General features: G+C 70.1%; 160 protein-coding genes and 1 pseudogene (1 of these 161 running past the window's edge). 97 read left to right on the top strand and 64 right to left on the bottom strand.

Annotated features, from left to right (window positions below):
- Positions 1 to 810, bottom strand: an 810-nt coding sequence (locus tag ABIE38_RS06895) for a DUF222 domain-containing protein (RefSeq protein WP_354054746.1), incomplete at its 3' end; no start/stop codon positions are given.
- A 109-nt stretch (positions 811 to 919) separates the two neighbouring features.
- Positions 920 to 1,318 (bottom strand): DUF2784 domain-containing protein, encoded by a 399-nt coding sequence (locus tag ABIE38_RS06890; RefSeq protein WP_354054744.1) that lies wholly within the window; start codon positions 1,316 to 1,318, stop codon positions 920 to 922.
- 301 nt (positions 1,319 to 1,619) lie between these two features.
- Between ABIE38_RS06890 and ABIE38_RS06885 the strand changes: the two genes are divergently transcribed.
- Genes ABIE38_RS06885 through ABIE38_RS06875 form a run of 3 tightly spaced genes read left to right on the top strand, consistent with a single transcriptional unit; the run spans position 1,620 to position 4,233 of the window.
- Positions 1,620 to 2,693, top strand: a complete 1,074-nt coding sequence (locus ABIE38_RS06885) for a 3-deoxy-7-phosphoheptulonate synthase (RefSeq protein WP_354054742.1) — start codon at positions 1,620 to 1,622, stop codon at positions 2,691 to 2,693.
- Positions 2,694 to 2,752: 59 nt separating this feature from the next.
- A complete protein-coding gene (locus tag ABIE38_RS06880; protein ID WP_354054740.1) occupies positions 2,753 to 3,520 on the top strand; it encodes an isoprenyl transferase in 768 nt (255 codons plus the stop codon).
- Positions 3,520 to 4,233 carry an MOSC domain-containing protein gene (locus tag ABIE38_RS06875; protein WP_354054738.1) on the top strand — a complete coding sequence of 238 codons (714 nt, stop codon included), beginning with the start codon at positions 3,520 to 3,522 and terminating at the stop codon, positions 4,231 to 4,233. The genes ABIE38_RS06880 and ABIE38_RS06875 overlap by 1 nt, the downstream gene beginning before the upstream one ends.
- A 227-nt stretch (positions 4,234 to 4,460) precedes the next feature.
- Here ABIE38_RS06875 and ABIE38_RS06870 read toward each other — a convergent pair whose 3' ends face one another.
- Positions 4,461 to 5,942, bottom strand: a complete 1,482-nt coding sequence (locus tag ABIE38_RS06870; protein ID WP_354054736.1) for a PH domain-containing protein — start codon at positions 5,940 to 5,942, stop codon at positions 4,461 to 4,463.
- A 20-nt stretch (positions 5,943 to 5,962) separates the two neighbouring features.
- Positions 5,963 to 6,451, bottom strand: coding sequence for a PH domain-containing protein (locus ABIE38_RS06865; RefSeq protein ID WP_354054734.1), 489 nt, complete (start codon positions 6,449 to 6,451; stop codon positions 5,963 to 5,965).
- A gap of 37 nt (positions 6,452 to 6,488) precedes the next feature.
- Here ABIE38_RS06865 and ABIE38_RS06860 point away from each other — a divergent pair, with 37 nt between their 5' ends.
- Positions 6,489 to 7,571 (top strand): tocopherol cyclase family protein, encoded by a 1,083-nt coding sequence (locus ABIE38_RS06860; protein WP_354054732.1) that lies wholly within the window; start codon positions 6,489 to 6,491, stop codon positions 7,569 to 7,571.
- A 17-nt stretch (positions 7,572 to 7,588) separates the two neighbouring features.
- Here the strand turns inward: ABIE38_RS06860 and coaA are convergent, their stop codons facing one another.
- Positions 7,589 to 8,521, bottom strand: coding sequence for a type I pantothenate kinase (gene coaA / locus ABIE38_RS06855; protein WP_179525699.1), 933 nt, complete (start codon positions 8,519 to 8,521; stop codon positions 7,589 to 7,591).
- A 133-nt stretch (positions 8,522 to 8,654) separates the two neighbouring features.
- Here coaA and glyA point away from each other — a divergent pair, with 133 nt between their 5' ends.
- Positions 8,655 to 9,959, top strand: a complete 1,305-nt coding sequence (glyA, locus tag ABIE38_RS06850; protein WP_354054730.1) for a serine hydroxymethyltransferase — start codon at positions 8,655 to 8,657, stop codon at positions 9,957 to 9,959.
- Positions 9,960 to 10,022: 63 nt separating this feature from the next.
- On the opposite strand, the gene ABIE38_RS06845 is transcribed toward glyA, so the two are convergent.
- Both ABIE38_RS06845 and ABIE38_RS06840 read right to left on the bottom strand, forming a co-directional pair.
- Entirely contained in the window at positions 10,023 to 10,391 is a 369-nt protein-coding gene (locus ABIE38_RS06845) for a hypothetical protein (RefSeq protein ID WP_179525697.1), read from the bottom strand.
- Between the two features lie 14 nt (positions 10,392 to 10,405).
- Positions 10,406 to 10,870 carry a nuclear transport factor 2 family protein gene (locus ABIE38_RS06840; protein ID WP_354054728.1) on the bottom strand — a complete coding sequence of 155 codons (465 nt, stop codon included), beginning with the start codon at positions 10,868 to 10,870 and terminating at the stop codon, positions 10,406 to 10,408.
- 140 nt (positions 10,871 to 11,010) lie between these two features.
- On the opposite strand from ABIE38_RS06840, the gene ABIE38_RS06835 reads away from it, so the two are divergent.
- The 27 genes from ABIE38_RS06835 to ABIE38_RS06705 all read left to right on the top strand — a co-directional run bounded on the left by ABIE38_RS06835 (position 11,011) and on the right by ABIE38_RS06705 (position 41,774).
- Complete coding sequence (locus ABIE38_RS06835; RefSeq protein ID WP_354054726.1) at positions 11,011 to 12,150, top strand: acyl-CoA dehydrogenase family protein; 1,140 nt, start codon at positions 11,011 to 11,013, stop codon at positions 12,148 to 12,150.
- Positions 12,151 to 12,152: 2 nt separating this feature from the next.
- Positions 12,153 to 12,836, top strand: coding sequence for a nitroreductase family protein (locus ABIE38_RS06830; RefSeq protein ID WP_354054724.1), 684 nt, complete (start codon positions 12,153 to 12,155; stop codon positions 12,834 to 12,836).
- Positions 12,833 to 14,581, top strand: a complete 1,749-nt coding sequence (locus tag ABIE38_RS06825; protein WP_354054722.1) for an MFS transporter — start codon at positions 12,833 to 12,835, stop codon at positions 14,579 to 14,581. The genes ABIE38_RS06830 and ABIE38_RS06825 overlap by 4 nt, the downstream gene beginning before the upstream one ends.
- 66 nt (positions 14,582 to 14,647) lie before the next feature.
- Positions 14,648 to 15,964 (top strand): FAD-dependent oxidoreductase, encoded by a 1,317-nt coding sequence (locus ABIE38_RS06820; protein ID WP_354054720.1) that lies wholly within the window; start codon positions 14,648 to 14,650, stop codon positions 15,962 to 15,964.
- Positions 15,965 to 16,045: 81 nt separating this feature from the next.
- Positions 16,046 to 18,046 carry an oxidoreductase gene (locus tag ABIE38_RS06815; protein ID WP_354054718.1) on the top strand — a complete coding sequence of 667 codons (2,001 nt, stop codon included), beginning with the start codon at positions 16,046 to 16,048 and terminating at the stop codon, positions 18,044 to 18,046.
- A gap of 156 nt (positions 18,047 to 18,202) precedes the next feature.
- Complete coding sequence (locus ABIE38_RS06810; RefSeq protein WP_354054716.1) at positions 18,203 to 19,171, top strand: zinc-binding dehydrogenase; 969 nt, start codon at positions 18,203 to 18,205, stop codon at positions 19,169 to 19,171.
- A gap of 62 nt (positions 19,172 to 19,233) precedes the next feature.
- A complete protein-coding gene (locus ABIE38_RS06805) occupies positions 19,234 to 20,031 on the top strand; it encodes an SDR family NAD(P)-dependent oxidoreductase (protein WP_354054714.1) in 798 nt (265 codons plus the stop codon).
- 74 nt (positions 20,032 to 20,105) lie between these two features.
- Complete coding sequence (locus ABIE38_RS06800) at positions 20,106 to 21,491, top strand: DUF1254 domain-containing protein (RefSeq protein ID WP_354054712.1); 1,386 nt, start codon at positions 20,106 to 20,108, stop codon at positions 21,489 to 21,491.
- Positions 21,488 to 22,822 (top strand): DUF1254 domain-containing protein, encoded by a 1,335-nt coding sequence (locus ABIE38_RS06795; RefSeq protein ID WP_354054710.1) that lies wholly within the window; start codon positions 21,488 to 21,490, stop codon positions 22,820 to 22,822. Before ABIE38_RS06800 ends, ABIE38_RS06795 begins: the two co-directional genes overlap by 4 nt.
- 95 nt (positions 22,823 to 22,917) lie before the next feature.
- Positions 22,918 to 23,970, top strand: coding sequence for an ABC transporter substrate-binding protein (locus ABIE38_RS06790; RefSeq protein ID WP_354054708.1), 1,053 nt, complete (start codon positions 22,918 to 22,920; stop codon positions 23,968 to 23,970).
- Positions 23,971 to 24,187: 217 nt separating this feature from the next.
- Entirely contained in the window at positions 24,188 to 25,243 is a 1,056-nt protein-coding gene (locus ABIE38_RS06785; RefSeq protein ID WP_354054706.1) for an ABC transporter substrate-binding protein, read from the top strand.
- Between the two features lie 133 nt (positions 25,244 to 25,376).
- Positions 25,377 to 26,429 carry an ABC transporter substrate-binding protein gene (locus tag ABIE38_RS06780; RefSeq protein WP_354054704.1) on the top strand — a complete coding sequence of 351 codons (1,053 nt, stop codon included), beginning with the start codon at positions 25,377 to 25,379 and terminating at the stop codon, positions 26,427 to 26,429.
- A gap of 143 nt (positions 26,430 to 26,572) precedes the next feature.
- Positions 26,573 to 28,204: an ABC transporter permease gene (locus ABIE38_RS06775; RefSeq protein WP_354054702.1), complete on the top strand. Its 1,632-nt coding sequence runs from the start codon at positions 26,573 to 26,575 to the stop codon at positions 28,202 to 28,204.
- A gap of 82 nt (positions 28,205 to 28,286) precedes the next feature.
- Positions 28,287 to 29,387 carry an ABC transporter ATP-binding protein gene (locus ABIE38_RS06770; protein ID WP_354054700.1) on the top strand — a complete coding sequence of 367 codons (1,101 nt, stop codon included), beginning with the start codon at positions 28,287 to 28,289 and terminating at the stop codon, positions 29,385 to 29,387.
- A gap of 135 nt (positions 29,388 to 29,522) precedes the next feature.
- Positions 29,523 to 30,311: an enoyl-CoA hydratase/isomerase family protein gene (locus ABIE38_RS06765; protein ID WP_354054698.1), complete on the top strand. Its 789-nt coding sequence runs from the start codon at positions 29,523 to 29,525 to the stop codon at positions 30,309 to 30,311.
- A gap of 52 nt (positions 30,312 to 30,363) precedes the next feature.
- Complete coding sequence (locus ABIE38_RS06760; RefSeq protein WP_354054696.1) at positions 30,364 to 30,777, top strand: Zn-ribbon domain-containing OB-fold protein; 414 nt, start codon at positions 30,364 to 30,366, stop codon at positions 30,775 to 30,777.
- Positions 30,777 to 31,934, top strand: coding sequence for a thiolase family protein (locus ABIE38_RS06755; RefSeq protein ID WP_354054695.1), 1,158 nt, complete (start codon positions 30,777 to 30,779; stop codon positions 31,932 to 31,934). Before ABIE38_RS06760 ends, ABIE38_RS06755 begins: the two co-directional genes overlap by 1 nt.
- Positions 31,931 to 33,175 (top strand): acyl-CoA dehydrogenase family protein, encoded by a 1,245-nt coding sequence (locus tag ABIE38_RS06750; RefSeq protein ID WP_354054693.1) that lies wholly within the window; start codon positions 31,931 to 31,933, stop codon positions 33,173 to 33,175. Before ABIE38_RS06755 ends, ABIE38_RS06750 begins: the two co-directional genes overlap by 4 nt.
- Before the next feature lie 143 nt (positions 33,176 to 33,318).
- Positions 33,319 to 34,194 carry a phosphotransferase family protein gene (locus ABIE38_RS06745; protein WP_502914737.1) on the top strand — a complete coding sequence of 292 codons (876 nt, stop codon included), beginning with the start codon at positions 33,319 to 33,321 and terminating at the stop codon, positions 34,192 to 34,194.
- 50 nt (positions 34,195 to 34,244) lie between these two features.
- Positions 34,245 to 35,465: an acyl-CoA dehydrogenase family protein gene (locus tag ABIE38_RS06740; RefSeq protein WP_354054690.1), complete on the top strand. Its 1,221-nt coding sequence runs from the start codon at positions 34,245 to 34,247 to the stop codon at positions 35,463 to 35,465.
- 2 nt (positions 35,466 to 35,467) lie between these two features.
- On the top strand, positions 35,468 to 36,232 hold the full coding sequence (locus ABIE38_RS06735; protein ID WP_354054688.1) for an SDR family NAD(P)-dependent oxidoreductase: 765 nt from the start codon (positions 35,468 to 35,470) through the stop codon (positions 36,230 to 36,232).
- Positions 36,232 to 36,996, top strand: a complete 765-nt coding sequence (locus ABIE38_RS06730) for an SDR family NAD(P)-dependent oxidoreductase (RefSeq protein WP_354054686.1) — start codon at positions 36,232 to 36,234, stop codon at positions 36,994 to 36,996. Before ABIE38_RS06735 ends, ABIE38_RS06730 begins: the two co-directional genes overlap by 1 nt.
- Positions 36,993 to 38,081, top strand: a complete 1,089-nt coding sequence (locus ABIE38_RS06725; RefSeq protein WP_354054684.1) for an NAD(P)-dependent alcohol dehydrogenase — start codon at positions 36,993 to 36,995, stop codon at positions 38,079 to 38,081. The genes ABIE38_RS06730 and ABIE38_RS06725 overlap by 4 nt, the downstream gene beginning before the upstream one ends.
- Positions 38,082 to 38,118: 37 nt before the next feature.
- Positions 38,119 to 39,612: a class I adenylate-forming enzyme family protein gene (locus tag ABIE38_RS06720; protein WP_354054683.1), complete on the top strand. Its 1,494-nt coding sequence runs from the start codon at positions 38,119 to 38,121 to the stop codon at positions 39,610 to 39,612.
- Between the two features lie 110 nt (positions 39,613 to 39,722).
- Positions 39,723 to 40,334, top strand: coding sequence for a TetR/AcrR family transcriptional regulator (locus tag ABIE38_RS06715; RefSeq protein WP_354054681.1), 612 nt, complete (start codon positions 39,723 to 39,725; stop codon positions 40,332 to 40,334).
- 85 nt (positions 40,335 to 40,419) lie between these two features.
- Positions 40,420 to 40,746, top strand: coding sequence for an EthD domain-containing protein (locus ABIE38_RS06710; protein ID WP_354054679.1), 327 nt, complete (start codon positions 40,420 to 40,422; stop codon positions 40,744 to 40,746).
- Entirely contained in the window at positions 40,743 to 41,774 is a 1,032-nt protein-coding gene (locus ABIE38_RS06705; protein ID WP_354054677.1) for an MBL fold metallo-hydrolase, read from the top strand. Before ABIE38_RS06710 ends, ABIE38_RS06705 begins: the two co-directional genes overlap by 4 nt.
- A 57-nt stretch (positions 41,775 to 41,831) precedes the next feature.
- Here the strand turns inward: ABIE38_RS06705 and ABIE38_RS06700 are convergent, their stop codons facing one another.
- Entirely contained in the window at positions 41,832 to 42,581 is a 750-nt protein-coding gene (locus ABIE38_RS06700; protein ID WP_354054675.1) for an SDR family NAD(P)-dependent oxidoreductase, read from the bottom strand.
- A 99-nt stretch (positions 42,582 to 42,680) separates the two neighbouring features.
- Positions 42,681 to 43,148, bottom strand: coding sequence for a MaoC family dehydratase (locus ABIE38_RS06695; RefSeq protein WP_354054673.1), 468 nt, complete (start codon positions 43,146 to 43,148; stop codon positions 42,681 to 42,683).
- 121 nt (positions 43,149 to 43,269) lie between these two features.
- Between ABIE38_RS06695 and ABIE38_RS06690 the strand changes: the two genes are divergently transcribed.
- The gene (locus ABIE38_RS06690; RefSeq protein ID WP_354054672.1) at positions 43,270 to 44,034 is read left to right on the top strand and encodes a LysR family transcriptional regulator substrate-binding protein; all 765 of its coding nucleotides are present in this window, start codon (positions 43,270 to 43,272) and stop codon (positions 44,032 to 44,034) included.
- On the opposite strand, the gene ABIE38_RS06685 is transcribed toward ABIE38_RS06690, so the two are convergent.
- Complete coding sequence (locus ABIE38_RS06685) at positions 44,017 to 44,670, bottom strand: TetR/AcrR family transcriptional regulator (protein WP_502914727.1); 654 nt, start codon at positions 44,668 to 44,670, stop codon at positions 44,017 to 44,019. The genes ABIE38_RS06690 and ABIE38_RS06685 overlap by 18 nt on opposite strands.
- A gap of 104 nt (positions 44,671 to 44,774) precedes the next feature.
- Here ABIE38_RS06685 and ABIE38_RS06680 point away from each other — a divergent pair, with 104 nt between their 5' ends.
- From ABIE38_RS06680 to ABIE38_RS06655, 6 genes are all read left to right on the top strand, one after another.
- On the top strand, positions 44,775 to 46,436 hold the full coding sequence (locus tag ABIE38_RS06680) for a class I adenylate-forming enzyme family protein (protein ID WP_354054670.1): 1,662 nt from the start codon (positions 44,775 to 44,777) through the stop codon (positions 46,434 to 46,436).
- A gap of 37 nt (positions 46,437 to 46,473) precedes the next feature.
- The gene (locus ABIE38_RS06675) at positions 46,474 to 47,817 is read left to right on the top strand and encodes an MFS transporter (RefSeq protein ID WP_354054669.1); all 1,344 of its coding nucleotides are present in this window, start codon (positions 46,474 to 46,476) and stop codon (positions 47,815 to 47,817) included.
- 51 nt (positions 47,818 to 47,868) lie between these two features.
- Positions 47,869 to 48,942 carry a phosphotransferase family protein gene (locus tag ABIE38_RS06670; RefSeq protein WP_354054667.1) on the top strand — a complete coding sequence of 358 codons (1,074 nt, stop codon included), beginning with the start codon at positions 47,869 to 47,871 and terminating at the stop codon, positions 48,940 to 48,942.
- A 92-nt stretch (positions 48,943 to 49,034) separates the two neighbouring features.
- Complete coding sequence (locus tag ABIE38_RS06665; protein WP_354054813.1) at positions 49,035 to 49,796, top strand: SDR family NAD(P)-dependent oxidoreductase; 762 nt, start codon at positions 49,035 to 49,037, stop codon at positions 49,794 to 49,796.
- A gap of 25 nt (positions 49,797 to 49,821) precedes the next feature.
- Positions 49,822 to 51,027 (top strand): acyl-CoA dehydrogenase family protein, encoded by a 1,206-nt coding sequence (locus tag ABIE38_RS06660; protein WP_354054666.1) that lies wholly within the window; start codon positions 49,822 to 49,824, stop codon positions 51,025 to 51,027.
- 73 nt (positions 51,028 to 51,100) lie between these two features.
- Positions 51,101 to 52,243 carry a thiolase family protein gene (locus ABIE38_RS06655; RefSeq protein ID WP_354054664.1) on the top strand — a complete coding sequence of 381 codons (1,143 nt, stop codon included), beginning with the start codon at positions 51,101 to 51,103 and terminating at the stop codon, positions 52,241 to 52,243.
- Positions 52,244 to 52,485: 242 nt separating this feature from the next.
- On the opposite strand, the gene ABIE38_RS06650 is transcribed toward ABIE38_RS06655, so the two are convergent.
- From ABIE38_RS06650 to ABIE38_RS06640, 3 genes are read right to left on the bottom strand one after another with little or no spacing between them, the layout of a single operon-like run.
- Positions 52,486 to 53,589, bottom strand: coding sequence for a zinc-binding dehydrogenase (locus tag ABIE38_RS06650; RefSeq protein ID WP_354054663.1), 1,104 nt, complete (start codon positions 53,587 to 53,589; stop codon positions 52,486 to 52,488).
- Positions 53,590 to 53,603: 14 nt separating this feature from the next.
- Positions 53,604 to 54,791, bottom strand: a complete 1,188-nt coding sequence (locus ABIE38_RS06645; RefSeq protein WP_354054662.1) for an acyl-CoA dehydrogenase family protein — start codon at positions 54,789 to 54,791, stop codon at positions 53,604 to 53,606.
- A gap of 3 nt (positions 54,792 to 54,794) precedes the next feature.
- Complete coding sequence (locus tag ABIE38_RS06640) at positions 54,795 to 55,997, bottom strand: CoA transferase (RefSeq protein ID WP_354054661.1); 1,203 nt, start codon at positions 55,995 to 55,997, stop codon at positions 54,795 to 54,797.
- Between the two features lie 124 nt (positions 55,998 to 56,121).
- Between ABIE38_RS06640 and ABIE38_RS06635 the strand changes: the two genes are divergently transcribed.
- The 3 genes from ABIE38_RS06635 to fabG are packed head-to-tail and all read left to right on the top strand — an operon-like array spanning position 56,122 to position 59,226.
- Complete coding sequence (locus tag ABIE38_RS06635) at positions 56,122 to 57,318, top strand: acyl-CoA dehydrogenase family protein (protein ID WP_354054660.1); 1,197 nt, start codon at positions 56,122 to 56,124, stop codon at positions 57,316 to 57,318.
- On the top strand, positions 57,315 to 58,499 hold the full coding sequence (locus ABIE38_RS06630) for a CaiB/BaiF CoA transferase family protein (RefSeq protein WP_354054658.1): 1,185 nt from the start codon (positions 57,315 to 57,317) through the stop codon (positions 58,497 to 58,499). Before ABIE38_RS06635 ends, ABIE38_RS06630 begins: the two co-directional genes overlap by 4 nt.
- Complete coding sequence (fabG, locus tag ABIE38_RS06625; RefSeq protein ID WP_354054656.1) at positions 58,486 to 59,226, top strand: 3-oxoacyl-ACP reductase FabG; 741 nt, start codon at positions 58,486 to 58,488, stop codon at positions 59,224 to 59,226. Before ABIE38_RS06630 ends, fabG begins: the two co-directional genes overlap by 14 nt.
- Positions 59,227 to 59,260: 34 nt before the next feature.
- Here fabG and ABIE38_RS06620 read toward each other — a convergent pair whose 3' ends face one another.
- Entirely contained in the window at positions 59,261 to 60,019 is a 759-nt protein-coding gene (locus tag ABIE38_RS06620) for a FadR/GntR family transcriptional regulator (protein ID WP_354054655.1), read from the bottom strand.
- Positions 60,020 to 60,027: 8 nt separating this feature from the next.
- On the bottom strand, positions 60,028 to 61,047 hold the full coding sequence (locus ABIE38_RS06615) for a MaoC family dehydratase (protein ID WP_354054653.1): 1,020 nt from the start codon (positions 61,045 to 61,047) through the stop codon (positions 60,028 to 60,030).
- 116 nt (positions 61,048 to 61,163) lie between these two features.
- Here ABIE38_RS06615 and ABIE38_RS06610 point away from each other — a divergent pair, with 116 nt between their 5' ends.
- The 4 genes from ABIE38_RS06610 (at position 61,164) to phoH2 (ending at position 65,628) form a co-directional block, all read left to right on the top strand.
- A complete protein-coding gene (locus ABIE38_RS06610) occupies positions 61,164 to 62,318 on the top strand; it encodes an acyl-CoA dehydrogenase family protein (protein ID WP_354054651.1) in 1,155 nt (384 codons plus the stop codon).
- The gene (locus tag ABIE38_RS06605; protein WP_354054649.1) at positions 62,315 to 62,767 is read left to right on the top strand and encodes a MaoC family dehydratase; all 453 of its coding nucleotides are present in this window, start codon (positions 62,315 to 62,317) and stop codon (positions 62,765 to 62,767) included. Before ABIE38_RS06610 ends, ABIE38_RS06605 begins: the two co-directional genes overlap by 4 nt.
- Positions 62,768 to 62,771: 4 nt before the next feature.
- Positions 62,772 to 64,025, top strand: coding sequence for an acetyl-CoA C-acetyltransferase (locus ABIE38_RS06600; RefSeq protein WP_354054648.1), 1,254 nt, complete (start codon positions 62,772 to 62,774; stop codon positions 64,023 to 64,025).
- A gap of 247 nt (positions 64,026 to 64,272) precedes the next feature.
- Positions 64,273 to 65,628, top strand: a complete 1,356-nt coding sequence (gene phoH2, locus ABIE38_RS06595; RefSeq protein ID WP_354054646.1) for an RNA 5'-3' helicase PhoH2 — start codon at positions 64,273 to 64,275, stop codon at positions 65,626 to 65,628.
- A gap of 101 nt (positions 65,629 to 65,729) precedes the next feature.
- On the opposite strand, the gene ABIE38_RS06590 is transcribed toward phoH2, so the two are convergent.
- Together ABIE38_RS06590 and glpX are read right to left on the bottom strand one after the other, a co-directional pair.
- Entirely contained in the window at positions 65,730 to 67,133 is a 1,404-nt protein-coding gene (locus tag ABIE38_RS06590) for a class II fumarate hydratase (RefSeq protein ID WP_354054645.1), read from the bottom strand.
- 66 nt (positions 67,134 to 67,199) lie between these two features.
- Positions 67,200 to 68,210, bottom strand: a complete 1,011-nt coding sequence (gene glpX, locus ABIE38_RS06585; RefSeq protein WP_354054644.1) for a class II fructose-bisphosphatase — start codon at positions 68,208 to 68,210, stop codon at positions 67,200 to 67,202.
- A 147-nt stretch (positions 68,211 to 68,357) separates the two neighbouring features.
- Between glpX and ABIE38_RS06580 the strand changes: the two genes are divergently transcribed.
- A complete protein-coding gene (locus tag ABIE38_RS06580; RefSeq protein WP_354054643.1) occupies positions 68,358 to 68,921 on the top strand; it encodes a DUF4245 domain-containing protein in 564 nt (187 codons plus the stop codon).
- Between the two features lie 61 nt (positions 68,922 to 68,982).
- Here the strand turns inward: ABIE38_RS06580 and ABIE38_RS06575 are convergent, their stop codons facing one another.
- Genes ABIE38_RS06575 through ABIE38_RS06565 form a run of 3 tightly spaced genes read right to left on the bottom strand, consistent with a single transcriptional unit; the run spans position 68,983 to position 70,927 of the window.
- The gene (locus ABIE38_RS06575; RefSeq protein ID WP_354054642.1) at positions 68,983 to 69,210 is read right to left on the bottom strand and encodes an exodeoxyribonuclease VII small subunit; all 228 of its coding nucleotides are present in this window, start codon (positions 69,208 to 69,210) and stop codon (positions 68,983 to 68,985) included.
- The gene (gene xseA, locus ABIE38_RS06570; protein ID WP_354054640.1) at positions 69,210 to 70,562 is read right to left on the bottom strand and encodes an exodeoxyribonuclease VII large subunit; all 1,353 of its coding nucleotides are present in this window, start codon (positions 70,560 to 70,562) and stop codon (positions 69,210 to 69,212) included. The genes ABIE38_RS06575 and xseA overlap by 1 nt, the downstream gene beginning before the upstream one ends.
- Positions 70,559 to 70,927, bottom strand: coding sequence for a hypothetical protein (locus ABIE38_RS06565; protein ID WP_354054638.1), 369 nt, complete (start codon positions 70,925 to 70,927; stop codon positions 70,559 to 70,561). Before ABIE38_RS06565 ends, xseA begins: the two co-directional genes overlap by 4 nt.
- 72 nt (positions 70,928 to 70,999) lie before the next feature.
- Between ABIE38_RS06565 and ABIE38_RS06560 the strand changes: the two genes are divergently transcribed.
- Positions 71,000 to 71,980 (top strand): 4-hydroxy-3-methylbut-2-enyl diphosphate reductase, encoded by a 981-nt coding sequence (locus ABIE38_RS06560; protein ID WP_354054636.1) that lies wholly within the window; start codon positions 71,000 to 71,002, stop codon positions 71,978 to 71,980.
- A 12-nt stretch (positions 71,981 to 71,992) separates the two neighbouring features.
- Here the strand turns inward: ABIE38_RS06560 and ABIE38_RS06555 are convergent, their stop codons facing one another.
- Both ABIE38_RS06555 and ABIE38_RS06550 read right to left on the bottom strand, forming a co-directional pair.
- Positions 71,993 to 72,484, bottom strand: a complete 492-nt coding sequence (locus ABIE38_RS06555; protein ID WP_354054634.1) for a DUF6542 domain-containing protein — start codon at positions 72,482 to 72,484, stop codon at positions 71,993 to 71,995.
- An 11-nt stretch (positions 72,485 to 72,495) separates the two neighbouring features.
- Positions 72,496 to 74,010: an AI-2E family transporter gene (locus ABIE38_RS06550; protein ID WP_354054633.1), complete on the bottom strand. Its 1,515-nt coding sequence runs from the start codon at positions 74,008 to 74,010 to the stop codon at positions 72,496 to 72,498.
- A gap of 111 nt (positions 74,011 to 74,121) precedes the next feature.
- Between ABIE38_RS06550 and ychF the strand changes: the two genes are divergently transcribed.
- Complete coding sequence (gene ychF, locus ABIE38_RS06545; RefSeq protein WP_354054631.1) at positions 74,122 to 75,201, top strand: redox-regulated ATPase YchF; 1,080 nt, start codon at positions 74,122 to 74,124, stop codon at positions 75,199 to 75,201.
- Between the two features lie 445 nt (positions 75,202 to 75,646).
- Complete coding sequence (locus ABIE38_RS06540) at positions 75,647 to 77,038, top strand: DUF2252 domain-containing protein (protein WP_354054629.1); 1,392 nt, start codon at positions 75,647 to 75,649, stop codon at positions 77,036 to 77,038.
- A 210-nt stretch (positions 77,039 to 77,248) separates the two neighbouring features.
- Here the strand turns inward: ABIE38_RS06540 and ABIE38_RS06535 are convergent, their stop codons facing one another.
- Together ABIE38_RS06535 and ABIE38_RS06530 are read right to left on the bottom strand one after the other, a co-directional pair.
- Complete coding sequence (locus tag ABIE38_RS06535; protein WP_354054628.1) at positions 77,249 to 78,286, bottom strand: methionine synthase; 1,038 nt, start codon at positions 78,284 to 78,286, stop codon at positions 77,249 to 77,251.
- Positions 78,287 to 78,306: 20 nt separating this feature from the next.
- Positions 78,307 to 79,299, bottom strand: a complete 993-nt coding sequence (locus ABIE38_RS06530) for a putative oxygenase MesX (protein WP_354054626.1) — start codon at positions 79,297 to 79,299, stop codon at positions 78,307 to 78,309.
- Between the two features lie 124 nt (positions 79,300 to 79,423).
- Between ABIE38_RS06530 and ABIE38_RS06525 the strand changes: the two genes are divergently transcribed.
- The gene (locus ABIE38_RS06525; RefSeq protein ID WP_354054624.1) at positions 79,424 to 80,371 is read left to right on the top strand and encodes a LysR family transcriptional regulator; all 948 of its coding nucleotides are present in this window, start codon (positions 79,424 to 79,426) and stop codon (positions 80,369 to 80,371) included.
- A 139-nt stretch (positions 80,372 to 80,510) separates the two neighbouring features.
- Entirely contained in the window at positions 80,511 to 81,038 is a 528-nt protein-coding gene (locus ABIE38_RS06520; RefSeq protein WP_354054623.1) for a DUF1877 domain-containing protein, read from the top strand.
- 153 nt (positions 81,039 to 81,191) lie between these two features.
- Here the strand turns inward: ABIE38_RS06520 and ABIE38_RS06515 are convergent, their stop codons facing one another.
- On the bottom strand, positions 81,192 to 81,764 hold the full coding sequence (locus ABIE38_RS06515; RefSeq protein WP_354054621.1) for a YdeI/OmpD-associated family protein: 573 nt from the start codon (positions 81,762 to 81,764) through the stop codon (positions 81,192 to 81,194).
- A gap of 86 nt (positions 81,765 to 81,850) precedes the next feature.
- Between ABIE38_RS06515 and ABIE38_RS06510 the strand changes: the two genes are divergently transcribed.
- On the top strand, positions 81,851 to 82,213 hold the full coding sequence (locus tag ABIE38_RS06510) for an iron chaperone (RefSeq protein ID WP_354054619.1): 363 nt from the start codon (positions 81,851 to 81,853) through the stop codon (positions 82,211 to 82,213).
- Complete coding sequence (locus tag ABIE38_RS06505; RefSeq protein ID WP_354054618.1) at positions 82,210 to 82,863, top strand: mismatch-specific DNA-glycosylase; 654 nt, start codon at positions 82,210 to 82,212, stop codon at positions 82,861 to 82,863. The genes ABIE38_RS06510 and ABIE38_RS06505 overlap by 4 nt, the downstream gene beginning before the upstream one ends.
- Positions 82,864 to 82,906: 43 nt before the next feature.
- Here ABIE38_RS06505 and ABIE38_RS06500 read toward each other — a convergent pair whose 3' ends face one another.
- Complete coding sequence (locus ABIE38_RS06500) at positions 82,907 to 83,425, bottom strand: nucleoside deaminase (protein ID WP_354054616.1); 519 nt, start codon at positions 83,423 to 83,425, stop codon at positions 82,907 to 82,909.
- Positions 83,426 to 83,587: 162 nt separating this feature from the next.
- Between ABIE38_RS06500 and ABIE38_RS06495 the strand changes: the two genes are divergently transcribed.
- Positions 83,588 to 84,130 (top strand): AAA family ATPase, encoded by a 543-nt coding sequence (locus tag ABIE38_RS06495; protein ID WP_354054614.1) that lies wholly within the window; start codon positions 83,588 to 83,590, stop codon positions 84,128 to 84,130.
- Here the strand turns inward: ABIE38_RS06495 and ABIE38_RS06490 are convergent.
- From ABIE38_RS06490 to ABIE38_RS06480, 3 genes are all read right to left on the bottom strand, one after another.
- Positions 84,119 to 85,234, bottom strand: coding sequence for a Rossmann-fold NAD(P)-binding domain-containing protein (locus ABIE38_RS06490; protein ID WP_354054811.1), 1,116 nt, complete (start codon positions 85,232 to 85,234; stop codon positions 84,119 to 84,121). The two genes, ABIE38_RS06495 and ABIE38_RS06490, sit on opposite strands and share 12 nt — an antisense overlap.
- A gap of 220 nt (positions 85,235 to 85,454) precedes the next feature.
- Positions 85,455 to 85,661, bottom strand: coding sequence for a dodecin (locus tag ABIE38_RS06485; RefSeq protein ID WP_182637949.1), 207 nt, complete (start codon positions 85,659 to 85,661; stop codon positions 85,455 to 85,457).
- 142 nt (positions 85,662 to 85,803) lie between these two features.
- Positions 85,804 to 88,038, bottom strand: coding sequence for an NADP-dependent isocitrate dehydrogenase (locus ABIE38_RS06480; protein ID WP_354054612.1), 2,235 nt, complete (start codon positions 88,036 to 88,038; stop codon positions 85,804 to 85,806).
- 349 nt (positions 88,039 to 88,387) lie between these two features.
- Between ABIE38_RS06480 and ABIE38_RS06475 the strand changes: the two genes are divergently transcribed.
- Complete coding sequence (locus tag ABIE38_RS06475; RefSeq protein ID WP_354054610.1) at positions 88,388 to 89,164, top strand: isocitrate lyase/PEP mutase family protein; 777 nt, start codon at positions 88,388 to 88,390, stop codon at positions 89,162 to 89,164.
- 45 nt (positions 89,165 to 89,209) lie between these two features.
- Here ABIE38_RS06475 and arfB read toward each other — a convergent pair whose 3' ends face one another.
- Positions 89,210 to 89,653 (bottom strand): alternative ribosome rescue aminoacyl-tRNA hydrolase ArfB, encoded by a 444-nt coding sequence (gene arfB, locus ABIE38_RS06470; RefSeq protein WP_354054608.1) that lies wholly within the window; start codon positions 89,651 to 89,653, stop codon positions 89,210 to 89,212.
- 529 nt (positions 89,654 to 90,182) lie between these two features.
- On the opposite strand from arfB, the gene ABIE38_RS06465 reads away from it, so the two are divergent.
- The 4 genes and pseudogenes from ABIE38_RS06465 to ABIE38_RS18095 all read left to right on the top strand — a co-directional run bounded on the left by ABIE38_RS06465 (position 90,183) and on the right by ABIE38_RS18095 (position 93,570).
- Positions 90,183 to 91,946: a lipase family protein gene (locus ABIE38_RS06465; RefSeq protein ID WP_354054607.1), complete on the top strand. Its 1,764-nt coding sequence runs from the start codon at positions 90,183 to 90,185 to the stop codon at positions 91,944 to 91,946.
- Between the two features lie 82 nt (positions 91,947 to 92,028).
- Positions 92,029 to 92,370, top strand: a complete 342-nt coding sequence (locus ABIE38_RS06460; RefSeq protein ID WP_354054605.1) for an ArsR/SmtB family transcription factor — start codon at positions 92,029 to 92,031, stop codon at positions 92,368 to 92,370.
- A 3-nt stretch (positions 92,371 to 92,373) separates the two neighbouring features.
- Positions 92,374 to 92,835 (top strand): annotated as a pseudogene (locus tag ABIE38_RS18100) (SRPBCC family protein); the annotation flags it as partial.
- Positions 92,836 to 92,892: 57 nt separating this feature from the next.
- The gene (locus tag ABIE38_RS18095; protein WP_502914736.1) at positions 92,893 to 93,570 is read left to right on the top strand and encodes a dihydrofolate reductase family protein; all 678 of its coding nucleotides are present in this window, start codon (positions 92,893 to 92,895) and stop codon (positions 93,568 to 93,570) included.
- Here ABIE38_RS18095 and ABIE38_RS06450 read toward each other — a convergent pair.
- On the bottom strand, positions 93,509 to 94,501 hold the full coding sequence (locus ABIE38_RS06450; RefSeq protein ID WP_354054601.1) for a pseudouridine synthase: 993 nt from the start codon (positions 94,499 to 94,501) through the stop codon (positions 93,509 to 93,511). The two genes, ABIE38_RS18095 and ABIE38_RS06450, sit on opposite strands and share 62 nt — an antisense overlap.
- Before the next feature lie 53 nt (positions 94,502 to 94,554).
- Here ABIE38_RS06450 and ABIE38_RS06445 point away from each other — a divergent pair, with 53 nt between their 5' ends.
- Together ABIE38_RS06445 and ABIE38_RS06440 are read left to right on the top strand one after the other, a co-directional pair.
- Complete coding sequence (locus ABIE38_RS06445; RefSeq protein WP_354054600.1) at positions 94,555 to 95,451, top strand: endonuclease/exonuclease/phosphatase family protein; 897 nt, start codon at positions 94,555 to 94,557, stop codon at positions 95,449 to 95,451.
- A complete protein-coding gene (locus ABIE38_RS06440; protein WP_354054598.1) occupies positions 95,448 to 96,068 on the top strand; it encodes a DUF2238 domain-containing protein in 621 nt (206 codons plus the stop codon). The genes ABIE38_RS06445 and ABIE38_RS06440 overlap by 4 nt, the downstream gene beginning before the upstream one ends.
- Before the next feature lie 46 nt (positions 96,069 to 96,114).
- Here the strand turns inward: ABIE38_RS06440 and ABIE38_RS06435 are convergent, their stop codons facing one another.
- On the bottom strand, positions 96,115 to 97,443 hold the full coding sequence (locus tag ABIE38_RS06435; RefSeq protein ID WP_354054597.1) for a cation:proton antiporter: 1,329 nt from the start codon (positions 97,441 to 97,443) through the stop codon (positions 96,115 to 96,117).
- A gap of 119 nt (positions 97,444 to 97,562) precedes the next feature.
- On the opposite strand from ABIE38_RS06435, the gene ABIE38_RS06430 reads away from it, so the two are divergent.
- From ABIE38_RS06430 to ilvD, 5 genes are all read left to right on the top strand, one after another.
- Positions 97,563 to 98,570: an LLM class oxidoreductase gene (locus tag ABIE38_RS06430; protein ID WP_354054596.1), complete on the top strand. Its 1,008-nt coding sequence runs from the start codon at positions 97,563 to 97,565 to the stop codon at positions 98,568 to 98,570.
- A 33-nt stretch (positions 98,571 to 98,603) separates the two neighbouring features.
- Positions 98,604 to 99,305, top strand: a complete 702-nt coding sequence (locus ABIE38_RS06425; RefSeq protein WP_354054595.1) for an oxygenase MpaB family protein — start codon at positions 98,604 to 98,606, stop codon at positions 99,303 to 99,305.
- A gap of 90 nt (positions 99,306 to 99,395) precedes the next feature.
- Positions 99,396 to 100,799 carry a cryptochrome/photolyase family protein gene (locus tag ABIE38_RS06420; RefSeq protein WP_354054810.1) on the top strand — a complete coding sequence of 468 codons (1,404 nt, stop codon included), beginning with the start codon at positions 99,396 to 99,398 and terminating at the stop codon, positions 100,797 to 100,799.
- Complete coding sequence (locus ABIE38_RS06415; protein ID WP_354054594.1) at positions 100,775 to 101,917, top strand: PQQ-dependent sugar dehydrogenase; 1,143 nt, start codon at positions 100,775 to 100,777, stop codon at positions 101,915 to 101,917. Before ABIE38_RS06420 ends, ABIE38_RS06415 begins: the two co-directional genes overlap by 25 nt.
- A gap of 50 nt (positions 101,918 to 101,967) precedes the next feature.
- Positions 101,968 to 103,692 (top strand): dihydroxy-acid dehydratase, encoded by a 1,725-nt coding sequence (gene ilvD / locus ABIE38_RS06410; protein WP_354054592.1) that lies wholly within the window; start codon positions 101,968 to 101,970, stop codon positions 103,690 to 103,692.
- A gap of 84 nt (positions 103,693 to 103,776) precedes the next feature.
- On the opposite strand, the gene ABIE38_RS06405 is transcribed toward ilvD, so the two are convergent.
- Both ABIE38_RS06405 and ABIE38_RS06400 read right to left on the bottom strand, forming a co-directional pair.
- Complete coding sequence (locus ABIE38_RS06405; RefSeq protein WP_354054590.1) at positions 103,777 to 104,172, bottom strand: VOC family protein; 396 nt, start codon at positions 104,170 to 104,172, stop codon at positions 103,777 to 103,779.
- A gap of 32 nt (positions 104,173 to 104,204) precedes the next feature.
- Positions 104,205 to 104,891, bottom strand: a complete 687-nt coding sequence (locus tag ABIE38_RS06400) for a phosphate signaling complex PhoU family protein (RefSeq protein WP_354054589.1) — start codon at positions 104,889 to 104,891, stop codon at positions 104,205 to 104,207.
- Positions 104,892 to 105,053: 162 nt separating this feature from the next.
- Here ABIE38_RS06400 and ABIE38_RS06395 point away from each other — a divergent pair, with 162 nt between their 5' ends.
- Positions 105,054 to 105,188: a hypothetical protein gene (locus ABIE38_RS06395; RefSeq protein WP_354054587.1), complete on the top strand. Its 135-nt coding sequence runs from the start codon at positions 105,054 to 105,056 to the stop codon at positions 105,186 to 105,188.
- Positions 105,185 to 106,330 (top strand): acyl-CoA dehydrogenase family protein, encoded by a 1,146-nt coding sequence (locus ABIE38_RS06390; RefSeq protein WP_354054585.1) that lies wholly within the window; start codon positions 105,185 to 105,187, stop codon positions 106,328 to 106,330. Before ABIE38_RS06395 ends, ABIE38_RS06390 begins: the two co-directional genes overlap by 4 nt.
- Before the next feature lie 77 nt (positions 106,331 to 106,407).
- Here ABIE38_RS06390 and ABIE38_RS06385 read toward each other — a convergent pair whose 3' ends face one another.
- The 7 genes from ABIE38_RS06385 to ABIE38_RS06355 form a co-directional block, all read right to left on the bottom strand.
- Complete coding sequence (locus ABIE38_RS06385) at positions 106,408 to 106,686, bottom strand: DUF7218 family protein (protein WP_354054583.1); 279 nt, start codon at positions 106,684 to 106,686, stop codon at positions 106,408 to 106,410.
- Positions 106,687 to 106,779: 93 nt separating this feature from the next.
- Positions 106,780 to 107,250 carry a heme-binding beta-barrel domain-containing protein gene (locus ABIE38_RS06380; RefSeq protein WP_354054581.1) on the bottom strand — a complete coding sequence of 157 codons (471 nt, stop codon included), beginning with the start codon at positions 107,248 to 107,250 and terminating at the stop codon, positions 106,780 to 106,782.
- Positions 107,251 to 107,260: 10 nt separating this feature from the next.
- Positions 107,261 to 107,785 carry a DUF488 domain-containing protein gene (locus ABIE38_RS06375; RefSeq protein ID WP_354054579.1) on the bottom strand — a complete coding sequence of 175 codons (525 nt, stop codon included), beginning with the start codon at positions 107,783 to 107,785 and terminating at the stop codon, positions 107,261 to 107,263.
- 11 nt (positions 107,786 to 107,796) lie between these two features.
- Entirely contained in the window at positions 107,797 to 108,777 is a 981-nt protein-coding gene (locus ABIE38_RS06370) for a DUF808 domain-containing protein (RefSeq protein WP_354054577.1), read from the bottom strand.
- 148 nt (positions 108,778 to 108,925) lie between these two features.
- Positions 108,926 to 109,804, bottom strand: coding sequence for an oxygenase MpaB family protein (locus tag ABIE38_RS06365; RefSeq protein WP_354054808.1), 879 nt, complete (start codon positions 109,802 to 109,804; stop codon positions 108,926 to 108,928).
- 77 nt (positions 109,805 to 109,881) lie between these two features.
- A complete protein-coding gene (locus tag ABIE38_RS06360) occupies positions 109,882 to 111,132 on the bottom strand; it encodes a multidrug effflux MFS transporter (RefSeq protein ID WP_354054575.1) in 1,251 nt (416 codons plus the stop codon).
- 116 nt (positions 111,133 to 111,248) lie between these two features.
- Positions 111,249 to 111,758 (bottom strand): LGFP repeat-containing protein, encoded by a 510-nt coding sequence (locus ABIE38_RS06355; protein ID WP_354054573.1) that lies wholly within the window; start codon positions 111,756 to 111,758, stop codon positions 111,249 to 111,251.
- 137 nt (positions 111,759 to 111,895) lie between these two features.
- Here ABIE38_RS06355 and ABIE38_RS06350 point away from each other — a divergent pair, with 137 nt between their 5' ends.
- Positions 111,896 to 112,375, top strand: a complete 480-nt coding sequence (locus tag ABIE38_RS06350; protein WP_354054571.1) for a VOC family protein — start codon at positions 111,896 to 111,898, stop codon at positions 112,373 to 112,375.
- 36 nt (positions 112,376 to 112,411) lie between these two features.
- Here the strand turns inward: ABIE38_RS06350 and ABIE38_RS06345 are convergent, their stop codons facing one another.
- The 7 genes from ABIE38_RS06345 to ABIE38_RS06315 all read right to left on the bottom strand — a co-directional run bounded on the left by ABIE38_RS06345 (position 112,412) and on the right by ABIE38_RS06315 (position 118,986).
- Positions 112,412 to 114,109, bottom strand: coding sequence for a fumarate hydratase (locus ABIE38_RS06345; RefSeq protein ID WP_354054569.1), 1,698 nt, complete (start codon positions 114,107 to 114,109; stop codon positions 112,412 to 112,414).
- 64 nt (positions 114,110 to 114,173) lie between these two features.
- Complete coding sequence (locus ABIE38_RS06340) at positions 114,174 to 114,740, bottom strand: protein-L-isoaspartate O-methyltransferase family protein (protein ID WP_354054567.1); 567 nt, start codon at positions 114,738 to 114,740, stop codon at positions 114,174 to 114,176.
- Positions 114,741 to 114,745: 5 nt separating this feature from the next.
- Positions 114,746 to 115,045 (bottom strand): hypothetical protein, encoded by a 300-nt coding sequence (locus ABIE38_RS06335; RefSeq protein WP_354054565.1) that lies wholly within the window; start codon positions 115,043 to 115,045, stop codon positions 114,746 to 114,748.
- A gap of 50 nt (positions 115,046 to 115,095) precedes the next feature.
- Positions 115,096 to 115,851 (bottom strand): iron ABC transporter ATP-binding protein, encoded by a 756-nt coding sequence (locus ABIE38_RS06330; protein ID WP_354054563.1) that lies wholly within the window; start codon positions 115,849 to 115,851, stop codon positions 115,096 to 115,098.
- A complete protein-coding gene (locus ABIE38_RS06325) occupies positions 115,848 to 116,900 on the bottom strand; it encodes an iron chelate uptake ABC transporter family permease subunit (protein WP_354054561.1) in 1,053 nt (350 codons plus the stop codon). The genes ABIE38_RS06330 and ABIE38_RS06325 overlap by 4 nt, the downstream gene beginning before the upstream one ends.
- Entirely contained in the window at positions 116,893 to 117,894 is a 1,002-nt protein-coding gene (locus tag ABIE38_RS06320) for an ABC transporter permease (protein WP_354054559.1), read from the bottom strand. Before ABIE38_RS06320 ends, ABIE38_RS06325 begins: the two co-directional genes overlap by 8 nt.
- A 96-nt stretch (positions 117,895 to 117,990) precedes the next feature.
- Positions 117,991 to 118,986: a siderophore ABC transporter substrate-binding protein gene (locus tag ABIE38_RS06315; RefSeq protein ID WP_354054557.1), complete on the bottom strand. Its 996-nt coding sequence runs from the start codon at positions 118,984 to 118,986 to the stop codon at positions 117,991 to 117,993.
- 151 nt (positions 118,987 to 119,137) lie between these two features.
- On the opposite strand from ABIE38_RS06315, the gene ABIE38_RS06310 reads away from it, so the two are divergent.
- The 3 genes from ABIE38_RS06310 (at position 119,138) to ABIE38_RS06300 (ending at position 122,395) form a co-directional block, all read left to right on the top strand.
- A complete protein-coding gene (locus tag ABIE38_RS06310; protein WP_354054555.1) occupies positions 119,138 to 120,124 on the top strand; it encodes an LLM class F420-dependent oxidoreductase in 987 nt (328 codons plus the stop codon).
- A gap of 54 nt (positions 120,125 to 120,178) precedes the next feature.
- On the top strand, positions 120,179 to 121,477 hold the full coding sequence (locus ABIE38_RS06305) for an acetyl-CoA hydrolase/transferase family protein (RefSeq protein WP_354054806.1): 1,299 nt from the start codon (positions 120,179 to 120,181) through the stop codon (positions 121,475 to 121,477).
- A 129-nt stretch (positions 121,478 to 121,606) separates the two neighbouring features.
- Complete coding sequence (locus tag ABIE38_RS06300) at positions 121,607 to 122,395, top strand: hypothetical protein (protein WP_354054553.1); 789 nt, start codon at positions 121,607 to 121,609, stop codon at positions 122,393 to 122,395.
- 73 nt (positions 122,396 to 122,468) lie between these two features.
- Here ABIE38_RS06300 and aqpZ read toward each other — a convergent pair whose 3' ends face one another.
- The 3 genes from aqpZ to ABIE38_RS06285 all read right to left on the bottom strand — a co-directional run bounded on the left by aqpZ (position 122,469) and on the right by ABIE38_RS06285 (position 124,824).
- Positions 122,469 to 123,287, bottom strand: coding sequence for an aquaporin Z (aqpZ, locus tag ABIE38_RS06295; protein WP_354054552.1), 819 nt, complete (start codon positions 123,285 to 123,287; stop codon positions 122,469 to 122,471).
- Between the two features lie 149 nt (positions 123,288 to 123,436).
- Positions 123,437 to 124,207 (bottom strand): SIR2 family NAD-dependent protein deacylase, encoded by a 771-nt coding sequence (locus ABIE38_RS06290; RefSeq protein WP_502914726.1) that lies wholly within the window; start codon positions 124,205 to 124,207, stop codon positions 123,437 to 123,439.
- Complete coding sequence (locus ABIE38_RS06285) at positions 124,204 to 124,824, bottom strand: Rv1157c family protein (RefSeq protein ID WP_502914725.1); 621 nt, start codon at positions 124,822 to 124,824, stop codon at positions 124,204 to 124,206. Before ABIE38_RS06285 ends, ABIE38_RS06290 begins: the two co-directional genes overlap by 4 nt.
- A 412-nt stretch (positions 124,825 to 125,236) precedes the next feature.
- Here ABIE38_RS06285 and typA point away from each other — a divergent pair, with 412 nt between their 5' ends.
- The 4 genes from typA to ABIE38_RS06265 are packed head-to-tail and all read left to right on the top strand — an operon-like array spanning position 125,237 to position 130,303.
- Complete coding sequence (gene typA, locus ABIE38_RS06280; protein ID WP_354054548.1) at positions 125,237 to 127,159, top strand: translational GTPase TypA; 1,923 nt, start codon at positions 125,237 to 125,239, stop codon at positions 127,157 to 127,159.
- Between the two features lie 11 nt (positions 127,160 to 127,170).
- Positions 127,171 to 129,012, top strand: a complete 1,842-nt coding sequence (locus ABIE38_RS06275) for an ABC transporter family substrate-binding protein (protein ID WP_354054546.1) — start codon at positions 127,171 to 127,173, stop codon at positions 129,010 to 129,012.
- Positions 129,009 to 129,905 (top strand): N-acetyl-1-D-myo-inositol-2-amino-2-deoxy-alpha-D-glucopyranoside deacetylase, encoded by an 897-nt coding sequence (mshB, locus tag ABIE38_RS06270; protein WP_354054544.1) that lies wholly within the window; start codon positions 129,009 to 129,011, stop codon positions 129,903 to 129,905. Before ABIE38_RS06275 ends, mshB begins: the two co-directional genes overlap by 4 nt.
- The gene (locus ABIE38_RS06265; RefSeq protein ID WP_354054542.1) at positions 129,902 to 130,303 is read left to right on the top strand and encodes a hypothetical protein; all 402 of its coding nucleotides are present in this window, start codon (positions 129,902 to 129,904) and stop codon (positions 130,301 to 130,303) included. Before mshB ends, ABIE38_RS06265 begins: the two co-directional genes overlap by 4 nt.
- Here ABIE38_RS06265 and ABIE38_RS06260 read toward each other — a convergent pair.
- Both ABIE38_RS06260 and ABIE38_RS06255 read right to left on the bottom strand, forming a co-directional pair.
- Positions 130,274 to 131,965 (bottom strand): PH domain-containing protein, encoded by a 1,692-nt coding sequence (locus ABIE38_RS06260; protein ID WP_354054540.1) that lies wholly within the window; start codon positions 131,963 to 131,965, stop codon positions 130,274 to 130,276. The two genes, ABIE38_RS06265 and ABIE38_RS06260, sit on opposite strands and share 30 nt — an antisense overlap.
- Positions 131,962 to 132,606, bottom strand: a complete 645-nt coding sequence (locus ABIE38_RS06255; RefSeq protein ID WP_354054538.1) for a PH domain-containing protein — start codon at positions 132,604 to 132,606, stop codon at positions 131,962 to 131,964. Before ABIE38_RS06255 ends, ABIE38_RS06260 begins: the two co-directional genes overlap by 4 nt.
- A gap of 99 nt (positions 132,607 to 132,705) precedes the next feature.
- Between ABIE38_RS06255 and ABIE38_RS06250 the strand changes: the two genes are divergently transcribed.
- The 3 genes from ABIE38_RS06250 to dapC all read left to right on the top strand — a co-directional run bounded on the left by ABIE38_RS06250 (position 132,706) and on the right by dapC (position 136,827).
- The gene (locus ABIE38_RS06250) at positions 132,706 to 135,300 is read left to right on the top strand and encodes a bifunctional FO biosynthesis protein CofGH (RefSeq protein WP_354054536.1); all 2,595 of its coding nucleotides are present in this window, start codon (positions 132,706 to 132,708) and stop codon (positions 135,298 to 135,300) included.
- A gap of 85 nt (positions 135,301 to 135,385) precedes the next feature.
- Positions 135,386 to 135,709: a ferredoxin gene (gene fdxA, locus ABIE38_RS06245; RefSeq protein ID WP_095718370.1), complete on the top strand. Its 324-nt coding sequence runs from the start codon at positions 135,386 to 135,388 to the stop codon at positions 135,707 to 135,709.
- A gap of 5 nt (positions 135,710 to 135,714) precedes the next feature.
- Positions 135,715 to 136,827 (top strand): succinyldiaminopimelate transaminase, encoded by a 1,113-nt coding sequence (dapC, locus tag ABIE38_RS06240; RefSeq protein ID WP_354054533.1) that lies wholly within the window; start codon positions 135,715 to 135,717, stop codon positions 136,825 to 136,827.
- A gap of 186 nt (positions 136,828 to 137,013) precedes the next feature.
- On the opposite strand, the gene dapD is transcribed toward dapC, so the two are convergent.
- The gene (gene dapD / locus ABIE38_RS06235; protein WP_182645935.1) at positions 137,014 to 137,982 is read right to left on the bottom strand and encodes a 2,3,4,5-tetrahydropyridine-2,6-dicarboxylate N-succinyltransferase; all 969 of its coding nucleotides are present in this window, start codon (positions 137,980 to 137,982) and stop codon (positions 137,014 to 137,016) included.
- 61 nt (positions 137,983 to 138,043) lie between these two features.
- On the opposite strand from dapD, the gene dapE reads away from it, so the two are divergent.
- The 8 genes from dapE (at position 138,044) to ABIE38_RS06195 (ending at position 144,689) form a co-directional block, all read left to right on the top strand.
- Positions 138,044 to 139,213 carry a succinyl-diaminopimelate desuccinylase gene (gene dapE / locus ABIE38_RS06230; RefSeq protein WP_502914724.1) on the top strand — a complete coding sequence of 390 codons (1,170 nt, stop codon included), beginning with the start codon at positions 138,044 to 138,046 and terminating at the stop codon, positions 139,211 to 139,213.
- A gap of 95 nt (positions 139,214 to 139,308) precedes the next feature.
- Complete coding sequence (locus ABIE38_RS06225; RefSeq protein ID WP_354054530.1) at positions 139,309 to 140,109, top strand: LOG family protein; 801 nt, start codon at positions 139,309 to 139,311, stop codon at positions 140,107 to 140,109.
- Complete coding sequence (locus ABIE38_RS06220) at positions 140,109 to 140,663, top strand: LOG family protein (protein WP_354054528.1); 555 nt, start codon at positions 140,109 to 140,111, stop codon at positions 140,661 to 140,663. Before ABIE38_RS06225 ends, ABIE38_RS06220 begins: the two co-directional genes overlap by 1 nt.
- Positions 140,664 to 140,734: 71 nt before the next feature.
- Positions 140,735 to 141,547 carry a dihydropteroate synthase gene (gene folP, locus ABIE38_RS06215; RefSeq protein WP_354054801.1) on the top strand — a complete coding sequence of 271 codons (813 nt, stop codon included), beginning with the start codon at positions 140,735 to 140,737 and terminating at the stop codon, positions 141,545 to 141,547.
- Positions 141,548 to 141,622: 75 nt separating this feature from the next.
- Complete coding sequence (locus ABIE38_RS06210) at positions 141,623 to 141,973, top strand: DivIVA domain-containing protein (RefSeq protein WP_354054526.1); 351 nt, start codon at positions 141,623 to 141,625, stop codon at positions 141,971 to 141,973.
- Positions 141,974 to 142,064: 91 nt separating this feature from the next.
- Positions 142,065 to 142,232 (top strand): DUF3117 domain-containing protein, encoded by a 168-nt coding sequence (locus ABIE38_RS06205; RefSeq protein WP_107747298.1) that lies wholly within the window; start codon positions 142,065 to 142,067, stop codon positions 142,230 to 142,232.
- A gap of 79 nt (positions 142,233 to 142,311) precedes the next feature.
- Entirely contained in the window at positions 142,312 to 143,787 is a 1,476-nt protein-coding gene (locus ABIE38_RS06200) for a leucyl aminopeptidase family protein (protein ID WP_354054524.1), read from the top strand.
- Positions 143,784 to 144,689 carry a putative RNA methyltransferase gene (locus ABIE38_RS06195; protein WP_354054522.1) on the top strand — a complete coding sequence of 302 codons (906 nt, stop codon included), beginning with the start codon at positions 143,784 to 143,786 and terminating at the stop codon, positions 144,687 to 144,689. The genes ABIE38_RS06200 and ABIE38_RS06195 overlap by 4 nt, the downstream gene beginning before the upstream one ends.
- Before the next feature lie 6 nt (positions 144,690 to 144,695).
- Here ABIE38_RS06195 and glgA read toward each other — a convergent pair whose 3' ends face one another.
- Positions 144,696 to 145,862 (bottom strand): glycogen synthase, encoded by a 1,167-nt coding sequence (gene glgA, locus ABIE38_RS06190; RefSeq protein ID WP_354054520.1) that lies wholly within the window; start codon positions 145,860 to 145,862, stop codon positions 144,696 to 144,698.
- A gap of 143 nt (positions 145,863 to 146,005) precedes the next feature.
- Between glgA and glgC the strand changes: the two genes are divergently transcribed.
- Positions 146,006 to 147,232, top strand: a complete 1,227-nt coding sequence (gene glgC, locus ABIE38_RS06185) for a glucose-1-phosphate adenylyltransferase (protein WP_354054518.1) — start codon at positions 146,006 to 146,008, stop codon at positions 147,230 to 147,232.
- A 49-nt stretch (positions 147,233 to 147,281) separates the two neighbouring features.
- Here glgC and ABIE38_RS06180 read toward each other — a convergent pair whose 3' ends face one another.
- Positions 147,282 to 147,890, bottom strand: a complete 609-nt coding sequence (locus ABIE38_RS06180) for an O-methyltransferase (RefSeq protein ID WP_354054516.1) — start codon at positions 147,888 to 147,890, stop codon at positions 147,282 to 147,284.
- A 206-nt stretch (positions 147,891 to 148,096) separates the two neighbouring features.
- On the opposite strand from ABIE38_RS06180, the gene sigE reads away from it, so the two are divergent.
- The 4 genes from sigE (at position 148,097) to tatB (ending at position 151,502) form a co-directional block, all read left to right on the top strand.
- On the top strand, positions 148,097 to 148,720 hold the full coding sequence (gene sigE / locus ABIE38_RS06175; protein WP_354054800.1) for an RNA polymerase sigma factor SigE: 624 nt from the start codon (positions 148,097 to 148,099) through the stop codon (positions 148,718 to 148,720).
- Between the two features lie 101 nt (positions 148,721 to 148,821).
- Positions 148,822 to 149,241 (top strand): anti-sigma factor family protein, encoded by a 420-nt coding sequence (locus ABIE38_RS06170; RefSeq protein ID WP_354054514.1) that lies wholly within the window; start codon positions 148,822 to 148,824, stop codon positions 149,239 to 149,241.
- 10 nt (positions 149,242 to 149,251) lie between these two features.
- Positions 149,252 to 150,844, top strand: coding sequence for a S1C family serine protease (locus ABIE38_RS06165; protein ID WP_354054512.1), 1,593 nt, complete (start codon positions 149,252 to 149,254; stop codon positions 150,842 to 150,844).
- Positions 150,845 to 150,935: 91 nt separating this feature from the next.
- Positions 150,936 to 151,502, top strand: a complete 567-nt coding sequence (tatB, locus tag ABIE38_RS06160) for a Sec-independent protein translocase protein TatB (RefSeq protein ID WP_354054510.1) — start codon at positions 150,936 to 150,938, stop codon at positions 151,500 to 151,502.
- 110 nt (positions 151,503 to 151,612) lie between these two features.
- Here the strand turns inward: tatB and ABIE38_RS06155 are convergent, their stop codons facing one another.
- From ABIE38_RS06155 to ABIE38_RS06140, 4 genes are all read right to left on the bottom strand, one after another.
- Positions 151,613 to 152,752, bottom strand: coding sequence for an Mrp/NBP35 family ATP-binding protein (locus ABIE38_RS06155; RefSeq protein ID WP_354054508.1), 1,140 nt, complete (start codon positions 152,750 to 152,752; stop codon positions 151,613 to 151,615).
- A 39-nt stretch (positions 152,753 to 152,791) separates the two neighbouring features.
- Positions 152,792 to 153,922 carry a lytic transglycosylase domain-containing protein gene (locus tag ABIE38_RS06150; protein WP_354054506.1) on the bottom strand — a complete coding sequence of 377 codons (1,131 nt, stop codon included), beginning with the start codon at positions 153,920 to 153,922 and terminating at the stop codon, positions 152,792 to 152,794.
- Between the two features lie 72 nt (positions 153,923 to 153,994).
- The gene (locus ABIE38_RS06145; RefSeq protein WP_354054505.1) at positions 153,995 to 154,546 is read right to left on the bottom strand and encodes a DUF1003 domain-containing protein; all 552 of its coding nucleotides are present in this window, start codon (positions 154,544 to 154,546) and stop codon (positions 153,995 to 153,997) included.
- The gene (locus tag ABIE38_RS06140; RefSeq protein ID WP_354054503.1) at positions 154,543 to 155,880 is read right to left on the bottom strand and encodes a magnesium transporter MgtE N-terminal domain-containing protein; all 1,338 of its coding nucleotides are present in this window, start codon (positions 155,878 to 155,880) and stop codon (positions 154,543 to 154,545) included. The genes ABIE38_RS06145 and ABIE38_RS06140 overlap by 4 nt, the downstream gene beginning before the upstream one ends.
- Positions 155,881 to 155,949: 69 nt before the next feature.
- On the opposite strand from ABIE38_RS06140, the gene ABIE38_RS06135 reads away from it, so the two are divergent.
- The 3 genes from ABIE38_RS06135 to ABIE38_RS06125 are packed head-to-tail and all read left to right on the top strand — an operon-like array spanning position 155,950 to position 158,098.
- Positions 155,950 to 156,990 carry an HpcH/HpaI aldolase/citrate lyase family protein gene (locus ABIE38_RS06135; protein ID WP_354054501.1) on the top strand — a complete coding sequence of 347 codons (1,041 nt, stop codon included), beginning with the start codon at positions 155,950 to 155,952 and terminating at the stop codon, positions 156,988 to 156,990.
- The gene (locus ABIE38_RS06130; RefSeq protein WP_354054499.1) at positions 156,990 to 157,493 is read left to right on the top strand and encodes a general stress protein; all 504 of its coding nucleotides are present in this window, start codon (positions 156,990 to 156,992) and stop codon (positions 157,491 to 157,493) included. The genes ABIE38_RS06135 and ABIE38_RS06130 overlap by 1 nt, the downstream gene beginning before the upstream one ends.
- Positions 157,490 to 158,098 (top strand): suppressor of fused domain protein, encoded by a 609-nt coding sequence (locus ABIE38_RS06125; RefSeq protein ID WP_354054497.1) that lies wholly within the window; start codon positions 157,490 to 157,492, stop codon positions 158,096 to 158,098. Before ABIE38_RS06130 ends, ABIE38_RS06125 begins: the two co-directional genes overlap by 4 nt.
- On the opposite strand, the gene ABIE38_RS06120 is transcribed toward ABIE38_RS06125, so the two are convergent.
- The gene (locus tag ABIE38_RS06120; protein ID WP_502914735.1) at positions 158,099 to 159,172 is read right to left on the bottom strand and encodes a magnesium and cobalt transport protein CorA; all 1,074 of its coding nucleotides are present in this window, start codon (positions 159,170 to 159,172) and stop codon (positions 158,099 to 158,101) included.
- Between the two features lie 136 nt (positions 159,173 to 159,308).
- On the opposite strand from ABIE38_RS06120, the gene ABIE38_RS06115 reads away from it, so the two are divergent.
- On the top strand, positions 159,309 to 160,223 hold the full coding sequence (locus tag ABIE38_RS06115) for a glycine betaine ABC transporter substrate-binding protein (protein WP_354054493.1): 915 nt from the start codon (positions 159,309 to 159,311) through the stop codon (positions 160,221 to 160,223).
- A 171-nt stretch (positions 160,224 to 160,394) separates the two neighbouring features.
- Here ABIE38_RS06115 and ABIE38_RS06110 read toward each other — a convergent pair whose 3' ends face one another.
- From ABIE38_RS06110 to ABIE38_RS06100, 3 genes are all read right to left on the bottom strand, one after another.
- The gene (locus ABIE38_RS06110) at positions 160,395 to 164,291 is read right to left on the bottom strand and encodes a multifunctional oxoglutarate decarboxylase/oxoglutarate dehydrogenase thiamine pyrophosphate-binding subunit/dihydrolipoyllysine-residue succinyltransferase subunit (RefSeq protein ID WP_354054491.1); all 3,897 of its coding nucleotides are present in this window, start codon (positions 164,289 to 164,291) and stop codon (positions 160,395 to 160,397) included.
- 127 nt (positions 164,292 to 164,418) lie between these two features.
- Positions 164,419 to 165,114 carry a YbdD/YjiX family protein gene (locus ABIE38_RS06105; protein WP_354054489.1) on the bottom strand — a complete coding sequence of 232 codons (696 nt, stop codon included), beginning with the start codon at positions 165,112 to 165,114 and terminating at the stop codon, positions 164,419 to 164,421.
- Between the two features lie 84 nt (positions 165,115 to 165,198).
- On the bottom strand, positions 165,199 to 166,361 hold the 3' portion of the coding sequence (locus tag ABIE38_RS06100; protein WP_354054488.1) for a D-arabinono-1,4-lactone oxidase. Its footprint extends 172 nt past the window's final position; 1,163 of the gene's 1,335 nt are visible here — the last part of the coding sequence; its start codon lies beyond the right edge, outside the window; the stop codon is at positions 165,199 to 165,201.

Below are 166,361 nucleotides of genomic sequence, written 5' to 3'. Positions count from 1 at the left end.
GTCGTGCAGGGCGGTACCGATGTCGTCGGTGTTCGGGTCCCCGAGGGCGCACAGGGCATCGGCGCGCAGTTGGTCACGGGTGCGGGGATGGCCCGCGTCGTGGGCGGCGCGGGCGGCGGTGTCGATGCGGCGGCGCAGTTTCTCGGCGTCCCCGCTGGGCAGGTGGGCCCACATGCTGGTCATGCCGTCGCGGCCTGGGCGGAACCGGACGGTGCGCTGCTCGAGTGCGGCGCCCACCGCGTCCTGGGTGGCCTGCGGGTCGTGGCGCTGCCGCGCTGCGTCGACCGCGGTGTCCAGGGCCGTGCGGCTGGGCCGGTGGCCCCCGTTCAGGTCCCGAGCCAGGGCCCCGACGACCTCGGATTCCACGGCCGCGATGATCTGGTCGGGAATGTCGGCCAGCCGGCAGGCGGTGTCGATGGCCAACTGTTCGGGGAACAGGCCCCGATCCACGGCCTTGCGCAGCAGCGGAAGGCGGGTGTGGATCTGCACCCCGGCGGTCACCAGACGCCCGGCGTGCCACCCCGTCAGCGCCATCGCCGCCGCCAGGTGATCACGCGCCCGGTCAGCCGGGTCCAGGCGGGCGTAGGCCGGACGCGGACGCACCCGGTCGTCGTGGGCGGCCTCATCGAGCCGACCCATCGCCTCGACGAGGTGATGCGCGGCCTGCAACCGGGTGGCCGCGGCCAGGTTCTGCGCCAACGTCGCCGACCGCGCCACCTCACTCAACGCCTCCGCGCCCAACGTCTCGAGAGGCTCCGGCACGGCGCGAAGCGCCCCGAACGCCGCCGAACTCGCCGTCGTCGCACTCATCACCGCCACCCCTCCCACGCCGCACCCGAATCGAACATGTGTACTATCCTACCAATGAACACAGCATCGATCAAGTGTTCGAATAAAGACCGGGACGGCGGCGTCAATGTCAGGAGTATCGCGCCTCTGACGCGAGTGCGCGGGAGTGTGCACGGGCACGCCAGTGGAGGAAGGCCAGGCCCGCCCACGAGACGAGCACGGCGGCAGCGACGGCGAGCTGCGCCGTCAGAAGATGCTCCGCGGGGTAGATGACACCGGTGAGGTAGTGGTCGATGAACCCCGTCGACGGAAGCGTCTCCTGGCCGGCGCGGGCGCGTCCCCAGTTCTCCACGTGGGTGAGCGGACAGTCCCACCCCACCGTCGCGATGGCGAGGCCGTACGCCGCCGTCGCCAAATGGGGCCAGAATGTCCAACGCCAACGCCACGCGAGGAAGCCGCCCACCACCATGTACACGAGGAAGGCGGCGTGGAGCACCATTGCGACGTCCGCGACGAGTCGGTATCCCATGACTCCAGCGTGCCAGCCGGGGCTGCAGGCGCAAGTGGCCCGACGGGCGCGGCCTCTGCTACGGTGTCCGGCATGTCGATCGCTCGCGCTTATTGGCGCTTTATGTGGGCTCCGGGTGGAGCCCGCGCCGCGAGCGCACGCGTCCGCTAGCCGGACGTCCGACACCCGGAGCCCAGAGGCGGTGACCACCACGGTCGCCGCCTCCCGCCATTTCCCACGGCGGATCCGGGTGCGACACAGGGCACCTCACAGGATCACGGCACCCGGCCCGCCACGACCACCGCATCAGGAGCGCACTGCCGTGACCATCACCGCCGAGAACCCCACCCAGACCGCCGACCGGCGCGTCCTGTCCTACTCCCCGCTGCCGACGCCGACCGAGATCCTCGGCGAGCTCCCGCTGGGGGAGGTCCGCGAGGCGCTGGTCGAGCGCAGCCGCAGCGAGATCGCTGCTGTCCTTGCCGGGCGAGACGACCGGCTGCTCGTGGTGGTGGGGCCCTGCTCGGTCCACGACCCCGAAGCCGCGCTCGACTACGCAGGACGCCTCACGACACTCGCCGAGGAGGTCTCGGAGGACCTGCTGATCGTCATGCGCGTCTACTTCGAGAAGCCGCGCACGACGGTCGGGTGGAAGGGCCTGATCAACGACCCGGCGCTGGACGGGACCTACGACATCCCGCGCGGTCTGCGCACGGCCCGCAGGCTCCTCCTGGACGTGCTGGACCTCGGCCTGCCCGTCGGCTGCGAGTTCCTCGAGCCGACCAGTCCGCAGTACATCGCCGACGCCGTCTCCTGGGGTGCCATCGGAGCGCGGACCACCGAGAGTCAGGTGCACCGTCAGTTAGTCTCGGGCCTCTCCATGCCGGTGGGGTTCAAGAACGGGACAGACGGCGAGGTCCAGGTCGCGGTGGACGGGTGCAGGTCCTCGGCATCGCGCCACGTGTTCTTCGGCACCGACGCCGAGGGCAGGGCCTCCGTGGTGGAGACGGCCGGGAACACCGACTGCCACGTGATCCTCCGGGGTGGCACGGGCGGACCCAACCACGATGCGGCGTCCGTGGCGTCCGCGGTGGCGTCGGTCGCGAAGGTGGGGTTGCCCGGACTGGTGATGGTCGATGCGAGCCACGCCAACTCCGGCAAGTCCCACGAGCGTCAGGCAGAGGTCGTGGCCGAGCTCGCCGAGCGGATCGGGGCGGGGGAGGAGGGCATCTCCGGCGTGATGGTGGAGAGCTTCCTCGCGGCCGGCGCCCAGTCCGTCGACGCTGCCGAACTGGTCTACGGGAAGTCGGTCACCGACGCCTGCATCGGGTGGGACACCACCGAGGAGGGCGTGCGCGCGCTGGCCGCGGGGGTTCGTACAGGCCGACGGGGCTGATCCCCCGCGGGGACAGGGGGACCCCTGTGGAGGGGGCGTCGCGCGGTAACCTCTACCGAGTGGATGCCTCCTCCCCCCTGTACTCGCTGTACGAGTCGCGACTCCGGTCGTCGCTCGAGGGTGCCCGGCTCCCACGGCACATCGCGGTGATGGCTGACGGAAACCGCCGCTGGGCCAAAGAGGCAGGTTTCGCGGATGTCGCGCACGGACACCGGGCCGGGGCGGTCAAGATCGCCGAGATGCTGGGCTGGTGCGACGAGCTGGGCGTGGACGTGGCCACCATCTACCTGCTGAGCACCGAGAACCTGGGGCGCGACGCCGAGGAGCTCGACGAGCTCCTGCAGATCATCGCCGACGTGGTGGACGAGATCACCGGCCCCGACAAGAACTGGGACGTCCGGATCGTCGGACGACTGGAGGTGCTGCCGGAGTGGCTGGCCGATCGGCTGCGCCATGCCGAGCGCGCGAGCACCGGGCGTCGGGGGGTCAAGGTGAACGTCGCCGTGGGGTACGGCGGCCGGCAGGAGATCGCCGACGCGACGCGTGAGCTCGTCGCCCAGCTGATCGACGAGGGCCGGACCGGGCAGGATCTGGTCGACGGCATCACCGTGGAGGCCATCGGCGAGCACCTCTACACCTCGGGCCAGCCCGACCCCGACCTGGTGATCCGCACCTCCGGAGAGCAGCGGCTCTCCGGATTCCTGCTGTGGCAGAGCGCGTATTCGGAGATCTGGTTCACCGAGGCGTACTGGCCCGCGTTCCGCCGCGTTGATTTCCTCCGCGCCCTGCGCGACTACGGTGCACGCAACCGCAGGTTCGGCCACTGATGCCGCCCTCCAGCAGTCCCGCGTCCGGGCCGACGGTGCCGGAGTCGTTCACCGTGCAGGCCGTCTGCGTGGTCGACCAGCTCCTCGCCGTGCCCGGCCGCGTCGGCGTGACGGCGATCGACAAGCGCCCGGTCGAGGGCCCGGTGCAGGTCCGTGAGTACGGCCTCCACGGTGACGTCCAGGCCGATCGCGAACACCACGGCGGCGTGTGGAAGGCCGTCTACCTGCTGTCCGACTCCGATGTCGAGCCGTGGGAGCCCGAGTTCGGTGGGCCGATCCCGCCCGGGTACTTCGGCGAGAACCTGCGCGTGACCGGTGTCGACACCTCGCAACTCCAGATCGGCACGGTGCTGGAGGTGGGCCGGGGCAGCGGTCGTCGGGGTCCGCTGCGCCTGGAGATCACCACCCCGCGCATCCCGTGCCAGACGTTCGGCGATCGCGTCGGAAAGCCCAGATGGGTGCGCCGGTTCACCGAGGCGGGGCGGCCCGGTGCGTACGCCCGCGTGCTGCGGCCGGGGCCGGTCGAGGTGGGTGACGAGATCCGGGTGGTCGCCGTGCCCACGCACGGCGTCACCATCGGGCGGGTGTTCGCCGGGGTCGACGACGACGAGGCGGGCCGCCTGCTGTCCGAGTACACGCTCTCCGATCTCGCACCGAGCCTGGTGCGCAAGCTCGACCCCGCCACGGACGTCCGGCCCGCCGGCACGGACTGAGGCGGCCCCTCAGACCTCGAGGAGCGGTCTCGACGAGCGACATCCGGAGCGTCGTCGCGAGCGATCATGTCGAAAGGTCGATTGCGATCACGTTTTGCCAGGTCGCGTTCTGCCATTTGCGGCATCCGTGACCACTCGACGAGAGCCCGGACAAGTCGGCGTGTACCCGGACCACTTGGCGTGTGCCTGGACTAGTCGGCGTGCGTCCGAACAAGTTGGGCCCGGGATCAGCCAGACGGCTCGGCGAGGTGGTCCCAGACCGGTCCGGCGGCGCGCCACAGTGCGGGCGCCTGCTCGCGGCCCACGTCGGGCAGCCGGAACGCGCCGCTGCCGCCGGCGGTGGTGGCCACGAGCGTCGTCAGTCCGGCGCGGCGCTGCAGGGGCGATCGCCGGATGTTCCAGCCGAGGATGCCGTCCCGCCCGAGCACGTCGGTACGCCGCATCAGCGAACCCTTGCGCAGCGCCACCACCCCGCCGGTGATCTCGTGTCCGAGACCCCCGGCGTTGTCGAGCGCGGCCCAGACCGCACTGGCCGTGGAGAGCGCCAGCGAGACCACCGGGACCCACCAGAGCCACGGCCACACCACGGCCGGCATGAGTGAGGCGCCGGTGACCGCGACGACGGCCACACCCGCCCGCATCAGCCTGCGCCGACGCGCGGCCGGCGGATGGGCTCGGAGGGCCGTGGGCACGGGCTCGCCGAGGATCGTCCCGGCCGCGCCCGCGGAGACGGCCCGGGGCGAGGCGGGCACCAGCGCCGGGCTCTGCTTCTTCTTCCCCTCGTCGTCCTTCCCGGTACCGACCCCCGAGGCCACCACGTCGAGCCGCGCGGCGCCGAGGAGTCTGAACCCCGGGGGTTCGTGGAGGGTGACCCCGCGGATGCGGCGACCGTCGAAGGAGGTGTGCCGACCCACGAGCAGGCCGCGATGGAGCTCGAGCGAGCCGTCCTCGTGGTGCTCGAGCCGCAGATTCCACCAGTTCTCCACGAAGAGGGCCACGGACGCGATGATTCCCGCCACCAGGGCGAGGACGAGCACCCCGGCGGCGATCACGGGGATTGGCAGGTCGCCGATCCGGCCCCAGATCCACTCGAGCATCTCGGGCACGGCCCCGAACCAGTCCGCGACCTGGAACACGATGCCGATGCCCACGACGCCGAACAGGGGGGTCATGACGCTGGCGGGGGCGTAGCGGACCCACCCCGGGTCGAGACGCACGAGCTCGGCGGTGTCGGTGGCGGCCCGCTCGGCGAGGAGTCGTCGGCGCAGCTCCTCGGCCACCTCGCGGTCCAGGGCGCCGAGGACGAGTCTGGACCCGTCGGTCTCCCCGCTGGCCAGTCTCACGGTGGCGATGCCCATCCGCCGTTGCACCAGGTCCGCCGAGATCTCCACATTGCGCACCCGGCCGGTCGACAGGCTGGTGGTGGAGCTGGAGAGGAAGCGGACGCGGCGCTCGATCCGGTGGGTGTCCACGCGGTACCTGGTCACGGCGAGGCGGGCGGTCTCGATGACAGCGGTGGCCGCGGCACCGAGGATCGTGCCACCGATGGTCCACAGCAGTACCCACGCCAGACCCACTCCGCCGAGGAGGAGGGCGGACCCGGCGGGGACCGCGGTCGCCGCCAGCGCCCCTGCGGCCACCACGGTGCTCGCGGCGATGGTCCTCGGGTCGAGTCGCTTCCATTCGGGCCCGGGGGGTTCTCCGTGCACCGGTCGCGACCCTGGCGCGGTCACGTCGCGTCCCGCTGGTCGTCCTCGGCCAGCAGCGTCACCCTGTCGACCATCTCCTCGGCCTGAGCGGCGTCGAGGGCACTGATGCGGACGGCGCCCGACGAGGAGGCGGTGGTGACGACGACGGTGGCCAACCCGAACTGACGTTGCAGTGGCCCGCGGGTCTTGTCGACGGTCTGCACCCGGGAGAGCGGCGCGGCCCTCCACTCCTCCCAGAACAGCCCACTACGGCTGTAGATCGCCGTGTCGGTGGCCTCCCACCGGTGGATGGCCCATCGCACCCGGGGCACCACGACCAGCGCCACGGCGGTCGCGGCCGCCCACCCCACGGCCACGAGCAGAACCCAGGGGAACAGGACCAGGCCCAGGACCACGGTCACCACCAGCGGCCCCGCCATCCACAGTGCGACCTGCGCCGTCCACCAGCGCCGACACCGTGGGTCGACGTGGTTTCGGGGTGGTCTGAGTCCGATCGGTGACGAGTTCACGGTGTCCAACATAGGGCCCTGTGGAACCCTGGCGGCTATGACACTTCTCCGGCGTTACCGGGCAACCGGTGCAGACCTGCCCTTCGGCGATCCGCTCCGCGCGCACGGGGTGGCCATGGAGGGATACTTCCTCCGCGTGACCGACCGCGACCGCGGCCGCGCCCTCATCGCGCTCATCGGGATCAACCGGGGGCTTGACGGGCACTGGGCGACGCTCGGCCTGGCGTCCGACGAGGTGCCTCCCCGGTCCGGGGCCACCGGGGTTCCCCGGCCGGGCGTCGGCGAGACCTCGTCGTCGTCACTCCGCCTGGCCGCCGCGCCCGAGGGGTGGGCCGATCCCGACCGCCTGGGGGCCCGCTCCGGGGATCGGTTCGAGTACCGGCCGGACGGCGTGGCGGTGGACATGGGCGAGGGGGCCCGCCTCCACGTGGAGATCACCGATCCGGTCGAGTGGCCCCACCGGGCCGTCGGCGGGTCGAGCGTCTTCCAGTCCGTACCCGCCCTCAACCAGTACTGGCACCCGTGGTTGCTCGGCGGCCGGGCGCGGGGCTGGGCCGAACTGGACGGCCGGCGCTGGGAGTTCGACGGTGCCGATGTCTACGGGGAGAAGAACTGGGGCGCCGAGGGCTTTCCCGATTCCTGGTGGTGGGGGCAGGCGCAGGGTTTCTCCGAACCGGGCACCTGCGTGGCGTTCGCCGGCGGGCAGATCCACTCGGGCCCGCTGCGCACCGAGGTCACCGCTCTGGTGGTGAGACTGCCGGATGGCCGGGTGGTCCGGCTGGGCAACCCCGTGGTCTCGCCGGTCCGGGCGGAGGTCGGTGATGACGTCTGGGCACTCGAGGGGCGCGGCTACGGTTGGCGGATCCGCGTGACCGGGCGGGCGCCGCTGGGCCGGGCGCACGTGCTGCCCGTGCCGTTGCCGTCGGAGAAGCGGAACTCGGCCGGTGCGATCGAGCACCTGTCCGCTGAACTCGAGGTGGAGGTGAGCCGGTTCGGGCGCCACGTCTGGAGCGACTTCAGTCCGCAGGCCGCGCTCGAGCACGGGGGCCTGGATCGCGCCGAGGCGGAGTTGCGACGGCGTGGCGTGCCGGTGGGGGAGACGGGCGCCGCGCCGGAGTGATCGAGCCCGGGGGCGCGTCAGATCTTGCGCAGGCGCAGCCGCTGGATGGAGTGATCGGAGTTCTTCCGCAGCACCAGCGTCGCCCGCGGCCGGGTGGGCAGGATGTTCTCCACGAGGTTCGGCCGGTTGATCGAGGTCCAGATCTCGCGCGCCGCCAACCGGGCCGCCTGGTCGGACAGGTCGGCGTAGTGCGCGAAGTGTGAGTTGGGGTTGGAGAACGACGTGCTCCGCAGTTCCAGGAACCGCTCGACGTACCACTTCTCGATGTCCTCGATCTTCGCGTCCACGTAGAGAGAGAAGTCGAACAGGTCCGAGACCATCAGGCGGGGGCCCGTCTGCAGGACGTTCAGACCCTCGACGATGAGGATGTCCGGGCGCTTCACCTCGATGAACTCATCGGGGACGATGTCGTACTTGGTGTGCGAGTACACGGGCGCGCGGACGACCGGGGCACCCGATTTGACCTCGGTGACGAACCTCAGCAGCGCGCGCCGGTCGTAGGACTCGGGGTACCCCTTGCGGTGCATGAGCTGGCGCCGCTGGAGTTCACGGTTGGGGTACAGGAAGCCGTCGGTGGTGATGAGGTCCACCCGGGGGTGGGAGTCCCAGCGGGTCAGCAGCGCACGCAGCACACGCGCGGAGGTGGACTTCCCCACCGCCACCGAGCCGGCCACGCCGATCACGAACGGCATCGGGGCGTCCACGGTTTCGCCGAGGAACAGGTTGGTGGACTGGAACAGGCGCTGACGGGCCGATACCTGGAGGTGGATGAGCCGGCTGAGCGGCAGGTAGATCTCCGCGATCTCGTCCAGGTCCAGGTGTTCGCCCAGACCGCGCAGTCCCTCGAGGTCCTGTTCGGTGAGCACCATCGGCATGGCTCGCCGCAGCCGACGCCAACTCCGGCGGTCGAACTCCACGTACGGCGTGTAGTCGCCGGCATGTCTGCTCACGGTTGCTGATTGTGTCAGGTGCCCACGGGGGAGAGGCCTCCAGGTGCCCTGGCACTAGACTGACGACGACGAGACGAGCCGTGGCCCCGACACGATTCGTACGAAGCGAGAAGCCCACGCGCGAGGAGCAACGATGACCGACCCGAACACCGACGTGTTCACAGCTTCCCTGTCCGAGCTCGATCCGGAGGTCGCCGAGGCGATGGCCGGCGAGCTCGCACGACAGCGAGACACGCTCGAGATGATCGCGTCGGAGAACTTCGTGCCGCGCTCGGTCCTGCAGGCCCAGGGATCGGTGCTCACCAACAAGTACGCCGAGGGCTACCCGGGCCGGCGCTACTACGGCGGGTGCGAGCACGTCGACGTGGTGGAGAACCTGGCACGGGACCGCGCCAAGGAGGTGTTCGGCGCCAAGTACGCCAACGTCCAGCCGCACGCGGGGGCCCAGGCCAACGCCGCCGTCCTCATGGCGCTCGCGGCGCCGGGCTCCAAGATCATGGGCCTGTCCCTGGCGCACGGTGGTCACCTCACCCACGGCATGAAGCTCAACTTCTCCGGCCAGCTGTACGAGGTCGCCGCCTACGAGGTGGACCCGGAGACCATGCAGGTCAACATGGACACCGTCCGCGAGATGGCTCTGGCGGAGAAGCCGGACGTGATCATCGCCGGCTGGTCGGCCTACCCGCGGACACTGGACTTCGCGGCCTTCCGCGCAATCGCGGACGAGGTGGGGGCCAAGCTCTGGGTGGACATGGCGCACTTCGCCGGCCTGGTGGCCGCGGGACTGCACCCGAGCCCGGTTCCGCACGCCGACGTCGTCTCCACCACGGTCCACAAGACCCTGGGCGGGCCGCGCTCGGGCATGATCCTCACCAACGACCTCGAGCTGTTCAAGAAGCTCAACTCGTCGGTGTTCCCCGGCCAGCAGGGTGGGCCGCTCATGCACGCGATCGCGGCCAAGGCCACGGCCATGAAGATCGCCGGCACGGAGCAGTTCCGCGAGCGCCAGCAGCGCACGATCGAGGGCGCCAAGATCCTCGCCGAGCGTCTGACCGAGCAGGACTGTCAGGACGCCGGGGTCTCGGTGCTCACGGGCGGCACGGACGTCCACCTGGTGCTGGTGGACCTCCGCGAGTCCGAACTCGACGGCCAGCAGGCCGAGGACCTCCTCCACGAGGTCGGCATCACCGTCAACCGAAACGCCGTGCCGTTCGACCCCCGTCCACCGATGGTGACCTCCGGCCTGCGGATCGGTACACCCGCGCTGGCCACCCGCGGTTTCGGGGCCGAGGACTTCCGCGAGGTCGCGGACATCATCGGCACCGCCCTCGCGGCCGGCACGGGTGCCGACATCACGGCCCTCCGTGGACGTGTGTCCGCGCTGGCCGCGTCGAAGCCGCTGTACGAGGGGCTCGAGGACTGGACGATCCTGGGCTGAGCCACGCTGACGACGACCAACCCCCCGCAGGACGGACTGCGGGGGGTTGGTCGTGCAGGTGGGTCAGTCCGTGAAGCGGACCTTCGGGGTGCGGCAGATGAGCAGGCGCCGGACCTTGTCGTCCCCGGTCAACTCGGCGCTGGCGTTGAAGCTCGCCTCGAAGTCGCCGTCGCGCCGTGTCTCGCCCAGACAGAGTTCGGTGTCGCCGACCCGGGCGCCGCTGAGGATGTGGTGGGTCAGGACGCTCTTCTCCCGCTGTTCCAGGTAGACCTCCAGTCCGGCGCGGTCACCGTCGAACTCCGCTGCGGACTCCCCCTTCGAGAACAGGATGGACAGCTGGAAATCGTCCGTGATGTGGCCGAGGACCCTGTCGGGGTCGTCCGAGTCCATGATCTCGAACCAGGCGTGCAGTAGCGGGGTGCTCGTGGTCATGTGATGCTCCGATGTCAGTCGCGGGTGGGGGAGGCCGGGTCGGTGGGTGCGAGGGTGGGGGAGACGAGCCCGAGTTCCGGGTCGAAGGCGACCTGGTAGCCGGTGATCAGCCCGTCGTCGTCGATCCGGGCGGACGCCAGGAAGTGGCCGGTGATGGTGACCCCGTCCTCGACCACGGCGCCGTAGACGAACTCGAGTTCGCCGGTGCGGGTGGCGTGGGTGGGGACGTGGCGCCGGTCGATGGGCCCCCGCCCCTCGAGATACCGACGGACGCCGTCGCGGTCCGTGCCGCGGACGGCGGAGCCCGGAAGAAGGATCGCGAAGGTCACGTCGGGCGACAGCAGGGTGAGGCCGGCCTCGAGGTCTCCCGAGTCCACCCGGGAGTAATACGTGACGAGGGTGGAGTCGGACAGCGTGGAACCTGGTGCGGCGGAGGCGGGCACGGCGGAATCGGGCACGGCGGAATCGGGCGCAGTCATGAATCGAACTTAGTTTAGTCTCCGGCCGGAGATCAAGAGCTTGCGTGATCCGCCTCACTATGTTGTCATGGTCTGAAGTGAACTCAACTCAATTCGGCGGCGTAGGAAGCACATTCCCGCGGCGTGGGAGAGGACTGCTCGTGACCCAGCAGACACGGACTGCACGCCCCGAGGCCGACCCGTCGATCATCCTGCCGACCCCGGAGCGCGACGAGCTGCGCACGATCGTCGCCCAGTTCGTGGCCCGGCACGGCACCCACGAGGCGGTCCGGCAGTCGATCGACTCCGACAGGGGGTACTCGGAGTCCCGGTGGCGCACGCTCAACGAGGAACTACAGGTCGCCGCGCTCGCCGTTCCGGAGAGCCTCGGAGGGCACGGCTTCGGGTTCGCCGACCTGGGTGTGGTTCTCGAGGAGACGGGGGCCGCGCTGTTGCCGGAGCCCGTCCTGGTCAGTGCCGTGGTCGCCGGGCAGGCGCTGGTCCGGGCCGATGACCCGGAATCCGTGGGCGACCTCCTCGGAGCGGTCATGGAGGGGACCCGGACCATCGGGGTGTCGCTCGACGGGGAGGTCACCATGACGGCGGACCCCGGGGCGACGGACGGAACCGGTCCCGTCGCCAACGGGATCGTCGAGGGTGTTCTCTGGGGACAGGGGGTCGACTCCCTCGTGGTGGTCGCCTCCTGCGGTGGTGAGCGGGTGCTCGTGATCGTGGACCTCGCCGGCGCGGAACGGCGGGCCCGGGAGGTCGTCGATCTCACCCGACGTCGCGCGGACGTCCATCTCGTGGACTCGCCCGCGCGGGTTCTCGTCGGTGCCGAACGGTTCGCCGACGTGCTACGCGAGCTGAACCTGATCACCGGCGCGGCACTCGCCGCAGAGCACGCCGGGATCGCCGCCCGGCTGCTGGACGACACGGTCGCCTACGTCACGCAGCGTCATCAGTTCGGCCGCCCCATCGGGTCGTTCCAGGCCATCAAGCACCGGCTGGCGGACATGTTGGTCGACCGCGAGCGGGCTCGCTCCGCCGCGATGTACGCCCTCGCCGTCCTCGACCGGGAGGATGCCACCGATGCCGACCTGGCCGTGGCGGTCGCGTCGGCGGTCTGCGCGGACGTCGTCACGAGGAGTGCCCACGAGGCGATCCAGTTGCACGGCGGGATCGGCTTTACCTGGGAACACTCCGCCCACTTCTACCTGCGCCGCGCCCTCGGGGACGAGGGCGCATTCGGGGGTGGCCGGGAGGCCCGGCGCTCGATCGCGGACCTGGTCGGGGTCTAGGCATGACCATGTCGGAGTCCGCGGCCGGGACCACCCCCGAACCCCTCGGCGCCCACGAGTTGATCACCACCACGCGCGCCGTGCGTCGGCGCCTGGACCTCGAGCGCGAGGTGGACCCCCTGCTGTTGGAGGAGTGTGTCGCCGACGCCCTCCAGGCGCCCCAGGGGTCGAACCTCATGCGCACCGAGTTCGTGATCGTGCGCGACCCCGACCGCATCGATCGGCTCGGCCGGATCTATCGCGAGGAGTTCGACGGCTTCTACCGCGCCAGTGACGTGGGATTGTTCAACCGGATTGATTCCGACCCACGGCACGCCGCCCAGAGCCGGCGGACGCGGGATTCGGCCGAGCACCTCGCCGCCGTGATGTCCCGGGTGCCGGTGATCGTCATCCCGTGCCTGACCCCCCGACTGGCCGAGGGCGACGTCCTCAATGCCAAGCACCGGCTCGCGACCGTGTACCCGACCGTGTGGAACTTCATGCTCGCCGCGCGGCTGCGCGGGCTGGGGACCTGTTGGACCGGGATGACGCTCGGGCGCGAGGACGAGGTCGCCGAGATCGTGGGGATCGATCCCACACAGGTGGAGCAGGTCTGCATGATCCCGGTCGCCCACTACACCGGGTCCACCTTCCGTCCCGCGTGGCGGCCACCGGCGGAGGAGTTCATCCACTGGGACCGGTGGTGAGCACGGGGGCCGGCGCGGACCGGCCCCGGGCGTTCTCGCTCCGACGCGAGCGGGCGTTCCGGGCGCTGCTGGCGGTCCAGCTCGCCAACGCGGTGGCCGTGTGGATCCACGTCGTGTCCGTCCAGTGGGTGCTCACCGAACGCGGTGAGTCCGCGTCCGTGATCTCTCTCGCGCCCGCCGCGATGGCGGTGCCGTTCCTCGTGCTCTCGCTGCCCGTCGGGGTCGTGGCGGGGTACGTCTCGCGCAAGAAGTTGATGGCGCTGGCCACCACGATGTCCGCTCTGGCGGCGGTCGCCGCCACCGTGCTGACCGTGACGGGGGCCGACAGCGCGCTCCCCATGATCCTGTCCGTTGTCCTGGTCGGTGCCGCCCTCGTGGTGGTGGGGGTCTCCTGGCAGTCGCTCCTCTCGGAGACCGTGGACCGCCGGATGATCCCCACGGCGGCACTGGTCGACGGCGCGGTGTTCAACCTCGCCCGGTCGCTCGGCCCGCTCCTGGCGGGCCTCGGCCTGGGATTCGCCGGCGCGGAATGGGCGTTCGCCGTGGTCGCCGTCCTCTCCGTGGGGTGCGCGCTCACGTTGTGGCGGATGGAACGGCGATCACCGGACCGGACCGCACCGCGGCGGGCGATCATCCCCGAGATCTCCGGCGCGGTGCGGTTCGTGGCCAATTCGGCGTGGACCACGCGACTGTTGCTCCAGCTCTTCCTGTTCGGTGTCCCGTCGAGTGCGCTCTGGGCGCTCATCTCCTTGGCGGTGCACGACCGGCTGGGGATGGGCGCGGACGGGTTCGGTGCGCTCATGGCGTTGATCGGTGCCGGGGCGGTGGTGGCGGTCGTGGGGTTCGGGGGCCTCCGTCGACGGCTCAAGGTCACGGTGTTCGCGGCGTGCGGCGCGTTCGTCTACGCCTGCGCGCTGGCGGTACTGGCGCTCTCGACCTCGGCCGCGGTGGTCTCGGTCGCCATGCTCTTCGCCGGCGCGGCGTGGGTGAGTGTGCAGAGCACCTGGATGTCGATGGGCCACCAGTTCTTCCCCGACTGGGTCCGGCCCCGGCTGATCGCGTTCATCCTGCTGATGTTCCAGGGGACCCAGGCCGTCGGATCGCTCCTGTGGGGGGCCGTGACCGACGTCGCGGGGCTGCAGACCGCGCTCCTGGTGGCCGCGGGGTTCATGATGCTCAGCTGCGTCTCCCTGCTGGTCGTCGGACTGGGTGCCGAGACGGGGATCGAGCCGGTCCTGGTCTCCGAGCTCGGCGGTCCCCTGGCGGGGCCGGGGGAGCCCACTGCCGGCAGCACGCTCGGGGGCCCCGTTGCCGGCGCCGGTGCCGGCCCCGTCCTGATCCGCTACGAGTACCGCGTGCCGGAGGATCGTCGGGAGGAATTCCTCACGGCGATGCGCGGCCTCCGGCGGTCCCGACTCAGGCTCGGGGGTCGGGACTGGCGGCTCGAGAACCCGCCCGCGGAACGGGAACTGTTCGTCGAGTCGTACCGGGTCGGCAGCGCGGAGGAGTTCGTCGAACAGGAGCACCGGCGCCTCACAGTTCCGGAGACCCGACTTCGCCACCGGGTGGAGACCCTGCTGGCCGGGGCAGTCGAGGGGCCGCGGGTGGGGAGCGAGGGGACGCGGCCTGTGCGGAGGCGAAAGCTGGGTCGACAGCGGCCGCGAAAACCGAGTCGACAGCATCGGAGACAGGGGCGGAGTGGGGGCGGAAACCCCCCGAACAGCGGAAACCCCCCAAAGAAGTGAACTGACTTCAATTAGAGTGATAGAGTGGGACACGTCACAGCAGCCGAACCCCTCCGGGAGCCACGAATGCAGAACGCCGTCGATCTTCTCGTCATCGGTGCCGGTATGGCCGGCCTCACCGCTGCCGCGCGTGCCACCGAGCGCGGTGCCCGCGTCACGGTGGTGGAGAAGGGGGGCGAGATCGGTGGATCCGCGCGGTTCGCAGGATATGCCTGGACCGCACCCACCCGGCAGATCATGGCGGAGATCAACCCCCATGGGGACGAGGAGTTGCGGAACGCCGTCGTCGACGACTTCGCCGCCGGGCTCGACTGGATCCGCGGGCGCGGCGTGGAGTGCGCCGAGGGCGTCCCGGTCCTGAGGTACGGCATCGGCCACGCCTTCGACACCAACCAGTACCTCGACGCGTGCGCTCGCGAGATCAAGGCGGCCGGCAACACGATCCACACCGACGCGCACGTGCAGGGCCTCGTCACCGAGGGCGGCGCCGTCGTGGGCGCCACGGTCCGCTTCGACGACAACGAGGTCCGCGAGCTGCGCGCCGGCCACGTCCTCCTGGCGACGGGTGGATTCCAGGCCAACGCGGAACTCGTGGAGCAGCACCTGCACCCGCTGGCCTCGCGGTTCCCGCTCCGGTCCAACCCGAACAGCGACGGCGGCGGCCTCACGCTGGCGGAGTCGGTCGACGCCGCGGTCGGATTCGAGGACGCCGGGTTTTACGGCCACCTCATTCCCTCCGGGATGCCGTTCCGTGACTCCGGGGACTTCGTCGGCATCTCCCTCTATTACTCGGAGCACGCGCTCCTGTTCAACCTCGACGGGGAGCGCTTCGTCGACGAGACCCGGGGTGATCACCTCACCGCGATGGCGCTCATGCAGCAGCCCGAGGCCCGCGGCCTGCTGGTGGCGGACGAGCGTGTCTACCGCGACTGGATCTGCGGCTCCTACGTCGAGGGTGCGGTCGCGATCGACAAGTACACCGAGGCGTCCAAGCGCGGCGGTCGGTGCGGACTCGCCGAGACGCTCGAGGAGTTCGAGTACCTCCCCGAGGAGTGGGGCTATGACGGCGCGAAGATCGCGGAGACGATCAGAGAGGTCAACGCGGCCGGTCAGAAGGTCGTGCCGCCGCGCGAGTACGACTTCACCCCGCTCGACCGCGGGCCGTACTACATCGTCGAGACGACCCCGGCCGTGACGTTCCCGTTCGTGGGGATCCGGATCGGGGCCGACACCTCGGTCCTGCGCGCCGACGGCACGGCGATCCCGGGCCTGCTCGCCGCGGGCTCGGACACCGGCGGGGTGTACCGCCGCGCGTACGCCGGCGGCCTGGCCACCGCTCTGGTTTTCGGGTTGCGCGCAGGCGACGCCGCAGCCGGGGTCTGAGACCTGCCCACCCCCGAACCCCGCCGAACCCCGGCGAACCCTGTCGAACCCTGCCCGATGCCCGCCCCGGAAGGACCTCCAGTGACCGCCGAGTTCCCCCACGCCTTCTCGCCGTTCTCGCTCGGCGCGCTCACCCTCCGGAACCGTCTGGTCGCGTTGCCGGCCGGGACTTCCATGGCCACCGACGGGGTTCCCACCCACGGCGACCAGGAGCACTTCGAGCGACTGGCCGCCGGCGGGGTCGGGCTGATCGTGGGCGGCGCGACGGTGGTCCACCCCTCGACCACCCTTCGGTCACACAAGCTCGTCGAGGCCTACATCGACGAGGTGGTCCCCGCCCTCACGGAGAAGGCGGCAGTGGTCCACCGGCACGGAGCCAAGATCATCGGCCAGCTGGTCCACCTCGGGCGTGAGTTCATCGGGGGCGAGTCCGACTCACCGCCGTCCGCGCCGTCCGCCCTCAAGACGGTGCGCGACGCCTACCCGCCGCACGAGATGACGGTGGAGGAGATCCGCGACATCGTCGACGGGTGGGGGGTCTCCGCGGCCAACCTCGCCCGCGCCGGGTACGACGGCGCCGAGATCCACGCCGCGCACGGTTACCTGCCGGCCCAGTTCATGTCGCAGCTCACCAACCGGCGGACCGATGACTACGGCGGATCGTTCGCCGGCCGCATGCGGTTCCTCGACGAGGTCGTGGCCACCATGCGCGCGGCGATGCCCGACGGCATGGTCCTGGGTGTGCGGCTCAGCGGCGAGGAGGAGATCCCCGGCGGGATGGGGATCGAGGACTGCGTGCGGATCGCCCGGCATCTGACCGCGTCTGGTTCGATCGACTACTTCAGCATCACCCACGGCACGCGCGGCAAGTACGTCAAGGACGCCACCCACCCGGACGCCGTCGCCGTCGACTCGGCGGCCCGCGTCCGCGCCGAGACCGGGATCCCTGTCCTGGTGGGGCAGCGGATCCGCGACGCGGCGACCGCCGACCACATCGTCAAGAGCGGCAAGGCCGACCTGGTGGGCATGGCCCGGGCGCTGCTGGCGGACCCGGAGCTGCCCAACAAGTCCGCGGAGGGGCGGCTGGGCGAGATCCGCGGGTGCCTGGGGATCAACCAGGACTGCCGTGCCTTCGACCCGCACCTGCACTGTGCGGTCAACGCCGAGATCGGACGCGGGAGACATTCCGGGGTGGGCGTGCGCGCGGCCACGGCCAAGGAGATCTTCGTGATCGGCGGCGGGCCCGCGGGCCTGGAGGCCGCGCGGGTGGCCGCCGGCCGCGGCCACACGGTGACGGTGTTCGAGGCGTCCGGGGAGCTGGGGGGCGCAGTCGGAGTGGCCGCACGTTCCCCGCACCGCGCCTCACTCATCGACATCGTCGACTACCTCGCGGGCGAGATGCGTCGCCTGCGGGTGGAGGTCAACCTGGGCGCGGAGATCGGGCAGGACGATCTCGCCGAACTCGTGGACGCGGCCGACCACGTCGTCGTCGCCACCGGTTCCCGCCCCGGCCCCGGCCCCGTCGTAGGCACCGACCCTCGCCGCGGACCCACCGTCGTGACGGTCGACGACGTACTCCTGGGCCGGATCCCGGGTACGCCCGGTCGGGCGGTCGTCTACGACGAGAGCGACGGGTTCTGGCCGGGCTACAGCGCGGCCGAGGCGCTCGTGGGGCGCGGGTGGGACACGCGAATCGTCACGCCGCTCACCGCTCTGGCCTCGCGGGTCCCCGCGGAGAGCGTCGCTCCGCTGCTCGGCCGGCTGGGCTCCGGGGGTGCGCGGTTCCACGTGGCCACGGGGCTGGAACTGCGCGAGTCCGTGGCCGGGTCACCTGCCGGGTCCGACCACGATGACGGCAAGTATGACGACGACGAGGTCGGCCGCCTCGTTCCGGTGTTCGGCGGCGAGGTCACGCCTCTCGACGCCGATCTGGTGGTGTGGCACCGGCCCCGGACCGCGGTCGACGGGCTCGCCCGCGCGCTCGGCCGTCGCGACGACGTCACCGTGATCGGGGACGCCCTGGCCCCGCGGCGGATCAGCCACGCCATCGCCGAGGGCTACCGGTTCGGCGCCGAGATCTGACACCCGCCGCAACGACCGTCGACCCACCAGCACGCCGACCCACCAGCACGCCGACCCACCAGCACGCCGGCCCACCAGCACGCCGGCCCACCAGCACGCCGGCCCACCAGTACGCCGGCCCACCAGTACGCCGACCCACCAGCAACCGGAGGACCCATGAACACCGACTCCATCCCCGCCGAGATGCGGGCCTGGCAGTGGACGGGCACGGGCAACCCCCTCACCCTGGCGGTGGTCCCGGTCCCCGAACCGGGACCGGGGGAGGTCCTGATCCGGGTCCGGGCGGCCGGGATGTGCCACTCGGACGTGGGCGAGCTCGACGAGCCGTCCTGGGCGGAGAACATCGACCGCTGCCCGATCACCCTCGGGCACGAGATCGCCGGTGACGTGGTGGCGCTAGGGCCAGAGGTCGACAGCGCGCGGGTGGGCGACCGCGTCGGAGTGCACCCCCTCGGCGCGACGGTGCCCGGTTACGGACGCGATGGCGGTTATGCCGCTTTCCATGTCGCCCCCGCCGGTGACCTCGTACCGTTGCCCGACGCCATGTCGTTCGAGCTCGGCGCCCTGGGGACCGATGCTGGCATGACCTCCCACCACGCCGTCGTCGAGGTCGCGGGGGTCGGCGCCGGGGACCGGGTGGGCATCATCGGGCTCGGAGGACTCGGCCAGATCGGGGCGCGGATCGCGGTGCTCCTGGGGGCCGAGGTGTACGCGGCCGACCCCAGCCCGGAGGCACGCCGGCTGGGCGAGGAACTCGGCGCGGTCGAGGTGGTCGCCGACGCCGCGGAGCTTTCCGGGCGCGGGCTGGACGCCGTCATCGACTTCGCCGGGTTCACCACCACCGCACAGGCCGCCGTCAAGGCGATCCGCGTGGGCGGAGTCGTGGTGATGATCGGGATGGGCGCGCACACGAGCCAGCTCGTCACCGCCGACGTGATCCACCAGAAGGCGATCATCCGCGGCTCCTCCGGGGGCACCCGGGACGACATCGCCTCGGTGTACCGCCACCTCGCCGAGGGGCGGATTGTCCCGACGGTGGAGCGCCTGTCGTTCGAGCAGGTCGCCGAGGGGATCGACCGACTGCGGGACGGTCACGTCACCGGTCGCCTCGTCGTGATGATGTGACGTCGACGGTGAGACCCATACCCAGCCCGAACACCGATGAGGTACGACGAGAGGACGCAGAGATGACGACGACGGGACAGCAGAGCAGGTTCGCGGGGAAGGTGGCCGTGGTGACGGGAGCCGCGTCGGGCATCGGCGCCGCCGTGGCGAGGCAGCTCGCCTCGGAGGGCGCACGCCGGGTTCACGTGGTGGATCTTGCGCTGGAGTCGGCGCGCCGCGTCGCCGAGGAGATCGACGGCACCGCCCACGGGGTGGACGTGGCCGACCCGGACGCCGTCCGCCGGCTCTTCGAGGAGATCGTGGACGCCGACGGACGGGTGGACGTGGTCGTCCACGCGGCCGGCATCGACGACCCCGTGGCCAAGGCGCACATCTACGAGGCGGCGGAGACGGGTGAGCCCGTGGACGTGCTGTCCCGCCTCGAGGACTCGACGTGGCGGCGGATCCACGCCGTCAACCTGGACGGCACCTTCCACATCCTGCGCGAGTCGGTCCGGGCGATGCGGCCCGGCGGGGGTGGGGCGATCGTCACCGTGGGGTCGTCGGCGGCGTTCGACACCCTCGTGGGATACCCGCACTACGCCTCATCCAAAGCTGCGGTGCACGCGCTGAGCCAGTCCGTGGCCAAGGAGGTCATCCACTTCGGGATCAGGGTGAACACCGTGGCCCCCGGACCGGTCGACACCGCCATGGCCGCGCGGACGCCGGAGTCGGTGCGCGCGCGGATGAACGAGGGCAGCGCGTTCGGCTACGCCACCGCGGAGCAGCTCTCCGAGAGCATCACCTACCTGGCGTCCGATCAGGCGTCGAACGTCGTCGGCGCGGTGCTGCTGAGCAACGGGGGACGCTTCACGGTCTGACGACCCGGCGAGATCGATGGCACACGCACGGCTGGTGTCCCGCCAGCGAGAACACAGATCAGGAGCGCTTTTTCGTGAACAGTCGCACATACGATTTCTCCGACGTGAGTCAGTACCAGGAGTCGGCATCACCGGACCTGTTCCCCGGCAGCCGGCCACAGGCCGCGAAGCTGGTGGAGCACCTGGCCTTCGATGCCACGGTGTGGGGTCTGACCGCAGTCCTCCAGTACGCGCAACTCAGTGACTTCGTCTGGAGACGCCCCACTGGCGACGGACCGCGGATCAACACCTTCGATCACCGACGCGGTCTGGCCGGGCCGGACTTCTCGGAGTTCCGCGTCCCCAACGTCGACACCCTGTACTCGAACGGGTGGATCACGGTGGAGAACGGCCCGGTGGAACTGGAGATCCCCGCGGTGGGGGACAAGTACTACACGGTGAACCTGTTCGACATCCACGGCAACGCCTCGAACATCAGCAACCGAACCCACGGCACCGGCCAGATGAGCGTGGTCCTGTGCACGGCGGAACAGGCCACGGAGGCGTCGGGTATCGGCCGGGACGTCATGATCGTCGCCACGCCCGTCATCTGGGCGCTGCTCAGGGTCCAGGTGACCGGCGCCGACGGCCCGGGGGAGGCCGATGCCATCAGGAGGGGGTTCCGCATCCGGGATCCCCGTCCCCCGATCAACACCGATCGCTACCCGGAGGTGGACAGCGCGCAGGTGGAGAGCAGCTGGACGGACTTCGCCACCGCGCTCACCGCCGTGATCGGAGCGTGTGGGGTCCCCGCGCGAGAGGAGGCGATGGTCTCGCGGTACCGGGCGATCGGGATCGGATCCGACCATGCGGTGGCGGAGTCCGCGGAGAACGAGTGGGTGTCGGATGCCGCTCAGCGGGGGTTCGAGTCGGCCATGGAGATGATCCGGGAGTCCCGATCCCAGCTCGGAGAACCGCTGGGCAGTGGATGGACCCGAGTGAGGGACAAGGGCCGTCACGGAACGAACTTTCTCGCCCGGGCGGTGATGAACAACGTCGGACTCGGCGCCAACGTGGTCGAGGAGAACACGTCGTTCAACACCTACGTCTCATCCGACGGCCGGCCGCTGGACGGTGCCCGGGGCGCGTACGAACTCCTCCTGGATACGCCCCCGCCGGTCGAGTACTTCTGGTCGGTGACGCTGTATCTCGCCGCCAGTGGTCGTGTGTACGCCAACCGGTGGGACAGGTACTCCGTGGGCAGCGCGTCGGGTCTGATGCCGGACGGCTCCGGTGCGGTGCGGATCCTGATCGACCCCGACATCGGTCCGGGTGAGGAGCTCCCCGGGGTGCTGCCGGCACCGCGGGAGGCCTTCTTCCTCGTTCTGCGCAGCTACGGTCCGACCGCAGAGTTGCTGGAGGGTCGCTGGTCGCCGGAGCCGGTGGAACCCCTCGGTGCGCCCGGGCGGGGCGTCGGGTGACCGGCGAGGAGTTCGCCGACTTCGAACGGCTGTGTGTGTGGGGCTATCCGCTGGTCCGCTCGCTCCAGTTACGGGAGAAGATGACGCAGTCGGATGCGGGTCCGGGACGGGACGCCGCACGCTCGGCGGCCGCGCCCCTCGGCGGGTTCGGACACCAGAGGCTGCTCTCGGACCCCGGTTACCGCGTAGGTGTGGCCCCCAACGTGGACACCCTCTACAGCGTGGCCTGGGTCGACCTTCGTGATGGGGACCTGCGGCTCGAGGTGCCGGATTTCGGCGGGCGCTACTACGCATTCCAGTTCGGCTACGTCGACACGACCTGTCACACGATCGGGCAACGTACGAACGGCGGCGACCTCGGACCCGTGACGATCCACTGGGCGCCCACGCTCACGGAACCGCACCTGTCCTCCGGCGAGGACGGAACGGAGCTGAGGTGCAACTCCCGGTTCCTCATGATCGCCGCGAGGATCATGGTCGACTCATCGGATCCTGAGGACCTCCGGCAGGTCCACGACCTCCAGGAGGCGATCACCCTGACCTCGGTGGGGCCGGGGGCGCCGGCCGCTGCCCCGGAACCCGTTCCGTCCCGCCGTCCGCTCCCGCCCGATGCCGGTCCCGGACGGTCGTTCTTCGAGCAGTTGTCACGGGTACTGGACGACGTGCCCGCCGAGGCGGTGGACCCGGGTATCCGCGACGTCCTGCTCGCCTCGGGATGGAGTGCGGGCGGACTCCTGGGGCGCGAGGTCCCCGAACCCACGCTGGACGAGGCCGTTTCGCGGGGACTGGCGAGGGTGAGGCGGGGTGTCGCCGGGGCGGGCGAGGTCCGCAACGGCTGGATGATCAACTACGCGGGGGTCGACTTCGGCCGTGACTGGTTGCTGCGCGCCGCGGTGGCGATGGCGCAGATCTACATCAACCCGGCGGAGGAGGCTCTGTACCCCGTTCTCGAGGTGGACAGCGAGGGGCGCGGACTGACCGGTCGCCACGCCTATCGGTTGCGGTTCACCCCGGATCAGCTTCCCCCCGTGGCCTACTTCTGGTCCCTGACCATGTACCACGCCGAGGGGTTCCTGGTGGCGAACCCCCTGTCGCGGTACGCCGTGGGGGACAGGAGTCCGCACGTGACGTACGAGCCCGACGGGTCCCTCGAGCTGGTCGTCTCGCATGACCGGCCGGTCGAGGGCGTCGACAACTGGCTCCCCGCCCCGGAGGGCGGATTCAGACTGATGCTGCGGCTGTACGGCCCGAGCCCGGAGTGCCTGCGCGGGGAGTGGTCTCCTCCGCCCCTGGTGCGCGACGACCAGAGAACCGAACCGAATTCGGCATAAGCCTTCCGCCCAGACGTGATCCATGCCATAGTTTCCGGACTGAAGCTAGTTCACTTTGGGAAGCCGTCCCGGAGTCAGATGTGAGGAGACCGCCGATGAGAGCACCCAGGTTCAGGTCCGCCATGGCAGGAGGGATCGCGCTCGCACTCGTACTCGCCGGCTGCGGCGGGGGCGGGGGATCCGAGTCCGAACTCGCCGGTTCGTGGGACGAGATCGTCGAGGCCGCAGGCCAGGAGGGGACCGTGACCCTCTACTCGAGCCACTCGCCGACCAACCTGGAAGCACTCAAGGTGGCGTTCGAGACGGAGTACCCGGACATCACGCTGGTGTACGTCCGCGGAACCGACGCCGACATCCTTCCGAAGATCGAGGTCGAGAACCAGACGGGCACGGGTGTGGCGGACGTCCACATGACCACGGATGCCGGATGGATCAACCGCAGCCTGGACTCCGACTACTCGACCGAGGTCGTGGCCCCGAACCTGGAGCAGCCCGGGTACCAGTCGGAGAACAGCGTGATCGAGGACAAGTTCTTCGTCACGAGCGCCACGGTCTTCGGGCTGGGGTGGAACACGGTCAACGTCCCCGAGGGACTGACGGAACCCGACGACGTCATCGACCCGAAGTTCGCGGGCAAGGTCGGGATCCAGAATCCCAACGGGATGCCCACATATGTGGACATGTACCAGAAGATCGACGTCGACTACGGCCAGGGCTTCGTGGACCGACTCGCGACCGTCGAGCCGCGGATCTACGCGAGCAACGTCGCCGTCACCCAGGCCCTGGCCTCCGGTGAGGTCTGGGCCGCCCCGATGGCGGGCAGCACGGTTCTGACGGAGAAGAAGAAGGGCGCACCGGTCGACTTCCTGCTGCCGGAGAACCCGTTCGGCGTGCCGTGGTACACCCACGTCCTCGCCTCCGCGCCGAGCCCGAACGCCGCTCAGGTGCTGGCCGACTTCCTCATCTCGCCGAAGGGACAGGAGGCGATCTCCGCCGACTTCATCGCCGCGCTCCCGGACATTCCGGGTACGGGCGTGGAGGGCTCGTCGGTCATCGCCCAGGACATCGGGCTCGCCGACTACGAGGATCTGGACCCGGAGACGGTCGAGAAGTTCCAGGCCGAATGGGAGCGCACCTTCGTGGGCTGACCTCGTCCCCCGTTGTGCTCACCGGGGTCCGTGATGTGTACCGACCCGTTGGTCCCGAGGTGTGGGGCCAGCGGGTCGGTTGCTGTCCGGCGACCCGGTCGCCGTGATCCCCCGAACGACAGCACGCCGCGGCCGCAGAGGCCGAACCACCATCCATGTCATGCACGCAAACGGCGCCGGAAAGAAAGACCGGTGCCCGTAGAGAAAGAAGGACGAGATGAAGCTCTCGAGAATGATCTCGGTGCTGGCGGTGATCGCCACGGTCGCCGTCGTCGCCCCGGCCTGTGGCTCGGGCGGGGGGCAGGAGTCGACGCTCGCCGGTTCGTGGGACGAGATCGTCGCGGCCGCGAACGACGAGGGGAGTGTGACGATCTACTCCAATCACGCCCCGGCCAACCTGGAGGCGCTCAAGACCGCGTTCGAGAGCGAATACCCCGGGATCTCGCTCACCTACGTCCGCGGGACCGACTCCGACCTCACCCCCAAGGTCGAGGTCGAGAACCAGACGGGCAACGGCGTCGCCGATGTCCACATGACCACCGATGCCGGGTGGATCCACCGCAGCCTCGAGTCGGGTGGCTACTCGGTGGAGGTGGTGGCGCCGGCGATCGACGAGCCGGAGTACCGGGCGGCGGACGGGGTGCTGGACGACACCTTCTTCGTCACCAGTGCGACCTCGATCGGCCTGGCGTGGAACACGGCGAACGTGCCCGCCGGGCTCGCATCCCCCGAGGACTTGTTGGACCCGCGGTTCGACGGCAAGGTCGGAGTCGTCAACCCCGCCGGATTCCCCGCCGTCGTGCACATCTACCGCAGGATGGACGTCGACTACGGGGAGGGATTCGTCGACCGGCTCGCCGGCGTCAATCCCCGCATCTACGGCAGTGCGCCCGCGATCACCCAGGCGCTCGCCTCGGGCGAGATATGGGCCGCGCCGGGGGCGTCCATGGACGTCCTGGCGGAGCGCGACAAGGGCGCGCCCGTCGACTTCGCACTTCCCGCGAACCCCATCGGGATCCCGTTCTATTCACACGTCCTGGCGGCCGCACCCAATCCGAACGCGGGCCAGGTGCTCGCGGACTTCATGCTCACCCCGGCCGGGCAGGCAGCGCTCTCGGAGAACTACATCGCCGCGCTCCCGGGGATCGCGGGTACGGGGGTCGACGGCTCGGAGGTCGTCGCCCAGGACATCGAGCTCGCCGACCCGGAGACCCTCGAGACGACGGCCGTGGAGGAGTACGTCGCCTCCTGGGAGCAGAGGTTCGTCGGCTGACGCCGAGTGAGTTGTGATTCCGGCGAAGTTAACAGGCGCCGGCTCTTGCATTCACGTGACCTGGGTCATACAGTTTACTGAAGTTAGTTCAATTCGGCTCTCTAGGGAGACGCCGTCACAGGAAAGGGAAGCGATGCGCTTTTCCAGAATCAAGGCCACCGTCGCCAGCGGGGCGGCGCTCGCGCTGATCCTGTCGGGGTGCGGTTCGGACTCCGGATCGGGCTCCGAGCTCGCGGGCTCGTGGGACGAGATCGTCGCGGCCGCCCAGGAGGAGGGGAGCGTGACGATCTACTCCACGCACTCCCCGGACAACCTCGAGGCGCTCAAGCAGGCGTTCGAGGCGGAGTACCCCGGGATCACCCTCACCTACGTGCGAGGGACGGACGCGGACATCCTGCCGAAGATCGAGGTGGAGAACAGCACCGGGTCCGGCGTCGCGGACGTCCACATGACCACGGACGCAGGGTGGATCAACCGCAGCTTCGACACCGACTACTCGGCGGAGGTCGTGGCCCCCTCGCTGGAGAACCCCGACTACGACCCCGAGGAGAGCGTGCTCGAGGACAAGTTCTTCCTCACCAGCGCGACGGTGTTCGGCCTCGGCTGGAACACGGCGGAGGTCCCCGAGGGACTCCAGACGCCGGACGACGCCCTCGCCCCCCGGTTCGACGGCAAGGTCGGCATCCAGAACCCGAACGGCATCCCGACCTACGTCGACATGTACCGCAAGATCGACGTGGACTACGGCGAGAACTTCCTCGACCGCCTGGCCGAGACCAACCCGCGCGTCTACTCGAGCGCGGTCGCGATCACCCAGGCGCTGGCCTCGGGTGAAGTGTGGGTGGCACCGATGGCGGCGAGCAACGTCCTCACCGAGAAGGAGAAGGGCGCACCGGTCGACTTCGCCCTCCCCGAGAACCCGTGGGGCGTGCCCTGGTACTCGCACGTGCTGGCCTCGGCGCCGAACCCGAACGCGGCGCAGCTGCTCGCCGACTTCCTCATCACGGACAAGGGCCAGGAGGCCATCTCGGCCGACTACCTCTCGGTCCTCCCGGACGTCCCGGGCACGGGCGTGCCGGGCTCGACCGTCACCGCGCAGGACGTGGAGCTGGGCGATCCGGACACCCTCGGCCCCGACGCGGTCCAGGAGTACCAGGCCCAGTGGGAACAGCTCTTCCTGGGCTGAGTCCCGACCCGGCCCGCAGTGAGGTGTCCCCTCGCAGCGGGCCGGGCGTCCGCACCCCGCCGATCCCGCACCGTACTACCCCGAGCTGAGGTCAGATCGAAGTGAAAAGTTCAGGTCCGCTATCGCTATGGCGACACCGATTGATGTATGCGGCATTGATCCTCGTACTCGCGTACCTGGTGGTCTGGCCGCTCTTCAAGCTCCAGTCACTGGCGTTCGAGAACGGTGCGGCCGGCTACCGATCGCAGTACGGCCGCGCAGACATCGTCAACACCCTGCAGACCACCGCGGCGCTCGCGTTCTTCTCGCTGGTGATCGCGATGGTGTGCGGCACCGTCCTCGCCTTCGCGACAACCCGGTTGCCGCGCCGCATGGGTTTCCTGCGCCTGGTCCCGATCCTGCCGATCGTCATCCCGTCGGTCGCGAACGTCGTGGGATTCGCGTTCCTGCTCTCCCCGGGCCCCGGGTACGTCAACATCCTGCTCCGGATGCTGCCCTGGTGGAGTGATCTGAACTCGGGACCGGTGAACGTCTACAGCCCCACCTGGATCATCATCATCACCGGGTTCAGCCTCACCTCGTTCGTGTACCTCTTCGTCAGCGCCGGGATGCAGAACATCAGCGGCGAGCACCTCGAGGCCGCCCAGATCGCCGGTTCCACGACCATCGGGACGTTCTTCAAGGTCGTCCTGCCCCTCCTGCGACCGTCGCTGGTCTACGGAGCAGGTGTGGCCCTGCTGCTGGGCCTCGGTCAGTTCACCGCGCCCCTCCTGCTGGGCCAGAACGAGGGCGTCAAGGTGCTGGCCACCGAGATGTACCTCCGGGCCTCGGAATCGCCCATCAACTTCGCCGCCGCCGCGGCGGCGGGGTCCCCGCTCGTCATCATGGGCATCATCGTGGTGTTCGGCCAGCGGGCGCTCCTGGGCAACCAGACCCGGTTCGTCACCCATGGGGGCAAGTCCTTCTCCCCGGTCGGAGGGTCCTCACACTGGGCCACGGCCATCGTCTCCGTCTATGGTCTCGTGGCCCTCGTCCTGCCGCTGGCGGGTGTGATCATCGTGTCACTGACCCCGTTCTGGTCGGGGACGCTGTCCTGGGACCTGTTCACCCTCAGCAACTACAGGGCGCTGGTCACCACCCCGGGCATCGTCGACTCGGTCGTCACGAGTGTCGTGACCTCGATAGTCGCGGTACTGATCTGTGTGCCCATCGGCTTCGGGGTCGCGAACCTCATGGTCCGGAGGCAGGACCTGCGCATCCTGCGCACGGTCGCCGACCTGATCACGGCGTTGCCGATGGGCATCCCCGCCGTCATCTTCGGCGTCGGCTTCCTGCTCACCTACACGGAGCCGCCGCTGATCCTCTACGGGACCAAAGCCGTCATCATCCTGGTCTACGTGGTGCTCATGATCCCGTTCGCCACCCGTATGCAGCTGACCGCGCTCATCTCGATGGGAGACAAGTACGAGGAGGCCTCGGCGGTGTCGGGAGCCGGCCCGGTGGCGACGATGGCCAGGATCACCCTGCCGATGCTCCGGCCGACGATCCTCAGCTCCATCGCGCTCATGTTCATCCTCCTGACCCACGAGTTCGCGGCCTCGCTCATGGTCCGCTCCGCGACCACCCAGGTGATGGGGACCCTGCTCTACGACCACTGGAGCAACGGTTCCTACACCCTCGTCGCGGCCATGGCGATCCTCATGTCCGCGGTCACTGGTGCGGGCGTCGCGGTGGCGATGCTGATCGGCGGACGCAACGTGCTGGAGAAGCTGTGATGTCGTCCCGCGGGCGTGTGCCCGCCCTGTTCGTAGGTGACCGAGCCGCGCGATCCCGCCGGCGTGAATGTGAGGAAGACCAATGACCGCGAAAATCGAGATCTCCGGTCTCACCAAGCAATACGGAAACAACGTCGTCGTCGACGAGCTCGATCTGGAGATCGACGCCGGGGAGTTCCTGGTCCTGCTCGGGCCGAGTGGGTGCGGCAAGACCACCACTCTCCGCTGTCTCGCCGGCCTCGAGACCCCGGAGAAGGGATCGATCTCCTTCGACGGCAAGCCGATGTTCGACTCCGGTGACCGGGTCAACGTCCCGCCCAACAAGCGGAGCATCGGCATGGTGTTCCAGTCCTACGCGCTGTGGCCCAACATGACGGTGCGGAAGAACATCGCGTACCCGCTCAGGGCCCGCAAGATGAAGGAGGCGCTCAACTCCGGTCGCGTGGAACAGGCCGCCGACATGGTCGACTGTGGCCACCTGCTCGACCGCTACCCCTCGCAGTTGAGCGGTGGGCAGCAGCAGCGGATCGCGGTCGCCCGCGGGATGGCGGCGCGGCCGGACCTCGTCCTGTTCGACGAACCACTCAGCAACCTCGACGCGCTGCTCCGTGACCAGGTGCGCACCGAGATCCGCCGGCTCCACGACGAACTCGGGTTCGGCGCGGTCTTCGTCACCCACGACCACTCCGAGGCGTTCGCGCTCGGGGATCGACTCGCGATCATGAAGCAGGGGAAGATCGAACAACTCGCGACCCCGCAGGACGTGTTCGACCACCCCGTGAGCGAGTACGTGGCCGACTTCATCGGGATGTCAAACCGGCTCGAGCTCCACCGTTCGGGGTTGGAGTGGACCACGGCGGCCGGGACCGAACTGCCCCTGCGCTGCGAGACGGGCGACAGCCGAGCCGTCTCCGCCCGTCTGTGGCCGGACGACATCAGCCTCCACCGGCCGGACGAGGACGTCTCACACAAGGAGATCACGCTCGACGCCACGTTGCTGTCCGCCGAGTTCGGCGGCCGGTATTACGACGTCCAGGTGGGCGCCGGGCCGGAGGAGTACCGATTGCGCGCCTCCGCCGCGGTCCACGGGGACTGGCTCCGGCGGTCGAAGAGGGGCGAGCCCGTCGTCATCAGTTTCCGCTCCGAGAGTCTCAAGATCTACCCGCTCTCTCCGGAGCTCTGACCAGGCCGGATCCGCCCCTCGGCGGGTCTGGCCGGGCCACGGAAAACCTGTCTTGCACAGAGGTTGACGAGGCCCGAATCGCAGTGTAGACATGAACTGAATCCAGTTCAGGAAGTTCCACGAAAGGGAAAGACCATGGCTCAGACCGATCACGTTCTGTTGGAGAAGGACGGCGACGTCGCCCGGGTGTGGCTCAACCGGCCGCACAAGAAGAACGCCGTCACCGTGGAGTTGCTCCACCGCCTCGACGAGATCATCAAGGAGGTCGACGCGGACCCCGAGCTCAAGGTGCTCGTGCTCCGCGGCGTCCAGAACCAGTTCTGCTCGGGCTTCGACCTCGACGAGCTGCTGGGCGACTTCGTCGGCACCACCAACGCCATGGACGTCGGCGTCCTCTCGGCCCAGGTGTGCGACCGGCTCTACTCGATGAACACGCCGTCCGTGGCCGTCCTCGAGGGCTACGTCACCGCCGGTGGCTTCGAGCTCATGATCTCGTGCGACTTCGCGATCGCCGCGGACGACGCCAAGATCGGCGACTTCCACATCCGTCGCGCCCTCTTCGGTGGCGCCGGCCCCATCTACCGCCTCCCGCGGATGATCGGTCTGCGCAAGACCAAGGAGCTCATGCTCACGGGCAAGCTGCTCTCCGGCCAGGAGGCCAAGGACTTCGACCTCATCAACGACTCGGCCCCCGCCGACAAACTCGATGAGTGTGTCGAGGAGTTCATCGGCACCCTGACCGACAAGAGCCCGTTCATGATGAAGCTGACCAAGATGGCCGTGAACCAGGGCCTGGACGCCGACATCAAGTCGCTCATGATCATGGAGCACTTCGCGGTCGGCAACTCGCTGCAGTCGGAGGACGGCAAGGAGGGCATCCAGGCGTTCCTCGAGAAGCGCGAGCCCAAGTGGGTCGGCCGCTGATCTGACCGATCACGGAGCGGGGAACGTCAACGGACCAACAGGAGTGCACACCATGACCGAGAACCAGACCCTCTCACCGCGGTTGCGGGGGAGCCGGTGCGAGCACTGCACGACCGTGGCGTTTCCCGCTTCCGTGAGCTGTCAGCGCTGCGGCGGGTCCGAGACCACCGGGATCGACCTGTCCACCACCGGCACGGTGTGGACCGCCACCATCCAGCGGTTCCCCCCGAAGTCGCCGCCGTACGTTCCTCCGGCCGGGGGCTTCCGCCCCTACGCCGTCGGCTACGTCGAACTCCCGGAGGGCGTCAAGGTCGAGGCCCTGCTCGAGGGCACGTCGCCGATCGACCTGATCGGCAGGCAGGTCGTCCTGGTGGAGTCCGATCCGGTGCCGAGCTTCACGCTCGATCCCACACCCGCCGCCACCGCGGACGCCGGTGCCGAATCCGCCAGTGAGAAGGAGGTCTGATGTCTGACGTGCACATCGTCGGAGCCGGGTTGTCGAAGTTCGGACGCCAGGACGGGGTCACCGGGCGTCAGATGGCGGTCTCCGCCATCCGGACCGCGCTGGCCGACGCCGGACTCCAGTGGTCCGATGTCCAGATCGCGTTCGGAGGCAGTGACGGATCCGGGCTCGCGGACACGCTGGTCGCGGACCTGGGCCTGACCGGGATCCCCTTCACCAACGTCAAGAACGGGTGCGCGACCGGTGGCAGCGCCCTCGTCTCCGCCATCAACGCGATCCGCTCCGGCGCGGCGGAGGTGGCGCTGGCCGTCGGGTTCGACAAGCACCCCCGCGGTGCGTTCGACCCCAAGCCGGGGGAGTGGGGCCTGACCGAGGGGTACGGCACCCACGGGCTCATGGTCACCACCCAGTTCTTCGCCATGAAGATCACGCGGTACATGGCCCGTCACGGCATCTCGGAGACCACGCTGGCCCGGGTGGCGGAGAAGGCCTACCGCAACGGCTCGCTCAACCCGAACGCCTGGCGGCGCGATCCCAAGACGCTCGAGGAGATCGCCGCCTCGCCCATGGTCAACGACCCGCTCACGCAGTTCATGTTCTGCAACCCGGGGGAGGGCGGGGCCGCGATCCTGCTGGCGTCCGAGTCCGTCGCGGCCCGGATGGGCGGCCGAGCGGTCGCCGTCCGCGCGGTCTCCACCGGCACCCGCCCGTTCGGGTCCTTCGAGGTGTTCGCCCCGTCCGTCCAGGGCGAGGGCGAGCCGAGCAGCGTGAGCACCGTGGTGGCCCGTCGAGCGTTCGAGACGGCGGGGGTGTCCCCGTCAGACATCGACGTGGCCCAACTCCAGGACACGGAATCGGGCGCCGAGATCATGCACCTCGCCGAGTGCGGATTCTGCGAGGACGGGGAGCAGGAGGGGATGCTCGAGCGCGGAGAGACGGAGATCGGCGGCCGCCTGCCCGTCAACACGGACGGCGGGTGCCTGGCCAACGGTGAGCCGATCGGCGCCTCGGGCCTGCGTCAGGTCCACGAGATCGTCACCCAGCTCCGCGGCGAGGCCGGTGACCGTCAGGTCCCCGGCGACCCGCGGCTCGGGTTCACCCACGTGTACGGCGCGCCCGGCATCAGCGCGTGCACCGTCCTGGAAGGAGGTCGGCGATGACCGGCACCACTCCCGATCAGCTCGTCACCGATCAGGGCGGCGTCGACCAGCACGACGGGCTCCGGGGCTTCCTCGACTCGGCCCGCCGGTGGTTGGAGTCCGTCGCGAGCCCCCGTCAGTCGCGCCCCTGGGGCGAGGGGCCGGACGGCGTCGTGGTGTTCGAGAACTGGTCCGCCGAGGAGGAACGCGAGGAGACCGATCGACGCCGCGAGTACGAGCAGGCCAAGTTCGACGCCGGATACGGCGCCGTCACCTGGGGGGCCGAGTACGGCGGCCGGGACCTGCCGATCGCCTACGACCTGGCCTTCCGCCGCCTGGAGGCGGACTACGACCTCCCCCAGCGCACCGAGATGTTCCCGGTGACCCAGCAGCTCATCGCCCCGACCATCGCGCAATGGGGCACGGAGGACCAGCGCGCGGAGTACGTCCGCGCGATGCTCCGGACCGACCTCATCGCCTGCCAGTTGTTCTCCGAGACCGAGGCCGGCTCCGACCTCGCCGCCGTGCGCACCCGCGCCGTGCAGAAGGACGGACGCTGGGTGCTCAACGGGTCCAAGGTGTGGACCTCCGGGGCGAGGGTGGCCGACTACGGCGTCGCGGTGTGCCGCACCGACCCGGATGTGCCCAAGCACCAGGGCCTCACCATGTTCATCGTCCCCATGGACGCGCCCGGTGTCACCGTCCGCCCCATCAGGCAGATGACCGGCGGGACCTCGTTCAACGAGGTCCTGATCGATGACGTCGAGTTGGACGACCGCTACCGGTTGGGGCCGGTCGGCCAGGGTTGGAAGGTCGCCCTCACCGTCCTGGCGGCCGAACGGCTGGACTCGGGCAACCTCGGGTTGGACAACGCCGACCAGGCGGTCGAGCTGGCCCGCAACGCCGGTCGCGAACTCGACGCTCTGGAGCGGGACGCGGTCGCCGACCTCGTCACCCGTAGCTTCGTCCAGCGGCTGGTGGGGATGCGGGTCGCGGCGGCAGTGGGTGCCGGTCGCGAGCCCGGCCCCGAGGCGTCGGTGGGCAAGCTGCTCGCCACCGACACGATGGCCCGTACCTCCGAGGCCGTGCGGCTGCTCCTCGGCCCGGAACTGAGCCTCCGCAGCGAGAAGTGGGGCACCTGGGCCTGGACCGAGCACGTGCTCGGCGCCCCCGGCTACCGCATCGCGGGTGGCACCGACGAGATCCAACACAACATCCTCGCCGAGCGTGTGCTCGGTCTTCCCCGGGAGCCACGGCCATGACGACCTCCGAGACCGCCGACGACGCGAGCACGAACGACGCGAGCACGAACGAACCGGGCACCGACGAGTCGCGGCTGCGCGACCGGGTGATCACCGGACTCGTCGACCAGGTGGTCCGGGGCCCGTTCGGACCTCTCGATCCCATGCTGGGTGGGCACTCCGGGCTGACGTACCGTATCGCGGGCGCAAGCGAGGAGTTCGTGATCAAGTCGGTGCCTCCGGGACAGAAGGCCGTCGGACGGCACGACATGCTCCGGCAGGCGCGCATCATGTCAGCGCTCGCCGACACCGCGGTGCCGGTTCCCGGCATCCGGGCCACCGACGAGGAGTCCCCGGCATGGTTCGCGATGGATCTGGTGCGCGGGGAGTCACTCGAGCCGGTCCTCGACGACCCGGCCGTCGAGCCGGGACTCGCGGCCGCCCGGATGCGACGGGCCGCGGAGATCCTTCCCGCGCTGCACGCGGTGCCCCTGGACTCACTGCCCATCGACGGAGAGGTGCTCACCCCGGCGGACGAACTCGCCCGCTGGGTCCGCACGATGGGCGCGGTCCCGCCCGAGCTGGTCCCCGACGCCGACCGGCTCGAGGCACTGCTCACCGCCGCGATCCCGGAGCCGGTCGCCCCGGTGCTGGTCCACGGCGACTACCGACTGGGCAACATCCTCTCCGACGGGACCGAGCCCGCAGCGCTGATCGACTGGGAGATCTGGAGCCCGGGCGACCCTCGCGTCGAACTCGGGTGGTTCCTCGTCTTTGCCGACGGCACCAACTTCCCCGGCGTGGGCCGCGAGGTCGCCGGCCTGCCCGAGCCCGGCGAGCTGATCGACATCTACTCCGCCACGGCCGGTCCGCTCACGGACTTCACGTGGTTCGACGCCCTGGGTCGGTTCAAGATGGCGGCCATCATGGGCCACAACCTGCGGCGGCACCGCGAGGGGCGACACCACGACCCCGCGCAGGAGCTGTTGCCGGAGACCATCCGCCAGCTCATCGTCACCGGCATCGCCCGGCTGGCCTGACGCGCCACCTCCACGTCACGCCACCTTTTTCGAGAAACGAGAGAACGATCATGGACTTCGCCTACTCGAGCCGAACCGCGGAACTCGCGGAGAAGCTCTACGCCTTCATGGACGAGCACGTGTACCCCGCCGAGAAGGTCTACGACCGGCAGATCGCGGAGAACGACAACCCGCACGAGCAGCCACAGATCATGCGCGACCTGCAGGCCACCGCGCGCGAGCAGGGCCTGTGGAACCTCTTCATGGCCCACGACGGACTCGGCGCGGGCCTGACCAACCTCGAGTACGCGCCGCTGGCGGAGATCGTCGGCCGGTCGATCATCGGCAACGAGGCCATCAACTGTTCGGCGCCGGACACCGGCAACATCGAGATCCTCGCCATGTACGGGACCGAGGCGCAGAAGGAGCAGTGGCTGAAGCCGCTGCTGAACTGCGACATCCGCTCGGCGTTCGCGATGACCGAGCCCGGTGTGGCGAGCTCGGACGCCCGCAACATCGGCACCACGATCCTGCGCGACGGCGACGAGTACGTGATCAACGGCCACAAGTGGTATTCCTCGGGCATCCTGGACCCCGACTGCAAGCTCATGATCGTCATGGGCAAGTCCGACCCGGACGGGCCCGCCTACCGGCAGCAGTCGATGATCCTCGTCCCCACCGACACCCCCGGGATCGAGATCGTCCGCGATCTGCCGATGCTGGGCTACCACGACCGGCTCGGCCACGGCGAGGTCACGTTCACCGACGTCCGGGTGCCGGCCGAGAACATGCTCGGCCAGGAGGGCGACGGCTTCCTGATCGCCCAGGGCCGTCTGGGTCCGGGCCGGATGCACTACGCGATGCGCGGCATCGGCATCGCGGAGCGGGCGCTGCAGATGATGTGCCAGCGCGCGCAGGACCGGGTCGCGTTCGGCGAGCCGCTCGCCAAGCGCGGGGTGGTCCGCGAGTGGATCGCCCGCAGCCGCATCGAGATCGACCAGATCCGCCTGCTCACCTTCCAGGCCGCCTGGCTGATGGACACCCAGGGCAACGCCGCCGCACGGATGCAGGTGGCCGCGATCAAGGTCTCCGCGATGGAGACCGCCCACAAGGTGGTCGACCGCGCGGTGCAGACCTACGGCGCCGCCGGGGTGAGCGACGACAACGTGCTGGGCCGGTTCTTCGCCCTGACCCGGGCCCTGCAGATCGCGGACGGCCCGACGGAGGTCCACCTGCGCACCATGGCGCGTCTCGAACTCAAGAAGTACACCCCCACCCCGACGGAGGCCTGATCATGAGCGAGAAGTCCGCCCTTCTGGCCGGCAAGGTCGCGCTCGTCACGGGCGCGACCCGCGGCCTCGGCAAGGCGATGGCGCTGGCCCTGTCCGAGGCCGGCGCCACGGTGATCGTCTCCAGCCGCAAGGCCGACCAGTGCGAGGCGGTGGCCGCCGAGATCACCGCCGCCACAGGACAGGCCGCGTACCCGCTGGCGCTGCACGTGGGCGACTGGGACGCGATCGAGCCCGCCGTGGACCGGGTCGTCCGCGATCACGGATCGATCGACGTGGTGGTCAACAACGCCGGGATCGCGCCGCTCGCGCCGTCCGCCCTCGAGGTCTCCGAGGCGCTGTTCTCCAAGACCATCGACGTCAACCTCAAGGGCCCCTTCCGCCTCATGGCGGTGGCCGGGGACCGGATGGTGCAGGCCGGCGGCGGCTCCATCATCAACATCTCCAGCATCGGCGCCGAGCGTCCGAGCCCGCCGGAGGCCACGTACGCCGCCTCGAAGAACGGCCTCAACGCCCTGACCCGCGCCTTCGCCCAAGAGTATGCACCCTCGGTGCGCGTGAACTGCATCATGCCCGGCGCCTTCGCCTCCGACATGGCGGCGGACTGGGACTCCGAGTTCCTCGGCCTGGTGGTCAACCGGCTCCCGGCCGGCCGCCTGGGTGACCCGGCGGAGATCGCGGGTCTGGTCGTCCACCTGGCCTCCGACCAGGCCGGGTACACCACGGGCGCGCTGATCCCCGTGGACGGCGGACGGACGGCGGTCTACTGATGTCGAACCCGACCGAGCTCTTCGACCTCACCGGGCGGGTCGCGGTGGTGACCGGCGCGTCCTCTGGACTCGGGGAGGGCTTCGCCCGCACCCTCGCGGCGGCGGGCGCGACGGTGGTCGCCGCCGCCCGCCGTGCCGAGCGCCTCGCCGGACTGGCCGCCGAGGTGTCCGGGCTGGTTCCGGTGGAGTGCGACATCACGGATCCGGAGGATCGTGCCCGGCTCGTCGCGACGGCCACGGAGGTCGGCGGCGGCGTCGATGTCCTGGTCAACAACGCCGGCCGCCCCGGCCCGCCCGATGCACTCACCGAGAGCGCGGAGGAGTTCGACGACATCCTGCGCGTCAACCTCACCTCCGGTTTCCACCTCTCGGCCGCGGCCGTCAACGCACTGCCGGAGGGGCGGCCGTGTTCGATCATCAACATCTCGTCGGTGATCGGGCTGGTCTCCACGGCGCCCATCGGGGGAGCCGGATACGCGGCCTCCAAGTCGGCGGTCATCGGCGTCACCCGGGAGCTCGCCGGCCAGTGGGGCCGACGGGGCGTGCGGGTCAACGCCGTCGTGCCCGGATGGTTCGACACCGAGATGACCGACGGGCTGTTCGCCAACGAGAAGTCCGCAGGATGGGTGCGGCGCAACACCATGCTCAACCGCGGTGGCCGCGCGGGCGAGGTGGACGGCGCGGTGCTGTTCCTCGCCTCCGACGCCGCGAGCTACGTGACCGGCCACGTCCTCACCGTGGACGGCGGGTGGACGGCGCGATGACTTCTCCGGCGTCGCGAGTCGAGCTGCCCGCCACCATGCGGGCGTGGCGTCTACACGAATGGGGTTCGGGCCCCAGGCTCGACCGCATCCCCGTGCCTCGTCCCGGGCCCGGTGAACTGCTGCTGAAGGTGGATGCCGCCGGATTGTGCCAGTCGGATCTGCACATCATGGACGCGCCCGAGGGGCTGATGCCGTTCACCCTCCCGTTCACCCTCGGTCACGAGGTCGTGGGCACGGTGGTCGCTGTCGGCGACCGCGTCGATGAGAGCCGGATCGGCGTGACCTACGCCGTGCACGGAGTGTGGTCGTGCGGCGAGTGTCGCAGGTGCCGGAATGGGCGGGACAACTATTGCGTCCGCCTCTCGGGCGCGGTCGGCGGAGGGATCGGGCGGGACGGGGGACTGGCCGACTACATGCTCGTCCCCGCGGCGCGCCATCTCGTCGCCGTCGACCCCGACGCGGGGCCGGCCCTCGCCCCGCTGACCGACGCCGGACTCACCGCCTACCACGCGGTCCAGTCGCAGCCGGTGAGCGTGAGGGGCTCGGTGGTCGTGGTGATCGGGATCGGCGGGCTCGGCCACCTCGCTCTGCAGGTGTTGAGATCCCGTTCGCCCGAGGTGGTGGTGGCGGTCGACCCCCGCGAGAGCGCCCGGGCGCTGGCCACCGAGCTCGGGGCCGACCACGCCGTCGCCTCGGTCGTGGAGGCCGCCGAGGTGGTCCAGCGACTGGCCGCCGGCAAGGGAGCCGACCTGGTCTTCGACTTCGTCGGCGCGCAGGAGACGGTGGCGGCGGGCGCCCGCATGCTGGGCACCGGAGGAGGACTCACCGTGATCGGTTCGGCGGGCGGGGCCCTCACGGTCGACAAGCAGGGGTCGGTCGCCCGCGGGTGGCGGGTCTCCGCACCTTTCTGGGGCCCGCACGCCGACCTGGCCGCCGTCCTCACCCTCGCGGCCGAGGGTGAGATCGTCTCGGTCGTCGAGGAGCGCACGATGGACGAGGTTCCCGCGGCCTACGAGGATCTGCGACACGGTCGGGCATCCGGTCGCCTCGTCGTCGTCCCCGGAACCGACCCGTCCGCGGCGTGACACGCCGTCGGACCACTGATCGCTTAGGAGAAGCCCAATGAAGCAGCTCGCCCAGGACGTCATCGACCGCGCGGCCCGCACCCCTGGTGACGTCGCCGTGGTGGACGGGGACGGGGCCCACGACCTCGCCGAGGTCCTCGCCGGGGCCCGGGCGCTCGCCGAGGTCATCGAGGCCGCGGTGGACGGCCCACCGACCGTCCTCATCCGCGCGGACAACTCGTGGCGGACGGTGTCGGCCGCCGTGGCCGTGGGGCTGGCCGGCGGGATGCTCGCGGTGATGAGCGGGCATGCGACGCGCTCGGAGTTCGACTTCGCCGCCGAAGACCTGCAGCCGGACGTCGTGGTGACCGCCACCGACACCGCCGAGGTCTGGGGGCTGGCCGAGCACGGGTTCGTCGAGGTCGGCCGGGCACTGGACGGCTGGGTCGTCGCGGGGCCGGCGGACGGTCGTTCGAAGGGGGTCGAGCGCTGGCGCGGGGGAGCGGTGGCGGCGATGACCTCGGGGTCCACCGGACGCCCGAAGTGCGTGATCCAGACCGAGGACGCGTTGCGCTACGCGTGCCGCTCGACGATCGAGGCCGTGGGCCTCGAGCCCGGGGACGCGGTGGGCGCCCTGGTGCCCTTGTCCTCCGCGGCCGCGATCTGCTTCGGGATGTACCTGCCGACCATGCTCGGGGGCGCGATGGTGGCGCTGGACAGATGGAAGCCCGAGACGGCGGTCGCGCTCCTGCGCGACCAGCGTGTGGCCTGGACGATGCTGGTCCCGACCATGGCTCTGCAACTCACCCTGGTCGACGGCGCCGAGGGGGCGCTGACGGCGATGCGGGCGATGACCGTCGGCGGTGGTCCGATGAACGAGAAGGCCCTGCACGACGCCGAGGTGAAACTCGGCACGACCCTGCTACGGGTCTTCGGGATGTCCGAATGCCTCGGCCACACCACCCCGTCGCCGACGGACGACGTGGAGGTGCGCCTGGGGCGGGACGGTCGCCCGTTCCCCGGCACCGAGGTGCGCGTCGTCGACGAGGTCGGGGCCGTGCTCGAGCCGGGGGCGCTCGGTTCCCTGCAGGTGCGCGGGCCGTCCCTGTTCGTGGGGTATGCCCGCGACGGCGCCCCGGTGGCGCCCGACGTCAACGCCGAGGGCTTCCTGGCCACCGGCGACCGGGCCGTGATCCACGACGACGGCAGCGTGAGCATCCGTGGTCGGGAGAAGGACCTCATCATCCGCGGCGGACGCAACATCGACATCAACGAGGTCGAGGGCGCGCTCGCGGCCATCCCGGGGATCCACCAGGTGTGCGTGGTCCCCGTGCCGGACCCGGTGCTGGGAGAACGGACCGCCGCGCTGGTGGTCTCGGAGGGTGAGCCTCTCGGTCTCGACGAGATCCGCCGCCACCTGGAGGCGGCGGACTTCCCGAAGTTCAAGTGGCCCGAGTTCGTGCGGTCGGTGTCGGTGCTGCCGCAGTCCAGGGTGGGCAAACTGGACCGCAAGGGCGCGGCGAGCCTCGCGGCGGAGATCTTCGGAGACTGAGGCAGGCCGGGGGTGGGTCGGTCAGCCGCCATCTGGATGCATACCGGTGTGACCTGAACTCACTTTCCCTTAACCTGGACGGATGATCACGAACACGGGGGGTACGGGCGATGGCGCCAACCAAGACTGAGGGCCCGCGGTCCAAGAGGAACGTCATCCTCGAGGCGGCGGTGGCCAACTTCGGCAGCGTCGGTTACGAGCACACCAAGTGGGCGACGATCGCCGGCGAGGTGGGGATCGGTCAGACCGCGCTGTACCACTACTTCGAGTCCAAGGCGCACTGCCTGCTCACCATCATGAGCGCCGAACTCACCAGGTACCACGAGCGCTTCACGGTGGCGGTCGAGGGAGTCGGCGACGCCGAGACCGCGCTGCGGGCGGCGATCTCCAGCGCTTATGACATCAGTGAGACCGAGGCGCTCCAGGCGCGAATCCTGCTGCACCACATCGACATGCTCGCCACCCCGCGTTCGTCCGAGCGGGAAGAGGAGGAGCGGGTCAGGGCGCGTGAGCTCGTCCGGGTGGTCGAGCGGGAGTGGACCGGACTGCTGGAGCGGGGCATGGACTCGGGTGAGTTCCCGCGACGCGACCCGGTCGAGCTCGGGCGGTTCGTGCTCGGACTGCTCAACTCCGTGTGGAACTGGTACCGGCCCGGCGGGAGCCGAACGCTGCCCGAGGTCTCGGACTCGGTCATGGGGGCGTGTTTCCGCCTGGTGCACTGAGGCGGTTTCCGTTCCGGGACGGTGCGGCCGGCCGCGGTGGTACCGTCGGTGTAGATACTGAAGTGAATTCAACTACGGAGGAACTGTGTACAACCTCATCGTCATGGCGTCCAAGCCCAGCGACTGGACCCACGAGCAGTTCATCACCTGGTGGCGGGGCGAGCACGCCGAGGTGACCTACCCGCTACCCGGCCTGCGTCGCTGGTCCCACACGGCCGTCAAGGAGGCCGGCGGGAACAAGCACTCGCTGGGCTGGGACGGGGTGTCGGTCCTCAGCTTCGACTCCAAGGAGGCCTACGACGCGATGCTCGAGAGCCCCGAGTGGGCGAAGGCCGCCGAACACGTCGGCTCCATGGGCGGCCGCGCCATCATGGTGATGGGTGACGAACAGGTCATGGTCTCCGACTCGTGACCACCGAGGGAACGGACTGGACCGACCTCGGGTGCCATCCGGTGGCCGACGGCGTCCACCGGATCCCCCTCCCGATGCCGCAGGACGGCCTGCGCGCGATCAACGTCTACGTGATCGAGGGCCCGGACGGGGTCTCTCTCATCGACGCCGGGTGGAACGTCCCGGGCAACCTCGAGATCCTGCGCGACGGACTGCGGTCGGTCGACGTCGGCCTCGACGAGGTGACCGACGTCCACGTGACGCACATCCACCGCGACCACTACACGATGGGGCCGGAGCTGCGCAGGCGCGTCGGCAGCCGCATTCACCTGGGCGGTGGTGAACGCCCCGGGTTGACAGAGCTCCACGAACTTCGCACCAGCGTGCCCACGGACTCGCTCGACCAACTCCGTCGGGCGGGCGCCCCGGAGATCGCCGAGGCGTCCCGGGTCGAGTCGTTGGCGGAGCCCTGGCTGGCCGAGGACTGGGAGCTGCCCGACACGTGGACCGAGGAGGGCCCCGTCTCGGTGGCCGGGCGACCGATGGAGGCGCGGCGGACCGCCGGCCACACCAAGGGGCACCTGGTGTTCGACGACGACGCCCTCGGCGTGACGTTCACCGGTGACCACGTCCTGCCCAGGATCTCGCCGTCGATCGGGTTCGAGCTCGGGGGGTGGGACGACCCCCTGGGCGACTATCTCGCCTCGCTCGAGGCGATGCTGGAGCGTCCGGACACGCTCATGCTGCCCGCGCACGGCCAGGTCGGGGGGAGTGTCCACCGCCGGGTCCGCGAGCTCCTGTCCCATCACGACTCGAGACTGGACGCCACGCGTGCGCAAGTGCGCGCCCGTCAGGGGGCGACGGGGCTCCAGGTGGCGTCGGGGCTGCCCTGGACCCGCCGCGAGCGCGCCTTCGACTCGCTCGACGTGTTCAACCAGATGATCGCGACCTGCGAGACGATGGCGCACCTCGACGTCCTGGTGTCGAGGGGTGACGTCGTCGTCGACGAGGTCTCGTCGGCCGGCGTGCAACGCTTCGTGACCGCCTGAGCAGGGATCCCGCGGTCCGGGCCCGCCGGCGGGTGCCGGCGGACCCGGACGGCGTTCTCACCGTGCGGTCCAGCCGCCGTCCGCATAGAGCTCGCCACCGGTCATGAACCCGGCGTCGTCGCTGGCCAGGAAGGCCACGCAGCCGGCGATCTCCGCGGGAGTGCCGAGGCGCCCCATCGGGGTGCCGTCGAGCATTCCCCGATGGCGCTGGCTGCCCTCGTAGCGCTCGAGGAGCTGGGGGGTCTCGATGAATCCGGGGTGCAGGGAGTTCACCCGGACGCCCCTGGTGGCCCAGTGCATCGCGGCGTTCTTGGACATGGTCCGCACCGCGCCCTTGGCGGCGTGATAGGCGAAGCTGTTGCCGAACCCGCCGACGCTGCCCAGGATCGAGCAGACGTTGACGATCGCCCCGCCGCCGGTGCGTTCGATCGCCGCGCCCGCGTGCTTCATTCCCAGCCACACGCCGGTCTGGTCGACGTCGATCACGCGCTGCCAGTGCTCGGGGGACTCGTCCTCCAGCGTCTTGAGGCTGCCGATCGCCGCGTTGTTCACCAGGACGTCCAGCCGGCCGTGGGTCTCCATGATGCGGGAGACCGCGGCGTTCCACTGCTCCTCGGACGACACGTCGAGCTCCACCGTCTGGTGGGGGCCGGACGGGAGGGAGGAGGCCACCTCGTCGAGGCGGGTGCCGGGGAGATCGGCGACGACGACGGCGGCGCCCTCGGCCGCGAGTCGGCCGCAGATCTCGGTCCCGATACCGCCCGTCGCACCCGTGACGATGACGACGCGATCCTGAAAACGCTCCATGTGTTCGGCCCTTCCGGCGCTGGGGGTGTACCTCTCCACGATAGATCAAGTGAACTGAATTCAGTAGATGTTCCGGATGCGCGCCCGGATCCGGGGTGCTCAGTCCTGCTCGGGGAACGCCACCATGAGTGCCTCGGCGACGCAGGCGGGCTTGTCGCGGCCCTCGACCTCGATCGCGTAGTGCACGCACGCGAGGACTCCGCCGGCCTGCGCGTCACGGGTCCACGCCACCCGCCCCACCGCCCGGATCCTGTCGCCGGGGCGGACATAGGAGGGGAACCGCACCTTGTCGAGTCCGTAGTTGATCGCGCGACCGATGCCCTCGAACGTGAACAACCCGGAGCTGAGGCGCGGGATCAGTGACAGCGTGAGATAGCCGTGGGCGACGGTCGATCCCATGTCGGACGAGGCGGCCCGCTGAGGGTCGACGTGGATCCACTGCCAGTCCTCGGTGACGTCGGCGAAGGAGTCGATGCGGTCCTGTGTGATCACGAACCAGTCACCGGCACCGAGATCGAGGCCGGCGGCCGCACGGAACTCGTCGACGCCGTGGAATACGTGGGTCATGGGTCCTCCTCTGTGGGATGGCGCCGGAGCTGCCCGGCGACACGCACGGTAGTGGCCCGGGGGCCGAGACGGTCCGCAATCGCCGAATCCGGTTCAGTCGGGCAGCGGCTACCGTTGAGGGGTGAACGAGGATATCGGTCCGGACCGGCGGAGCCTGGCCATCGGCTTCGTTCCGGGCGTGCAACCCGACAAGTGGCTCACCCGGTGGCGCGAACGCAATCCGCTCGTGCCGATCTCGGCGCGGCGGGTGGGTGACCCCCGGGCGGAGCTGGCGCCGACGCCGGGCGGGGGCGGTGTCGACGTGGTGTTCCTCCGTGAGGCCGATCACGCCCCCCGCTCCGCCCCGGCCGGACTTCTGCGCATCCCGCTGTACACCGAGACCATGGCGGTGCTCGCGGCGCGGGGCCACGAGATCGGCGCCTACGAGTCCCTGTCCCCGGCCGAACTGGAGGGGGAGCGGTGGCTCGACCCCGTCGACGCGATCACCGCGTCCCCGGACGAGGTCTCCGCCGCGGTGGACCTGGTCGCGGCCGGGGTCGGACTACTGGTCCTACCGCAGCCCTACGCCCGCTCGCTGAGTCGCCGGGACGTCATCGAGCGCCCGCTGGAGGGCGTGCCCGCCACCCGCATGGGTGTCGCCTGGTCGTCGGATCGCGAGGGCGACGTAATGATCGACGAGTTCGTGGGCATCGTCCGCGGCCGCACCGCCGCCACGTCACGCAATGCCGGGGACGCACCCAGGGAGAAGCTGAACGCCCGGCAGAAAGCGGCGGCGAAGGCGCGGGCGCGGGGTGAGCAGTCACGGGGTGACCAGGCACGGGGTGACCAGGAACGCGGCCGGCGGCAGGCGCCGCGGGGCAAGGGCCGGTCACCGCGGGGGCGGTGACAGGTCGGCACCCCCGCCGGCCCGGCCCGCGCCCACCATGCCGCGGGCGAAGTACAGGTGTCGTGCCACCACGTCGTCTCCCGTCAGCGGGCCGTCGGGGCGGAACCAGGAGGAGATCGACACGCACAGCGACGAGATCGCGCGGGCCGCGTCCTCGGGGTGCTCGCAGGCGAAGTCCCCCGAGTCGACGCCGGCCCGGATGGCCTCCTCGAGCATCGCCTGCTGGGAGTCGCGTTGGGCGATGTGGTGCGCGCGGACGTCCGGGTCCATGCTCCGCATCTCCGTGGAGGCCACGAACGCCTGGTCCCGCCTGGCCATGTGGAAGCGCGCCAGACACTCCACGAGGTTCTCGAAGCGGGCGACCGGGTGGCTCCCGGCGTCCTCCACGGCAGCGCCGGTGTGCTGGAGCATCTCCGCCATCGCGGTGTCCACCACGGCCGCGAGGATCGCCTGTTTCGAGCGATAGTGGTGGTAGAGACCCGGAACCGACAGGCCCGCCTCTTCGGCGATCATCCTGATCGAGGCGCCGTGGTACCCGTGTCGCGCGAAGACGACCAGCGCGGCCCGCAGCGGGGGCGACAGTGTGTCGGGCCCGAATTCTCGCCAGTCGCTCATCGGTGGACTCTCCTCGGTCATCGAAAAACCCTAGCTGTCGATCACTTGACACGTGCTGTGGTGTGGGTAACACTACATCGGACCGAGCGATCGATCGGTCGGGCCGACGGAAACGGAGGGCGATGATGAGCGGACCGAACCCGCGCCCGTGGCGGGAGCTGTACCGCCCGGGTCTCGACGAGAGCCTCGTGGGGCGGCGGTCAACGCTGGTCGACGCATGGCGCGACCGGGTCGAGACCAGTCCGGACCGGACCGCCATCGCGTACTTCGACACCCTCCTGTCGGCGCGCGAGGTCGACCGCATGTCGGACGCCCTCGGGGCCGCGTTGCAGGAGCGCGGCGTGGCCGTCGGCGACCGCGTCGGCATCCACCTGCAGAACATCCCGCAGTACGCGATCGCCCTGCTCGCCCTGTGGAAGATCGGCGCCGCCGCCGTGGTGCTCAACCCGATGTACTTCGGCCGCGAGCTCCGGTTGCCCGTCGAGGACTCCGGCGCGGTGGGGATCATCGCGACCGACCGGGACGTCGCCGCGATCCGCGAGAGCGTGGAGGGCACCGACGCCGGATGGATCCTGAGCACCAGCGAGCGGGACCTCCAGACCAGGAACGACCCCCGCGCGTTCGGCGGCACGGAGGACAGCACGCCGTCGGAGGACGGCGATCTGGTGCGGCTCATCTCCGACTTCTCGGGCCGGACCCCGGCTCCCGTCGCGGTGTCCCCGGACGATCTGGCGCTGTTGACCTACACGTCCGGGACCACCGGCCCCCCGAAGGGCGCGATGAACTCGCACGCCAACGTCGTGGCCGTGGCCCGGAGTTTCGCCGACTTCGTGGGCATCGTGCCCGGAGACGTGGTGTTGGCGATCGCACCGCTGTTCCACATCACCGGCGCCGTCATCAACGCGACCCTCGGCCTGCTGGGGGACACCACCCTGGTCTTTGCCGGGCGCTTCCGGCCCGAGGTCGTCCTGGACGCCTTCCGCGAACACGGGGTCACCTACACGATCGGGTCCATCACGGCCTTCAACGCGCTCATGCGTCTGGACGAGGCCGGCCCGGACCACTTCGCGTCCGTCAAGACGCTCTACAGCGGGGGAGCGCCGATCCCGCCGTCGACGGTCGAACGGTTCCGCGAGCGGTTCGGGCACTACATCCACAACGCGTACGGGATGACCGAGACGACCTCGGGGGTCGTCGCCGTCCCGCCGGGACTCCGCGCCCCCGTGGACGAGTCCAGCGGCACCCTCTCCGTCGGGGTCCCGCTCCCGGGGGTCGACGCGAGCGTGGTGGGGGTCGACGGCCAACCCGTCCCGCCCGGTCACCAGGGCGAGCTGGTCCTCAGCGGGCCCCAGATCGTGTCCGGCTACTGGCGCAACGACGCGGCCACCGACTCGACCATGCCCGGCGGCCGGCTGCACACCGGTGATGTCGCCGTCATGGACTCCGCCGGCTGGGTCTACCTCGTCGACAGGCTCAAGGACCAGATCAACGCCTCCGGATACAAGGTCTGGCCGCGCGAGGTCGAGGACGTCATGTACGAGCACGACGCGGTCTTCGAGGCCGCGGTCGTGGGCCTGCCCGACGAGTACCGCGGCGAGAAGGTGGTCGCGTTCGTCTCCCTCAAGGCGGGCCGCACCGCCACCGGGGAGGAACTGGTCGCCTTTGCCGCCTCCAGGCTCGCCGCCTACAAGAGACCCGGCGAGGTCCACGTGGTCGGCGAACTGCCCAAGACCCAGACCGGCAAGATCCGTCGCCGCGAGCTCCGCGACGAACACACCCCCTCCTGACACCCCCTTCCCCTCATCCCGACCCGAAGGAGATGACATGGCCGAGGCCAGCATCCGCCCCGACCTCCCCCCAGAGGTCACCCCGACGCAGTCCGCCGAGGGCAACAGGAACGCCAAGCGATCGCTCGCCGCCAGCACCACCGGGCAGCTGTTCGAGTGGTACGAGTGGACCGCCTACGCGGTGTTCGCCCCGTTCATCGCGGCGGCGATGTTCAACAACGAGAACCCGGTCTCGGCACTGCTGGCGACCTTCGCGGTCTTCGCGGTGGGCTTCCTGGTCCGACCGCTCGGCGGGATCGTCTTCGGCCGGATCGCCGACGTCAAGGGCCGCAAGTGGGTCCTCATCACCACCATGCTCATGATGGCGGGCGCGAGCCTGCTGATCGGCCTGCTGCCGAGCTACGAGACCCTGGGTGTCTTCGCGTCCGTCCTGCTCCTGTTGTGCCGGATCGTCCAGGGGTTCGCGCACGGTGGCGAGTCCGCGACCGCGTACAGCTACGTCGCCGAGATCGCGCCGCCCCACCGTCGCGGGATGTGGGGGAGCCTGGTCTTCGTCGCCATCATGGGCGGCACCGTCATCGCCTACGGCGTCGGAGGCACCATCACCGCCGTGCTGTCCGAGTCCGCCGTCGGCGAGTGGGGCTGGCGTATCCCGTTCCTGCTCGGTGCCGTGTTCGCCCTCTTCGTGCTGTACCTGCGGGCCGGTATGGAGGAGTCCGACGTCTTCGACAAGGCCGCCGAGGCGGCCGCGGCCGACCCGACCTCCCCGGTCGCCACCTTCTCCAAGGGCCGTCTGGCCCGTGCCGTCGCGCTGGTCGTGACCATGGTCTCCGGCGTCACCGTCGCCCACTACACCTGGAGCTCGTACGCCTCCACCTTCGCGATCACCCAGCGCGACATGGATGCGGGCGCCGCCTTCTGGATGATCTTCGGCAGCCAGCTCATCGCCCTGTGCACCCTCCCGCTGTGGGGCCTGCTGTCGGACAAGATCGGCCGACGCCCGGTGATCTTCATCTTCGCGGTCGGCACCATCGTCACCACCCCGTTCCTCATGGGCATGATCGACGACCGACCGTGGACCCTGTTCCTCACCTCGCTGATCGCCATGACCCTGGTCGCCGCCGCCGGTTCCATCCTGTCGTCGTTCATGTCCGAGGCGTTCCCCACCAAGATGCGCACGGCCGGAATCGGCTTCGCCTACTCCCTGTCCGTCGCGGTCTTCGGCGGCAGCGCACCGTACCTCAACGCGCAGTTCATCGAGTGGGACGTGTACTGGATGATCAGCGCCTACATCATCGTGCTCTGCGTGTGCACCATCATCGCGACGGCGATCATGAAGGAGACCCGGGGCAACGACCTGCACACGGTCGGCCACGACTAGTCCGTCCGGAATCCGGCCATCCGACCGCCCAACAACCGCGAGGATCACCCCATGACCACTCCACCAGCATCGTCCGCCGGCCTGCCGGTCGACCGACTCCTCCGTCCCGACGTCGTGGGGCCCAAGATCGCCGAGGCCACGGGCGAGGAGGCCTGGGCGGACTTCTCCGCCGAGCTGATCGCGGGGGGCAAGTCCAACCTCACGTTCACGCTCCGCTCGGACGCCGGGGAGCTCATCCTGCGTCGGCCGCCCACGGGTGAGCTCCTCCCGAGCGCCCACGACATGGGGCGCGAGGCGCGCATTCAGCTGGGGCTGGCGTCGACGGACGTCCCGGTGGCCGGGATCGTGCTCAACGAGACCACCGGCGAGGACCTCGGTGTCCCGTACTACGTGATGGAGAAGGTCGTCGGTCACGTGATCCGTGACGCGCTGCCGCCGGGTTACGCGGAGTCCGACGACGACAAGGCGGCCATGGCCGACGCGCAGATCGACGCGATGGTCGCTCTCCACGCAGTGGACCAGGACGCCGTCGGCCTGGGGGACCTGGGGCGGCCGGAGGGTTATCTGGAACGGCAGCTACGCCGGTGGCTGGGACAGTCGGAGAAGGCGAGCGCGAGTGTCCGCGCGGACCGCCTCCCCGAGCTGGCCGCGCGACTCGGCCAGGACCTGCCCACCTCGCCGTCGTCGCGGATCATCCACGGTGACTACCGCATGGACAACTGTGTGGTCGACGCCGACGATCCGGGGCGGATCAAGGCGATCCTCGACTGGGAGTTGTCGACGCTCGGCGATCCGGTGGCCGACCTCGCCCAGACCGTTCTGTACTGGGGCGATCCCGACGGGCCCGAGGTCCCGCTGATCCCGAATCTGACCACGGGCCCCGGGTGGCCCGGTCCGCAGCGGTTGCTGGACAGGTACTGCTCGGCGACCGGCACGGATCCCGCACACATGCCCTGGTACCTGGCGTTCGCGACGTTCAAGTTCGCGGCGATCGCCCAGGGTGTGGCCACCCGCTCCGAGGCCGGAGACATGGCCGGACAGGACTTCGGCGACATCGGCCCGCAGATCCGCGAGCTGGTGGAGTACGGCCACTCGATCCTCGACTCCCGGAAAGGCACCCGCTGATGGCTGATCCCGCCCCCGGCGCCCCCGCTCCCGACGCCACCACCCGGGCCGTGCGCGGGCCGGTCGACCCCCGCACGGGTCCGACCACGGCGCTGCCCGTGCTCGACCGCTTCCGCCTGGACGGGCGCGTCGCGGTGATCACCGGTGCGTCGTCCGGCCTCGGCGCCGGGTTCGCCCGCGCCCTGTCCTCCGCCGGCGCGACGGTCGTCCTGGCCGCCCGCCGACGGGAGCGCCTCGACGCACTCGCCGAGGAGCTTCGCGCGGCCGGCGGTGCGGCGTCGACGGTGGCCTGTGACGTCGCGGACCCCGAGGCGTGTGCCGCGATGGTCCGCTCCGCTGTGGACTCCCACGGGCGGATCGACGTCCTGGTCAACAACGCCGGCATCGGCACCGCCGTGCCCGCGCTCAAGGAGACCCCCGACCAGTTCCGTGGCGTGGTGGACGTCAACCTGCACGGCGCCTACTGGGCGGCCAAGGAGTGCGCGGCGGTCATGCAGCCCGGGTCGAGCATCGTCAACGTGGCCAGCGTCCTCGGACTGACCGCGGGATTCGCCCCGCAGGCCGCCTACTCGGCCTCCAAGGCGGCCGTCCTGGGGCTCACCCGGGACCTGGCGGCCCAGTGGGGGAGCCGGCGCGGGATCCGCGTCAACGCGCTCGCCCCCGGGTACTTCGCCTCGGAGATGACCGACGAGATCCCCGAGACGATGCTCGCCGACATCACCGGGCGCACGATCTTCGGTCGGCTCGGTCTGCAACCGGAGCTCGACTCCGCCCTTCTCTTCCTCGCCTCCGACGCCTCGTCGTTCATCACCGGGTCGACCCTCACCGTCGACGGCGGCATGACCCTTCACTAGTCCTCGACCCAGGAGACAAAACACCATGGAATTCGCGCACAGTCAGCGCAGCGTCGAGCTGCAGGAGAACATGTGGGAGTTCATGCGCGAGCATGTGTTCCCCGCCGAGCCGGTGTGGGCCGAGTACCTGCGCACGCACGGCGACCACGAGCACCCGCCCGTCATGGAGGACCTCAAGGCGGAGGCGCGGCGGCGGGGGCTGTGGAACCTCTTCCTGCCGGAGTGGTCCGGCATCTCCAATCTCGAGTTCGCCGCGGTCTCGGAGATCTCCGGCTGGTCGCCGGTGATCGCCCCCGAGGCCATCAACTCGCAGGCCCCCGACACCGGGAACATGGAGACCTTCCACCTGTTCGGCACCGACGAGCAGAAAGCCGCGTACCTCGAGCCGCTCAAGGAGGGCAGGATCCGGTCGGCGTACGCCATGACCGAGCCCGACGTGGCCTCCTCCGACGCGACGAACATCCAGACCGTCATCCGTCGCGAGGGCGACGAGTACGTGATCAACGGCCGCAAGTGGTGGATCACGGGCGTGGCCGACGAGCGCTGCGAGATCTTCATCGTCATGGGCAAAACGGATGAGTCCGCCGAGCCCCACCGTCAGCAGTCGATGGTCCTGGTCACGCGCGGTACACCGGGGCTGACGATCGAGCGCAACCTCCCGCTGTTCGGCTACCAGGACCAGCACGGTCACTGCGAGCTGGTCTTCTCAGACGTCCGGGTGCCGACGTCGAACCTGCTCGGCGAGGAGGGCGCCGGATTCGCGATCGCGCAGGCGCGTCTCGGGCCGGGCCGCATCCACCACGCCATGCGCGCCATCGGGATGGCAGAGCGGGCCCTGGCCCTGATGGTCGACCGCGCCAAGTCGCGGCACGCCTTCGGCGGGTACCTGTCCGAGCAGGGCGTGGTCCAGGAGCACATCGCCAACTCCCGCATCGAGATCGACCAGGCACGTCTCCAGGTGCAGCACTGCGCGTGGATGATCGACACCGTCGGGGCCAAAGAGGCCCGGTTCGAGATCTCCGCCATCAAGGTGATCGCGCCGCAGGTCGCCTGCACCGTGATCGACCGGGCGATCGAGATCTTCGGCGGCGCCGGAGTCTCGGATGACACCCCTCTCGCCTACTTCTACGCCTGGGCGCGGGCCCTGAGGATCGTCGATGGCCCGGACGCCGTGCACCGCCGCACCATCGCCCGCGGCGAGCTCAGGCGTACGCCGCCGTACGTCGGGTGAACGTGATGCGCAACACTGACAAGACCCGGTCGGACGAGACCGGATACTCACCGTTCGAGAGAGGGACACGCACATGGGTGCAGTGATCGTGGAGGCCGTGCGCAGCGCGGTGGGCAAGCGCAAGGGTGGACTGGCCGGGGTGCATCCGGCCGATCTGTCGGGCAGGGTCCTGAACGCGCTCGTCGAGCGGGCCGGGGTCGATCCGGGGATCGTCGAGGACGTGATCTGGGGGTGCGTGACCCAGGCCGGCGAGCAGACCGGGGACATCGCGCGCACCGCGGTGCTCTCGGCGGGGTGGCCCGAGACGGTCACCGGCGTGACCATCGACCGCCAGTGCGGCTCGTCGCAGCAGGCGCTGAGCTTCGCCGTCGCGGTGGTCGAGTCCGGTTACCACGACGTGGTGGTGGCCGGCGGCGTCGAGTCCATGACACGTCAGCCGATGGGCAGCTCGATCACCGGCGAGGGGATCCCGTACGGGCAGGACTTCCTGGGCCGCTACGACGGCACCATGCCCAACCAGGGTGTCGGCGCCGAGATGATCGCCGAGCGGTGGGGGCTGTCCCGCACCCAGCTCGACGAGTTCGCCGTGGCCTCGCACGAGAAGGCCGCCGCCGCGCAGGACGCCGGGTTCTTCGCCGGGCACATCGTCTCGGTGACCACTCCTGACGGGGTCTTCGACGCCGACCAGGGGATCCGCCGCGGCAGCACCGTCGAGGGGCTGGCCGGGCTCAAGACCCCGTTCAAGTCCGACGGCGTGATCCACGCCGGCAACGCCTCTCAAATCTCGGACGGGTCCGCCGCGATCCTGGTGATGAGCGAGGAGGCGGCCGCCAGGTACGGCTGCACGCCGATCGCGCGTGTCCACACCGCCACGCTCGCCGGCGATGATCCGGTCATCATGCTCACCGCCCCGATCCCGGCCACGGCCAAGGCTCTCGAGCGCTCCGGTCTGACGATCGACGACATCGGGGTGTTCGAGGTCAACGAGGCGTTCGCCTCCGTGCCGATGGCGTGGCTCGCCGAGACCGGCGCCGACCCCGCCAAGCTCAATCCCAACGGCGGCGCGATCGCCCTCGGCCACCCGCTCGGCGGCTCCGGGGCCCGCATCATGACGGACATGGTCCACCACATGAAAGCGAACGGCATCAGGTACGGCCTGCAGACGATGTGCGAGGGCGGCGGCCAGGCCAACGCCACGATCATCGAACTGCTCTGATCCGACTCCGCTTCTGATCCGTCTCCGCTTCTGATCTGACCCTGCCTCGTCCCCCCGCGGCCCCGGTCTCCGTCACGGAGGTCCGGGGTCGCGGTGTTCTCGCGTCGCCAAGAGCGTTTCGCACGTATCGGCCGAGTGAGAGTGCGCGGAACGCTCTTCTCGATGAGGTGGATGGGCGGGGAACGGCGGGCGCTGGAGCGGATGCCGCATGATCGACGGGGTGCCGCCGAGTGCGGGGCTGATCAGCCGCCGGTGAGCACGACGGCTCGGCCCAGGACCTCACCGCGGTCGAGGGCCTGGTAGGTCTCCGGTGCCTCCTCGAGGCCCACACGCCGGGAGATCACACTGCTCAGGTCGAGTCTCCCCGCGGCGAGCAGCCGGATCAGCGCGGGCACGTCCTGGCGCGCGCGGGCGCCGTAGGACCCCTTGATCTGGATCTTGCGGCGGACGACCCGCGCGAGGTCGACGTCCAGCACCGTTCCGGCGGGCGGGATGCCCACCACGACGACCCTGCCGCCCTCCCGCGTGATGTCCGTGGCCTGGCGGGTGGTGGCGGCCGACCCCAGGGCCTCGAAGGCGGCGTCGACGCCCCTGCCCCCGGTGATCTCCATGACCGCCTCGGTCACATCGACCTCACGCGAATTGATCGTGTGAGTGGCGCCCATGCGCCGCGCCAGGGCGAGCTTCTCCTCGTCCACGTCGATGGCGATGACGGATTCGGCGCCACTCACCGCGGCCAGCTGGACGATGTTCTGCCCGACGCCGCCCACGGCCACGACCGCCACCGACTCACCGGTCCGGACATCCCCGACGTTCCGCACGGCACCGTAGGCGGTGAACAGCGAGCAGCCCAGGATCGCCGAATCCGCCAGATCCAGCTCCTCGGGGAGCGCGAACACCGCGGTGGCGGGCGTGACGCTGTACTCCGCCAGGCCGCCCATGGAGTACATGGACAGCGGTTCTCCGTTCGCGCGGTGAAGCCTGGTCTCGCCGTCGTACAGGGTCCCGCGCAGGCGGTTGTACTCGAAGAAGGTGGCGCAGAGGTCCTCCATCCCGCGGGCGCAGTTCTCGCACCATCCGCACGGCATGATGAACGATCCCACCACCCGGTCGCCCGGGCGGACCGCCGTCACGCCACGGCCGACCTCGGCGACGACTCCGGAGACCTCGTGCCCCAGGACCCCGGGGAGTGGGAACCCCACCTCGCCCTTCATCACGTGGAGGTCGGTGTGGCACACGCCGCAGGCCGTGTTGTGGATCAGGACCTCACCCTCCCGGGGTTCGGGGATCGGGATGTCCTCGAGCACCAGGGGGGATTCCGTGTCCACGCACACCGCAGCCTTCATGGTGGCGACTGTACTCAGTGGTCGCGGCCGAGGAGTTCGTCCGAGATGATCCGCATCTGGATCTCGCTGGTGCCCTCGAAGATGCGGGTCAGCCTGGCGTCGCGCCAGTGCCGCTCCACCTGGAAGTCGGTCGTGTACCCGGCCCCGCCGTGGATCTGGACGCCCTGGGAGGTCACCCGCTCGGCCATCTCGGTGGCCACGAGCTTGCACATGGCGGCCTCGAGCGAGCAGCGGCGCCCGGAGTCGATGGCCGTGGCCACCGAGTACATGAGCTGACGCGCGGCTTCGATGTCCGCGGCCATCTTGGCGATCTCGAAGCGAAGGTACTGGAACTCGCCGATCGGTCGGCCGAACTGTTCGCGGGTGGCGACATAGGCGATCGAGTCCTCCAGCGCGGCGCGGGCCAGACCGATCGCGCGGGCGGCGGTGTGGGCGCGACCGACCTCCAGGCCGGAGACCGCCAGGTAGAAGCCCCTACCCTCCTCGCCGAGGAGCGCCGAGGCGGGCAGACGGACGTCGTCGAAGGACAGCTCCCAGGTCTGCCAGCCGAAGTATCCGATCTTGCGGACGGGGGTGCCGGTGATGCCCGTGGGGAACCCACCGCGGTCCTTCTCCACCAGGAAGGCGGAGATCCCGCGGTGGGGCTTGTCCGGGTCCCGGTCCGGGTCGGTGCGGGCGAACAGCACTAGGTAGTCCGCCTGGTCGGCGTAGGTGCACCACATCTTGGTGCCGGTCACCACCCACTCGTCGCCGTCGCGGGCGGCTCGGCAGGAGATGTTGGCGACGTCGGAGCCCGCCTCCGCCTCCGACAGGGCGTAGGCGCCCAGCCACTCGCCGCGGGCGACGCGGGGGAGCAGGCGCGCCTCCTGATCGGGGGTGAACCCGCCGCCCATCCCGTTGCCGCGGGCGAGGAGGCCGGAGACCGACAGCCACCCCCGGGCGAGCTCCTCGGCGACCAGGCAGTACTCGAACACGCCCAGGCCGAGCCCGCCGTGCTCCTCGCCGATCATGATGCCGAAGAAACCCATGTCGGCCATCTTCTGTCGGAGTTCGTCGGGGATGTCCCCCTTCTCCGGGTCGAGGCGGTTCGCGACGGGCAGGACCTCCCGGGCGGTGAACTCGCGGGCCAGATCGCGGATCGCGAGCCGTTCCTCCGTGAGGTACACGGGGACACCGTCGCGGGCGGAGGGTTTGTGGGTCATGCCTCAGGTCTCCCGGGTGGTGGGGTGCTCGGTTGTGGGGTGCACGGTGGTGAGGCGATCGGTGTCGGCCCCGAGGCCCGGCGCGGGACCGGTGGCCAGATGCCGGCCGCCGAAGGTCGCGGGGTGCGCGGCCGCGAGGTACGCGCCGATCCCCGGCTGGTCCAGTGGAGAGAACAGCGGGTTGGCCTCCAGATCGCCCTCCGCCACCACCTGGTCAAACGTGCGGTACCTCTCGTGCAGCACCACCGAGTCCTCCAGCGCCCGCGTGACCTCCGCTGTGGTGTGGGCGGAGAACCACCGGGCGAACAGGGCGGACAGGACCTCCCGGTAGGAGTACCTGTCGGCCTCGGTGCCGAAGTCGGCGCCGGTGGCCGATTCGAGGGCGTCGACGGCGTCCCGGGTGCCGGTCAGCCGCGCCAGGTCGTGGAAATGCCTGGTGGTCAGGGCGACCACCATCACACGGCCCCCATCGGCGGTGGTGAAGTCCTTCCCGAAGGTGCCGTAGACGTAGTTGCCGACGGCGGGCCTAGACGAGCCGTCGACCTGCGGTTCGGTGAGGTAACCCAGCGCGCCGGCGGTGGCCAGGGCGACGTCGTCCAGCGGGAGCACGATCCGTCGGCCCCGGCCGGTCCTCTCGCGCTCGCGGACGGCGGAGACCACCGCCAGCGCCGCGTGGAGGCCCGCGGCGACGTCCCAGGCCGGCAGTGCGTGGTTGACCACCTGCCCACCGCCGGCCTCGCCGTCCTGCCCGGTGATCGCGGGGAACCCGAGGGCGGCGTTGACGGTGTAGTCGACGCCGGGGCGGCCGTCGCGACGCCCGAGCAGTTCGAGGGTGATCACATCGGGACGGGCCGCGGCCAGCCGCTCATGGCTCATCCACTCCCGGCCCCCCGAGTTGGTCACGAGGATGCCCGAACCCTCCCCGGGCGCGGTGACGAGGTCCCGGAACGACTGCCGGCCCTCGTCGGAACGGAGGTCGAGGGTCACCGAGGATTTGCCCCTGTTGAGACCGGTCCAGTAGATCGAGGTCCCGCCCGGGGCGAGCGGCCAGCGGTGGACGTCCGCCGCGCCGCCCACCGGGTCGACCCGGATGACCTCGGCGCCGAGCTGGGCGAGCGTGAGCCCGCACAGGGGAGAGGCGACGAAGCTGGAGAGTTCGACCACGCGGATGCCGTCAAGGGGTCGCGACTCGCTGGATTCGGCCATCGGTGGCTCCCGGGGGTCCGGCGGCGACTGTTGCCCCGCTCCGTAATTGATGATAATAGTTTGAAGCATACTTCACCGGATCGCGGTTCCGCGAGGGTCACCACGGACGACAGAGGACACAGTCATGAGCGAGCAGGCGAACTCGGTGGGCTCCGAGGTGGACCCGGAGGACTTCGCGGCCATCCTCGCCACGACCCGCCACTACATCCGGACCGTGGTGATGCCCCGGGAGCGGGAGATCGCCGACGCCGATGCCGTCCCGGACGACATCCGGGCCGGGCTGGCTGAGATGGGGATGTTCGGATACGCGATCCCGCAGCAGTGGGGTGGCCTCGGGTTGGACCTGACCCAGGACGTCGAGCTGGCGATGGAGTTCGGGTACACGAGCCTGGCCATGCGGTCGCTGTTCGGCACCAACAACGGGATCGCCGGGCAGGTCCTGGTGAACTTCGGCACCGACGATCAGAAGGCGGAGTGGCTGGAGCGGATCGCGTCCGGCGAGGTGATCGCGTCCTTCGCCCTGACCGAGGACGGTGCGGGGTCCAATCCCGCCGGGCTGGCGACCAGGGCCGTCCGGGACGGCGGGGACTGGGTCATCGACGGCACCAAGCGCTTCATCACCAACGCCCCGGTGGCGGACCTGTTCGTGGTGTTCGCCCGGACCCGCCCCGTCGACGCCGGCGGCCCGGGGATCGCGGTGTTCCTCGTGCCCGCCGACGCACCCGGGGTCACGGTGGGGCCGAAGGACCGCAAGATGGGACAGGAGGGTGCCCCGACGTCCGAGGTGGGTTTCAGTGGTGTCCGGGTCCCCGCCTCGGCTCTGGTGGGGGGAGACGAGGACGCCGGGTACCGCGCGGCGATGACGTCCCTGGCCCGCGGGCGCGTGCACATCGCCGCCGTCGCCGTGGGGTCGGCGAAGAGGGCGCTCGACGAGTCGCTGGCCCATGCGGCCACCACCACGCAGGGGGGGACGGCCATTGGCGACTTCCAGCTGGTCCAGGCCATGATCGCCGATCAGCAGGTCGGGGTGATGGCCGGACAGGCCCTGGTGCGGGAGGTCGCGGCCAAGTACGTCTCGGGAGATGACCGCCGCATCGCCCCGTCCGTCGCGAAGCTCTACTGCACGGAGATGGCGGGCAAGGTCGCCGACCTGGCCGTCCAGATCCACGGCGGCACCGGGTACATGCGGGGCGTCGTGGTCGAGCGGATCTACCGGGACATCCGCCTGCTGCGCCTCTACGAGGGGACGAGCGAGATCCAGAGGTTGATCATCGGTGGCGGCCTCATGCGCGGTGCGACACGCGAAGCCTCCGCGCGATGACGGCAGACGGGCCGCTCCCTTACAAGGGGATCACGGTCGTGGCGGTCGAGCAGGCCGTCGCCGGCCCGCTGGCCACCCGACACCTCGCGGACCTCGGCGCCCGCGTCATCAAGATCGAGCGGCCGGGGGAGGGTGACTTCGCCAGGTCCTACGACGACACCGTCCACGGCCTGGCCTCGCACTTCGTCTGGCTCAACAGGGGCAAGGAGTCGATCGAACTCGATCTGGCCTCCGACGACGGGCGGCGGATCGCGCTCGAGCTGGCCGACCGCGCGGACGTGGTTCTGAGCAACCTGGCGCCCGGGGCGATGGACCGGTTGGGTCTCGGAGCCGCCGCGCTCCGGTCGCGGAAAGACGAGCTCGTCGTGGTCACCCTCTCCGGGTACGGCGACGCGGGACCGTACTCCGGCCGCAAGGCCTACGACATGCTCGTCCAGGCCGAGTCGGGACTGTGCTCGATCACCGGCACCCCCGAGACCGCCACCAAGACCGGCGTCCCCGTCTCCGACATCGCGACCGGGATGTATGCCCTCTCGGCGGTCCAGTCGGCGTTGTTCCGTCGGGAGCGGACCGGGCGCGGTGCCACGATCGAGGTGTCGATGTTCGAGGCGACGGCCGAGTGGATGGGCCACCCCATGTACATCCGGATGTACGCGGACCGGCAGGTCGGGCGCATGGGTCTGTCGCACGCCTCGATCTGCCCGTACGACGCCTTCCCCACCAGGGACGGACAGGTGCTCATCGGGGTGCAGAACGACCGTGGGTGGGCGGCGCTGGTCCGCGACGTGTTGGACCGGCCGGATCTCGTCGACGACGAGCGGTACGCGACCAACATCGCCCGCGTGGCGCGCAGGGCCGAGGTGGACACGCTGATCGGGTCCCTGACCAGGGGATACGACTCGGCGGAGCTGGCCGAGCGACTCGACGACGCCGGTGTCCCGGCGGCCCGGCTCAACGACGTCGCCGGACTGGTCCACCACCCGCAGCTCGAGGCGCGGGACCGGTGGCGCGAGGTCGACACCCCGGCCGGACCCGTCCGCGGTCTGCTCCCGCCGATCACCTACGCAGACGTAGAGCTACCGATGGGGCCCGTGCCCGCACTGGGCCGACACACCGACGCGATCCTGGCCGAACTGGCCGGGGGGGCACGAGGAGAGGACACACGTCATGGGACTTCTTGAGGGTAGGACCGCGGTCGTCACCGGAGCCGCGCGCGGGATCGGGTTGGAGATCGCGCGGACGTTCATCGACAGCGGGGCGCGCGTCGTGATCGGGGACATCGACGACGAGGCGGCCGCGGCCGCGGTCGCCGGGTTGGGCGGCGAGGACGCCGCCCGCTATGTGAACTGCGACGTGCGTGACGGGGCGGCGATCGACCACCTGATCGACGTGGCCGAGGAGGCGTTCGGGCCACTCGGGGTGTTCGTGAACAACGCCGGTGTCACCCGCGACGCCACGATGCGCACGATGACCGAGGAGCAGTTCGACGACATCATCGCGATCCACCTCAAGGGGACATGGAACGGCACCCGCGCGGCCGCCGGGCGGATGCGGGAACACGGGGGAGGGGCGATCGTCAACGTCTCCTCCATCTCCGGCAAGGTCGGGTTGAAGGGCCAGACCAACTACTCCGCCGCCAAGGCGGGGATCGTCGGACTGACCAAGGCCGCCGCCAAAGAGGTCGCCTTCAAGAACGTGCGCGTCAACGCGATCCAGCCGGGGCTCATCCGCACCGCGATGACCCTGGCGATGCCGCAGCACGTGTGGGACGAGAAGATGGCCGAGATCCCCATGGGCCGGGCCGGCGAGCCCTCCGAGGTCGCGCAGGTCGTGCTGTTCCTGGCCAGCGACATGTCGAGTTACATGACAGGTACGGTCCTGGAGATCACCGGCGGTCGCCACATCTGACGCGCCGCGGACGGGGACGGCGCTGCGATCCGGCTCAGCCGTCGAGGTCCCACCGGATGGGCCTCGCGAGTGCGTTGTGGAACCGCTTCTCCAGGTACGTGGTGTGCTCGTGGATGTGGACCGACATCAGCCGGGACGCGGAGTCGCCGTCCCGGTCGGCGATGGCGGCGTAGATCTCGTCATGGATGTCGCAGGTCAACTCGCGCTGCCGCCTGGGGTAGGTGATGCCCATCGAGGCGCCGGCGATCAGGCCGCTCAGCGCATCGAAGAGGTAGCCGAAGAGCGCGTTCCCGGAACTCCAGGCGATCAGCTCGTGGAAGCGCTCGGAGTGCGCCGAGAACGCGGCCTGCTCGCCCATCTGCTCCCTTGTCAGGCGGAGGTTCTCGGCGAGCCCGGCCAGTCCGGCGTCGTCGATCCGCGAGGTGGCCAGACGGGCGATGGTGGGCTCCAACGCCGTGCGGGCCTCCATGATCGTGGAGAACGGGGCGTTCTCGAACTGCAGGAGAAGGCTCAATGTGGCGGCCAGCGTCCCCCCGTCCGGCTGCTGCACGATCGGCCCGCCACCCGGGCCGGGCTTGAGCGTGAGGACGCCCTGCAGTTCCAGGTAGCGCAGGGATTCCCGGAGCGTCCCACGACCGACCCCGTACTGCTCGAGCATGAGGTGTTCCGGGGGCAGGCGGTCCCCGACGGTGTTGCCGCGGCGGGAGATGTCCTCGACGATCTGTTGGGCCACCAGGAGCGCCGTCTTCTTGGGGCGGCCCACCCCCGGCCGCGTGCCGCCTTCTGAACTCATGACAACCATTATCCCCGATCCGGGCTCCCCGGCATGAGTACGGTGTACGACCAGTCCAGGACCGGAGCGTCACCGTCCGACCGGTGAGCGGTGACGAGCGACCGGAGATCGAGAGCCGTCCCCCCGTCCGGGAGGTCGACCGCTGCCCCCACCACGAGCTCGCTGCTCAGGGTGTCGCCCTCGCGGACCGGACCCACGTGGTCGCAGGAGTGCCAGCCGAGCACGGTGAGCATCGTCGGCAGCGCCCGGGTGGCCTGCGACAGCGCGAGCCCGATGGTGTGGCCGCCGTAGACCAGCCGGCCGGCGCCCGAGACGCGGGCGTCGTGGTGGGTCTGTGCGATGTTCAGGGTGAGCCGGGCCAGCTCCGGTGCGCTCGAGACCACGTCGGCGCCCGGGCGCAGGACGGTGCCCTCGGCGGGCAGGGGATCGCCGGCCCCGGGGACCGCGGCGCGGTAGGCGGCCAGGTCCCAGCCTTCGGGGGTCGCCCACGGCCGGGTGGTGGGGGTCCCGACTGTCGCCAGGTCGTCGGCGTGGGCGCACGACGCCGGGTCGACGTCCGGAGCCAGAGGCAGCATGGCGCATCGGTGGAAGTCCAGGACGGTCCGTCCGTCCTGGTCGGTGGTGGTGATGCGGAGCGCGGCGAGCCCGGTGGGGGCGCGGCCGGGTGAGTGGCTGTTGGTCTTGAGCCCCACGACCTCCGTCCGGGTGGCCAGGGTGTCACCGATCCGCGGTGCGGTGAGCAGACGCAGGCCGCGGTAGAAGAGGTTGGCCCTCACGCGCTGGGTGACGACGGTGGACTGACCGATCGCCACGCCGACCACCAGGCCGGGGTGGGCCACCGTGCCGCCGGTGACGGCGTGGGCGAGGTGGCGGTCCAGGGGGAGTCGCAGTCGGTCGCCGAGGATCGCCTGGTGTGCGGCGGCGAGACCGTCGGTCAGGGTGACGGACGGGGCGTCATCGACGACCTGACCCACCGCCAGCTGGTCGAAGTAGGGTCCGCCGACGGGCCGGGCGTCGCGAGTGTCCATATCCGAGATCCTAGGCAAACCATGCGCATGATTATTGACTATTGGTCGGTGGGTTGCGACGATGATGTCCGTAGCCCGCCTGACCGGAGGGTCGAGACGACGACGAGGTGTCACCGGTGCCGGATTTGAACCAGGACGAGGCCGATCTCGTCGCGACCGTGCGCCGGTTCATCGACCGCGAGGTCAAGCCGTCCGTGCGCGAGATGGAGCACGCGGACTCCTACCCGGAACGCTGGATCGAGCAGATGAAGCGAATCGGGATCTACGGCCTGGCCGTCCCCGAGGAGTACGGCGGGATGCCGGTCTCGATGCCCTGCTACGTGCGCGTCACCGAGGAGCTCGCCCGCGGATGGATGTCCCTCGCGGGCGCCATGGGCGGGCACACGGTGGTGGCCAAGCTCCTCACCGAGTTCGGGACCGAGGAGCAGAAGGCCACCTACCTCCCGACGATGGCCACGGGTGAGGTGCGGGCGACCATGGCCCTCACGGAGCCGGGCGGGGGGTCGGACCTCCAGGCCATGGGCACCGTCGCGACATCCGACGGCGACGATCTGGTGATCACCGGGGCCAAGACCTGGATCTCGAACGCGCGCCGCTCCGGCCTCATCGCCCTGCTCTGCAAGACGGACCCGTCGGCGACGCCCGCGCACAGGGGGATCTCGATCGTCCTGGTCGAGCACGGCCCAGGGCTGACCGTCTCGAGGGATCTGTCCAAGCTCGGCTACAAGGGCGTCGAGACGTGTGAGCTGGCCTTCGACGGCTATCGCACGCCCGCCACCCAGGTGCTCGGCGGCGAGCCCGGACGCGGCTTCGCCCAGATGATGAAGGGCCTGGAGACCGGACGGATCCAGGTGGCCGGCCGCGCCCTCGGGGTGGCGGCCGCCGCCCTCGAGGATTCGCTCGCCTACGCGCAGCAGCGGGAATCGTTCGGGCAGCCGATCTGGAAGCACCAGGCGATCGGACATCGTCTGGCGGACATGGCCACCAAGCTCTCGGCCGCCCGTCAACTCACTCTCCACGCCGCCGAGCGCTCCGAGGCCGGTGAGCGCTGCGACATGGAGGCGGGGATGGCCAAGCTCTTCGCCTCCGAGGTCGGCATGGAGATCGCGCTCGACGCGGTCCGGATCCACGGCGGCTACGGGTACTCCACGGAGTACGACGTGGAGCGGTACTTCCGCGACGCCCCGCTCATGATCGTGGGCGAGGGGACCAACGAGATCCAACGCAACGTCATCGCATCGCAACTGGTGCAGCGAGGAGGACTGTCATGAGGGTGTTCGAGGGGCTGGAGCAGCTCGAGGCCGAGATCGGCACGCACGTGGGCTACAGCGACTGGATGGAGATCACCCAGGAACGCATCGACGCGTTCGCCGACGCGACCGGTGACCACCAGTGGATCCACGTCGACCCGGTCCGCGCGGCGCAGGGGCCCTACGGCGCCACCATCGCCCACGGGTACCTGACCCTCTCCCTGCTACCGGTGCTGGGCGCGGAGGTGATGGAGATCCGGGGGTTCCGGATGATGATCAACTACGGCGTCGACAAGGTCCGGTTCCCGGCACCGGTCCCGGTGGGATCGCGCATCCGGGCGGGGATCGAACTCACCTCGCTCCAGCGCAGGTCCTCCGGGGTCCAGCTAGGCAGTCTGGTGACCGTGGAGGTCGAGGGCTCCGACCGTCCGGCGGTCGTCGCCGAGACCGTCCGGATGATGGTGGAGTGAGTCGATGAGTTCCCGCATGACCCGGGCGCTCGCCGACATCGTGGTCTGCGATCCCGTGCGCACCGCGGTAGGTCGCCGCCACGGCGCCCTCGCTCCGCTCGCGGCCGCCGATCTGGCCGCGGCCGCGATCTCCGGACTGGTCGACCGCACCGGTCTGTCCGCCACCGACGTCGACGACGTGATCCTGGGCCAGTGCTACCCGAACGGCGAGGCTCCCGCTCTGGGCCGCGTGGCCGCGCTCGACGCCGGACTGGACATCCGCACCCCTGGGATCCAGATCGACCGACGGTGCGGATCCGGATTGCAGGCCGTGCTCAACGCCGCGATGCAGGTGGCGGTGGGCGCGAGTGAGGTGGTGATCGCGGGCGGGGCGGAGTCGATGTCGAACAGCGAGTTCTACTCGCTCGGCCTGCGCGGCGGTGTCCGCGGTGACCGCTTGGAGTTCGTCGACCGCATCGCGCGGGGCCGGGTGACGTCGGGCGGCCGTGACCACCCGATCCCCGGGGGCATGCTCGAGACCGCCGAGATCCTCCGCGCCGAGTACGCGATCTCCCGGGCCGAGCAGGACGAGCTGGCGGCCGAGAGCCAGCGTCGGGCGATCGCCGCACAGGACGCGCGGGTCTTCGACGAGGAGATCGTGCCGGTGCGGGTCCCCCGGGGCCGGGGAGACGACGTCGTCGTCGTCGACACCGACGAGCACCCCCGACGGGGCGTCACCGCGACATCACTCGCCGCGCTGCGCCCCGTGCGCTCCCGGGTCGACCCCGACGCGACCGTGACCGCCGGCAACGCCAGCGGGGAGAACGACGGCGCCGCGGTGTGCGTCGTGACCACCCGCGAGCGCGCGGAGAGCCTCGGGCTGCGCGCCTACGTCAGGCCACTGGGGTGGGCGGTGACCGGGGTTCATCCCGCCCGGATGGGGATCGGTCCCGTCTCCGCCACCGCCGAGTTGCTCGGGAAGCTCGACCTACGCCTGGCGGACTTCGACCTGATCGAACTCAACGAGGCCTTCGCCGCCCAGGTCCTGGCGTGCCTGCGGGAGTGGGAGGGTGGGTTCGGCTTCACGGCGGCCGACCGCGAGCGGCTCAACGTGCACGGCTCGGGGATCTCGCTCGGCCACCCCGTCGGAGCCACGGGGACCCGCATCCTCACCACGATGGCCCGCGAGCTCGCCCGCCGGCAGGGCCGGCTCGCGCTGGAGACGATGTGCCTGGGCGGCGGACAGGGCCTGGCCGCCGCGTTCGAGAGGGTGCCGTGACCCGGTCTCCGTTCCGACCGATCGAGGAGCTTCACGAATTCACGATGAGTTAACTCACACTCGTGTGATTCGGGCGTAGCGTGGGTCACAACGGTCGGTGGGGAAGCCGACCGTCGGGAGGTCCCAGCCGATGATCGATCCACTCGATCGGGAGGGGGCCGGCACCCGGCCCCGTCACCTTCAGGTGACCTGGGCCGACCGGTCCACCCCCAGCTCGCCCGCGGGTGCCGCGGGCCAGGAGTCCGCCGTGACCGACACCGTACGCACCTACGTCCTCGACACCTCGGTTCTGCTCTCTGATCCGTGGGCCGTCACCCGCTTCGCCGAGCACCGTGTGGTGCTGCCCATCGCGGTGATCGGGGAGTTGGAGGGCAAGCGACACCACCCCGAGCTGGGCTACTTCGCCCGCGAGGCGCTCCGACTGCTCGAGGACCTGCGCCTTCGCCACGGACGGCTCGACGGCGATCTGCCCATCACCGACCAGGGGGGAACCCTGCGGGTCGAGCTCAACCACACCGACCAGGCGATCCTGCCCGCCGGGTTCCGGAACACCGGGGAGGACTCCCGGATCCTCGCGTGCGCGCTCAACCTCCGCGCGGAGGGCCTCGACACCGTCCTGGTCTCCAAGGACGTGCCCCTGCGGGTCAAGGCGGGCTCCGTGGGCCTGCCCGCCGACGAGTACCACGCCCAGGACGTGGTGCTGACCGGCTACAGCGGGGTCGCGAACCTGCCCGCCACCCAGGACCTCGTGGACACCCTGTTCTCCGACGGCGGGGCCTCGCCCCTCGCGGCCCGGGCGGCCGGTCTGGACGGCGGGACACCGGTCCACTGCGGGATCCGGGTCCAGACCGAGTCGTCGTCGGCGCTGGCCCGCGTCACCGACGGCGGCGGACTCAAGCTCGTCCGCGGTGACATCGAGGTGTTCGGCCTGCGCGGCCGGTCGGCGGAGCAGCGCATCGCGATCGACTGCCTGCTGGACGAGTCGATCGGGATCGTCTCCCTCGGTGGCCGGGCGGGGACGGGGAAGTCCGCGCTCGCCCTGTGCGCGGGGCTCGAGTCCGTCCTCGAACGTCGACGCCACCGCAAGATCGTGGTGTTCCGGCCCCTCTACGCCGTGGGCGGGCAGGAACTCGGCTACCTGCCGGGGAGCGAGACGGAGAAGATGTCGCCGTGGTCCCAGGCGGTGTTCGACACCCTCGAGGGCCTGGTCAGCGAGAACGTGATCGACGAGGTGATGGACCGGGAGATCCTGGAGGTGCTGCCGCTGACCCACATCCGCGGCCGGAGCCTGCACGACTCGTTCGTGATCGTCGACGAGGCGCAGTCACTCGAGCGTAACGTCCTGCTCACGGTGCTCTCCAGGCTGGGCACGGGCTCGCGCGTTGTGCTCACCCACGACGTGGCCCAGCGGGACAACCTCCGGGTCGGCCGTCACGACGGGATCCAGGCCGTGGTGGAGAAGCTCAAGGGGCATCCGCTGTTCGCGCACGTCACCCTCAACCGCTCGGAGCGCTCGGCGATCGCCGAGCTGGTCACCACGATGCTCGAGGAGTTCCACCCGGACGCCGAGCCGGGGGAGCTGCGCCGGATCAACGCGGCATGACCAGCGGGTGAGCATCGGTGCGCTGCGTGTCCGGTCCGGGCACGCAGCGCTCTGATCCTCCCCGGGTCTCGTCGGCCCCGTGCGGGAGGACGCGTCCGGGGTCAGCGCTCGCGGTCGAGGCCCGTCATCCCCAACACGTCGAGGCGGCGGTCCAGCTCGTCCTCGCTCAGCGGGTCGGGCACGAATCCCAGAGCGATCACGGCCTCGCGGATCGTCATCCCCTCCGCCAGGGCGTGCTTGGCCACCCGGGCGGCCTCCTCGTAGCCGATCGCCGAGTTGAGCGGGGTGACGATCGAGGGCGAGGACTCGGCGTACCGGCGCATCCGCTCGACGTCGGGCTCGATCCCGTCGATGCAGCGCTCGGCGAACAGGGTCGTGGACGTGGTGAGGATCCGGGCGGACTCCAGGACGTTGCGGGCCATCACCGGGATCGCGGTGTTGAGCTCGAAGGCCCCGGTCGCGCCGGCCCAGGCCACGGCCGCGTCGTTGCCCACGACCTGGGCGGCGACCTGGGAGATGGTCTCGCACAGTACGGGGTTGACCTTTCCGGGCATGATCGACGACCCGGGCTGCAGGTCCGGCAGATGGATCTCGGACAACCCCGTCATGGGACCGGACCCCATCCAGCGGACGTCGTTCGCGATCTTGGTGAGCGAGACGGCGACCGTGCGCAGCGCACCGGAGAGCTCCACGAGACCGTCGCGCGCGGACTGCGCCTCGAACGGGTCCTCCGCCAGGCGCAGCTCCTCGAGTCCCGTGAGTGAGCGCAGTTCCTCGACCACCGCGGAGCCGAAACCGTCCGGCGCGTTGAGACCGGTGCCCGCCGCGGTGCCGCCGATCGGGAGCTCGCCCACCCGGGGCAGGGTGGCGCACACGCGCTCGGCCCCGGCCCGGATCTGGCGTGCGTACCCCCCGAACTCCTGACCCAGGGTCACGGGCACCGCGTCCATGAGATGGGTGCGGCCGGACTTGACCACGTCCCGCCACTCGACGGACTTGCGCTCGAACGACCCGGCCAGCACACCCAGCGCGGGGACGAGCTCGGTCAGCGCCATCTCCGTCGCGGCGACATGCGTGGCGGTGGGGAAGGTGTCGTTGGAGGACTGCGACATGTTGACGTCGTCGTTCGGGTGGACCGTGACACCCTCGGCCGCGCACAGGGAGGCGATGACCTCGTTGGCGTTCATGTTCGAGCTGGTTCCGGAACCGGTCTGGAACACGTCGACGGGGAAGTGGTCGTCGACCTCGCCCTCCGCGATCCGTCCGGCCGCGGCCACGATGGCGTCGACCTTGGCCTTCTCGAGGAGACCCAGACGGCCGTTGACGGTCGCGCAGGCGGACTTGAGAAGGCCGAGCGCACGGATCTGTGCGCGCTCGAGCCCGCTGCCCGAGACCGGGAAGTTCTCCACCGCCCGCTGCGTCTGGGCCCGCCAGAGCGCGTCGACGGGTACCCGGACCTCGCCCATGGTGTCGTGCTCGATACGGAATCCACTCTGGTCAGCCATATGGTCAGAGTAGGCGGGCACGCCGCGCCGTGCAGCCTCTCTGGTGGGCGGCGGGCCCGGGTGGGGTCAGCCCTCGCGCGTCCCCTGCCCGTAGTCGACCGCCGAGAACTCGCGGAGCTTCTCCATGCGGTGGCGGGCCTCGACGTGCCGGACCGTGCCCGACTTCGACCGCATGACCAGCGACCTGGTGACGGCGCCGTTCGAGCGGTAGCTGACACCACGGACCATGTCGCCGTTGGTGATACCGGTCGCCGCGAAGAAGCAGTTGTCGCCCTTGACCAGGTCGTCGGTGCCGAGGAACGCATCGACGTCGAGGCCGGCGTCCACGGCCTTCTGACGCTCGGCGTCGTCCTGCGGCCAGAGCTGGCCCTGGATCTCCCCGCCCATGCACTTCATGGCGCAGGCGGTGATGATCCCCTCCGGGGTGCCGCCGATCCCCATGAGGATGTCCACCGAGCTGTCGTCCGAGGCGGCGGCGACGCCGCCGGCCACGTCCCCGTCCATGATCAGCCGGACCTTGGCCCCGGCCGCGCGGATCTCCGCGATGAGTTCGGCGTGCCGCGGGCGGTCGAGGACACAGACCGTCATGTCCCCGACGTCGATGTTCTTGGCCTTGGCCACGGACAGGATGTTCCACTCCGTGGACTTGGACAGGTCGATGTGACCGACCGCGTCCGGCCCCACCGCGATCTTGCGCATGTAGAACACCGCGGAGGGATCGAACATCGCCCCACGTTCGGCGACCGCGATGACGGCGATGGAGTTGGGCCGGCCCTCGGCCATGAGGCGCGTCCCGTCGATCGGGTCCACGGCCACGTCGACCGCGGGACCGTGCCCGGTGCCGACCTTCTCGCCGTTGAACAGCATCGGCGCCTCGTCCTTCTCACCCTCACCGATCACCACGACGCCGTCCATGTCGACGGTGCCGATGAGCTCGCGCATGGCGTCCACGGCCGCGCCGTCACCCCCGAGCTTGTCGCCCCGGCCCACCCACCGGCCGGCCGCGAGCGCGGCGGCCTCGGTGACTCGGACGAGCTCCATGGCGAGGTTACGGTCGGGGCGTAGGGCGTCTGACATGTGGCGTCGGGCTCCTCGGATAGCTGCGCGCGAACAGACGTGGCCACTCGCCGCACGATGGGGTGTCGGCGCTCATTGTTGCACCTCCCGACGCCCGCCGGGGGCCAGGCGCCCGACATGCCCCGGGTGGGTGGGATACTGGACGCCGTGGCCGAGCCGAAACCGAGAATCCTGCAGGGCAACCGCGACATGTTCTGGTCGGTGGTGGTGCTCATGGCGATCGTCGGGATCTTCGCCGGTGTCGCGGGCCAGTGCACCTTCAGCCCGTCCGGGCCACAGCAGGGCGCCATTCCGGAGTTCAACGCCGAGGCCTCCCTGCGCCAGGACGCCCGCAGCCTGGGCTTCCCGGTCCGGTCCCCGGACGTCCCGGAGGGGTGGACCTCGAACTCGGGGCGGGTCGAGAGCTTCGCCGACACCACCTCGAGCCACGTCGGCTGGGTGACGGGGGAGCGGAGCTTCGTCGAACTGGTCCAGTCCGACGCCCCCGAGGAGGCGTTCCGGTCACTGAACGGCGGACCGCGACCGAACCGGACCATTGTCCCGGTGACCGGGCGGGAGTGGACCGTGTACACCGGTGACGACGTCCGTCCGGTGTGGGTGCTGGACCTGGACGACGTCCGCGTGGCGGTGACCGGGTCGGCCACCACCTCGGACTTCGAGGAGCTGGCCGCGGCCGTCCAGGACGCCGAACCGCTCCCGAGCAGCCGGTAGTCAGCGGGTCGACCGTCGCCGGGCCGGGCACCGCCCGCACGGCGCTCGGGGAGGTGGCCTCCTACGTGCGGCCGACGGCGTCGTCGTCGCCCAACACCGCATCGATCCGGTCCCGTGCACCGTCCAGGTGCTCCGTGCACCGCGCGGCGAGCTCCTCGCCCCGCTCCCAGAGCGCCAGGGACGCGTCCAGGTCCTGGCCGCCGGCCTCGAGGATGCGGACCACCTCGATCAGCTCGTCGCGGGCCTCCTCGTAGCCGAGCTGGGAGACGGGGGTCTGCTCGTCGGACATCAGGACTGCTCCTCGGGTGTCGCGGGCTCGGGCGTGGCTGAGTCGGGCGTGGCTGAGTCGGGTGTGGCTGAGTCGGGTGTGGCGGTGGGGGCCGCGTTCCGTCCCGCGGCGGGGGTGGAGCCGAGGACGGCGGCGGAAAGTGCTCCGTCCGACACCCGGATGCGCAGCTGCGACCCGGGCGGGGCGTGCGCGATCGAGGAGACCACCCGGCCGTCGTGGTCCCCGGCGACGGACTGGACCACCGCGTACCCGCGCGCCAGGGTGGCCGCCGGTCCGAGCGTGGTCAGCCGCGCCGCGAGATGGCCGAGGGACGTGGACTCGGTCTGGACGATCCGGGTGATGTCCCGCCGGGCCACCCGGAGCGCCTCGGCCACCACCTCGGCCCGTGAGTCCACGATCCCGTAAGGATTGGCCATCACCGGGCGGGAGCGGATCGCCGTGAGCTGCCCGCGCTCCCGTTCGACCCATCCGCGCAGGGCGCGCGCGGTCCGGGCGCGGGCCTCGACGATCCGGCGACGCTCCTCGGCGACGTCCGGGACCACGCGCTTGGCGGCGTCGGTGGGGGTGGCCGCGCGGAGGTCGGCGACCAGATCGGAGAGCGGCGAGTCCGGCTCGTGTCCGATCGCGCTGACCACGGGCGTGCGGCATCTCGAGATCGCCCGCACCAGGGCTTCGTCGGAGAACGGGAGCAGATCCTCGACCGAGCCCCCGCCGCGGGCCAGGATGATCACGTCGACGACCGGGTCGGCGTCGAGCTCCGCCAACGCCTCCAGGATCTGCGGCACTGCTGATGGTCCCTGGACCGCGGTGTTGCGGATGGCGAACCGCACGTCGGGCCACCGACCACGGGACACCTCGACCACGTCGCGCTCGGCCGCACTCGCGCGGCCGGTCACCAGTCCGACACAGGTCGGGAGGAACGGCAGCGGGCGCTTGAGGCGCGGGTCGAACAGCCCCTCTGCCGCCAGGGCCTGCTTCAGCCTCTCGATGCGCGCGAGGAGCTCGCCGATGCCGACCGGACGAATTTCGGAGACCTGCAGCGAGAACGATCCACGACCGGTGTAGAAGCGGGGCGTTCCCCGGACCACGACCCGGCTGCCCTCGGTGACCGGCACCGGCGCCTCGGAGATGAGGCGGGGCGGGCAGGTGAGGGTCAGCGAATTGTCCACCGAGGGGTCGCGCAGGGTGAGGAACGCCGTCCGGGTGCCCGGGCGCAGGCTGAGCTGGGTGATCTGCCCCTCGACCCAGACGGCGCCGAGTCGGTGGATCCAGTTGGCGATCTGGTCCGAGACCACCCGGACGGGCCACGGCTGTTCGGGGCTGCTGGGGGACCTCGTCGATCCGGCGGTCACGTGGTGCGTGGGGTGACGCGGCCGGTCGGGACGTCGGGTTCGTCGTCGCCGGGACCGCGGTCCCCGCCCGGGCCCCCCGTGGGACCGGCCTCGTCGTCGAGGTCCTCGTCGAAGGTCGCCCACTCCGGCTTGTCCGACCGGGTGGGGAACACCGTCGCTATCACCCGATCGCCCTTGACCGCGAGACCGGCGACGGTCTGGCCGGCGTGGAGGTACGACTGCACCAGGCTGCCGGCGACCTTCACGGGGACCGCGGGCAGCGAGACTGCTGCCTGGACCGCGCGACCGGGGAGCTCGACGGCGAGCTCCACCGCGGAGGCGGCGACCCCGATGGAGACACGGGTGAGGAAGAAGGGACGGAGCATGTGAACCTCTCTGCCGGGGGGCGTGAAGGAGGCGTGATGGTCGGAATCCAGTATGAACCGTACCCTGGTGACATGACCGAGCAGACCGACATGATCGCCGAACCGGCAACCAAGCGAGTGCTCCTCGCGGAACCGCGTGGCTATTGCGCCGGCGTCGACCGGGCAGTCGAGACGGTCGAGAAGGCCCTGGCCAAGCACGGTGCCCCGCTGTACGTCCGCAAGGAGATCGTCCACAACAAGCACGTCGTGGAATCCTTCACCGACCAGGGCGTGATCTTCGTCGACGAGACCGATGAGGTCCCGCACGGGTCGAACCTGGTGTTCTCCGCCCACGGGGTCTCGCCGGCCGTCCGCGAGAGCGCCCTGCAGCTGGAGCTGAACACCTTCGACGCCACCTGCCCGCTCGTGACCAAGGTCCACACCGAGGTCAAGCGCTTCGCCCGGGAGGGCTACCTGATCCTCCTGGTCGGCCACGAGGGCCACGAGGAGGTCGAGGGGACCGCGGGCGAGGCCCCCGATGTGGTGACCCTGGTCGACGGCCCAGAGTCCGTCGACGCCCTCGACATCCCCGTCGACACCGAGAAGCTGATCTGGCTCTCGCAGACCACGCTCAGCGTGGACGAGACCATGGAGACGGTGCGGCGGCTCAAGGAGAAGTACCCGACGCTGATCGATCCGCCGTCGGACGACATCTGCTACGCCACCCAGAACCGGCAGGTCGCGGTCAAGACCATGGCGCCGCAGTGCGACCTGGTGATCGTGGTGGGCTCCCAGAACTCGTCCAACTCGGTCCGCCTCGTCGAGGTGGCCCTGCAGGCCGGCGCGCGCGACGCGCACCTGGTGGACTACGCCAAGGAGATCGACACGACCTGGTTCGAGGGCGTGTCCACGGTGGGGGTGACCTCGGGCGCCTCGGTGCCGGAGTTGCTGGTCCGAGGTGTGGTGGACCTGTTGGCCGACCACGGTTTCAACGACGTCTCCTCGGTGCGGACCGCCCAGGAGACCATCACGTTCTCGCTGCCCCGCGAACTGCGGGTTCCCAAGAAGGTCTGATCCGCCGGAGCGTCAGCGGCGGGCGTGCGCCGGGGCCGCCCGCTGGCGTCGGACGGCCACCGGGCGGGCGCTACGGGGTTCGAGGACGAACGCCCTGATCAGTGCGATCGCGACCACGACCAGCGTGGTTGTGAGCATCAGCGGGAACCTGGTCGCCAGCGGCAGCACCAACGAGATCATCTGGGAACGGGAGAAGGCCGCCGCGGTCAGTCCCGCTCCGGCGATCACCGAGGCCAGCGGGACGAGCACCGACATGATGAGCGGCGGTTGGATGCCGGCGACGAACAGCGCCCGGCGGGACACCGCCAGCACCGCGATGAGGCACCCGAGGAAGTAGCCCACCGTGAAGCCGGTGCCGAGGCCCCCGGAGAGTGAATCGATCGCCACGCCGGTGAGGGTGACGGCCACCGCGAGGAGGACCGCCGACCAGGCCGGGAGGCCTCGAACGGTCGAGACGACGGACCTCTCGTCCGCCGGGACGCGTCCGCTCCTACGTGTGCTCACAGGATGAGACTCTAACTCTCGAGTCGGCGAGCGAGGAATCTGCCGAAGCGCCGTAGCGCGTTGGGCTTGCTCTCCGAGGGCGAGGGCCGGTTACCGTAGACAGCCCTCGGGTCGACGGGCCCCGTGGGAGGGTTCGCCTGGTCAGCGGACGGATCGTCGGCATCCGGATCCGGCGGGACCACCTCGTCGTCGTCGAGTTCGAGGGTCCCCACGACCGAATCGCCCGGGCCGGTCGTACCGACGGAGCCGCTGTCCGGGGCTCCGTGGACCTGTCCCGGTCGGGTGTCCTTGATCCCCGCCATGATGGCGCTGCTGCTCTTGCGCAGCGGAGCGAACCGAGAACTCGACATCTCGCCGAGCCAGGCCGTCAGACGACCCTCGTCGGTGGCGGACGCGAGGTCCGACGCGGTGACGTCCCCGGTCCGGAGATCGATCTGCTCGCCGAGGTAGCGGAGCATCACGGCGACCACCGCCAGGATCGGCACCGCGAGGAACGCCCCGACGATGCCGAACAGGGTGCCGCCCGCGGCCACCCCGAGCAGGATAACCACCGGATGCAGGTTCATCGCCTTCGACTGCAGGATCGGCTGGAGGATGTTGCTCTCGAGTTGCTGCACCGCGATGATCACGACCAGCACGATGATCGCGGTGGTCAGGCCGTTGGCCACCAGCGCGATGAGCACCGCCAGCGCGCCGGCCGTGAACGCACCGACGATGGGGATGAACCCGGCCAGGAAGGTGATGACCGCCAGCGCCCACGCCAGCGGCACGCCCAGGATGACCAGCGCCAGGCCGATGAAGAAGGCGTCGACGAACGAGACGATCGCCTGGGCCCGGATGTAGCCGCCGAGGGTGTTCCAGCTGCGGGTGAGGACCTCGGTGAGGTGGCGGCCGGCGTTGCGGCCGGCGATCCGGCGCACGAACGGCAGGAACCGGGGGCCGTCCTTGATGAAGAAGAACGTGAGCACCAGGACCAGGACGAAGGTGATGAGGAGCGAGCCCACCGCGGTCACACCGGTGAACACGCCGTTGGCGATCTGGTCACCGCGGTCCTGCAGTGTCGAGCTGAGCTGGCCCAGCACGCTGTCGAGCTGTTCGTCGCGGATGTTGAGGGGCGGGCCCCGGAGCCAGTCCTGGACCTCGACGATCGCCTCTGAGGCCTGATCCGCCAGCTGGACGCTCTGATCGATGATCGACGGGGCGATCAGGGCGAGGACGCCCGCGACGGCTCCGAGCGACCCGAGGAGTGAGATGAGGGCGGCCAGTGCTTTGGGGACGCCGTGGCTGGTCATCCATCCCGTGGGGGGCCAGAGGACCGTCGCCACGATGAGCGCGAGCAGGATCGGCAGGATGCCCACCCACAGCGCGCCACCGATCTGGCTCAGCAGCCATCCCGCGATGAGCAGGATGGCCAGGCGCAGCGCCCAGTCGGTGACCCATCGCCCGCCGAGACCGATGAGGACGGACCGGTCGACGTGCTCCTCGTCTGTCCCGACTGGAGGAGGCGGTTTCGGCTCGTCACTCATGCCACACATCTTGTCAGAGGTCACGCGGGCGCGCTCCCTCTGACCGGCCGGGGTGGCGGGCAGGGTGGCGGGCAGGGGGTACGGAGGGGGCGGGACGTAGACTCGGGCCTCGTGAGCCTCACCCTCGGAATCGTCGGACTGCCCAACGTCGGTAAGTCGACCCTGTTCAACGCCCTGACGAACAACGACGCGCTAGCCGCGAACTACCCGTTCGCCACGATCGAGCCGAACATCGGCGTGGTGGACCTGCCGGATCCCCGCCTGGCCCGTCTGGCCGAGATCTTCGGCTCCGAGCGGATCCTGCCGGCGGTCGTGTCGTTCGTGGACATCGCCGGCATCGTCAAGGGCGCCAGCACCGGCGAGGGCATGGGCAACAAGTTCCTCGCCAACATCCGCGAGGCCGAGGCCATCTGCCAGGTCGTGCGCGTCTTCGACGACCCGGATGTGATCCACGTGGACGGCAGGGTCGACCCGATGGCCGACATCGAGGTGATCGCCACCGAGCTGATCCTGGCGGACATGGAGACCCTCGAGAAGGCCGTTCCGCGTCTGGAGAAGGAGTCCCGCAAGGACAAGTCCCTGCTTCCGCAGCTCGAGGAGATCCGCAAGGCGCAGGCCGTGCTCGAGGACGGCCGGACCCTGTTCAAGGCGCAGGATGAGGTGGACCGCACCCTGCTGCGCGACCTGCACCTGATGACCGCCAAGCCGTTCCTCTACGTCTTCAACGCCGACGAGGCCGTGCTGACCGACGCCGAGCGTCAGGCCGAGCTCCGCGCCGCCGTGGCTCCCGCCGACTGCGTGTTCCTCGACGCCAAGGTGGAGTCCGAGCTCCGCGAGTTGGAGGAAGAGGACGCCATGGAGCTGCTGGAGTCGATCGGTCAGGATGAGCCGGGCCTGAACGCGTTGGCCCACGCCGGTTTCCACACCCTCGGGCTGCAGACCTACCTCACGGCCGGACCCAAGGAGTCGCGCGCCTGGACGATCCGCAAGGGCGACACCGCCCCCAAGGCCGCCGGCGTGATCCACACCGACTTCGAGAAGGGCTTTATCAAGGCCGAGATCGTGTCCTTTTCCGACCTCGACGCCGCGGGTTCCATGGCCGCCGCCAAGGCCGCCGGGAAGGTGCGCATGGAGGGCAAGGACTACGTGATGGCCGACGGTGACGTGGTGGAGTTCAGGTTCAACGTGTAGGAACGTTTGATTGTCCATGACCTGCACGCACTCGAATAGTGCCTTCTTCGCGTGCGCACAGCCTCGTGTCTACGTCACGATTGGCCGGGAGGGGCATCTACGTCAATCACCGCGACATTGGTCCAGGACTGGACCCCGACCACGAAGCCTGCCTCATTAGCCGGTACTGCGATGACAGTTTCACCTTACTTGCGCTTTGCTCCAGTCCATCAGTTTCCGGGCGACGGAGCAGGGTGAAGTTCCGCTTAAACACCTGGGTCGTTGGGGAGATGCGATGTCAGGTGATCGGCCGTTCTCGAGCTGCGCCGTGTTCGAGTTCACGTTTCAACACAACTGACATTTCCGCCCTCGCCGCCGCATTCGGTCACATCCACCGCGTGCGAGTCGCGACGACGGATGTCACCGTCCGCCACCCGTCGCAGGCCGTAAAGCGGTAGCCTGCGACATGGGCAATGGCGAGCGACGGTCATCCGCGAACGAAGCCGGGCGTCGGGTGCGCAAGCGTCTACCGCGGCGGAGTTTGGCCGAGCTGGTCCTTCCCGTCGACCGGGATCCCCTCGGCATCCTTGAGGAACAGCACGCGTCGAGACTGAAGGACCTCGTGCCTGTGCGGGTTGGACGGATGCTGCAATCCCCGATCTCGTTCTACCGGGGCACGGCGGCGGTCATGGCGGCCGACATGCGCGGGGCACCCACCACCGACCTCGAGGTCGTCTCCTGCGGGGACGCCCACATCTCAAACTTCGGTTTCTTCGCCTCGCCCGAACGCGCGCTCGTCTTCGACCTCAACGACTTCGACGAGGGCGGTGTCGCGCCGTGGGAGTGGGACGTGCGTCGGCTCACCGCGAGCGTGCACATTAGCGGACGCGATATCGGCTTGAGCGAGGACGCATGTCGCGCCGCGGCCTTCGCCGCGGCCGACGCCTATCGCAAGACGTTGCGGGCATACTGCCGCCTCTCGACCCGGGAGCGCTACTACACCCGGGTCGACACGTCCTCGGTCGCTCGCCACCTCGGGGAGAGAGGAGAGCGGACGGTTCGCAAAGCGGCCAAGAAGGCCCGCGCACGCACCTCCGAACGGCTCCTGCATCGCCTGACGACCATTTCGGTCGACGGCGGCATTCGCATAGTCGATCAACCTCCCGTCCTGCGCCACGTCGACCACGCGACCTTGGGTGAGGTCACTGATCTCTTCACCCAATACCGCGCTACCCTGCGCGAAGATATAGCGTTCCTATTGGAGCAGTACCGCGTTGTCGACTTCGCTCTGCGGGTCGTGGGTGTCGGCAGCGTCGGCACCCGCTGCTACCTCGTCGCCGTCGAAGGCCCCACCGGCGACATCCTTTTCCTCCAGGTCAAGGAGGCTCCGCCCTCCGTCCTGACGACGTATGGGGGCCGCCGATCGATCGTCCCGGGTCGCCCCGGCGTGACGGACTTCATCGAGGGTCACCGCGTCGTCGCCGCCCAGCGGATATTGCAGGCCAATTCCGATCTTTTCGTCGGTTGGATGCGCGGCTGGGCCGGTGACTCCGCAGACCGGTACCGGGTGGACTACTACTGGAGGCAGTTCCGCGACATGAAGGGGTCGATCGAGCCGGCCACGCTCGACGCCGACCAGTTCTGCTCCTACGGTTCGCTGTGTGCTGCGCTCCTGGCTCGGGCGCACGGGCAGTCTCCTGCCTCGGCCGCGGTCGTGGGTTACCTTGGACGATCCGAAGAGTTCGCCGAGGCGACGGCGGCATGGTCGGCCGCCTACGCCGATATCGCCGAGGCCGATTTCGAGCAGCTACGTCGGGCCGTCGCGTCCGGACGCCTCCAGGCGGAGACCGGCGTCTGACTCGGACCCGTGTGGCGGTGGTTCAGTACTTCAAGCACGATGGCGACGTGGTGGAGTTCCGCTTCAACGTCTGATCCTCAGCACTTCAGTGGCGGCCCCGTCTGGCCTCGGCAACCAGGGTCGCCGCCGTTCTCAGACCGGTTCGGGCATCGTCGAGGAGCTACGGTCCGACGACGCTCCCGCTAACCGGTGAGTTGCGGCGCCGGTAGGTCAGGGCTTAATGGCCGATAGCTCCTCACGAACGAAGCGCGTGCCCGCGCTGAGCGCGCTCAACTTCGCCAGTGCGATGTCCCGGGAGAAGGGCGCCATGCCGCAGTTGGTGCTGGGCAGGAGTTTGTCTTCGTCGACGAACTGCAGGGCGTTGCGGAGCGTGGCGGCGACCTCCTCCGGAGTCTCGACCTTCTCGTTGGCCACGTCTATCGCCCCGAGCATGACCTTCTTGCCGCGGACCAGTTCGACGAGGTCAATCGGGACACGGGAGTTGTGGCACTCCAGGGAGATGATGTCGATGCTGGACTGCTGCAGGAGGGGGAACGACTCCTCGTACTGGCGCCATTCCGAACCGAGGGTGGCCTTCCAGTCGGTGTTCGCCTTGATCCCGTAGCCGTAGCAGATGTGCACTGCGGTCTCCGCGCGCACTCCCTCTGTCACCCTTTCCAGCGTCGCCACGCCCCAGTCCCTCATCTCATCGAAGTAGACGTTGAACGCGGGCTCGTCGAACTGGATGATGTCGACCCCCGCAGCCTCCAGGTCTCGCGCCTCCTGGTTGAGGATCGTCGCGAACTCCCACGCCAGCTTCTCGCGGCTCTTGTAATGGCCGTCGTAGAGCGTGTCGATCATCGTCATGGGGCCGGGTAGTGCCCACTTGATCGGCTGATCGGTCTGCTGCCGTAGGAATCTCGCGTCGTCGACAAAGACCGGCTTGGAGCGGCTCACCGCACCGACCACGGTGGGCACACTCGCGTCGTAACGATTGCGGATCCGAACCGTCTCGCGCTGCTCGAAGTCGACCCCGTCGAGATGCTCGATGAAGGTCGTCACGAAGTGCTGACGGGTCTGCTCACCGTCACTGACGATGTCGATTCCGCGATCGCTCTGCTCCTTCACGGCGATACGCAGCGCGTCCTGCTTACCCTCGACCAACTCATCGCCCTGCAACCTCCAGGGCGCCCAGAGGGTCTCAGGTTGGGCGAGCCACGAGGGCTTGGGCAGGCTGCCGACGATGGACGTGGGCAGGATCTGATTCATGGTCGACTTTCCTCCGGTGGTCATCCGACGAGAACGGGGTAGCGGGCGGCCCACTGCTCGAGGAGCTCTCGGTGGGGCTTCATGAAGCGTTCTTCCGTGTACGTGCCCTGCTTCTTCGCGAGCTGACTGCGCTCGACACGGTCGTAGATGATCGGGGTGGGCGAGTAGTCCTGCTCTTCCAGGGTCGGTCGGTAGATCTCTGCGGCGGGGGAGGTCGCGTTGTAGATCTCCGGCCGATAGATCCGCTGGAAGGTCTCCATCACGCTCACCGTGCCGATGAGCTGCAGGTCGGTGTAATCGCTAAGCAGATCCCCGCGAAAGTAGAACGCGAGCGGGGCGACACCGCCGGGCGGCAGGAAGTACCTGACCTGGAGACCCATCTTGCGGAAGTACTCGTCGGTCAACGAATAGTCGTCCTGCTGGTACTCGACACCAAGGGTCGGATGGTGGTGTCCGGTCCGGCGGTAAGTCCGGCTCGTGGCCACACTGATGCAGATCACGGGATCCACCTCGAAGCGCGCCCGGTAGGCCTCGGAGTCGAGGAAGTGCTGGAACAACTTGCCGTGCAGGTCGCCGAAGTCACCGGGCACGATGAACTCGGAGCTGCCCTCGTTGACCGCCGGCAGTCGAACGCTGAAGTCGAAATCGCGGATGTAGGACGAGAAGTTGTTCCCGACGATCCCGGGGATGCGGGCTCCGGTGTCCCGATCGACGATCTGGATATCCAGTATCTCGATCAGGGGGAACCGGTGGTCCTCGCCCTTCGAGTTGAACTGCAGCTCGGCGGAGACGATCTCGAGCTCGACGGTGTAGCGGTCCCCGGTCGGATTGTCCCGGCGTGCGAGGTCATTGAACCGATGGTTGATCATCGACAGGGTCCGGCGAAGGTTCTGCTGACGGTGCTCGCCTCGGGCCAGGTTCGCGAAGTTCGTAGTGGTTCGGGAATTCTCCGACGGTGAGTAGTTCTCGTCGAAGCGGGTGGTGGTGATGCGATACGTGAATTCGTTCGACATGTGCGTCCAATTCGGGTCGTGATCGGCCGGGCTCGGCGCGGCGGAAAATCTGTGCCCCATCCTGCAGTCCCAGTTCAGTCATCGGGTAACTACCATTTGTTATGGATACATATAGCCTTGAGCTATGCATCGAGAATCCAGGGGAATCACCCTCCAGCAGCTGCACTACTTCATCGAGGTCGCGGCGGAAGGCTCGATCACCGGCGCTGCGGAGCTGCTCTACGTCGCCCAGCCGACCATGTCCGCCTCCATGAAGGACCTGGAGAACAGAGTGGGTCGCACCCTGCTCGTTCGATCCGCCCGAGGAGTGACGCTGACCGACGAGGGAGCGGAGTTTCTCGGCTACGCCAGGCAGGTGGTCGAGCAGATGTCCCTACTGGAGCAGCGCTACCTCGGTCAGCCGCCGTCCCGCCGACTGCTCGGGGTGTCGGCGCAGCACTACTCGTTCGTGGTCGAGGCGTTCATTCGGATGGTGCGATCCGGCGAGGCGGAACAGTACGAGTTCTCGCTTCGTGAGACTCGAACCTGGGACATTATCGAGGATGTCCGGACCCTCCGCAGCGAGGTGGGTGTGCTCTACCGGAACGACTTCAACCGGAAGGTCATCGACAAGCTTCTCCGCGATTCCGGCCTGGTCTTCCACCCACTCTTCGCAGCCCTGCCGCACATCTTCATCTCCAGGCAGAACCCGTTGGCATCCCGGGAACGCGTCACCCTCGACGACCTCGCGGACCTGCCCAGGCTCACCTTTGACCAGGGCGCGAACAACTCGTTCTACTTCGCTGAGGAGATCCTTTCCACCCGGTCGAGCAAGAGAGAGATCAGGGTCTCCGACCGCGCGACCATCTTTAACCTCATGATCGGTCTCGACGGGTACACGATCTCCACCGGAATCGTCAGCGACGACCTCGACCCAGAGATCGTCGCCATCCCGCTCGACGTGGACGAGAGCATCGAGATCGGCTGGATCAGCCATTCCGGGATCCCGCTCACTGCGCAGGCGCAGCGCTACCTCACCGAGGTGCGGGCCGTCGTCGCCGACTACGGAATTCAGCTGCTCGATTCCCCGTGAACTGGGCCGGCGCTCTGCGTATACACCGTTGCCGAAATTATTCGGAGGTTTCGCACAGGCGAAAACCTCCCGCGATTGTTGTCCACAGATCGACTTGGAGGGCTTACCGAATCCCTCGTGGCGGTTGGATGCTGGACGCATGGGAATCCGCTATTACGCATACGCCTTCGACGCCGAGATCACGCAGGCGGTGCTCTCCGACCCACGGGCTCACATCAGTCCCGACCCGTTCGCGGACGCCGTCGGTCTGCCCCACGGCTTCACCAAGGGTACGACCGACTTTCAGCAGGGGCCTGCGGAGGAAGACATGCTCTACCTTGACAAGGCGTGGAGAAATCTCCAGAGGATGTCGGAACCGTCCGACCCAGCCGGAGAGCCTAGGCCGGCATACCGGATGTTCGAAGGAGAGGTGACGCCTCTCGACGGCTGGGAGGTATGGCTGCCGTGGGTGCGAGCGATCCCGCCCGGAGACATCGCCCGGATAGCCGACGATCTGGACGCGATTACCCGCGCGGACTTTGTCCCCTGGTTCACCCGCCACGACAGCGACTCGGTCCAAGAAGTGGAATCGGAAGCTCAGTACGTGGAGTTCCACCTGGGCCGGGCGAGGCGTTTCCTCCGCGGACTGGAGAAGTCGGGCCGGGGCTTCGCCTACATGATCGGATAGCGAGAGCTCGAGCGTCTTCGGCTGCAACGGTGTAGACAAGAGAATCGACGCAGTGGAAAGCCGGACCTGGGGGAACTGTCGGACATGCCGGCCGTCTCGCCGTGGCGACTGCCGCCCTCGTCGTCGTCACATCATGTCGCGTGGGGGACTTGTTCACGGTGACGTGAGCCGCGAGATCAGCCGTCCGACCCGTCGCTGCAGGGCGGAGTCGTCCGGGGCCACGAGCAGAGGGTGGATCGCGCTGTAGCGCTCGGCGCGGGTGAGTCGGGCGAAGGCAGCCCCGGCGGCCGGCGTCGCCTCGAGCGCGGCGGCGAGGACCTCGGGGATCTGGGCGGTCGCGGAGCCGGAGTAGGCGCGGTCCCAGCGGCCGTCGGACCTCGCCCGCTCGATCTCGGCGACGCCCCGCGGCCGCAGCCTCCGGTCCTTGGCGAGGCGGGCGACGATCTCGACGTTCCGCAGTGACCAGATGGAGCGCGCGCGGCGGGGGGTGAACCGTTGCACGAACGTCTTCTCGTCGTGCGACCTGCGCTGGCCATCAATCCACCCGCTGCACAGCGCCTCCTCGAGCGCCTCCTGGTAGGACAGCGAGGTGGGTGAGGTGACCCCCTTCTTGGCGAGCATCAGCCAGATCCCGTCGCAGCTCTCGTCGTTCGTGATCAGCCACTCGCGCCACCGTTCGACGTTCGCCACGATCAATGGTGCGTCAGGGCTGTCCGTCGGGCTCATGGTCCCAGCCTGTCAGGTGAAGAGGCCTGAGCGTGTCCTCTATGCGTCGCGCCCGCCCGGGTGGTTTCACGCGCTAGCCTCGCACCATGGCTGAGAAGGCGACAACCGTCGAGGAGTATCTGAGCGTGCTCGACCCGGCGCGCCGCGCGGAACTCGAACGGATCCGGGCGCTCGTCAAGCAACTCGTTCCTGACACCGAAGAGACGATCAGTTACGGGATGCCGACGCTCAAGTACAAGAACCGCGCGTTGGTGTACTTCACCTCCTCCAAGAAGCACATGAGTTTCTACCCCTCCTCGTGGGCGATCGAGGAGCTGAAGGATCGGCTCGGGAACTACACGACCACCGCGCACGCGATCCAGTTCACGCTGGCCACGCCCCTTCCCGACGACCTGATCCGTGACCTCGTCCGCGTGCATCAGCGCGAGATCGACGCCGGACGGTCGTGACCGGCGTCCCGCGGCGTCCCTCTCCCTTGGGTGGGCGCCGTCCGAGGCGCGACGAGCTCGCCCGGTTCGCCACGGAGGACCCGCACGCGGTCGACGACGTCCTGCCCGCGGACGCCGAGCGGCTGCGACTGCTCATCGTCGGCGTGAACCCGGGGCTGTGGACGGCGGCCGTCAACGCCCCGTTCGCGCGGCCGGGGAACCGGTTCTGGCCGTCACTGCACCGGGCGGGGCTGACCGATCACGTGTTCGACGCCGCTGCCGGGCTCTCGGCCGCAGACGAGCAGCAGTTGCTCTCGCGGGGCATCGGCATGACGAACCTCGTGGGCCGGGCGACCGCGCGGGCCGACGAGCTCACCCGTGAGGAGCTGCGTGCGGGTGCGGCCCGGGTGGCCACCCTCGCCGGGAAACTGGGGCCCAGGGTGGTCGCCGTCGCGGGGATCACGGCCTTCCGGACCGCGTTCGCGCGACCGAAGGCCGGCTACGGGGAGCAGGACACCTCGGATGTTCCGGGGTGGCCCGGCGACGTGATGCTGTGGGTGCTGCCGCAGCCCAGTGGATTGAACGCGCACGAGACCCTCGATTCCCTGGCCGCCCACTGGCGTCGGGTCTGGGATGCCGTGGAGAAGAGTGGGGATCCCGACGCGCTCTGAGGCGGCCCGTGGTCAGCCGACGTCCCTGCGGTGCCGGTCGCCCTCAGCTGTCCTTTCGGCGACCTGCCCGGAAGGACTCCTCGACCAGAACCCTGATCTCCTCCGCCAGCGAGGGGACGGGACCGGAGACGGGGAGTCCCGGGACCACGTCGGTGATCCCGAGCGGGGCGAGCGGCCCGGGGTCCACGCCGAGATCGGCTTTCCACCCCGCGTACTGGGCCCCGCTGGAGGCAAAGACGATGCGCCCGAGGCCGACGAACGCGTGCGCGGCGCTGCACATCGCGCAGTGCTCGCCAGAGGTGTACATGACGCTGGACGCGCGCTCCTCGGGCTGCATGTTCTCCGCCGCCCATCGGGCGATCGCGAACTCCGGATGCCTGGTGGCGTCCCCGCTCGATTCGCGGTTGCGATCCGCGAACCGCACCTCTCCGGACTCGTCCACCAGCACCGACGCGAACGGTTTGTCCCCGGCCGCCAACGCCTGCCTCGCGAGGTCCACGCAGCTGCGCAGATGGACGAGGTCGTCGGCCCCGACGGGCCGGGATCCTGGTGTGGTGCTCACGGTGCCTCCTGAAGGAATTGTCAGTCCGATCCTGCCCTGTCGCCAGCGTCGAGGTACCGAGCTATGGTCAGCGGGCGCGTCGCTACCCTCGGGACACGTCGGTGCGCGGCTCGGCGGGGTCCACTCCGGTCCGGGCGCCACGTGAGAACGGAGGGAGCCGGGGTGCGTCGGGTGCTGGTGGTGGGTAGTTCCGGGTCGGGTAAGACGACGACGGCGAGGCGGATCGCAGGAGTCCTGGGTGTGCCGCACATCGAGCTGGACGCACTGCACTGGGGGCCTGACTGGACGGCGGCCTCGGCGGACGAGCTGCGCGAGATCGTGCAGTGGGCGATCGCTCCGGACGCCTGGGTGGTGGACGGGAACTACCGCGGCAAGATCGGCACCATGGTCTGGGACCGCGCGGACACGGTCGTCTGGGTCAACCCGTCCCGCACGGTGGCGATGTGGCGATCGCTGAGCCGCACCATCGGCCGCGTGGTCACCGGGCAGGAGCTGTGGAACGGCAACCGGGAGAACTGGCGCGGACTGCTGTTCTGGCGGGGAGAGGAGTCGATCCTGTGGTGGGCGTGGACGTCCTACCCGCGCACCCGGGACCGCTACCAGGCGGCCATGAGTGATCCGCGGAACCGCCATCTCGACTTCCACCGCCTGCGCACCTCCCGGCCGGTTCACCGAATGGTCGAGACCCTCCGCTCAGGCCGGTGACTCGATCAGTGCGTGGGGGAAGTCGGCGGCACGCCCCTGGAACGCCAGGATATGCGGGTTCTCGATGGTCCCCTCGCGGATCTCGATGGCGCGGGAGATCGTGAGATCCTCATCCCAGGCCGCCGGCCCTTCCAAGACCGTGCGCAGGAAGGGCAGGAGCGCCTGGCTGATCTCCCACGTCGCCGAGTTCCACAGGTAGGACGGACTGTGGTCGACGGCGTAGTAGTTCACACCCCGGCCGACGGTGAACATCGGGTCCTCGAACCCGGTGGGCACCGCCCACTCGAAGCCCATTCCGGCGTCGCACGAGACGTCGATGATCAGGCTGCCCGCGGCGAATTCCTCGAGGTCCACAGTCCGTAGGTAGGTCAACGGGGCCGTGACGTCCTGGAGCGTGCAGTTGACCACGATGTCGTGCGAGGCGAGGAACGTGGGGAGCAGGACGTCGCCGTCCTCGGTGGGAACCATGCTGAGGTGGGTCGCGCCCTCGTCGGTGTTGAGCTGGGTGATGTGGGCACTGTGGATCGGCGACCCCACCGCTGTGGCCCCTCGCTGGGTGAGGACCTGGATGTCGTGGATCCCGTGGGCGTTCAGTGCGGTGACGGCCCCGCGGGCCGTGGCGCCGAACCCGATCACCACCGCGCTCAGCCGTGGCCCGTAGTAGCCGGTGGACCCCGTGAGGCTCAGGGCGTGCAGGACCGAGCAGTAGCCGGCGAGTTCGTTGTTCTTGTGGAGCACGTGCAGACTGAAGTCGCCCTGCCGGGTCCAGTGGTTCATCGACTCGAAGGCGATGAGGGTGAGCCGGCGGTCGATCGCGGTCTGCGTCAATCCGGTGTCCTGCACACAGTGCGGCCACCCCCACAGGACGCGACCCTGCGGGATGTCGGCCATCTCGCCCAGCTGGGGTTTCGGTAGCAGCAGCACGTCCGCGGCGTCGATCACCTCGGCGCGCTCCGCGACCCTCCCCACACGCGATTCGACATAACCGGGTTCGAGTTGGAAGTCGGCCGCGTACCCACGTTCGACGATCATCTTCGCCCGGATATCCGGGTCGATGCGGTCGAGGTGGCGAGGATGTATCGGAAGTCGTCGCTCGTTCTCCATGGTGGAGCTCGCGAGTAGACCGAGGGTGAGGAGTTCGCCTCCCGGGGAAGCACTATCCCCCGTGGCGTCGGAGGTGGTGGCGGGCGGGTGAGCGGTTCCGGGCATCCGGACTCCCATCATCAGGGAACCGAATCCAGCTCCTGGTCCGACTATATGCGGCCGGACACGGGAGCGGCCGGTCGCCGAGCGGGAGCGGCCTGCGGGGAAGGTCCGATGACGCTCAGGACTCGTGCCGGAACCCGACCTTGATGGTCACCTGCCAGTGGGCCACCCGGTCGCCATCCAGCTTCCCGCGGACGGACTGGACCTCGAACCACTCGAGGTTGCGAAGAGTCTTGGAGGCCTCGGCGATCGCATTGGCGACCGCGGCGTCCGTTCCATCGGGGGAGGAGCCGACGATCTCGGTGACGCTGTAGACGTGGTTCATGGTGCCCTCCAGGTTGTGTGACCTGGCTCACCCTACCGCGACAGGTGCTCCCACCGCGCCAAATGACACCGCCCCGTACGACACCGCCCCCGCCGGCGCGCGGCCGACGGGGGCGATCAGGTCGTACAAGCGAGCTGTCGAGTCAGCCGCCGAGGCTCTCGAGGGCGGCGTTGAAGGTCTCGCTGGGCCGCATGACCTCGCGCAGCTTGTCGACTGCGGGCTGGTAGTAGCCCCCCAGGTCGACCTCCTTGCCCTGGGCGTCGAGCAACTCACCGAGGATCGTGTCTTTGTCGGCGGTCAGCTTCTCGGCCAGGGGAGCGAAGTGTGCCGCGAGGTCCGAATCGTCGGTCTGGTCGGCCAACTCCTGGGCCCAGTACAGCGCGAGCCAGAACTGGCTACCCCGGTTGTCGAGCTCACCGGTGACGCGGGACGGCCCCTTCCGGTTCTCGAGCAGCTTGCCGGTGGCGGTGTCGAGCGTCTTGGCCAGGATCGTGGCCTTGGGGTTGTCGTCCTTCCGCCCCAGATCGTCCAGGCTCGCGCCGAGGGCGAGGAACTCGCCGAGTGAGTCCCACCGCAGGTGGTTCTCCTCCACCAGTTGCTGGACGTGCTTCGGCGCCGAACCGCCCGCGCCCGTCTCGTACAGTCCGCCGCCCGCCATCAGGGGCACGATTGACAGCATCTTGGCGCTGGTCCCGAGCTCGAGGATCGGGAACAGGTCGGTGAGGTAGTCGCGCAGGATGTTTCCGGTCACCGAGATGGTGTCCAGGCCCCGCCACGCGCGCTCGAGGGTGTAGCGCATGGCACGCACCTGGGACATGATCTGGATGTCCAGGCCCTCGGTGTCGTGGTCGGCGAGGTACTTCTTGACCAGTGTGATCAGGTTGTTCTCGTGCGGGCGGTACGGGTCGAGCCAGAAGACGGCCGGCATCTCCGAGGCGCGGGCACGGTCCACGGCGAGCTTCACCCAGTCGCGGATCGGCGCGTCCTTGACGGTGCACATGCGCCAGATGTCACCGGCCTCGACGTCCTGGGACAGCAGGACCTCGCCGGTGGCGGAGTCGACGATGTTCGCGACCCCGTCGTACTGCACCTCGAAGGTCTTGTCGTGGCTTCCGTACTCCTCGGCCTTCTGGGCCATGAGTCCGACGTTCGGGACAGTGCCCATCGTGGTGGGATCGAACGCCCCGTTGGTCTTGCAGAAGTTGATGATCTCCTGGTAGATCCGCGCGAACGTGGACTCCGGGATGACCGCCTTGGTGTCCTTCTTGCGGCCGTCCGCACCGTACATCTTCCCGCCGATGCGGATCATCGCGGGCATCGACGCGTCGACGATGATGTCGGAGGGGGAGTGGAAGTTGGTGATGCCGCGGGCCGAGTCGACCATCGCGAGCTCCGGCCGGTGCTCGTGGCACCGGTGCAGATCCTCGATGATCTCCTCCTTCTTGGAGGAGGGGAGCGAAGCGATCTTGTCGTACAGGTCGACCATGCCGTTGTTGACATTGATGCCGAGCTCGTCGAACAGGTCGTGGTGCTTCTCGAACGCCTCCTTGTAGAAGACCCTCACCGCGTGGCCGAACACGATGGGGTGGCTGACCTTCATCATGGTCGCCTTGACGTGGAGCGAGAACATGACGCCGGTCTCCTTGGCGTCGTTGAGCTGCTCCTCGTAGAACTCCAGGAGCGCCTTCTTGCTCATGAACATCGAATCGACGACCTCGCCGGCCTCGAGGGGGACCGTCTTGAGGACGTGGGTCTCGCCGTCCGGGGTCACGACCTCCATGCGCGCGTCGCAGGCGCGGTCGAGGATGATCGACTTCTCGCCGGCGTAGAAGTCGCCGTGCGTCATGTGCGCGACGTGGGTCTGCGACGCCATCGACCACTTACCCATCGAGTGGGGGTTGGCCCGGGCGTACTCCTTGACCGCCTTCGGGGCGCGGCGGTCCGAGTTGCCCTGCCGGAGCACCGGGTTGACGGCACTTCCCAGACACGCCGAGAGTCGCTCGGCGGCCTCGATCTCCTCCGGGGTCTGCGGGTCGTACGGGTACTTGGGGATGTCGTACCCCTTGGCCTGGAGTTCCGCGATCGCGATGTTCAGCTGCGGGACCGAGGCGCTGATATTGGGGAGCTTGATGATGTTGGTGCCGGGCTCGTGGGTCAGCTCGCCCAGTTCGGCCAGGTTGTCGGGCACCTTCTGCTCATCGGTCAACCGATCGGGGAACGCGGCCAGGATGCGGGCGGCCACCGAGATGTCGCTCGTCGTCACATCGATGTCGGCGGCGTCGGTAAAGGTACGGACGACCGGGAGGAAGGCCTCCGTGGCCAGTCGTGGTGCCTCATCGGTGAGGGTGTAGATGATCTTCTGTCTGCCTTGGGTCATGTCGGCTCTTTTCGTTTCAGGCTGATCGTGTTCTTGTGGAACGGCATCAGCACGCCTGCACCATCATCACCCGAGTCGGGTCGGCGTTGCCATAGCCCCCGGTGTGATCGGTCGGTGCACATGCGCGTTCGGTGATCGTCTCGGCGTCACCCTGCACTGTGGCGCACGACGCACGCGTCCGCGGCGTTTTCCGGCGGCGGTGACCCCGACCGGGGCGTCCCGGGTCGGTCCGTCCCCGCGGTGCGACAGCTTCCTGGCGGTGTCGGGTCGGTCCTCTCAGGCCTGGTGTCGAGGGACGACTCAGGCCTAGTGTCGAGGGACGACCGCTACTGCCGAGGAGGCGTCGACGATGACCGATGTGGGTGCACGGGCACGGGAACTGGCCGCGCTACACGATTCGGGTGACCTGGTGGTCCTCCCGACCGTCTGGGACACCTGGAGTGCCCGGACCGCCGCGGGCGTGGGGTTCCACGGCCTCACGGTGGGAAGCCACCCGGTCGCCGACGCCATCGGCAGCGCCGACGGCGAGCAGATGGACTTCGGTGAGTACCTCAGGGTGGTGAGCAGGATCTCCGAGTCGGTCGACATCCCCGTGAGCGCGGACGTGGAGTCCGGGTACGGACTCGGTCCGGACGAGCTGATCTCGCGGTTGCTCGAGGCCGGGGCGGTGGGGGCCAACATCGAGGACGTGGTCCACGGCGAGGGTGACCGGGTCCGGGACAAGCACGAGCACGCCGACTACATCGCGGGCGCCCGCCGCGCGGCGGACGACGCCGGAGTGCCCTTCGTCATCAACGGCCGCACCGACGCGGTCAAGCTGGGCGGCGAGGTCTTCTCCGATCCCCTCGCCGAGGCGGCCGAGCGCATCGTGCTGATGGAGCAGGCCGGGGCGCGCTCGGTCTACCCGGTGGGGCTGTCGTCCGCCGACCAGGTGACCAGGCTGGTCGGCGCGGTGTCGATCCCGGTCAATGTGACCGCCCATCCCGTGAAGGGTCACGGGGCCGGGGACCTGGACGTCCTGCGGAACCTGGGGGTGCGCAGAGTGTCTTTCGGCCCGCTGTGGCAGATGTGGCTCACGAAGGTCTCCACCGAGCAGCTGTCCCACTGGATTTCCCCCGACCAGTAGGTCGCAGCACAGCGGTCGTGCCCGGGTAGGCGGCTCGTCGGTCGTTCAGTCCGACGCGCTCGGGCGCCGGCGGCCGGCTTTGGCCTGCGAGCGTCGGTTCTTGGCGTCGAGGCGTCGCAGGCGCGATCCGTAGGTGGGCCGTGTCGGCCGCCGGACGACCTCCGGCGCCAGTGCGTCACGGAGCAGGGTCGCGAGCCGGTCCCGAGCGGCCCTCCGGTTCTGCCTCTGGGACCGGTGCTCGGACGCCGCGATGGTGAGGACGGTGCCGGCGAGCGACGGCGCGAGGCGGTCGAGCGCACGGGCGCGTTGGACCTCGCTCAGCGCCGTGGTGGTGGCCAGGTCCAGGCTCAGCTGCACACGGGAGTCCGCGGTGTTGACGCCCTGACCGCCCGGCCCCGAGGAACGGGAGAACTGCTCGAGGAGCTCGCCCGCGGGCACGTGGAGACCGTCGGGAATGCCCGGGCCGGGGGCCACTCTCAGGTCGTCCATGGTCTCCAGTGTGCCGCCGCCGGCATCCCCGGCATAACGCGCTCCAGAGCGCTCGTCGCCGGCGCCGGAGTTCGCGCCACGATGCGGTGGCGAGGGCGAGGGAGAACACGCTCCAGACCCTCTCGGGTGGCGACGGCGAGATGGCGTTCACTACGGCGCCCGCGGTTCCGACGCCCACACAGGCGCGCGAGACGTAGTCGCGTGCGCGTGGCGGTGTGCGCTCGGAGTGGAGCGCCACAGCGGCGGCGAGATACACCGGCGACGCGATCCCGCTGACCACGCGGAGACGGGGTGGGAGCACGCCCGGGTGGGTGCCGCCGAATGAAGCGCGTCCCCACGGGGCCCCAGCTGCCAGACCGGCTTGGAACGCGGACAGAGTCATCAGGAGCAGGGGCGCTATGCGGGCGGCATCCACGGCGCCATCAAAGCAGACTGTTCCACCTGGACCGGTGCGGATAACAGATATCTTCACTCGAGGGCGGTCCGTGCCGACGGCGCGACGACCTGAGCCCACCGCGAGGGGATGACGATGAGCGAGATGGGTGACGATCGGTCCGGTCGGACCAGGCGGGTCGTCGGAATCGTGTTGGCGATGGTGTCGATCGCCGCGGGTGCGGTGTTGATCCTCGCCCATCTCGCCCTCCCGGATATCGTCAGGTTGGCGGGTGCCGGCCTCGTCGTCGTCGGACTGGCGACGGTGCTCGGCGTCGACGGCGCCGGACACTCGAACCGGTGGGCGCGGATCCTCACCGGAGTCGCCACGGCCGCGGCCGGGATCGTGGTGCTCGTCTGGCAGTCGGCCAGTATCCGCAGTCTGCTGTGGGTCATGGTCACCGCGCTGATCGTCCACGGTGTCCACACGATCATGGCCGCGATCCGCAGCGAGACCGACCGCCGGGTGGCGGGGGTGTTCAGCGGCGCCGCCTCGGTTCTGTTGGGTCTGCTGTGCCTGGTCTGGCCGGTTCTGGCAATCGAGCTGATCGCATTCGGTGTGGGTGCGTGGTTGGTGTTCGTGGGGCTCCGCGGGCTCATGGACCCGGTGCTCCACCGCCGCCGGGAACGCGCCGCCTCGCGGGCCGGATCGGGGCGTCTGCGCAGGTGGGGGCGGACCATCCTCGCGGTGACGGTGTTCCTGCTGGTGGCCGCGCTCGCCGTCGGCAGCGCCCTGCTGCTGCGCGGTGACGACCGCCCGGCGCCCGACGACTTCTACACCTCCTCCGAACCCCTGCCCACCGAGCCCGGTGTGCTGCTGCGGGCCGAGACGCTCAGCGCCGGGGTCCCCGCCGGGGCCGACGCCTGGCGCATCCTCTACACCAGCACAGCCCCGGACGGCACCGTGGTGGCCGTCAGTGGCGCGGTCATCGCGCCGGCCGACCGGGGCACGGACGCGCTCCCGCTGCTCAGTGTGGCGCACGGGACAACCGGGATCGTCCCGCGCTGCGCGCCGTCCCTCAGCCCCACCCCGTTCGCCGATGGGGCGGGCGCCGCGCTCACAGAGATGGTGACCGAGCACGGCTGGGCGGGGGTGATCTCGGACTACGTCGGGCTGGGAACCCCGGGGATACACCCGTACCTGGTGGGTCAGGTGGAGGCGCGCAACGTCCTCGACGCCTCCCGCGCGGCGCAGCAGCTCGACGGGGTGACCCTGAGCAGCGACACCGTTGTCTGGGGGCACTCGCAGGGCGGGCACGGTGCGCTGTGGACCGGTCAGATCGCCGAGGACTACGCCCCCGAGCTGACCCTTCTGGGGATCGCCGGGATGGCTCCCGCCACGGACCTCTACTCGCTCGCCGAGATGAGCAAGGACGAGGTGGGAGGCAAGACGGTCTCCGCCTACATCGCGCAGTCGTGGAACGAGGTCTACCCCGAGCTGGATCTCGCCGGGCACCTCAACCCCGGCACCGCGCACGGCGTGGAGAAGATCGGCGAGCTGTGTTTCAACCAACAGGACGCGATCGCTGCTCTCGTGCGCGGCACCCAGATCCCTGAGCAGGTGTTTCCCGACGCGGTTCTCGACGGCGACCTGGGTGCGGCGTTGAGGGAGAACTCGCCGACCGGGCCGTGGCCCGCACCGGTGCTGATCGCCCAGGGGCTCGCCGACCCGTTGGTCAAGCCGGCGATGCAGCAGCGCTGGGTGGATGCACGGTGCGCGGACGGCGAGCCGCTCGACTACCGGACCTACCCCGGCCGAGACCACAACGGGCTGGTCGCCGCGGACTCCCCACTGACCCCGCAACTCGTGAGCTGGACCCTCGACAGCTGGAACCGAGCGGCGCCCACACCCACCTGCTGAGCGGGCGCAGGCGGGGAGCGGACGCAGGTGGGGGAGCGGACGCCCAATTGACACTTTCCCATATAGGAATATGATTGCGCCCATGGCACGGGCAGCGACGACCTCGGATGTGTTCAACGCGATCGCCGAACCCCAGCGCAGGGAGATCCTGGTCCTACTGCGGGAGGGCGAGCGGCCGGCGACCGAGGTCGCCCTCGAGCTGGGGATCACCCAGCCCGGTGCCTCCAAGCACCTGCGGGTGCTCCGCGAGGTCGGCCTGGTGCGCGATCGGCGTGAGGGCAAGCAGCGCATCTACCACCTCGACCCCGGCGGGCTCCGGCCCGTCCACGAGTGGGTCGGCGGATTCGAGCGGTTCTGGAACGAGAGCTTCGACAGGTTGGACGACTACGTCCGCGAGATGGCGCGGGCCGAGCAGGAGGAGTAGACCATGGGGGAGAACAGGCGAGGGGACCCGGCCGGGTCGGCGACCGCGGACCGCGAGATCGCCATCACCAGGTACATCGACGCGCCACGCGAGTTGGTGTTCCGCGCGTTCACCGAGGTGCAGCACCTGGCGCGGTGGTGGGGACCGGAGGGATTCACCACCACCACCCGCTCCTTCGAGTTCCGCGAGGGCGGCGTGTGGGACTTCGTCATGCACGGCCCGGACGGAACCGACTACCAGGAATGGATCACCTGGCGCGAGATCGTCCCCTCGGAGCGGATCGCGCTACTGCACGGCGAGTCCGCGCAGGATCCGGAGGCGTTCGAGTCGGTCCTGCACTTCGAGCCCGACGGCCGGGGGACCCGTGTCGAGTTCCGCACGGTGTTCCCCACGAGGGAGCTCCGCGATCGCGCGGCGGAGGAGTATCACGCCGTCGAGGGCGGCGAGCAGACCCTGGCCAATCTGGCGGCCCATGTCGCGGAGCTCGCCGCCGCAGACGGGGATGCGGGAGTCCGGAGGCAACTGGTCCGGGTCCACAACTTCTCGGTCTCGCTGGACGGGTTCGGAACGGGAGAGGGGCAGTGCCACGAGGCGCCCTTCGGTCACGCCGGGCACCGGTTGTTGGAGTGGGCGCTAACGACACGGACCTTCCAGGACATGGGGTTCCACGGGGACCGGGAGGCCTCGGTGGGGGTCGACGAGGCGTTCGCGAGCCGGTGGAACACGGGTATCGGGGTGGAGATCATGGGCCGCAACAAGTTCTCCCCCACCCGCGGCCCCTGGGCGGACGAGACGTGGCGTGGCTGGTGGGGAGACACCCCGCCCTTCCACACCCCGGTGATCGTCCTGACCCATCACCCCAGGCCGACGCTGGAGCTGGACGGCGGCACCACGTTCCACTTCATGGACGCCGACCCCGCCGCGGCGCTCGACGCCGCGCGCGAGCTGGCCGGTGGCCTGGACATCCGCATCGGCGGGGGAGCGAGCACGATCCGGCAGTTCCTCCGGGCGGACCTGATCGACCAGATGCACATCGTCGTGGTGCCCGTCATCCTGGGCCGGGGGGAACGGCTGTGGGACGGGGTGGAGGGGCTCGAGGAGCGATTCCACATCGAGTCGACCAGCTCACCGAGCGGGGTCATCCACCTGAGCTTCTGGCGTCGCCGCACACCGGGGCCTCGGACAACCTCCGGCGGGTGACGAACCGCCGGGGCTCACCCGAGAGCGGGTCGGTGAACGCCAGCTCCCCGGCGAGCAGCTGCAGTGGCAGGCAGTGATCATCCGGGATCTCCGGAAGCAGCTCGGGGTATCGGCGATCACCCAGGATCGCGATCCCCAGCGCCGCCAGGTGGACCCGCAGCTGGTGCAACCGGCCGGTCCGGGGACGCAGGATCGTGTGCAGGACCGGGCGCCCGGCCGCGCTCGTGCCCGCACCGAGGACGTCGACGAGGGTCTCGGTGTTGTGCGGGAGGTCGGGGCGGACGACGACCCGTCGGTGGCCTCGCAATTTCTCGAGATGGTCGCGGTGGAGGAAGGGGACCGGTCGCCCGGAGATCTCCGGCGTGGGCGGATCCCAGCCCGACGGCCGCGTCGAGACCGCCTCGTAGACCTTGGCGACCTCTCGTCGTTCGAACAGTGTCTGGTAGGCGCCCCGTGTGGACGGCCGTGCCGAGAACATCACCAGCCCGGCGGTGGCGCGGTCCAGACGGTGGACCGGGGTGAGATCGGGATTGTCGAGACGGACCCGGAGACGGACGAGTGCGGACTCGCGCAGGAACCTGCCCGTCGGGGTGGTGGGGAGGAAGTGGGGCTTGTCGACCACGACCAGATCGTCGCTGACGTGCACGATCTCCTCGTGGACGGGGAGCGGGTCCTCCGCCGGCAACTCGCGGTGATACCAGATGAACTCGTGTAAACCGAGGGGCGCCGCGGGGCCGACCGGGCGGGCGTCGGCGCCCACGAAATCGCCGGCGGCGAAGCGGCGGTGCAGATCGGCAGGGTCGAGGTGATCGAACCTCTCGACCACGTACTCGGCGATCGACGACCACGGCCCGGCCGTCGGCACCCGGAGCCGCGTGGGCCCGACCCCGTCCTTCACGGGCAGGGGCGACGGCATCGGCACGAGCGCCATCCTCCCCAATACACTGGGGATCCACCACCCGCACAGGATTCGAGGACCGCACGATGGCGTCGCACGACCCCGGCCCCGCCCCGGCCGCGCGGCCCGAGCCCTCGTACCTCATCGGACCGGTGACCGAACCCGACCTCCACGTGATGAGCTGGAACGTCCGCCGTCCGGTCCCGGCCGTGGTGGCGCGGCCGTCCGACCGGTGGAGCCGGCGCGCCCCCGCGGTACACGCGCTCCTGGCCGCCGAGCGGCCGACGGTTCTCGGCGCGCAGGAGGTGCTGCGTGAGCAGACCACGGTGATGCTCGACGCCCTGGGTCCCGGGTACGCCGTCGTCGGCCGCGGTCGGGGCGCTGACGGCGGTGGCGAGGCCTCGCCGATCTTCTACGACTCGGGCAGGCTCGATCTGCTCGACTGGGATCAGATCGCGCTGTCAGATCAGCCCACGCGGGCGGGATCGGCGTCCTGGGGGAACCTCATCCCCCGGGTCATGGTGTGGGCGGACTTCCGCGATCGCCGGACCTCACGGGGCTTCCTCATGATCAACACCCACCTCGACCCGTTCTCCGCGCGCTCCCGTCTCCGCTCGGCGCGGGCGATCGGAGACCTGGTGTCCGCCGGCGACCCGTCGTCCACTCGCCACCGTCCGGCCGTGGTGACAGGCGACCTCAACACGGGCCCGGGCGGCGCGGCGGTCCGCGAGCTGATCCGGGAGGGAACCCTGGTCGACAGTTGGCACAGCGCGCGGACCCGCGCGAGCGAGGAGTGGGGAACGTACACCGGCTACCGCGCCCCGCGGAGGAACGGGGAACGCATCGACTGGATACTCGCCTCGTCAGCATTTAGGGTCACCCACGCCGCGGTCAACCCGCTGCGGCCCGGCGGCGTGTGGGCGTCGGACCATCTGCCCGTCCACGCCGTCGTGCGTCTCGACCGAGGGGGTGTCGCCGCGTGATCGACAACTTCCTGCGGCCCGCGGAGAACCGCGTGCGCATGGCGGCGGACGCGCTGCGGATCCTCGGGGCCCTCAGCGTCCTGGTGGCCCTGCTGCTCCACGGACTGACGGACGCGGCCATCGTCGCGTTCGCGCTGCCCGGCCTGATGCTCCCGCGCTTCGTCGGGATGAGGCCGTGGGCGGACACCGCGGTGTCGGTCACGTTGCTCGTCGCGGCCTGGAGCAACGTCTTCGACCTGTACACGCGCATCTGGTGGTGGGACATCGTGGTCCACTTCGTGTGCGCCGGAGCGCTGGCGGTGGTGACGCACCTGTTCCTCGCCCACCGCGGGATCGTGCCGACACCCGGTGACAGGGGTGTCCCGGCGGCGGGGTCGGTGGCGCTCACCACGACGTTCGGCCTGGCCCTGGGCGCACTGTGGGAGATGGTGGAGTGGTTCGGCTACACCTTCCTGACGGACCGGATCTACGTGACTCTCGACGACACGATCGGGGACATGGCCGCGGGCGGGCTCGGCGCGCTGGCCGCGGGACTGCTCCTGGCCCACGGGCCGCGTGTGCTGATGACCACCGAACGGCCCGAGCGCGTGTCCTCGGAGGCGAGCTCCCGCCGCTAGGCGATAGACCCGGAGCGCGTCCACGGGATGTCCCCGCCGCCGGGCCTCACCGGACGCCGTCCGCGTCGTCGTCGTCCCCCCGTGGCCCCGGGGTGACCGGGCCCTCCGGTGACGGTGGCGTTGTACCAGGTCGACCGGCCGGGGCTCCGGCCCGCACCACCTCCGCCAGGAGGGGGAAGAGCAGGACGGTGACCGCCCCGGCCGCCACAAGGACGGAGGAGATCTCTCCCGTCATCAGCCCGTTGTTCACCGCGACCTCGGTGACCGCCACGATGATCGGGAGACCGGTCGCCGCGTAGAGACCCACCCGCGCCCGTTCCCGCGGTCCGTCGAGCCCGGGGCTCGCCCGGGTGACGGTCTCGCCCAGCCACACCCCTCCGCCGCGGAGGACCAGCATGCTCACCACTGCCGCCACGAGCACCCACGGCGTCGCCGCCACGGCCCCGAGGTCGATGCCCATCCCCGACACCACGAAGAAGGCCGGGATGAACAGGGTGTAGCCGACGGTCTCCAGCTGACGGAGCAGGATCGCGGCGAGACCGCGGTCCGGGGTCTGGCCACCACCGCGCAGGTGTGCCCCGAGGGAGTCGACCAGCCGGCGCAGGATCATGCCCGCGGCGAAGGCGCCGAGCACCACGTCCAGACCGAACACCGTGGCCACGACCATCATGGTGGCCAGGAGGAGGATCACCGTGCGCATGGCCAATTGACCGGTGGAGGTGGTGCCCTGCAGGAGTGCCCGGCCGAGCGCGGGGATGTGGAGCAGTCGGGCCGGCACCGCCAGGATCACCAGCGCGGCCAGCCCGAACAGCCCGACCGCGGCGATGGAGGACTCGATGCTGCGGGTACCGAGCAGTACCGCCATCACGAGGATCGGCCCCAGTTCCCCCACCGCGCCGTGGGTGAGCACGGCCCGGCCCACGGGGGTGCTGTCGTGACCGGAGCCCTTGAGGATGGGCAGCAGGGTCCCGATGGCAGTGGAGGTGAGCAGGAGCCCGATCGCCACGGCGGTCTCCCAGCGGCCCGAGACCATCCACCCCACCCCGGCGGCCAGGATCAGGCTGACGACCCAGGTCCCGGCCGCCCGTCGTCCGCTGCGCCCGGTGAGGGTGGAGACCTCGAGCTCGAACCCCGCCAGCAGGAACAACATCCCCAGCCCGAGCTCAGCGAGGAGCGCGACCCCGCCGGACTCCACCGCCAGGTCCAGTCCGTTGGGTCCGATCACCATCCCGCCCACCAGGAGGAGCACCACGCCCGGGATGAACGAGCGGGTGAACCCGGACAGCACCGGTGCCGCCCAGACGGCCAGGACGATCCAGAACAGCGAGACGAGTTCGGTGGGGGACGCCTCGGCGGCCAGGATGGTGGTGGTCACGTCCGGCCTCTCACTAGGTTGATGAAGGAGAGCTTAGTCCAGCGGGGCGGGCGCGAGGCCGTCGACCGGAGTCGACCGGAGTCGACCGGAGTCGACCGGGTCGTGCGAGGGTGGGGCACATGACCACCTCGCCGCTCGACGTGTCCGACGGTGACCCCCGGCAGCTTCCGGGCTTCCGTCGCACGTTCGGTGCGGGGCGACTGACCCTCGGGCTGGGATTCCCGCTGCACACGCGGGCCGACCGCGGCGACGCCTCGGACATCACCGGACAGATCGAGGTCGCCCGGGCCGCGGAGGCCGGAGGATTCGCCGCCCTCTACGCCCGGGACATCCCGCTTCGCGTTCCGTCGTTCGGCGACGTGGGCCAGATCTACGATCCGTGGGTGTTCCTCGCGTACGTGGCCGCACACACCAGCCGGATCGCCCTCGGGACGGCGGCCGTCGTGCTCCCCGTCCGCCATCCACTGCACGTGGCCAAGTCCGCGGCCAGCCTCGACCGTCTCTCCGGTGGCCGGTTCCTGCTGGGTGTGGCCTCCGGAGACCGGCCGGAGGAGTTCCGCGCGTTCGGACTGGAGCAGGGGCGGCGGGGGGAGAGGTTCCGGGAGAACCTCACGGTGATGACCCACGCCCTCACCACCGAGATGCGCGGGATCCGCTGGTCCGGGGGCTGGATGCACAGCGCCGACGTGGTCCCCAAACCCACCGCGTCGTCGGTGCCGGTGATCATGACCGGCTCGTGTCAGCAGAGCATCGCCTACCTGGCCGCTCACGGGCACGGATGGCTGACCTACCCGCGTGACTTCGACGCGCAGCGCCGGACCGCCGCGCGGTGGCGCGAGGTGGTGACAGCGAGCCGGGAGGGAGGATCCGACGACGACGAGGTGTTCAGTCCCTTCGCGCAATCGCTCCAGATCGACCTGGCCGAGGACCCCGACGAGGCGGCCTCGCCGATCGGCTTCGGATTCCGGATCGGTCACCGGCGTCTGGTCGAGCACCTGGCGGACCTGCAGGGGATCGGGGTCAACCACGTCCTGCTGGGGGTCGCGGCGTCCCGCCGGCCGATCCGGGAGGTCGTCCACGAGCTGGCCGACCACGTCGTGCCCCACTTTCCCGCGCTCGCCCACTAGCCTCAGCGGCGGGACGGAGAGGCGGGACCACCCATGACAGGCACGGCCAGCCCCGAACCCGGACTGTTCGAGCACCTCCGGTCCCGGCAGTTCCTGTTCATGCTGCCCCGCGCGGTGTCACTGCAGTTGATGCACCCCGCGATCGGTGCGGCGATGCTAGAGCACTCGCCCTCCCCGGGCTTCGTCTGGCTGCACGAGCAGCGTTCGGTCCCCCCGACCATCGACATGGCGTTCGACCCGCAGCCGGAGTCCTGGATACCGAGGCGCATCGTGGTCACGCACGACACGATCAGGGGGACCGACGCCGACGGACACCGCTACCACTCACTGGACCCGCAGGTCTTCCACTTCCAACACGCCACCTACGTGGACTCGCTGTTCGAGACCATCACCCGATTCCGCGGTCCACTGGACGCCGGGGAACGCCGGTCGCTCTACGCCTCGTGCTGCAGGTGGTACCGCGCCTACGGCATCTCCGACACACCGCTGCCCCCGACGGTCGAGGACTTCGACGCCTACTTCCGCGAGCGGACCGGGGCGCTGGCCGTCACCCCCGCGCTCACGCGGTACCGCGGGCAGCTGCTCCGTCCCCGCCGGTGGTGGCCGGCGGCGGTCCCCGCCGGCGCCATCCGGACGTTCCTGCATCCCGTGGCCGCACGGGCGCTCGGGGTCCGGCCGTCCGCGATCGACCGCGCGGTGTCCGCCGCGTTCACCTCGGCCTCCTCGCTCAGGTGACCACTTCTGCCACAATCGAACCACGGCGGCGGGACCCGGCACGATCCCGGGGAAGGTTCCTGCCCGAGGAGATCCGGAGGCGATGTGACCATCTCGATCCTGTGGTTCCGCCGCGACCTACGGTTGACCGATCATCCGGCACTCCTGGCGGCCGTCGACTCCTCGGACGAGGTCCTGCCGGTGTTCGTGCGCGACCCCGTGCTGCTCGCGCGGGGAGGTGTCCGGGCCGAACGGCTGGAGTCCTCGCTGGCCGCCCTGTCCGCGGACACCGGTGGCGCCCTGATCGTCCGCTCGGGCGAACCCGCCGCGGTGATCGCGGAGCTGGCGCAGGCGGTGAACGCCGATCAGGTACACGTGAGTCGCGAGTCGACGCCCTACGGGCGCCGTCGGGACGACCGGGTGCGCGAGGCCCTCGCCAGCGACGGCCGGGAACTCGTGGAGACCGGGTCGCCCTACGCGGTCGGCCCGGGCAGGGTCCTCAACAAGTCCGGCGAGCCGTACCGGGTCTTCACCCCGTTCGCCAGGGCCTGGCGCGACCACGGGTGGCCGGAGCCCGGCGCCCGCCCCGATGACATCGCGTGGGCGGCGGACCCGGACACGGGCGCGTCCGAGGACGTCGACCCCGGGGCCGGCGGTGCGGGGCGCGGGGGAGAGGCCGGCGAGCAGGCGGCCCTGGCCCGGTGGCGGGAATTCCTGCACGAGGACCTGACCTCGTACGGAGACCAGCGGGACCGGCCGGACCTCGACACGACGAGCCGACTGTCCGTGCACCTGAAGTACGGGGAGATCCACCCGCGGACGATCCTGGCGGAGCTCTCCGATCACCCCGCCGCGGACTCCGAGGGCGCGCGTCGGTTCGTCACCGAGTTGGCGTGGCGCGAGTTCTACGCGGACGTCCTGTGGCACTGGCCCCGATCCGCCTGGCGCGATCTACGGGACGCGCTCGAGGGGATGGACTACGACGAGGGGCCGGAGACCGCCGCGCTCGTCGAGGCGTGGCAACAGGGGCTGACCGGATACCCGTTCGTGGACGCCGGGATGCGGCAGTTGCGGGCCGAGGGGTGGATGCACAACCGCGTCCGGATGGTCACCGCGAGCTTCCTGGTCAAGGACCTCCACGTGTGGTGGCCGTCCGGGGCCCGGTACTTCCTCGACCACCTGCGGGACGGCGACCTGGCCTCCAACAACCACGGGTGGCAGTGGGTGGCGGGTACCGGCACCGACGCCTCGCCGTACTTCCGGGTGTTCAACCCCGTCACCCAGGGAGTGAAGTTCGATCCGGACGGCGACTACGTGCGCCGGTGGATCCCCGAGCTCGCGCACCTGACGGGCGCCGCCGCGCACGAACCGTGGCGAGCGGCGGACGGATACGACCACGGGTACCCCGAGCGCATCGTGGACCACGCCGAGGAGCGCCGCGAGACCCTCCGGCGCTACGACCGCGCCCGCGGAGCCGATACCGTGAGGCCATGCGACGACTCCTGGTCCCGGTAACGGCAGCAGCCCTCGTCCTGACCGGGTGTACCGGCGGAACCGCCTCCGTCGACCCCGATGACCGGGCCGGGCAGGCGCCGTCCACCGCCGCCACCTCCGAGGACTTCCGCGTGACGGAGCACGGTGAGTTCGACGAGGGGTGGGCGATGACCTTCCTCCCCGGCTCCGAGCACCTGCTCATCTCACAACGCGGAGGTGAGCTCCTGCTGCGCGATCAGGCCGCGGGAGACGTTACCGAGGTCAGCGGGGTGCCGCCGGTCGACGACGCCGGGCAGGGAGGTCTGCACGACGTCGCCGCGGGCGCCTCCTACACCGACGACGGCGCCGTCTACCTCAGCTGGGTGCGCGACCACCCCGAGGGCGCGCAGGGCGTGGTGGGCCGCGGCACGCTCGACGTGGACCGCGCCGAGCTGACCGACCTCGAGGTGATCTGGGAGCAGGACCCCGCCGCCGGTAACGGTCACTTCGCCCTGCGCCTGCTCGTCCACGACGACCATCTCTACGTGACCTCGGGCGACCGCCAGGAGCAGTCCCCGGCCCAGGACACCGCCAGCACCCTCGGCGGTGTGGTCCGCCTGACCCCGGACGGGGACCCGGCGCCCGGCAACCCGTGGGCGGGGGACGGCGGCTCCTCCGCCGACCTGTGGACCATCGGCCACCGCAATCCCCTGGGCATCGCCGCGGACCCGGAGGGCGGGATCTGGGTGTCCGAGATGGGCCCCCGCCACGGTGACGAGCTCAACCTGCTCGCCGAGGGCGCGAACTACGGTTGGCCCCGCGCCTCGATGGGACGGCACTACGACGGCGGGGACATCCCGGAACACCGGGACGGGGACGGCTTCGTCCCGCCCGCCGCGTACTGGGTGCCCGCCATCTCCCCCGGCAGCCTCCTGATCTACGGCGGGGACCGCTTCGACGGGTGGGCGGGAAGCGCGCTGGTGGGCGGCTTGTCCGGCCAGAACCTGGTCCGCGTCGAACTGGAGGACGAGACGGCGACCGTCGTCCGGGAATGGGACATGGGCGAGCGGGTCAGGGCGCTCGCCGAGGCCCCCGACGGGGCGATCTGGGTGCTCGAGGACGGACCTGGCGGACGCCTGCTCGAATTGACCCCGGTCTGACCCGTCGAGTCTCCTACGGCCCGCCGTCGACCACCGCCTAGGCTGGCGGTATGACGCAGCAGACTGATCAGACGGGCACCCGCGACGGTGTGGACATCAAACCCCGTAGCCGGGACGTCACCGACGGCCTCGAGAAGACCGCGGCGCGGGGCATGCTCCGCGCGGTCGGGATGGGGGACGACGACTGGGTCAAGCCACAGATCGGCGTCGCGTCGTCGTGGAACGAGATCACCCCGTGCAACCTCTCGCTCGACCGTTTGGCCAAGGCGGTCAAGGAGGGTGTGCACTCCGGTGGCGGGTACCCGCTCGAGTTCGGCACCATCTCGGTGTCCGACGGCATCTCGATGGGGCACGAGGGCATGCACTTCTCGCTCGTGTCCCGCGAGGTGATCGCCGACAGTGTCGAGACGGTGATGAGCGCCGAGCGGCTCGACGGCTCGGTGCTGCTCGCCGGCTGTGACAAGTCCCTGCCGGGGATGCTCATGGCCGCCGCGCGCCTCGACCTGGCCGGCGTCTTCCTCTACGCGGGATCCACGTTGCCCGGCTTCGCCACGCTCTCGGACGGCACGGAGAAGCAGGTCACCATCATCGACGCGTTCGAGGCCGTCGGCGCGTGCTCGCGCGGTCTGATGAGCCGCGAGGACGTCGACACCATCGAGCGCGCTATCTGTCCCGGCGAGGGGGCGTGCGGCGGCATGTACACCGCCAACACCATGGCGAGCGCGGCCGAGGCGCTCGGGATGTCCCTCCCGGGCAGTGCGTCCCCGCCCGCCCCGGATCGCCGGCGGGACGATTACGCCAAGGCGAGCGGGGAGGCCGTGGTCGAGTTGCTGCGCCGCGGGATCACCGCCCGGGACATCATGACCAAGGAGGCGTTCGAGAACGCCATCGCCGTGGTCATGGCCTTCGGCGGATCCACCAACGCCGTCCTGCACCTGCTCGCGATCGCCAGCGAGGCGGAGGTCGAGCTGAGCCTCGACGACTTCGCCCGCATCGGCGCCAAGGTGCCGCACCTCGCGGACGTCAAGCCGTTCGGCGCGCACGTGATGACCGACGTCGACCGGATCGGTGGTGTGCCGGTGGTCATGAGGGCCCTGTTCGACGCGGGACTGCTGCACGGCGACTGCCTCACCGTCACCGGACGCACCGTCGCCGAGAACCTCGCGGACATCGCCCCGCCGGACCCGGACGGACTGGTGCTCCGGGCGATGAACGAGCCGATCCACCCGACCGGCGGCATCACGATCCTGCGCGGGTCGCTCGCCCCGGAGGGCGCCGTGGTCAAGTCCGCCGGCTTCGACTCCGACGTCTTCGAGGGCACGGCCCGCGTGTTCGAGCGCGAGCGTTCCGCCATGGACGCGCTGGAGGACGGCACGATCGCCGCCGGGGACGTCGTGGTGATCCGCTACGAAGGGCCCAAGGGCGGCCCGGGCATGCGCGAGATGCTCGCGATCACCGGCGCCATCAAGGGCGCCGGCCTCGGCAAGGACGTGCTGTTGATGACGGACGGGCGGTTCTCCGGTGGCACCACCGGCCTGTGCGTCGGCCACATCGCCCCCGAGGCGGTGGACGGTGGCCCGATCGCTCTGGTCCGCGACGGTGACCGTATCCGGCTGGACGTGTCCGAGGGGACTCTGGACCTGCTGGTGGACGACGCCGAGCTGGAGGCGCGTCGCGCCGGGTGGGAGCCGCTCCCGCCGCGCTACACCCGGGGTGTGCTGGCCAAGTACTCCAAGCTCGTGCAGTCGGCCTCGACGGGCGCGATCTGCCGGTGAGACCCCGCGGCAGCAGGTGACCCGCGACGGTGGGTACGCCCACCACCGCATGACCCGGGCTCACACCCGGGTCATGCGGTCGCCCTACTTCGCGTCGGGGTCCGGCTGGTGGATGCCGAACACGTTGCCCTCGGTGTCGAGGAAGTAGCCCTGCCACGCCATACCCGGCAGGGCGTGCTTGTCCATGGCCACCGTCCCGCCGGCGTCGAGGATCGCGCGGGCGGTGGCATCGAAATCCCCGCACCCCATCGTGAGCACCGCGCCGGTGGCGGGCGATCCCGTCGCAGGGGCGTCGCCGTGGCGCTGCATGATCGCGCCGTTGATGCCCGGTTGGTCCTCGGGGCCGGAGGTCACGCCGAAGTACGGCGACCCGGCGAAGTCGCTCCAGTCCTGGTAGGTCCAGCCGAAGACTGCTGCGTAGAACGTGCACGCCCGGGCGGGATCGGAGGCGTGGATCTCGAAGTGGATCGGACGGGACACGGCGGGCTCCTCACGTCGGAGATCTGATCTGGTCAGTCTAGGACGGTGCCGTCGTCGAGGTGGGAGAGCGAACCGCCCCCGGGCCGCTCACCCGTGGCGAGGTAGACCACGCGGTTGGCGATGCTGACCGTGTGATCGGCGAACCGCTCGTAGTAGCGGGCGAGCAGCGCCAGATCCACCGCCGCGACCGAGCCGTGCGGCCAGTCCTCGGCGGAGATCTGCCTCATGAGTTCGGCGTGGAGGGAATCGACCGCGTCGTCCTCCGAATCGAGTGAGCGCGCGAGGCGGACATCCTTGGTGGGCAGCAGCTGCCCGAGATTCCGGGCCATGGCCGAGTCCCGCTCCGCGAATTCGCGGATCGTCGGGACCACGGGCCCGGGGATGACCGGGTTGGGGTGCCGGCGGCGGGCCACGCGGGCGATGTGGCCGGTGAGGGCGGCCATCCGCGTGAAGTGCTCGACGATGTAGATGCCGGAGACCACCTGCCGTAGGTCGCGGGCCACGGGAGCCTCGAGCAGGAGCAGATCGAAGGCGTGCTGCTCGCTCGCCTCGCGCAGATCCTCCACCTCGGCCGCGCCGTCGATCACCTCGGTGGCGGCGACCTCGTCACCCTCGAGGAGCGCCACGCTGGCGAGGTCGAGGAGTCGGTTGTTCATCTCGCAGAAGCGGACCAGCTGGTCGGAGAACTCGTCGAGCTTGGTATGGAGGACGGTGCGCATCCCATGACTGTAGTGGCGGGGCGGGATCGCCGCGATCCGGTCGACCCGGTGTTCACCGCCCGGGCGGTCGGAGCGGGGGTGCGGGCGTGGGGAATAGACGGACCACCCGGTCTGTTCTGCCTTGTCGTACGCACGTCACCCGCGTCCCGGGAAGGACACTCAATGACCCCGTTCCTGTACGAGACCACCCTCTCCCAGGAAGAGCGACCCGGCCGGACGGTGCTGATCGACGCGGAGTCGATGGTCCGGGCGCGAGAGATCGGCATGTCCGCCTCGCGTCGGCGCGAGCTGGCATGAGCGGGTCCACGGCCGCCACTCTCACCCCGTACCTTGGAGCACCCCGGGCCCGGCTCACCGCCGGGGACCTCGGCGCCGTCGACCCCGGAGCGCTCATCGCGGTGGTCGATTCGGTCGCGGCACGGGCGTCGGCACTGGACCGCGGGGACGCCGACCTCAGGCAGGACATCTCCGCGCTCGCCGACCTCGGTCTCTTCGATGTCGACCGCACCCCGGTCGCCGTCGCCGCCACGATCATCGAGGCCGTGGCCACCGAGAGCCTGGCAGTGGCCTTCGGCGCCTGGGCGCAACGCATGACCGCCGCCTACCTGCGCCACGCGGCGGACCGGTCGGACGCCGCCCGACGGACCTACCGCGCCGTGGCCACGGGCGACCGACCCGGCGTGACCGGCATGGCCGTCGCCCAGCGTCAGGCGGTCGGGCTGGGCAGGGTCCCGATCACCGCGACGCCGGTCGACGGTGGCTACCGCATCGACGGCCCGGTCGCGTGGGCCTCCAACGTCTACGAGGACAGCACGATCGTCCTCGCCGCCAACACGGAGGACGGGCGCAGCCTCGTCCTGGCCTTCGAGGCCTCGACTCCGGGCGTGGACATGCGTAGCGCTCCGGATCTCCTGGCGCTCAACGCCACGGCCTCGACCATGATCGGGCTCAACGGCGTCGTCGTCCCCGACGAGCAGGTGCTGGGGGAGGACCTGGAGGACTTCCTGTCCGGCGTTCGTCCGGAGTTCCTCGTCCTGCAGGCCGCGTTCTGTTCAGGTGTCGCGGCGCGTTCTCTCACCGAGGTCGAGGGGCTCCTGCAGGGCCTCGGTGCGTTCTCCGCCGACGAGCACTCCGCGCTGGTGGAGCGCCACGAGCACATGCACTCGGAGCTGCACCGTCTGGCGTCGCGGCCGGGGGAGGGCGCTCTCGTCGACCTCCTCCTGTTGCGCCTGGACGGCGCCGAGGTCGCACCCGCCGCGACGCGACTCGAGGCCATCCTCTGCGGGGGGACGGGATACGCACAGGACGCCCCCGCCAATCGTCGGATGCGTGAGGCCGCGTTTCTCCCCGTCCAGTCGCCCTCGCAGTCCCAGCTGCGGTGGGAGCTCGACGGGTTGGGGGTGTCCCGGCTCGTGTGGCTGGGTGGCGCGGCGCGCTGACCCACCGACCACACGCTGGCATGTGGGCGCGCAGCCCGGCTATCCCAGCCCGGCTATCCTAGCCCGGTGATCCCGACTCAGTGGTCCCGCAGCGCCTGGATCAACTCGTCCTTCTTCATGGACGAGCGCCCCTCGATGCCGATCTCCCGGGCGCGGTCGCGGAGCTCGTCGACGGTCCAGTCCTCGTACGAGCCGGCCTTGCCACCCTTGTGGCCTACCTCGGACCGCGATTCCTTGGCCGAGGCGTTGGCGATCCGCGCGGCCTTCTCCTTGCTGGCGCCGTCGTCGCGTAAGGCCTCGTAGACCTTCTCGTCCTTGATGTTCGGGGACCGCCCGTCGTCCTTCTTCTCGGCCACTATTCCTCCCCTGTCGTCAGTAGACGCGTGTGCCAGCTCTCATGGTCGCCCCAACCACAGGCGGGGGCCACCGTTCACAGGTGGCCATGGCGCTCAGACCCGCCGCATATCCGAGTGGAGGTGGTGGGTCATCGGCTGCCCGACCGCGGCCATGGCGAAAGTGGTGACCAACCTGTCCCCGGTGAGTTCGTACCGGCGCCTGGTGGCGTCCACCTGTTTGGCGGTGGCGCTGTTGGCCACCCGGGCCTGGAATTCCACGACGAGCGAGTCCGCCTCGGCCACGACGGTGCCCTCGGCGAGTTCGGTCTGTCCCATGGGTTGCGCCAGGATCAGCTCGGCGGTCCCGGCCCCCGGGATGCGTAGGTACCCCGTTTCGGTGTGCATGGGGGAGCCGTCCGCGCTCCACGACCGCTGGACGTAGTGCAGGAACGGCTTCCCGACGTCCGTGAAGACCACCTCGTCGGTGTACGTGAAGTCCTCGATGGTGGGATATGACCCCGCACCCTCACCCCGCCAGGTGCCGAGAAGGGCGGCGACGGGGGCGAGGGCGGGTGCCGGTTCCATGCCCTCGAGCCTAGGCGACGCCGGCGTCCCACACCGGCTGTCCGTGGGCGTCGAGTCGAAGTCCCTCGCTCGGGCTGTGCCCGGTGATCGACCCGCTGTGCATGAGGTGTCCGACGGCGAGGTCGTGGACCGTCGTGGTCACATCGGCCACGATTCTGCGGTGGCAGCGCCACCACACGGACTCCGAACACATGACCGCGGTGCGACAGGAGTGGGCGTCCCCGACGACCCGGCCCAGTGCCGCGCGGAATTCCGGGGTGCGGGTCCACGCGCTGTAGGCGCGGAACGCCTCGACGCGCCACCAGGTGTCGGGTGAGTCGCGCCGTTGCTCCGCCGTGAGGGTGCGACGGCCCCCGAGCTGCTCCTCCCAGCGGTAGTCGATGCCGAGGCCGCGGGCGAGGTCCGGCACCGCCCCCTGCGCGGCGGCGGAATTGGCGCGGCTTCCGGGGAAACGCCGGATGTCCACCAGGAGCTCGACCCCGGCGCCGGTGAGCAACGCGCCGAGCTCGTCTCCCGTGAGCCGACCGTGCCCCACGGTGAGGACCTTCAGCCCCCCAGGTGACCGGTCCCGGCGGTCTCCGCTGACGTGGTGGCGGGCCCCGACTCGTCCCGGCGTCGGGGGACCACGTGGGCGACGGCCACCACCACCGCGCCGACCACCAGGCCGAACAGCAGCGAGCACACAGTGTTGACCAGCCACCCGAGCACGCTCCCGACGCCTGCCACCGCCGCGGCGGGCGCCTCCAGCAGGTGCACCAGGTGATACGGGGCGGTCGCCCCGAGCTCGTCCAGTCCCACCAGGAGGATGTGTCCGCCGACCCACAGCATCGCGAGCATCCCGACGAACGAGATCACCTCGAGGACCGTCGGCATCGCCCTGACCAGACCGCTGCCGAACCTCTTCATCCCCGGGGAGTCCCTCCCGGCCAGGTGGAGACCGATGTCGTCCATCTTGACGATCACCGCCACCACGCCGTAGACGAGCGCGGTGATGAACAGCCCCACCACCACCAGGATCGCCGCGCGGGTCCAGAACGGCTCCTCGGCGACCTCGTTGAGCGCGATCATCATGATCTCGGCGCTGAGGATGAAGTCGGTGGTCACCGCCCCGCGGACCATCCGCTTCTCCGCGTCGGGGCCCTTCTCGACGACCGGTGTGGCCGCCTCGTGGTGTCCGGTGACGCGTTCCCACACCTTCTCCGCGCCCTCGTAGCAGAGGTACGCCCCGCCGAGCATCAGCAGCGGGGTGAGGATCCACGGGACGAACTGGCTGAGGAGGAGCGCGAAGACGATGATGATCGCCTTGTTGCCCAGGGATCCCGTGGCGATCCGACGGATGATGGGCAGTTCTCGCGACGGCTCCACATCGCGGACGTATTGCGGGGTCACCGCGGTGTCGTCGACCACCACTCCGGCGGCTTTGACGCTCGCGCGTCCGGAGGCGGCCGCGATGTCGTCGGTACTGGCCGCGGCCATCCGGGCGAGGACGGCGATGTCGTCGAGCAGGGCGGCGAGACCACCGGCCATGGGTACCTCACTGTGGTGGGCGGGAGGGGTCCCCGCCGACGGGACGGCCGACCCCTGCCGGGTCGGATCGTCACAGGGTAGCCCCGTTCGGCCCGCCGTGCCCTCGCAGCCCGGCCCGGCCTCAGCCCGGCCTCAGCTCCGCTCCGTCTCAGCCCTCCACCGCGTCCAGGACCCACCTGAGTGTCGACACCCCGGTCCGCCCGAGGTGCAGGGCCACGGCCCGGGAGCCGAAGGGGCCGTCGGCGAGACCGAGGGTCCTGCGAGCCCAGGTCGGCAGCGCCGCGACCGCGCCCTCACGGAGCATCGCGTAGGCGGGCTTGTCGGTCCACCCCACGGGGGGCTCGTTCAGCAGGAAGTGCCGGGCGTCGAGCGCGGCCGGGGAGGCCTCGAGCTCCGGCCGGTACTCCTCGAGCGCCGCGTCGAGCTCCGCGACGGTCATCGGGACGCCCTTGGCCCCCAGCATGACCCCTGTGCGCGACGCCTGTCGCACGTACTCGTCCCGCCGCTCCGGCGACAGCGGGGTGCGCCCGTACAGGCGGTGGCACTCGAGGAAACTCCAGATCTCGGCGACGTGGACCCACCGCAACAGGTGCGGGTCGCGGGCGTCGTAGGGTCGGCCGCGATAGTCGGTCCCCACCACCGCCCGGTGCACCCCGTTGATCGTCCGGATGAGCTGCGTGGCGTCGGCGACCGTCCCGAAGGTGGTCGTGGCGATGAACTGCGAGGTGCGTTGGAGTCTGCCCCAGGGGTCACCGCGGTAGTCGCTGTGGTCGGCCACCCCGGCCATGGCCAGCGGGTGCAGCGACTGGAGCAACAGGGCGGTCAGACCGGCCGCGAACATCGAGGCGTCGCCGTGCACCGCGCAGATCGCGTCGCCGGGTGAGTTCCATCGTTCGCCCTCGGAGTGCCAGATCTGTTGCCGTCGTTCGGCGGCGTCGTCACCGGCGATCCGCGAGCGCACCACCAGTCCGGCCCGGCGACGGGCACCGGTCAGGGCTCGGGACGCGGTCGTCGTCACCACCGGCATGTCGGACACCACCTCGGGGGTCGCTCGTGACCGTCACCATACCCCCGGCCCACCTCCGTCGTGTCGCCCCGCAGCGCTCACCCGGCGTGCGCCGACCGGCGGAGCACCGCCGTCAGCGCCACCACGACCGCGAGTGCGCAGGCGCCCATCACGGCGAGCATGGGCAGGGCGGAGTGCGGGCCGGCGAACCCCGTCAGCGGCGAGACGAGGGCCGCCAGGCTGAACTGCGCCGCGCCGAGCAGCGCGGACCCGGACCCCGAGTGCCCCCGGGTCGCCTGCATGGACAGAGCTGCAGCGTTGGGCAGGATCGCGCCGATCGACAGGGTCAGCAGGATGAAGCCCGCGGTGACCGGCGCCAACCCCAGCGTGCCGGCGGGGGACAGCGCGACGACGACGACGAGCACCGCGATGGCCGTGAGCATGCCGACCACCCCGCTGGCGAGGATCTTCTCCGGTGCGAACCTGCCGACCAGGCGGGCCCCGGCCAGGTTCGAGGCGAGTATGCCGAGGGCGTTGACGGTGAACGCCACCGAGTACGCGGTGGGGGAGAGGCCGACCATGTCCTGGTAGATGAACGGGCTCGCGGAGATGTACGCGAAGAGCACACCGAACGTGAACACGAACACCGACACCCGCGCCACGAACGGTCGGTGGGTGGCCACGACCCGCATGTCGCCGAGGGTGGACACGATGCCGCCGGTGCGGCGGTCGCCGGGGTGCAGCGTCTCGGGCACCGCCGCGACCACGCCGATCGCCGTGACCACCGACAGTCCGGCCAGCAGCCAGAACACGCCCCGCCATCCGCCGAACGGGACGACGGCGCCTCCGATGAGCGGGGCGATCACCGGCGCCACGGACTGGATGGCCATGAGCGTCGCGAACGCCTTGGCGACACCGGCACCGCGGCCGACGTCCACCACCACGGCCTTGCTCAGGACGATTCCCGCCGCGCCGAAGAAGCCCTGGGCGACCCGTCCCAGCACCAGTACCCAGATCGACGGGGCCAGCGCACACATCACGGCCGCGACCGCGGTGCCCACCGCCCCCAGGATCAACAGGGTGCGCCTCCCCACACGGTCCGAGAGCGGGCCGATCACGAGTTGCCCCGCCGCCAGCGCGACCATGAAGGCGGTCAGGGTGAGCTGGGCGACCGAGGCGGAGACACCGAACTCCCCGACGATGAGGGGCAACGCGGGCAGATAGGTGTCGGTCGCGAACGGCCCGATCGCGCCGGCCAGGGCAAGGGGCAGCAGCATCGCGGCGGGCACGGTTCCCGGCAGCGCGGATGGTGGATTCGGCGCCTGGGCGCGGGGCAGGGTGGACTTCACCAGAGGACGATAGCCCCGCCGGAGTGGGTCGCGCGACGCCCCGATAACCCGTTGTCACCCCCGCTTCCGATGCCCGGGAAGCGGGTGGTCGGAGTGGGGGAGGGGGCGGGTTCCGGTCAGTCGGCGCGGACCTCCGCGACCCCGTCGAGGTACGTGATGACCCCGCCCTCGAAGGTGGAGATCCATCCGCCGTCGGTGGTGGCCTCGTCCGCGGTGGGGAAACCGAGCTCGCCCCCCGGCCCGCCCGCGTCCAGGTAGGCGGTGAGGATCTCACCCTGGACCACGAAGGCTCGCCCCGCGGGGGTGAGGACGATCGCGCCGCGTTCGAACCCGGTGATCGAACCGCCCCCCACATCGGTGGCGGGCCCGCCCGCCCGGCCCAGTTCGCCCGCCTCGCCGCCGAGGTCGTTCCAGCGCTCCGCCACGGGTGCCGGGATGTCGACCGTCGTATCGGCGGGCCCGGGGACGGGGGCCGAGCTCGTCGTGGTCATCACCTCGGAGGTGGTCGGCGACACCCCGGTCGCCTCGTCCGGGCCCGGGTCCCCGTCCGTCCCGCAGGCGGAGAGCCCGGCGGTGGTGGCCGCGGCGACGGTGACCGCGGCGAGTGCACGAGTGATCCTGTTCATGCACGCAGATCCTAGCCGTGGCCCGGTGGACGCGAACTTCGTTGCCGGATCGCGATGCACCAGGGTGTTCCGCGGGGCCCACAGTGGGTGGACACTGGACCCGTGCCACGCCCGTCGGGGCGGGAGGAGGGGGCGACATGTCGAGGTTCGTCACGTGTCTGTGGTTGAACGGGCAGGCGGAGGAGGCCGCGGAGTTCTACTGTTCGGTCTTCCCGAACTCGCGCGTCATCGCCGTCGACGAGTCGCCGGTCGACACCCCGGGACCGAAGGCAGGAGAGGTCCTGACAGTGGAGTTCGAGCTCGACGGGCGGGCCTTCCTCGCCCTAAACGGCGGTCCGGGGGTCGAGTACACCGATGCGATCTCGTTGGAGATCAGGTGCGCGGACCAGGCCGAGATCGACCATTACTGGGACGGCCTGCTTGCCGGCGGGGGTCGGGAGGTGCAGTGCGGCTGGCTCATCGACCGCTACGGCGTGCGGTGGCAGGTCGCACCGGAGTCGTTGTACGAGCTGTGGCGCTCGGGCGACCAGGCGGCCACCGCACGGGCCTTCACGGTGATGATGGACATGGTCAGACTCGACGTCGCGGCACTGGAGGCCGCCGCCCGGGGAGTCTGATCACGTCACTTCCCGGGCGGCGTCCCACAGAGGACGTCAGAGCCCGGGGCGCTTGCCCACCGTCAGCGTGACCTCGCCGGTGTGGGCGAAGAAGTCCTCGCCCTTGTCGTCGACCACGATGAACGCGGGGAAGTCCTCCACGTCGATCTTCCACACCGCCTCCATGCCGAGTTCCTCGTACTCGATCACCTCGACGTGCTTGATGCAGTCCTGGGCCAGCCGCGCGGCGGGGCCGCCGATCGAGCCCAGGTAGAAGCCGCCGTGGGCGGCGCAGGCATCGGTGACCTGCTTCGAGCGGTTCCCCTTGGCCAGCATGACCATGGACCCACCCGCCGCCTGGAACTGCTCGACGTACGAGTCCATGCGGCCGGCGGTGGTGGGGCCGAACGATCCCGACGGCATGCCCTCGGGGGTCTTTGCGGGACCGGCGTAGTAGACGGGGTGATCCTTGAGGTACTGCGGCATCTCCTCGCCGGCGTCGAGCCGCTCCTTGATCTTGGAGTGGGCGATGTCGCGGGCCACGACCAGCGGACCGGTCAGCGACAGCCGGGTCTTGACCGGGTGCTTGCTCAGCTCGGCGAGGATCTCCGACATCGGCTTGTTGAGGTCGATCCTCACCGCCGCGCCCTTACCCGTCCCGGACACGCCGTGCGTCGCGGCGTCCAGCTCGGCGTCGGTGGTGGCGGGGAGGAACCGGCCGGGCTCGAACTCGAGCTGCTCGAGGAACACGCCCTCCGGGGTGATCTTGGCCTTGGCCTGGCGGTCGGCGCTGCAGGAGACGGCGATCGCGACCGGCAGTGAGGCCCCGTGGCGTGGGAGCCGCACCACGCGGACGTCGTGGCAGAAGTACTTGCCGCCGAACTGCGCGCCGATCCCGATCTGCTGGGTCAGTTCGAAGACCTTCTCCTCCAACTCCACGTCGCGGAACCCACGGCCCGACATGGCCCCCTCGCGGGGGAGTTCGTCGAGGTAGTGCGCCGAGGCGAGCTTGGCCGTCTTGACCGCGAACTCGGCGGAGGTGCCACCCACCACGATCGCGAGGTGGTAGGGCGGGCAGGCCGCGGTGCCGATCGAGCGGATCTTCTCCTCGATGAACTGCATCATCCGCTCGGGATTGAGGATTGCCTTGGTCTCCTGGTAGAGGAAGGACTTGTTGGCCGAGCCGCCGCCCTTGGCCATGAACAGGAATTTGTAGCTGTTCTCGTGGCCGGGAGTGGTGTCGGCGCCGATCTCGATCTGGGCCGGGAGGTTGTTGCCGGTGTTCTTCTCGTCCCACATGGTGAGGGGGGCGTTCTGCGAGTAGCGCAGGTTGAGGCGGGTGAACGCGTCGTATACGCCGCGGGCGACCGCCTGCTCGTCGGGCCCGGGGGTGAGCACGTGCTGGCCGCGCTCGCCCTTGACGATCGCCGTGCCGGTGTCCTGGCACATCGGCAGCACCCCACCGGCGGCGATGTTGGCGTTCTTGAGCAGGTCCAGTGCGACGAACTTGTCATTGTCGCTGGCCTCGGGGTCGTCGAGGATCTTGGCCACCTGGGCCAGATGGTCCGGGCGCAGGTAGTGGGAGATGTCGTGCATCGCCGTCTCGGTGAGCAGCCGGATCGCCTCGGGGTCCACGCGCAGGAAGGTCGTGCCGTCCGGGCCCTCGACCGTGGAGACGCCCTCGGTGGTCAGGAGGCGGTACTCGGTGGTGTCGGCACCGACCGGGAGGAGGTCCTCATAGACGAACTCGGGCATCGACGCTCCTGGATCTTCGAGGCGGGTAAAACTTCCGTCCAGGATAAGCGTCCGATTGGGCAGGTCAGAATCGGGTGTGGCGCAGGGGGACGAAGCGGTATCCGCCGTGGTCGGTGACCTCGAGTTCCCCCCTCGTTCGCCGGACCCTGTGCATGACGTCCCGCCAGGGCGCGACCATCACACCGCCCTCGGCGAGCTGGACCACGAGCTCCTCGGGGAGGGCGTCGCCCATCGCGGAGACGAGGATCCGGTCGTAGGGGCCGTACTCCGGCAGGCCCAGCACGCCGGGCCGGGCCTGGTGTACCCGCACCCAGGGCTGGGTGAGGGCCGCGCGTGCCCTCTCCACCAGCCCCGGGATCAGTTCGACGGCGAACACCTCGGACCCCGGTCCGCCCAGTTCGCCGAGGATCGCCGATGTCCAGCCGCTGCCCGAGCCCACGTCGAGGACCCGCATCCCGGGAAACGGTTCGAGGAGGGTCATCATGTCCGCCACGGTGGAGGGTTGGGAATTGGTCTGCCCGAAGCCTATGGGGAGGGGTACGTCCCGGTGGTGTTCGTCCGCCACCTCGCGCGGGAGGAATCGGCGACGATCCTGGGCGCGCATCGCCTCCGCGATCCCCGTGGCGTCCACGCCGGTCACGCCTCGCCGAGCACGCGGGTTCCACCCTCCGGATCGATATCGTCGATCGGGTCGCGTGGTTCGGCCGAGACCCCCTCGTCCTCGGGTTCGGGGGTGTCGACGTCCGGGCGCTCCGCCTCGAGCTTCGCGTCCAGGGTGTCGTGCTCCTCGACCGGTAGCCACTCCTCCGGGGGGTCGACGGTCAGGTCCTCGTTGTCGGTGGTGATGACGTCGGCGTCCAGCCCCTCACTGCCGCTGAGGGTGTTCTCGTCGTAGTCGCCGACGGTGTCCTGGTCGTACTCTCGCTGATTCTCCATGCCGCCGAGTGTGCTCCGGACGGCGCGGTGACGCACCCGGACGGAGGGGGTCAGTAGTAGCAGGCCAGCGCGCCGTCGGGGCCGTCGATGACCCGGACCGGGGTGTCGAACACCCGACTGAGGACGTCGTCGGTCATGATCTCGGCGGGCGTGCCGAACTCGACGACCAACCCGTTCTTGACCGCGCAGATGTGGTCGGCGTAGTGCGAGGCGAAATTGATGTCGTGGAGGACGATCACGATGGTCCGGCCCAGTTCCGCGGCGGCGCTGCGCAGGTGCTTCATCATCTGGACCGAGTGCTTCATGTCCAGGTTGTTCAGTGGCTCGTCGAGCAACACGTAGTCGGTCTCCTGGCAGAGCACCATCGCCACGTAGGCCCGCTGTCGTTGACCACCCGAGAGCTGGTCCAGGTAGCGGTGCTGGAGGTCCGTCAGGTCGAGGAAATCGATGGCGCGGGAGATCACCTCCTCGTCGGCGACGGTGAGGCGCCCCTTGGAGTACGGGAACCGACCGAAGCCCACGAGCTGGCGGATGGTCAGGCGGGTGATGAAGTGGTTCTCCTGGCGGAGGATGGACACGACCTTCGCCAGGTCCTTGGACGCCGTCGTGGAGACGTCGTATCCGGCCACCTCGATGACGCCGTCGTCGAGGCCCATCAGCCGACCGATCATGGTGAGCAGAGTGGACTTTCCCGCCCCGTTCGGTCCCACCAGGGCGGTGATGCCGCCTCGGGGGATCTCGAGGTCGACGGGGCCGATACTCACGTCGCTGGTGTAGTTCCTGGCGACCTTCGCGAGCGTGATCACAGGCGTCCCTTTCTGAGGATGACGAAGAGGAAGACCGAGCCGCCCACGACCTCGATGATGATCGAGACGACGCCCTGGGCGTAGAAGACGTGCTTCATGACGAAGTACGCGCCGGCCAGGACGACGAAGCCGAGGAGGACCGACACCGGGAAGATGTAGCGGTGGTCGTAGGAGTCCGCGAACTGGTAGGCGAGGGTGGCGACGAGGAAACCGAGGAAGATCATCGGGCCGACGAGCGCGGTGGAGACCGCCATGAGGATGGAGATGAAGAACAGCGTCCGCATCACCTCGGCGCGGTGGTCCAGACCCAGGTTCTGGGTGACGTCCTTGCCCAACGAGACCACGTTGAGCCGCGTGGCGCTGCGCCACAACATGGCCGCGGCGAACAGGCACAGGGGGATGGCCAGCGGGAAGTACGAGACGTCGGCGTTCGACATCGAACCGAAGAGTCGAGCGGTGAGGATGTCGAACTCGCTGGGGGTGAGCAGACGCTGCATGAAGGTCGAGATGGAACCGAGTCCGCCGCCGATGACGATGCCGATGAGCAGCATCACCTGGATGTTGGCGTACCGACCCGAGAGCAGCCAGCCGTAGAGCAGGACCGACAACCCCACCATCACGGCCACCTGGATGGCGAACTGGGGGAGGCCCGACAGTGCGACCAGTCCCACCGCCCCGAGGAAGTAGATCGCCGAGGTCTGGATGGCGACGTAGAGGGCCTCGAAGCCCATGATCGACGGCGTGACGATCCGGTTGTTGGTCACCGTCTGGAAACTCACGGTCGCGATGGACTGGCACAGCGCCACGACCACCATCACCACGATGGTCGTGCCGCGCAGTTCTGCCACCCGCCAGAATCCCGCCGAGCCGATCGGCATCGGGTTGTCCCACGCGAGGATGCCGAAACCGAAGCCGACCGCCAGCACGATGAGCACCGACAGAGTGATCCAGTACTTCCGTCGGGCCCGCGGGGTGGGCAACGACCCCGCGCTCTGGTGCGCGGACGTCAGCTCCCGATCGGGCGCGGCGGCGGTACCGCGGCTACCCATTGCGACGCTGCCCGAGGAGGAGGCCGACGAAGACGATCGATCCCACGACACCGAGGATCAGCGAGACGGGAACCTCGAACGGCATGATGACGGTCCTGCCCACCAGATCGCAGACGGTGACGATCCCGACGCCGAGCAGGCAGACCCACGGGAGGTTGCTGCGCAGGTCGTCGCCACGGATCAACGACACGATGTTGGGGACGATCAGTCCGAGGAACGGCAGGTTTCCCACGACGACAGTGACGACGCCGGTCGCCACGGAGATCAGCACCGTGCCCACCAACAGGATGCGGTTGTAGTTCAGGCCGACGTTGGTCGAGATCTCCTCGCCCAGACCCGCGACGGTGAAGCGGTCGGCGACGAGGAACACGGCGACGCCGACGAGAGCCACGATCCACAGCACCTCGTACTGGCCTCTGATGACGGCGGTGAAGCTGCCGGCGAACCAGATGCCCAGGCTCTGCAGCATGTCCGTCTGCAGAGCGATGAACGTGGACACCGACCCCACCACGGCACCGAGCATGATCCCGACGATCGGGACGATGAGCGACGATCGGAGCGAGACCCGGCGCAGGAAGAGGAAGAAGACCATCGTGCCGATGAAGGCGGCGATGACGGCACCGACCATGCGGCCGAGGATGTCCGCGCCGGGGAAGAAGATCAGCACCATCAGCAGACCGAGGCCGGCCCACTCGGTGGTGCCCGTCGTGGTGGGTTCGACGAAGCGGTTCTGGGTGAGCAGCTGCATCACCAGTCCGGACATCGCCATGGCGGCGCCGGCCAGGACCAGGGCGATCGTCCGGGGGACGCGGGTGATCCCGAACATCTCGGATCCGTCCTCGGCGCCGAAGATGTCGTAGACACCGGTCAGCAGGGACAGGGCCAGCAGGGCCGCCACTACGAGGAAGCCGATGAGCAGCTTCCAGTCGAACAGCCGCCCCTTGGATCCGACTCGGGCCGTTCGTGTGGGCGGGGGCGCGGAGGAGGTCGTCACGGGATGGTAGTCACTCGCTCAGGACTAGGCGGACGAGGTCGGGGGTGGGCCGCCGGACACGGCGGACCCACCCCCGTTCGACCGGGGTGTCGGTGGTCAGTTCTTCGCCTCGAGGGCGTCGGCGAGCGAGTTGAAGAACTCGGTGTACGTCTGGATGCTCTCGTTGGTGTACGTGTCGGCGGGCATGTAGACGATGTTGCCGTCACGCACCGCGGTCACCCGCTGGAGTGCCTGCGAGGTGGAGAGGAGCTCGTTGGCGGGGCGGTAGGCCGGGCTCTCGGCCTCGGCGGCGATGGCGGCGTCGCGGTCCATCGCGAGGATGATGTCCGGGTTCGAGTCCGCGATGGCCTCGACGGAGATGTCGTCACCCTGGTGGTTGTCTGAGCCCTCGTCGATGTCGAGGGACGGCTCGAAACCGAAGATGTCGAACAGCGGTCCCAGGGTACGGCCGGTGCCCGGCGTGACGTACCCGATGTCGCCGCCGGAGGTGATCAGTGCCATGACGGAGTCCCCGTCCCGGTAGGCGGCTCTGACCCGCTCGATCGACGCGTCGAAGTCGGCGACCAGCTGCCCGGCCTCCTCCTGCTTGTCGAAGATCTCGCCGAGCACGGTGACCTGGCGCTTGAGCTCCTCGTCGAACGGTTGGTCCTCCCGCGGATCCAGATCGATGACGGTCGCCTGGGGGACCAGGCGGGTGAAGTCCCCCCGGTAGTCGGCGAAGCGCTGACCGTTGATGATCAGGTCCGGATCGGCGGCCACGACCGCCTCGAGGTCGGGCTCACGGTGGTTTCCCAGATCGACGATCGACTCGTCGAGCTTGTATGCGATCGTGTCCGGCATCAGGGTGACGGGGGCCGCACTCAGCGGCACCCCCCAGTCGGAGAGGGTCTCGAACAGGCGGTTATCCGTGGCCACGACCGAACGGGGAGGAACGGTGACGGTCTGGGTGCCGTTGTTGTCCTCGACCTCGATGGTGGAGGTCTCACCTTCCGTTGCTGCCGAGGTGACCTCGGAGCCGTCCGAGGTGCAGGCCGTCAGGCCGAGGGCGAGCGCGCTGACGGCAGCACCGATTCGAAGTCGTGTGGAGATCATGTGTTCCTCGCGGTTGAAAAGACGTGGGACGAGCCGTGCCGCTCTCAGATAGCGGGCACAGGCTCTTAGCCAAACCTAACCTAACTACTTCGCTAGGCCAAACACGGGTCGCACGCACCTCCCCGGGTGCCCACGGCGCTAGTGTCGGGGCATGCGTTTCGGACTCTTCCTGCCCCAGGGCTGGCGGCTCGACCTGGTCGACGTGCCCCCCGCCCGCCACTGGCCGGTCATCACCGACCTCGCCACCCGTGCCGACGCGGGCCCGTGGGAGTCGGTGTGGGTGTACGACCACATGCACACCGCACCGCTCACCACCGGAGAGGCCACCCACGAGGCCTGGAGCCTGATGTCCGCGCTCGGTGCGGTGACCTCCCGGGTGCGTCTGGGTCAGATGTGCACGTGCCTCGGGTATCGCAACCCGGCACTCCTGGCGAAGATGGCGTCGACCGTGGACCACATCTCCGGCGGACGCGTCGAGATGGGGATCGGGGCCGGCTGGTACGAGCACGAGTGGCGGGCCTACGGCTACGGGTTCCCCTCCGCCGGTGAGCGGATCGCCATGCTCGACGAGGGGGTGCGGATCATGGCCGGGGCCTGGGCCGACGGCGTCGTCTCGCTCGAGGGTGAGCACTTCCGGGTCGACGGTGCCATCGTGCAACCCCGGCCGCTGCAGGAGGGCGGCATCCCGATGTGGATCGCCGGCGGTGGCGAACGGAAGACCCTCCGGATCGCCGCCCGCCACGCCGACTACACCAACTTCGACGGCAGTCCGGAGGGGTTCGCCCACAAGTCGGAGGTCCTGTTCGGTCACTGCGCCGACGTGGGCCGCGACCCCTCCGAGATCACCCGCACCGCCAATTACAACGTGGCCGTGGGGGAGACGGAGAAGGACGTCGCCGACAGGCTCGCGTTCCTCCGTGACCGGATGGCCCGCCACGTGGGGGCGGACGAGGCGGACCGGCAGCTCGGCGCGTACCGCGGCCTGCCCGCGGTGGGCACGCCCGGGCAGATCGTGGACAAGCTCCGCGAACTCGAGGGTCTGGGGATGACCTACGGCGTCTTCTACTTCCCCGAGATCGCCACCGACACCTCGGGGCTCGAGTTGTTCGAACGCGAGGTCATCCCGGCCCTGGCGTGACCCGCCTGCCGGGCGGACGTCCCCACCATCCCCGACCACCGGAGTGCGACCGTGATCAAGGACAACCACTACGAAGAGCTGCCCCCCGAGGCGGTGCTCGATCACGTCACGCCGGGGATGCACATCATCTCGCCCATCCAGAACGCGGCGCCCCCGGCGTTGTTGCGCGCTCTCGACGCGGGGGCCGAGGGGTTCTCCGACGTCACCGTCCACCACATGGACCCCTGGGAATCGCTGCCCTTCATGGAGGGGGCGTACCCGGGCAAACTGCGTCACGTGGACTACTTCCTCGGTCCCGGTTCACGGAAGAACTTTCACGAGGGCAGGTGCGACCTCGTCCCGGTCGACTTCGCCCAGGTCCCCGCGACCCTGCGTGAGTTCAGCCCGCCGGGCCTCGCCGTGTCCACGGTCTCCGAGATCGACGAGCACGGGTTCTTCTCGATGGGCACCAACGCGGACTACGTGGCGTCCTTCATCGGACAGGTGCCGTTCTTCGTCGAGGTCAACGCCAACATGCCCCGGACCTTCGGGCGCAACCACATCCACATCTCCCAGGTCGTGGGCGTGACGCGGAACGACGCCCCGATGATCTCGATCGAGCCGCCGGTGCCCGGTGAGATCGAGCACGCGATCGCCGACCTCATCGCCGAGCGGGTGCCGGACGGGGCCTGCCTGCAACTGGGGGTCGGCAAACTCCCCAACGCGGTGCTGTCGCGCCTCACCGGGCACGAGAACCTGGGGATCCACACCGAGGCGTTGTCGGACGGGGTGATGGACCTCGTCGATGCCGGCGTCATCGACGGATCACGGAAGACCGGCCGGCCGTTCAAGCACGTCACCACCTTCGCGGTGGGGTCGCAGAAGCTCATGGGCTGGCTGCACAACAATCCGTCGGTCGCCATGCTCCCGGTGGACATCGTCAACGACCCGCGCGTGATCGGTCAGGAGCACAATCTCCATTCGGTCAACGCCACGAGCGAGGTCGACCTCTACGGGCAGGCGGCATCGGAGACGATCGGTGGACGGTACTGGTCCGGAGCCGGTGGTCAGGCGGACTTCGCGAGGGGCTGCAGGTTCTCACCCGGTGGCCACGGGTTCATCGTCACCCCGTCCCAGACCTCCCGCGGAATCAGCCGGATCACGCTCTCGTTGACGCCCGGGAGTCCGGTGACCACCCACAAGAACATCATCGAGAACGTCGTCACCGAGTACGGGGTCGCCACGCTCAGGGGCCGGTCGGTGTCCGATCGTGCCGCCGCGCTGATCGCGATCGCCCACCCGGACCACCGCGAGCGTCTCAGTAGGGAGGCCCGCGACGCCGGGCTGCTGCCGCGGACCGTGCACCAGGTGTGATGGCCGGGGCAGGATCCCCGACCGCTCACCGGCGCACGTGCGCGGCGGCCACGTGCGCCGACCGGTGGCAGGGGACCCGGAGGGGGGTTACGTTTCGGGGGAATGTGACCCCTGACATCGGAGGAAATTATGGACCCCATCATCTGGATCGTCATCGGGGTGGTCGCAGTGGTCGTGGTCATCGCGTTGATCGCGTTGGCCGCCAAGAACAGCAACAGGAAGAAGCTCGGCGAGGCTGCCGAACTGCGCAAGGAAGCCCGAGAGCGGGAACAGCAACTGGAGCGTCAGCACTCCGTGGCCCGTGAACAGGAGCACCGTGCGGGTGCCGCGGAGCAGGAGGCCAAGGCCAAGGCCGCGGAGGCGGATCGACTGCGGTCGGAGGCCGACCAGCACCGTTCGGTGGTCGACGAGCAGCGGCAGGACGTGCGCCGGATGGAGGAGCACGCGGACAAGCTGGATCCCAAACACCGCGCGGATGCTCCCGGACGGACCGGGGACCACGGCGGGGTAGCGGATGACACCGGCCGGACCGGGGACCGCCGCGGGGTCCCCGATGACACCGGCCGGGGCGGGGCCGCCACGGCCGGCGGTGCCACCACTGCCGGGGCCGGAGGGCTCACCGGAGGCAGTTCCGGCGACCTCACCGACGCTGGTGGCCGGCACTCCAGGTCGGACGAGACCCACGGTCTCGGCACCGATGAACCCGGTGGCCGCGGTGTCGGCGGACCCGCCCTAGGCGACCGCGGGGCGGTCACCGATGACTCCGGCCTCGGGGGTCGCGGCGTCGATGGGGGCGTCGGTGACAACCGGACCGCGCATCACCCGGATGACGTCGATCCGGCCGCCCACCCGCACCAGGAGCCGGGCGTCGTGGACAAGGTGTTGGGACGGACCCGCCGGGACGAGCAGGGGCGCTGACCCCCGGTACGTCGGACTGACTGCAGGGCCCGCGGGAGATGTTCCCGCGGGCCCTCGTCTCGTTCCCGGGCGGTCAGGCCGCGGCGCCGGTGGTGACCCGAGCGTTCTTCACCCGCTCGCCGAACAGGGGCCCGTACAGGGCGCCGGCGATGAGCGCGCCGAGGATCGGGGCCACCCAGAAGAGCCACAGCTGACCGACGGCCCCGTCGCCGTTGAAGAACGCCACGGCGGTCGAGCGGGCCGGGTTCACCGAGGTGTTGGTGATCGGGATCGAGATGAGGTGGATCAGAGTCAACGTGAGCCCGATCGCCAGGGGTGCGAAGCCGGCGGGAGCGCGGCGATCCGTGGCGCCGAGGATCACCCAGATGAAGATCGCGGTCAACACGACCTCGATGATCAGGGCCGAGACCAGGCTGTACCCGTCCGGGGAGTTGGCCCCGAATCCGTTGGCGGCCATGTGTCCGGTCGCCTCGAATCCGTCCTTGCCCTTGGCCACGACGAGGATCAGCGCGCCCGCGACCAGGCCGCCGACGACCTGGCTGACGATGTATACGGGGGCCTTGGCCCAGGGGAGGCGCCCGGCGATGGCGGCGCCGATGGTGACGGCCGGGTTGAAGTGGCCGCCGGAAATGTGGCCGAGCGCGTACACGCCGGTCAGCACGGTCAGGCCGAAGGCCAGGGAGACTCCGAGGTAACCGACGCCCACGGGGACGTCACCGGTGTCTGCGGTGGCGACCTGGACGGCGGCGAACACCGCCGTGCCGCACCCTCCCAGTACCAGCCAGAAGGTGCCGATCACCTCGGCCGCGATCACCGCCGTCCCGGACGGGGCGCCGGGGGACGTGTCGGACGGGGTGCCGGGGGACGGGGTGCGCGGGGACGAGTCGGACATGGATTGACCTCCGGTGGTGTACTCCCCGGGATCGGGGGAGGCGGTAACGCGGTGGTGAGTGTTTCCGCTGAGCACACGCTAGCGCCGCCGGGGGCCCTCTCGTGCCGGTTCCGCGACCTGGAACGCGGTCCCGGTGAGGTGAGCCGCTGTCAGGGTGCGAGGAGAGTCGGGAGAGCCGCCGCGGCGGTGTCACGGAGGTGGACCGTCACCCCGTGTGTGAGGCCGGAGGGCCCGGGGTTGACCTCGACGACCGGGATCCCGAGGTCGACGGCGATGCCGGGGAGCGACGCGGCGGGGTGGACGAGACCGGAGGTCCCGACGACGAGGACCGCGGTGGCGGCGGAGATCGCGGACACCGCGGCGTCCCAGGGCTGCCGGGGGAGCGTCTCTCCGAACCAGACCACTCCCGGTCTGGCCCGTCCGCCGCACCGCGGGCAGTCGGGCGGCGAGAGCCGGTCCACGGGATCGGTCGGCGGCGGTCCCACCTCCATCGGGGTCCCACACTCGTCACACCGGTGCGCGAAGAGGCTGCCGTGCAGATGGTGAACCTCGGCGGAACCCGCGCGCTCGTGCAGGTCGTCCACGTTCTGTGTCACCACCGCCACGCCACGGTCCCGGGCGGCGCGGGCGATCGCGAGATGGCCGGCGTTCGGCTCGGCGGATCCGACGAGGTGCTCGCGCCAGCGATACCAGGCCCACACTGAGTCCCGGTCGCGGTCCCAGGCCTCCGGTGTCGCGAGGTCTGCGGGGTCGTGGCGCGCCCAGAGGCCCGTCCGGGCGTCCCGGAAGGTGGGCACCCCGCTCTCCGCGCTCATTCCGGCACCGGTCAGAACGACGAGAGGCCCGCCGTCGCCGAGGGCGAGACGGGCCTTGCTCATGTCGGGGTGGGGTCGGTCGGACCCCACGCCGTCGTTCGTCACGGGACGAACGCGGAACCCACCAGCGGCAGTGAGACACAGTTGGAGGTCCCGCCGTCGGCGAGGGTGGTGGTGACGCCGCCCTGCAGCAGCATCAGCACCTGCCCCGGACCGGTGTCGGCGACACCGTTGAGGGTCGCGGGTCCGCCCGCGTTGATCCCGTTGTAGCTGAGCACGGTGGTGCCACGGCGACCGTTGTTGATGTTGAACCAGTCCACGGTCATGGGTTGCACCTGCTGGGGTGCGACACCCTCGGTGCCGAGGGCGGTGAAGATGAAGCCCAGCTGGCCGCCCGGGATGCCGGGCAGGGGCAGACCTGCGGGCCCCGGCACGGCGGTGGCGGCCCCGACAGCGGTCTGGTCCCCGTCGATGCAGTTCTGCATGATCGTGGGGTAGGCGAACTGCGCGATCACCGGACCGTTCTCGGGCAGCGGGGTGCCCGGCTCCCCGGATCCGCGGAAGAAGCCCACCAGCCGGGCGATGGTGCCCCGGGTCTCCTCGGGGATCCACTGCTGCTCGGAGAGGTTCTCGATGGCCTGCAGCACCGGCTCGGTCGGGCGACCCAGCTCGTCCAGCGACTGGGCGCTCGCGGAGGCGGGGACGGCGAGCGACACGGCCATGGCGGCGACTGCACCGAGACCTAGGGTCCTGAACGAGTTCCTGAGCGAGTGGCGGGTCACTGGCGAGTCCATTCTTCGGATGAGGCGGACGGACCGGTCGGCGGGCCGACCAATCGACGGCTCGATGTTCTCACAACGTTTACAGGTGTGGATACCGGAGGCCCGTTTGCTGTGGCGACTGTGGCCAGTGTGGCAGAAGATACTTGTGATGTAAATAACAGCGGTCGCCGCGGGTGTGGCACCGTGCGCTCGGGATGACTGTCCGGAGGCCGGAGCGGGTAATGTGGTCACGCACGCGCGCTCGACCGGACGCGCTTGTGGATCACGCGGATGTCCCGCAGATTCCCACCACGCGCCCGGCGGCCACAGAGTCGCCGGTGGCGCCGAAAGCCTCTGAGGGAGAACCCACCGTATGGCCCTGACCGAGTTCCGCAACGTCGCCATCGTCGCGCACGTCGACCATGGTAAGACGACACTCGTCGACGCGATGCTGCGCCAGTCCGGAGCGTTCGACGAACGCGCGGAGCTCGTGGACCGGGTCATGGACTCGGGTGACCTCGAGCGCGAGAAGGGCATCACGATCCTCGCCAAGAACACGTCGGTCCGGCGTCTCGGCGCGGGGTCGGGCGGCGCCGACCTCGTCTTCAACATCATCGACACCCCAGGCCACGCCGACTTCGGTGGTGAGGTCGAGCGCGGCCTCAACATGGTCGACGGCGTCGTCCTGCTCATCGACTCCTCGGAGGGGCCGCTGCCGCAGACCCGGTTCGTCCTACGTAAGGCGCTGGCGGCATCCCTGCCGGTCATCATCGTCGTCAACAAGACCGACCGTCCGGACGCCCGCATCGACGAGGTCGTCGAAGACGCACAGGACCTCCTCATCGGTCTCGCCTCCGATCTCGAGGACCCGGACGCCCAGGCCGCGGCCGAGCGCGCGCTCGAGCTGCCCGTGGTGTTCGCCTCCGGGCGCGCCGGTAAGGCCTCGACCACCCAGCCCGCCAACGGCCAGGAACCGGCCGGCGAGAACCTGGACGAGCTCTTCGCCCTCCTCTACGACGTGATCCCCGCCCCCCGCGGTGACGCCGACGCCCCGCTGCAGGCCCACGTGACCAACCTGGACGCGTCCAACTTCCTCGGTCGTATCGGTCTGGTCCGTATCCATAACGGCCGTCTCCGCAAGGGACAGCAGGTGGCGTGGATCCACCACCTTCCGGGCGGCGGTCAGGAGACCAAGTCCGTGCGGATCTCGGAACTCCTCGCGACCAAGGGTGTCGAGCGGATGCCCACCGAGGAGGCCGTCGCCGGCGACATCGTCGCGGTGGCCGGGATCAGCGAGATCATGATCGGCGACACCCTCGCGGATCCGGAGAACCCGGTGGCACTGCCTGCGATCACCGTCGACCAGCCGGCGATCTCGATGACCATCGGCGTCAACACCTCCCCGCTCGCCGGCCGCAACGGCGGTACCAAGCTCACCGCGCGGATGGTCAAGGCGCGTCTCGACCAGGAACTCGTGGGCAACGTCTCGCTCAGGGTCCTCGACACCGAGCGCCCCGACGACTGGGAGGTGCAGGGCCGTGGCGAGATGGCGCTGTCCATCCTCGTCGAGACCATGCGCCGGGAGGGCTTCGAGCTCACCGTGGGCAAGCCGCAGGTCGTGACCCGGGTCATCGACGGCAAGGTCCACGAGCCGATGGAGCACATGACCATCGACGTGCCGGAGGAGTACCTCGGCGCGGTCACCCAGCTCATGGCGGCCCGCAAGGGGCGGATGGAGCAGATGGGCAACCACGGATCCGGATGGGTCCGGATGGAGTTCCGGGTGCCCGCCCGAGGGCTGATCGGCTTCCGCACGACCTTCATGACCGAGACGCGCGGCGCCGGGATCGCCAACTCCGAGTCGGCCGGTTACGAGCCCTGGGTCGGAGAGATCCGCTCGCGGCACACCGGTTCGCTGGTGGCCGACCGGGCCGGCAAGGCCACCGCGTTCGCGCTGCTCAGCCTGGCCGACCGCGGCGACTTCTTCATCGAGCCCGGGTCCGAGGTGTACGAGGGCGTCGTCGTGGGCGAGAACCCGCGATCCGAGGACATGGACGTCAACATCACCAAGGAGAAGAAGCTCACCAACATGCGTGCGGCCTCCTCCGACACGACCGAGACCCTGCAGAGGGCCCGCAACCTCTCGCTGGAAGAGGCGATGGAGTTCTGCGCCGGCGACGAGTGCGTGGAGGTCGGACCGGAGGCGATCCGCGTGCGCAAGGTGCTGCTCACCGCCAACGAGCGGGCCAAGTCCCGCAGCAAGTCCAAGTCGCGCGAGCAGCAGTCGGTCAACTGACGAGGACCCTGGTGGCGACGAGGGGGGCGTCGGGTCGACGGCGCGGCACCGCCGTTCTGGCAGCCGCGCTCTCCCTCGTCGTCGTCACAGGGTGTGTGGCCGACCCGCCTCCGCCCACCGTGGTGGGGGAGGAGCGTACCGACGGGGAGGCCGTCAGCCTGTCCAGTGGCGGGATCCTGCTGGCCCTCGACCGCGTCGACCCGGGTTTCAACCCTCACCTCCTTGCCGACCAGGGAGTCGACACGGACCTGGTCGCCTCCCTGCTACTCCCCAGTGCGTTCGTCCCCGGGCCGGGCGGTGAGCTGGTGCTCAACCGCGACCTCCTCGTCTCCGCCGCGCCCCTGCCGGAGAGCCCGCGGACCATCCGGTACACGATCGACCCGCTGGCGCAGTGGACCGACGGGGTGCCGGTCGCGGCCGAGGATTTCGAGTACCTGTGGCGCCAGATGACGACCCAGCCCGGAGTGGTCGACCCCGCCGGGTACGAGCAGATCGTCGAGGTGCGTTCCGGCGCCGGTGGCAAGGTCGTCGACGTGGTGTTCGACTCCCCACCGGAACAGTGGCGGTCGCTGTTCGCCGACCTGCTGCCGGGGCACATCCTCAAGGACGCCCCGGACGGCTTCCAGGGCGCGATGTCCAGCCTCCCCGTGATGAGCGCGGGGCCGTTCATGATCCGGTTCGCCGACATCGGTCGCGGCGAGATCGAGTTCGTGCGCAACGACCGGTACTGGGCACGCGCGCCGGAACTCGATCAGATCCTCGTGCGACGGGCGACCGGGGCCGGGCAACTCGGTGCGGCGTTGCGCGGAGGACCGGGATCGCTCGCGATGGTCTCGGCCACGCCGTTGGCCGCGGACGTCTCGGCCACCGTCCCCGGGGTCCGCGCCGTGACCGTCGACGCCTCGGCCCAACTCGAGCTGGGCTTCAACACCGTCGCCCCGGCGGTGCGCGACCCGGCGGTGCGACGCGGCCTCGCGGCGGCGGTGGACCCCGAGGTGGTCGGTCGGATCGTCACCGGACAGTCCGACCCTGCCGTCGCGTCGTACCCGTTCCCTCCGGGGTCAGCCGGCACGCCGACCGGCGACGGAGGCGCCGTGGACCGCGCGCTCCGCGACGCCGGGTTCACCCGCACCGGGGCGCGATGGGAGCGTGACGACGACCCGCTGAGCGTGACGCTCGGGGTGGAGGCCGAGGACGACCGTGCGCTCACCGCGGCGTTCACCATCGCCGACCAGCTGCGCGATGCGGGCATCGGCGCCCGGGTCTGGGAGCTCGACGCGGTCGCCCTGTACGGGGACGCGCTCCCGCACGGTCTGGTCGACGCGGTGGTGGGATGGCAACGGGTCGACGGGCGCCCCGAGATCGCGGCGGTGTCCAGATTCGCCTGCGCCCCCGACCCGCCCACGAGCCCCACCACGGGTGGGCGAACCGCCCCGACCCGGCCACTGACCACGGTCACCAGTCTCGTCCCGCCGGAGCCCGACACCGGGACCACCACGACGGCGCGCACAGATCCGCTGGGGACCGCGGAGACGACCACCCCCACCACGAGTACGCCGCCCCGGACCATCGGGACCTCCGCCCCGGCCCGGGCAAGCGGCGTGTCCGGGGTGTGCGACCCGGCGCTGGACCGTGCCCTCGGGCTGGGTGACGGCACGCAGGGCGCCGACCTCGCCGCGGCGGCCGACCTGGTCGCCGACCACGCCCTCCGGATCCCGTTGGTCAGGCCGGGCCTGCTGCTCGCCGACGACGGCGTCGAGGTGACGGGCACGGGGCCCGGCGGCGGCGAGACCGCACCGCCAATGGTCTCCGACGTCTTCGACACCGCACCCACCTGGAGGAGGACCGGATGACAGATCCCACCGCACCCCCGTCGGGCGCCGGGACCCGGGCCCTGTTCGTCCACGCCCACCCCGACGACGAGGCCATCACCACGGGTGGTTCCATCGCCGCCCTCGTCGCCGCCGGAGTCGACGTGCGCGTGGTGACGTGCACCCTCGGTGAGGAGGGCGAGGTCCTCGGTGAGGACTTCGCGGGCCTGGTGGCCGACCGCGCCGACCAACTCGGCGGGTACCGGATCGGGGAACTGGCGGTCGCCCTGCGTGCGCTCGGCGTGGACCGACCCCGCTTCCTGGGCGGCGCCGGCCGGTGGCGGGACTCCGGGATGGCCGGCGCGTCATCCGCGCGTCATCCGCGGGCGTTCGTGGGGTCGGGACGCGAGGCGGTCGAGGAGATGACGTCGCTCATCGACGGCTGGCGGCCCCATCTCCTCGTCACCTACGACCCGCGCGGGGGGTACGGGCACCCGGATCACATCCGCGTCCACCGGGTCGTCCACGCCGCTCTCGACGAGGCCGGACACCGGCCCCGGCGGGTGGCGTGGACGGTGACCGCCCGGTCGGACGTCTCGCGACGGCACCCGGCTCCACCCGGCCACCTGCGGCACGCGGGGGAGCCCGAGCTGCCCTCCGTGCCGGACTCGAGACTCACCCACCGGGTGCCACTCGACGACGCCACCTACGCGGCCAAGTTGGAGGCACTGACCGGACACGCGACCCAGCTCGAACTGGTGCCAGGCACGGACGCCGATCCGTGGTTCCTCGCACTGACCAACGGCGTGCTGCAGCCGGTGTCGGAGGTCGAGTGGTACATCGCCCACGACCTCGTCGACCCCGACGGGCCCTACGTCAAGTGCCCGCCCGGCACCGCACACCTGCTCGACGGACTCGTGGGGGAGACCCGGTGACCGGCCGGACCGCCGTCGCGCGCACCACCTCGGCAGTGGAACTCGGCGTGGCGCTGCTGATGCTCGCGGTGGGGGCCGCGACCAGCTGTGTACTCGCCGTCGCCTGGCTGACCGCGTATGTCGGCCCGGTCCCGGCGCCGTTCACCGTCCTGGTGGCCGGCGTGTGGTCGCTGTTCCTGGTGCGGGTGGCCTCCGCCTGGTCCGATCGCGCGATCGTGGCCGTGTTCCCGGCCCTGATCTGGATCCTCACCCTGGTGGCGCTCAACCTGGGTCCCGGCGGAGACATGCCGGTCCCGATCGGGTTGCGGGGCCTGGCGCTGCTGCTGGTGGGCGGTCTCATCCCGCTGTGGGTCGCGACCCTGGGGCGATCACCGCTCGCGGACACCCATCGAGGGTGAGGACCGCACGTCGGGGTCGCCCTCGTGGTTCCAGACGTCCGTGATCCCCGGGGTCAGCGCCTCGGCCAGAGCCCACGCCTCGTCGGCGTCCATGTCCGTCACCGAGTAGACGCCGTTTCCCGCCGGGGTGGCCGCGGAGACGGTGGCGACCCCGGCGGAACGCTGGAACACCGACTGGGTCACCGTCCACCCGATGATCCCGTCCGCCTCGAGCACCGTCCGTTTGGCGGTCCACGAACCGTGCGAGGTCACCAGCATCTCGGGGAGCAACGCGTGGCCGAGCATCCTGATCCGGTCGACCGACAACGCGAGGAAGAACACCAGGGCGGCCGGGATCGCCCACCGCACCCAAATGTCGGCCGAGGGACCGGAGTCGATCCGGACCAGCACGATGAGGCCGGCCACGATCCAGAACGGCATGAGCCCGCGGGTGATCCGCCGCCGGGCGGCCTTCCACGGGTGGCGCCGCAGAGGCACGGTGACGGGGGTCGGGTCGCCGAGGATGCGGATGGCCACGCGGCGGACGTCCTTGATGGGTGCCTGCGGCAGCAGCGTCGACGCGGCGGCACCCTTCTTGGTCCCCGTCATGATGGGCTCGAGCCGGCCGCCGCCCAGGAGCCGGAGGTACACGGGCAGTCGGATCTCGACCCCGCGGAGCCTGGCCTTGTCCAACGCCTGGTGCTTGCGGCGCAGGATGCCGTTCTGGACGTAGAGCAACTGCCCACGGTCGGTGAGTGCGTACTTCCCGTAGCGGATCGCGTACGTGATGATCGCCAGGACGCCGGCCACCATCCAGATCGCGATGGCCTCGCCGACCAGCGTCCACGGTTGTCCGAGGGACTTGAGCCACGAGACGACCGCCTCGACCACCGCGAGGTCCATGACGCGGTCGTGCATGTCGCCCATCTGCCAGGTGATGAGCCACAGCGACAGGAGCACGCCGAACCCGATGAAGGAGAAGGGCGCGAACCTGGCCCACGTGACGCGCCACTGGGAGATGTCCTCACCGTACTTCGACCCCCACTGCTCCTCGTCCTCCTCGCTGAGCGTCGGGTCCAGGGCGCGCCGGTGCTTGAGCAACTCGTCGCGCAGCGGCTCGACCAGGGCCGTGTCGATGGCGTTGAGCCGGAACCGCTCGGCGTCCGACTTCCCGGAATCCGCGCGGCCGGTGCCGACCTCGACGATCGACACCCGCATGACCCGGTGGAACAGATCCGATTCGGTGTCCACGCTGCGGATCCGCTGGCGCGACACCGTGACCACGTTGCGGCTGAAGAAGCCCTTCCTCAGGATGATGTGGGTCCGGCCGACCTGATAGCTCGTGGACAGCCACCGCAGCAGACTGCCGAGGACGATCAGCGAGATGACGCCGATCTCGAACCAGTAGTTGTTGCGGTTCGAGCCCAGCCACAGGGAGATGAGGAACAGCGGGAGCAGCCGGGTGAGCATCCCCAGGGGGTCGACCAGCAGCATCCGCCAGGACAACCGCTCCCACGGGGCCTCCGGGTCGACCTCTCCGGCCTCGTCGGTCCGATCCGCCGGCGTGACCTCCTCCGGCGGATCGGAACCCGGGGCCCGTGCGGTGTCGACGGAGGAGCCGGCCTCGTCGTCGTCGTCGTCCGGACCCGCCGTCACCCCGGTCGCGGCGCCCGGTCCGCTCACGTCCCGTCCTCCGAGTCCAGGTTGGCGATGGCGATGAGGTGCTGGGCCAGGGCCTCCGCATCGGCGAGGGTCAGCCCCCTGATCTCGACCGTGCCCTGGGCGGAGGCGGTGGAGGCGTGGACCGTGGCCAGGCCGAACCAGCGCTCGAACAGGTTGCGGGTGGTGTACACGGTCTGGAGGCGGGCCAGCGGGGCGATCCGGAACTGTGTGGTCCACCAGCCCTTGCGCGAGCACACGGCGGTGTCCGAAACGTCCCAGCGGGCCACGATGTAGCGCCACCACGGCGCCACCACGATGGACATGAACGCGAACGGGACGGTCGCGGCCAGCGCGACCCAGTTCCAGAACCCCATCACGTTGTCGCCCCAGAAGTACCACCCGACCTGAAGGGCGGCGAGGATCGCCCACGACCAGATCCCCTCGATCACCCACAGCACCGGCGTGCGGGGGGAGATCCGGTGTCGCGGAGCGGTGACCAGCACCCGGTTGGACGTGAGCAGACCCTCCCCTGAGTCGGGCACGTCATCGGGAACGGTCACCGGAACCGGCTCGCGCAGGGCATGGGCGCCACCGGCGCCCCGGGGAGGTGCGGACACCAGGGGATCGCCGTTGCTGCGCAGGGGGCGGGCGGGATCGGGCATGCCGCCCAGACTAATGCGCGGCCCGGTTCCGTACGCCCGTGACCTCCCGCGCAGCACCGGCCCTCCACCTCTCGGCCTCGGTGGGGCATCATCACGGACATGGATCTCGCCCTGACGCCCGTCGATCCCGAGCCCACGCCCTCGGCCATGCGGCGCGCGCTGCGCCGGGCCTCCGACGGGCTCACCCTCGACGTGACCGAGGCGGCGGTGTTGCTGGCCGCGCGCGGTGACGATCTCGTCCGACTCACCGGGTTGGCGGCCGCGCGACGCGACGCCCGGCTCGTCGACGAGGGGCGTCCGGGGGTGGTGACGTACTCCCGCAAGGTGTTCGTCCCGCTCACCCGACTGTGTCGCGACCGCTGCCACTACTGCACGTTCGTCACCGTGCCGGGCAGGCTCCGGGCCGCCGGCGAGGGCATGTTCCTCGACCCCGACGAGGTGGTGGACCTGTGCCGGCGCGGCGCGGAGGCCGGGTGTAAGGAGGCGCTCTTCACGTTGGGCGACCGACCGGAGGACCGCTGGCCCGAGGCGAGGGAGTGGCTCGAGTCGCGCGGCTTCTCCTCGACGCTGGACTACGTCCGGGCCATGGCCATCCGGGTGTTGGAGGAGACCGGTCTGCTGCCGCACCTCAACCCCGGCGTGATGAGCTGGTCGGAGATGTCCACCCTGAAGCCGGTCGCACCGTCCATGGGGATGATGCTCGAGACCACGGCCACGAGGTTGTTCACCACGCCGGGTGCGTGCCACCACGGCAGCCCGGACAAGGACCCGGCGGTGAGACTGCGCACCCTGACCGACGCGGGGCGTCTCGCAGTTCCGTTCACCTCGGGGATCCTGGTGGGGATCGGGGAGAACAGGACCGAGCGGGCGGAGAGTCTGCTCGCCCTGGCCGGGCTGGCGAGGGAGTTCGGACACCTCCAGGAGGTGATCGTCCAGAACTTCCGGGCCAAGCCCGATACCGCCATGCGCGACTCGGCCGACGCGGACACCGGCGAGTTCCTCGCCGCGATCGCCGTCGCGCGCCTGGTGCTCGACCCGCGGGTCGCCGTCCAGGCCCCGCCGAACCTGGTCGACCGGCAGGACGTGCTGGCCCTCATCGGCGCGGGGGTGGACGACCTGGGCGGCATCTCACCGCTCACACCCGACCACGTCAACCCCGAGCGGCCGTGGCCGCATCTCGAGGGGCTGACCGCCGACCTGGCGGCGGCGGGCTGGGCGCTGACCGAGCGTCTCACCGCCCACCCGCGCTACGTCGGCGCCGGTGACGCCTGGATCGACCCCAGGGTGTCGGGGCACGTCCACGCCCTCGCCGACCCGGGAACGGGCCTGGCGGCGGTCGGCGGCGGTGGAGAGGGCGACGACGACGAGGTGGTCCGTCCCTCGGGACGACCGTGGCAGGAGCCCGACGACGACTGGGACTCAAGCGGACGGACCGACCTGCACACCGCGATCGACACCGAGGGCCGCAACACCGACACCCGGTCGGACATCGGCGAGGCGTTCGGCAACTGGGACGTCATCCGGGCACGCGCCGCCGAACTCGGTGCGGCCGCGCTGGTCCCCGAGCGGGCGGACTCCGAGGTGCTCGCAGCGCTGCGGGCCGCGGAATCGGACCCGGCCGGCCTCACGGACGACCAGTACCTCGCCCTGGCCACGGCCTCGGGGGACGGGCTGGCCGCCGTGGCGGGACTCGCCGACCGGATCCGCGCGGACGTGGTGGGGGACACGGTGACCTACGTGGTCAACCGGAACATCAACTTCTCCAACATCTGCTACACGGGGTGCCGGTTCTGCGCCTTCGCCCAGCGCAAGGGGGACGCGGACGCGTTCTCGCTCTCGGCCGCCGAGGTGGCCGACCGCGCGTACGAGGCGTACGTCTCCGGGGCGTCCGAGGTCTGCATGCAGGGCGGGATCGACCCGGACCTCCCGGTCTCCGGGTACGCCGACCTCGTGCGGGCGGTCAAGGAGCGGGTGCCGTCCATGCACGTCCACGCGTTCAGTCCCATGGAGATCTCGAACGGGGCGGCCCGGTCCGGAGTGGGGGTCAGGGAGTGGCTCACCGAACTGCGGGCGGCCGGCCTGGACACCATCCCCGGTACCGCGGCGGAGATCCTCGACGACGAGGTCCGCTGGGTGCTGACCAAGGGCAAACTCCCGGCCTCCGAGTGGATCGACATCGTCACCACCGCCCACGAGGTGGGCCTGCGCTCGAGCTCCACCATGATGTACGGCCACGTGGACACTCCGCGGCACTGGGTGGCGCACCTTCGCACCCTGCGGGGGATACAGGACCGGACCGGCGGGTTCACCGAGTTCGTCCCCCTGCCCTTCGTGCACCGCAGCGCCCCGCTCTACCTGGCGGGCGCGTCCCGGCCGGGTCCGACGCGGGAGGAGAACGTCGCCGTCCACGCCCTGGCACGGATCATGCTGCACGGTGCGATCGACAACGTGCAGACCAGCTGGGTCAAGCTCGGGGTCGCGGGTACGCGCACCATGCTGCGCGCGGGGGCGAACGACCTGGGCGGCACGCTGATGGAGGAGACGATCTCCCGGATGGCCGGGGCCGAGAACGGGTCCGCCAAGACCCCGGAGGAGATCGCGGAGATCGCCACCGGAATCGGTCGGCCCGCCCGGCGTCGGGACACCGTCTACGGACCGGCTCCCACCCAGATCCCCGTGACCGTCGTCACATAGCCCGGCGGGCTTCGGGGCGGCGTCGTCGCGGCGGCGGGGTGTGACATACGATGCAGGCCATACCGCTACGAGGAAGGTGGCTGACGTGACCTACACGATCGCAGAGCCGTGCGTCGACGTGATGGACAAGTCCTGCGTCGAGGAGTGTCCTGTCGACTGCATCTACGAGGGTGGACGGATGCTGTACATCCACCCCGACGAGTGTGTCGACTGCGGCGCGTGTGAGCCCGTCTGCCCGGTGGAGGCCATCTTCTACGAGGATGACACCCCGGAGGAGTGGTCCGAGTACAACACCGCCAACGTGGACTTCTTCGTCGAGCTGGGATCGCCGGGCGGCGCCGCCAAGGTGGGCAAGGTCGACTACGACCACCCGTTCATCAAGGCGCTGCCCCCCATGAACCAGGAGTGACCCCGGTGGTGTCGCGCCCGGAGCGTCGTCCGCCCGCGCGCGCGCTTCCCGTGTTCCCGTGGGACACCCTCGCCGATGCGAGGACTGTCGCCACCGTTCATCCCGACGGACTGGTCGATCTCACCGTGGGCACCCCGGTCGACCCGGTCCCCCCGCTGATCCGTGAGGCGCTCGCCGCCGGATCCGCGGAACCGGGCTACCCGACCACCGCCGGGACCTCGGGGCTCCGGTTGGCGGCCGCCGACGCCCTCGCCAGGCGCTACGGGGTCACCGGCCTGGATCCCGGGTCGGTCCTGCCCGCGATCGGCACCAAGGAGTTGATCGCGGGTCTGCCCGCCCAACTCGGACTCGGTCCGGGCCACACGGTCGTCGTACCGGAGGTGGCCTATCCGACCTACGAGGTGGGGGCTCTTCTCGCGGGTGCGACCGTCGTGCGCGCGGACTCCCTGACGCAGCTCGGTCCGTCGTCGCCCACCCTGATCTACCTCAACTCGCCGTCGAACCCCAGCGGCCGGGTCCTCGGTGTGGACCATCTGCGCAAGGTCGTCGGCTGGGCCCGCGACCGCGGGGTGATCGTGGCCTCGGACGAGTGCTACCTCGGGCTGGTCTGGGAGGGCGAGGCGCCCTCGGTCCTCGACCCGCGCGTCTGCGACGGCGACCACACCGGGCTCCTGGCCCTGCACTCGCTGTCCAAGACGTCGAACCTGGCCTCGTATCGTGCGGGGTTCGTGGCGGGCGACCCGACCCTCGTGGCGGAGCTGCTGGCGGTGCGCAAGCACGCGGGTCTGATGATGCCCCTGCCCGTCCAGAACGCCATGACCGCGGCGCTCCGGGATGACACACACGAGGCCGAGCAACGCGAGCGGTACCGGGCACGACGCGAGCTGCTGCTCCCGGCCGTGCAGGCCGCCGGATTCCGCGTCGACGACTCGCAGGCCGGGCTCTACCTCTGGGCGACCCGCGACGAGCCCTGCCGGGAGACCGTGGACTGGTTCGCCGCACGCGGTGTGCTGGTGGCCCCCGGCGAGTTCTACGGGGCGGCCGGAGCCCGGCACGTCCGCATCGCCCTCACCGCGACCGACGCCACGATTGCCGAGGCGGTCCGTCGGCTCGCCTGAGCCGGCACGACCCCCGGGCTGACGGGCCGCACCCCGGCCGCACCCACCGCACGCGCTCACCGCGCGCCCCCGCAGGCGCTCACCGCGCGCCCCCGCAGGCGCCATCGAGAAGAGCGTTCCGCACATCTGCTCTCGGCCGATGTGTGCGGAACGCTCTTGTCGATGTGGGAGGTGAGGCGTGGGAGGTCAGTCGTTGGCGTGGAGCGCCTCGTTCAACTCGACGCCCTCGCGCTTCCACGGCACGGCCTCGACGGCTCCGGAGACGGAGTTGCGCCGGAAGAGGAGGTTGTCCATCCCGGAGAGCTGACCGGCCTTGACGGGCTCGCGGTCGGCCCAGGCCCCGGCCCGGACGTCCACCTTCGTACCGGCGGTGACGTAGAGCCCGGCCTCGACCACGCAGTCGTCGCCGAGCGAGATCCCGATTCCCGAGTTGGCACCGAGCAGGCAGCGCTCGCCGATCGAGATGGTCTCCTTGCCGCCGCCCGAGAGGGTTCCCATGATCGACGCGCCACCGCCGACGTCGGAGTCCGCGCCGACAACCACGCCCGCCGAGACGCGTCCCTCGACCATCGACGGCCCGAGGGTGCCGGCGTTGAAGTTGACGAACCCCTCGTGCATGACGGTCGTCCCCTCCGCCAGATGGGCACCCAGACGGACGCGGTCGGCGTCGGCGATCCGGACCCCGGACGGGACCACGTAGTCCACCATCCTGGGGAACTTGTCCACGCCGTAGACCGTCACCGGGCCGCGGGCGCGCAGCCTGGCGCGAACCATCTCGAATCCCGGTACCTCACAGGGGCCGAAGTTGGTCCACACGACGTTGGCCAGTGTCCCGAACAGCCCGTCCATGTTGGCGAAGTGCGGCCGGATGAGCCGGTGGGAGATCAGGTGCAGCCGCAGGTAGGCGTCGTAGGCGTCGGTCGGGGCCTGCGTGAGGTCCTCGATCTCCACCCGCACCGCGACCCGCTCGACACCGCGATCGGCGTCGGGTCCGGTCAGGGGAGCGAGTTCCTCGGGGACCTCGTCACCCGACAGGATCCGGTGACCTCCCTCGGAGGCCGCTCCGAGCTCGGGTGCGGGGTACCACACGTCGAGGACTGTGTGATCGGACGTCAGGGTGGCGATTCCGGTGGCCACGGCTCCGTGTGCACTCATGCCCCCGATGCTAGCGGTCGGCCCCGGCGCGTACCGGCCACGGGCATCTAAGGTGGACGCCGTGACCGCCGCCCTCGATCTGACCGCAGACCCGGTCGACCTCACCCGCGCCCTCGTCGACATCGCCAGTCCCTCCCGGGAGGAGGCGGCGATCGCCGGTGCCGTCCACACCGCGCTCGCGTCCGTCGTCGCCGGCTTCACGGGCCCGGCCGCCGGGCGGACCGAGCTCGTGCGGGACGGCCACCGCGTCCTGGCCCGTACCTCGAGGGGTTTGCCGACGCGGGTGGTGCTCGCCGGGCATCTCGACACCGTCCCGGTGGCGGACAACGTCCCGTGCAGACTCACGGGTGAGGGAGCCGATCTCGTCCTGCACGGGTGCGGGACCGTCGACATGAAGTCCGGCGATGCCGTGTTCCTCCACCTGTTCGCGACCCTGGCGGACTCCGCAGAGCTCGCGCACGATCTCACGCTGGTGCTGTACGACTGCGAGGAGATCGAGGCCACCGCGAACGGTCTCGGGTTCCTCGAACGCACCCACCGGGACTGGCTCACGGGGGACGTGGCGATCCTCGGCGAGCCCACGGGGGGGCTGATCGAGGCGGGTTGCCAGGGCACCCTCCGGATCCGGGTCCACGCGCGCGGCACCCGGGCGCACTCGGCGCGGAGCTGGTTGGGGGACAACGCCGTGCACCGCCTCGCCCCGGTTCTGGCGGCCCTCGGGGCCTACAACGCGCGATCGGTGGACATCGACGGCTGCGTCTACCGGGAGGGGCTGCAGGCCGTGCGGATGTCCGCCGGCGTGGCCGGCAACACGGTCCCGGACGAGGCGTGGCTCGACGTCAACTTCCGGTTCGCGCCGGACCGGGACACCGACGCCGCCCTCGCGCACGCCCTCGACGCGCTCGGGTTGACCGGGTCCGGCCGGGTCCCCGCCGGCGGCGAGCCGCCGAGCGACCACGGTCTGTACTGGGAACTCACCGACCTGTCCCCGGGAGCGCTGCCCGGTCTCGGTGCCCCGGCCGCGGCCGAGCTGGTGCGGGCGGCAGGCGGGCGGGTACGGGCCAAGTACGGGTGGACCGACGTGTCACGGTTCGCCGCCCTGGGTGTCCCCGCCGTCAATCTCGGACCGGGCGACCCCGGCCTGGCGCACACACGGGACGAGCACTGCCCGGCCACCCAGATCACCGAGGTGGTCGAGGTGCTCCGCGCCTACCTCACCACCTCCGGCTGACCCCGGACCCGACACGACCCGGACCCGACACGACCCGGACCCCGCGAGCACGGAGACCACGAGCCCGGCCCCACCCCAGTAGGAGAACACCCCTGATGGCACCGAACGATTCAGTACACCTGCGCGGCCCGCTCCTCCTGCGACGGGACAAGGGCGGCGATCGCACGACCACCGACCAACGGCTCCTGGACACCAACCAGGACACCGACTGGTTGCACACCGACCCGTGGCGGGTCCTGCGCATCCAGAGCGAGTTCGTCAACGGGTTCGGCGCGCTCGCGGAACTGCCCGACGCGGTGAGCGTCTTCGGCTCGGCGCGGACCCGTCCGGGGGATCCCGCCTACGAACAGGCGGTGGAGCTGGGGCGGGCGCTCGCGGAGGCGGGTTACGCGGTGGTCACGGGCGGCGGACCGGGTCAGATGGAGGCGGCCAACAAGGGCGCGTGGGAGGCGGACGGTGAGTCCGTGGGCCTGGGGATCGAGCTGCCCATGGAACAGGGGATCAACCGCTGGGTGGACCTGGGGCTGCACTTCCGCTACTTCTTCGTCCGCAAGACGATGTTCGTCAAGTACACGCAGGCGTTCGTCTGCACCCCGGGCGGCTTCGGCACCCTGGACGAGTTCTTCGAGGCCATCACCCTGGTCCAGACCGACAAGATCACCCGGTTCCCGATCGTGCTACTGGGAGTGGATTTCTGGACCCCACTGGTGGACTGGATCCGGGGGACCCTGGTCGAGCAGGGGATGATCTCGGGGTCCGACCTCGACCTGTTCCTGGTCACCGACTCCGTGGCCGAGACGGTGGAGTACATCCGCGAGGCGCACCACCGGGCAGCGTTGACCGCCGAACAGCGGGAAGACCTGTACGGCGAGGAACACCGGGGGGTCGAGCGTTGATGGCACCCGTTCCCGGACGCAGGGTCTGCGTCTACTGCGCCTCCTCGACCCACGATCCCGGGTTGCTGGGGATCGCCGCCGAGGTGGGCAGCGGGATCGCCCGACGTGGGTGGTCCCTGGTCTCCGGTGGCGGCAACGTGTCCATGATGGGCGCCGTCGCCGAGGCGGCGCGGGACGGCGGAGCCCGGACCGTCGGCGTCATCCCGGAGGGGCTGCGGGTCCGAGAGGTGGCCGATACCGCTGCGGACGAGCTGGTGGTGGTCACCACGATGAGGGAACGCAAGCGCGAGATGGAGGAGCGATCCGACGCGTTCCTGACCCTGCCCGGGGGGATCGGCACGATGGAGGAGATGTTCGAGGTGTGGACGTCCGCCTCGCTCGGGTTCCACCACAAACCGGTCGTGCTCTACGACCCGATCGGCTTCTACCGACCACTACTGGACTGGGTCGGCGGGCTCGTCGAGTCCGGGCTGGTCAAGCCGCAGGCGTTCGACAGTCTCGTGGTATGTGACGACCTGGAGGCGGCGCTCGACGCCTGCGGAGGCCCGCGGTGACGCCACCACCGGTCGCGATCCCGCACCCCACGCTCTGTGGCCGCGCCGTCCCGGTGGACCGACCCCTGGTGATGGCGATCGTCAACCGCACGCCGGACTCCTTCTACGACCGTGGAGCGAGTTTCACCGACGTGGCGGCGATGCGCCGGGTCGACCGGTGCGTGGCGGACGGCGCGGACATCCTCGACATCGGTGGCGTCAAGGCGGGTCCGGGTGAGCAGGTGGACGCCGGGGAAGAACTCCGGCGGGTGGTGCCCTTCATCGAGGCGGTCCGGGACAGACACCCGGGCGTGGTCATCTCAGTGGACACCTGGCGTGGGTCGGTCGCACGACGCGCTCTGGCCGCCGGCGCCGATCTGGTCAACGACACCTGGGCGGGGCACGATCCCGAGGTGCTGACCGCCGCCGGTGAGGCGGGAGCGGGGTTCGTGTGCTCCCACACCGGGGGTGCGGTCCCGCGCACCCGGCCCTTCCGGGTGGGTTACCCCGATGTCGTCCTCGACGTGGTCTCGGAACTGTCCGCTGCCGCCGAACGGGCCCTCGCCGCCGGGGTCCCCGCGGACGGGATACTGGTCGACCCCACCCACGACTTCGGCAAGAACACCTTCCACGGCCTGGAACTCCTGCGACGGATGGACGAGATCGTGGCCCTCGGCCATCCCGTCCTGATGGCACTGAGCAACAAGGACTTCATCGGCGAGACCCTGGACGCGGGAATCGACGACCGCGCGGAGGGCACCCTGGCGGCGACCTCCGTCGCGACGATGATGGGCGCCCGCGTGTTCCGCACCCACGACGTGCGTGCGACTCGCCGCTCGGTGGAGATGGTGGCCTCCATCATGGGAACCCGCCCACCTGCGCGAACTGTCCGCGGGCTCGCCTGACTCGGGCAGGTCCACCGCCAAGAGGCGTGTGCCAGACTGGAGGCCCGGCCCGGACCAGAGGAGAGGCTCGCGCGCATGCTCACCATCGTCATCTATGTGGTGGTCACCCTGATCGTTGCGGCGGCGCTCTACGCCCTGTCGATCGTGGTCTTCGGCCGTTCCGAGCCACTGCCGGCGGTGGCGCGGGGACACACGGTCACGATGCTCCCCGAAGGGCCGCTCACCGGGGACGATCTGCGATCGGTCCGATTCGGGATATCCGCGCGGGGGTACACGATGTCCGAGGTCGACTGGGCGCTCGAGGAGGCGGCCACGGAGATCGACCGGCTCCGCGCCCGACTCGCCGGTGAGGGAAACGCCGGGGAGGCCTCCGACGGGGCGGACCCAGAACGCGCTCCCGCGTCCGGGCACGGTGTGACGCGCTAGAATCAGCAACATCCACTCAGCAACACCGCACGTGGGCCCGGCCGTCCTCACAGGACGCGGCCTACTGCCAAGGACGAAGGGAATCGACCCGATGGCGGCTATGAAGCCCAGGACCGGTGACGGACCGATGGAAGCGGCCAAGGAGGGCCGCGGGATCGTCATGCGCGTCCCTCTCGAGGGTGGCGGACGCCTCGTCGTGGAGTTGACCCCCGACGAGGCGAAGTCGCTCGGTGCGGAGCTGACCCAGGCCATCTCCTGACCGTTCTCTGCTCCTGCGGATCGACGCACCCGGCCCACGCGGCGGGTGCGTCGATTCTGTTCCACGGAAGGTTCCCCCGATGTCCGAGGTCCCCTCGCGTCCCCTGCCCACCGTCCGTGTAGTCCGCGGACCGGACCCCGCCACCGGGTGGGCGCTGAGCACCCGTTCCCCGGAGAAGGGCGGGACCCTCCGAGGGCGCCCCGCGGAGGCGCGGAGCACCGTGGTCGACGGGCGGCCGGCGGTGGAGGTCGAGGTCGACGCGACGGCCCCCCGGCCCGGTTGGTCGGGCGCGGTCGACATCGGGATCGGCTACCGCCGTGCGGGTGCGGCGGTGGCCAGGCACCTTCGCGATGCGGGTAGGAGCGGGGAGATATCGGTCCGGGCTCCCGGGGCCGTCCCGGTCGATCGCGTCGGCGACCTGGTGTTGGGATACCTCCTGGGCGCCCGCGGTCAGGACGTCTTCGCCGCCGACCCGGTGCCGGTGGCGCCGGACCTGGTGGTGCGGGTCCCGCCAGGATCAGGGGAGGACGACGACGACGAGGTGGGCGTCCGCGCCGCGGTCGCCGCGGCCGAGCAGGCCGCCCGCGCCACCGCCCTGGCCCGCGACCTCGCGGGCGCGCCCGCGGATCTCAAGACCCCGGAGTGGCTCGTGTCCCGGATGTCCGGGGTACTGACCGCCGCCGGGATGCGGACCCGGGTGCTTGCGGGCGACGATCTTGTCGACGGCGGTTTCGGTGGTGTCCTCGCGGTGGGCGGCGGCTCGGCCGCGACGCCCCGCGTCCTGGTGGCGCGTCGCCCCGGCCCCGGCCCGCGGGTGCTCCTGGTGGGCAAGGGCATCACCTTCGACACCGGTGGGATCTCGGTCAAGCCGGCGGAGGGGATGCACCTCATGCGCACCGACATGGCGGGCTCGGCCGCCGTGGTGGCGGCGGCGGCCGCCTACTGCGCTGACACAGATGGCCCGTACGCGGCCCTCGACGTGACCGTCGTGGTCCCGTCGGCGGAGAACATGCTCTCCGGGTCCGCCTATCGCCCCGGGGACGTGGTCACCCACGTGGGCGGCACGACGTCCGAAGTCACCAACACCGACGCGGAAGGTCGGATGGTGTTGGCCGACGCGTTGGCGCACGGGATCGTCGAGTGCGACCCGGACGTGGTCGTGGACGTGGCCACCCTCACCGGGGCGATGAAGGTCGCGCTCGGGATGCGGACCGGTGCGGTCATGGCGACGGACGACGACCTCGCGGACCGGGTGTCCGCGGCGGGCGCGGCGGCGGGGGAGCGGTGGTGGAGGCTCCCGCTGCCCGACGATCTGCGCCGGGCCGTCGACTCCGGGGTCGCGGACCGACGGCAGGCGCCCCCGGGGCCCGGCGCCATCACCGCGGCCCTCTTCCTCGAGGGCTTCGTCGACGGACGACCGTGGGCCCACCTCGACATCGCCGGCCCAGCGCGGTCGCCGGAGGAGATCGACGAGGTCGGGCCGGTGGCGACCGGATTCGCCACCCGGACCCTGGTGGGACTGCTCCGGGATCTCGTCGACCGGCCGCGGCGGTGATCCCGGCGCCGCCCGCGCTCGCCAGGACGATCCCGTTATTGCGCTGCCCGCTCTGCGGGGACCGGCTGAGGCCGACCGAGGCCGACGTGGTGTGCGGCGGCGGGCATTCGTTCGATCGCGCACGCGGTGGTCATCTGACCCTCCTCGGCGCGCGGGGGCGCCGGTTCCCCGGGGACTCGGTGGAGCAGGTCGCCGCCCGCGAGAGGGTTCTCGGCCACGGGGTGTTCGACGGGGTCGCCGACGCTCTGGCCGAGGTGGCGAGCGGTGCGGTCGGCGCGGTCGCCCGCCCCGTGCTCCTGGACTCCGGTGCCGGGACGGGGTTCTACCTCGACCGTGTCGTCGATGCGCTGGACCGGAGTGTCGCGACGGGTGGGGACGCCGCGGACGCGGCCGGGGGTCCACTCGGGATCGGCACCGAGCTCTCCGTGGCCGCCGCGCGTCGGCTGGCCCGCGTCAATCCCCTCGTCGCGGCGTTGGTCGTCGACACCTGGGACGGTCTTCCACTCCGGGACGGCAGTGTCGATCTGGTCCAGGTGGTCTTCGCGCCGAGGAACCCCGCCGAGTTCGCGCGGGTCCTCCGCCCGGGCGGGACACTCGTCGTCGCGGTCCCGGGCCCGGGTCATCTCGAGCCCCTGCGGACGCGCGCCGGGATGCTCGCACCCGCGGCGGACAAGGCCGAGCGGCTGGACACCCACCTGGCCGTCGGGTTCGACCCCGGCCCGGTGCGGGTGGTCGATCTCACCACCACGGTTCCCGCCCCGATCGCCGCGGACCTGGCCCTCATGGGCCCCAGTGGGGTCCACCTGGGCAGGGCCGGGGTCGAGCGGGCGATCGGGTCCAGCGACCTCACGGTCCGAGTCCACGTCGAGGTGCGGACGTTCCGCAGGTCTCTACAGGAGTGAATAGCTCTACAGGAGTGAGGCGTACATCGCGTGGGTCTGCTCGGCGATCGCCTCCCACGCGAACCGGGTCCGGGCCCGCTCCTGCCCGGCACGGCCGTACCCGGCGGCCTTCCCCGGATCGACTACGAGGTCGTTGACCGCGGCCGCGAGACCGGCCTCGAAGGCGTCGGGGTCCGACTCGTCGTAGTGGACGAGGGTGCCGGTCTCGCCGTCGACGACCACCTCCGGGATCCCTCCGACATCGGAGGCGACGACGGCGGTGTCGCACGCCATGGCCTCGAGGTTGACGATCCCGAGGGGTTCGTACACCGACGGGCACGCGAACACCGTGGCGGCGGAGAGGATCTCGATGACGTCCTCGCGCGGAAGCATGTCGCGGAGCCAGAAGACGCCGTCACGAGTGGACTGCAGTTCGGCGACCAGGGTTTCCATCTCGGCGGCGATCTCGGGGGTGTCCGGGGCGCCCGCGCAGAGCACGAGCTGGGCGTCGGGGTGGAAATCACGGGCGGCGCGGACCAGGTGGGGCACACCCTTCTGCCGAGTGATGCGACCGACGAACGCCACGATCGGACGGTCCGGGTCGACACCGTGCCGGCGGAGGACGGACTCCTCCCCGGCGAACGTCTCGACCGGTGACCAGACCGAGGTGTCGATGCCGTTGAGGATCACGTGGATCTTCTCCGGGTCGATCTCGGGGTAGACGCGCAGGATCTCGTCCTTCATCCGTGCACTCACCGCGACCACGGCGTCCGCGTGGGCGAAGGCGTTGCGCTCGGACCACGACGAGACGCGGTAGCCGCCACCGAGCTGCTCGGCCTTCCAGGGTCGGCTGGGCTCGAGCGAGTGCGCGGACACCACGTGGGGGATTCCGTACAGCTCCCCTGCGAGGTGGCCGGCCAGGCCCGCGTACCAGGTGTGGGAGTGGACGATGTCCGCACCCTCCGCCGCGACGCACATGCGCAGACCCGCGGACAGGGTCTTGATCGCCGGGTTGGCGTCCTCACCCAGCTCCGGATCGGGCCGGAACGCCCGGGCGGTGTCACGGTCCGCGCCCATGCACAGGACGTCGACCTCACATAGCGGCCGCAGTGTGGCCACCAGTTCGGTCACGTGGACCCCCGCCCCGCCGTAGACCTCCGGTGGGTACTCCCTCGTCATCATCGCTACTCGCACACCGGTCAACCTAGCCTCCAGGGGCGTCCGCGGGACCGTTGCGGGTGAACCCCGCCCGACCACGGGGTGTCAGCACGGGGCGGTGCGGGGGGAAGTCCCGTGATGGTCCGTGGCCGCGGCCCGGATGTCGTTACGGTGGGGGGGTGAGGAACCAGCCGCACGTCCTAGCAATCGTTCTCGCCGGCGGCGAGGGCAAGCGCCTCTTCCCGCACACCGCGGACCGCGCCAAACCGGCGGTGCCGTTCGGCGGGTCGTACAGGTTGATCGACTTCGTACTGAGCAATCTCGTCAACGCCGGCTTCATGCGGATCTGCGTCCTCACGCAGTACAAGTCGCACTCGCTCGACCGGCACATCTCCCAGGTGTGGCACATGAGCGGGATGGGGGGCGAGTACATCACCCCCGTTCCCGCGCAGCAGCGGCTCGGACCGCGGTGGTACACCGGTTCGGCGGACGCCATCCTGCAGTCGTTGAACCTGGTCCACGACGAGAAGCCGGACCACATCGTCGTCTTCGGGGCTGATCACGTCTACCGCATGGACCCCCGTCAGATGCTCGACCATCACATCGCCACGGGGGCCGCGGTCACGGTCGCCGGGATCCGGGTCCCCCGCAGTGAGGCCTTCGCCTTCGGCTGCATCGACGCGGGGGACGACGACCTGATCCGGGACTGGGTCGAGAAGCCCTCCGATCCGCCCGGGACGCCGGACGACCCGGATGCGACGTTCGCCTCGATGGGCAACTACATCTTCACGACGGAGGCACTGGTCACCGCACTGAAGGCGGACGCGGAGAAGCCGGATTCCACCCACGACATGGGCGGGGACATCATCCCCGCATTGGTGGAACAGGAACGCGCGTACGTCTACGACTTCGCGCGCAACCGGGTCCCGGGCGAGACGGAGCGCGACCGGGGGTACTGGCGGGACGTGGGGACCATCGACGCGTTCTACGACGCGCATGTGGACCTGGTCTCCGTGCACCCGGTGTTCAATCTCTACAACAACCTGTGGCCGATCCGGACCCAGCAGGACAACCTGCCGCCCGCCAAGTTCGTCAACGGTGGCATGTCCCAGGAGTCGATGGTGGGGGCGGGAACGATCATCTCCGCGGCCACCGTGCGCAACTCCGTGGTCTCGAACAACGTGGTCGTCGAGGACGGGGCCGTGGTGGAGGGCAGCGTGCTCATGCCCGGTGTACGGATCGGCCGCGGAGCCGTGGTGCGCAGGGCGATCGTCGACAAGAACTGCCAGATCGGTCCCGGCGACGTGATCGGCGTGGATCACGAGCGCGACCGGCTCCGGTTCCCCATCAGTGCGGGCGGAGTGGTGAGCGTGTCCAAGAACTCCGTCACGTCGCTGCCCGGCTGAGTCGCCGGCCGGATCCGGTCCGCGGTTCGCCGCGATCAGGCGCGCGGGCTCAGAGTGCGACCACGGTCAACCCGCCGCCGACGGGCAGCACGGTGACGTGCGCGTGTCCCGGCAGGTCCGCGTCATCCGGGAGCGGTGCGTGCTCACCGATCAGGACCAGCGCGCCGCCGGGACGCAACAGTTGGTGAGCACGGGACACCACCCGGGAGACCGAGTGATCCGGGACATCGGCGACGAGCAGGTCGTATGCGCCGTCGGCGAGTTTGTCGGCCACCTCCAGCGGACGCGCCGCGATGTAGCGGGCGGCGGACGCGGGGTGTCCTGCCGCGCGGAGGGCGGTTCGGGCCGCCTCCAGGTGATGGGGATCGTCGGTGATGCAGGTGACCACCGTCCCGGAGCCCTGCCCGGCTGCCGCCAGGATCGCCAGGGCCGGCACGCCGGGGGCGGGCGAGATGCACACCGCGGTACGGGCTCCGGTCAGTCGGGCGACCAGCCGGATCGCCTCGGCGGTCAGCGCGTCCGGAGAGGCGGCACCCAGTTCGGCCGCGTCCGCACGGGCGGGGGCGTAGAGCGAGTCGTCGACCAGTTCGGTGCTGCGGCGCGCGAGGTCGGCGAGCCGGGAACGGTCGGAGGCGGGGACGTCAGTCGAATCGGACACCCGAGCAGCGTATCGCCGCGCACGCGGACGACGTGTCCAACGCGCGGTGATCGGATCGGTATGAGACTCTCAGGGGGATCTCAGTACGGGTATACCGTGAGGACAGCCCGATGAGAGAGGGTGGGCACACGTCGTTCCACGAGGGGACGACGGAACACCGCGCGGACGACTTGCGAGGAGCCCGCGCCGGAAGGCGGCGGCAGCGCATGTACTCGCAGACGGTGCACGAGACGGTGATCGCTCCCGGCGGTGACCACGACGAGGCGGTCGGTACCGCCCGCTTCGACGCGAGTGGCGACGCCGCCGACATGCCCTCCTGGTCCCAGCTCGTCGCTCAGCACGGGGACAGGGTCTACAGGCTGGCCTTCCGGCTCTGCGGCAACGCCCACGACGCGGAGGACATCACCCAGGAGGCGTTCATCCGGGTGTTCAGGTCCCTGGACAAGTACAAGCCGGGCACTTTCGAGGGGTGGATGCACCGGATCGTCACCAACCTCTTCCTCGACATGGCGCGGCGTCGGTCGCGCATCCGCTTCGAGGCGCTCCCGGAGGACGCCGAGCGGGTGCCGGGCCGCGAGCGCAGTCCGGAGCAGGTCCTGTCCGAGGAGACCTTCGACCCGGTCCTGCAGACCGCCCTGGCCAACCTCTCCCCGGAGTTCCGCGCGGCGGTGGTGCTGTGCGACATCGAGGACCTCAGCTACGAGGAGGTCGGCCGCATCCTCGGAGTGAAGATGGGGACGGTCCGCAGCCGCATCCACCGGGGTCGTTCCGCGTTGCGTGCCGAGCTCGAGGCGGCCGGTGTGACCGGGGTCCAACAGGGCATCGACTGATCCCCCTGGAGCTCCCGGGAACCGCCGGAGCATCCCGTGCGTTGATCATCCCGGGCGGTCAGAGCCCGGCCCCGAGGGCACACGGACGAGGAGGCGCGAGGGTGGACCGACACCATTCAGGACGCGGGTCCACCCCCGAGTACCGGTTGTCGCGGGACTCGGTCCGTGAGGTCGCCGGGGCCACCCCACCTCCCCGCTCCGAACCGCACTTCCTCTCCACCGACCACCTCTCCACCGAAGCGGCGGCAGCGTACGTGGACGGCTGTCTTCCGCCCGCGGGCCAGGTCCGCGCGGACGCCCATCTCGCGCAGTGCCCGCAGTGTCGCCGCGAGGTGGCCGAGCAGCAGGACGCACGTCGCGCGCTGCGCGGTTCCGGGCCGATCCACATGCCGGGGGATCTTCGGGAACGCCTCCGTCTCCTCGGGGAGGGCCCGGCTCAGGAACCCACAGCGGCCCCGGTGCCCCCGTCGACGAGCAGGTGGTCGAGGCTCCTGCGCCGCCTGCGTTCGTCCGGCCGTTAGGCTGGGGCGCGTGGAGGACGAGACTGGTGTGCCCGGACCGGCGGGGCGGGGCGTGGACCCTGACCGACCGCTCCGTGAGCCGGCCCCGATCCACAAGCCCGACGTGGACCGGGCCTCCGCCGAGCGCTTCTCCCGACCGCCCGGGGTCACCGGGGGAGTCGACCCCCGGCGTCCGCAGGCTCCGGTCGATCACTCCGCTCCAGACCTACCCATTGGCCCGGACCGGTCCTCTGGCCCGGACCGGTCCTCTGGCCCGGACCGGTCCTCCGGCCCGGAGGGGCACCGCGACGCCGATCCGGCCCTGGCCGCCGCGTTCGGCCCGTCCCCGGACACCACTGGCGGTATCGAGCGGCACCCGAGCTGGCAGGACCGGGTCGAGATGCCGCAACCCGCACCGCCCGACCCCTGGCGTGATCCCCACGCGCCGGTCGGCTTCGGGGCTCCCGCCGTGCAGGCGGCGCAGGAGCCCCGACCGGAAGACCTGTCGGGAGCCGCCGAGCCCCCGCCGCCGAGGCTCTCGCTCTCCGAGGCCCTGTTCGAACGCCGACTGAGCAGGCAGGCGCTGGCAGGGGCGACCGCCGCCGTCGCCGTCATCGCCCTGGTGGCCGGGGGGATCGGCGCGGTCGTGGCCGATTCCGCCCGCGTCCTCACCACGTCGACGGTCCGGATCGCCGACGCACCGGTGAACGTCCTCCGGCCCGACAACCCGGTCGGCGAGGTCGCGCAGCGCGTCCAGCCGGCAGTGGTCAACATCCAGGTCTCGACGCCCTCGGCGCGGGGTGAGGGCTCCGGCATCGTCATAGACCCGCAGGGTTACATCGTCACCAACAACCACGTCGTCACCATGGACGGGGCCGCGGACAGGGCGGACATCGACGTCGTCTTCCCGGACGGGTCCAGGGCGTCGGCCGAGTTGGTCGGCCGCGACCCGGCGACGGACCTCGCGGTCCTCAAGGTGGAGGACGTCCAGAACCTCACGGTGGCGACACTCGGCGATTCCGACCGTGTCGAGGTGGGTGAGCAGGTCGTGGCGATCGGCTCGCCGCTCGGCCTGGCCCGGACGGTCACCGAGGGCATCGTGTCGGCCACCCAGCGGCCGATCGCCCTGGGAGAGTCGACCTCCGACGGGGACGTCGTCATCGACGCCATCCAGACGGACGCGGCGATCAACCCCGGTAACTCGGGCGGGCCGCTCATCGACGCCAGCGGGGCGGTGATCGGGATCAACACCTCGATCTTCACCCAGAGCGGCGGATCGATCGGGCTCGGTTTCGCGATCCCCGTCAACGACGTGCGCGCCATCGCGTCCTCCCTCATGACCGACGGATCGGTGCGACACGCCACCATCGGGGTGAACGCTCGCAAGGCGGACAACGGCAACGTGGAGGGCGCGGAACTCGTCAACGTCCGGGAGGGTTCCCCCGCGCTCGAAGCGGGCCTGCGAGAGGGCGACGTGGTGACGAGGATCGGTGAACGCCGTGTGCGTTCCTCCGACGAGCTCATCGTGGCCGTCCGACGCGCGGGCGCGGACAACGACGTCCCCGTCGAGGTCATCCGCGACGGTGCACGGATCGAGGTGACCGTCCGGCCAGTCCTCGCCTGACCCGCTCGGGGCCGGCAGGTCGGGATGGCGGTGGCCCGTCGTCCGAGGTCGTGGTGCCGCTCGGTGCCGGGACGACGTATCCTCGGAGGCGATGTTCACTAACGTGGGGTGGTCCGAGCTGCTGGTGCTCGGCGTGATCGCGCTCGTGGTCCTGGGGCCCGAGCGCCTACCCGAGGCCGCCCGCTGGCTCGCCTCGGCGATCCGCAAGGTCAAGGACTTCGCGGGGACCGCCCAACAGCAGCTCCGTGACGACTACGGGGCCGACTTCGAGGAGTTCCGCGAGCCGCTCAAACAGCTGAGCGACCTGAGGGGCATGAGCCCCCGCGCGATGGTGACCAAGCACCTCCTTGACGGCGACGACTCCTTGTTCACGGGGGACTTCGGCGCGGCCGCGCCCGCGGGACGACCACGATCGACGGGGCCCCAGGCGGCCGGGCCCCAGGCGGCCGGGCCACAGGCGGGCGGGCCACAGCCGGCCGGGCCCCAGGCGGCCGGGCCACAGGCGGGCGGGCCACAGCCGGCCGGGCCACAGGCGGGCGGGCCACAGCCGGCCGGGCCCCAGGCGGCCGGGCCACAGGCGGCCGGGCCGGCCTCTCCGACCGCACCCACCCAGCCGATGCCGGGCACCGCTCCGACCTGGGACACGGACGCCACCTGAGAGGCCGCGTCCCGTCGCGCTGATGTGGCGGCCGCAGTCCCGGCGAGGACGCCCGCAGTCCCGGTGAGGACGCGGGAGCCGCTCCGAGATCCGGCGGTCAGGGGTGGCGGTCAGAGGTGGCGCGTGGTGTCGATCCCGAGGTTCATCCCCGCCAGTCCGCGCGGCCGGACGGCGAGGCCGTCCGCGATCTCCCTGTACGCCCGGCCGGACGGCGAATCCGGCTCCGCCAGCACTATCGGGGTGCCCTCGTCGCCGTGCTCCCGGACGGCCTGCTCGAGCGGCACCTGACCGAGGAGGCGCACCGGCGCCCCCACCGAACGGGACAGGTTCGCCGCGACCTCGGCTCCACCGCCGGTGCCGAAGACGTCCATTCGGGTGCCGTCGGGGAGTTCTAGCCACGACATGTTCTCGATGACGCCCGCGATCCGCTGACGGGTCTGGAGGGCGATCGAACCCGCCCGCTCGGCCACCTCGGCGGCGGCCTGCTGCGGTGTGGTCACCACGAGGATCTCCGCCGACGGGATGAGCTGGGCGATCGAGATGGCGACGTCTCCCGTCCCCGGCGGCAGGTCCATCAGCAGCACGTCGAGGTCGCCCCAGTACACGTCGGCCAGAAACTGCTGGAGGGCGCGGTGCAGCATGGGGCCACGCCACACCACCGGGGTGTTCCCCTTGGTGAACTGGGCGATCGAGATGACCTTGACGTCGTGCGCGACCGGCGGCAGGATCATCTGCTCGACCTGGGTGGGCCGGGCATCGGTGCCCAGCATGCGGGGAATCGAGTGGCCGTAGATGTCCGCGTCGAGAACGCCCACGGACAGTCCACGGGACGCGAGCGCCGTCGCGAGGTTGACGGTGGCGGTGGACTTGCCCACGCCCCCCTTGCCCGAAGCGACCGCGTACACCCGGGTGAGGTTCCCCGGCTGGGCGAACGGGATGACGGGTTCGGCCGCGTCGCCACGGAGATGCTTGCGCAGCTCCGTGCGCTGCTCGTCGTTCATCACGTCGAGTTCGACAACGACCTCGCCCACACCGGCGACGTCCGAGACCGCGGAGCGGACCCGGTCGGTGATCGTGTCCCGCATCGGGCAGGTGGCCACCGTCAGGTAGATGCCTATCTCGACCCGGCCGGACCCCTCGTCGATGTCGACGCCCTTGATCATGCCGAGCTCCGTGAGCGGCTTTCTGATCTCCGGGTCGTCGACCTTGGCCAGGGCGGCGCGGATCGATTCTTCGCTGGGTGCACTCATGATGCCCCGAGTCTAGGCGTCGGGGTCCGGGCGGGCGATTCAGGCAGGCGGCGGCACGCAGAATGGTGCGATACAGGGGAGTTCGAACACCGGCAGCCCGGGCGGGGCCGGCGCGACCTGGGCCGGCGGCGCAGGCGGACGAGGTGCCGGCGCGTTCTCCGGCGACGGGGACGGAGGCGGCGGCGTGGGTTCTGCGGGGGGAGCCGGCGGTGGGGTCACCTCGGTACATCCGGGCACCGGGGCGGCGGGCTCGCCGGGTCGGCTGGGCTCGGATGCCGCGGTGGGCCGACCCTCCCAGCCCTCCGGACAACGTTCGGGTGTCACGGGGGGTTCCACGATCGGCTTGGGCTTGTGGATCTCCGGCAGGTCCGACGGCAACGGGTAGGAGTTGACGGCGTACCCATGCGCCCAGGCGTTGACGTTGGCCACGTACGCGAGCGAGTTGTTGTAGGCGAGGATCGCCCGGGTGCGGGCCGCGGGGTCACCCATCGAACCGCCCTGTCCACACAGCAGGGTCGCGGCCGCGAGTGCACCGTCGTAGATGTTGTTGGGGTCGGCCACGCCGTCGCCGTTGCCGTCCCGACCCAGCACTGCCCAGGTGGAGGGGATGAACTGCACGGGGCCGACCGCCCGGTCGAACTCCGTGTCGCCGTCGAACCGCCCACCGTCGGTGTCGGTGATGACGGCGGTGCCGGGCAGGGATCCGTCGAGTCGGGGCCCGAGGATGCGGCCGATGGTGTTGCCCTGCGCGTCGAAGCGTCCACGACCCTGGTTGGACTCGACCTGGCCGATACCCGCGAGGAGTGTCCAGTCCATCTCGCACGCGGGATTCTCGATGTTGAGGCGGTCGGTGGCGCGGTGGTAGGCGTCAAGGGCGATGCCGGGGATCCCGAGGGGGCCGTCCGGGATCGTCGCCGGCTCGATGTGTGCGGCGCCGGGGTCGTGGACGTCGCTCGGCGGTGGGGTCTCGGAGGACGGCGTGGCGGCAGTCGATCGGGTCGTCGTCGGATCCTGGGTGGCGGTCTCGGCCGCTTGGACGATGCCCGAGGCCCCGGTGGGCCGACTGTGGTCCATCGTCAGACTCACGGCCGTGAGCACGCCGATCACGCCCGCGGCGACCGCGGCGCTGGTCAGTGCCCGTCGATCAGTGTTGTGCGCGATCTTGCGCAAAGTTCCCCCTACAACGTCCGGACGGTGTCGCGAGCGGAGTGCGTCGCGACATCGCTGCCGTGCTGGTCGACGCTACCTCCGGCCCCTGGTGTCTGAATCGCTTTTGCGGCGTTCGGTGTTACCACCGTCACAACTCTGGTTCGCGAGCAGGGATTCAATGCGCTCGACCGAGTCCCGGAGGTCGTCGAGCTCCCGGCGGAGGTAGTCGCGGGTGACCGTCTCACCCACCGAGAGCCGGACGGAGGCCAGCTCCCGGGCCAGGAACTCGGTGTCCGCCTTGGTCTGGGTGGCCCGTAGGCGGTCCTCCGCGATCGACTCCTTGTCGCGGTCCTCCTGGCGGTTCTGGGCGAGCAGGATGAGGGGTGCGGCGTAGGCGGCCTGGGTGGAGAACGCGAGGTTGAGGAGGATGAACGGATACGGGTCGAACCGCAGCGCCACGACCGTGACGTTGACGAGGATCCAGACGATCACGAGGATCGTCTGGATCAGCAGGTAGTGGCCGGTCCCGAAGAACCGGGCGATGGACTCGCTGTACCGGCCCACGGCGTCCGGGTCGACGCTGATGCGGGGCCGCCGAGAGGTGACGGGTGTGGAGAGCGCGGAGCGTGTGCCCGGTTCGGTCACCGACGTACCTCCCTGTGGTCGTGGAGGTCCATGTCACGCCAGTCCTCGGGGAGCAGGTGGTCGAGGAGGTCGTCCACCGCGACCGCCCCCAGGAGATGGCCCTCGTCGTCCACGACGGGACCACACACTAGGTTATAGGTGGCGAAGAACCTCGTCACCGAGTCCACCGAGTCGGTGGGACGCAGGCTGGACAGGCTGGTGTCCACGGTCTCGGCGACCATCGTCGACGGCAACTCCCTGAGCAGCGCCTGGATGTGGACGCATCCGAGGTACTTGCCCGTCGGGGTGGCCGTGGGGGGTCGGACCACGAAGACGAGGCTCGCCAGCGCCGGGCTCAGGTCGGGATTGCGGCAGTGGGCCAGGGCTTCCGCGACGGTCGTCTGGGGGGACAGGATGATGGGTTCCGGCGTCATGAGCCCGCCGGCGGTGTCCGCGTCGAACGTCAACAGGCGCCGCACGGGAGCGGAGCCGTCCGGATGCATGAGTTCGAGGAAGGACTCGGCGTCCTTCTCCGGCATCTCGCCCAGCAGGTCCGCCGCGTCGTCCGGGTCCATCGCCTCGAGGACGTCCGCGGCCCGTTCGAGTTCGAGCCGGGTCACGATCTCGGTCTGCTCGTCGTGGGGGAGCTCCTGGAGGATGTCCGCGAGTCGTTCGTCGTCGAGGGTGCGGGCCACCTCGAGCCGACGCACCTCGGGGAGTTCACGCAGGGCGTGCGCGACGTCGGCGGGACGGAGATCGGCGTAGTGCTCGACCAGGCTCTCGGCTCCGTGCTCCGGGGTGCCGATGGCGTCGTCGTCGAACCCCTCGATCCGACTCCAGGGCTGGATCGACACCGGCCCCCGACGGCCGAGGGGGCCGCGCCCCCGGCGGGCCCGGACGGCCAGCCTGGAGACGAGCCAGTCGCGGGTGCGCTGCCGCTCGATCTCCACGTCGACGACCTGGTAGCGCGACGTCACCGCGGTGCCGGTCGCCGGGACAGCTGTGGGGCCGATCGTGGAGCCGGGTGCTCCGCGCTCCGGATCGACCCCCACGATCGAGTCCACCAGGGACCCGAGCACGAGGTTCTCACCGGACCTGGCCTGGAACCGGTGCAGGTTGATCGTTCCGGAGATCAGCGCGACCGACCGGGGTTCGACCGAGGCGACCCTGAGCATCGGCACGAAGATCCGCCGCCGGGTGGGCAGTTCCACCACGAGTCCGAGGACCCGGGGTTGCTTGTGCCGGGCGCGCATCGTCACCACGACGTCGCGGATCCGCCCGATGTCGTCCCCGTCAGGGCCGATCACCGGCAGTCCGGCTAGCCTGGCGACGAAAGCCTTGTTGAGGTTCGCCATGCGGACCAGGCTAGTCACCGGGTGGTGCATCACGCCCCGCCCGCACCGGACCGGAGGGAGTGCCCGCAGATGACCCCCGCCCAGCACACGGAGCCCGCACCGTCGGAGTCCGCCGCGGCGACGATCGCCGGACTCCGCGCCCGCCCCCGGCGTACGGTCCTGGCCGTCCCCGGCAGCAGCGTCAAGATGATCGACAAGGCCCGCGGGTTGCCGGTGGACGAGGTGTTCCTCGACCTCGAGGACGCCGTGGCGGGCCCGGCCAAGGAGCAGGCGCGCGAGAACGTCGTCGACGCACTCACCAGCGGTGACTTCGCCGCTCCGACCGTCGTGGTGAGGGTGAACGCCTGGGACACCGAGTACACCGTCCGGGACGTCACGGAGGTTGTCGGCAGGGCGGGCGCCCACGTCGACGCGCTCCTCCTGCCCAAGGCGCGGTCGGGTGCAGAGGTCCGGGCACTCGATCTGGTGCTCACCCAGGTGGAGAAGGCGGCGGGACTGCCGGTCGGGCACATCGGTATCGAGCCCCAGATCGAGGACGCGCTCGGGCTCACCAACATCGACGAGATCGCCGCCGCGAGCGCGCGGGTCCTCACGCTGGTGTTCGGTCCCGCGGACTTCATGGCCTCGATCGGCATGCGCACCCTCACCGTCGGGGAGCAGCCGGAGGGGTACGCGCCGGGCGACGCCTACCACCACGTTCTGCTGAGTATCCTCGTCTCCGCCCGGGCGCACGGGCTCCAGGCGATCGACGGGCCGTTCCTCAAGGTGCGGGACGTGGAGGGCTTCCGCAGGGCGGCGGCCCGCACCGCGGCACTGGGCTTCGACGGCAAGTGGGTCCTGCATCCCGCCCAGGTGGACGCGGGAAACGAGGTGTTCAGCCCGCGTCAGGACGAGTTCGACAAGGCGGAGGGGATCCTCGCCGCCTACGCCCACTCGACGTCAGAGGAGGGCGGGGCCCGTGGCGCGGTGATGTTCGGCGACGAGATGCTCGACGAGGCCAGCCGTAAGATGGCGCTGGTCGTCTCCGCACGGGGACGGGCAGCGGGGATGACGACGACGGCCGCCCGAGAGACCGATCCGAACGGGTCGGCGACGGAAGGATCGATGTGATGACCACTCCGGTTTCACCGACCGGCCGGCGTGGGCGCGGGCAGACGCCCGGGTTGCCCACGCCCCCCACCGGGTGGGTCGTGGGTTCCTACCCCACCTACGCGCAGGCCCAGGCGGCCGTGGACCACCTCGCGGACGAGGAGTTCCCCGTCCACGAGGTGACGATCGTGGGCGTGGACCTCATGCAGGTCGAACGTGTCACCGGCCGGCTGACCTGGCCCAAGATCCTGCTCGGCGGACTGGCGACCGGCGCGTGGCTCGGCCTGTTCGTGGGCCTGCTGGTCGGCATCTTCACCCAACCGATGTGGGGAGTCGTCCTCACCGGACTGATCGGTGGTTCGGTGTTCGGTGTGGTCTCCGCCTCCCTGTCCTACGCCGCGACACGGGGAAAGCGCGACTTCGCATCGACCTCTCAGCTGGTCGCCGGACGGTACGACATCCTGTGCGAGCCCGCGAACGCCGAGAAGGTCCGCGACGAACTCGCACGCCTCGGCCTCAAGTGACGCTCCCGGGAGGCCGCTCCGATGCGTCGTCCGTCCTGACAGCGGTCCGCGAGCATCTCATCGCGCATCTCGGCCCCGAGCCGCAGGAGGCGTCGGTGACCTTCCTGGGGGCGGCACCGATCCGGGTCCTGCGCTTCGTGGACATCGAGTCGGGACTGGTGCGATACGCCTCGCTGGGATGCTCGGCCGACCCGATGGGGGATCCGTCCGCGCTCGTCCCCGACCCGACCGCGCCGCGGGCCGAGCTCTCCCTGGCGTTGCGAGGTGGTGTGGACGGGCTCGTCCGAGCCCTCGCCGTGCTCGCGGCCGCCCCGGCGGTGGAGGGCCTGGTGCTGTCGGAGGGCGCTCTCATCGACCTCGGGGAGCCACTGTGGCCGGGCGCGGCGTTCACCGCCGTCGTGCTCCGTGCGCCGGAGATCCCTGACGTCGAGTTGGGCGGTGAGGCCGCATCGGTGCGGATCTTCCGAGCGGTCCCGGTGACGCACACCGAGGCGGCCTGGGTCCGGCTCAAGGGCGCGGGGGAGCTGGAAGACGCGTGGGCCGAGGCCGGGATCGACGTGACCGATCCGGCGCGCCGCGCGGTGAATCCGGGTCTGACCCGCTGACTACAGCCAGCGGTTCCTGCGGAAGAGCAGGAACAGCCCGGTGCAGGCGGCGAGCATGACCCCGAGCACCAGGTAGTAGCCGTGCTCGGAACGCAGTTCGGGCATGTTGGTGAAGTTCATGCCGTAGATCCCGGCGATCATCGTGGGCACGACCGCGATCGCCACCCACGCGGAGATCCGCCGCATGTCGGTGTTCTGCTGCACCCCGATCATCGCCATAGCCGCGTTGACCAATGAGGTGATCTGCTCGTCGAGGGTCGTGACCTCCGCGGTGACCTGGCTGTGGTGGTCGTGGACGTCGCGGAAGTAGTGCCGGATCTCGGCGGGGATCAGGTCGAGGTGCTCGACCGCCAGGCGCCTCAATGGGAGGGCCAGGGGAGCGATGTCGTGCTTGAGCTCAAGCAGCTCACGTTTGAGCAGGTAGATCTGTTCGATGTCGACACGTGTGCGTGGGGCGAAGACCGCGGTCTCCAGGTCGTCGACGTCCCCACTCATCCCCTCGGCCACCTCGAGGTAGCTGTCCACCACGCGGTCGGCCACGGCGTGCATCACCGTCGACGGCCCCCGGAGCAGCCTCTCGGGCGCGTCCTCGAGCTCCGCGCGGATGTCGGCGAGACCGGTGAAGTCCCCGTGACGGACGGTCACCACGAAATCGCGGCCCAGGACCACCATCACCTCCCCGGTGGAGACGATGTCGTCGGTCTCGGTGATCGACTCGTGCTCGAGGTATCTGACCGTCGACATGTTGAGAACCAGGGAGTCGTCGTAGGCCTCCAGTTTGGGCCGCTGACGTCCGCTGGTGGCGTCCTCGGAGATCAGCTCGTGGAGACCGAACTCCCTCGCCAGCGCCTCCATCTGGCGGGCGTCCGGGGCGTGGAGGCCGACCCACACGAAACCCCGTCCGGTCTCGCGTACGTGCCGGATCGCGGCCCGGTGGGTGAAGCGCCCCTGGACACGGACGCCGTCGACGTAGACGCCGCAGTCGACCTCCGCGCGCTCGGTGGGAACGGTCAACCGGGTGTGTGGCGGAAAGGGGGTGGCCGTCTCGCCCCGCCGTCCTCGGATACTCGGCACCAGCGCCCCCTCACTCGTCACCACGACACTATCCGGCGCCGGGCCTCGGCACGATGGGCGTTAAGGTTCTGCTGGGAGACTGGCGGACAGGTGTCGCACGACCGGGTGCGGACGTGGTGAGGAAGGACGTGGTCGTGTGCGGCGGACGGGGGACCGGGCCGGGGTGCGGGCGCTGGCGATCGCCGGGGCTGCGGTGGTGGCACTGACCGGATGCCAGGCGCAGTCGACGATCGTCCCCGCCCACGAGTCCGATCCGGTCGTGGTGATCGAGACCGCATCCTTCGGTGAGGCCGAGGTCATCGGCCACATCTACGGCAACGCCCTGTTGAGATCGGGCTCCCGGGTCACGTTGCGTCCACAGTCCGGAGACCAGGACGAGGTCCTCGAGTCGGTGACGGCGGGAGACGCCACGTTCACCATCGGGTTCACCGGGGAGTTGCTCCGCGCGTTCGATCCGGGCTCCACCGTCGTCGAGTCGGACGAGGTGTACACCGCGATGATGGCCGCCCTCCCCGAGGGGGTCACCGCGGCCGACCCGGCTGCCGCCGAGGACGCCCCCGTCTACGTGGTGACCCGGCACACGTCGGAGACGCGCGGTCTGCGGACCATGTCCGACCTCGCCGGACGGTGCGGGGAGTTCACGCTGGGCGCACGCCAGGAGGCGCTCGCGGACCGCGAGCTCGCCACCGCGGTGGGTGGTACCTACGACTGCGGGTTCGGGCGGAGGGTGGCGCTGGGCCCGAACCCGCGCGCGGTGTTCGAGGCACTGCGGGCAGGTGAGATCGGCGTGGGGTTGGTCCAGTCGACCGACCCGGTCCTGCATCCCGACGACATGGTGCCGCTGGACGACGACGAGGACGCGATCCTGGCCCAACACGTCGTCCCGGTGTTCCGCAAGGGCTCACTATCGGAGGACCAACTCGCGCTGGTCAACCGGATCAGCGGTGAGCTGACCACGGAGGACGTGAGGGAACTGCTGCTCGGGGTGGAGTTCGGCACCTCCACCCCCACCGATCTCGCCAACTACTGGCTCGACTCGCACGACTACTGAGCCCCGACGCACGGATCCGGCCCGGACGCACGAATCCCGCCCCGACGCACGAATCCGCCACCCCTGGTCGGATCCGCTACCCGAATCGGGTACCGGATCCTGCGGTGGGGTAGCGGATTCGGACGATCGGACCGGGGGGCGCGGAAGCCCGCGCCTACCCCGTGGCCGTGATCAGGAGAACGCCTCGTCCACGAGTGCCTTTTGCTCGACCGCGTGGACCTTGCTCAGGCCGGTCGACGTGGCGGCCATGGCCCGTCGAGAGACCCGCTTGAGCGGCGGGAACTCCGGGATGACCTCCGGCAGGTTGAGTGCGAGGAAGCTCCATGCGCCCTGGTTGGCCGGCTCCTCCTGCACCCATCGGACCTCGGTGAGGTTCGGGTAGTGGCTGAGTGCCTCGCGGAGACGACGGAACGGGATCGGGTGGATCTGCTCGAGCCGGACGATCGCGACGTCGTCGTGACCTTCCTTCTCCTGTCGGGCCGCCAACTCGTAATAGAGCTTGCCCGAGACCAGGAGCATGGTCTTGACCTTCTCCGGGTCCTTGCCACCGTCGACGAAGGTGGGATCGTCGAGCACCGAGCGGAACTTGCCCGAGGTGAAGTCCGCGAGGGCGCTGACGGCCTTCTTGTTCCGCAGCATCGACTTGGGGGTGAAGACGATCTGGGGGCGCTTGATGCCGTCGGTGGCGTGGCGGCGCATGAGGTGGAAGTAGTTCGCCGGGGTCGACGGTTGGGCGACCGTCATCGACCCCTCGGCGCACAACTGCAAGAACCGCTCCATGCGGCCCGAGGTGTGGTCCGGGCCCATGCCCTCGTGGCCGTGCGGCAGGAGCAGGGTGACCGAGGACTTCTGACCCCACTTGGCCTCACCAGAGGAGATGTACTCGTCGATGATGGTCTGGGCACCGTTGACGAAGTCGCCGAACTGCGCCTCCCACAGGACCAGCGCCTCCGGGTCGCCCACGGAGTAGCCGTACTCGAACCCGACACCGGCGTACTCGGTGAGCGCGGAGTTCCACACCTCGAACCGGCCGTCGGCCTCGTCGAGGTTCTGCAGCGGCGAGTAGGGCTCGGCGGTGGTCTTGTCGACCACCACCACGTGCCGCTGCGTGAAGGTGCCACGCTGCGAGTCCTGGCCGGCCAGGCGAACGGTCCGGCCCTCCATGACGAGCGAACCGATCGCCAGCAATTCGGCGAACGCCCAGTCGATGTTCCCGTTGTAGGCCATCTTCTGGCGCGCCTCGTAGACCGGCTTGACACGCGAGTGGATGTGGAAGTCCTCGGGCAGGTTGCCGAAGGCGTCGCCGATCGCGTGGATGACCGACTCGTCGACCGCGGTCACCAGACGCTTGGGCAGCGGCTGGTTCGGCAGGATCGACTCGGATGCCTTGACCGGGTGCTTCTCGAGTTCGCGGACCTCGTTGAAGACCCGCTCGAGCTGGCCCTGGAAGTCGCGCAGGGCGTTCTCGGCCTCCTTCTCGGTGATGTCACCGCGACCGACGAGATCGTCGGTGTAGGACTGGCGGACGCTCTTCTTGCCGTCGATCACCTCGTACATCCGGGGCTGCGTCATCGACGGGTCGTCGGCCTCGTTGTGACCGCGGCGGCGGTAGCAGACGAGGTCGATCACCACGTCCTTCTTGAACTGCTGGCGGAAGTCCATCGCCAGCCGCGCCACCCGCACACACGCCTCCGGGTCGTCACCGTTGACGTGGAAGATCGGGGCGCCGATCATCTTGGCGACGTCCGTGGAGTACTGGCTGGACCGACCGGCCTCGGGGGCGGTGGTGAATCCGATCTGGTTGTTGACGACGATGTGGATCGTCCCGCCGGTGCGGTAACCGTCGATCTGTGACAGGTTGAGCGTCTCCGCCACCACCCCCTGGCCCGCGAACGCCGCGTCGCCGTGGAGCATGAGTGGGACGACCGGGTACTCGGCACGCCACTCCGGGTCCTCGATGAGATCCTGCTTGGCCCGCACGATCCCCTCCAGGACGGGGTCGACGGCCTCGAGGTGTGACGGATTGGCGGTGAGCGAGACCTTGATCTCGTTCTCCCCGAACATCTGGTACTGGATGCCCTCGGCGCCGAGGTGGTACTTGACGTCACCCGAGCCGTGGGCGGCAGAGGGGTCCATGTTGCCCTCGAACTCGGTGAAGATCTGCCGGTAGGGCTTGCCCACGATGTTGGCCAGGACGTTCAGGCGGCCGCGGTGCGGCATGCCGATCACGACCTCGTCGAGCGCGAACTCGGCGGCCTCGTCGATGACCGCATCCATCATCGGGATGACCGACTCGGCGCCCTCCAGTGAGAAGCGCTTCTGGCCGACGTACTTGGTCTGCAGGAAGGTCTCGAACGCCTCCGCCGCGTTGACCTTGGACAGGATGTATTTCTGCTCGGCGACCGTCGGCTTGTCGTCGACGCCCTCGAGCCGTTCCTGGATCCACTGGCGTTGTTCGTTCTCGAGGATGTGGGTGTACTCGATGCCGATCTTGCGGCAGTACGCCGCGCGCAGCGCAGACAGGACGTCGCGCAGGCGCATCTTGTCCTTGCCGACGAACCCGCCCACGGAGAACTTGCGGTCCAGGTCCCAGAGCGTCAACTCGTGGGAGTTGACGTCGAGGTCCGGGTGGAAGGTCCGGCGACGCTTGGCGTGCCTCCCGTCCAGGGGGTCGATATCGGCCATGAGGTGGCCGCGGTCGCGGTAGGCCGCGATCAGCTCGAGGACCCGGGCGTCCTTGTCCACGCGCGGGTCGGTGATGTCCTGACGCCACCGGACGGGCTCGTAGGGGATGCCGAGGACGTCGAAGATCTCGTCGTAGAACTCGTCGGCGAGCAAGAGACGGTGGATCTCGCGGAGGAACTCCCCGGATTCCGCACCCTGGATGATCCGGTGGTCGTAGGTCGAGGTGAGGGTGGTGATCTTGCCGATGGCGTTGTTGGCCAGCTGCTCGTCGCTGGCACCCTGGAACTCGGCCGGGTACTCCATCGCCCCGACACCGAGGATCGTGCCCTGCCCCACGGTCAGTCGCGGCACAGAGTGGACGGTGCCGATCCCACCGGGGTTCGTCAGCGAGATGGTGACCCCCGAGAAGTCCTCCATCGTCAGCTTGCCGATGCGGGCGCGGGAGACGATGTCCTCGTAGGCGTCGAGGAAGCCGCGGAAGGTCAGTTCCTCGCAGTTCCTGATGGCGGCCACGACCAGGGTGCGCCCCGCCTTGGTCTTCATGTCGATGGCCAGGCCGAGGTTGATCCCGTTCGGGGTCACGACGTTGGGCTTGCCGTCGACCTCCTCGAAGTGGTTGTTCATGTTCGGGTAGGACTTGATCGCCTGCACCATCGCGTACCCGATGAGGTGGGTGAAGGAGATCTTGCCGCCGTGCGTCCGCTTGAGGTGGTTGTTGATGACGACGCGGTTGTCGATCATGAGCTTGGCCGGAATCGCACGGACCGAGGTGGCCGTGGGCAACGTCAGCGACGCGTTCATGTTCTTGACGATCGCGCCTGCCGGGCCGCGCAGGACCTTGTTCTCTGCTTCCTCGGGCGGCGTGTACTCGGGCCGCGTGGTCCGCTTGGCGGCGGGTGCCTCCGACTTGCCACGCGAGCTCGGCGTCCGCGCGGGGGCCGGCACACCCCGCCCGCGTGCCTTGCTCTTCGGGGAGCTCTCGGCCGTGGGCTTGGCGGCCACGTCCTCGGCTGACGACTCGGGAGACATGTCCGCGACGGTCAGCTCCGAGGTCTTCTGGGTGTTCGCGTCGGGGGTGGCGTTGTCGCCCCCGGACTTCTCGGAGGAGACCTTCTTGCCGCTCTTGCCGGCACTCTTCTTCTCTCCACCGGTCTTGCCACCACTAGTTTTCCCACCAGTCCGTGCGTCACCCCCGTCCGCAGCCGGACCGGCACCGGACGAGCCGTTCGACGCACTCCGACCGCTGACGGCCGCGGCCCCGGGGTTCGCGTCGAAGAACTCGTGCCAGGACTTATCCACGGAGGACGGGTCCTTGGAGAACCGCTCGTACATCTCGTCGACGAGCCACTGGTTCTGTCCGAACTGTGAGACGGTGTTGCTCACGATGTTGTGGTGCCTTCCTGATCTGTGGTGGGTTTCACACGCAATGAACCCAGGCTAGACCTTCCGCGCGTTCTCGGCCTTCCGATCTCACCTGACAGGGGGATGCGGTGCACCGGGCGCACGGGGGTCAGGTCGCGGGCCAGCTGTCCGGAGGGGTCCCGAAGGTGGTCGCCGCAGCCTTCACGACGGTCCGACCCAGCCTCCGGTTGCCCCATCCTCCCACCGCCGCGCCGATACCCGCGGGAGCCAGCTTGCCCATGGCGAGGGTCGCCCGCTTGACCGCGAACTTCCGGGCGAACCGGGACACCATCCGGCGATTGACCTCCTTCAGCCCCGGGAGACCCAGCGACCTGCCGGCGAGCGACCCGCCGGCGGAGGCCCCGCCGCTCGTGCTGACCGCGTTGGCCAGGATCGCGGTGCCCGACGCACCGAGCATGACAGTCATCACCAGCAGTTCCTCGTGCTCGCCGACCCTCACGTCCACGCCGTGCACCTCCGCGACGGCCAGGGTGTAGAACGCGGCGGCCTCGATGAACACCAGGGACTCGGCACCGATCGCGCCGAACGCGATGATGGTGCCCACCCCGGGGACGGCCGCCGTGGCGCCCACGGCGGCGCCGGACGCGGTGACGGCGGCCAGGAAGCGGGAGTCGAGCCGTTCGCGGATGCGCGCGGGACTCTCATCGGGATGGTTCTCGCGGAGCTTGCGGACGTAGGCGCGCGCCGCCCCGGCCTGGCTCCGTATCGCCCTCCGGAGGGCCCCTGTGGCGATTCCGGCGAGCGGACCGGAGACGTCGGTGTCGGCGGGGACGCGTTCTGGCACGGGATCTCCTCGAGGGTGTTCACGACAGGGTCGGCTGCCCTTGTCCGTCACTCCACGGTACGGAGGATCACGTGGTCCCGCCTCCTACGGGAGGACCTGTTCGGTGTACTGGTTCGCGAAGACCCGGTCCGGGTCCAGTCGGTCCCGCACGGAGACGAAGTCGCCGAAGTGCCGCACGGTGTCGGACAGGTCGGATGCGGTCCGGGTGTGCATCTTCCCCCAGTGGGGTCGACCGTCCGCGGCGAGGAAGATCTCCTCGGCCGATCGGAAGAGCTCGGTGTGGTCCATCAGGTGGAACTGGTGGACCGCGATGTAGCAGACGTCCCGGTGGTGGGCGGTCGACATCCAGACGTCGTCCGCGGCGGCGAACCGCACCTCGACGGGGAACGGCGTGACGATGCCGGAGCGGTCGATCATGTCGCGCAGGTCCCTCAACACCGCCGCGGCCGCGGCCACCGGCACCGCGTACTCCATCTCGCGGAAGCGGACCCGCCGTGAGGAGGCGAAGACCCGGTAGCTGCGATCTGTGTATGTGCGGGCCGACATCGCCCGGGCGGCGAGGCGGTTGATCCGAGGTGTCATCGACGGCCGGCGGGCGGCCGTCCGGCACAACGCACCGAACGCCTCGTTGGCCAGGAACTCGTCGCCCACGAGCTCGCGGACCCGTCCCAGCGGCCGCAGGTCGGCGTCGCCCGGTAGACGGGTGTGGCGTTTGACGGTGACGGCATCGGTGTGGGGGAACCAGAAGAACTCCGCGTGGTCGGCCGAGCCCGCGAAGCCCTCGAGATCGGCGAGCGCGGCGGTCAGGGTCCACGGGTGCTCCTCGGCGCTCAGCGCGAACGCCGGTACACAGTGGATCGTCATCTTGGTGATGATCCCGATCGCACCGATCCCGAGTCGCGCCGCCTCGAACACCTCCGGGTTCGACTCTCGCGAACAGTTCAGGACGGAACCGTCGGCGATGACCAGCTGCAGACCGACGACGGTGGCCGGCAGGCCGACAGCGTGACGGCCCGTGCCGTGGGTCCCCGTCGACACGGCGCCGGCGAGCGACTGTTCCGCGAAATCCCCGAGATTCGGTTGCGCGAGTCCCAGGTCCCACAGCAGGGGGCCGAGCCGGTGCAGTCGCGTGCCCGCCCAGACGGTCACGTCCGCCCCGTCGACGTGCCCGTCGGGGCCGCGGGTCGGGACGATCGACTCGATCCCGGTCAGATCGTCGAGTGAGATCAGGACCCCGTCCGTCGCCG

Origin of the sequence: Dietzia sp. 2505, from assembly GCF_040546785.1 — a bacterium.
Classification (GTDB): Bacteria; Actinomycetota; Actinomycetes; order Mycobacteriales; family Mycobacteriaceae; genus Dietzia.
This window is presented reverse-complemented; position numbering and strand designations above follow the sequence as displayed.

Excerpts from the sequence above, each read along its gene's own strand:
- ABIE38_RS06890 (WP_354054744.1), bottom strand. The coding sequence starts at position 1,318 with ATGGGATACCGACTCGTCGCGGACGTCGCAATGGTGCTCCACGCCGCC.
- ABIE38_RS06875 (WP_354054738.1), top strand. The coding sequence starts at position 3,520 with ATGCCGCCCTCCAGCAGTCCCGCGTCCGGGCCGACGGTGCCGGAGTCG.
- ABIE38_RS06860 (WP_354054732.1), top strand. The coding sequence starts at position 6,489 with ATGACACTTCTCCGGCGTTACCGGGCAACCGGTGCAGACCTGCCCTTC.
- glyA (WP_354054730.1), top strand. The coding sequence starts at position 8,655 with ATGACCGACCCGAACACCGACGTGTTCACAGCTTCCCTGTCCGAGCTC.
- ABIE38_RS06845 (WP_179525697.1), bottom strand. The coding sequence starts at position 10,391 with ATGACCACGAGCACCCCGCTACTGCACGCCTGGTTCGAGATCATGGAC.
- ABIE38_RS06840 (WP_354054728.1), bottom strand. The coding sequence starts at position 10,870 with ATGACTGCGCCCGATTCCGCCGTGCCCGATTCCGCCGTGCCCGCCTCC.
- ABIE38_RS06830 (WP_354054724.1), top strand. The coding sequence starts at position 12,153 with ATGACCATGTCGGAGTCCGCGGCCGGGACCACCCCCGAACCCCTCGGC.
- ABIE38_RS06820 (WP_354054720.1), top strand. The coding sequence starts at position 14,648 with ATGCAGAACGCCGTCGATCTTCTCGTCATCGGTGCCGGTATGGCCGGC.
- ABIE38_RS06810 (WP_354054716.1), top strand. The coding sequence starts at position 18,203 with ATGAACACCGACTCCATCCCCGCCGAGATGCGGGCCTGGCAGTGGACG.
- ABIE38_RS06805 (WP_354054714.1), top strand. The coding sequence starts at position 19,234 with ATGACGACGACGGGACAGCAGAGCAGGTTCGCGGGGAAGGTGGCCGTG.
- ABIE38_RS06790 (WP_354054708.1), top strand. The coding sequence starts at position 22,918 with ATGAGAGCACCCAGGTTCAGGTCCGCCATGGCAGGAGGGATCGCGCTC.
- ABIE38_RS06785 (WP_354054706.1), top strand. The coding sequence starts at position 24,188 with ATGAAGCTCTCGAGAATGATCTCGGTGCTGGCGGTGATCGCCACGGTC.
- ABIE38_RS06780 (WP_354054704.1), top strand. The coding sequence starts at position 25,377 with ATGCGCTTTTCCAGAATCAAGGCCACCGTCGCCAGCGGGGCGGCGCTC.
- ABIE38_RS06775 (WP_354054702.1), top strand. The coding sequence starts at position 26,573 with ATGTATGCGGCATTGATCCTCGTACTCGCGTACCTGGTGGTCTGGCCG.
- ABIE38_RS06770 (WP_354054700.1), top strand. The coding sequence starts at position 28,287 with ATGACCGCGAAAATCGAGATCTCCGGTCTCACCAAGCAATACGGAAAC.
- ABIE38_RS06765 (WP_354054698.1), top strand. The coding sequence starts at position 29,523 with ATGGCTCAGACCGATCACGTTCTGTTGGAGAAGGACGGCGACGTCGCC.
- ABIE38_RS06760 (WP_354054696.1), top strand. The coding sequence starts at position 30,364 with ATGACCGAGAACCAGACCCTCTCACCGCGGTTGCGGGGGAGCCGGTGC.
- ABIE38_RS06755 (WP_354054695.1), top strand. The coding sequence starts at position 30,777 with ATGTCTGACGTGCACATCGTCGGAGCCGGGTTGTCGAAGTTCGGACGC.
- ABIE38_RS06750 (WP_354054693.1), top strand. The coding sequence starts at position 31,931 with ATGACCGGCACCACTCCCGATCAGCTCGTCACCGATCAGGGCGGCGTC.
- ABIE38_RS06745 (WP_502914737.1), top strand. The coding sequence starts at position 33,319 with ATGCTGGGTGGGCACTCCGGGCTGACGTACCGTATCGCGGGCGCAAGC.
- ABIE38_RS06740 (WP_354054690.1), top strand. The coding sequence starts at position 34,245 with ATGGACTTCGCCTACTCGAGCCGAACCGCGGAACTCGCGGAGAAGCTC.
- ABIE38_RS06735 (WP_354054688.1), top strand. The coding sequence starts at position 35,468 with ATGAGCGAGAAGTCCGCCCTTCTGGCCGGCAAGGTCGCGCTCGTCACG.
- ABIE38_RS06730 (WP_354054686.1), top strand. The coding sequence starts at position 36,232 with ATGTCGAACCCGACCGAGCTCTTCGACCTCACCGGGCGGGTCGCGGTG.
- ABIE38_RS06725 (WP_354054684.1), top strand. The coding sequence starts at position 36,993 with ATGACTTCTCCGGCGTCGCGAGTCGAGCTGCCCGCCACCATGCGGGCG.
- ABIE38_RS06720 (WP_354054683.1), top strand. The coding sequence starts at position 38,119 with ATGAAGCAGCTCGCCCAGGACGTCATCGACCGCGCGGCCCGCACCCCT.
- ABIE38_RS06715 (WP_354054681.1), top strand. The coding sequence starts at position 39,723 with ATGGCGCCAACCAAGACTGAGGGCCCGCGGTCCAAGAGGAACGTCATC.
- ABIE38_RS06700 (WP_354054675.1), bottom strand. The coding sequence starts at position 42,581 with ATGGAGCGTTTTCAGGATCGCGTCGTCATCGTCACGGGTGCGACGGGC.
- ABIE38_RS06695 (WP_354054673.1), bottom strand. The coding sequence starts at position 43,148 with ATGACCCACGTATTCCACGGCGTCGACGAGTTCCGTGCGGCCGCCGGC.
- ABIE38_RS06685 (WP_502914727.1), bottom strand. The coding sequence starts at position 44,670 with ATGACCGAGGAGAGTCCACCGATGAGCGACTGGCGAGAATTCGGGCCC.
- ABIE38_RS06680 (WP_354054670.1), top strand. The coding sequence starts at position 44,775 with ATGAGCGGACCGAACCCGCGCCCGTGGCGGGAGCTGTACCGCCCGGGT.
- ABIE38_RS06675 (WP_354054669.1), top strand. The coding sequence starts at position 46,474 with ATGGCCGAGGCCAGCATCCGCCCCGACCTCCCCCCAGAGGTCACCCCG.
- ABIE38_RS06670 (WP_354054667.1), top strand. The coding sequence starts at position 47,869 with ATGACCACTCCACCAGCATCGTCCGCCGGCCTGCCGGTCGACCGACTC.
- ABIE38_RS06660 (WP_354054666.1), top strand. The coding sequence starts at position 49,822 with ATGGAATTCGCGCACAGTCAGCGCAGCGTCGAGCTGCAGGAGAACATG.
- ABIE38_RS06655 (WP_354054664.1), top strand. The coding sequence starts at position 51,101 with ATGGGTGCAGTGATCGTGGAGGCCGTGCGCAGCGCGGTGGGCAAGCGC.
- ABIE38_RS06650 (WP_354054663.1), bottom strand. The coding sequence starts at position 53,589 with ATGAAGGCTGCGGTGTGCGTGGACACGGAATCCCCCCTGGTGCTCGAG.
- ABIE38_RS06645 (WP_354054662.1), bottom strand. The coding sequence starts at position 54,791 with ATGACCCACAAACCCTCCGCCCGCGACGGTGTCCCCGTGTACCTCACG.
- ABIE38_RS06640 (WP_354054661.1), bottom strand. The coding sequence starts at position 55,997 with ATGGCCGAATCCAGCGAGTCGCGACCCCTTGACGGCATCCGCGTGGTC.
- ABIE38_RS06635 (WP_354054660.1), top strand. The coding sequence starts at position 56,122 with ATGAGCGAGCAGGCGAACTCGGTGGGCTCCGAGGTGGACCCGGAGGAC.
- ABIE38_RS06630 (WP_354054658.1), top strand. The coding sequence starts at position 57,315 with ATGACGGCAGACGGGCCGCTCCCTTACAAGGGGATCACGGTCGTGGCG.
- fabG (WP_354054656.1), top strand. The coding sequence starts at position 58,486 with ATGGGACTTCTTGAGGGTAGGACCGCGGTCGTCACCGGAGCCGCGCGC.
- ABIE38_RS06620 (WP_354054655.1), bottom strand. The coding sequence starts at position 60,019 with ATGAGTTCAGAAGGCGGCACGCGGCCGGGGGTGGGCCGCCCCAAGAAG.
- ABIE38_RS06615 (WP_354054653.1), bottom strand. The coding sequence starts at position 61,047 with ATGGACACTCGCGACGCCCGGCCCGTCGGCGGACCCTACTTCGACCAG.
- ABIE38_RS06605 (WP_354054649.1), top strand. The coding sequence starts at position 62,315 with ATGAGGGTGTTCGAGGGGCTGGAGCAGCTCGAGGCCGAGATCGGCACG.
- ABIE38_RS06600 (WP_354054648.1), top strand. The coding sequence starts at position 62,772 with ATGAGTTCCCGCATGACCCGGGCGCTCGCCGACATCGTGGTCTGCGAT.
- ABIE38_RS06590 (WP_354054645.1), bottom strand. The coding sequence starts at position 67,133 with ATGGCTGACCAGAGTGGATTCCGTATCGAGCACGACACCATGGGCGAG.
- glpX (WP_354054644.1), bottom strand. The coding sequence starts at position 68,210 with ATGTCAGACGCCCTACGCCCCGACCGTAACCTCGCCATGGAGCTCGTC.
- ABIE38_RS06575 (WP_354054642.1), bottom strand. The coding sequence starts at position 69,210 with ATGTCCGACGAGCAGACCCCCGTCTCCCAGCTCGGCTACGAGGAGGCC.
- ABIE38_RS06565 (WP_354054638.1), bottom strand. The coding sequence starts at position 70,927 with ATGCTCCGTCCCTTCTTCCTCACCCGTGTCTCCATCGGGGTCGCCGCC.
- ABIE38_RS06560 (WP_354054636.1), top strand. The coding sequence starts at position 71,000 with ATGACCGAGCAGACCGACATGATCGCCGAACCGGCAACCAAGCGAGTG.
- ABIE38_RS06550 (WP_354054633.1), bottom strand. The coding sequence starts at position 74,010 with ATGAGTGACGAGCCGAAACCGCCTCCTCCAGTCGGGACAGACGAGGAG.
- ABIE38_RS06540 (WP_354054629.1), top strand. The coding sequence starts at position 75,647 with ATGGGCAATGGCGAGCGACGGTCATCCGCGAACGAAGCCGGGCGTCGG.
- ABIE38_RS06535 (WP_354054628.1), bottom strand. The coding sequence starts at position 78,286 with ATGAATCAGATCCTGCCCACGTCCATCGTCGGCAGCCTGCCCAAGCCC.
- ABIE38_RS06530 (WP_354054626.1), bottom strand. The coding sequence starts at position 79,299 with ATGTCGAACGAATTCACGTATCGCATCACCACCACCCGCTTCGACGAG.
- ABIE38_RS06525 (WP_354054624.1), top strand. The coding sequence starts at position 79,424 with ATGCATCGAGAATCCAGGGGAATCACCCTCCAGCAGCTGCACTACTTC.
- ABIE38_RS06520 (WP_354054623.1), top strand. The coding sequence starts at position 80,511 with ATGGGAATCCGCTATTACGCATACGCCTTCGACGCCGAGATCACGCAG.
- ABIE38_RS06515 (WP_354054621.1), bottom strand. The coding sequence starts at position 81,764 with ATGAGCCCGACGGACAGCCCTGACGCACCATTGATCGTGGCGAACGTC.
- ABIE38_RS06510 (WP_354054619.1), top strand. The coding sequence starts at position 81,851 with ATGGCTGAGAAGGCGACAACCGTCGAGGAGTATCTGAGCGTGCTCGAC.
- ABIE38_RS06490 (WP_354054811.1), bottom strand. The coding sequence starts at position 85,234 with ATGGAGAACGAGCGACGACTTCCGATACATCCTCGCCACCTCGACCGC.
- ABIE38_RS06485 (WP_182637949.1), bottom strand. The coding sequence starts at position 85,661 with ATGAACCACGTCTACAGCGTCACCGAGATCGTCGGCTCCTCCCCCGAT.
- ABIE38_RS06480 (WP_354054612.1), bottom strand. The coding sequence starts at position 88,038 with ATGACCCAAGGCAGACAGAAGATCATCTACACCCTCACCGATGAGGCA.
- ABIE38_RS06475 (WP_354054610.1), top strand. The coding sequence starts at position 88,388 with ATGACCGATGTGGGTGCACGGGCACGGGAACTGGCCGCGCTACACGAT.
- arfB (WP_354054608.1), bottom strand. The coding sequence starts at position 89,653 with ATGGACGACCTGAGAGTGGCCCCCGGCCCGGGCATTCCCGACGGTCTC.
- ABIE38_RS06465 (WP_354054607.1), top strand. The coding sequence starts at position 90,183 with ATGAGCGAGATGGGTGACGATCGGTCCGGTCGGACCAGGCGGGTCGTC.
- ABIE38_RS06460 (WP_354054605.1), top strand. The coding sequence starts at position 92,029 with ATGGCACGGGCAGCGACGACCTCGGATGTGTTCAACGCGATCGCCGAA.
- ABIE38_RS06450 (WP_354054601.1), bottom strand. The coding sequence starts at position 94,501 with ATGGCGCTCGTGCCGATGCCGTCGCCCCTGCCCGTGAAGGACGGGGTC.
- ABIE38_RS06445 (WP_354054600.1), top strand. The coding sequence starts at position 94,555 with ATGGCGTCGCACGACCCCGGCCCCGCCCCGGCCGCGCGGCCCGAGCCC.
- ABIE38_RS06430 (WP_354054596.1), top strand. The coding sequence starts at position 97,563 with ATGACCACCTCGCCGCTCGACGTGTCCGACGGTGACCCCCGGCAGCTT.
- ABIE38_RS06425 (WP_354054595.1), top strand. The coding sequence starts at position 98,604 with ATGACAGGCACGGCCAGCCCCGAACCCGGACTGTTCGAGCACCTCCGG.
- ABIE38_RS06415 (WP_354054594.1), top strand. The coding sequence starts at position 100,775 with ATGCGACGACTCCTGGTCCCGGTAACGGCAGCAGCCCTCGTCCTGACC.
- ilvD (WP_354054592.1), top strand. The coding sequence starts at position 101,968 with ATGACGCAGCAGACTGATCAGACGGGCACCCGCGACGGTGTGGACATC.
- ABIE38_RS06400 (WP_354054589.1), bottom strand. The coding sequence starts at position 104,891 with ATGCGCACCGTCCTCCATACCAAGCTCGACGAGTTCTCCGACCAGCTG.
- ABIE38_RS06395 (WP_354054587.1), top strand. The coding sequence starts at position 105,054 with ATGACCCCGTTCCTGTACGAGACCACCCTCTCCCAGGAAGAGCGACCC.
- ABIE38_RS06390 (WP_354054585.1), top strand. The coding sequence starts at position 105,185 with ATGAGCGGGTCCACGGCCGCCACTCTCACCCCGTACCTTGGAGCACCC.
- ABIE38_RS06380 (WP_354054581.1), bottom strand. The coding sequence starts at position 107,250 with ATGGAACCGGCACCCGCCCTCGCCCCCGTCGCCGCCCTTCTCGGCACC.
- ABIE38_RS06370 (WP_354054577.1), bottom strand. The coding sequence starts at position 108,777 with ATGGCCGGTGGTCTCGCCGCCCTGCTCGACGACATCGCCGTCCTCGCC.
- ABIE38_RS06365 (WP_354054808.1), bottom strand. The coding sequence starts at position 109,804 with ATGCCGGTGGTGACGACGACCGCGTCCCGAGCCCTGACCGGTGCCCGT.
- ABIE38_RS06355 (WP_354054573.1), bottom strand. The coding sequence starts at position 111,758 with ATGAACAGGATCACTCGTGCACTCGCCGCGGTCACCGTCGCCGCGGCC.
- ABIE38_RS06350 (WP_354054571.1), top strand. The coding sequence starts at position 111,896 with ATGTCGAGGTTCGTCACGTGTCTGTGGTTGAACGGGCAGGCGGAGGAG.
- ABIE38_RS06345 (WP_354054569.1), bottom strand. The coding sequence starts at position 114,109 with ATGCCCGAGTTCGTCTATGAGGACCTCCTCCCGGTCGGTGCCGACACC.
- ABIE38_RS06335 (WP_354054565.1), bottom strand. The coding sequence starts at position 115,045 with ATGGAGAATCAGCGAGAGTACGACCAGGACACCGTCGGCGACTACGAC.
- ABIE38_RS06325 (WP_354054561.1), bottom strand. The coding sequence starts at position 116,900 with ATGGGTAGCCGCGGTACCGCCGCCGCGCCCGATCGGGAGCTGACGTCC.
- ABIE38_RS06315 (WP_354054557.1), bottom strand. The coding sequence starts at position 118,986 with ATGATCTCCACACGACTTCGAATCGGTGCTGCCGTCAGCGCGCTCGCC.
- ABIE38_RS06310 (WP_354054555.1), top strand. The coding sequence starts at position 119,138 with ATGCGTTTCGGACTCTTCCTGCCCCAGGGCTGGCGGCTCGACCTGGTC.
- ABIE38_RS06300 (WP_354054553.1), top strand. The coding sequence starts at position 121,607 with ATGGACCCCATCATCTGGATCGTCATCGGGGTGGTCGCAGTGGTCGTG.
- aqpZ (WP_354054552.1), bottom strand. The coding sequence starts at position 123,287 with ATGTCCGACTCGTCCCCGCGCACCCCGTCCCCCGGCACCCCGTCCGAC.
- ABIE38_RS06285 (WP_502914725.1), bottom strand. The coding sequence starts at position 124,824 with ATGGCCGTGTCGCTCGCCGTCCCCGCCTCCGCGAGCGCCCAGTCGCTG.
- typA (WP_354054548.1), top strand. The coding sequence starts at position 125,237 with ATGGCCCTGACCGAGTTCCGCAACGTCGCCATCGTCGCGCACGTCGAC.
- mshB (WP_354054544.1), top strand. The coding sequence starts at position 129,009 with ATGACAGATCCCACCGCACCCCCGTCGGGCGCCGGGACCCGGGCCCTG.
- ABIE38_RS06255 (WP_354054538.1), bottom strand. The coding sequence starts at position 132,606 with ATGCCCGATCCCGCCCGCCCCCTGCGCAGCAACGGCGATCCCCTGGTG.
- ABIE38_RS06250 (WP_354054536.1), top strand. The coding sequence starts at position 132,706 with ATGGATCTCGCCCTGACGCCCGTCGATCCCGAGCCCACGCCCTCGGCC.
- dapD (WP_182645935.1), bottom strand. The coding sequence starts at position 137,982 with ATGAGTGCACACGGAGCCGTGGCCACCGGAATCGCCACCCTGACGTCC.
- ABIE38_RS06225 (WP_354054530.1), top strand. The coding sequence starts at position 139,309 with ATGGCACCGAACGATTCAGTACACCTGCGCGGCCCGCTCCTCCTGCGA.
- ABIE38_RS06220 (WP_354054528.1), top strand. The coding sequence starts at position 140,109 with ATGGCACCCGTTCCCGGACGCAGGGTCTGCGTCTACTGCGCCTCCTCG.
- folP (WP_354054801.1), top strand. The coding sequence starts at position 140,735 with ATGGCGATCGTCAACCGCACGCCGGACTCCTTCTACGACCGTGGAGCG.
- ABIE38_RS06210 (WP_354054526.1), top strand. The coding sequence starts at position 141,623 with ATGCTCACCATCGTCATCTATGTGGTGGTCACCCTGATCGTTGCGGCG.
- ABIE38_RS06205 (WP_107747298.1), top strand. The coding sequence starts at position 142,065 with ATGGCGGCTATGAAGCCCAGGACCGGTGACGGACCGATGGAAGCGGCC.
- ABIE38_RS06200 (WP_354054524.1), top strand. The coding sequence starts at position 142,312 with ATGTCCGAGGTCCCCTCGCGTCCCCTGCCCACCGTCCGTGTAGTCCGC.
- sigE (WP_354054800.1), top strand. The coding sequence starts at position 148,097 with ATGTACTCGCAGACGGTGCACGAGACGGTGATCGCTCCCGGCGGTGAC.
- tatB (WP_354054510.1), top strand. The coding sequence starts at position 150,936 with ATGTTCACTAACGTGGGGTGGTCCGAGCTGCTGGTGCTCGGCGTGATC.
- ABIE38_RS06155 (WP_354054508.1), bottom strand. The coding sequence starts at position 152,752 with ATGAGTGCACCCAGCGAAGAATCGATCCGCGCCGCCCTGGCCAAGGTC.
- ABIE38_RS06140 (WP_354054503.1), bottom strand. The coding sequence starts at position 155,880 with ATGGCGAACCTCAACAAGGCTTTCGTCGCCAGGCTAGCCGGACTGCCG.
- ABIE38_RS06135 (WP_354054501.1), top strand. The coding sequence starts at position 155,950 with ATGACCCCCGCCCAGCACACGGAGCCCGCACCGTCGGAGTCCGCCGCG.
- ABIE38_RS06130 (WP_354054499.1), top strand. The coding sequence starts at position 156,990 with ATGACCACTCCGGTTTCACCGACCGGCCGGCGTGGGCGCGGGCAGACG.